Consider the following 225251-nt stretch of genomic DNA (forward strand, 5'->3'; position numbering starts at 1 on the left):
GTGTGGCCACGGTCGTCGTCCTTCGCATGGGTCGAGGTGAGGCGTCTGCCTGTGAATCACGTCTCACCCTAGGGAGGACTTTTGATGCTGTCCAAGGCCGTTTTTGAATGGAGTCATGCACTGAGGGCATCGATGCTGTGCTCAGTGCGGCTGGGTGCGCAGGAGGTCGAGCAGGTGGTGCAGGGCGGGATTCTTCGAGGTGCGGTCCCACAGCGCGTGCAGCTCGACGGAGCCCGAGGAGCTGCTGGCCAGCCGGTGGTAGGACACGCCGTCGATGCCGAGCAGCCGGGCGGACTCCGGGACGAAGGCGATTCCTCGCCCCGCGGCCACGAGCGCCACCATGGTGAGGACCTGGCTGACGGTGTGGACGACGTTGCGGTGCTCCACCTCCACGAGCCGCACCACGTGGTCGTAGAAGTACCGCGCCTTGGTGGGGGAGTGCATGATCAGCGGGAGGTCCTTGAGGTCGGCCGACGTGACGGGCCGCCTGAGGGTGCTCAGCGGGTGGTCGGCCGGGGCGGCGACGTACAGGTCCTCGGCGAGCAGCAGCTGCGACTCGAAGAGCTCCGTGTCGAAGGGCGGGCGGGCGAGCCCCAGGTCGAGGTCGCCGTTCTCGAGCGACTGCAGCTGCTCGCCGGTCACCAGTTCCTGCAGGTCGACGTCGACGTCCGGCAGCACCCGCTCGATCTCGCTGAGCAGCGGTCCCAGCAGGCTGAACCCGGAGGCCGCCGTGAAGCCGATCCGCAGCACGCCCGAGCGCCCGGCGGCGATCCGGCGCGCCAGCAGCGGCGCCCGGTCGGCGGCGACCACCAGCTTGCGGGCCTCGACCAGGAACGCCCGCCCGGCGGCCGTGAGCGCCACCCGGCGGTTGTCCCGCTCCAGGAGCTCGACCCCCACCGTCTTCTCGAGCTTCTGGATCTGGCGGCTCAGGGGAGGCTGCGTCATGTTGAGCCGCACGGCGGCGCGGCCGAAGTGCAGCTCCTCCGCGACGGCGATGAAGCTCCGTGCCTGATCGAGTGTGAACATCATGTCCTCCGGGTATTACTCAATGCACGAATTGGCTTGGACAGGCATCATCATCCCTCTTTAGGCTCGGGAACCGATCCGCTTGTGATGCCACTCACAGAGGTGCGAGTCCTCTCGCGCCCCGGTCGGGCGGTTCCGATCCCTCACCCCTTCAGGAGAACCCATGAAGAACACCTCGTTCCGCACGGCGCTCGTCGGCGTCACCGCAGCGACCTCGCTCCTCGCGCTCAGCGCGTGCGGCGGCAACGTCGGCGGGGGCAGCAGCGCCTCCGGGGCGGACTTCCCGACGGATCCCATCACCCTGACCGTCGGCCAGGCCGCCGGCGGATCCACCGACCTCATCGCCCGCGCCGTGTCCGACGCCGCCACGGAGGACCTCGGGGTCCCGATGCCGGTCGTGAACAAGCCCGGCGCCAACGGCGCCCTCGCCACCCAGGAGGTCGCCGGCGCGTCCCCCGACGGCCAGAACCTGGTGCTGCTCAACGCCTCGCTGATCACCATCACGCCGCTGGCCGTGGGCGAGGAGGAGGCCGTGTCCCTGGACGACGTCGAGGTGCTCAAGGGCCTGTCCCAGGACGACTACGTGATGGTCGCGAGCAAGGAGTCCGGCTTCGGGACCCTCGAGGACGTGGAGAGCGCCTCCGGCTCGTTCAGCTACGGCACCACCGGCGTGGGCACCGGCTCCCAGCTGGCCCAGACCGTGCTGTTCGCGCAGGCCGACATCACCGGCACCGAGGTGCCCTTCGACTCCGGCTCCCCGGCGCTGACCGCCGTGCTCGGCGACCAGGTGCAGGTCGCCACCGTCCAGCTGGGCGAGGCCAAGCCGCAGATCGACGCCGGCGAGGTGACGCCGATCGTGGTGTTCTCCGAGGAGCGCAACGAGTTCCTGCCCGACGTGCCCACCGCCGTCGAGTCCGGCTACGACGTCCCCGTCTCCCAGTACCGGGCGGTGGCCGCTCCCGAGGGGCTCCCGGACGACGTCAAGGCGCGGCTGGTCGAGGCCTTCGACGCCGCCGTGCAGTCGGAGGCCTACCAGGACTTCAACGAGCAGAACCTGCTCACCCCGTGGGAGGTCTCCGGCGAGGAGGTCGAGGCGGAGTGGACCGAGCTCGCCGAGCGCTACGAGCAGCTCGTCGAGGAGCACGACATCTCCCTCGCCGAGTAGGGACCGGCGCCGCCATGACGACCACCACGGCCATGCCGACCACCACAGCCAGGAGCGACTCCATGAAGCAGTCCCGCCCGGACGACACGGCCTCCGTCGCCGACGTCCTCCACGACCAGGAGAGGGCGGTCGAGGAGCTCACCCCGGAGCAGCTCGCCGCCCAGTGGGAGGCCGAGGGCCCCCCGCCCGGCGGCCGCGCGGCGGCCCTCGGCTCGACCCTGGCGGTCACGGTGCTGGCGGCTGCTGCGGCTGTGCTGTCCCTGCGCATGGGGCTGGGCACACCGCAGCAGCCGGCCCCCGGCATGTGGCCGTTCGTGGTGAGCGTCGTGGCCGTCGTGATCGGCCTGTCCCACCTGGTCCTGGGCCGGCGCGGAGGAGAGGGGGAGAAGTTCACCCGGGAGTCGCTGCTGGCCGCCTGCGGGCTCGTGACCCTCGTGGGGCTGGTGCTGCTCATGCCCGTGATCGGCTTCGAGATCCCCGCCCTGCTCCTGTCCTTCGTCTGGATGAAGTTCCTGGGCGGCGAGACGTGGCGGGCCGCGGCCCTGTACTCCGCGCTCGTCGTCGTCGCCTTCTACCTGATCTTCATCACCGCCCTCGGCACGTCGATCCCGCACCTGTTCTGACGGCCGCCGCCACGGCGGCCACCGACCAAAGGCTCCCGCATGGACTTCCTGCAACCCGCCCTGGACGGCTTCGGCGTCGTCCTCCAACCGACCAACCTCCTGTACTGCCTCCTGGGCGTGACCATCGGCATGCTGATCGGCGTGCTGCCCGGCCTGGGCCCCGCCGCGACCATCGCCATCCTGCTGCCGCTGACCTACGGCATCGAACCGGTGACGGCGATCATCATGCTGGCCGGCATCTTCTACGGGGCCCAGTACGGCGGGACCATCACCTCCGTGCTGCTCCGGCTGCCCGGCGAGGCCAGCTCCGTGGTCACGGTCTTCGACGGCTACATGCTGGCCAAGCAGGGCCGCGCCGGCACCGCGCTGGGCATCGCCGCGATCGGCTCCTTCATCGGCGGCACCGTCGCGATCGTCGGCCTCACCTTCCTGGCCCCGCTCGTCGCCGGCTTCGCCCTCGACTTCGGTCCGCCCGAGTACACCGCGCTCGCCCTGCTCGGCATCCTCCTGGTGGCCACCATCAGCAACGGCAACAAGTCCAAGGCGCTGATCGCCGCGTGCTTCGGGCTGCTGCTGGCCACGGTCGGCCGCGACGTCTTCACCGGAGCCGAACGGCTCACGTTCGGCAACCTCAACCTGGCCGACGGCATCGACTTCGTGCCCGTGGCCATGGGGCTGTTCGGCCTCGGCGAGATCCTGCACAACCTGGAGGAGCGCCACCGTGCGGCCAAGGCGCCCGACAAGGTCTCCAACGTCTGGCCCTCCCGGGCGGACCTCAAGCAGTCGTCCGGGGCCATCGGCCGCGGCTCGGTCCTGGGCTTCTTCCTCGGCATCCTGCCCGGCGGCGGCGCCACGATCTCCTCGATGGCCGCCTACGCCCTGGAGAAGAAGCGGGCCAAGCAGCCCGAGCGCTTCGGCCGGGGCGCCATCGAGGGCGTCGCCGGCCCGGAGACCGCCAACAACGCGGCGGCCACCAGCTCCTTCATCCCCCTGCTCACCCTGGGCATCCCGGCCAACGCCACGATGGCCCTGATGTTCGGCGCCCTGCTCATCCAGGGCGTCACGCCGGGCCCGCAGCTCGTCCAGCAGGACCCCGAGCTGTTCTGGGGCGTGGTCAACTCCATGTACGTCGGCAACATCCTGCTGCTGATCATGTCGATCCCCCTCATCGGGGTCTTCGTGCGCATCCTCCGGGTGCGGGGCGCCATCCTCGCCCCCATCACCGTGCTGATCACGATGCTGGGCGCCTACACGATCAACAACTCGATGTTCGACGTCATGCTCGTCGTGGTCTTCGGCGCCGTCGGCTACCTCATGAAGAAGTTCGGCTTCGAGCCCGGCCCCCTGGTGCTGGCCTTCGTCCTCGGCTCCCTGCTGGAGTCCAACCTGCGCCGCTCCCTGCTCGTCTTCGAGGGAGACGTCACCGGGTTCTTCACCCGCCCCATCTCGGCGACCCTGCTGCTGCTGTTCGTGCTCGTCGCCGTGCTGCCCGTCATCCAGTCCGCCCTCCGCCGTCGCAGCGCCTCCGGGACGTCCCCCGCGGGACCGTCCGCCGAGGACTCCGACCGCACCCCTGTCAAGGAGAACGCATGAGCATCCTCGTCGGTTACGTCCCCACCCCCGTCGGCGAGGCCGCCGTCCGCGCCGCCATCGAGGAGGCCCGGCTGCGGGGGGAGCGGCTGCTGATCGTCAACTCCGTGCGCGAGGGCGCCCTGGCGGACAAGTCGGTCGCCTCCGACGACGACCTGCGCCGCGTCACCTCCGCCGCCGAGTCCGCCGGTGTCCCGCACACCGTGCTCCAGCCGTCCCACCGGGACGACCTCGCCCAGGAGATCCTCGATCTCGCCCGCGAGCACGACGTGTCCCGGATCGTCATCGGCCTGCGCCAGCGCTCCCAGGTGGGGAAGTTCATCATGGGCTCGCACGCCCAGCGGATCCTCCTGCAGTCCGACCGGCCGGTCCTGGCCGTGAAGGCCGGGGAGGCGCACCTCTGAGCCCCACCCCCGCACGACCGGGGCGCCGCCGCCGGACTCCTGTCCGGCGGCGGCGCCCCGGTCGTGCGGGGGTCAGGCGCTCTCGCGCCGCACGATCTCGCCCACCACGTGCTCGATCCGGACCTGGCCGTGGCTCAGGGCGATGTCCGCGGCGGTCTCCCCGATCTGCTCCAGGGGGAAGCGCACGGTGGTCAGCCCCGGGGAGAAGTCCCGCAGGTTGGGGATGTCGTCGAAGCCGGCCACCCGCAGGTCGTCCGGCACCACGAGTCCGGCGTGCCGGAAGCCCGCGATCGCGCCCAGTGCCATGACGTCGTTGCCGACCACGACCGTGAGCCCGCGCACGGCGTCGGCTCCGAGCCGGTCCACCAGCGCCCGTGCGGCCTCGTAGCCGCCCTGGCTGTTGAAGTCCTCCGTGACCTCGGCCTCCGGCTCCAGGCCCGCCCGCTCGAGGGCCGCGCGGAAGCCCGCCCGGCGCTCCGCCGCGCTGGCGAGCTCGTCCGGCCCGCCGAGGAAGGCGAAGCGGGCCCGGCCCGTCCCGAACAGCATGTCCGTCAGGTCGTCGCCGGCGCTGCGGTTGTCGATGGTGACGGCGCCGGCGCCCTCGAGCCAGGCCTGGCCGATGGTCACCACCCGGCCGCCGTTCTTCTGGTAGCGGGTGAGCTCGGCGAGCAGCCGGGGGTCGATCTCCCGCCGCCGCGAGCCCGCCATGATGATCGCGTCGGTGCGGTGGGACGCGAAGGCCGCGACGGCGTCGAGCTGGTCGGTGCCGTCGGTCGCGGCCAGCAGAAGCTGGTGCCGGTCCGCGCGGGCCCGGCGCTGCACGCCCTTGGCGATCGAGGAGAAGTAGGGGTCGGCGATGTCGTGGACCACGAGTCCCACCAGTCCGGTGGTGGACCGCGCCAGCGCCTGCGCCTGGGCGTTCGCCACGTAGCCGAGGGACTCCGCGGCGTCCCGGACGCGCTCCGCGATGTGCTCGGCCGGCCTTCGGTCCGATCCGTTGAGCACCCGGGAGGCCGTGGCCAGGGACACCCCGGCCTCCCGGGCCACCTGGGAGAGGGTCACTGCGCTCATCGTCCGGTCCTGCTTCCTCCTCACCGCGTCCGGTGGGCGTCTCGCCCCCGCGCCGGGGAGTCCGGGACCGGGAACGTGTTGACAGTCACACTGAGCCAACCCTAGAGTGGAAAGCGCTTTCCTACAAATTTCCCGAATTCTCTGGAGTTGATGATGTCCGAGCCCCGAGTTCTCCGCATCGCCATGAACGGCATCACCGGCCGCATGGGCTACCGCCAGCACCTGCTGCGCTCGATCCTGCCCATCCGGGACCAGGGAGGAGTGACCCTGCCGGACGGCACCCGCGTGACCGTCGAGCCGATCCTCGTGGGCCGCAACGAGGCCAAGGTCGCCGAGCTGGCGCGCCGGCACGGCGTGGAGCACTGGACCACCGATCTCGACGCGGTCATCGAGGACCCCACCGTGGACGTGGTCTTCGACGCCTCCATGACCAGCCTCCGGGCCGAGACCCTCAAGAAGGCCATGCGCGCCGGCAAGCACGTCTACACCGAGAAGCCGACCGCCGAGACCCTGGACGAGGCGGTCGAGCTGGCGCAGATCGCCCAGGAGCGCGGCGTCACCGCCGGCGTGGTCCACGACAAGCTCTACCTGCCCGGTCTCGTGAAGCTGCGGCGGCTCGTGGACGAGGGCTTCTTCGGCCGGATCCTGTCCCTGCGCGGCGAGTTCGGCTACTGGGTCTTCGAGGGCGAGCACCAGGAGGCCCAGCGCCCGTCCTGGAACTACCGGCGCGAGGACGGCGGGTCCATGACCGTCGACATGTACTGCCACTGGAACTACGTCCTCGAGGGCATCGTGGGCCCGGTCCGGTCCGTCACCTCGACCGCCGTGACGCACATCCCCGCCCGGTGGGACGAGCAGGGCCACGAGTACCCGGCCACCGCGGACGACGCCGCCTACGGCGTCTTCGAGCTCGAGACCCCGGACGGCGACCCCGTGGTCGCCCAGATCAACTCCTCCTGGGCCGTGCGCGTGTACCGCGACGAGCTGGTGGAGTTCCAGGTGGACGGCACCCACGGCTCGGCGGTCGCCGGGCTGAACAAGTGCGTGGCCCAGCAGCGGGCCCACACGCCCAAGCCGGTCTGGAACCCGGACCTGCCCGTCACCGAGTCCTTCCGCGACCAGTGGCTGGAGGTGCCGGCCAACGCGGAGCTGGACAACGGCTTCAAGGCGCAGTGGGAGGAGTTCCTGGCCGACGTCGCAGCGGGCCGCGAGCACCGGTTCGGGCTGCTCTCCGCCGCGCGCGGGGTGCAGCTGGCCGAGCTGGGCCTGCGCTCCTCGGCCGAGCGCCGCACCATCGACATCCCGGCGATCGAGCTGTCCCCGGCCGAGCGGCGCACCGCCGAGGCCGTCCGGTGAGCGCCGTGCTCCTGCCCGACGGCAGCGGATCCCGCACCGAGCACGTGCTCTCCGGGCCGGGGAGCTGGACCCGGCCGCAGGCGCCCCTCACCGCGCGCAAGGCCTACGCCGCCGCGCACGTGGTGCCCCTGGCGCTCGCGGACAACACCCCCGGGGCGCCGGCGCAGCTGGACTGGGACGCGACCCTGGGCTTCCGCCACGACATCTGGTCCTACGGGCTGGGCGTGGCCGACGCCATGGACACCGCCCAGCGGGGGATGGGCCTGGACTGGCCGGCCACCCAGCAGCTGATCCGGCGCTCGACCGCCGAGGCCTCGGCGGCGCTGGCCACCGGCAGCCCGGCCCTGGCGGGCAGGACCGTCCGCGACCTCATCGCGTGCGGGGCGGGCACGGACCAGCTGGACCCGGCGGGCGTCACGCCCGGCGAGACCGGGCTGCGCGCCGTGCTCGAGGCCTACCGGGAGCAGGTCGAGGTGGTCGAGGGCGCCGGGGCGAAGGTCATCCTGATGGCGTCCCGCGCACTGGTGCGGGCCGCCCGGGACGCCGACGACTACCTGCGGGTCTACTCCCAGCTCCTGGGCGAGGCCCGGCACCCGGTGGTCCTGCACTGGCTCGGGACGATGTTCGACCCGGCGCTGGCCGGCTACTGGGGCAGCGACGCGGTGGACACGGCCACGGAGACCTTCCTCGAGCTCATCCGGTCCCACCCGGGGCAGGTCGACGGCGTCAAGGTCTCCCTCCTGGACGCCGCGCACGAGACCCGGCTGCGGGCGGCGCTGCCGGAGGGGGTCCGCCTCTACACCGGCGACGACTTCAACTACCCCGAGCTCATCGACGGCGACGGCACCCGGCACTCCGACGCGCTGCTGGGGATCTTCGCCGGCATCTACCCGGCGGCGTCCACCGCGCTGCAGGCCTACGACGCCGGGGAGCCCGGCCGGGCGCGGGCGATCCTCGACGCCACGGAGGAGCTCGGGCGCCACGTCTTCAGCGCCCCGACCTTCTACTACAAGTGCGGCATCGCGTTCCTGTCCTGGCTCAACGGCAGCCAGCCGGGGTTCCAGATGGTCGGCGGACTGCACTCGGGCCGCTCCGTGCCGCACCTGGTCGAGGTGTTCAGGCTGGCCGACCGGGCCGGGCTGCTGCTCGACCCGGAGCTCGCCGCGCGGCGGATGAGCACCTTCCTCGACGCGGCGGGCCTCGGCGCGCCGGTCCTCGCACCGGCTCTCGTGCCGGCCGGCAGCACCGGAGGTGCGGCATGAGCGCGGACTTCCAGCTGTCGCTGAACACGGGCACCACCCGCGGCCTGACCCTGCAGCAGGCGGTGGACGCCACCGCCCGCGCCGGGCTGGGGCACATCGGCGTGTGGCGCGACCGCGTGGCCGAGGCCGGGCTCGAGAACGCGGCCCGGATCATCGAGCAGGCCGGGCTGCAGGTCTCCAGCCTGTGCCGCGGCGGCTTCCTCACGGCGGCCGACGAGGCCGGGCAGCGGGCCGCCCTCGAGAGCAACCGGGCCGCGATCCGGGAGGCCCAGGTCCTGGGCACGAGCGAGCTGATCATGGTCGTCGGCGGCCTGCCCGCCGCCGCCCACGTCCTGGGCGGCGAGGGCGACCGGGGCGACAAGGACGTCGTGGCGGCCCGCGAGCGCGTGGCCGAACGGCTCGCCGAGCTCGTCCCCTACGCCCTCGAGCACGGAGTGCGCCTCGTGCTCGAGGCGCTCCACCCCATGTACGCGGCCGACCGGGCCGTGCTCTCCACGCTCGGGCAGGCCCTGGACCTCGCCGCCCCGCACCCGGTGGAGGCCGTGGGCGTGGTGGTGGACACCTTCCACGTCTGGTGGGACCCCGGGCTGGAGACCCAGATCGCCCGGGCCGGCGCGGAGGGCCGGCTGGCGTCCTACCAGGTCTGCGACTTCAACCTGCCGATCGCCTCCGACGCCCTGCTCTCCCGCGGGATGATGGGGGACGGGGTCATCGACTTCGGCACGATCGGGCGCTGGGTCGCCGCCGCCGGCTACACGGGCCCGGTCGAGGTCGAGATCTTCAACCAGGAGATCTTCGACCAGGACCCGGACGTGGTGCTCGCCGTGATGAAGGAGCGCTGGGAGTCCCTGGTGCTGCCGTCCCTGACCGGCGCACCCGCCCGCGCCACCGCCTGACGTGGGGCCGCACGAGCTCGGCGAGCGGCCCCGGGTGGTCGTGGCCCCGGACAAGTTCAAGGGGTCGCTGACGGCGGCCGAGGCCGCCGCCGTGCTCGCGGCCGGGGTGCGCGAGCACCGGCCCGGGGCCCGGATCCGGGCGGTGCCCCTGGCCGACGGGGGCGAGGGCACGGTCGACGCCGCGGTGGCGGCCGGGGCTCAGCTGCGCCGCACCCTCGTCCGGGGCGCCGTGGAGGGCCGGGTGCGGGCGCGCTGGGCGCTGCTCACGGCGCCCTCCGGCGCCACCACCGCGGTCATCGAGTCCGCCCAGGCGAGCGGGCTGGACCAGGTGCGCCCGAGTCCGGCGACGGCCCGGGCGGCGCACAGCTACGGCTGCGGCCAGCTGATCCGGGCGGCGCTGGACGCCGGGGCGACCGACGTCGTCGTCGGGCTCGGCGGCTCGGCGATGACGGACGGGGGCTCGGGCGCCCTGCGGGCGCTGGGCCTGGACGTCCTCGACGACGACGGCGCGCCCGTCCCCCTGGGTGGAGAGGGGCTGCTGTCCGCCGCCCGCCTGGACGTCTCCGCCCTGGACCCGAGGCTGCGCACGGTGCGGCTGCGGCTGGCCGTGGACGTGCAGAACCCGCTGCACGGCCCCGACGGGGCCGCCCACGTCTTCGCCCCGCAGAAGGGCGCCAACCGCGCCGCCCGGCGCGAGCTGGACGCCGCGCTCCGGCGCTGGGCCGGGCTGCTGGCCGGTCTCGAGGGCGCCCGTCCGTTCCTGCTCCCGGGGGCCGGCGCCGCCGGCGGCTTCCCGTCCGGCTTCCTGGCCCTGACCCCGGCGACGCTCGAGCGCGGCTTCGACCTCGTGTCCTCCCTCGTGGGGCTCGAGGAGCAGCTCGAGGACGCGGACCTGCTCGTCGTCGGCGAGGGGTCGCTGGACGCCCAGTCGCTGCAGGGCAAGGCGCCGCTCGCCGCGGCCGCGCTCGCCGCGGCCCGGGGCGTGCCCGTCGTGGCCGTGGCCGGGCGGCTGGCTCTGTCCGCGGAGCAGCTGCGCGGCGCGGGGGTCCTGGCGGCGGCCTCGCTCGTGGGCGTCGCGCCGTCCGTCCGGGCCGCCCAGGACGAGGCGGAGCGCTACGGCCCGCCGGCCACCGTCGAGGCGCTGCGGCTCCTGGCCGGGCTCCCGTCCGACGGCGGGTCGGCCCCGCGACGGGCGCCGACACAACCGTAGATTGTGGTTGACGTCACAGGAACCGGCCACTAGCCTGGACGCAACACAGCTCTGGAAAACGCTTTCCCGCACGCTCCGAGGAGATACCGATGACAACGACGCACATCGACACCGAACCGCTCCGGGTCTCCCGGGCGCGGCTGCGCCGAGGGGCGGTCCCGGCATGAGCGTCGTCGAGGAGCTGACCCGGGAGGGCCTGCCCGGGAAGCGGGCCAAGCGTGCGGCCGGCCGGAGGAGGACCCGCGCCGACAGGCGGGACAACAAGGCCGCGGCGGTCTTCCTGGCACCGTGGATCGTGGGACTGGTGGTCATCACCCTGGGCCCCATGCTGATGTCCCTCTACCTCTCCTTCACCGACTACAACCTCATGCGGGCGCCCGACTGGATCGGGACGGAGAACTTCTCCCGGATGCTCGCGGACGAGCGGCTGCACAACTCGCTGCAGGTGACCTTCACGTACGTGCTCGTCGGGGTGCCGCTGCAGCTCATGCTGGCCCTGGCGATCGCCATGGTCCTCGACCGGGGCCTGCGCGGCCTCGCGTTCTACCGCTCCGTCTTCTACCTGCCCTCGCTGCTCGGCTCCTCGGTGGCCATCGCCATCCTCTGGAAGCAGCTCTTCGGCACCACCGGACTGGTCAACCAGCTCCTGGCCCTCGTGGGCATCGAGGGCATCGGCTGGATCGCCGACCCCCGGACCGCGCTCGGCAGCATCATCCTGCTGCACGTGTGGACCTTCGGGGCGCCGATGATCATCTTCCTCGCGGGCCTGCGCCAGATCCCCACCATGTACTACGAGGCGGCCTCCATCGACGGCGCCGGGAAGATCACAAAGTTCTTCCGGATCACGCTGCCGCTGCTGAGCCCGATCATCTTCTTCAACCTGGTGCTGCAGATCATCCAGGCGTTCCAGTCCTTCACGCAGGCGTTCATCGTCTCCGGCGGCCGAGGAGGTCCGTCCGACTCGACGATGTTCTTCACGCTGTACCTGTACCAGACGGGCTTCGGCCGCTTCGACATGGGCTACGCCGCGGCCATGGCCTGGCTGCTGCTCCTCATCATCGGGGCGTTCACCGCCCTCAACTTCATCGCGTCTAAGTATTGGGTGTTCTACGATGACTAATTCGACAATCGCCGACAGCGCCGTCCGGACGGCCGACCAGGACCTCGTCCCGGCGCAGACCGAGGGCTCGCAGAGCGCCCCGGCGCCGAAGCCCCGCGGTCCGGGGACCCGGGCACGGATCCGCTCCCTGCTCAAGCACCTGGCGCTGATCCTCACCGGCGGCGTGATGATCTACCCGCTGCTGTGGATGGTGGCCAGCTCCCTGCGCCCCGACGACATCATCTTCCGCGAGCCCGGGATCCTGCTGCAGACGCTCGAGACCGCGAACTACTCGGACGGGTGGGGCGCCCTGTCCAGCCCGTTCAGCGTGTACCTGTTCAACTCCGCGGTGGTGGTGCTCGGGTGCATCGTCGGCAACCTGGTCTCCTGCTCGATGGCGGCCTACGCGTTCGCCCGGCTGGAGTTCCGCTTCAAGAAGCCGGCCTTCGCCCTCATGCTCCTCACGATCATGCTGCCGTTCCACGTGGTGATCGTGCCGCAGTACATCATGTTCTCCCAGATCGGGTGGGTGAACACCTTCTGGCCCCTGATCGTGCCGAAGCTGCTCGCCACCGACGCGTTCTTCGTGTTCCTCATGGTGCAGTTCATCCGCGGCATCCCGAAGGACATGGACGAGGCGGCGCGGATCGACGGCGCCGGGCACGCCCGGATCTTCGGGCAGATCATCCTGCCGATGATGGTCCCGGCCCTGGCCACCACCACGATCTTCACGTTCATCTGGACCTGGAACGACTTCTTCAGCGCCCTGATCTACCTGACCGACCCGAACATGTTCACCGTCCCCGTGGCGCTGCGGGCCTTCGTGGACGCCTCCGGGGAGTCCTCGTGGGGATCCCTGTTCGCGATGTCGATCGTGTCCCTGCTGCCGGTGTTCATCGCCTTCCTCGTGGGACAGAAGTTCCTCGTGAAGGGCATCGCCACCACGGGCATCAAGTAGCCGGCGACGGGCCCCGCGCAGGGGCCCCGGTGTCCCCGGCCCGCCCGGGCCGGGGACACCCGGCCGCCGGCCCCCACCCCCGCACACCCCTCCAGAACCAGGAGCAACCGATGGACAGCGCAGAGCACAGCGGCACGGACGGCACGGCACGGCAGGGGAGGCGGACCCGGTACGTCCTGGTCGGCACCGGCAACCGGTGCGAGATGTACCTCCGCTCCCTGCTGGACGACCACGCCGACGTCGCCGAGCTGGTGGCGGTGGGCGACACCAACCCCGGGCGGGCCGAGCACTACCGCCGGCTCGCCGAGGAGACCTCGGGCGTCCGGATCGGCGTCCTGGACCCCGCGGAGCTCACCCCGACGATCCGCGAGCAGGGGATCGACCGGGTCATCATCACCACCCCCGACTTCACCCACGCCGACTACATCTGTCAGACGCTGCGCGCCGGGGCGGACGCCGTCGTCGAGAAGCCCCTGACCGTGGACGCCGAGGGCTGCCGCCGGATCACCGCGGCCGTCGAGGAGACCGGCCGCCACGTGGTGGTCACCTTCAACTACCGGTACTCCCCGCGCAACACCGCCCTCAAGGACGTCGTGCAGTCCGGGGCGATCGGCACGGTCACCTCCGTGGACTTCAGCTGGATGCTCGACACCGTGCACGGCGCCGACTACTTCCGCCGCTGGCACCGGCAGAAGGAGAACTCCGGCGGGCTGCTGGTGCACAAGTCCTCCCACCACTTCGACCTGGTCAACTGGTGGCTGGCCGACACCCCGGAGCGGGTCTTCGCCTCGGGCGGGCTGCGGTTCTACGGCCGGGACAACGCCGAGGCCCGGGCGCGCGCGGGCGCCCCCGCACGGGACGTCGAGGGAGGCGACCCCTTCGCTCTGGACCTGCGCACCGACGAGCGGCTGAGCCGGCTCTACCTCGACCACCAGCACCACGACGGGTACCGCCGGGACCAGGACGTGTTCTCCGACGGGATCAGCATCGAGGACAACCTGGCCCTCGTGGTCGACTACGCGCGCGGCGCCACCCTCTCCTACTCCCTCAACGCGCACTCCCCGTGGGAGGGGTACCGGGTGGCCGTCAACGGCACCGAGGGCCGGGCCGAGCTGGAGGTCGTCGAACGGGCGGCGGTCCTGCCGGCGAGCGGCGGCTCCCCGGTGGACCCCTCGGTCACGGTGGGACCCCACCGGGGCGGGGCCCGCAGCCGCGGCGAGCGACTGACCGTCCAGCGCCACTGGGGCGCCGCCGAGGAGGTCGTCATCAGCAACGGGGCGGGCAGCCACGGCGGCGGGGACCGGCTGCTGCTGGCGGACGTCTTCCGCGGCCCCGGCGAGGACCCGTACGGGCGGCCCTCCGGCTACCGGGACGGCGTGGCGGCGGTGGCCGTGGGCATCGCCGGCAACCGCTCCCTCGAGTCCGGGCTGCCCGTCCGGATCGCCGAGCTGGACCTGGGCGCGGCCGCCGGGGCGAGCCGGAGCGAGGTCCCGGCATGAGCCGCGTCCTCGTCACCGGCGGCGCGGGCCGGCTCGGCCGCAGCGTGGTCGCCGGACTGGCGGAGGCCGGCTACGACGTCCTCAGCGTCGACCGGTCCCTGCCCGCCGACCCCGCCGGCTCCCACCCCGCCGTGGAGCACCGCGGCGCGGAGCTCACCGACCCGGACGCCGTGCACGCGCTGATGCGCGCGGCCCGCCCGGACGCCGTGCTCAACCTCGCGGCCATCGCCGTGCCGTTCAGCGCCCCCGAGCACGTCATCCTGCAGACCAACGCGGTGATCGCGCACAACGTGGCCGGCGCGGCGACCGAGGCCGGGGTGCGGCGGATCGTCATGGCCAGCAGCCCCACGGTGCTGGGCTACGGCTCCCCGGCGGGCTGGCTGCCGCCCGCGCTCCCGCTCACCGAGGAGACCCCGCCCCGGCCGTGGCACGCCTACGGGCTGTCCAAGCACGTGGCGGAGCAGGTGGCGCAGATGTTCGCCGCCGCCCGCGGCGAGACCGTGCGCTACGCGTCCTTCCGCCCCTGCTACGTGATCGCCCCCGAGGAGTGGGCGGGCGCCCCGACGCAGCAGGGCCACACCGTGCGGGAGCGGCTCGACGACCCCGCGCTCGCCGCGCCGGCGCTGTTCAACTACGTGGACGCCCGGGACGTCACGGCCTTCCTGGAGGCGCTGCTGGAGCGGATGGGCGCGATCCGCAACGGCGACACCTTCCTGGTGGGCGCCGCCGACGCCCTGGCCCGGCGCCCGCTCGCGGAGCTGCTGCCCGAGTTCGTCCCGGGCAGCGAGCAGCTCGCCGCGGGACTGACCGGGACGGCCCCCGCCTTCAGCATCGACAAGGCCCGCCGGGTCCTGGGCTGGGAGCCGGCGCGCAGCTGGCGCACCGAGCTCCGGGAGGAGCCCGTGGCCGCCGCGGCCGGGGAGCCCGCGGGCGCCGGCCGGCACGGGAAGGACACCGCATGAGCATCGCCGCCCTGCACACGGAGCTCATCACGGCCCGGCTGCCGCGCAGCTGGGGGCCGGAGGCCCCACAGAACCACGTCGTGGCCGTCACGGTCGTGGCCGACGACGGCGCGACCGGCACGGGCTTCTCCTGGACCCCGACGATCGGGGCGACGGCCGTGAAGGCGCTCCTCGACGACGACCTCGCGGGCTTCGTGCGCGGGCGCACCGAGAACCCCGAGGCCCTCTGGGACGACGCCTGGAAGCACCTGCACGAGGGCGGCGCCGGGCTGACCGGCGTGGCGCTCGCGGGCGTGGACCTCGCGCTGTGGGACCTGCGGGCGCGCCGGGCCGGGGTCTCGATCACCTCGCTGCTGGGCCGGCGGCAGGAGAGCGTGGCCGTCTACGGCTCCGGCGTGAACCTGCACTACACCCTGGAGGAGCTGCAGGAACAGGTGCGCCGGTGGGTCGCCGCCGGCTTCGGCGCGGTCAAGATCAAGGTGGGCAGGGCCGACCTGCGCGAGGACGTGGAGCGCGTGGCGGCCGTCCGGGAGCTGCTCGGCCCGCACCGCGGGCTCATGATCGACGCCAACCAGCGGTGGGACCTGCCCACGGCGCGCCGGGCCCTGGACGCCCTCGCCGAGTTCGGGCCGTCGTGGCTGGAGGAGCCGCTGCGCGCCGACGACCTCGAGGGCTACCGGCAGCTGCGCCGGTTCAGCCGGGTCCCCATCGCCCTGGGGGAGAACCTGCACAACGTCTACCGCTTCCGGGACTTCATCACGGCCGGCGCCGTGGACGTCGTCCAGCCGAACATCGTCCGGGTGGGCGGCATCACGCCGTTCCGGCGGATCGTGGAGCTCGCGCGCACGCACAGCGTGGGGGTCGCCCCGCACCTGCTGCCGGACCTCTCCGGGCAGCTGGCCCTGACCCTCGCCGAGCCCACCACGGTCGAGGTCGTGGAGGACGCCGGGTTTGCGGACCTCGGGATCCTGGACGGGCCGTCCCCGGTCCTGGTGACCGGCTCGCGGCTGGAGACCCGGGACCTGCCCGGTCTCGGGCTGGCGCTGCGGCAGCAGGTGCTGCCCGCCCTGGACGGTGCGCGTCCCTGAGCACCGGAGCCCGGACCGCCGGAAGGCCCGCACCCCCGGGGGTGCGGGCCTTCCGGCTCGGTGCGGGCGGACGGGGGCGGTCAGCGCTCCAGCACGGCCGGGCGGTCCCGGCCCCGGACCCGGACCACGGGCCAGCGCGGGTCCACGGACAGGGGCACGACGCCGCCGGGACCCAGCAGCACCGTGTCCTCGATCTTCGTGCCCGGCGCGGACGGGTTCCACGTGAAGGCCTGGTGCTCGTGCACGAGGTCCGGCACCCCGGGGGCGAGCCGCGGGTCCCGCCCGGCGTACCCGGCGGGCCCGCCCTGGTGGTGGCGGGTCCACTCCTCGGCGTCGAAGCCGTGGCGCGGATAGGCGTGCCGGAGCACCGGCAGCAGGTCGGCGAGGGGCAGCCCGGGGCGCAGCGCGTCGAGGACGTCGGCCTCGACCTCCGCGATCCTCGCCTCCGCGTCCGTCTCGGCGGGCTCGGCCGGGCCGAAGCGCACCCAGCGGGTCACGTTGGCGATGAGTCCGCCGCGGCGGGCGCAGACGACCGCCATCGCGCGCCGGCCCAGGGGCCCGGCGGTCGGCAGGGGGTGGCGGTGGGGCAGGCGGTCGGCGCCCCCGCACAGCACCACGACGGGTTCCGCGCCCGCGTGCACCAGGCCGGCGGTCAGCTCGGCGGCGAGCTCCCGCTCGGTGGTGCGCGGGGTCGCCCGGGTCAGCGCCCCGGTCAGCACCGCCGCGGCGTCCCGGCACAGCTGCGCGTAGCGCTGCGCCTCGCCGGGGAGCAGCGAGGCCCGCGCCGCCCGCAGCGGTGCGGCGACGCACTCCTCGGCGGCCACGGCCATCGCACGCGCCCCGGGGAACCAGTCCTCCGGCGCCGTGAGGGACCCGTGCCAGGGCACTTCGTGCAGCCGGACGCCCGCGGGCAGCTCCTCGGCCACCAGGCGGGCGGCCTCGTTGGCGGAGGTCACGACCTCGTCGCCGTCCCGGTGCACCAGGACCGCGGCCACCGGCGGACCGGCGAGCGAGACGTGGACGCGCGCGCCGTCGAGGTACCAGGACACGGCGGAGTGGCTCTGCAGCAGCACGGCGTCCACCCCGTGCGCGTCCAGCACCCGCAGGACCCGCCGGCGCTTCTCCGCCCGCTCCGGGGCGCTCACGCGGTCCGGCCCCGGGCCGCGTCCCCGAGCAGGGCCTCCACCCGGGGGGTGTCGAGACGGCCGTCGACGACGAGCACGCGCACCTCCCGCTCGACCGGCCGGTCCGTCGTCGTGGTGACGGGCGCGTCCCAGGCCAGGGCGAGGCCCACCCCCGGGTACCCGGCGTGCCGGACGAACCAGGGGTCGGCCGAGTCGTCGCCGCGCCGCAGGACGAGGGTCGCGGGGCGCCCCGCGTACTCGGCGGAGTAGGCCAGCCACGGGGAGGTGCTGCCGTGCACGGCCTGCTCGCCCGCCGCGTCCGCGGTGAACACGTCCGCGTCGGTGCAGGCGGGGAGCCGCCAGAAGAACCCCCCGTAGCCGCCGCCGGCCCGACCGTTGGAACCAGGGCTGCCGAGCCGCACCGGGTGGTCGCCGGCGGGGGAGAGGCGGAAGCGCAGGCCGAGCTCCCAGGCGTGCTCGTGCACGGGCCGGAACGTCCAGCGGCGCTCCTCGGTCAGCACCGCGGCGCCGTCCGGGCCCGTCCAGGCGAGCTCCTCGTCCAGGCGGTCGCCGGCGTGGTGCGCCGCGACCCGGAGCACGCGGCCGTGGTCCTCCCGCCACACGTAGCGCTGCGCCTCCCGGGTGTAGGTGCGCCCGCCCCAGAAGTTGGCGCCGTCCACGTCCTGGAGCGCCGTGCCGACCCCCAGGTGCCAGACGTGGTCCAGGGGCTGCTGGTCCGTGAGGACGACGCCGCCGAGGGTTCGCACGGGGTGCAGGAACGGGCGGGGGGAGGAGGTCGGGGCGACGTCCTCGCCCGTGCGGACCTGCGCGACCTCGCGCTCGCCGAGGAGCACGCTCCCGCTCGTGGCGGCGGGGTTCGCCCAGGGGGCGCCCAGGCCGGCGAAGTCCGACTGCGCCCTGACCGCCCGCGCCGCCCAGTCCTCGATCCCGGCGAGGACGGCGCGCGGTGCCGTCCCGTCCTCCTGGTGCCAGCGGACGTGCTCGGGGGCGATCGGGACGGGGTCCGGGGCGGTGCGGACGGCGTCCAGCACCCGCACGAAGGCCCCCGTGGCGACCAGCGGGCACAGCAGTGCGGTGCCCCGGGCCCGGGCGTCGATCAGGTTCTCGAGCAGGTTCGTGCGTCCGGACTCGACGACCCGCGTCCCCTCCGGGCCCGTGACGGTCAGCCGGTCCTGGGTGTAGTGCAGGACGGCCTGCCCCTCCGTGCCCTCCACGGTGATGAACGGGTCCTGCTGCTCGGCGGCGCACAGGGTCAGGGCGCACGTGACCGGGATCCCGGCCGCGGTGCGCACCCGGACCACCGAGGTGTCGTCGGACTCGATGGCGTTGGCGCGGTAGAGCTCGGTGCTCAGCTCGGCGACGTCCTCGCGGGTGCGGGCGCCGGCGAGGTGCAGGGCGGTCATCACCGCGTGGGCCAGCGGGTTGGTGACCACGCCGTCCACCACGTCCACCCCGCCGATGCGGCGCCGCCCGGCCCACGGGGACCGGGTGAAGTAGTCGGTGTCCCGGGACCACAGCCCCGTGGCGCCCACCGCGCGCAGCCGCCCGATCTCCCCGCTCGCGAGCAGCTGCTCGACGACCTCCAGGGAGTGGGAGCCCAGGCTCTGGAAGCCCACCTGGACGAGCCGGTCCGCCGCCCCGGCGGCCTCGAGGAGACGGTCGAACTGGTCGAGGCTGGCCACGGGAGGCTTCTCGAGCAGCACGTCGGCCCCCATCCGGAGGGCGGCCAGGGCGAGGTCGAAGTGGGTGTCGATGGGGGTGGAGACCACCACGACGTCCACGTCCGGGCCGGCGTCCTCCAGCTGCGCCAGGTCGCCGAACATGGGCACGTCCGGTCCGAGCACCCCGCCGTCGTCGACCCGCCGGTCGACGGCCGCCACCAGGCGGACACGGCCCTCCTCCTCGAGCCGGCGGATGTTCGCGAGGTGGCGTCCGCCGAAGCCGCCGATCCCCACCAGGCAGACGCGCACGGGTCCCTCCGGCGCGGTGCGGGCGGCGGGGGCGGACACGGTCTGGGTCTGCACAGGTTCTCCTGGATTCGGCGGTCGGGTTCGGCGGTCGGGTTCGGCGGGCGGGGGCAGGTGGAGCCGCGGGCGCCGGACGGTGCCGTCCGGCGCCCGCGGAGTGTGCGGGGGGTCAGCTGATCGCCGACTCCATCTCGGACATCATGCGCTCGGCGGCCTCCTCGGGGGTCGAGCGCTCGAAGAGCACGTCGAGCTCGTAGCGGTAGATGATCTCCTGCAGGGTGCTGAAGCCCAGCGGCGGGACCGGCAGCGCCTCGCCCAGCTCGGGCTGGATCTCCTCGACGAACTCCGCGGCCGCGGTGTCCGCCTCGCTGAGCTCGGGCAGCACGGCCTCGCGCACCGTCTCGTTGGCGGGCAGGCCGCGGTCCGCGAGGTTGATCTTGCCGGCCTCCTCGCTGTTGACCATGAAGTCGATGAACGCCTTGACCTCCTCGGGGTGCTCGGTGCGGGCGGAGGCGGACATGAACATCGCCGACTTCTGGAAGAGCTGCGCGCCGCCCTCGGTGCCGTCGGTGCTCGGGAAGCGGAGTGGGACCAGCTGGTTGCCGGACGCGGCGTTGAGGGCGCTCAGCTGGTTGGTCCACCACATGCCCATGGCCGCGCCGTTGGTGCCGGTCAGCGACTGGTCGGGGCCCGGCTCCTGGTCCTCCGTGACCACCGAGGCCGGGGGCAGGGCGCCGTCCTCCATCATCTGGTGCCACATGCCCAGGTAGCCGGCGGCGTCGCTCGCCTCGAAGCCGAGCTGCCCCTCGGGCGTGGTGAGCTCCTTGCCCTGCTGGCGCAGCCAGATCTGGAAGCCGGCCGGCTCGTTCGGGCCGCTGGTGCCGTGGACGTCCGTGTTCTCGGCGATCTGCTGGGAGACCTCGGAGAAGTCGTCCCAGGTCCACGTGGAGTCGTCCGGCAGCTCGACCCCGGCCTCCTCGTAGATGGTGGGGTTCGCCATCATCGCCATCACGTTGACGCCCGTGGCCACGCCGAAGAGGCCCTCCTCGGTCCGGCCGCTGTCCACGACGCCCTCGTCCAGCTCGGCGACGTCCACGTCGGAGAGGTCCAGCAGCGCGCCGTTGTCCGCGTACTCGCGCAGGTACTTCTCGTCCATCTGGATGATGTCCGGGGCGTCGCTGGAGGCCGTCTGCGTGGCCAGCTTGTCCCAGTAGCCGCCGAAGTCGCCGTACTCGCCCACGATGGTGACCCCCGGGTTCTGCTCCTCGAAGGCGTCGATGATCTCCTGCGTCTGCTGGTGGCGGGTGTCCGAGCCCCACCAGGCGAAGCGCAGCTCGACGTTGCCGTCGGCGTTCGCGTCGTCGGCGCCGCCGCAGCCGGTCAGGGCCAGCGCCGACACGCTGAGGACGGTGGCGGCCTTCGCGAGGGTTCCCGTTCGCTTCATGCTGATCATGTCTCCTATGGGTCGAGGCAACGCGTTCTGGAAAGCGTTTTCCCGAGCGTAGCTGTGACCTGCCTCACGGGTCAAGAGGTCGCTCGGATTTCGTCGGCCGTGTCGCGCCGGCGCCCGCCGGGGGCGCCGGCCGCGGTGCCTACGACCGGCCGAAGGCCACGCTGTCCGTGGTCCAGGCGCGGGCCTGGCCGCTGAGCGTGACGCCCAGCCCGGGGCGGTCGGGGACGAGCATGCGCCCGTCCCGGGTCTCCAGGCGCTCCTCGAAGAGGGGGTCGAGCCAGTCGAAGTGCTCCACCCACGGCTCGCGCGGATAGGCCGCCGCCAGGTGCAGGTGGATCTCCATGGCGAAGTGGGGGGCCAGCCCCAGTCCGCGCTGGTCGGCCAGGGCCGCCAGGCGCAGGAACTGGGTGATGCCCCCCACGCGCGGGGCGTCGGGCTGGATGATGTCGCAGGCTCGGGCGTCGATGAGCCGGACGTGCTCCGCGACGGAGGCGAGCATCTCGCCGGTGGCGATCGGCGTGTCCAGGGCCGCGGCCAGCTGGGCGTGGCCCTCGGCGTCGTAGGCGTCCAGGGGCTCCTCGATCCAGACGAGGTCGAACTCCTCCAGCCGGCGGCCCATGCGCAGGGCCGTGGCGCGGTCCCACTGCTGGTTGGCGTCGACCATCAGGGGCACGTCCGTGCCGATGTGCTCGCGGACGCCCGCCACGCGGCGCAGGTCCTCGGCGGAGTCGGGCAGGCCCACCTTGATCTTGATCCCGCCGATGCCCTCCTCGAGGGAGCGGGTGGCGCGGTCCCGGACCTCGTCCAGGGAGGCGTTGAGGAACCCGCCGGAGGTGTTGTAGGTCCGCACGGAGTCCCGGTGGGCGCCCAGCAGCTTGGCCAGCGGCAGCCCGGCCCGCTTGGCCTTGAGGTCCCAGAGGGCCACGTCGATCGCGGCCAGCGCCTGGGTGGCCACTCCGGAGCGGCCCACGGAGGCGCCCGCCCACAGCAGCTTGTCGTACACCCTGGCGATGTCGTTGGGGTCCTCGCCGATCAGGCCCTCCGCCACCTCCTTCGCGTGGGCGTACTGGGCGGGGCCCCCGGCGCGCTTGGAGTAGCTGAAGCCCATCCCGGCGTGCCCCTGCGCCGTGCTGATCTCGGCGAAGAGGAACACGACCTCGGTCATCGGCCGCTGCCGGCCGGTGAAGACCTTGGCGTCGGAGATCGGGGTGCTCAGCGGCAGGGTGGCGGTGGAGAGCTGGACGTGGCGGACGGTGTCCGGGGTGTACGGCATGGCGGGATCCTCGAGGGTCTCGGCGGCGGCGGTCAGAACGAATAGTACAAATAAATAACTTGTATGACTAGTGCTCGCGGGGCACCCCGGGCCGCCCGGCCTCGAAACACTCTGTACATAGTTATTGTGACCTGCGACACTGGCGGCGAGACCGTGTGAACCCCACGCCCGCGCCGCGCCCCCGGGCACGCACCGCGGAAAGGATGTGGACCGATGCCGATCGACCCGCCCCACGCCGGACCGGCCGCCGCGCTGCTCCGGGACTTCTCCCTCGAGATGACGGGCAAGGACGTGCCGGCCCTGGAGGAGGCCGCCGCCGTGGTCCCGGCGGGGACCCGGATCAACGTGACCTTCCTCGGCAACGAGGACCTGGGCATGCGCGTGGCCGCGGCCCGCGCGGTGCGCGAGCACGGCTTCGTCCCCGTGCCCCACCTCTCGGCGCGGAGGCTGCGCTCCCAGGGCGAGCTCGAGGAGTTCCTCGCGGCGCTCGCGGAGGTCGGCGCCGCCGAGCACGTGTTCGTGGTGGGCGGGGACCCCGAGACCCCCGAGGGCCCCTACCCGGACTCCCTCTCCGTCATCCGCACCGGGGTGCTCCCGCGGCACGGCGTGCGGGGGGTGGGCGTCAGCGGCTACCCGGAGGGCCACCCCGGCATCGACGACGCCGCCCTCTGGTCCGCCCTGACCGACAAGACGGCCGCGATCCGCGAGCAGGGCCTCGAGCCCGAGATCATCACCCAGTTCGGCTTCGACAAGGACCCGGTCCTGGAGTGGCTGGACGAGGTGCGCCGCCGCGGCGTCGACACCCCGGTGCGGATCGGGGTGCCGGGGCCGGCGGGCGTCCGGCGGCTGCTCGGCTACGCGCGCCGCTTCGGCGTGGGCACCTCGGCGGGGATCGTCCAGAAGTACGGCTTCTCCCTGACGAACCTGCTGGGCACCGCGGGCCCGGACCGCTTCCTGCGCGACCTCGCCGCCGGCCTCGACCCCGCCGTCCACGGGCAGGTGCTGCTGCACTTCTACACCTTCGGCGGGCTGCGGGCCACGGCCGAGTGGGTCCGCGAGTTCGGGACGGACGGGGGGACCCCGTGAGCGCGGCCCGCCCGTCGATGCTCCGCCCGGACCACGCCAGCCTCGTGGTGCACGGCCGGGACCAGCCGGGGATCGTCGCCGTCGTCACCGAGGTCCTCGCCCGGCACGGGGCGAACATCGTGGCCCTCGACCAGCACTCGGACGACCCCGAGGGCGGGGCGTTCTTCCAGCGCACGGTCTTCCACCTGCCCGGCTACCCGGCCCTGCGACCGGCGCTCGAGCAGGACCTCGGGGCGGCCCTCGCGGACGGGTTCGAGCTGGAGTGGCGGTTCACGGACCTCTCGGTGCCGCGGCGCGTGGCGATCTTCGCCTCGAAGTCCGACCACTGCCTGCTCGACCTCGTCTGGCGCCAGCGCCGGGGCGAGCTGCCCATGACGATCTCCATGGTCGTCTCCAACCACCCCGACATGGCCGAGGACGTCCGCGGCTTCGGCATCCCCTTCTTCCACGTCCCCACCCAGGACAAGGCCGCGGCCGAGGCGGAGCACCTGCGCCTGCTGCAGGGCAACGTCGACCTCGTGGTCCTCGCCCGCTACATGCAGATCCTGTCCTCCACGTTCCTGACCGAGGTCGGGGCGCCGGTGATCAACATCCACCACTCGTTCCTGCCGGCCTTCATCGGGGCCGAGCCGTACCGCAAGGCCAAGGAGCGGGGCGTGAAGATCATCGGCGCCACCGCGCACTACGTCACCGAGGACCTCGACGAGGGCCCGATCATCGAGCAGGACGTGGTCCGGGCCTCGCACCGGGACTCCGCGCAGGAGCTCGCCCGCCGCGGCGCGGACGTGGAGCGCCAGGTGCTCTCCCGCGCCGTGCTGTGGCACTGCCAGGACCGCATCATCCGGCACGACCGCCAGACCATCGTGTTCTGATGCCCGCCCCGGCCGCGCCGTCGCGGCCGGGGCACCACCGCAGAGAAGGAGTCAACCGTGGCACCCCGCACTCTCCAGGACGTCCTCGACGCCTCGAACGGCACCGTCGAACTGCTGCGCAACTCGCAGATCGGCGCGTACGTCTACCCCGTGGTCGCGCCCGAGTTCCACAACTGGCGCAGCGAGCAGAAGGCGTGGCGGGAGACCGCCGTGCTCTACGACCAGTCCCACCACATGGACAACCTCTTCATCCGCGGCAAGGACGCGCTGCGACTGATCTCGGACACCGCGATCAACAGCACGCGGACGTTCCCCGTGAACAAGGCGAAGCAGTACGTGCCCACCACCCCGGCCGGCCACGTCATCGGCGACGGCATCCTCTTCCACCAGGAGGAGGACGAGTACGTCTACGTGGGCCGCGCCCCGGCCGCCAACTGGCTGCTCTACCACGGCGAGACCGGCGGCTACGACGTCGACATCGAGGTCGACCGCCGCTCCCCGTCCCGCCCGATGGGCAAGCCCGTGGTCCGGAAGTACTGGCGCTTCCAGATCCAGGGCCCCAGTGCGTGGCAGATCATCGAGAAGCTCAACGGCGGGCCCCTCGAGCAGCTGAAGTTCTTCACCATGGACCGCATGAGCGTGGGCGGCGCCCAGGTGCGCACCCTGCGCCACGGCATGGCCGGGGAGCCCGGGCTGGAGATCTGGGGCCCCTACGAGTCCTACGACCAGGTGCGGGCCACGATCCTGGAGGCCGGCGCCGAGTTCGGCATCGTGCCCGTCGGCGCCCGGGCGTACCCCTCCAACACCCTCGAGTCGGGCTGGATCCCGTCCCCGCTGCCGGCGATCTACACCGGGGAGGGCACGGCGGACTACCGGAAGTGGCTCGGGGCGGACAGCTACGAGGCCACCAACGCGCTCGCCGGCAGCTTCGTCTCCGAGAACATCGAGGACTACTACCTCACGCCGTGGGAGCTGGGCTACGGGTCCTTCGTGAAGTTCGACCACGACTTCATCGGCCGCGACGCCCTGGAGCAGGTCGACCCCTCGACCCAGCGGCGGAAGGCGACCCTGGCCTGGAACGCCGAGGACATGCAGAAGATCTTCGCCTCCCTCTTCGACACCGAGGGCCCGGACTACAAGTACTTCGACCTGCCCCTGGCCAACTACGGCTCGTCCAACTACGACGCGGTGGTCGACGCCGACGGCCGCACCGTGGGCCTGTCCATGTTCACCGGCTACAGCTACAACGAGCGCAAGGGCCTGTCCCTGGCGACTGTCGACCCGAACGTGCCCGAGGGCACCGAGCTGAAGGTCGTCTGGGGCGAGCCGGACGGCGGCAGCCGCAAGACGACCGTGGAACCGCACGAGCAGCTCGAGGTCCGGGCCGTGGTCAGCCCCGTGCCCTACTCCGAGGTGGTCCGCAAGGACTACCACGGGGGCTGGCGGACCGCCTCGGCGAAGGGCTAGCCGAGGAGCGGCCCCAGGGCGCGCAGCACGGGCCCGGGCTCCCAGCGCCCGAGGCCGTCGACCGACCCGACGGGGTGCACGCCCGCCACCGAGTTGGTCACGAACACCTCGGTGGCGCGGGCGAGCTCCGCCCACGCCACCGGGCGCTCGCGGACGTCCGTGCCGGCGGCGCGCAGCGCCGCCAGCACGCGGGCACGCACCACCCCGGGCAGGATCCGGCCGTCCGCGGGCGGGGTGAGCACGGCGCCGTCGACGACGACGAAGACGTTCGCCCGGCCCGTCTCCAGGAGCATGCCGTCCGCGTCCACGAGCAGCGGGTCGCAGCTGCGCGACCACAGCCCGGGGACCGGCTCGTGGGCGAGCACCCGGCGATCCGCCCACTTGTGCCCCCCGAGGCCGCCGGGCAGCCGGACGGGAACGAGCCGCCACGGCGGCACCGGCTCCGGGGGGAGGGCCGTGGCGGTGACCGTCACGGCCACGGCGCCCCCCGGGGCGGGCACGGCCGTGATCCGCAGCCGGTGCGGACCGGGCAGCGCGGCGGCCCGGTCCAGCACCTCGCCGCGGACGCCCGCGGGCAGGGCCGCGCCGCAGCAGGCGAGGCAGCTGGCGCCGAGCCGGGCGAGGTGGGCCTCCAGGTCCACGGGCGCGCCCTCGCGCACGAGCAGCGTGGTGAAGACCCCCTCCTCCCGGGCCGGCGGGAGGACCGGCAGGGCCGGGAGGAGCTCGAGCACGGTCGCGGGCCGGTGCCCGTCCCAGTCCCGCCGGAGGTCCTCGTCCAGCACGGCCCCGACGGCGTCCAGCAGGGGCACCGCCTTCACGAGCGTCTCGTGCGCCTCGTCCGCGGGGTCGGAGTCGGCCACGATCCCGCCGCCCACCCCGAGCCGGACCCGGTCGCCGGTGAACTCGAAGGTGCGGATCGCCACGTTGAGCACCAGACCGGCCGGGCCCGCGCGGCCGATCGCCCCCGTGTAGACCTCGCGGGCCGCGGGCTCGAGCGCGTTGACGATCTCCATGGCCCGGATCTTGGGCGCACCCGTGCAGGACCCCGGGGGGAACGTGGCCCGCAGCAGCGCCCCGTCCCCCAGCCCCGCGGGCAGCCGCCCGTGCACGTCCGCCACCAGGTGGTGGACCCCGGTGTGCGGCTCGACCCGGGGCGCGGCGGGGGCGCGCACCGACCCGGGCACGCACGCCCGGGAGAGGTCGTTGCGCATCAGGTCCACGATCATGACGTTCTCCGCCCGGTTCTTCGCCGAGGCGTGCAGCGCCGCGGGGTCGCTCGCGGCCGGTGCGGTGCCCTTGATCGGGGACGTCAGGACCGTGCGCCCGGTGCGGCGCAGGAACAGCTCCGGGGACAGGCTCGCCACCGCGGCCCCCTCCGGGAGGCGCAGGAACGCGGCGAAGCGCGGGGCCAGGGCCTCCTGGCCGGCGCAGAACAGGTCCAGCGGGTCGCCCCGGAAACCGGCCTCCAGACCGCGGCAGATGTTGGTCTGGAAGACGTCGCCGTCGCGGATGTGGCCCAGCACCGCGGTCACGGCGGCGGCGTGCGCGGCGGCCGAGGCGTCGGCCGTGAAGGGCCCGCACCGGTAGGGCGACGGTGCGTGCGGGGCGTCCGGCGCCGCCAGGGCGAGCTCCCGCGCGGCCGCCACCCGGGCCGGGTCCGTGCCCGGCAGCCACTCGAGCACCCAGGTGCCGTCCGCGGCGCGGTGGCGCAGGACGTGGTCGTAGTACCCGAGGTGGTGGTCCGGCAGCCGCGCGGGGCGCGGCGGGGCGGCGGGGAGCCGCTCGAGGCGCCGGGCCAGCTGGTAGCCGAGGTAGCCGATCCAGCCGCCGCCGAAGGCCGCCTGCTGGGGGTCGTCCGGCGGGGGATCCCCCTCCTGGGCGGCGCCCGGCAGCGGGACCCGGGCGTCCAGGGCCGCGAAGGGGTCCTCGCCGGCGCCCAGCACCCGGAGCGGCCGCACGCCGATCACGGTGTCGCCGTCGGACCAGTCGCCGAACAGCCCCACCAGCCCGGGCTGGTCCCGCAGGGCCCGCAGCATCTGCACCGGGGACAGGCGGACCCCGGTGAGGACCTCCCGCGTCGTCACGGCCGCCTCAGCCGTTCCCCGGGGCGGTCGCGGACGGCCCGTCGCCCGCCTCCGCCTCGAGCCGCCACCGGGAGTTCGCCAGGTGCGCGCGCATCGCCGCCGACGCGGCGAGCGGGTCGCGGGCCCGGATCGCGTCCAGGACCGACCGGTGCTCGGCGGCGACCCGGGCCGCGCGCCCGCCGCCGGGGGCGCCGTCCAGCCGGCGCGGCGGCATGGTGATCATGGCGGGCCCGAGGCCGGTCAGGGCGTCCACGTAGTACGGGTTCCCGCTGGCCTCCGCCACGGTCCGGTGGAACTCGAAGTCGTTCTCCAGGGACGCGGCCGGGTTGTCGACCTCCTCCTCGGACCGCGCCAGGGCGTCCTCCATCCGGGCGAGCTGGTGCTCCTCCCGGGCTGTGGCCGCCAGCGCCGCGGCCTCGGACTCGACCCCGGTGCGGAAGGCCAGCAGGCGGCGCCGGTCCTGCAGGGTCCGCACCGGCCGGCTCGTCCCGCCGGGCGCGGCCGGAGGGGTCAGCACGAAGCTGCCGCTGCCCCGCCGGGTGTGCACGAGCCCCTCCGCCTGCAGCCGGGCGACGGCCTCGCGCACCACCGTGCGGCTGACCCCGTGCTCCGCGATCAGCGTGCTCTCGCTGGGCAGGCGCTCGCCGGGGGAGATGCGCCCGTCCACGATGCGCGCCCGGAGGTCGTCCACGAGGGCGGAGGTGAGGTTGCGGCTCATGGGGACATGATCCCACCCCGGGAGCGGCCCCCGCAGCCCGGGGCGTCAGGGCCGGCGGACGACCTCCTCGACCACGCTGCGCCCCGTGCCCGCCCGGGACTCCCAGGCCCAGGTCTCGTGCAGGCGCACCCTGCCGTCCCCGAGCACCTCGATGCGGGACGTGCACGCCCCGCCGGCGGTCTCCCCGGCACGGTCCAGGTGCGAGTAGCGGAAGCTCAGCCCGTCCCCGGCGCGCGTGCCGACGAGGAAGCCCCGGCGCACCGAGCCGCCCGCGTACTCGGCCCACACGAGGTCGTCCTCCTGGTGGTAGTCGAAGACCGTGTCGGAGCCGACGTCCCCGTCGGCGGCGTTGGACACGCCCACGAACGTCCTCCCGTCGAGGTCCACGGTGTCCGGCGCGGTCGGCGGGGTGCGGTGCAGATCGGTCATGGGTCCACCGTACGGTGCGTCGGGCGCCGTCGTTATCGGTCCGCGATAACCTCCCTTGGCGGGCCCTTCCACGGGCCGCGACACTGGCACCGAGAGTCCCGGGGGAACCGGGACGTCCGCGAGAGGGGAGCAGGGATGATCTTCATCGTCGTCAAGTTCAAGGTGAAGCCGGAGTGGGCCGACCGCTGGGTCGAGTTCTCGAAGGAGTTCACCGAGGCCACCCGTGCGGAGCCGGGCAACCTGTGGTTCGACTGGTCCCGCAGCGTGGAGGACCCCCACGAGTTCGTGCTCGTCGAGGCCTTCGCGGACGACGGCGCGGGCCCGCACGTGAACAGCGACCACTTCAGGAAGTTCACGGCGGAGGCGCCCCAGGCGCTCGTGGAGACCCCGCAGATCATCAGCGAGCAGATCTCCGCCTCGGGCTGGAACCGGATGGGGGAGCTCACGGTCGGCTGACCGTCCAACGGCGCGCCGCCGGCCCGGGAGCGAGGCTCCCGGGCTGTTGGCATGTGCAACCCGGCACGCCACAATGTGAGGCATGACCGCACGCGACTCCGGCATGGCCTCCGTCCAGAAAGCCTTCGCCCTCCTGGACGTGGTCGCGCGGGACCCCCGGGGCGCCACGGCCAAGGACATCAGCACCGAGCTCGGGATGCCGCTGCCCTCGGTCTACCGGCTGCTGCAGACGCTCGTGGCCTCCGAGCACGTGGTGCACCTCCGGGACCAGCGCCGCTACGGCCTGGGCTACAAGCTGCACGCGCTCGACGCCTCGCTGCGACAGCAGGTCGCGACCCCCGCCACCGTGCAGCGCGCGGTGCGGGAGCTGCACGGGAGCGCCGACGCCGCCGCGTACTTCGCGGTCTACCGCGGCGACGCCGTGGTGGTGGCGCACGTGGTCGACTCCCCGCGCCGGCCGCGCATCGACCCCATGGACTTCGGCTTCACGGGCGGCGCCCACGCCACGGCCTTCGGCAAGATCCTGCTCTCCCGCATGGACGACGACGAGGTGGCGGACTACCTCGGCCGCCACGGGATGCGCCCCCTGACGGACCGCACGCTCACCACGCCGGACGAGCTGGGGCGCGAGCTCGGGCGGGTGCGCGCGGAGGGCGTCGCCGTGGAGCGCGAGGAGTTCGTGCCCGGCGCCTCGTGCCTGGCCGCGCCGGTGGTCGACGCCGCCGGGCGCACCCTGGGCTCCGTGGCCGTGTCCCTGCGGCCCACCGACTTCGAGCGGCGGCACCGGGCGATCGCGCCGGTCCTGCGGGACGCCGCGGACCGGGTGGGACGGGCCCTGCGCGCCGCGGAGGGCTGCCCGGTCCGGTCCGCGACCGGCTGAGCAGCCCTCCGCCGGCCGCCGGCTACAGGTGGCGTCCCGCCAGCTGCTCGGCGATGTAGTCCGCCTGCCGGGCGGCCAGGGCCACGATCGTCAGCGTCGGGTTCGCCGCCGCGCCGGTCGTGAACAGCGAGCCGTCCGCGACGAACAGGTTCGGCACGTCGTGGGTCTGGCCGAACGCGTTGGTCACCCCGTCCTCGGGGCGCTCGCTCATCCGGGCCGTGCCCATGTTGTGCGTCGACGGGTAGGGCGGGGTGTGGTGCACGGAGGTCGCGCCCACGGACTCGTAGAGCAGGGACGCCTGCTGGTAGCCGTGGTTGCGCATCGCCACGTCGTTCGGGTGGTCGTCGAAGTGCACGTTGGGCACGGGCAGCCCCAGGTGGTCGGTCACGGAGGAGTTGAGGGTCACCCGGTTGCTCTCCTGCGGCATGTCCTCGCCCACCACCCACAAACCGGCGGTGTTCTCGTAGCCGTCCAGCAGGGCCGTGAACTCCGGCCCCCAGGAGCCGGGGTCCACGAAGCTGGCGAGGAAGGCGGGGCCCAGGGAGATCGTCTCCATGTAGTACCCGCCGGCGAAGCCGCGGTCGACGTCGTGCCGGGACTCGTCCGCCACGAGCCCGGCCATCGTCTCGCCCCGGTACATGTGCACCGGCCGGTCGAACTGCGCGTAGACGGAGCCCGTGGTGTGCCGCATGTAGTTGCGGCCCAGCTGCCCGGAGGAGTTCGCGAGCCCGTCCGGGAACAGCGGGGAGCCGGAGAGCATGAGCAGCCGGGGCGTCTCGATCGCGTTGCACGCCACCGCCACCAGCCGTGCCCGCTGCCGCTGGACCCGGCCCTCGCCGTCGACGTAGAGCACGCTGTCGACCAGGCCCTTCTCCGTGTGGGTGATCTGCACGGCGTGGCAGTCCGGGCGCAGGTCGAGGTTCCCGGTGCGCAGGGCCTTGGGGATCTCCGAGACGAGCGTGGACCACTTCGAGCGGTTCTTGTCGCCCTGGAAGTTGAACCCGTCCTGGACGGAGGCCGGCCGCCCGTCGTAGGGCTCCGCGTTGGTCCCGTAGGGGCCGGTCGCGTAGTGCCGGTAGCCGAGCTTCTGCGCGCCCGCGGCGAGCACCTTGTAGTTGTTGTTCGCGGGCAGCGGCGGCCGGCCGTGGCGGTGGGTGCTGCCGATCTTCTGCTCGGCCCGGTCGTAGTACGGGGCGAGGTCCTCCAGGCCGATCGGCCAGTCCAGGAGGTTGGCGCCGTCGACGCGCCCGTAGACGCTGCGCGTGCGGAACTCGTGGGCCTTGAACCGGGGCGTGGCCCCGGACCAGTGGGTGGTGGTCCCGCCGACGGCCTTGACGATCCACGCCGGGAGGTTGGGGAAGTCCCGGGCGATCCGCCACGACCCCGTGGTGGTGCGCGGGTCCAGCCAGGCCATCTGGTGGAAGGCCTCCCACTCGTCGTTGACCCAGTCCTCACTGGTCAGGTGCGGCCCGGCCTCGAGGAGCACCACCTTGACGCCCTTCTCCGTGAGCTCGTGGGCGAGGGTGCCTCCGCCGGCTCCGGAGCCGATGACGACGACGGCGGAGTCGTCGTCGAGCTCGATCCGTGCGGCGCGCTGCTGGTCCTGGGGCGTGGTGGTCATGCGGTCTCCCCGTGATCGATGACGTCCGACCCCTTGAAGAGGTCGCTGAAGGGCTGCTCGGTGGTCTCGGAGGCGCCCTGCTGGTCCAGGTTCCACCCCTCCTGGGGGGCCGCGGTCGCCACCGGGTAGCCGAGGGGCCCGCACTCGGCCAGCTCCTCCCCGGACTCCTCGACGCGCGGGTCGGGCAGCCAGTCGAGGTCGTCGAAGCCGCGGTGCAGGTAGCCGCCCTTCGAGAAGGACTCGCCCTCGTAGCCCAGGGTCTCCCACACCTCGTGGTCGTCGTAGAGGTGCAGCACGGTGGTGCGGCGGATGAAGCCGAAGAACTCGAGGTCGGCGATCCGCTTGAGCACCTTCAGCGCGGCGTCGTCGGACAGCTCCACGAACGGCGCGTCGCTGAGTGAGTTCAGGGTCAGCAGCCCCTGGGTCAGGGCCATCCGGAACCACGTGGAGTCCTCGGCCTCGGCGGCGATCTTCTCCGCCATCCGTTCGTACGGGCCGTCGGGGATCCGGGGGTGGGGGAACGCCACCCGGATGACGCGGGTGAGGGTGCGCTTCGCCTCGTCCGTCAGGGCGAGGGCGTTGAGAGCGGAGTACTTCGCGGGATAGACCATGGGTCTCCTCCTCGTCGGCGGTGACGGGTGTGTCTCAGAGTGTGAGCCAGCGCACGTCCGCGGGCCAGCTCCGTTATCGCAGGACGAGAATCGGCGCCCGTGAGAGCATGGGCCGACCGAAGGAGGCCGTGTGATCGTCGAACGTCTGCCGGAGCACCTGCACGAGGACGCCGTGTCCCTGTGGGAGGGGGCGGGGCTGACCCGCCCCTGGAACGACCCGCGGGCGGACCTGGACCGGGCGCTCGCCGGCCCGACCTCCACCGTCCTGGCCGCCGTGGAGGAGGGGCGTCTCGCCGGCACCGCCATGGTCGGCCACGACGGCCACCGGGGGTGGGTGTACTACGTGGCCGTGCACCCGTCCCGCCGGGGCCAGGGGCTCGGCCGCGAGCTGATGGCCGCCGCCGAGGGGTGGGTGGCCGGGCGCGGCATCCCGAAGATGCAGCTCATGGTGCGCAGCACGAACACGGGGACCCGGGAGTTCTACGAGCGGATGGGCTATGCCGTCCAGGACACCGTGGTGCTCGGGAAGTTCTTCGACCCCGAGCGGCAGGCCCGGCAGAGCGGCTGAGCCCCGCTCAGCGCAGGGGGTCGGTGACGCCCTCCGGGCAGTCGTAGCGGGCGAAGTCCCAGGCGCTGCGGCGCGCCCCCGCCCGGTAGGCGCTGTCCCAGAACTCCAGGACGGCGCCGTGCGGATCGGGCAGCGCCCGCACGTCGTCGTAGCGCAGGACCGCGAGGTGGCTGCCGCCGCGCTCGCGCCAGGACGCGGCGGCCGGCCGCAGGGGCTCACCGGCCAGCCCGTCGGGCTCCGGGGCGGTGTAGGAGTAGAAGGCCGGTTCCGGGAACGTGGGGTCCCCGAACCAGAACCCGGAGCTGATGACCTCCCGGGAGTAGGCCTCCCGGGTGACGGGGTCCGTGCCGGGCGGGGGATCCACGAAGCGGTCCGCGAAGCGGGTCACGGCGATGTCGAACGTGTGCCAGAAGTGGTGCACGGGGCTGGTCTTCCCGGACCAGCCGGCCGCGAACTCCTCCAGCAGCAGGTTCACCTGGCCGAGGACCTGCCAGTAGCGGGTGACGGCGGCGGTGTCGTAGGCGGCGTGCTCGGTGTCGGCGCCGAACGGGCGCCCGGAGTCGGGCAGGTCGAACGGGTGGGGACGGGCGATCGTCACCTCCACCCCCACCGCCTCCAGGGCGTGCAGGACCCGGGCGTGGAACTCGGCGACGGACAGCCCCGGCAGGGCGAAGGAGTGCCGGGCCCCGGCGTCGGTGCTCACGTCGAGGCGGTGGTCCAGGAGGTCGAGGTCGACGGCGAAGACCGGGTCCCGTCCCATGGGACGGGTGGTGATGCCGCGGCCGGTCAGGTGGAACGGGACGTTCCACCAGTGGTTGCGCCGCGGCGCGGACGCCAGCCGCACCTTGCCGACCACCTGCGCGAACCGGTGGAGGGTGTCCAGGGTGTCCCGCCAGGACTCGTAGGGCATCTCGGGGAACGCGACGTGGGTCATGGTGGCCTCCTGCGCCCCAGTGTGCTGCCCCACCGGGCGGTTCGTCCAGGGTGCCCGGGCCGCGGGCACGGGACCGGGGGTCCTCCCGGTGGGACACTGGGCGGGAACGATCCGGTGACGGCGCGGGGGTGGTCCGGCGGGGCCCCGTGCCCGACCCCGGGACCGACCCCGGTACCGACCCCGGTACCGACCCCGGGACCGACCCCGGGACCGACCCCGGGACCGACCCCGGTACCGAGGAGGAACGAGCTGCCCATGGTGCGATCCTCCGGCGACGGCCCTCCGTCCGAGCCGCTGGCCTGGGGCGAGCGGCGGGCCCGGTGGGTGCTGGCCGCCACCGTGCTCGGCTCGGCCCTGACGTTCATCGACACGACGGTGGTGAGCATCGCCCTGCCGTCCGTCGCCGCCGACCTGGGCGCGGGGAGCACCGGTCTGACCTGGGTGGTCAACGGGTACACGCTGACCCTGGCCGCCCTGGTCCTGCTCGGCGGCTCGCTGGGGGACCGGTACGGCCGGCGCCGGATCTTCCTGATCGGCGTCGGCTGCTTCGCCGGGGCCTCCGCGCTGTGCGGCCTGGCCCCGGACGTCACCGTCCTCGTCGCCGCGCGGGCCGTCCAGGGGATCGGCGGCGCCCTCCTGGTGCCGACCGCGCTCGCGATCCTGCAGGCCTCCTTCGCCCCGGAGCACCGCGCCCGCGCCATCGGCGCCTGGTCCGGGCTCACGGGGGTGGCCTCGGCCGTGGGGCCGTTCGCGGGCGGCTGGCTCGTCCAGACCACCTCGTGGCGGTGGGTGTTCCTGGTCAACCTCCCGGTGGCGCTCGCCGTGGCGCTGATCGCCCGCCGGCACGTCCCCGAGTCGAGGAACCCGGCGGCGTGCCCGCAGCTGGACGTGCCCGGCGCGGCGCTGCTGGTGGCCGGTCTCGGGGCGCTGACGCTCGGGCTGACCGCGGCGTCCGGCGACGACCCGTCGGTGCCGGCGGCGGGCGGGGCGCTCGCCGCCGGGGCTGTCCTGCTGGCGGCGTTCCTGCACCGGGAGCGGCGTGCGAGGTCCCCGCTGCTGCCGCCCGCCCTGTTCCGCCAGCGCCTGTTCGTGGCGGCGAACCTCATCACCTTCGTGGTCTACGCCGGCCTGGGCGCGGTCTTCTTCGTCCTCGTCGTCGCCCTCCAGGTGGGAGCCGGGTTCTCGCCCGTGGCCGCCGGGCTGGCCCTGCTGCCCGTCACCGTCCTGATGCTGCTGCTCTCGCCGTCCGCCGGGGCCCTGGTGCACCGGGTGGGTCCGCGACTGCCGATGACGGCCGGGCCGCTGATCGCCGCGCTCGGGGTGCTCCTGCTGGGCCGGGCCGGGCCCGGGGCGCACTACCTCCTGGAGGTGCTGGTGCCGGCCGCGGTGTTCGGCGCCGGGCTGACCCTGCTGGTCACGCCGCTGACCGCCACGGTCCTCGGCGCGCTGCCCACGGAGCAGGCCGGGCTGGCCAGCGGGGTCAACAACGCCGTGGCGCGCACGGCGGGCCTGCTCGCGGTCGCGGCGATCCCGCTGGTGGGCGGGCTCGGGGAGACCGGTCTCACCGACCCGGCCCGGCTCCGTGCGGGGTTCCCCGTGGTCATGGCGTTGTGCGCGGGCCTGCTCGCGGCGGGCGGGCTGCTGTCCGCCGTGGTCCTCCGCCCGCCCGGGGGGAGTGGCGGCCCGGGCGGTCTTCGCGCCACGACACATCCTTGACCGCCCGATCGGCGCGATCCTAGCCTGAAGCCCCTGGTGGCACGGCGGTGGGGTGCGGAGGCTGCGGGGCGCGGGGGCGTCCGAGGGCCTGGCGGGCCGCGAGGCCGGTGGCAGGGGTCATGACGTGCGCGTCCGCGCTCGTGCTCGCGCACCGGCGTCCGGCCGGTCCGACCGAAAGCAGTGGTGAGCCATGCGTGCTCCCGAGAACGACCACCGCCCCGACTCCGGCCCCGGTGCCCACCACCGGAGGCGCCGGCGCACGCGCCGAGCGGGCTCCGCGCTGGCCCTGGCCGTGCTCCTGGCGACCGCTCCGGCGGCCGGGACGGCCACGGTCGCCGCACCGGCGCCGGGCGTCCTCGTCACCGCCCAGGTGCCGCCCGGGCTCGAGGAGTTCTACGCGCAGCAGCTCGTGTGGACCGCGTGCGGCGTGGCGGCGGAGTGCGCCCAGGTGCAGGTGCCGCTGGACCACGAGAACCCGGCCGCAGGGCAGATCCAGCTGGCGGTCACCCGGGTGCCGAGCACCGACCCCGCCGCCCGGCAGGGTTCCCTGCTCGTCAACTTCGGCGGCCCGGGCGGTTCCGGGACGGCCTCGATCGAGGCGTGGGCGGCCGGACTGGACCCGCGCGTCCGGGCTGCCTACGACATCGTGGGCTTCGACCCGCGGGGCGTGGGCAGCTCCACCGCGGTGCAGTGCCTCGACGACGCCGCGATGGACGCGAGCCGGGCCACCACGGTCGACCCCGACACCCCGGAGGGCCTGGCCCAGGCCGTCGCGGCGGCCGAACGGTTCGCCGCGGCGTGCGCGGCGAACACCGGCCCGCTGCTCGGCGAGGTCGACACGGTCAGCGCCGCCCGGGACCTGGACATCCTGCGGGCGGTGCTCGGCGACGAGGAGCTCGACTACCTCGGCTACTCCTACGGCACCCGGCTCGGCGCCACGTACGCCGACCTCTTCCCCGAGCGGACGGGACGGTTCGTGCTGGACGCGGCGGTGGATCCGTCCCTCGACGGCTCCGAGATGATCCTCGACCAGGCCGCCGGCTTCGAACGTGCCCTGCGCGTGTACGTCGAGTCCTGCCTGCCCCTGGACGGGTGCCCGTTCGAGGGGAGCGTCGACGAGGGGTTGGCCGAGATCGAGGCCCTGCTCCGGCAGGCCGAGGCACAGCCGCTGCCGACGGCCGACGGCAGGCCGCTCACCGTGAACGACGCGGTCAGCGGCATGATCCTGCCCCTGTACGACGCGACCATCTGGTGGTTCCTGACCCAGGCCCTCGATCTGGCCACGGAGCACGGGGACGGGACGGGCCTGATGCTCCTCGCGGATCTGGCGTACGGCCGGGGACCCGACGGCACCTACGCCAACTCCAGCGCGGCGAACATCGCGATCAACTGCCTCGACCTTCCCGAGGACGACGATCCCGCCGCGATGGCGGCGCTGGACGCGCAGCTGCAGGAGATGTCCCCGACCCTCGGTGACTGGTTCAGCCACGACGAGGTCACCTGCGGGGCCTGGCCGCACGAGCCCGTCGGCGTGCCCGCCCCGATCGACGCCGCCGGTGCCGGGCCCATCCTGGTGGTCGGCGGCACGGGGGACCCGGCCACGCCCTACGCGTGGTCGCAGGCGCTGGCCGCGCAGCTCGAGGGCGGACACCTGCTGACCCGGGTGGGCGAGGGGCACGGATCCTACGTGAGCGGCAACCGGTGCATCGACGAGACGGTCACCGCTCATCTCCTCGAGGGCGTGCTGCCCGCGGAGGAGACGACCTGCTGAGCCGGAGGCGCCCGCTGCGGAGCGGGCAGAAAGCGGCCGGTACGAGATCGCCCCCGCACCGGCCCAGCCACCAGGGAAATCAGGAAGATCCGGCGGCCTCGCCCCATCCTACTGAGACCCCGGTCACGGATCACCCCTTGATTTTCCGGACCGCGTGGGAACCGGCGCGGGCCGCCGCCGCCGATCGACCGGCAGGACGCCCGGCGGCAGCTCATGAAGAACCGTGACGGACTCCGCGGCCGCTGCGGCGTGGAGCGCCTCCGCCCGGGCGGGACCGGCCGGCGTCCCGGCGGCGGATGCCGGCGCGGGGCAGGCCCGGCAGCTGTCCCGCCAGGGACGCGACGAGGGCCAGTCCGAAGCCCGCGGCCTGGAGGCCCGTGAGCGTCTCGTCCAGCAGCAGGAGGCCCAGGACCGCGGCCGTCACCGGCGTCAGCGGGATCAGCAGGGTCAGGCTCGTGGCCGGCACGCGCCGGCCGGCGTGGAACCACGCGGCGTAGGCGACGGCGCCGCCGGGCAGCGCCAGCCAGGCGTACCCGAGCACGGCCGGCAGGTCCAGGACGAAGGCGCCGGTGTCCAGCAGGGGCACGAGCGGGGCGATCATCAGACCGCCCAGGGTCAGCTGCCAGCCGGTCGCCGCGAGCCCGCTCATGCCGTCGGGCAGACCCCACCTGCGGGTCAGGACCACCCCGGCGGCCATGACCGCGGTCCCGGCGAAGGCCGCGGCGAGCCCCAGGGCGTCCAGGGTGACGGTCCCGGCGAACACGGCCACGGACACGCCCGCCACCGCGGCGAGGGCCCACAGCATCCGGGGCAGCGGCGTGCGCTGCCGGAAGACCAGCAGCAGCAGGAGCGCGGCGACCAGGGGCTGGGCGGAGCCCACGACCGCGGCGAGACCGCCCGGCAGGCGGTAGGCGCCGAGGAACAGCAGGGGGAAGAACGCCCCGAAGTTGAGCAGCGCGAGCACCGCGAACCGTCCCCACCAGTCCCGCGGTGGCCGCTGCCGGGTCAGGGCGAGCAGCAGCAGCCCGGCGGGGAGGGCCCGCAGGAGGGAGGCGGTCATGGGCCGGTCCGGCGGCAGCAGCTCGGTGGTGACCACGTAGGTGGTGCCCCACACGACCGGCGCCACGGCGCCCAGGAGGATCAGCCGGGCACCACCGGCCGGGGCGTGGTCCACCGGCGCACCTCCGATCCGATCCGCTCCGCGCCCCGTCCGGGGCATGATGCCCCGATCCTACGGGTCCGGTCCGGCGGAGACCGGAGTAGATTGCCACCATGGACATCCGCGGGGGGATCGTGAGCACGCTGTCCGTGCTCGTGCTGCTGCTGAGCGCCTGCGCCCCGGAGGGCGGCGGGACCGTGGCCACCGGCGAGCGCCTGGGCGCCCCGGCGGACGCCCCCGCCCTCGACGTCGAGGTCGTCGTGGGCGATCTCGAACTCGCGTGGGACGTGGCCCTCACCCCGGAGGGCACCGTGCTGGTCACCGAGCGGGGCGGCCGGCTGCTGGCCCACGACGAGCAGGGCACGCGGGAGGTCGCGGCCGACCTGGACGACCTGTTCGTGGGCAGCGAGGCCGGGCTGATGGGCCTGGAGGTCTCCCCGGACTTCGGGCGGACCCGGGAGATCTTCCTGTGCCACGCGACGCGCACCGGAGACGGCCGGCCGCAGGACGTGCGGGTCACCCGCTGGCGGCTCGACGAGGGCGCCGCGGCGGCCGAGCGCACCGGGACGGTCGTCGACGGCCTGCCCATCAGCTCCGGCCGGCACAGCGGCTGCCGGCTGCGCTTCGTCCCGGACGGCACGCTCCTCGTGGGCACCGGAGACGCCGCGCAGGGCGCGAACCCGCAGGACCCCGACTCGCTCGGGGGCAAGACGCTGCGGCTGCACCCCGACGGCACGGTCCCGGAGGACAACCCGTTCGCCGACCGGGACGGGCCCGGGGCCGCCGTCCACACCCTGGGCCACCGCAACGTCCAGGGACTGGCGGTGCAGCCCGGGACGGGCACGGTCTGGTCGGCGGAGCACGGTCCCGGCACCGACGACGAGATCAACGTCCTGGAGCCCGGCGCCAACTACGGGTGGGACCCGGCGCCCGGCTACGACGAGTCCGTGCCCATGACCGATCTCGAGGAGTTCCCGAACGCGCTCCCGGCCGCGTGGTCCTCCGGGCGCCCGACGGTCGCCCTCAGCGGGGCCGCCTTCCTCGAGGGGGACCAGTGGGGGGCGTGGGAGGGCGCCCTGGCGGTCGCGGAGCTGAAGAACACCGGCGTGGGGGTCTACCGGGTCGAGGACACCGCGGTCACCGGGCTGACCCGCATGGCGGAGCTGGAGAACGACTACGGCCGGCTGCGCTCGCTGACCCTCGACGACGAGGGCGCGCTGTGGGTCACCACCTCCAACGGCGACGACGACGCCGTCCTGCGCGTCACGGCGAGCGCCGGCGACTCCTGAGCGGGGCGCCCGACACGCCGGAGTGCGCCGGTGCCGCCCGCCCGCCGGGCGGCTCCGGTTGACTGACGCCTGACACCGTCCCCCGAACGGCCCCCGCGGAACGGTCCCCCCGGTGACGCGGCCCCCGACCTCGTCAGCATCCCCCTCCCGCACCCCCACCCCCCTCTCGGGCCCAGGGAGTCCCCCCATGCACCGCCGCACCCTTCTCGCGCTGGGCGCCGCCCTCGCGACCGTCCCTGTCGCCGCCCCGGCGACCCCCGCACAGGCAGGAACCACGCTCACTCCGAGCAGCACGACCCAGCGGCAGCTGGACGCCGCGATCCGCACGCTGTGGGCCGGCTGGACGTCGTTGCTGCGGCACGACGCGGCCCGCGGCTGGTGGGCCGTCCGTGCCGATGCCCAGAACGGGGCCAACCCCTACGTCGCGGAGGGGCAGGGGTACGGGCTGATGCTCTGCGCCCAGCTGGCGCCCCTCGACCCCCGGGCCCGCGGCTACGTCGACGGGATCACCCGCTACGTCCTGGACCACCCCTCCCGGATCGACCCGGGCCTGCACGCCGCCGAGCAGGACGACCGCATGGTCTCCCACCACGGCCGGGACAGCGCCACCGACGGCGACCTGGACCTCGCCATGGGGTGGCTGATGGCGCACCGGCGGTGGGGCTCCGCGGGGACGTACGACTACCGGCGGCTGGCCCTGGCCCGCATCGCCGCGATCAAGCGCTCCCTGATCTCCCCCACCACCGGGCTCCTCGAGCTCGGGGACTGGTCCAACGGGGCCTGGCAGAACGTCTCGCGCCCGAGCGACTGGATGATCGGGCACTTCGGGGCGTTCCACCGCGCCACGGGGGACGTGAGCTGGGCAGCCCTCTGGGGGCGGCACCTGGCCGCGGTCCGGCGCCTGCAGTCGGTCCACGCTCCGCGCACCGGCCTGCTCCCGGACTTCACCGTGGGCTCCGCCTCGACCATCGCCCCCGCCCCGGCCCACACCCTGGAATCCGGCCACGACCGGCACTACTACTACAACTCGTGCCGCGTCCCGCTGCGGCTGGGGGCGTCCCGGCACCCGGAGGCCCGGGCCGCCGCGGCCCGCATCTCCGGCTGGGCGCGGACGAAGTGCGGCGGTGATCCTGCCCGGCTGCCCTCCGGCTTCACCCTGGACGGGGCGACCCTGCCGGGCGGGGGCTACCAGGACCTCGCGTTCATCGCGCCCCTGCTCGTGGGCGCTCGCTGGGGCGGTGACCAGGCCTGGCTCGACGCCCTGGGCCGCTGTCTGGCGTCCCGCACCGAGTTCACGTCCTACTACTCCAGCTCGATCCAGCTGCTGTCCATGGTGAGCGTCTCCCGCGCCTACGCCCTCCACCCCTGAGCCGGCGCGGCCCGCCGTGCTGCGCGTCGCCCCCGGCCCGGTCGACGGCGGATCGGCGCCCCGCCGGGCTCCGTCCCGGGGCGGATCCGCCGCGTGCCGGAGCCGGGCAGAGTGGACCCATGCCCGCTCCCGCCCCCTCCCGCATCGCGGCCCTCGACGTGGCCCGCGGTCTCGCGATCCTCGGTACGCTCGCCACCAACATCTGGATCTTCAGCCACCAGGGCGGCTTCCTCGGCTACCTGACCGATCCGCTGGCCGGCACCGCCGGCGGAGCGGCGCGCGCTGCCCAGGCGCTGCTGATGGCCGCGGCCAACGGCAAGTTCCTGGGTCTGCTGATGCTCCTCTTCGGGATCGGCCTCGCCGTCCAGCACGCCTCCGCCCGGCGGCGCGGACTCGCGTGGCCCCGGTCCTACCGGGTGCGGGCGGGGATCCTGTTCCTGGACGGGCTGCTCAACTACCTGCTGATCATCGAGTTCGACGTCCTGATGGGCTACGCGCTCACGGGGATGGTCGTGGCGTGGCTGGTGACCACCTCGGAGCGGGTGCAGCGCGGCGTCGTCCTGGCGTGCGCCGCCGCGCACGTCGCGGTGATCGGCGCGTTGACGGCCGTCCTGGTCGTCGTCCCCGCCGGGGATCCGGCCGAGGCCCTGGCCCGGCCGAACCCCTACGCCGACGGCACGTGGTGGGAGCTCGTGCTGCTGCGGGTGGACGCCGTCGTCCTGTTCCGCGCCGAACCCGTCCTGATCCTCGCGCTGGGGGTGGTCATGTTCCTGGCCGGGCGGTTCCTGTGGCGGGCCGGTCTCCTCGTCCCGGACGGGGGCCGGTGGCGGCGGCGGCTCATGGTCCTGGGCCTGGGGGCCGCCCTGCCCGTGGACCTCGGCCTGAACGTCCTGGGCGGTCAGGCCGGTGCCTTCCTCGCCCGCTACACCACCGCCCCGGTCGTGGCGCTGGGTCTGCTGGCGCTCGTGGCGCACCTCGGTGTGCGTCGTCCCGGACAGCCGCCGTCCTGGGCCGCACGGAGGCTCGCGGAGGTCGGCCGGACCGCCCTGAGCTGCTACCTGCTGCAGAACCTCCTGGCCTCGGCGCTGTTCTACGGCTGGGGCGCGGGCCTGGCCGTGGCCGCGGCCCAGCACCGGCTGCCCGCCACGGTGCTCGGCTGGCTGCTGGTGTGCGCCGCCGTGCTGGTCTTCGCGCACCTGTGGCTGCGGCGCTTCCCGCGCGGCCCGCTGGAGGAGCTCACGGCCCGCGCCGCCGGCGCGCGCCGGGCCCCTGCGGCCGTGACCCGCGAGGGCTGAGACCTCGGACCCGACCCGGCGCGCGGCCGCTCAGGACTCCGCCTGGCCCTGCCGCCAGTAGCCCATGAAGGAGACGTGCTCCTTGGGGATGCCGGCGGCGTCGACGCACAGCCGGCGCAGCGCCTTGACGGTGCCGGACTCGCCGGCGAGGAACACGTAGGGGGCGTCGGCGCGCGCGGGGGCGGCCACCGACCAGGCCCGGGGCTCCGCGGCGTTCTCCGCGACCGCCAGGGCGGGCGTCCCGCGGCCGCGCTGCGGGCGGCGGCCCGCCAGGACGTCGTCCACGGCTCCGCCGGGCAGCTCGAGCAGGCGCGCGAGGCGCACCGCGGCCCGGTGCCCGTGCCCGGCCGGCTCGGCGCCCCCGGCGCGCGGCAGGACGTGCAGCCGGACGTCCGGAAGGTCGGCGGGCAGGCAGTGGGCGGCGACGTCCTCGGGGTGCGGGACCTCGAGCACCACGTCGAGGCGGGGGCGGGTCCCGCCGGCGGGCAGCCCGTGGTGGGCGTCCGTGAACTCCTCCGCGACGGACATCAGGGCCGGGGCGGCGGTCTCGTCCCCGACGGCGAGCACGCGCTGGGCGCCGCCGTGGTCCCACGCCGCCCAGGGCCGCTCCTGGGGGCCGGGTCCGAGCAGGTACACGCGCTCGCCGGGGGACACGGCGGCCGCCCACCGGCTGCCCGGGCCGTCCTGGGCGTGCCCGCCGTGCACCACCACATCGATCACGAGCTCCGGGACCACCATCCCGCAGAACGTGGTGCGCCGGACGCCGCGCACGGTGTAGGTGCGCATCCACCCGCGCTCCTCGGCGGGCCGGGCGAACCAGCCCTCCCGCAGCCCCAGGGACAGGTCCGCCCGCTCGGGCTCGCGGCCGGGGGGCGGGACCAGCAGCTTGATGTAGGCGTCCCGGCACCGGGTCCGGTCCCCGGCCCCGATGAGCGCGGGGGACAGGCCGGCGAGCTCCGGGCCCGCCAGGGTGATCCGGCGGAAGGACGGGCACAGCTGGGTCACGGACGTCACGGCGGCCTCGACGCACAGCACGGGGTCCGCGCGGGCACCGGTGGCCTCGGGGGTGGGGATGACGGTCACGGCAGGGTCCTTCCGATCTCGGCGGCGGCCCGGGGCGCGGGCTCCAGGGCCACGGGTGCGGCGGGCGGTACGGGGTGGGAGCCCTCGCGGGCCCGCCCGCGGGGCAGGACGACGGGCCGGCCGCCCACGGGGTCCCGGGCGACGTCCGCCCGGAGCCCGAAGACCTCGGCCAGCAGCTCGGGGGTGAGCACCTCGGCGGGCGTGCCCACGGCCACGATCCGTCCCGCGGCCATCGCCACGAGCCGGTCGGCCACGCGCGCGGCCAGGTTCAGCTCGTGCAGGACGGCGACGACGGTGGCCCGGCCGGCACCCGGCCCGTCCGGGTGCTCCAGCCCCCGGAGCATGTCCAGCAGGTCCACCTGGTGCGCCAGGTCGAGGTAGGAGGTGGGCTCGTCGAGGAGCATCGTGCGGGCGCGCTGGGCCAGGGTCAGGGCGATCCAGACTCGCTGGCGCTGCCCGCCGGAGAGCTCCTCCACAGGCCGCGCGGCCAGGGCCGTGAGCTCGGTGAGCTCCATCGCCCGGGCCACGGCCGCGTCGTCGTCGGGGGAGGGGGCACCCCACCACCGGCGGTGCGGGTGCCGTCCGCGCTCCACGAGCTCGGCGACGGTCAGGCCCTCCGGGACCACCGGCGACTGCGGCAGGAGGCTGACCGAGCGGGCGTTCCGGCGGGCGTGCCACTCGCGCACGCCGCGGCCGTCCGCCTCGAGCGTGCCGGCGAGCGGGCGCAGCTGCCGGGACAGGCCCTTGAGCAGCGTGGTCTTGCCGCAGCCGTTGGCGCCGATGAGCACGGTGGTGGCCCCGTGCGGGATGTCGAGGTCCACCTCCCGCACCACGGTGCGGTCGTCGTAGCCCAGGGACAGGCCGCGCATCCGGAACGCGGGGACGCCGGCCCCGGGGTCCCCCACGGGCTCCTCCACGGGGCGCAGGCCGGGGCGCACGTCGTCGCGCAGCTCGGGGCTCATGCCAGGGCTCCTCTCCGCTGCCGCAGGAGCAGCCACAGCATCACGGGGGCGCCCACGGCGCCCGTGACCACACCGGCCGGCAGCTGCACCTGCGCCACCAGGCCCGCGCCGACGGCGTCGGCGACCACCACGACCACGGCGCCCACGAGGGCGCACGCCACGATCGAGGTCCGTCCGCGGGTCAGGGCGGTGGCCACCGGGGTGGACAAGAGCGCCACGAAGGCGAGCGGGCCCGTCGCGGCGGTGGCCACGGCGGCCAGCAGCACGCCCAGGCCCAGGGCGAGGGCCCGGCTGCGCGCCGGGCGCGCCCCGAGCCCGGCCGCCAGCTCCGGGCCGAGCTCGGCGGGCTCGAGCGCGCGGTGCACGACCACGGCCGCGGGCACGGCCAGCAGCAGGCACGCCCCGAGGACCGTGATCCGGTCCCACGTGGCGGCGTTGAGGGAGCCCGCGGTCCAGAGGGCGGCGTCCTGGGCGGAGTTCAGGGACAGCCGTGCCAGCAGGGCCGCGGTGAGGGCCTGGGCGAGCGCGGCCACGCCGATGCCGGCGAGCAGGAAGCGCTCGCCCACGATCCCCCCGGTGCGCAGCCGCACGGAGGCGGTGGCGATCAGGGCCGCGGCGAGCAGCGCCCCGGCCAGGGCGGTCCAGGACACGGCCGTGCCCCGCAGACCCCACAGCGCGGTGCCGGCCACGGCTCCCGCCGCGGCGCCGTAGGTGATGCCCAGGATGTCGGGGCTGGCCAGGGGGTTGCGGAGCACCCGGCGGAACAGGGCGCCGGAGCAGCCGAGGGCGGTCCCGGCGAGCGCGCCCAGCACGGCGCGCGGCAGCTTCTCCTGCAGCACGATGAAGCTCGCCCCGGGGATCTGCTCCCCGGCGAGGATCGCGAAGAAGTCGGGGACCGTCACGGTGTAGCGCCCGAGCAGCACGCGCACGGCCAGGGCCGCGAGCAGCGCAAGGGCCAGCAGGGCGACCGCCCGGCGGGTGCGGCGGGTCCGGTCGCGGCGGACGCCCCGCACGAGCTCGGCGGCGCCGGGCTCCGCGGGGGCGGCGGGCGCGGGGGCGAGCACGGCGCCGGTCACAGCGTCACGCTCCGGCCCCGGCGCAGCAGCGCCAGCAGCACGGGCACGCCCAGCACCACGGTGGTGACGCCCACGTGGATCTCCTGGGGCGGGGTCAGCACCCGGCCCAGGACGTCGGCCGCGAGGAGCAGCACGGGGCCCAGGACCACGCTGAACAGGACGATCCAGCGGTAGTCGCCGCCGAGGAGGCGGCGCACGGCGTGGGGCACGAGCAGGCCCACGAAGGCGATGGGGCCCGCGAGCGCCGTGGCCGAGCCGGAGAGCAGGACCACGCCCACGAAGACGAGGACGCGCTGCACGCCCAGGTCCACGCCCAGCCCGTGGGCGAGCTCATCGCCCAGGGCCATGGCGTTGAGCCCCGAGGAGCCGCCCAGCACGAGGAGCACGCCGAGCAGCACGAGCGGCGCCACGGCGGCGAGGTCGGTGGTCTCGGCGCGGGCGACCGAGCCGATGCTCCAGAACCGGAAGCGGTCCAGGACCGCGGGCAGCATCAGCACCACGGAGGAGGTCAGCGCGGTGAAGCCGGCGTTCACGGCCGCGCCGGAGAGGACCAGGCCCGCGGGGGTCGGGGCGCCGCCGCCGAGCCGGGACGAGCCGAAGACGAGCACCGCGGCCACCGCCGAGCCGGCGAGGGCCAGGGCGGTGAGCTGCCACGTGGCCACGAGGCCGAGCCAGCCGATCCCGAGGACCACGGCGCACGCCGCGCCGGCGGTCAGCCCGAGCAGCCCCGGGTCGCCCAGCGGGTTGCGGCTGACCCCCTGCATGCCGGCGCCGGCCACGGCCAGGGCCGCCCCCGCGAGCACCGCGGTCAGGGTGCGGGGGATCCTGCTCTGCACCACGGCGGCGTCGATGCCCAGGCCGGCGGAGACCTGCGCCCAGCCGTCCTCCAGGAGCGCGGCGGGCAGGCCGGTGAGCACGGCGACCACGGTGGCCGGGTCCACCGAGCGGGCCCCCCAGAACAGGGAGGCCGCGGCGGCGAGGGCCAGCAGCAGCACGGCCGCGGACAGGGCGAGGCCCCGGCGCCGCTGCGCGGTGCCGGGGACCTGCCGGGTGGCCCGGGCGGGGGAGACCGTGCTCGTGCTGCTCACCGGGACCGCGGTCTCACCGGCCGCCGGCGGACGCGGCGGCCTCGGCGATGTCCGGCAGCACGTTCTCGAGCGCCCACGGGATGCTCAGCGGGGAGGCGGCCGAGACCGAGAGCACATCCTGCTGGTCGCTCTGGAGCACCAGGGCGTCGTTCTCGACCGCGGGGACGCGACTGAGCAGGGGGTCGTTCTCGATGGCCTCCCGCACGCTGTCGTCCTCGGCCCAGCTGACGAAGACGTCGGAGGTCAGCTCGTCGGCGCGCTCCGGGGACCAGGTGATGAAGAACTCGTCCTCCTTGCCCTCGGCGGCCTCCGCGACCGCCTCGGACTGGACCATGCCGAGGGACTCGAGGAACTTGGGGCGGTTGTCCACCGCGGTGTAGGCGAAGATCTGGTCGGCCGCGGACGGGTCGAGCGTGCCGTACACGAAGGACGTGTCCTCGAGCTCCGGGTGCTCGGCGGCGGCGTCCTCGATCTGCTGCTCGACGTCCGCCACGACCTCGGCGGCCCGCTCCTCCCGGCCCAGGGCCTGGCCGATGAGCTCGGTGGAGTCCTGCCAGGACGTCCCGTAGGCCACGGCGTCCTCGGGGAAGCCGACCACGGGCGCGATCTCGGAGAGCTTGTCGTAGTCCTCCTGCGTCAGCCCGGAGTAGGCGCCCAGGATGACGTCCGGCTGGAGCGCGGCGATCGCCTCGAAGTTGATGCCGTCCGTCTCGGCGTAGGTCTCCGGGGCCTCGGCGCCGGACTCCTCGAGCGCGGCGTCAAACCAGTCCGTGGAGCCGTTCTCGTTGGCGCCGAAGTCCAGGGCGGGCACCCCGACCGGGACCACGCCGAGGGCGGTGGCGACGTCGTGGTTGACCCAGGACACCGTGGCCACGCGCTCGGGGGCCTCCTCGATCGTGGTCTCGCCGAAGGCGTGCTCCACGGTGCGCGGGAACTCGCCGGTGGCGCCCTCCGCGGACGCGGACCCGCTCCCGGACTCCCCGCCCGCCGGGCCGGTGGAGCACCCGGTCAGGACCAGGGCCCCCGCGGCCAGCGCGGCGACCGGGGCGAGGACGCGGCGGCGCGCGGCGGACGGGGCGGGGAACAGCGGGCGCGGAGCGCGGGGGAGCAGAGAGGCCACGGCCACCCTTTCGGACGTCGACGGCGGGACCGTCGGTGGGACGCGAGGTGAGGCAAGGGTTGCCTAACCCGGCAAGACAGAGATCACCCTAGGGCGTGATCCGGCGAATACGCAACACGAGCATGATGTAATCGCTCCGCCGATGTGGTTAGGTATGCCTTGCCTAACTCCACGAGGGGCCCGAGCGGCCCCGTCGACCCCCTGCGAGGAGCCCATGCACGACTTCCTGCTGACCCACGACACCCCGGCGCAGTACGCCCGCGCCCTCCACGAGACCGTCGACGTGCTCGCCGTCCACCTCGCCGGCGCCCGGAGCCCCCGCTCCGCCGCCACGCCCGAGGAGCTCGAGGAGCTGGTCGCCGCGGTGGACCTCGAACGGCCCCTCGGGGACCTCGGCGCCGTGGTCGAGGAGACCCGGCGGCTCTACCTCGACCACGCCGTGCACTTCCACGCCCCGGGCTACATGGCCCACCTCAACTGTCCCGTGGCCATCCCGGCGGTGGCCGCCGAGGCGCTCACCGCCGCGGTGAACACGGCGGTCGAGACCTGGGACCAGAGCACCACCGCCACCCTGGTCGAGCAGCGGATCGTGGACTGGACCGCCGCGCGGATCGGCTTCCCCGCCGCGGGCGAGCCGGACGGCGTGTTCACCACCGGCGGCACCCAGTCCAACCTCCAGGCGCTGTTCACGGCCCGGGAGGAGCGCCTGTCCCGGGCGCACCCGGCGTCCCGCGGGGAGCGGCTCGGGCGGCTGCGGATCGTGGCGGGGGAGCACGCCCACTTCAGCATCGCGAAGGCGGCGCACCTGCTGGGCCTGTCCGCGGACGCGGTCGTGCCCGTGCCCGCCGCCCGGGGCGGAGCCCTGGACCCGGTCGCCCTCGAGCGCGTCCTGCACGACGTCGCCGCGTCCGGCGCGGAGGTCGCCGCGGTCGTGGCCACTGCCGGCACCACGGACCTCGGGGCGATCGACCCCCTGGCCGACGTCGCCCGGGCATGCACCGCCCACGGCGTCTGGCTGCACGTCGACGCCGCCTACGGCGGCGGCCTGCTCGTCTCGCCCGCCCACCGCCACCGGCTGGACGGGATCGAACGGGCGGACTCCGTCACCGTGGACTTCCACAAGTCCTGGTTCCAGCCGGTCGCCGCCTCCGCCCTGCTGCTGCGGGAGGGGCGCAGCCTGCGCTTCTCCACGTGGAGCGCCGAGTACCTGAACCCCCGGCACGCGGTGCGGCCCAACCTCGTGGACAAGTCCCTGCAGACCACCCGCCGCTTCGACGCCCTGAAGCTGTGGATGACCCTGCGCACCGTCGGCGCCGAGGGGATCGGCCGCGCCCTCGACCGGGTGCTGGAGCTCGCCCAGGAGGCGGGCCGGATCGTGGACGAGACCCCCGACCTGGAGCTGGTGGCCGAACCCGTGCTCTCGACCGTCCTGTTCCGGCACCGGTCCCCGGACACCGACGACGACGCCGCGGACCGGCTCGTGGAGACCGTGCGGAGCGCGCTGTTCGACTCCGGCCGCGCCGCGGTAGCCTCGACCGTCCTCGACGGCCGCCGGTGCCTGAAGCTCACGCTCCTCAACCCGGCGACGACCACCGAGGACGTCCGGGGCGTGCTGGACCTCGTCCGGGCCGCCGCCCGCGGTGCCGCGCCCCGCCCGCTCGAGGCCGCGGCGGGAGCCCGCTGATGGCCCCCGCGACCGGGCACGTCCACGACCTGCTGGGCATCGGGATCGGCCCCTTCAACCTGGGCCTGGCCTGCCTCGCCGCACCGCTGGAGGACCTCGACGCGGTGTTCCTCGACGCGAAGGACGCCTTCGACTGGCACCCCGGGCTGATGCTCGAGGATGCCACGATCCAGGTCCCGTTCCTCGCCGACCTCGTCACCCTGGCCGACCCCACCTCCCCCTACTCCTTCCTCCACTACCTCAAGCGGACCGGACGGCTGTACCCGTTCTACATCCGGGAGGACTTCAACCCGCTGCGCGCCGAGTACAGCGCCTACTGCCGGTGGGCGAGCGAGCAGCTCGACAGCCTGCGCTGGGGCCGGGAGGTCGTCGGCGTCGAGCGCGACCCCGCCGACGACGCCTACGTGGTCACGGCCCGGACGGCCGCCGGGACGGAGCAGTGGCGGGCCCGCCGGCTGGTCCTCGGCGTCGGCACGGTGCCCGCGGTGCCCGCGGGCGTGGACCCCGCCGCCGGCACCGTCCTGCACACCAGCGACTACCTGCCCCGGCGCGGGGAGCTGCTCGGGCGGGGGAGCGTCACCGTGCTCGGCAGCGGCCAGTCCGCCGCCGAGGTCTACCGCGACCTGCTCGAGCGATCCGGCGCCGACGGCCCGCGGGTGGACTGGATCACCCGCTCCCCGCGGTTCTTCCCCATGGAGTACACGAAGCTCACCCTCGAGCTGACCTCCCCGGAGTACGTGGACCACTTCCACGGCCTCGGCGCGGACCGGCGGGACCGGCTCAACCGCGAGCACGCCAGCCTCTACAAGGGGATCAGCGCGGAGCTGGTCAACGACATCCACGAGCTGCTCTACCGCCGCTCGGTGCACGGGCACCCCGCCGGCCTGCTGACCACGAGCACCACCCTCACGGGGGTCGAGCAGGACGGCCGCGACCTGGTCCTCGCCCTGCACGACGACGAGCTCGAGCGCGGCTGGCGGCACCCCACCGGCGCCCTGGTGCTGGCCACCGGCTACCGCGCCGAGGTCCCCGCCTTCCTCGCCCCGGTCCTCGACGACATCGCGTGGGACCCCGCCGGCCGCTACGACGTCTCCCGCGACTACGCGGTCGACCACGAGCGCTCCCGGATCTGGGTGCAGAACGCCGAGGTGCACACCCACGGCCTGACCTCCCCCGACCTCGGCATGGGCGCCTACCGCAACAGCGTCATCCTCCGGGCCGTCACGGGCCGGGAGGTCTACCCGGTCGAGCCCGCCATCGCCTTCCAGACCTTCGGCGTCCCCCGGGGCGCCGCCCAGGACATCCCCCAGGAGACCGCATGACCGCCCGCCCCGCGCCCGCCCGTCTCGCCACCCCCGGCGGCGTCCTGACCCTCGAGCCGCTCGTCCCGGACGCGCCCACCGTCGAGCTCCTGCACGCCTGGCTCACCCACCCCCGGTCCCGGTTCTGGGACCTGCTCGACGCCGACCCCGAACGCGTCCGACGCACCTTCGCGGCCGTCGCCGAGGACCCGCACTGCGACGCGTGGCTGGCCCGCCTCGACGGCGTCCCGCTCGGGCTCGTCGAGACCTACGACCCCGGCGCGGTGCTCCTCCCCGGCCACTACGCGCACCGGCCCGGCGACGTGGGGATGCACCTGCTCCTCGCCCCCGCCCGGACCCCCGTGCCGGGCACGAGCGCCGCCCTCATGGCCGCGACGCTGCGCTGGCTCTTCGAGGGGCGCGGGGCCCGGCGCGTCGTCGTCGAGCCGGACGTCCGCAACACCGCCGTCCACCGGCTCAACGCCCGCGCCGGCTTCGAGGTCCACGGCCCGCTCGAGCTGCCCGGCAAGACCGCCCTGCTCAGCACGTGCACCCCCGAGGGCTTCGCGGCCTCCGAGCTGGGCCCCGCGGCCGCCGTGGTCCCCGTCGCGGTCCCCGGGGAGGAGGCCGACGACGGGCCCGCCCACCTCGGCCTGCACCCGATGCGGATCGCCCACCGCCACCTGTGCTGCAAGGCCCTGGCCGAGTTCGCCCACGAGCGGCTGATCGCCCCCGAGCCCGTGGGGGAGGGGCGCTTCGAGGTCCGCACCGGCGGGGACCGGGTCCGCTACCGGTTCCGCGCCCGGCGCACCGCCCTGGAGCACTGGGTGCTGGACGAGGGCTCGCTGCGCCGCTCCGTGGACGGCGCGGACGCCGAGCCGGACGCCCAGGCGCTGGTCACGGAGCTGGCCCCCGCGCTCGGCATCCCCCCGCACCTGCTGGCGACCTACCTCGAGGAGATCGCCGGGACCCTCGCCTCGGCCGCCTACAAGCTGGTGCACCGGACCCGGCCCTCGGCCGCGCTCGCGGAGGCGGGCTTCCAGGACGTCGAGGCCGCCATGACCGAGGGGCACCCCGGCTTCGTGGCCAACAACGGCCGGATCGGGATGGGCGTCACCGAGCACGACCGCTTCGCCCCCGAGGCCGCCCGTCCCGTGCGCCTCGTGTGGCTCGCCGTCCGCCGGGAGCTCAGCCGCCTCGACACCGGGCGCGGCCGCACCGAGGAGCAGCTGTGGGCCGGCGAGCTGGACCCTGCCGTGCGGTCCCGCTTCCGGGCCCGGCTGACCGGTCTGGGCCTGGACCCGGAGGACTACCGTTCCCTGCCGGTGCACCCCCACCAGTGGGAGCACCGGATCGCGGTGACGTTCGCCCCCGACCTCGCCCGCCGGGACCTCGTGCTGCTGGGCACCACCGGGGACGAGCACCGGGCGCAGCAGTCGATCCGCACGTTCTTCAACGTCTCCCGTCCCGACCGGCACTACGTGAAGACCGCGCTGGCCGTGCAGAACATGGGCTTCCTCCGGGGGCTCTCCCCCCGGTACATGCGCGACACCCCCGCGATCAACGACTGGGTCGCCGACGTCGTCGCGGCCGACCCGGTGCTCGCGGAGGCCGGGTTCTCGGTCCTGCGGGAGGTGGCCGCGGTCGGCTACACCGGGGACGCGTACCACCGCGCCGCCGCCTCCGGCCACGGGGAGGAGGGCCCGCACACCAAGATGCTCGCGGCGCTGTGGCGGGAGAGCCCCGTGCCCCGGCTCGCGGACGGGGAGCGGCTCGCGACCCTCGCGTCCCTGCTGCACGTCGACGCCGGCGGCACGCCGCTGGTCTCCGTGCACGTGCGCGCGTCCGGGCTGGACGCCGCGGACTGGGTGCGGCGGCTGCTCGACGTCTACCTCGCCCCGGTGGCCCGGTGCCTGCTCGCCCACGACCTCGTGTTCATGCCGCACGGCGAGAACGTCGTCCTCGTCCTGGCCGGGCACGTCCCCCGGCGGGCGGTCATGAAGGACATCGGCGAGGAGGTCGCCGTCGTCACGGACCGGCCCCTCCCGGAGGGCCTCGAGCGGATCCGGCACGTGGTGCCTCCCGCCACGGCGGCGCTGTCCGTGCACACCGACGTGTTCGACGGTGTGCTGCGGCACCTCGCGGGCCTGCTGGAGGCCGACGGGCTGCTGGCCGCGGACGAGTTCTGGGACCTCGCGGCGCGGTGCCTCCAGGACGTCGCCGACGCCGACGCCGACCCGGCCGGCGCGGACCGCGTGCCGCTCTTCGCGCCCCGGTTCGAGCACTCCTGCCTCAACCGGCTGCAGCTGCTCAACACCCTGCAGATGGTCGACCTGACCGACCAGGCGGCGTCCCTGCAGTACGCCGGGACCCTGGAGAACCCGGTGGCCGGGCGGGTGCCCGTGCGCTGAGCGTGACGCGGCCCCGCCCGGGTCCGGGCGGGGCCGCGTCACGGGTGGGGTCAGGCCGACGTGCTGGTCGCGTCCCGGACCTCCCCGACGAGCTCCTCGAGGACGTCCTCGAGCGCCACCACGGAGACCTCCCCGGCCGTCGTCCCCCGTCCCTCGACGAGGGCCAGGTGGGCGTTGCGCTGCTGCATGGAGCGCATGACCCGCCGCAGCTTGGCGTCGGCGGGCACCGTGGCGAGCCGGCGGACGGCCTCCTGCGGGACGGGGGCGTGGCGGCGCTCGGCCGGGGTCGCGAGCAGGTCCTTGGTGTGGACGTAGCCCACCAGCGTCCCGTCGTCCTCCCGGACGGGGAACCGGGAGAAGCCCGTGCGCGCGCAGATCCGCTCCAGCTCCGCCACGGTGGCGGAGCGGGGCACGGTATGCAGCTGTCCGGCGGGGATGGCCACGTCCTCCGCCGTGAGGTGCTCGAAGTTCAGCGCCCCGGTGAGCAGGGTGATCTCGTCCTCGTCGAGCAGGCCCTCGCGGCCCGACTCGGCGACGAACCCGGCGACCTCGTCCGAGGTGAAGCTCGAGGCGACCTCGTCCCGGGGCTCGGCCTTGAACACGTACCGGACCACGAGGTTCGCGGACTGGTTCATCAGCCAGATGAACGGGCGGAAGACCAGCACGAAGACCCGCAGGACCGGGCCCAGCAGCAGGGCCGAGGCCGCGGGCCTGGCGATGGCCATGTTCTTGGGCACCATCTCGCCGATCACCATGTGGAAGAACGTGACGATGAGCAGGGCGATGACCAGCGCGACCGGGTGCACGAGCCCCTCGGGCACCCCGGCGTCGGCCATGGGTCCCTCGATCAGGTGGGCGATCGCGGGTTCCCCCACGGCGCCGATCAGCAGGGAGCAGGCCGTGATGCCCAGCTGGGTGGCGGCCAGGGACGTCGAGACGTCCTCGATGCCCTTCAGGGCGATCTTGGCGGCGCCGGAACCGGCGGCGGCCCTCGGCTCGATCTGGTCGCGGCGGGCCGAGACCATGGCGAACTCCGCGGCCACGAAGAACGCGTTGCCGCCCAGCAGCAGGACCAGGAACAGGATGGCGAGGCCTTCGCTCATCGGGACTCACCCCTCTCGGTGTCGACGGCCGTGGAGCCGGACGCGTCGCCGGCCCTCTCGCCGGCGCTCTCGGCCGGTGTGCCCGCGGGCGTGGCGCCGCCCGCCTCGGCGCGGCGGCCGTCGCCGCGCCGGACGACGATCCGGTCCACCCGGTGCCCGTCCAGCCGCACCACGGTCAGGGTGACGTCCGTGGTGGTGGGCAGGTTGTCGTCGTCGCGGTGGACGTGGTCGACGGCCTCGAGCGTGACCGTGTCCCCGCCCAGCGGCAGCCGGTCGAGCTTCTCGGCCATCAGCCCCCCGAGGGTGTCGGACTCCCGGCCCTCGGGCAGCTCGAGGCCCATGACGTCGCCGAGCTCGTCGGGGCGCAGCAGCCCGGACACCGAGATCCCCCCGTCGCGGGTGCGGCGGTAGCGGGCGACGGTCTCGTCCTGCTCGTCGTCGATCTCGCCGACGATCTCCTCGATCAGGTCCTCGAGGGTCACGATCCCGGCGGTGCCCCCGTACTCGTCGACGACGACGGCCATCTGCAGCCCGGGCCTGCGCAGCTCGCGCAGCAGCGGGTCCAGGGTCATCGACGCGGCGACGGTCGTCGTCGGGACCGCGATCTCGCGGACCGTGCGGGTGCCGCGGTCCTCGAAGGGCACGGCGAGGGCGTGCTTGAAGTGCACGACGCCCACGATGTCGTCGACGGAGTCGCCCTCCACCGGGAAGCGGGAGTGGCCGGTCTCCGCGGAGATCTCGACGAGCTCCTGGACGGTGTGGTCGTCGAGGAAGGTGACCTGCGGGCGCGGGCGCATGACGTCGGCGGCCGTGCGGTCGCCGAACTCGATGGACCGCGCCACCAGCTCGGCGGTGCCCGGGTCCAGGGTGCCCTCGGCCCCGGAGCGGGAGACCACCGCCATCAGCTCACCGGCGGTGCGGGCGCTGGCCACCTCCTCGGTCGGGGTGAAGCCGAGCAGCTTGAGCACCCAGTTGGCCGAGGAGTTGAGGAACGTCACCAGCCAGCCCAGCAGCAGCATGAAGATCCGCTGCGGGTGGACCACGAGCCGGGACACGCGCATCGGCTCGGCGATCGCCCAGTTCTTCGGCACGAGCTCGCCGAAGACCATCTGGGTGAAGGTGGCGAGCACGAACGCGGCCGTGGTGGCGATGCCGGTGGCGGCCCCCTGGGACATCCCGGTCAGGCCGAGGCCCTGCGCCAGGAGCACGCCCAGGGAGGGCCCGGCGAGGAACCCCACGATCAGGCTGGTCAGGGTGATGCCCAGTTGCGCGCCGGAGAGGTTGGTGGCGGTCTTCGTCAGGGCCCGCTCGATGGCGGCGGCCCGGCGGTCGCCGGCCTCCTCGGCGGCGCGGACCTCGTTGCGGTTGACGGTCAGGAACGCGAACTCCACGGCCACGAAGAGGGCGTTGCCGAGGATCAGGAGGACGGCCACGGCGAGCAGGATCCATGCTTCCAGCATCAGGGGAACCTCCCCCCGGCCGAGGGGACACCGGTGCGGGGCGCCGGGGCGTCCGGACCGGCGGCGGCCGTCGAGGCGCCGCGGGCGGGGGGCGTCGCCGCCCCGCTGAGGACGGAGAGGACTTCCATCAGCCCCACCACCTCGTCACATCTGCACGGCCCGAAGGCCGGGGTCTGTCACAGGGCGCGTCGCAGTGGGCGCTCATGATCTCCGTATCCGTTCGTGTCCGCGACCCGGCGCCGGGCCGCACGGTCCAGAATTTAGCACCCCGGGCCAGGGGGAGCCCAGGGCGCGGGCGCCGGGGACGGGACCCCGGGCGGCCGGGACCGCCCTGCCCGCTGCGGCCCGCTCCGCGCCGGGTCTCCCCGGGGCCGTCCCCCGGGATGGGGTGGGAGGGCAGTGGGACCCGTCACTGTGCTTCTCCCCGAACACCTGTAGAGTCATCACCAGTTGTTGAAGTTTCGTTCTTGCAGTTCAAGCAGTTCGCCCGGACATCGGGTACGGCAGTTTTTCTGAGAAGACGTTTTGGCAGGCATCGCAACGCCCGAGCACCCCGATCGCCGGGGACGCTCCGTTTCCCAGAAAGACAGGTTCCCCATGACTACTGGCACCGTGAAGTGGTTCAATGCCGACAAGGGCTTCGGCTTCATCACCCCCGAGGACGGCTCCAAGGACGTGTTCGCGCACTTCTCCGCGATCAACTCCGGCGGGTTCCGCTCCCTCGAGGAGAACCAGCGCGTCGAGTTCGAGACCCAGGACGGCCCCAAGGGCCCCCAGGCCGCGAACATCACCGTGCTTGCGTGAGCACGCCCTGATCTCCTCGTGAGATCCCCGGCGCCGGGCCGTCCAGCCCGCCGCCATCCCCAGGAATCGCCACCCGGTGCGCCGGGTGGCGATTCCCGTGTGCGGGCCGTCCCCGCCGCGGCGCTGCCCTCGCCCGGGTGGCCCTCCCTCTTCTTCGAAAGCTCCACCATGAAACACACCATGTCCGTCCTGGTCCAGGTGGACCTCGACGGCACCCACGTCCGAGTGCTCGTCACGGGATGCGTCACGGAGGCCAACCAGCACGTGCTCCACCCCGTGATCGAGCGCGCCCGTGCGCTCACCGCCGGCGTGCACGTGCACGTCGACCTGGCCTCCGTCCAGCACCTGGAGCCCACCGCGGTGACCCTGCTGCGCGCGGCCGTCGACCACGGAGGGGTCTCCTCCGGGTCCGGGGCCGCCGGCATCACCGTGCCCACCGGCCCCCGCACCCACCCGCTGCGCACGCTGCCGGCCCGCCCGCTCCGGCACGCCGAGACCCTCCCCGCCCTGGCCGCCTGAACCCCGCCGGCTCGGTCCCCGAGTGGCGTTTCCCCGGGTCCTGCCCGAGGATTGAGCGGTGCCCGACGACCGTTCCGCCACCGCCGACCCCGCCCACGACTCCGTGCCCGAGCTGCTGGTCGGCCTCGTCCTCTCCCCCCAGATCGCGGGCGCCCTGCCCCGGGACCTCGCGGACTCCCTGCCGGGGCCGCTGCACGCGCGCTATCCCGGGGTGCGCTGGCGGGTGGCGGCGGTGACCGACCGGCTGGTCGTCCCGCCCGCCGACGGCCTGGACCTGCTCGAGGCCGCGCGCGACCGGATGCTCGACGAGGACTGGGACCTCGTCGTGGTCCTCACGGACGTCCCGCTCAAGGACGGCCGCAGCCCCGTGCTCACGCAGCTGAGCCCCGTGCACGGCGTGGGCCTGGTCGCCGTCCCGGCCCTCGGCGCCCTGCACGTGGGGCAGAAGGTCCGGCAGACGACCGTGCGGGTGGTCGGCCACCTGCTCGGCCACGACACGGAGGACGCGGACGACGCCGACGCGCAGGAGGAGCTCGTGCGGCGGGCGCGGCAGCGGTCGGAGGACCTGGAGGACCGGCCCGAGGACAACGCCGTGCAGTTCACGGCCCGCGTCCTCGGCGGCAACGTGCGCCTGCTGCTCGGGATGATCCGCGCCAACCGGCCGTGGACCCTGGTGGTGCGCCTGTCCCGCACGCTCGCCCTGGCCGCGGCGACCGGCGTGCTCACCCTGGTCGCCTCGGACCTGTGGCTGCTCGCCGCCGCCTACGGGCCCTGGCGGCTGGGGCTGCTGGGCCTGCTGTCGATCGCCGCGGTGACCGGCGCCCTCGTCGTCGGCGCCCGGCTGTGGGAGCGCCCGCGCCGGCGGGCCGAGCGCGAGCAGGTGGCCCTGTTCAACCTCGCCACCGCCGCCACCGTGGCCATCGGCGTCTCGGTCTTCTACCTCGCGGTCTTCGCCCTGTCCTGGCTCGGGGCGCTGCTGCTCGTGGACGGCGGAGTCTTCGCGGCGGTGATCGGCGCCCCGGCCGGGGCGGTGGAGTACGTCAAGCTCGCGTGGCTGACCGCCACACTCGCCACCGTGGGAGGGGCCCTCGGGGCCGGGCTCGAGGACGACGACGCCGTGCGCGCCGCGGCGTACACCCGCTCGGAGCCCTGACCGGGACCGCCGCCGGCCTCGTCCGCGCGGACGTCGACAGTCAGTAGACTTGGTGTTCCCGGGGTGCTCCCGGAGCCGACCCGGGAGGACACCATGGCCGCCGCTCAGCAGAGCCCCGCGAAACCCCGCACGCCCCGCACGCCGCGCCTGCGGCGCAGCAACTGCAGCCGTCCCGGGATCACCCGCCGCGGGTACGGCAAGGGGTTCGCCTACCGGCACGCCGACGGCACGAAGGTCCAGGACGGGGAGGAGCTCGACCGGATCCGCGGGCTGGCGATCCCCCCGGCCTGGAGGGACGTGTGGATCAGCCCCCAGCCCAACGGGCACATCCAGGCCACGGGGGTCGACGGCGCCGGGCGGCGCCAGTACATCTACCACCCCCGGTGGCGGGAGCTGAAGGACCGCGAGAAGTTCGACCGTGTCCTCGACTTCGGCGACACGCTCCCGCAGGCCCGCCCGGCCGTCACCCGGCTGCTGCGGACGGAGGGCGCCACGGAGGAGAAGGCCTGTGCGGCGGCCTTCCGGCTCATGGACGAGGCCGCCCTGCGCATCGGCAACGAGGAGTACGCCCAGTCGAACGGCTCCTACGGCGTCACCACCCTGCTGGTCCGGCACGTCCGGGTGGACGGCCGGGACGTGCACCTCGACTTCCCCGGCAAGAGCGGGCACCGGTGGACGCTGAGCCTCCGGGACGCCGACCTCGCCGCCGCGCTCGCGCCCCTGCTGGAGCGCGGCTCGGACGAGACCGCGCTCGCGTTCCGCGACGAGGACGGGCAGTGGACCGGCATCACCAGCGCCCGGCTCAACGACTTCGTGCGGGACCGGTGCGGCCCCGACTTCACCGCCAAGGACTTCCGCACCTGGCAGGGGACGGTGACCGCCGCGATGGCGCTCGCCGCCCGCGCCGACACCCGCCCGAGCGAGAGCGCCCGGAAGAAGGCCGTGTCCGCAGCCATGCGGGAGGTCGCCGAGCACCTGGGCAACACCCCCGCCATCGCCCGCAGCTCCTACACGGACCCGCGCGTGATCGACCGGTTCCTGGACGGCGAGACCATCGACGCCGCCACCTACCGGGCCGCGGAGCGGTCCCTGCGCGGATTCCTCACCTGAGCCGCGGGACCGGGGCGGCCGGGCGGCCGCCCCGGTCCCGCGCTCAGGACAGGCCCACGTAGGTGGCCGAGTACCCGAAGCCGACGACGTCGTCGCGGCCGTCGCCGTCGACGTCCCCGAGCAGGCGCGGGAACCGTGCCGGGTCCCAGCCGGCCGCCCAGCCGAAGGAGCTGGACGTCAGCTCGGGCCCGGTCAGGAAGTCGTCGTCCCCGTAGGCCACGAGCACACCCGCATTGCCGAAGCCGACCACGTCCAGGATCCCGTCGCCGTTGATGTCCGCGAGGTCCCGGGGGTGCCGGTCGGTGCGCCAGCCCTGCGCGGCGCCGAAGTCGGCGAGCTCGAGCGAGACCGGCTGGTACCTGGGCTCGCCGGGGGCGGAGGGCCGGGAGTAGGCGGCGAGGACCCCGCGGTGGCCGAAGCCGACCACGTCCGGGGGAAGGTGACCGCTGACGTTGCCGACGACCCGGGGGTGCTGGTCGACGCGCCAGCCCTGGGCGTAGCCGAAGTCGCGGATCTCCAGGGCGGGCTGGGTGAACGTGTCCCCGAGCGCCGAGAAGTAGGAGACGTACGTGCCGGCGTCGCCGAAGCCCACGATGTCGGCCGTCCCGTTGCCGTCCATGTCGGCGAGCATCCGGGGGTTCTTGTCGATCCGCCACCCGCGGTCCCAGCCGTAGCTGTCGATCCGCTTGCCGGTGCCGTCGAAGGTGCGGTCCGCCCGGCCGTGGGAGATGGTCACGCCGGAGTACCCGAAGCCGACGATGTCCGCCGTCCCGTTCCCGGAGAGGTCGGCCAGTTCGCGGACGTGCTGGTCGACCCGCCAGCCCTGGTTCCAGCCGAAGTCGCGGACCTCGAGCTGCGGCGCGGTGAAGCTGCCGTCGGGCTGCGCGTAGGAGACGATCACGCCGGCGTCGCCGAAGCCGACGAGGTCGTCCCGGCCGTCGCCGTCGACGTCGGCGACCGTGCGCGGGTGCCGGTCGGTGCGCCAGCCCTGCGCGGTGCCGAAGTCGCGGACCTTCAGCACCGGCGCGGCGAACGTGCCGTTGGCCTGGCCCTGGGCGACGAAGACGCCGGGGTCGCCGAAGGCCACGACGTCGGCGCGGCCGTCCCCGTTGACGTCGGCGAGCTCGCGCACGTGCTGGCCGACCCGCCAGCCGTCGACGTAGGAGAGGAACCCCTGGGTGGACACGGCGTGGGCCGGTCCGGCGAGAGCGATGCCGGTGGTGGCCAGCGCCGCCGCGGAGAGCCCGGTGAGCAGCCGGGCCGTCGGTGAGCGTTTCATGGTGGAACCTCCAGGTTCCGAGGAGCGGAGAACTCGGTCCGGATCGCCGGACGGCGGGTGGGACGCCGGTCGGCCCCCACCGCCCGGCGATCGGCCGTGCGCTCGGCCGGGGTCCCGGGACCGTGGGTCCACCGGTGACCGCCCTCTGCCGAGCGGACGGAACTGCTGGTGGGACCAGTCTAGATCCGTGCGTATGCGATCGCTAAGTGTTCTCCGCGCCGTGCTGAATCGTTATCCCGGATCCGTGACCTGGGGCCCGGGTCCCCGTCCCGGGGCCGCTCAGCGGCGGATGCCGCGCCGGAAGTACAGGACCGGGCCCACGAAGTTGACGGCGATGATCGCGGCCCACTTCCCCTTGCCGCCGTTGACCTCCGCCGCGGGCCGCAGGGCGAGGTCCGCCCAGGCGGTGGCCGCCAGCGAGACCTGCACGGACGCCAGCGTCAGCAGCGCGGTCCGCTGCCCCGGCGTGAGGTCCTTCCACCGGGTGCTCCTCCTGGTGCCGATGCGCGTCATGGTCGTCCTCCCGGTGCTCGGGGACTCGGGGTCCCGGCGGCCGCTCCGCGGGCGGCCCGTGGCACTCATGCTGGTGCGGGCGCCGCCGGCAGTCAACGCCTGACCGGCACGCGGGCCCGGCGCCGGTCAGACGCTGAGGTCGGGCCACAGGACGCGGAACGCCACCGCCCAGCCGGCGACCCAGGCCAGGGACAGGGTCAGCAGCGCCGCCCCGGCCACGGCGACCACCCCGGCGCGGCGCCGCAGCGTGCCGGCCAGGTGCCACGCGGCGGGCACCACGCCGAGGACCCCCAGCAGCAGGACCGCCTGCCCGAGGCGGGTGAGGGGCCGCACCAGGGACAGGTCCGGCTGGACGCTCGCGGCGAACAGCACGAGTCCCGCCAGCACGGCCGCCGGGGCGGCGTAGGCCAGCCGCCGCACGCGCCGGGGGCGGACGCCGGTGTCCGCCGGGCCCCACCGCCGGCGCCGCCGCAGGCGGTTCACCGGCCAGGCGACCAGCGTCACGACGAGGACCAGCAGCGCCGCCAGCAGCAGCAGGTGGGGCACGAAGAGCCCGTGCCAGGCGCTCACCCTGCCCTCGGTGCGGTAGGCGACCAGCGCGACGTCCCGGACCCCGTCCCCGTCGGCCCGCGCCGCGAGGGTGGCCGTGCCCCCGGGCTCCCGCCACAGCCACGGCTCGGCCTCGCGCATCGTGGTGGGGGGAGCCCCGAGGGACGCGACGCGGATCGTCCCGTCCGGACCGGCGGTCACCGTGGTGATCGCGAGCGCCCCCACCAGCGCCGCGGCGCTCGACGCCGCCCGGCGTTCACCGCGGTAGTGGCCGGCCACGGCGGCGGCCCGCTCCGCGGCACCGGGCGGGAGCGCCGGCGCCGCCCGCTCGGGCGGGGCGACGTACCGGCGGGCGAACTGCTCGACCAGCTGCTGCCGCAGCACCGCGGTGCTGAGCGCGCGCACCCCGTTGCCGTTGAGGGAGACGAACAGGCCCGCGTCCGCGCCGGGGAACAGGGCCAGCTCGCTGTGGAACAGGCCGGTGTCGCCGCCGTGGGAGAGCACCCGCTCCCCGCGCACCTCGTGGCCCCGGAAGCCCAGGGTCATCTGCTCCGCGGCGCCGAGCCCGCCGAGGGACGCGGGCGGCAGCGCCGGGGCGTGCATGGCCGCCAGCGCCTCGGGGCCCAGGACGCCGTCGGGGCCGTGGCCCAGGTGCAGGTTCAGGAACGCGGCCATGTCCTGCGCGGTGCTGCTCACGGATCCGGCGGGCGGGACGGAGATGTGCTCGAACGGCCCGGGCTCGGCCCCCGGCGCCGGGAAACCGCCGGCCATCCGCTCGGACAGCTCCGGCGGGAGCGGCTGCTCGGCGGTGCTGGAGGTCATGCCCAGCGGGTCGAGGACCTCGCGGCGCACGTACTCCTCGAACGGGACGCCGGTGACCTGCTGGACGACGTAGCCGGCCAGGGCCAGGCCGTAGTTCGAGTACGCGGGGGTGGTGCCCGGCGCGAAGAGCTGCTGCGGCGGGTCCTCGGCCAGCTCGGTGCGCAGGTCGCGGACCTTCCCGGCGTCCGCGGTGATGAGGTGGTCCACGCGCTCCTCGAAGCCGGCGGTGTGGCTCAGCAGGTGCCGCAGCGTCACCGTCCCGAGGGGGAGCTCGAGCGGGAAGTCGAGGTGCTCGCGGACGTCGCCGTCCAGGTCCAGGGCGCCGCGCTCCACCTGCTGCAGCACGGCGGTGGCCGTGAAGAGCTTGGACACCGAGCCGATCCGGAACAGGTGGTGCCCGGGGTCCACGGGGGTGGCGCCCGGCACGGACCGGGGACGGTCCGCCGCGCCGAAGCCGCGCAGCGTGACGACCTCGCCGCCGGAGACGACCGCCACCGTCGCCCCCGGGAGCTGTTCGGCGTCCAGGAGGGCGGGGACCAGGCCGTCGAGCCACGTGTCGACGTCCTCGGTGCTCAGCTCCCGCACGGCCTGCCCCGCGCGCTCCTGCGCGGCGGCGGGAGGCGCCGCCGCCGGGTGCGCGAGCAGCAGCAGCGCCGCGAGGACCAGCACGAGCACCGCCCGGGGGCCCCCCGGGGCGGCCACGCGGAACGACGACGGTGCCGGGAGCCGGTGCACGCGCATGGGGCCATCCTGCTCCACCGCCGGGTCCCGTGTCCGAGTGTGACCGAGGATTCCGGGCGTCGGCGGGCTCCGGCGCCCGCCGCAGGACCGGCACCGGGGCGGCGGTCTAGCCTGGGAGGCATGACCCGGTCCCGGACCTTGTCGCCGTCTGCTCCCGTCCCCGTCCCCGTCCCCGTGCGGGGGCCGGGCGCCCGAGCGGCCGCCGCCGTGCCGCTCGGGGTCCGGCCGTGACCGGGCGGCTGCCGCGCGGTGCCCGCCGGCACTGGGCGGACCTGGAGCGCCCGGGCCACCCGGTGCCGCCCCCGGTGGACACCGCGGCGTTCGCCGGCCTGCCCGAGCCCGCGCGCCGCTGGCTGGAGCACGCCGTGCCGCCCGGCACCCCGGCGTGGGTCTCGGCGGAGCTGTCGATGCGCGGCGAGATCCGGCTCGGCGGCGCGTGGCGCGCCTTCTCCGCCCGGCAGCTCATCACCCCCGGGATCGGCTTCGTCTGGGCCGCCCGCACCCGGGTCCTCGGCCTGCCGGTCGCGGGCTACGACCGGTACGGGCCCGGCGGGGGCGAGCTGCGGTGGCGGCTGCTGGGCCTCGTGCCCGTGCTGTCCGCCGCGGGCCCGGACATCACGCGCAGCGCCGCCGGGCGGCTCGCCGGCGAGGGGGTCCTCGTCCCGCCGGCCTGCCCGGGCGCCACCTGGTCCGCGGGGACCGCCCCGGACACCGCCGTCATGACCTGGGTCCTCGACGGGGAGCGCGAGGACGCCCTGCTCCGGGTCGCCCCGGACGGCCGGCTCCGGGAGCTGAGCATGCAGCGGTGGGGCGACCCCGACGGCACCGGGTACGGCCGCCACCCCTTCGGGGTCGCGTTCTCGGAGGAGGCCGATTTCGCCGGCGTGCGCATGGCCACCGTCCTGCGCGTCGGCTGGGCCTGGGGCACCGACCGGCAGGCCGAGGGCGAGTTCTTCCGGGCGCGGATCGAGGACGTCCGGTTCCGCTGAGCGGCCCTCCCGGCACGGGACTCCCCGAACGGCACGACCGGCCCGGGAGGCCGTCCGGTCAGCGGGCCGGTCCCTGGTCGACCGGTCCGTCCCCGGGCCAGTCGTTCGGCCGGTCTCCGGGCCGGTCCTGCGGTCGGTCGTGCGGTCGGTCGTGCGGCCGGTCGTGTGCCGGGGAGGACCAGGGCACCGGCGCCGCCGCGGGGGACGGGGGCTCGACCGGCCCCTGGTCGAGCCGGAACGGCGGGTACTCGTCCCGCAGGAGCAGCACGTAGGCGAGGACCCGGTTGACCCAGCGGTTGATGCCCACGACCAGCGCGAACAGCCCGGGACGGTACCGGCCCGTGAAGAGCAGGACCACGGCGGCCACCAGCACCAGCAGCCCGAGCAGGGACGGTCCCCAGCTGGTGGTCGTCGTTCCGTCGTCGCCGCTGCGGGTGGTGCTCCACGTGCCGCCGCCCGTGAGCACCCCCACGATCAGCAGGTGCGGGATCGCCAGGAGCCACCACTTCACGAGCACGAGACCGCGGGAGAGCCGCTCCGGGTAGGCGACCTCCAGCTGCGCCGGATGGTCCGCACGGGCCAGGGTGAAGGGCGGGTACCGGTCGGTGCCCAGGGCCGAGTAGGAGTAGAACGCCACCCGCCAGCTCCACCGCAGGACCCCCACGCTGAAGGAGAACCACGAGGGCGGGTACCGGCCCGTGAACAGGATGGCGAACCCGGCGGCGACCGTGGTGACCACCAGGGCGAACCACAGCACGGCCAGCACGATCAGGTGCGGGATCACCAGCAGCCACTTGACCAGCCACAGCCACCGGGACAGCCCCGCGTCGAGGAAGCCCGTCAGGCGCACGGGCGAGACCGGCGGCGGGGTCCGGTCCCGTCCCGGGTCCTCGGCGAGGGCCGCGCCCGGGCCCGTGCCGCGCGGCGGGGTGCGCGGGTCGATGTCCCGGCCGAGTCCGGCGGCGCCGACCAGCAGCAGCGGGAGGCCCACGACCAGCCCGGCCAGCCCGCCGACCAGCTGGCCGCCGGCCAGGGGGCCCAGGAGGTCGGAGCGCGCTCCGAGCTGCAGGTCCGCCCAGACCGGCCGGGTGGCGTCGGGGTTCATCACCACGAGCGTCCAGCTGCCCGAGCGCAGGTCCAGGGTCAGCTCCCGGGTGCCGGGGCCCTGGTCCGAGTCGGCCCAGAAGGTCTGGTTCCCGGGCCGGTCGGGCACCCGCTCGCCGGGCACGCGGGCCCGGGTGTCGTCCCCGGACTCCGTGGCACGGCCGAGCTCGGCGTGGGCGACGCCGTCGAGGTACCGGTCGACGTCGGCGGTCTCGGCCACGCCCACGAAGATGTCCTGCTGCGGGTCGGCCGCCGTCACGCGCACCTGCACCCTGCCGAGCTGGTCGAGGAAGGGCACGGGGGAGAGCTGGGCGTCGCCGACGTCGAGCACGGCGGGCGGGCCCACCAGGGCGTAGGTGATGGTCTGGTGCCGGTCCGGGGGCGCGGTGAGGAAGCGCCCGTCCTGCTGGGCCGCGGCCGCGCCGGCGAGGACCAGACCGCTCACGAGCGCCGCCAGGCCCAGGGCGGTCAGCAGGGTGCCCAGGACCAGCAGCACCCACTGCCCGGGTCTGGTGCGGCGCGGGGCGTCCTGCCGGTCGGCCGGACGGGGCGGGCGGGAGGCGGGGTGCTCGTTCACGGGAGCTCCTGAGGAGTCGGGCGGTGGCCGGAGCCCGGTGCGGGGCGTCGGCGGGATGTCGGCGGGTGGTCTCTTCGATGCGCTTGCCCGGGTCCGCTGCCCCGAGTGCGGTCCCTGCGGTGCCGTGCGGTTCCGTCCGGGCCGGGACCGGGGCGTGGGGGCCGGGGCTCACCCGCGCAGGACGGCGGCCCCCGTGATCCGGTCCGCGGCCAGGTCGGCGAGGGCCCGGTCCGCGGCGCGCAGGGGGTAGGGGACGGTGGTGGGGCGCAGCCCCAGCCGGGCGGCCAGCCGCAGGAACTCCTCGCCGTCCTGCCGGGTGTTGGCGGTCACGCTGCGCAGCTGCCGCTCCTGGAAGAGCTCCGCGGCGTAGTCGAGGGCAGGGACGTCGCTGAGGTGGATCCCGGCGACGGCCAGGGTGCCGCCCCGGTCCAGGGCGCGCAGCGCCGGGGGGACGAGGGTGCCCACGGGGGCGAAGAGGATCGCCGCGTCCAGCGGCACCGGGGGAGGCTCGTCGGCCTCCCCCACGAAGGCGGCGCCCAGGTCGCGGGCCAGCTCGCGCGCCGCCTCCGAGCGGGTCATGACGTGGACCTCCGCGCCCTGGTGCAGGGCCACCTGGGCGGCGAGGTGGGCGGACGCCCCGAAGCCGTAGATGCCCAGCCGGCCGCCGGGCGGCAGCCGGGCCCGGCGCAGCGCCCGGTAGCCGATGATCCCGGCGCACAGCAGGGGGGCCGCGTGCTCGTCGTCGAACTCCTCGGGCAGGCGGTAGGCGAAGGACTCCGGGGCCAGGGTGAGCTCCGCGTAGCCGCCGTCCTGGTCCCACCCGGTGAAGCGCGGGGCGGTGCAGAGGTTCTCCCGGCCGCGGCGGCAGAACCGGCAGCGGCCGCAGGTGTGCCGCAACCAGGCGACGCCCACGCGCTCGCCCTTCCGGAACCGGGCGCAGCCGGGGCCCGCACCCACCACCTCGCCGACGATCTCGTGGCCCGGGATCACCCCCGCCCGGTGCAGGGGGAGGTCGCCCTCCACGAGGTGCAGGTCCGTGCGGCACACCCCGCAGGCCCGCACCCGGAGGAGCAGCTCCCCGGGCCCCGGCACGGGGTCGGGGCACTGCCCGAAGCGCATCGGCCCGCCGGCCGCGGGACCGGGCTCATCGATCCACCACGCACGCATGCTGTCCTCGTCGATCCCCCGGCGGGAGGGCTCCGGCCGCGGCCGTGACCCCTGTCCTGGCTCCGAGTCTAGGAACGGATCGGGGGCGCCGTCAGGAAACGAGGAATGTTAATGCCCGGCCCCGGGGTCCGGAGCCCCGGGCCGGGCGGGCCGCCCCCGCTTCTCGGCGGGAGGTGTTCCCAATCGGGACGCGGGGGACGAGCATGGGGGGACGAAGGACCGCGCGGGTGCGGCCCGCGTCGCAGGCACCCGGGCTGAACCCGATCCGGCGCGCGACGAGAGGACTCAGGGATGACCGAGCGCATCGACCGATGGCCCACGGGAGCTCCGTGCTGGGCGGACATCATGGTCTCGGACCTGGACCGTTCCATGGACTTCTACGCGAGCGTGCTCGGGTGGCGGTTCACGCCCTCGGACCCGGAGTACGGCGGCTACTGCAACGCCCTGGTGGACGGCCAGCCGGTGGCGGGGATGTCCCCCGCGCTGCCCGAGATGGAGGACGACCCGCACGCGTGGGCGGTCTACCTCGCGTCCGACGACATCGTGGCCACGGGCAGGGCCGCGGTGGCGGCCGGTGCCCGGCAGCTGTTCGAGCCGATGGCTGTGGGCAGCTTCGGCACCATGGGCGTGTGGATCGACCCCACGGGGGCGGCCTTCGGGGTGTGGCAGCCGCAGGAGCACACCGGGTTCAGCATCGTCGGCAAGCACGGGACCGTGGCCTGGTGCGATCTCCTGACCACCGACCAGGCGGCCGCCGAGCGGTTCTACGCCGAGGTCTTCGGCTACACGTACCAGGACATCGGGACGCGGCACGAGGCGTACGCCGTGTTCACGGTCCCGGGCATGGACCGTTCGGCCGGCGGCATCGGCGTGGCCGCCGAGGACGTCGACCACCTGCAGGAAGCGCCGCCGCTGTGGTGGGTCTGCTTCGAGGTCGACGACGCCGACACCGCCGCCGAGCGGGTCGTCGCCGCGGGGGGCGCGCTGATCCAGGAGCCGGAGGAGTTCGGCTACGGGGAGCTGGTGTTCGCCGCCGGCCCGGACGGCGAGCGCTTCGCCATGATGGGCCCGTCCTCGGAGGACTGGACGGAGGAGGACGACGAGGACGCCGGCCAGGACGACGACGGCGCCGACGGGGACGCCGGCCGGCCGTGAGCACAACCCCTGCCTGCTCCGGCCGGCTGCGGGCCGGGGCGTGGGGCGGCGGCCCGGTGCCTCAGGGCAGCTGCCTCAGAACATCCCCACGACGGCGCCGACGAACCACAGCACCACGAACAGCGCCACGAGGCCGATGATGACGGCCAGCGCGAGCTTCCCCTTCGAGGAGTCGCCGGGCCGGTCGACGTCGAGCTCGTGGTTGGTGGGGCCCACGCCCGAGCCGGCGTCGGGAGGGGTGTCGCCCTCGATGCTCAGGCCGGACTCCTCGTTCAGGGCGTCACCGGCCTTCTTCGGGTCGTTGCGTGCCTGCTCGGGATTGATCTCGGCCACGGGGTCCTGCTCTCTTCCGGTGGGACGTGCTGGGACGGGTGCTCCCAGCAGAATAGCAAGCTTGCTGGTGAAACGGTGGGGGGTGCCGGGGCGCTCCGGGAGCGGACGAACCGGTGTGCGCGATCGGAAACATGCCCGCCACGCGGGCATGAGATGACTTGAGTGCAACTCGTGGTATCACTTGTACCGTGTGGTACCCGTCACACGCCTGCCGGCCGTCCGGGGACCCGCGTCCCCGCTCCGCCACCCGGAGCCGGTCCTGCCGCTCGCCCCTCGAGGAGTCCGTTCATGTCCACGCCATTCCGTCCGGGGCGCGCCCGCCGCCCCCTCGCCGTCACCTCCCTGGCCGCCGTGGCCGCCCTCGTCCTCACCGGCTGCCTCTCCTCGGACCGCGAGGAGGGGGGAGCCGGCGCCACCCAGGCCGCCGGCGGCGGCGACGTCGACGGCACGTTCGTCTTCGCGGCGTCGTCCGACCCCAAGACGCTCGACCCGGCGTTCGCGCAGGACGGGGAGTCCTTCCGCGTCTCCCGCCAGATCTTCGAGGGTCTCGTGGGCGTGCAGGAGGGCTCGGCGGACCCCGAGCCCCTGCTCGCCGAGTCGTGGGAGCAGTCCGAGGACGGCCGGACCTACACGTTCCAGCTCCGGGAGGGCGTCACCTTCCACGACGGCACGGCGTTCGACGCCGAGGCCGTCTGCGCGAACTTCGAGCGCTGGTACAACTTCGAGGGCCTCCTGCAGTCCGAGAACATGGCCTACTACTACGGCTCGCTGTTCAAGGGCTTCGCGGACGCCCCCGAGGACGCCATCTACTCCGGCTGCGAGGCCACGGGGGAGCGGGAGGCCGAGGTGACCCTGAACAAGCCGTTCGCCGGTTTCATCGCCGCCCTGTCCCTGCCGGCGTTCGCCATGCAGTCCCCCACGGCCCTCGAGGAGTACGGCGCGGACACCGCCGGCGGCACGGAGGAGTCCCCGGAGCTCTCCGAGTACGCCCAGGGCCACCCGGTGGGCACCGGACCGTTCCGGTTCGACTCCTGGGACGTGGGCAACCAGGTGGTCCTGGCCGCCCACGACGACTACTGGGGCGAGCAGGGCCAGGTCACCGACGTGATCTTCCGGATCATCGACGACCCCCAGGCCCGCCGCCAGGCGCTCGAGTCCGGCAGCGTGGACGGCTACGACCTGGTGGCCCCGGCCGACACCCAGGCCCTGACGGACGCCGGCTACAACGTGGTCACCCGCGACCCGTTCACGATCCTGTACCTCGGCTTCAACCAGGCGCAGGAGGAGCTCGCGGACGTCGACGTCCGCCGCGCCATCGCGCACGCCATCGACAAGGAGGCCCTGGTCTCCCAGACGCTGCCCGAGGGCACCACGGTGGCCTCCCAGTTCATCCCGGAGTCCGTCAACGGCTACAACGAGGACGTCACCGAGTACGAGTACGACCCCGAGCGGGCCCGCGAGCTGCTCGCGGAGGCCGGCTACGCCGACGGCCTGGAGCTGGACTTCAGCTACCCGACCGGCGTCTCCCGCCCCTACATGCCGAACCCCGAGCAGACGTTCACCACGCTCACCGCGCAGCTGGAGGAGGTGGGCATCACCGTGAACCCGCAGCCGGACAAGTGGTCCCCGGACTACCTCGACCGCATCAACGGCACCCCGGACCACGACCTGCACCTGCTCGGCTGGACCGGCGACTACAACGACACCGACAACTTCGTGGGCGTGTTCTTCGGCCGGGAGAAGCCCGAGTTCGGCTTCGAGGACCCCGAGCTGTTCCGGGCGCTGGCCGAGGCCCGCGAGCTGACCAGCGTCGAGGAGCAGACGCCGGTCTACGAGGACATCAACGAGCAGATCATGCAGCTGCTGCCGGCGGTGCCCCTGGCCAACCCGGCGCCGTCGCTGGCCTTCGACCCCCGGGTGGAGTCCTACCCGGTGAGCCCGGTCAACGACGAGGTCTTCAACAGGATCGAGCTCAGCGAGTGAGCCCGGGTCCGGGGCGGCGCAGCGCGCGCCGCCCCGGACCGCCCCCCCGCCGTCCTCCCGGCGGTCCTCCCCTCTGCCCCTCTCCGTCCGGAAGGACCGGAATGCTCCGCGTCATCGGCAAGCGGCTCGCCCTGCTCGTCCCCACCCTCCTCGGCCTGTCGGTCCTGCTCTTCGCGTGGGTCCGCGCCCTGCCCGGCGGGCCGGCCACCGCCCTGCTGGGGGACAAGGCCACCCCCGAGGCCGTGGCCCGCATCAACGAGGTCTACGGCTTCGACCGTCCCCTGCTCGAGCAGTACGTCGTCTACACGGGTCAGCTGCTCCGGGGGGACTTCGGCGCCTCCATCGTGACCGGCCGGCCCGTGGTCGAGGAGTTCCTCACCCGCTTCCCCGCCACCCTGGAGCTCGCGCTCGTGGCGCTGGTCTTCGCCGTGGGCATCGGGGTCCCGCTCGGCTACGTGGCCGCCCGCCACCGCGGCAGGCTCCTGGACCACTCCTCGGTGGTGCTGTCCCTGCTGGGCGTCACCGTCCCCGTGTTCTTCCTGGCGTTCATCCTCAAGTGGCTGCTCGCGATCCAGGTCCCGCTCTTCCCGGCGGACGGACGGCAGGACCCGCGCATCGACGCGACGCACCACACCAACTTCTTCGTCCTCGACGGCGTCCTCACGGGCGAGTGGGACGCGGCGTGGGACGCGCTCCTGCACCTGGTCCTGCCGGGCGTGGCCCTGGGCACGATCCCGCTGGCGATCATCGTGCGCATCACCCGCGCCTCGGTGCTGGAGGTCCAGAGCGCGGACTACGTGCGCACCGCCCGCGCCAAGGGCCTGACGCGCGGTCTGATCCGCGGCCGCTACATCCTGCGCAACGCCATGCTCCCCGTGGTCACCACCATCGGCCTGCAGACCGGCCTGCTGATCTCCGGGGCCGTGCTCACCGAGACCGTCTTCGCGTTCAACGGCATCGGCCGGTTCCTGCGGGACGCGATCTTCACCCTCGACTACCCCGTGCTGCAGGGCTTCATCATCTTCATCGCCCTGGCCTACTCCCTGATCAACCTGCTGGTGGACATCTCCTACAGCCTCATCGACCCCCGGGTGCGTGTCCAGTGAGCGCCACACTTCCCCCCGCCCCCTCAGGCCCCTCGCACACCGAGGGCCCCGAGGCCGTCACGACCACCCCGGGCACCACCGCGGCGGTCGGCACGAGCCTGTGGAAGGACGCCTTCCGCCGGCTGCGCCGCAATCCCGCGGCCATCGCCGGGGCCGTGATCGTCGGCGTCTTCCTGCTCGTGGCCCTCCTGGCCCCGTGGCTCGCCCCGTTCGGCGGCGAGGAGCTGCCCGGGCGCACCGAGATCACCCCCACCACCATCCCCGGCCCCGGCGAGGTCGAGGGCTACCCGCTGGGCCTGGACCGCTTCGGCGGGGACCTGCTGTCCAAGCTGATCTGGGGGGCCCGCGCCTCCCTGGTGATCGGCGTGGTCTCCACCGCCCTGGGCCTGGTCGGCGGGATGGTCCTCGGCCTGCTGGCCGGCGGCCTCGGCGGCTGGGTGGACAGCGTGATCATGCGCTTCGTGGACATCCTGCTCTCCGTGCCCAACCTGCTGCTGGCGGTGTCCATCGCCGCGATCATGGGGCAGAGCCAGTGGGCGGTGATGATCGCGATCGGCGCCTCCCAGGTGCCCATCTTCGCCCGTCTGCTGCGCTCCTCGATGCTGTCCCAGCGGGGCGCCGACTACATCCTCGCCGCCCAGACCCTGGGCCTGTCCCGCCGCACCATCACCATGAGCCACCTGCTGCCCAACAGCACCGGGCCGGTCATCGTCCAGGGCACCCTGACGCTGGCCACCGCGGTGATCGACGCGGCCGCCCTGTCCTTCCTGGGCCTGGGCGGCGGCGTGCCGCAGACGGCGGAGTGGGGCCGCATGCTCACCTACGCCCAGGCCGAGCTGTCGATCGCCCCGCAGCTGGCGTTCCTGCCCGGCCTGTGCATCGCCGTCACCGCCCTGGGCTTCACCCTGCTGGGGGAGTCCCTGCGCGAGTCCCTCGACCCCAAGTCACGAACCGCGTGAGGTGCACCGACCGATGAGACCGGACAACCACGCCCCGGGGGCGGACGCCGCCCCGCTGCTCGAGGTCGAGAACCTCGCCGTGGCCTTCAGCACGATGACCGGACCGGTCCAGGCCGTCCACGAGGCGTCCCTGACCCTGCGCGAGGGCCGGACCCTCGCCATCGTGGGGGAGTCCGGCTCGGGCAAGTCCACCACCGCCATGTCCGTGATCGGGCTGCTGCCCGGCAACGGCCGGGTCACCGGCGGCTCCGTCCGCTTCGCGGGCCAGGAGCTCGTGGGCCTGGACGAGGCGCGGATACGGCGGATCCGCGGCCGGCAGATCGGTCTCGTCCCGCAGGACCCCATGTCCAACCTCAACCCCGTGACCACGGTCGGCCGCCAGGTGGCCGAGACCCTGCTCGTGCACGGCCTGGCCACCCGCCGGGACGTGGACGAGAAGGTCGTGATGGCGCTCGCGGCCGCGGGGCTGCCCGAGCCCGAGCGGCGCGCCCGGCAGTACCCCCACGAGTTCTCCGGGGGCATGCGCCAGCGCGCGCTCATCGCGATCGGGCTCTCCTGCCGGCCGCGGCTGCTCATCGCCGACGAGCCGACGTCCGCCCTCGACGTCACCGTGCAGCGCACCATCCTGGACCAGATCGAGCGGATGACCGAGGAGATCGGCACCTCCGTGCTGCTCATCACCCACGACCTGGGCCTGGCCGCCGAGCGCGCCCAGGACATCGTGGTGATGCACCGCGGGCGGATCGTCGAGGCCGGCCCGTCCGCCCGGGTGCTCGAGGACCCGCAGGACGAGTACACCCGCCGCCTCGTGCAGGCGGCACCCTCGGTGGCCGCGGCCCGGGTGGGCCGGCAGGCCGCCCCGTCGCCGGGCCGGACGGGAGCGGGTGCGACGGCGGCGGCTCCGGCGGCGGCCGGTCCGTCGACCTCGGGCTCGACGGCGGGAGGCGTCCCGGCCCCCGCCACCCAGGAGGCGGCCGGGGCCGCCGGCCGGGAGCCGCTGGTGGTGATCGAGAACCTCACCAAGGTCTTCAAGGGGCGGCTGGGCCAGGCGGACTTCACCGCGGTCCAGGACGTCTCCCTCACGGTGCCCCGCGGCAGGACCGTGGCGATCGTGGGCGAGTCCGGGTCGGGGAAGACGACGACGGCGCGGATGCTGCTGAAGCTCTACGAGCCCACCTCCGGGTCGATCCGCTTCGACGGCCAGGACGTGACGGGACTCCGGGGCAGGCAGCTGGCCGCGTTCCGGCAGCGGGTCCAGCCGATCTTCCAGGACCCGTACTCGTCCCTCAACCCGATGTTCACGATCGGGCGGATCGTCGAGGAGCCGCTGTCCGCCTACGGCCGCGGCACCCGGGCGGAGCGCCAGGACCGGGTGAAGTGGCTGCTCGAGGAGGTCGCCCTGCCGCCCTCGACGGTCAACCGCTACCCCAACGAGCTCTCCGGCGGCCAGCGCCAGCGCGTGGCGATCGCCCGGGCGCTCGCCCTGCAGCCGGAGCTGATCGTGTGCGACGAGCCGGTGTCCGCGCTCGACGTGCTCGTGCAGAAGCAGATCCTGGACCTGCTGGGGCGGCTCCAGGACGAGTTCGGGCTGTCCTACCTGTTCATCTCGCACGACCTCGCGGTGGTCCGGCTGATCTCGGACGAGGTGTGCGTGATGAAGGACGGCCGGCTGGTGGAGGCCGGCGCGAGCGAGGAGATCTTCACCGACCCGCAGCACCCGTACACCCGGCAGCTGCTGGCCTCGATTCCCGGCAACGAGCTGCGCGTGGGGGCCTGAGACCGGCCGGGCGGCCGGTGCGGCGGCTCACCGGTCCCGCCGGGGCGGAGGAGGTCGCGGCGGCCGCGCTCAGCGCAGCGGTGCGGCCGCGGCCAGCCCCGCGAGCACCGCGAGCACGGTCAGCGCGCCGGTGCCCGCAGCGTTGAGCACCGCCCGGAGCGTCCTCCCGTCCCGGACCAGCCGCACGGTGTCGGCCATCGCGGTGGAGAAGGTGGTGTATCCGCCGCAGAAGCCGATCACGGCGACCGACGCCGCGGGCCCGCCCAGCACCCCGGCCAGTGCGGCCCCGGACAGGAGGCCGGCCAGGAACGAGCCGCTCACGTTGACGACCACGGTGCCGGCGGGGAAGGACGTCCCCCACCGCTGCCGCACGGTCCCGTCCACCGCGAACCGGGCCATCGCGCCCAGTCCGCCGAGGAGGCAGATCAGCAGGGCGGTCACGCGCGCCGCCCGCGGGCCGCGAGGACGGTGCCGGCGAGGCACACCAGGAACCCGCAGACCAGCGAGACCGCCACGTAGGCCAGCGCCTGTCCCGCGGCCCCGCCGGTCAGCAGCCGCTCGGTCTCCAGGGCGAGCGAGGAGAACGTCGTGAAGCCGCCCAGCGCCCCGGTGCCCGCGCCGAGGCGCAGCAGCATCCCGCGGGGGGTCTCCGCGCCGCGCCGCAGGAGGGCCTCCAGGAGCACCCCCAGCAGGAACGCCCCGAGCAGGTTCGCCGTCAGGGTGGCCAGGGGCCAGCCGGCCACCGTCGGCACCAGCTCGGTGAGGCTGTAGCGGGCGCCGGTGCCCAGCGCCCCGCCGGCTCCCACGGCGAGGACCAGCATCAGGCGCCGGTGCGGCGGTCGGCTCATGGGGTGCTCCTCGGGGCGGGCTCCCCGGGGGGAGCGGTCGGCGGGCTCGATCCTACCGGCCGGTCCGTAGGATGTCCGGGTGCAGACGATACGCGGCGCCCGGATCCTCCTGGCCCTCAAGACCTCGCTCGCCGTGGCCCTGTCCTGGGTCGTGGCCCAGCGGATGCCCGGGGTGATCGACGACTACCCGTACTACGCCCCGCTGGGCGCGATCTCCGCGATGTACCCGACCGTGCTGGGCTCGGTGCGCGCGGGGCTGCAGACGGTCGCCGGCATCGCCCTGGGCATCATGCTGGCCGCAGGAGTCCTGCTGGTCGGTGACCCCAACCTCGTGACGGTCTCGGTGGCGGTCGGCCTGGGCGTCCTCCTGGCGGGCATCCGCCGGCTCGGGGCGGGCGCGGAGTACGTCCCGGTCGGCGCCCTGTTCGTCCTCATCGTCGGGGGCCAGGACGCCGAGGGCTTCTCGGCCGGCTTCCTCGTGCAGATGTCCGTGGGCGTCGTGATCGGCCTGCTCGTCAACGTGACGGTCATCCCGCCGCTGGACTTCCGCACGGCCCGCCTGCAGCTGGACCGGCTGCAGAACGTCGTCGTCGACTACCTCGAGGACGTCGCCGGGGAGCTCGCGGAGCCCGGGACCACCGGGGGACGGGACTGGCGCCGGCGCAACCACTCCCTGGTGCGGATCACCGGCGAGGTGCGCGAGGCGGTCGACGAGTCGGCGCGCAGCGCCCGCGGCAACCCCCGGATGGTGCTCCGGCGGCGGCGGCGACCCGCCGCGGACCCGGGGGACCCCGGCTACGACTCCCTGCTGAAGCTCGAGAACGTCATCTTCCACCTCCGCGGCTTCACGGACGCGGTGCGCGAGCTCTACGACCACCAGGCGCACGACTGGCTGGTGCCCGCGGCCCTGACCGCCCGGCTCGGCGAGGCGGTGCAGTCCGCCGCCGACGCGGTGCGGGCGTGGGCCGCCGGTGAGGATCCGGAGGAGGCCGCCGAGCGGGTCCGCTCCCTGGTGGGCCGGCTCCACTCCGATCTCACCGACCCCTCCCGGGCGGAGGACCGGCTCGTCATGGCCGCGGCCCAGGACCTCGCCCGGCTCGTGGCGGTCCTGGACCCGCCGACCGCCCCGACGGCCGGCAGCAGCGCCGTGACCCGGGGATAGGGGCCTCCGCCGTCCCGGGGCCCGTGGGGCCACCGGGACGGCGGGCGGCTCAGGACCGGCTGCGCCGCCGCAGGCGCAGCGCGCCCGCCGCGCTCGCGGTGATCCCCGCGGCGAGCAGGCCCGCGGCCAGGCCGGAGCCGGGACGCTGCTCCGGCTCCGCGACGGCCGTCTGCATGTTGAGGCCCGGGTTGACCTCCACCGGCGCGGTCTCGGCGGGTGCTGCCTCGACAGGTGCTGCCACGACGGGCGCCACCTCGACCGGTGCCGCCACGGCGGGCGCCGGGGCGGGCTCCGCCGGGGCCGGGAGCACCGGCGCCACGGGGGCCGGGGCCGCGGGCGCCTCGCAGGCCAGGACGGCCTGCTCGAGGAGCACGAGGAACTGGTCGACCGCGCTCTCGTCGAGGGCCAGCTCGGCCAGCAGCGCCTCGAACGCCACGGCGGCCTCGGCGACGGCCTGCTCCGCGACGGCGGGGTCGAGCGTGCCGAGCGCAATGGAGAGCTGCTGGTCGAGCTCCACCAGGCGGGCCTCGGCCAGGGCGACGGCCTCCGCGTCGCCGGACTCCTGGGCCGTCATCAGCGCGGCAGCGGTCGCCTCCAGCTCCTCCAGGCTGGGTCCGCCGGCGCCCTCGAGGAGCGCGGCGTACTGGGCCTCGGCGGCGGCCACGGCCTCGGCCGAGAGGTCGAGCGCCCCGAGCGACTCGGGGGTGAGCCCCGCCCCGGCCAGCGCCGCGTCCAGCTGTGCCGTGGCCTGCAGGCAGGCGGGGTCCCCCGGGGCCGCGACGGCCGCCGGGGCCCCGAGGAGGAGGCCTCCGGCCAGCATCGCGGCGGTGGCGCCCGTGGCCGCCCATGTCTTTCCAGCAGTCATGTCCTGTGTCTCCTGTGCTCGGTCGTCGCCCCGGGGTCGCCCCGCGGCCGGCAGCGCGCGGCAGGACCTCCCCCCGCGTCGCCGGTCCGCGCGGTGGCGGGGGCGACAGGAAATGTCGTGCTGCTGGTCGTGCGGCGTGCACCGCGGAGCTCGCGGAGATCCGGAGCGCGTCCGACGGACTGCTGTGCCGTCAAACTACTTGCCGGTAGTCCGTGTTGACAATAGTGAACGGGGCGGTCGCGTGCGGGCCCCGGCCGCTGGGCTCCGGCGGCGTCCTGCGCGTCCTGGGTCCCCCCGGTTCCCGTCCTGCGCGCACAGGACGGGAACCGGGCACGCAGGACGCCGCGTCCCCCCGGTGCGGTGGCACCGGGGGGACGCGGCGTCAGGGGCGGGGCTGCCGTCCGAGCGGAGCGCGGCTCAGCCGGCGGGGGTGGCCTCCAGGGCCTCCTGCCCGGCGGACCAGGCGGCGTAGGAGCCCTCGAGCTCCACCACGTCGTAGCCGGCGTGGCGCAGGGTCGAGGCCACGACCGAGCTGCGCAGCCCGCTCTGGCAGTAGGTCACGATCGTGCCCTGCTCCGGGAGCCGGTCCAGGTTCCACAGGACCCGGCCGCCGTGCAGCTGGGTGGAGCCGGGGACGTGGCCGGCGGTGTGCTCGCTCACGGCGCGCACGTCCAGCAGCAGGGCCTTGTCGAAGGCCTCGACCTCCTCGGGGGAGACCAGCCGCGGGGTGGCCTGCGGCAGACCCTCGATCCCGGTGACGTATCCGGCCACGGCGTCGATGCCCACGCGCACCAGGTGGTCCCAGAACTCCTGGGCGGCCTCCTGGTCGGGCGCCAGCAGCACCAGCGGCCGGTCGTCGGCCTCGGGGTTCACGGCCCAGGCGCCGAAGGTCGCGATGGACTTCCCCGCCGGGATGTTCAGCGCCCCGGCCACGGTCCCGGTGTGCACTTCGTCCGCGGAGCGGGTGTCCACGAAGGTCACCTCGCCGGCCGCCAGCTGCTGCGCGACCTGCTGCGGGTCGAGCTCGGGCAGCGGGGTCCGCTCGCCCATGACGGCCGGGCCCCTGCGGTTCTGGTTCTTCATCCGGCCGAAGTAGAACGGTGCGTCCGGCTGGCCGTCGAGCAGCTCGGCGACGAAGCCGGCCTCGTCGTCGGCCGCCAGGTAGGGGCCCCACCAGGCGTAGAGGCGCTCGTAGCCCACCGTGGTGGAGGGGATCGCGCCTAGGGCCTTGCCGCAGGCCGAGCCCGCGCCGTGGCCGGGGAAGACCTGGACGTGGTCGGGGAGGGTCAGGAACTTCTCCTTGAGGCTGGCGAACATCTGCTTCGCGCCGAGGAAGCGGGTGTCCACGCCGCCGGCGGCCTCGTCCAGCAGGTCCGGACGGCCCAGGTCGCCGGAGAACACGAAGTCGCCGGTGAGCAGGTAGCCCGGGGCGTCGGCGAAGGCGCCGTCGGTGACCAGGAGGGACAGGTGCTCGGGGGTGTGGCCCGGGGTGTGCACCGCGGCCACCACGATGTTGCCGATGCGGATCTCGTCGCCGTCGTGCAGGCGGGCGGCCTCGAACTCGTACTGCCAGTCCTTCCCGCCCTCGCCGGAGACGTGGATGTCCGCGCCGGTGGCCGCGGCCAGCTCGCGGGTGCCGGAGAGGTAGTCGGCGTGGATGTGGGTCTCGGTGACCGCGGTGATCTCCATGCCGTTCTTCGCGGCCATGTCCCGGTAGACGTCGATGTCGCGGCGGGCGTCGACCACCAGCGCCTGGCCGGTGCGCTGGCACCCGATGAAGTAGCTGGCCTGGGCGAGGTCCTCGTCGTAGATGCGCTCGATCAGCATGAAACTCTCCTTCGTTCGATGGCTGGTGACGCGTGCCCGGAGGGGGTTCCCGCGTCGTCCTGAGCACAACGATAATACCCCTGGGGGTATAGCGCAAGTACCCCCTGGGGTATCTAGCCGCGGGGGTGCCGGGCCGGCGGCCGGCGGCTCCGGTGCCGGCGGACCGCCTCGTCGTAGCAGGCCACGAGGAACTCCGTCGCGGCCCGCCAGCCGAGGCCCTCGGCCTCCGCCCGGCCGGCCGCGCCCATCCGCGCGCGCAGGGCCGCGTCGTCGAGCAGCCGGGCCAGGCCCGCGGTGAGCGCGTCCGCGTCGCCGGGCGGCACGAGCAGCCCGGTCCGCCCGTCTGCCACCGCGAACGGGATGCCGCCGGCCCGGGCGCCGACCACCGGCACCCCGCTCGCCAGGGACTCCAGGGCCACGAGACCCAGCGTCTCGGTGGTGGACGGGAACGCGAGCACGTCCGCCGAGGCGTAGGCGGCCGCCAGCTCCTCCCCGGCGAGCCGGCCCGGGAAGACCGTGGGGGTGCCCGCGAAGCGCCGTTCGAGCTCGGGCCGGTGCGGACCGTCGCCCACCACGGCGAGCCGGGTGCCCGGCAGCCGCCGGATCGGCTCGAGCAGCGCCGCCACGTTCTTCTCCCTCGACAGCCTCCCCACGGAGAGCACCAGCCGCTCCCCGGGGTGCCCGCCGGTGAGTCGCGACCGCATCGCGGCGGAGGCCCTGGCGGGGTGGAACAGGACGGTGTCCACGCCCTTGGGCCACAGCGCCACGCGGCGCACGCCCAGGGCCGCGGCCCGGTCCACCATGGGTCCCGACGTGCACAGGTTGACCTCGGCGAGGTTGTGGGTCGTGCGGATCCACTGCTCCACGGGCCGGCGCAGGACGCCGAGCCCGTGCCCGAAGACGCTCATGTACTGCGGCACGTCGGTGTGGAAGGACGCCAGCAGCGGCAGGTCCCGCGTCCGCGCGGAGAGCGCGCCCCACGCGCCGAACCACACCGGGTTCACGGCGTGCACCACGTCGGGGTGGAACGCCGACACGGCTCGCTCCACGTCCGGGGACGGCAGGCCTCCCCGGACGTCCCGGTACCAGGGGAACGTCACGGACGGGGCCCTGACCACCCGGTGCGGACCCCAGTGCCCGGGCGGATCCCCCGGCGTGAGCACGAGCACCTCGTGGCCGAGGTCCCCGAGCTCGTCCAGGGTGCGCGTCAGGCGCGTCACCACCCCGTCGACGTTCGGGGCGAAGACGTCCGTCCAGAGCGCGATCCGCATCCGCCGGCTCAGGCGCCCGCGGACATGGGCGCGGGCGTGGACGGGACCGCGGAGCGGGCCGGCCGCGCCGGGATCCCCGGGCGCCGGCGGGAGTTCCACACGGACGTCGCCGGGATGCGGGAGCGGTCCACGCGGTGGGCCCAGCGCACGGCGGTCCGCTCGACCTCGAGCAGCAGTCCCTCCGAGAGGGTGGTGGGCCGCAGGCCGAGGTCCAGGAACGCGTCGTTGTCGACGTGCAGGTCGTTCTCCGCGGACTCCTGGCGGGGGTTGGGGACCATCTCCACCTCGGCGCCGGTGAGTCCGGCCACGAGCTCCGCGAGGTCGCGGACCCGGTGGGTCTCCGTCATCTGGTTGAAGATCTTCACGCGGTCGCCGGCCGCCGGGGGGTGGAGCAGGGCCAGCTCCACGCACCGCACCATGTCCTGGAGGTGGATGAACGCCCGGGTCTGCCCGCCGGTGCCGTGCACGGTCAGCGGGTGGCCGACCGCCGCCTGGACGAGGAAGCGGTTGAGCACCGTGCCGTAGTCGCCGTCGTAGTCGAAGCGGGTGACGAGCCGCTCGTCGAGCGCCGTCTCCGCGGTGCCGGTGCCCCAGACGATGCCCTGGTGCAGGTCGGTGATCCGCAGGCGGTCGTTCCTGGCGTAGAACGCGAACATGGTCTGGTCCAGGACCTTGGTCATGTGGTACAGCGAACCGGGGTGGGAGGGGTAGAGGATCTGCTGGGGGACCGTGCCGTGCGGTCCGGGGACCTCCACGTCCAGGTAGCCCTCCGGGATCCGCATCCCGGCGGTGCCGTACCCGTAGACCCCCATGGTGCCCAGGTGCACCACGTGGACGTCCAGCCCGGACTCCACGACCGCGCACAGCACGTTGTGCGTGGCGCCGACGTTGTTGTCCACGGTGTAGCGCTTCGTGGCCGGGGTGCGCATGGAGTACGGCGCCGCCCGCTGCTCCGCGAAGTGCACCACGGCGTCCGGGCGCTCGATGACCAGGAGGTCGAGGAACGCCTCGTAGTCGGCGGCGAGGTCGATCTCGGCCGCGCCGATCCGCCGGCCCGTCAGCTCCTGCCAGGCCGCGCGGCGCTCGTCGAGGCCGCGGATGGGCGTCAGCGACTCCGTCCCGAGCCGGACGTCGATGGCGCGGCGGGAGAAGTTGTCGACCACCACCACGTCGTGGCCGCGCGCGGACAGGTGCAGGGCCGCGGGCCAGCCGCAGAAGCCGTCGCCGCCGAGGATCGCGATCTTCACTGGTGCTCCGTTCCCGGGCCGCTGCCGGGCCCGTCGTGTCGGTCTCGCGCTCAGCGTGGAGGACGCACGTGAACCGGGAGTGAACGGTCCTGGACCAGCTGCTGGTGCCCGAACGAACCGGGGAGCACCTCCCAGCCCGGACCGGTCAGCTCGCGCAGCTCGTGGGGCAGGTAGGCGCGGCGCAGGGACCGCAGCCCGTCGGTGCGCAGGAAGGAGCCCGGGGCCAGGGGCAGCACGCCCACCGAGTACAGCCGGTAGGCCGCCGGGCTGCGCACGAGGTCGTTGTGCAGCACGAGCCGGCCGGCCAGGTGCTCCGAGTCCGCCGCGAGGTCCCGCACCGGCCCCGGGTCCAGGTGGTGGAGCAGGTGGTTGGAGACCACCACGTCGAACGTCTCACCGGCCGCGACCAGCTCCCGGCTGGTGACCCGCCGGAAGACCGGGGGCACTGCCCGCGGGTGCCGGGCCGACCAGCGGCGGGTCCGCGCCGAGGCCCACTCGTGGGCGCGGGCGTCCGGGTCGATGCCGGTGACCCGCAGGTCGATCCCGTCCCGCTGCGCCCACCGGACCAGGGCGCGTGCCACGTCCCCGCCGCCGGCGCCGACGTCCAGGAGGGTCAGCGGCCGTCCGGGCACGGCCAGGGGCCGGATCCGGCGCCGGTAGGTCGCGGCCCACCCGGCGACCAGGGAGTTGACCACGTCGAAGCGCGCGTAGGTGCGCCGCAGCGCGGCGAGGTCGCAGCAGGGGTCGTCCATGAGCTCGCGCAGCTCGGCGTCCCGCCGGGAGAGGTCGGGCCGGGCGCGCGGCTGGACGGAGGGCATCTGCCCATTCTCCGCGGGCCGACACGATCCGCCAAGGAGCACGGCGGGCCGGGAGCGGCGCGCGGTGCCGTCACTAGACTGGGGCTCCCGGCCGGTGCCGGGCAGGACCGGAGGGCAGGAGGGGACCGCGTGGGACACACCGTGCACGCCGTGGGCTCGCGACCCGGCCCGTGGATCGGCCTCGCGAGCGCGTGCTGGGCCGCCAACGCCGCCCTGGGGGCGTCCGTCGGCGCCGGGATCGTGCGCACGGGCCGGTTCCGCTGGATCCACCACGCCCTCTACATCGCCACCACCACGACGACGGCGCTGGCCGCGGTCCTCGCCGCCGGCTCCTCCTCCGCCTCCGGGCGCGCGGCGGGCCGGGCCCTGGCGCCGGCGCTGCTGCCCCTGGCCGCCCTGCCGCACCTCGGCACGCCCGCCCAGGGGCACCCGCGCCGCCACGCGCTCGCGGCGCTGTCCGCGGCGCCGTTCTACGCCACCGCCCTGATCCGAGCCCGCGCCGCCCGCGCGGACTGAGCCGCCCGACCTGACCGGAGAGCACATGGAGTTCCTCGACGTCGTCTTCAACCGCCGCACCACCAACGGCCCGTTCCTGCCGGACCGGGTGTCCCCGGACCATCAGAAACTGCTGCTGCGGACGGCCGCGGCCGCACCCTCCCAGTTCAACAGCCAGCCGTGGCGCTTCGTGCTGATCGAGGACCGGGGGACCATCGACCGGATCGCCCGGATCAGCGCCGACTCGATGACGCAGGTGATGGCCGAGGGGAGCTTCTTCGACCGGTACAAGCGCTACTTCCACTTCAGCAGGCAGGAGATGGAGGAGCAGCGCTTCGGGATGCTCTTCGACAAGCTGCCCGCGGTGCTGCGCCCCTTCACCAAGAAGGCGTTCACCCCGGGCGGGCAGGCGATGATGAACCGGCTGCGGGTGCCCCAGACCCTCGGCGCGGAGAACCACAAGCTCGTGGCGGGGTCCCCGCTGCTGATCGGCGTGATGCTCGACCGCCGCGAGTACCGGCCCGGGGAGCTGTCCGGGTTCTACTCGCTGTTCTCGATGGGCGCGGCCATGGAGAACCTCTGGCTGACCACCGTGGAGCTCGGCATGGGCATCCAGTTCATCTCCTTCCCCATGGAGGCCCCCGCCCGGTGGGCCGAGGTCGTGGACCTCCTGGACGTGCCCGAGGACCTCGAGCTCATGGCCGTCTACCGGCTGGGCTACGTCCCCGAGGAGCACCGCCGCCCGGCCATCGACTGGTCCAGCCGGGAGCGGCGCCGGATCTCCCAGTACGTCTTCCGGGAGTCCTGTGCCACGCCGCAGGAGGGCTGGGACGACTGAGCGCCGCCCGCCGGCGACGAGGGCCGGGGCGTCGGGTGGGCGGCTCTTCCATTAGTGTGCGGCACACACTATCGTGTGACTATGGCGGCTGAACCGAGCGACCCGATCGTGGCCTCCCACTTCCAGGAGCTGCGCCGCGGCACGGTGGTCCTGGCCTGCCTGCTCGTCCTGGACGAGCCCCGCTACGGCTACGCCCTGCTCCGGACCCTCGGGGACGCGGGGCTCGACGTCGAGGCCAACACGCTCTACCCGCTGCTGCGCCGGCTCGAGGCGCAGGGCCTGCTCGAGAGCGACTGGAACACCGACGAGTCCCGGCCCCGCAAGTTCTACCGGATCACCGGTCCCGGGGTCCGCGTCCGGGACGCCCTCGAGGCCGAGCGGCTCCGGCTGCACGCCGCCCTGTCCACCCTCGCCCGCCCCACTCGCCCCGAGGACTGATCGCCATGTCCGCCAGCACCCTCCCCCCGCGCACCGAGAGCTATCTCCACGAGGTCGCCCGGCGCCTGCCGCCCCGAGCCCGCGAGGACGTGTCCCGGGAGCTGCGGGGCACCGTCGCCGACATGGTCGACGACGGCGTGGCGCGCGGTCTGCCGCCGGCCGAGGCGGAGCGCCGCGCCCTCGAGGAGCTCGGCGACCCGGCCCTGCTGGCCGAGCACTACGGCCCCGGCCCGCGGCACCTGATCGGGCCCGAGCACTACCACGACTTCCTCGAGCTGCTGAAGGTCCTGGTGCCCGTCCTGGCCGGCCTCTTCGGCGGGCTCACCCTGATCGGCCGGCTCTTCGGGGAGGCGGGGCGCGAGGACCTGGTCACCTACCTCGTGCTCTCGCTCGCCCCCGCGGTCGGTGCCGCGATCCAGGGGGCGCTCATGGGGGCGGGCATCGCCGTCGTCGTCTTCGCCGTGGTGGAGCGCACGGAGGTCGCGGAGGCGGTGGAGCGCGGCGCCCGGGGGGAGACCGGGGCGGCGGGGGAGGCGCCCCCGCGCTGGACGGTCGAGCAGCTGCCGCCGCCGCGCCCGGAGCGGGACTCGACCGTGGGGGAGCTGGTCTGGGCCACCATCGCCCTGGGCCTGGCCTTCGCCGCGCCGTTCCTGCTCTCGCGGCCGCTGCTCCGTGAGGGCCCGCTCGCCGGCGAGCCCCTGCTCGACCCCGCCGTGTGGACGCCCTGGGTGCCGCTCTACCTGGGGATCGTGCTGCTGGCCTGGGGGTGGGAGCTGCTGCGCTTCTTCCGCCGCCGCTGGTCCTGGGCGCTGTTCGGGGTCGGCGCCGTCCTGGACCTCGCCATGGCCGCGCTGCTCATCACCGTGCTGCGCACCGAGTCCGTGGTGAACCCGGTCTTCCGCGAGCGCGGCTGGGTGGGCGAGGAGTTCGCCCAGATCGGGGTCGCGCTCGTGGTGGTCATCACCGTCTGGGACCTCGTGGCGAGCTTCCTCGCCTGCCGCCGGTCGACGGTCCGGCGGCGCTGACCGGCGGCGCTGACCGGCGGCGGCGCCCGCCGCTGCTGTCTGCCGCACCTGTCCGCCGCCGCTGTCCGGCGCTCCTGTCCGGGGAAGCACTCGGCCCGCGGGAGCTCCGAGGAGCTCCCGCGGGCCGGAAGGGGGCCTCTGCCGCCGCGGGGTGCCGGGCAGCGCGGGACGCGGGACGCTTCGTGGGCGACCGGCGCCGGCCGGGATGCGCCGAACCGGGTCAGGTGGCGCATCGTATGACCATCATTCGACACCCTGGTCGGCACTGTGCGCAAACGTCTACTCTGGAACCGGTCAGATCGACCAGATCGAGTCGGGGAAGTGGGGCTGCGGTGATCAGCATGACGAACGGCGGGGCGGCAGTGGGTCCGCTGGACGCGACGGACCGGAGGATCCTGGCGGCGCTGGACGAGGACCCGCGGATGACGGTGCTGGCCCTGGCCCAGCGCACCGGCCTGGCGCGCGGGACGATCCACGCCCGGCTGGAGCGCTACCGCGCGAGCCCGGCGCTGCGCCCGCACAGCACCCGGGTGACGCCCGCGGCGCTCGGCTACGGCCTGGCCGCGAGTGTGGCCGTGGAGCTCGACCAGCACCAGCTCGACGAGGCGATCGCGGGACTGCAGGCGATCCCGCAGGTCATCGAGGTGTTCGCCCCCGCGGGGCAGACGGACCTGCTGTGCCGGGTGGTCGCGAAGGACCCCGAGGACCTCTACCGGGTCTCCGAGGAGATCCGGCTGTGCCCGGGCATCCTGCGGACCTCCACGAGCATGTTCCTGCGCACGGTCATCCCGTACCGGGTGGCGCCGCTGCTCGCGGGGGACGAGGTCCCGGGGAGGGGCGGGGTCAGTTCCGGGCGGCCGCGCCCATGACCTCGGCGCGCAGCCGGTCCAGGTCCACGGCGTCCCCCTCGTGCAGGCCGTGGGTGCGGACCCACGCGCGGGCGCTGAGCATGATGTCGTCGTAGTGCTGGTGCGTCTCGCAGTGGGCGGCGCCGATCCGGGCCTGGGCGCGGTGCTCCCGGTCGTCCTCCGTGAAGGAGATGACGGCCACCGGGCTGAGGGCGAGTCCCACCACGCCGCGGACGGCCGTGATGGTGCGCCCGTGGAACGTGTCGCCGGGAGCGAGGTCCCAGGCCCTGGCGGCGGGGTGCTGATGGGTGAGGTCCATGATCGGCTCTTGTGGTGTCGGGAGGCCGTCCCCCGCGCGCAGTGCCGGGGGACGGCCTCGGGGGCGTCGGGAGGAGGAGCGGTCCGGGGGTCGTCCGGTGTCCGGCCGGCCCCCGGTGCCGTCCGGTCAGTGGCCGAGACCGGTCCAGTGGCTGGTCTCCTGGTACCAGGGAGACCAGTGCTTGCCGTCGTAGTAGCGGTACTTGACCACGTGGTAGACCTTCTTGGCGTCGTGGTGGTCCAGGTGCTTCCAGTGCCCGCCGCCCCAGGAGCCGCCCCAGTAGTAGTCGTGGTGGCCGCCGGTGTAGTAGTGGTGGTCGTGCTTGTCCACCGCGTAGTAGTACTGCTTGACCTCCACCTTGTAGCCCTTGTGGCACTTCACGTGGAACGGGTACTTGACGTACTTCTTCCCGTGGTGCCACGTCCAGGACGGCTTGTAGGCGTCGACCGAGCAGTGCTTCTGGTGGGGCTTGTGCGACGCCGTCTCGAGCACCGAGGACTGCGTAGAGGCGGCCTGGGCCGGGGCTGCCTGGGCCGGGGCGCCCAGCAGCGGCAGTGCGCCTGCGGCCAGGGTCAGGGAGGCCAGGGACAGCACCGCCTTGCGGGCGTGGCGGCGGGCGCCGGCCGGCTGCGGGGCTGCGGTCGTGCTGGTTTCGATGGACATTTGGGGTCTCCTGCGGGACAGAGATTTCGTGGGTGCCGGCGGTTCCTGCCCGGGGTCCGGAGGGGAACTTCTCGAACCGACAGGACCAGGGTCGCAGTGGGGGGCACCGCCCGGCGTCCACCCGGGAGGTGAACTCCGGCGTACAACCGGGGTGGTACGCGCAGGGATCAGAAGCGGTCGGTGGGCTTGACGAGCCCGCTCTTGAACGCCGCCGTGACTGCCTGGGCGCGCTCGCTGACGCCCAGCTTCAGGAAGATCCGGTGGACGTGGGTCTTCACGGTCGCCTCGCTGAGGAACAGGCGCCGGGCGATCTCCGAGTTCGTCAGGCCGTGGGCGACGGCGACCAGGACCTCGCGCTCCCGCCGGGTCAGCTGCTGCAGCCGCTCCGGCGGCGGGGCGGAGGGGTCGGGCCCGCGGCCGAACTCGGTCAGGAGCCTGCGGGTCACGTCCGGGTCCAGCCAGCCCCCGCCGCGGGCCAGCGAGCGGACGGCGTCCGCCAGGACCTTCGGCGCGGAGCTCTTGAGGATGAAGCCGGAGGCGCCCGCCCGGAGGGCGGCGTGGACGGCGGCGTCCTCGTCGAAGGTCGTCAGCACCAGGACGGCGGGGACGTTCGGCACCCGGTCCAGGAACGCGTCGGAGGTGAGCACCCGGGTGGCGGCCACCCCGTCCGTGCCGGGCATCCGCACGTCCATGACCACCACGTCCGGCTGCAGCCGCGCGGTCTCCTCGACGGCCTCCGCGCCGTCGGCGGCCTCCCCGACGACGATCAGGTCCGGCTCGGCCGTGAGGAGCATGGCCAGCCCGGAGCGCACCATCGCCTCGTCGTCCACCAGGAGCACCCGGACGGGTGCGGGTTCCGCGCCCCGTGTCATCCGGTGCCCTCCCCGCGGCCGGTGGCCGCCGTGGTCGCCGCGGCGTCCTGCGCCGCGGCGTCGCCCGGGCCGGGCGGCCGGACGGGCAGCCGCGCGGACACCAGGTACCCCCCGTGCGGATCGGGCCCGGCCGTCGCCTCGCCGCCCACCGCCCGGGCCCGCTCCGCCATCCCCCGCACCCCGTGCCCGGTCGACAGCCGCGCGGAGAGCCGGCCCCGGGCCCCGGCGCCGTCCGTGCGGACGGAGAGCTCGACGTCCCGGGGGCCCCAGTCGAGGGCGACCCGGACCGGGCGGTCCGGGGCGGCGTGCTTGACCGCGTTGGTCAGCGCCTCCTGCGCGATCCGGTACGCGGCCTCGTCCACCGCCGGCTCCAGGGCCCCGGGCTCGCCCGCCACGCAGAGCTCCACCTCACGGCCCGCGGTGCGCAGGTGGTCGAGCAGGCCGTCCAGGCGCTGCAGGCCCACCGGCTCCGGCGCGGTCTGCGCCGCCGCGGACGGCGCCGGGGAGAGCAGACCGAGCATGCGCCGCAGCTCCGTGACGGCCTGCTCCCCGAGCTCGTCGACCTGCCGCAGCGCCGCCCGCGCCCGCTCCGGGTCCCGGTCCATCACGCGCTCGGCCCCTCCGGCCTGCAGCACCATGAGGCTCACCGCGTGGGCCACGACGTCGTGCAGCTCGCGGGCGATGCGCTGGCGCTCCTCGGCCTCGGCCCGGGCGGCGGCCAGCCGGGCCACGAGCGCCCGCTGGGCCACGCTCCAGCGGACCCACCGGCCCACGCCGAAGACGCCCACGTGGGCCACGGTGAGGAACAGCGCGGCGACGACGAACGCGGCCACCCGCATCGACGGGTCGGGAGTGTCCCGGACGGTGGCCTGCACGCTCGTGGCGACCGGCAGGAACGCGAGCGCCAGGCCGAGGAGGGCGTTGCGTTCCGAGCAGTGCGCGGCCGCCGCGAAGAGGGCCAGCCAGACGCAGAAGACGGGGTGGAACGCGAAGCCGAGCAGGGGGACGGCCACGGCGCCCAGCGACACCAGGGCCAGCACCGTCAGGGGCCGGCGCCGGCGCCAGAACAGGGGCAGGTACAGCAGCGCCGCCGTGAGGACGACCACCCAGGTGGCGGTCGCGTCCGGCTCCGCCGTGCGGTCCCACGTGATCTGGAGCTCGATGCCCCACAGCACCGGTACCGCGACGAGGTCCACGGCCAGGCGCGAGGGGTGCCTCCGGGATCTCATCGGGTCCCGCTCAGCTGCACACGGACCTGCCGAAGACGGTGCAGATCCACATCCGCTCGACGGGAGGAGCAGGCAGCCGGCAGTCCTCGACGATCGAGTGGCGCCGGATCTCCTCCCACGCCACCACGGGTCGCAGTGCCTCCTCGGTGCTGTCCGGGGCCTCCTCGGCCGGGGCCGGGCCCAGCACCGTGTCCACGGCCGAGCACAGTTCGGCGCCCGTGGCGAGCCGGCGCTCGGAGCCCGCGCCGTCCGGTGGGCCCTGGGCCGGGCACCCGGACGGGTGGTCGAGCCGGATGCCCGTCATCTCGGACGCGGGGTCGCGCAGGACGCCGTGCAGCTGGATCCGGGCGATCCTGATCCGCTCGACCTCGTCGGTCCGCCCCGATGCGACCCGGGCGATCAGCACCTCGGGGTCGACGTCCCGTCCCAGCCAGTCCGGCGGCCCGTGCACCAGCACGTAGTCGCTGTCCACCAGGCGTCCCCACGCCAGGTGTCCCTCGACGGCATCAGCTGCCCGCGCGTCCTGGACGGACACCAGTGTCCGGAATTCTGTCTCGAGATTCGCCATGTCGAGCCCCCCGCAGGTCGTGCGGCAATTCTCCCCGTCCGCCCACGTCAAGTCCATAGTCCTCCGTGGGGTGCCCCGGGCCGGTGCCGGCCCGGGGCGCCGACCCCTGGTCACACCGCGGGCCCAGCGGTATCGTAAGCACACTGGCGAATCGGCGACGCTTCGCCGCCCCTGATCGTCGAGACGGATCGAAGGAGATGCCATGAGCACCAAGGTCGAGAAGAACGTCGTGGTCGACGTGCCGCTGAGCACCGTGTACAACCAGTGGACCCAGTTCGAGGACTTCCCCCACTTCATGAACGGCGTGCAGAGCGTGACCCAGCTCGGCGCCGACCGCCTCGAGTGGGTCGCCGAGCTCGGCGGCGTACGCCGGCAGTGGGAGGCGAAGATCGTGGAGCAGGTCCCCGACAGCCGGGTCTCCTGGGCCGCCACCGAGGGCGCCACCAACGCCGGCACCGTGACGTTCCGCGACGCGGGCAACGGGCGGACCGAGGTGCACCTGGTCCTCGAGTACGAGCCCGAGGGCCTCGTGGAGAAGGTCGGCGACAAGCTCAACGTGGTCGAGAACCAGGCCGAGGGCGACCTCGAGCGGTTCAAGAAGTTCATCGAGGCCGAGGGCTACGCGACCGGCGCCTGGCGGGGCTCCGTGAACGAGGGCGCCCCGGTCGGCACGCCCGGCGTGGAGCACGCCGCGGCCTCCCGCGGTGACGACGGCAAGGCCGGGGTGTCGGGCAAGGCGGTCGCCGCGGGCGTCGCCGCGGCCGGGGTCGCCGCCGCCGGGGTCGCGGCCGCGGCGAAGAAGAAGGACTCCGGCCCGGACACGGAGCCGGTGACCTTCGAGTCGACCGCACCCCCGGCGGCGCCGGTCGCACCGGCGGCACCGGTGGCGCCGGGGGCTCCCGGGGAGGCCGTGACCGGGGAGGTCCCGCCGATCCCGCCCGTGGACGAGACGCTCGCCGACGGCACCGTCGACGCGGACCCGGGCGTGGACCCCGCCACCCGGCGCATCGACGACCGCCCCGCGGGCGGCCCGCTCTGATTCGTCCCCGTGCACGCACCGGGCCCCGACCGCACACGGTCGGGGCCCGGTGCGTGCACGGGGCGTCCCGTTCGGCGGGGCGGCGGAACCGGCCGGTCAGCCGGTCACGGCGCCCAGCGACGCCGAGTGCACCAGCTTGACGTACTTGCCCAGCACGCCGCCCTCGTACTGCGGGCGCAGGGGGGCCCAGCCGCTGCGCCGCCGCGCCAGCTCCTCGGCGTCCACGAGCAGGTCCAGGGAGCGGGCCGCCAGGTCCACCCTGATCCGGTCGCCGTCGCGCAGGAACGCGACCGGTCCGGCGTCGACGGCCTCCGGCGCGATGTGGCCGATGCACAGACCCGTGGTGCCGCCCGAGAACCGGCCGTCCGTGAGCAGCAGGACGTCCTTGCCCAGGCCCGCGCCCTTGATCGCCCCGGTGATGGCCAGCATCTCGCGCATGCCGGGGCCGCCCTTGGGGCCCTCGTAGCGGATCACGAGCACGTCCCCGGCCGTGATCTCCCCGGCCTCCAGGGCGTCCATCGCGGCCTGCTCGCGCTCGAAGACGCGGGCCGGGCCCTCGAAGACCTCGGCGTCGAAGCCCGCGGACTTCACCACCGCGCCCTCCGGCGCCAGGGAGCCGTGCAGGACGGTGATCCCGCCCGTGCGGTGGATCGGGTTGTCGAGCGTGCGGATCACGTCGCCGTCCAGGGGCCCGGGGTCCAGGGCGGCCAGGTTCTCGGCCACCGTGCGGCCGGTCACGGTGAGGGCGTCCCCGTGCAGCAGTCCGGCGTCGAGCAGGGCCTTCATGACCACCGGGATGCCGCCGTGCCGGTCGACGTCGTTCATGACGTACCGGCCGAACGGCTTGAGGTCCGCGAGGTGCGGGACACGGTCCCCGATCCGGTTGAAGTCCTCGAGGGTGAGCTCCACCTCCGCCTCGTGGGCGATGGCCAGCAGGTGCAGGACGGCGTTGGTGGACCCGCCGAGGGCCATGAGCACGGTGACGGCGTTCTCGAAGGCCTCCTTGGTCAGGACGTCCCGGGCCGTGATGCCCTGCCGGAGCATCTCGACGACGGCCTCCCCGGAGCGGTGGGCGAACTGGTCGCGCCGCCGGTCCGCCGAGGGCGGGGCCGCGGAGCCGGGCAGGCTCATGCCCAGGGCCTCGGCCACGGAGGCCATCGTGTTGGCCGTGTACATCCCGCCGCAGGCGCCCTCGCCCGGGCAGATGGCCCGCTCGATGCGGTCGAGGTCCGTCCTGCCCATCAGGCCCGCCTTGCACGCGCCCACGGCCTCGAACGCGTCGATGAGGGTGACGTCCTTCTCGGTCCCGTCGGTGAGCTTCACCCACCCCGGGGCGATGGTCCCCGCGTAGAGGAACACCGAGGCCAGGTCCAGGCGGGCGGCGGCCATGAGCATGCCCGGCAGGGACTTGTCGCACCCCGCCAGCAGGACGGACCCGTCGAGGCGCTCGGCCTGCATCACCGTCTCCACGGAGTCCGCGATGACCTCGCGCGAGACCAGCGAGAAGTGCATCCCCACGTGGCCCATCGATATCCCGTCCGAGACCGAGATCGTGCCGAACTGGAGGGGGTAGCCGCCGCCGGCGTGGACGCCCTCCTTGCAGCCCTGGGCGAGCCGGTCCAGGGAGAGGTTGCAGGGGGTGATCTCGTTCCAGGAGCTCGCGATGCCGATCTGGGGCTTCTCCCAGTCGGCGTCGCCCATGCCCACGGCGCGGAGCATGCCGCGGCTGGCGGTCGCGTCGATGCCGTCGGTCACCTGACGGCTGCGGGGCTTCATGTCGGGGCTCATGCGGTCTCTCCCGGGTCGTCGGTGCGCGGTGGGGTGCGTGCCGCGAACCTATCAACGGAACTCGAGGAGCGTCGAGGGGTGTCCACGGCCGGCGCGGAAGATTGTGCACCCCCGGGGGAAGACAAGGGGGCGCCCGTCCTCCTAGGGTGGGAGAAGCAAACGATAAGCAACCTGATCGAAGGAGTCCGACATGCCCGAGGCACCCGTCTCCCAGCACGCCCGCGCGATGGCCGACGACGAGGGCGGGATGCCCGAGCAGCAGCAGACGCCCCCGGGGCTGACCGTCGCCATGGACCCCGTGCCCGACCACGGCGAGGCGTCCTGGGAGGGCAGGGGCCGGCTCCAGGGGCTCAAGGCCCTCATCACCGGAGGGGACTCCGGGATCGGCCGCGCCGTGGCCATCGCGTTCGCGCGGGAGGGGGCCGACGTCGCGATCAACTACCTGCCCGAGGAGCAGGAGGACGCCCAGGACGTGGCGGGGTGGATCGAGAAGGCCGGCCGCACCGCCGTCCTGGTCCCCGGCGACGTGCGCGAGGAGCAGAGCTGCCGGGACATCGTGGACCGGGCGGTCGAGGGCCTCGGCGGGCTCAACGTGGTCGTCAACAACGCGGGCTTCCACTGGGCCCGCGGGGAGGCGGGGCTCAAGGGCCTCGCCACGGAGGACCTCGAGCGCGCCGTGCGCACCAACCTCTACGGCACCCTCTGGATCAGCCGGGCGGCGCTGCCGCACCTCGGCCGCGGGGACTGCATCATCAACACCACGTCCGTGCAGGCCTACGACCCGTCCGTGTCGATGATCGACTACGCGGCCACGAAGGCCGCGCTGAACAACGTCACCGCCAACTTCGCCGCCGAGCTGGGGCCCGAGGGCATCCGCGTCAACGCGGTCGCCCCCGGACCGGTGTGGACCCCGCTGGGACCCGCCACGAAGGAGCCCGGAGCGGTCGCGAACATGGGCAAGGAGACGCCCCTGGGCCGGATCGGCCAGCCCGCCGAGCTGGCCGGCGCCTACGTCTTCCTCGCGAGCCCCGCCGAGGCCAGCTACGTCAGCGGCACCGTCCTCGGCGTCACCGGCGGCATGCCCGTCTTCTGAGCCGCGCCCCCCCACACCCCTACGGAAGGAGCACCTCGTGCCCAAGACCGGCAAGGACGACCACGCCAAGAAGAGCGAACTGCCCTCCACCCTGCAGCGCTCGGGGCAGAAGGCGCAGGACACGTTCGCCAAGACCTACGACTCCGCGCTCGAGGAGTACGGCGACGAGGAGCGCGCGGCGCGCACGGCCTACAGCGCGCTCAAGCACACCCACGAGAAGGTCGGCGACCACTGGGAGGGCAAGGAGGAGTACGGGCCCTCCGACGAGCACGCCGCGGGCGGCCGCGACTCCCGCGCGGAGACCGCCGGCGGGGTCGACGCGAACTCCTCGAAGGAGCATCTCTACGAGGTGGCGAAGCGGCTCGACGTGGAGGGGCGCTCCTACATGACCAAGAAGGAGCTCGTCGACGCGATCCGGAAGGCCAACGACGCCGCGACGCGCCGGGCCCGCGAGGGCTGAGGGGCGGCCGGGCTCAGAGCACGCCCAGCAGCCCGCGCACCAGCGTGATCGCCCCGCCCAGCCCCGCGAGGACCAGCGCGACCGTGCGCGCCGTGCTCAGGGGCACGCGGCGGGCGACGACCCCGCCGATCCGCACGCCCAGCACCACCGTGAGGACCACGCCGGGGGCCACCCACCACGGCGGCATCCCGCCGGTCCCCGCCGCCCCCAGCAGGGTCTTGGTGAGCACCGACAGGGCGCCCATCGTCATGAACACCGGCTGCAGGGTCGCGGCGAAGGAGCGCTGCTCCCAGCGGGCCAGCCGGGAGTGGATCACCATGACCGGTCCGGCCACCCCCGCCGTGGTGTTGAAGAACCCCCCGATCGCCCCGGCGAGCACCGTGGGCAGCCGCCCCGGCCACTCGGGCAGGCGGGGGAGCCCGAACATGGTGGTGAGGGCCAGCAGCACCACGCCGCCCACCAGCACCTGCAGCCAGGCGGCGGGCAGCTCGCGGACCACGAGCGCCGCCGGCACGGCGCCCACCGCCGCGGCCGGGGCGATGAGGGCGAACCGCCGCCAGTCCACGTGGCGCCACACCGAGAGCATGATGAGGAAGCCGGAGACGGTCGTCGTCGCGTTGGTCACGAGCACGCCCGTGGCGGGGCCCAGCAGCAGGGCGAGGGTCGGGGCCACGACGAGGCCGACCCCCGTGCCCGAGACGCGCTGCAGGACCGAGCCCACGAGGATCGCGAGGGCGGCGATGACGATGATTTCCACGGGTCCCATTCTGCGCCCCCGGCAGCCCGGCCCCGGACCCCACACGGGCCCGCCGTGGTGATTCCCGGATCCGGTGCCTACCCTTGCCGTGAGGAGACGCCCCCGCGAGGGGCGGCGGTGGACGGGAGCGGCACCATGAGCACCAGCCGGGACCTGAGCGACGAGGACGGGCACGGGCCCGCGACCGTCCTCGCCCGGATCCCCCGCTGAGCCGGTGGGTGCCGCCACGGGCGCGGGCCGGCGCGCCGCACCGGTCTCCGCGGAACGGCTCCGGGAGGTCGCCGCGTCCCGCTTCGGCATCGAGGAGTTCCGCGAGGGCCAGCTCGAGGCGATGGTGGCGGCGGCGGCCGGCCGCGACGTCCTGGCGGTGATGCCCACCGGCCACGGCAAGTCCGCGATCTACCAGGTGCCGGGTGCCGCCCTGCCCGGGACCGCCGTGGTGGTGTCCCCGCTGATCGCCCTCCAGCACGACCAGGTCGAGGCGATCAACGAGGACCTCGGGGCGGAGGTCGCCTTCGCGGTGAACTCCGCGGTGGGGGTGCGGCGCGAGCGCGCCGCCTGGGACGCCGTGGCGCGCGGGGACGCGAAGTTCCTCTTCCTCGCCCCCGAGCAGCTCGCCCGGGAGGAGATCACCGACCGGCTCGCCGCGCATCCGCCGTCCCTGTTCGTGGTGGACGAGGCGCACTGCATCTCCTCGTGGGGCCACGACTTCCGCCCCGACTACCTCGTGCTGCAGGAGGCGGTGCAGCGGCTGGGCCGCCCGGCCGTCGTGGCCCTGACCGCCACCGCGTCCCCGCACACCCGGGCCGAGATCGTCGACCGGCTGGGCCTGCGCGACCCCCTGGTCCTGGTGCACAGCTTCGACCGGCCCAACATCGAGCTGCGGGTGGTGCGCCACCACCAGGCCTCCGACAAGCGCCGGGCGGTGCTCGACGAGGTCTCCGGGCTCGCCGGCCCGGGGCTGGTCTACGTCGCCACCCGCCGGGAGACGGAGGACTACGCCGCCGAGCTGGTCCGGCGCGGCGTGCGCGCCGAGGCCTACCACGCGGGACGCCGGAGGTCCGAGCGGGACGAGGTGCACGCCCGGTTCCACGGCGACGAGCTGGACGTGGTGGTGGCCACCACCGCCTTCGGGATGGGCATCGACAAGCCGGACGTGCGCTTCGTGGTGCACGCGGACATCCCCGACTCCCTGGACAGCTACTACCAGGAGATCGGCCGGGCCGGCCGGGACGGGAAGCCGGCCCTCGCCGTGCTGCACTACCGCTCCGAGGACCTGGGGCTCCAGCAGTACTTCGCCGGCGCCGCCCCCGAGCCGGCGGACCTCGAGGAGGTCCTCCGCGCGGTCCGCCGGCACGGGCCGGTCCGGGCCCGCGAGCTGCGCGAGCACACGGGCCTGGGCCCCCGGGCCCAGGCCCGGGCCCTGCACCTCCTCGAGCACAGCGGCGGCGTGCTGGCCCGGCCCGAGGGCTACCGGGCCGTGGACGGGGTCGCGCCGGAGGACGCCGTCGCCGCCGCGCTCGCGGAGGCCGAGGCCCAGCACCGGATCGACCGCTCGCGGATCGACATGATGCGGGGCTACGCCGAGACGGACGGGTGCCGGCGGGACTGGCTGCTCCACTACTTCGGCGAGGAGACCGACGGCTGGTGCGGCAACTGCGACACCTGCGCGGAGACCGGCTCCGCCGCCGAGGCCGCGGAGCGGTCCGCCGCCACCCCGCACGGCTGGGCGATCCAGACCCCGGTCACCCACCGCGCGTGGGGCCACGGGATCGTGATGGGCGCGGAGCCGGACCGGATCACCGTCCTGTTCGACGCGGTCGGGTACAAGGAGCTCTCCCTGCGCCTGATCGAGGAGCACGACGGGCTGCTGGTGCGCGGCTCCGGGGAACGGCGGGATGAGGGACCGTGAGCCCCGGCGGGCGGCCGCCGGTCAGCGGACGACGTCGTAGACGGACTTGAGGACGCCGTTGGCGTAGGCCTCGTGCTCCACCAGCTCCAGGGTGCGGAACGTGTCGGTGCTGTCGTCGAAAAGACGGCGGCCCGCGCCGAGCAGCACGGGGAACACCAGCAGGTGGTACCGGTCCACGAGGTCCGCGGCGGCGAGGCCCTTGGCCAGGGTGGCGCTGCCGTGCACGAGGATCGTGCCGTCGACCGTGGCCTTCAGCCGCGCGACCTCGTCGAGGGAGCGCAGCACGGAGGTGTTGTGCCAGCGCGGGTCCTCCAGGGTGGAGGAGACCACGTACTTGGGCATGGCGTTGTACTCGGCGAACTCCTCCATCGACGGCCAGACGGGGGCGAACTCGTCGTAGCTGACCCGGCCCATCAGCATCGCCGCCGCCTCCTTCTGCTCCCGGTCCTTGAGCTCGTAGGCCGCCTCGTCATAGGTCACGTGCCGGAAGCTCCAGCCGGCGTGCGGGTGCGGGCCGCCGCCGGGGGAGTCGACGACGCCGTCGAGGGTGATGAACTCGGTGACGATCAGCGTGCCCATGAGGATCTCCTGTCGGTGCGGTCGGCGTCCGTCGCCGCGGTTCCCACTCTCGCGCTCCCGCGCGGCCGGGGGAAGGGGGCGGCGCGGGATGACGCGTCCGGCCGGAACGCGGGCCGGGCCGCCTCTTGCGCGGCCGCCACCCCGGTGGGATCGTCGGCAGGGACAGCGGACGAGCGAGGGCCCGGGAGGCACCCGTGGCGGCGGAGCAGACGACGGAGCAGGTGCGGACCACGTGCTGCGTGGTGGGCGGCGGCCCGGCCGGGCTGATGGCCGGGGTGCTGCTCGCGCGGCAGGGCGTGGACGTGGTGGTCCTGGAGAAGCACGGGGACTTCCTGCGCGACTTCCGCGGCGACACCCTGCACCCCTCCACCCTCGAGCTGATGGCCGAGCTCGGCTGGCTCGAGGACGTCCTGGCGCTGCCGCACACCCGCGTGGAGCGCGCCACGGTCTCCCTCGGCGGCGAGACGGTGGTGGTCGGGCGGTTCGACCGCCTGCCCGTGCGCTGCCCGTTCATCGCGTTCCTGCCCCAGTGGGACTTTCTGGACCTGCTCGCCGAGAAGGGCGAGGCGCTGCCCGGCTTCCGGCTCCTGCGCTCCACCGCCGCCGACGGGCTGCTCGTCGAGGACGGCCGGTGCACCGGCGTCACGGCGCACGACGACGACGGGGCGCCGGTGCGGATCCGGGCCGAGCTGGTGCTGGCCGCCGACGGCCGCGACTCCGTGCTGCGGGCCGCGGCCGGCCTGGTGCCCAGGGCCTCGCCGTCGCGGATGGACGTGCTGTGGTTCCGCGTGCCCCGCCGCGAGGGGCAGGAGCAGCCGCTGTTCAACGCCGGGGACGGCGCGGTGGTGGCCCTGCCGCGCACCGGCTACTGGCAGGCCGCCATGATCGTGCGGGCCGGCGAGCACGACGCCCTGCGCGCCCAGGGACTGGACGCCTTCCGGGAACGGGTGCGCGCGCTCGCCCCCGGGCTGGGGGAGGGGGTCACCACGATCGAGGACTGGGACCAGGTGAAGCTGCTGCGCGTGCGCGTGGACCGGCTGCGCCGGTGGTGGCGGCCCGGGATCCTGTTCCTCGGCGACGCCGCGCACGCGATGTCCCCCGCCGGGGGCGTGGGCATCAACCTCGCGATCCAGGACGCGGTCGCGGCGGCGAACCTCCTCGGGCCGCGCCTGCTGCGCGGCGGGGTGCGGGCGCGGGACCTCGCGCGCGTGCAGCGCCGGCGGGCCTGGCCGGCGCGCGCCACCCAGCTGTTCCAGCTCGTGCTGGCCCGCCGGCTCGTGCCGGCCCGGACCGGGGCGCGGCCGCGGCCCCCGGTGCCGCTGGGCCTCGTCCGGGCGCTGCCGTTCCTGCCCCACCTCACGGGGCGGGCGATCGGCATCGGTCTGCGGCCCGAGCACGTGCGCCCGCTGCCCCGCGCCTGACGGGGGCCCTCCCGCCCGGCCGGCGCGGTGCGCTCAGGGCCGTGGGCTGAGCCGGTCCACCGCGGCCAGGAGGTGCTCCAGGATGGTGTGCCGCCGGGCGCTGCCGTCGGGCAGCAGACCGATCGACGCGTTGTGGTAGAGCCCGTCGCCCATCTGCTGGACCGCGGTCGCCACCACCGGGTCTCCCACGTCCGCGAGGATCAGCTCGTACCACGCCACCTCGAGCCGCTTCAGGGCGGCCCGGGCGTTCTCGTCCCCGGCCTGGACCAGCCGGGAGGCCACGATCAGGGCCCGGTCCAGCCGGCTGTCCTCGAACAGGGACGTGACCAGGAAGTAGCGCGCGGCCCCGTCCGGCGCCGCCGCCATGGCCTCGAGGTCCAGCTGCATGAGCTCCTCGAGGCGCTGCAGCGTCGCGTCCACGAGGGCCTGGCGGTGCGGGAAGTGGTAGAGCAGGCCCCCCTTGGACACTCCGGCGGCGGCGGCGACGGCGTCGAGGGTCGCGGCGCGCTCGCCGTCGTCGAGGACGATCTGCTCGAAGGCGGCCAGGAGCTTGTCCCGGGCCACGGGTGGGCGGGGCATGTGAGGAAGACCTCCCTGGGTCGGACGTGGTGCCCATTGTGTCAGCTCGCCCATAACTGTACCGTCTAGACGGTACAGTTACTGAGGCTGTCCGCTCCCGATCCGTTCCCCGGAGGTGAACCATGACCACTCTGCTGACGCCCCGCCCCACGGCCGGTGCGCGCGAATGGGCCGCGCTCGCGGTCCTGATGATGCCCGTCCTGCTCGTGTCGGTCGACAACACGGCCCTGAGCTTCGCGCTGCCCACCATCTCCCAGGCGCTGCACCCCACCGGCGCGCAGCTGCTGTGGATCGTGGACGTCTACCCCCTCGTGCTCGCCGGCCTGCTCATCCCCATGGGCTCCCTCGGGGACCGGATCGGCCGCCGGCGGCTGCTGCTGATCGGCGGCACGGGCTTCGCCGCCGTCTCCGCGGCGTCGGCCTTCGCGCCCACCGCCGAGCTGCTCGTGGCGGGGCGGGCCGCCATGGGGCTCTTCGGCGCAATGCTGATGCCCGCGACCCTGTCCCTGCTGCGCAACATCTTCCTGGACCCGGGGCAGCGCCGGATCGCCATCGCGGTGTGGGCCGGCGGCTTCAGCGGCGGCGCCGCGCTGGGCCCCATCGTCGGGGGCTTCCTGCTCAACCACTTCTGGTGGGGCTCGGTGTTCCTGATGTCCGTGCCCGTGCTGCTGCCCCTGCTCGTGCTGGGACCCCTGCTCGTGCCAGAGTCGCGGGACCCCCGGCCCGGGCCCGTGGACGTGCCGTCCGTGCTGCTCGCCATGCTCGCCATGACCCCCGTGGTCTACGGCATCAAGGCGGCGACGGCCTCCGGGGAGCTCTTCCACGGTCTGCTCAGCGCCGCCTTCGGCGTGCTGGCCGGTGTGCTGTTCGTCCGGCGCCAGGCGGTCCTGGCGCACCCGATGCTCGACCTCGCCCTGTTCCGGCACCCGGGCTTCCGCGGCGGCGTCACCGTCAACGTGCTCGGCAACGTGGGGCTCTACGGGTTCCTGTTCATGCTGACCCAGTACCTGCAGCTCGTGGTCGGCCTGGACCCGATGACGGCGGGCCTGACCATGGTCCCGGGCCTCGTCCTCACGGTCCTCGCCGGCTTCGCGGCCGTGCGCGCCGTGCGGTGGCTGAGCCCCCGGACCGTGATCACGGCGGGGATCCTCCTGTCCTCGGCCGGCTTCCTCGTGGTCACCCTCGCCGACCTCTCCGCGGCCGCCGGCGCCGTGGTGGTCCTCGTGGCCTTCTGCCTGGTGGGCACCGGCATCGGTCTCGCCGAGACGCTGTCCAACGACCTCGTCCTCACGGCGGCCCCGCCGCACAAGGCCGGAGCGGCCTCGGCGATCTCGGAGACCGGCTACGAGGTCGGCGCGGTGCTGGGCACGGCCGTGCTGGGCGGGCTGCTGACCGCGTTCTACCAGCGCCACCTCGACCTGCCCGCGGCCCTGGACGCCGGCTCCTCGGCCGCGGCGCACGAGACCCTCGGCGGAGCCGTCGAGGTCGCGGAGGGCGCCGGGGCGCTCGGTCCCGCGGTGCAGGAGGCGGCGGTCGCCGCGTTCACGGCGGGCATGCACTGGACGGCGCTGGTCATGACGGCCGTGGTGGTCGTGGCGGCGTTCACGGTCGCCCGCATGCTGCGGCCGGCCGTGCGCTGACCCTCCCGCCTCCCCCCGGGGCCGTCACCTCACCGGGGCCGTCACCTCACCGGGACCCGGCGCAACGGGCCCCGGGGGACGTAGGCTCGGCGGCAGGGGCCGGCCCGGCCCCGGTGTGGAAGGAGTGGTCGCGATGACGCCGCAGGAACTGTTCGAGGACGCCGCCCGCCGCCCGTCCGAGGTGGCGGAGCACGTGCTCGAGGGCATCTCGGCGGAGGTGCTGCACACCATGCCGGGCGGGACCGCGAACTCCGTGGTCTGGCTGGTGTGGCACGCGTCCCGCCAGCAGGACGCACAGGTGGCCCAGCTCGCCGGCACGGAGGAGGTGTGGACCGCCGAGGGGTGGAGCGGGCGGTTCGGCCTCGACGTCCCCGACTCCTCCATGGGCTTCGGCGACGGACCGGAGGACGTCGCACGGATCCGCGTGGCGTCCCCCGACCTGCTGCGCGGCTACCTCGACGCGGTGGTCGAGCGCACCGTGGCGTACGTGCACGGGCTCACGGAGGCCCAGCTGGACGACGTGGTGGACCGGTCGTGGACCCCGCCCGTCACCCGTGGCGCCCGCCTGGTGAGCACGGTCGACGACGCCGCGCAGCACCTCGGCCAGGCCGCCTACGTCCGCGGTCTGCTCGAGGACGGGTGGTCGGGGCCCTACTGATCGCCCGTTCCGAGGCGTTTGCGTTTGCATCAAGTCGTCGCATGACAAGGCGCTGATGTGGGGACGGGAGTTTCCTCGGTGGTCAGACTCCGTTCGCTTAAGCTGATCACGCTGGGTCCCAGCACCTCGAACTCCTGCACGATCTTCTCGTCGCTCGTCGCGACATCCTGGGGGAAACACCGTCATGCCCCGCGACTCCTCTCGCCGTTCCGCCCGCCCCGCCCTGCGCCAGCGCGCGTCCTCGCCGGTGACCGCGCTCACCGCGTTCTCGGCACTGGTGGCTGTCAGCGTGGCGGTCAGCTCCGGCATCAGCCCGGACACGGGGCAGGGCCGGGGCTCGGCCTTCGGCGCCCCGGCGGGCTCCGCGGAGCGGACGGAGCAGCGGGACAGCGGTTGGAGCCTGCTCGCGGCCGGGCAGGAGCGGACCGCTCCGCCGGCCGGGCCGCTGCGGGACGACCGCACGACCTCGCCCGTGCGGGACGGCGGCGCGGGCAAGGGCTCCTGGCGGGCCGGGACGGGCCGCGGTGACGGCGGCCGCGAGTCGGCCTCGACCGTGCGCCCGGGCCGGCAGGCACCGAAGCTGTACCAGGGCGAGCTGCCCGTCAACACGATCATCGCGCCGGCCCGTCCCGGCGCCGTCCTGCCCGGTGGCCAGTTCGGCTGGCGGATCGCCCCGGACCGCGGCGGGCGCGAGTTCCACAACGGCACGGATGTCTCCGCCGCGGCGGGCCTGCCGGTCGTCGCCGCCCTCGACGGCGTGGTGACGGCCGTGTTCTGGGACGTCTGGGGCGGCAACCGGGTGGAGGTCACCCACGCGGACGGGATCAGGACCACCTACAACCACCTCGAGGACGTCCGGGTGCGGACCGGTGACCGGCTCGCCGCCTCCGAGCAGCTCGGCACGGTGGGGGCCACCGGCGTCCGAGTCACGGGCCCGCACCTGCACTTCGAGACCTGGGTGGACGGGCAGGCGGTCGACCCGCAGTCCTTCGACTGGGTCGACGGCATGCGCGTCATCCCCGCCTCCCGCAGCAAGTACTCCCTCGAGGTCCCCGTCCCGGACACGGTCGAGGACCCGGCCGCGCAGAAGGCGGAGGCCGCCAAGAAGGCCGAGGCGGCGAAGAAGGCAGAGGCTGCGAAGAAGGCCGATGCGGTGAAGAAGGCGGCGGCCGCCAAGCAGACCGAGGCGGCGAAAAAGGCAGGGGCCGCGAAGAAGGCCGATGCAGTGAAGAAGGCGGCGGCCGCGAAAAAGGCGGAAGCCGCCAAGAAGGCCGAGGCCGCGAAGCGAGCAGAGGCCGAGAAAGCCGGAAACGCCAGGCCGCCCGTGCAGCAGGCGGAGGCCGCCCCGGCTCCGGCCGTGCCGGCTGCCCCGGCCGTGCCGGCTGCTCCGGCCGTGCCGGCCACCCCAGCCGATCCTGACGTGCCCGATCCCGTTCCGGCCCCGCCAGTACTCGAGGAGCCAGAGCTGCCTCCGGTGGCACCCGAGCCCGCGCCTCAGCCCGATGTGGAGCCCGAGCTCGAACCGGGAGTCGCCCCGCGGATTCCGGACGCGGAGCGGGACACCGACAAGGACGGGATCCTGGACGTCGACGACGACAACCTGGACGGCGACCTCCTCGACGGCGTCCCCCTGCTGAACCACGAGGACCCGGATCTCGACGGGGACGGCGTCCTCAACGGCGTCGACCCGGACCTGGACGGCGACGGTCTGCGCAACGAGGACGACCCGGACCGCGACGGCGACGGGATCCCGAACGACGAGGACGCGGAGCCGGACCGCCCGGCGCCGAAGGCCGCGGCCGAGCCGGTCACCGGCCGGACCGGGACCACCGACCCGGTCGATCCGGCCGGCCCCGCGGAGGGCGCCGGTGCCGCCGGTGCCGCCGGGGCGGAGCCGGATGCCGAGCCCGGGCCGGCCGCCGGAGCGGACGGGACCGTCCGTCCCTGACGTCTCGCGCGGAGTTATGCAGGCGTGACGAGGTCATCTGCCGGGTCGGGAACGCGGACGACTAGAATTTGCCCCCGGGCCGACGAATTATTTTCGCGCAGGAGCGGGAGCCATGAGCACCACCGACCACGGTGCGCCGGACCACGGGACGACCAGGGCGCTCCAGGAACTCCGGGGCCGTCTCGCCGGGGTGCTGGTGGAGCCGGGGGACGCCGACTACGACAGGGCCCGCCGCGTCTGGAACGGCCTGATCGACGCCCGTCCCCGGGCTCTCGTGCGGGCCGGGGACCTCGCCGACATCGACCTGGCGCTGGCCACGGCCCAGCGCACGCGCCTGCCGCTGGCGGTGCGGGGCGGTGGGCACGGCGTGGCGGGCCACGGCACGGTCGAGGGCGGCCTGGTGCTGGACCTCGGGCGGCTGCGGGGCGTCGTCGTCGATCCCGCGAATCAGCTCGTGAGCGTGGAGCCCGGCACCACCTTTGCCGTTCTCGACCGTGCCACGGCCCGGCACGGCCTTGCCGTTCCCGGCGGCCTCACCGGCGCGGTGGGCGTGGCGGGACTCACCCTGTGCGGGGGCATGGGGTGGCTGACCCGCAGCAACGGGCTGAGCCTCGACAACCTGGACTCCGCCGACGTCGTGACCGCCGCCGGCGACCACCTGCACGTCAGCGAGGAGGAGAACGCCGGGCTGTTCTGGGGGCTCCGCGGCGGCGGGGGCAACCTCGGGGTGGTCTCCTCCTTCACCTTCCGGGCCCGCCGGCTGCCGTCCACCGTGCTCGCGGGGAACCTCCACTACCGCAGGCCGCGATGGGAGGGCGCCCTGTCCGCCTTCGCCGCGTGGTCGCGCGGTCTGCCGGACGAGATGAACCCGGTCCTCACGTTCGCGATCCCGCCCCCGGCGGCCGGGATGGGCGAGGAGCCGGTGCTGACCGTGGGGTTCAGCTGGGTCTCGGAGGACCACGCCGCCGGCCTGGACGTCGTCGACGGACTGCGGGAGGATGCTCCGCCCGACGCCGAGGAGATGGGCCCGACGCCCTGGCTCGCGTGGCAGGGGGTGCGGGACGGGCTCTTCCCCCGGGGCTCGCACGGCCACTGGCGGAACCTTCCCTTCTCCCGGCTGGACGACGAGGTCGTCGACGTCCTCGTCGGGCTGGCCGCCGGGATCACCTGCCGGGGCGCCGGCATCGACGTCCACCACCTCGAGGGCGCCTTCGGCAGGGTGCCCGAGGAGGCCACCGCCTTCCCCAACCGGTCCGCGCGGTACTGGCTGACGGTGCACGGCGTCCGGCACGACCCGGCCGACGACGAGCACCTCGCAGCCTTCGTGCGGACCGTGCGGGACACGATGCAGCCGTTCGCCGAGCACGGCGAGTACGTCGGCCTCATGGGGCCCGACGCCGAGCTCGGGGGCGACCCGGCGGAGGCGGTCCGCCTGGCCTACGGGCGGGAGAAGCACCAGCGGCTGGCCGCGCTCAAGGACCGCTACGATCCCGGGAACCTCTTCCGGCACAACCTGAACGTGCCGCCCGGCCGGCCCTGAGCGCACGTCCGGCAGGGCCTCCTGGCGCGGGCTCGCGTCCCGAGGAACCTGCGGCCCCGCCCCGTCATGTCCGGGCGATGTCGATGGCGGCCCTTCCCCGGCCACGGACCCGGCACTAGGGTCGTCAGTCCAGAGACCCCGCGTTCCCGGGAGGCGCCCCGCATGCCGATCTACGAGTACCGGTGCCGGGAGTGCGGCGACTTCGAGGTCCTCCTGGCCATGGGCGCGGCCACACGCGAGAGCGACTGCCCCGGCTGCGGCTCCGCAGCGCGGCGGCTGATGAGCGCGCCCGGGCTCTCCCGGGCCGGCACCCCCGCGGCCCGGCTGATCGAGCGCACCGAGCGCACCGCCGCGGAGCCCGACGTCGTCGCCGCGCCCCCGCCCGGCTCCCGGCGAGCGCCCCGCACCACCGGCAACCCCCTGCACCGCAGACTTCCCCGGCCCTGAGAGGCACACCACCGCAGCACAGCCGCCAAGGAGGCACGTCATGCCGGAGCTCATCTTCCCCCTGGACTCGTCACGGCCGTTCGAGGACCAGCAGCTGGTCGGGCACAACCGGTGGCACCCGGAGATCCCCCGGTGGCCACCGTGCGACCGGGGGACACGTTCCGGGTGCACTGCCGGGAGTGGTTCGACGGCGCGATCGTCAACGACGACTCCGCCGAGGACGTCCTCAACGCGCCGCTGACGACCGTGCACAAGCTCTCCGGCCCGTTCGCCGTGCAGGGCGCCCAGCCGGGCGACCTGCTCGTCGTCGACATCCTCGACGTCGGCCCCATCCCGCAGGAGGACTCCGGCCCACTGGCCGGGCAGGGCTGGGGGTACACCGGCGTCTTCGCGCGATCCAACGGTGGAGGCTTCCTCACCGACCGGTTCCCGGACGCCTACAAGGCGATCTGGGACTTCCGCGGCCAGACCGCGACCTCCCGGCACGTCCCTGAGGTCTCGTTCACCGGCATCGTCCACCCCGGTCTGATGGGCACCGCGCCCTCCGCGGAGCTCCTGGCCCGGTGGAACGCGCGCGAAGGAGCGCTCATCGCCACCGACCCGGACCGGGTCCCGCCCCTGGCGCTGCCGCCCGAGCCGGAGAACGCCCTGCTCGGCGGGGTTCCCGGCCCCGACGTCGAGCGGGTCGCCGCAGAGGCCGCGCGCACCGCCCCGCCCCGCGAGAACGGCGGCAACCAGGACATCAAGAATCTCACCAAGGGCACCCGCGTCTTCTACCCCGTCTTCGTGGACGGCGCGAACTTCTCCGTGGGCGACCTGCACTTCTCCCAGGGCGACGGCGAGATCACGTTCTGCGGCGCCATCGAGATGGGCGGGTTCATCGACTTCCACGTGGACGTCATCAAGGGCGGCATGGAGACCTACGGGGTCACGGAGAACGCGATCTTCCTGCCGGGCAGGACGGACCCGCAGTACAGCGAGTGGATCGCCTTCTCCGGCACCTCGGTGACCCTCGACGGGGAGCAGCGCTACCTCGACTCGCAGCTGTCCTACCAGCGGGCGTGCCTGCACGCCGTGGACTACCTCACGAAGTTCGGGTACTCCCCGGAGCAGGCGTACCTGCTGCTGGGCGCCGCGCCGATCGAGGGCCGGTTCTCGGGGGTGGTGGACATCCCCAACTCCTGCGCCACGGTCTACCTGCCCACCGCGATCTTCGACTTCGACGTCCGGCCGTCCGCGTCCGGACCGCACCGGGTGGATCCGGGCGCGGGGGCGCCGCACGCGGCCGCGTGAGCTCAGTCGGCCCCGAGCGCGAGGTACAGGTCGACCACGGCGGTGGCCACGTCCTGGCCGCAGGCCGCGGAGGGGTAGCCGGAGCCCAGCACCGCGATGTGGCGGGCGGTCCCGCCCGACACCGTGCGCCCCACGCTGTGGGTGTCCCACGCGCCGCCGGTGTCCGGCAGCCACCCGTTCTTGACGAGGGAGTCCGCCGCCCCGGACCCGTCCGCGCGGGCCGCGCCCACGCCCCAGGTCTGGGACGGATGGGTGGGCCGCATCTGCTCCCGCAGCCAGGCCAGGTCCTCCTCGGGCAGCCAGTCCGCCCCGTGGACGACCGTGCCCAGCACGGCCAGCTGGTCGGAGGCGGTGGTCAGGTTGTGGCCCCAGCCGCCCGAGGACCGGGTCGAGCTGACGCCCATGAGGTCGTAGGTCTCGTTGAGCTCGCCCTCCATGGCGGAGAGCGTGGGCCCGAGCGCGCCGTAGAGAGCGGTGGTGGACTCGTTGCCGCTCTCGTGGACGCTGTCGCGGATCAGGGCCCGCTGCTGCTCCGTGAGCCGGCCGTCCCGCTCGGCGGCCAGGCGCATGGTGGTGAGGGCCAGCGGGACCTTGGAGAGGCTGGCCTCCATGCCGGACACCTCGGGGCGGTGGGCGAAGACCGTGCGGCCGTCCGCGTCCTGCACCAGCAGCCCGATCTCGGCGCCCACCGCCGCGCTCAGCCCGTCCAGCGCGGTGGTCAGGGCGCGCCGGTCGTCCTGTGCCGCGGGTCCCACCGCGGTGGGCAGCGGGCCCGCGGCCGGACCGCAGGAGTCGGGGACGGTGACCGCCGCGGTCGTGGCGGCCGCCCCGCCCGGGGCGGCCGGGAGCGCCGCCGCGGGGGCCGGGACGGTGAGTCCCAGGAGGAGCGCGGCGGCCCCCAGGGTGCGGACGGTCCGGCGGTGCTGCGGGTGCGATCGGCTCATGGTGTCCATGCTCTCGCACGGCGGCCGTCCTGCCGAGCCGCGCGGGTCCGCCTCACGCAATGAGACCCCGGTCCGTCCAGGACGTCGGCAGGTGCCCGCCGGAGGGGAGCAGCACGAGCTGGGCCGAGGGCAGCCGCTCGGTGAGGCAGCGCGCGTGGGCGGGGGGCACCACGTCGTCGTCCTCGGCGTGGACCACGACGATCTCGAGGTCCGCGAGCTTCCGGCCCACGGTGGAGGGCAGGGCGAAGCCCTGCTCCTCCACGTCCGGGTGCTCCGGGCACCAGCACGGGGCCGCCACGGTCACGACGCGCTGCAGCAGGGTGGGGATCCGGTGGCAGAGGAAGCGCAGGGCCTCGGACCCGCCGAGGGAGTGGCCCACGATCACCCAGGGCTCGTCCGGGATGGCGCGGACGGCCCGGCCGATCGCCTCCTGCCACTGGTCCGGGTCGGGGTCCTCCGGGCTCGGGAGGTCCGGGGCCACGAGGTCGGCATCGGGCCACTGCCGCCGCACGGCCTCGAGCACCGGGTTGTCGCCGGTGCCGGGCTGGGGCCCGGCACCGTGCAGGAAGAGGATGCGCTGGACCATGGGTCACCTCGGGGAACGGGGGAGGTGACGGCGGACGCCGCCTCCACCAGCGTCCCCGCCGCCGCGGCGAGGTGTCAAGAGCGGCGGGAGGCTCCCGGGCCGGCTCCCACGACGTCGAGGCCGGGCCCCTCGAGCCGGTCCAGCGCCGCGGTGCGGCCGGTCAGCAGCAGCAGGAGCGCGTCGATGGGGCCCCGGACCTCGGGGCCGCTGCCGGCGTGCCAGTCGACGTCGGTCGCGGTGAGCGTCACCCCGCGCAGTCTCCGGCGCGCCCGGAACGGGAAGGGCATGGACCACACCCGGTCGGCGGCCGTGCGCGCGGCCTCCGGGGGCATGGCGTGGTGCCGGCCCAGGGGCAGGGCGATGTCCTGGGTGTGGACCAGGACGTCCAGCAGCGGCTCGCGGACGGTCGTGCCCGGCGGGTGCCGCCTCGAGCCGTCCAGGCGGCGGTAGTCGGCGAGGATCGACTCGACCGGCCGGCGGCCGCGGGCCCGGGCGTCCAGGTACAGGGCGCGGTTGTAGTCCCCGCGGCCCCGCCACAGGGCCGGGACGAGATCGGCGAGACCGACCTGGGGCGAGGCGATGACGTGCGCCGCGACGTCCCGCACCGCCCATCCCGGGCAGAGGGTGGGGTGGTCCCACTCCTCGGGACGGAGCGTCTCGAGCAGGTCCGCCAGCGCGGACCGCTCCCGGTGGACGGCGTCCCAGATGGCGTCGCGGTCCATGATAATCTCCTCCAAATGGTCAGGTTTACTGACTGAATTTTCCGACGGCGACGGCCAGGGTGTCAAGGGGTGGGCATGCACGAGGACGCGGGGACCAACACCGGGCTGCTGCTGTACTACCCGTACCGGGACATGGAGATCCGGGTGGTCGAGGCCCTGCACGCCGCCGGCTTCGCGGACCTCTCCTACGCGCAGGCCCGGATCTTCCAGCGCATCGGCCCGGACGGCACCCGCACGGTGCAGCTGGCGGAGCAGGCCCGGGTCACCAAGCAGACGGCCAGCCTCCTCGTCCAGGCCCTGGAGGAGGAGGGGTACGTGGAGCGGCGCCCCGATCCCGCCGACGCCCGGGCGCGGCTCGTGAGCGTCGCCGAGCGCGGCCGGGCCGCCCAGGCGGTGGCGGCCGGGGTGGTCGCCGAGGTGGAGGAGCAGTGGCGGCGCCGGCTCGGGGCGCGGCGCTATGCCGCGCTGCGCCGGGCGCTCGCCGAGCTGCACGAGGAGCCCGGCGACGTCCGCTCCCCGCCGGCCGACCACGGGGCGCCCGGCTGACCCGGCAGAGCCCGGCCGACCCCGCGGCGGCGTGGTCGGCCGGGTGCACGGGGGTCGCGGGGGCGCGCCGTGGTCACCCGGTGGCGCGGCGCGGCCGTCGGGACACAATGGGACCATGACCGACGCCGCTCACCCCGCCCCGCCGGAGGACCCCCGCACCGGCCGCGCCTACTGGACCGTGGAGCCCGGCCGGGGAGAGCTGCGCACCGCGGAGCTGCCCGTCCCGGGCCCCGAGGACGTCCTGGTGCGGGCGCTGCGCTCCGGGGTCAGCCGCGGCACCGAGTCGCTCGTCCACCGCGGCCTCGTCCCGGCGCGCGTGCACGGCCGGATGCGCGCCCCGTTCCAGGAGGGGGACTTCCCCGGCCCCGTGAAGTACGGCTACCTCTCCGTGGGCGTCGTGGAGCAGGGGCCGGAGGACCTGGTGGGCCGCCGGGTCTTCAGCCTCCACCCCCACCAGGACCGCTACGTGCTCCCGGCCTCCGCCGTGACCCCGGTGCCCGACGACGTCCCCTCCGGGCGCGCGGTGCTCGCGGGCTCGGTGGAGACGGCCGTCAACGCGCTGTGGGAGGCCGCGCCCCGCTTCGGGGACCGCGTGGCCGTGGTCGGCGCCGGGATGATCGGCGCGTGCACGGCGGCGCTGCTGGCCCGCTTCCCGCTGGCCCGGCTGCAGCTCGTGGACCCGCAGCCGTCCCGCGGGGAGCTCGCGGCCCGGCTCGGCGTGGAGCACGTGCTGCCGGAGGACGCCGCGGGGGAGTGCGACGTCGTCCTGCACGCCTCCTCCACCGCGGCCGGCCTGGCGCGGGGGCTCGAGCTGCTCGGCGACGAGGGGGAGCTGATCGAGCTGTCCTGGTACGGCGACGAGGACCCGGCCGTCCCGCTGGGCGCCGACTTCCACGCCCGCCGGCTGCAGCTGCGCGCCAGCCAGGTGGGCGTCGTCGCCCCCGCCCGCCGGGCCCGCCGCACGACCGCCGACCGGCTCGCCACCGCGCTGGACGCCCTCCGGGACCCCCGCTTCGACGCCCTGCTCTCCGGGAGCTCCTCGTTCGAGGAGCTGCCCGCCACGATGGCGCGGCTCGCCGCAGGAGCCCCGGACGTCCTGTGCCACGTGGTGCACTACGACTGACCGCCCCCACCGACCCGAGGAGCTCCGTGTTCACCCTGACCGTCCGAGACCACATGATGATCGCCCACAGCCTGCCGGACCCGTTCTTCGGCCCCGCCCAGAACCTGCACGGGGCCACCTACGTGGTGGAGACCACCTGGTCCCGGCCGGTCCTCGACGAGCACGGGGTGGTCATGGACATCGGCGTGGCCAACGACCTGCTCGCGGGCGTCCTGGACGGGCTGCGCTACCGCAACCTCGACGAGCACCCGGACTTCGCGGGCCGGCTGTCCACCACGGAGGTCCTGGCCCAGTACGTCGCCGAGCGGCTCGCGGCGGGGGCGGCGTTCGTCGAGGGGCTCGAGCGGCTGACCGTCACCCTCCGGGAGACCCCCGACGCCTGGGCCTCCTACACCCTCGAGCTGCCCGTGCTGAGCGAGCGCAGCGGGCCCGCCCCCGCCCGGTGAGCGCCGCGCGCGCGGGCATCGACGTGGTGGTGCCCGACGACGGCGGGCGGCCCACCGGCGGCTCGCTCTACGACCGCCGGCTCGCGGCGGCGCTGGACGCCCTGGGGCGCCCGGCCCGGCTCGTGCCGGTGGCCGGGAGCTGGCCCGCGCCGGACGGTGCCGCCCGGGCCCGGCTGCGGCGCGCGCTGGGCGCACCGGCCCCCGGACGGGCGGTCGTCCTCGACGGCCTCGTGGGGTGCGCGGCACCGGAGGCGGTCGACGACGCCGTGCGCTCCGGGGTGCCCGTGCACCTGCTCGTGCACCTGCCCCTGCCCGCCGAGACCGGACTGGACCCCGCGGCCGCCACGGAGCTCGCCCGGCGGGAGGCGGCCGCCCTCGACGCCGCCACCGGCGTGCTGGCGCCCAGCGCCTGGGCGGCCCGCGACCTCCTGCGCCGCTACGGCACCGTGGACGCCGTCGTGGCCGAGCCGGGGGCCGAGCGCGGACCGGTGGCCGCGGGGTCGCGCCCGCCGCGGCTGACCTGTCTGGCGTCCCTGACCCCGCGCAAGAACCAGCGCCTCCTGGTGGAGGCCCTCGCGCCGCTGACCGCCCTCGGCTGGACCCTCGATCTCGTCGGACCCGAGGGCGCCCCCGAGCACGTCCGCACTCTGCGCGCCGCGGTCCGGGACCTCCCCGATCCGGGGCGCGTGCGCTGCCCCGGTCCCCTCGAGGGTGCCGCGCTGGCCCGGCAGTGGGCGCGCACCGACCTGCTGCTGCTGCCCTCCAGGACCGAGACCTACGGCATGGTCGTCACCGAGGCGCTCGCCCACGGCGTGCCCGCGGTGGTCGCGGCCGGCACCGGTGCGGTCGAGGCCCTCGACGGCACGCCGGGACCCCCGGGCGCGCCCGGCGCCGGCATCCGGGCCGGTGCCGCTCTCGACCCCGCCGATCCGTCCGCCTGGACCGAGGTGCTGCGCGACTGGCTGACCGACCCCGCCCTGTGCGCGCAGTGGCGGGCCGCCGCACTGGCCCGCCGCGACCGCCTGCGCGGCTGGACGGACACCGCCCGCGACGTCCTCGCGGCGATCGGCCCGCCCCTCGTCCCGCCCTGCGACCCGTCCGACCCCCTCGGGCACAGTCCCGACCACGACCCCGACCGCACCAGGAGACCGTCATGACGAACCACTCCGCCCCCGACCGTCCCGTCGCCGGCGACTGGCTGGCCCTGCGCGAGCCCGCCGACGCAGCGGCCCGCGAGGACTCTCTGCCGCTGATCGCCCGCATCGTGCGGCACTGGGAGCAGCTGCCGCCGGCCGCGGCCCCCGGCGCCGCGGGCACCGAGCCGGTCGTGGTGGTGGACCTCGGCGCCGGGACGGGCGCGAACCGGGCCTGGCTCGCCCGGCACCTCCCCGGCCCCCAGCGCTGGATCCTGCTCGACCACGACCGCGAGCTGCTCGACCAGGCCGTGGCCGCCGCCCGGGCGGAGGGGGCCGACGTCGTGCCCGTCCTCGCCGGGGTCGAGGAGCTCGGCCGGGTGCTCGCGGAGCACCCGGCGGCCCGCCGGCTCGTGACGTGCTCCGCCCTGCTCGACCTGTTGGCCCGGCAGCAGCTCCGGGACCTGGCCCGCGTGCTCTCCGCGGAGTCCGTCCCGGCGCTCCTCGCCCTGACCGTCGACGGCGAGGTCCTCCTCGACCCGCCCCACCACCTGGACCCCTCGGTGCTGGGCGCCTTCGAGGACCACCAGCACCGCGGCGAGCTCGCCGGCACCGACGCCGTGCGGCTGGCCGCGGAGGCCCTGCAGGAGCGCGGCATGGTCGTGGACGTCACGCCCACCCCGTGGTGGATCTCCGACCAGGCGTGGGCCCGGCCCCTCCTGGAGCGGTTCCTCGCCGACCGAGCGGACGCCGCCGTGGAGCACCGCCCGGACCTCACGGCCGAGGCCCACGCCTGGCTGCGGACCCGCCTGGTGGACTGCGCCCGCGGCCGGCTGCGGGCCACTGTGGGGCACGCGGACGTGCTCGGCCTGCCGCCCGTCAGCTGAGGCCGCGGGCGCACCGCTCCAGCCACAGCACGTCCCGGCCGAAGGACATCAGCAGCAGGACGAGCGCGATCACGGTGGCGGTGACGGCCAGCGGCAGCGGGATCAGGGGGACCAGCGCGCCGAGCAGGACGCCGCCCTGGATCCCCGCCACCACCCGCCGGTACGAGGAGAAGGGCAGCTCGCGGCGCCACGCCGGGCGCACCCGCAGGCCCAGCAGGAAGAGGTAGCGCAGGGCGCCGATCACCACCACCCACCACGCCTCCGGCAGCCCGATCCGGGCGGCGACCGCCACCGAGAGGAACAGCAGCAGCACGGCGTCGACCTCCTGGTCGAACCGGGCCCCGGCGCGCGTGGCGGTCCCGGTGCGGCGCGCCACCCACCCGTCGATCCCGTCGAGCAGCCACGCGGGCAGCGCGACGGCGAACACGGCCCAGCACCAGGCGTCGGCGGGCCGGCCCCCGTCCTGCCCCAGCACGGGGACCAGCGCCACGGGCAGGAGCGCGGCGGCCAGGGCGACGAGCACGGAGCGGCCCACGGTGACCCGGTCGGCGGGGCCGTAGGGCTCGCCGCGGCGGCGCACGGTGCTGCGCACCACCGCGCCGAGCACGGCAAGACCCAGCAGCACCGAGCTCACCAGCACGGGGAGCGGCGCGTCCGCCAGGAGGAGGAGGGCCGCGAGGGCTCCGCCCAGCGCCACGAAGGCGAGCAGACCGTCCCGGCGCGCCGAGGGGTGCGGGCCGGTGGAACGGGCCAGGGGCATGCGGTCGCCTTCCGCGTCGGGGGTCTTCATCCTGGGCGGGCCCGGCCCGCCGCGTCAATCCGGGCGGCGGCGGGCGGTGGCTAGACTGCGCCCATGCCCGCCGAGACCACGCCCGCCCCCACCCGGCGGCGGCCCGTTCTCCGCGTGCTGCTCGCCGCCGGGCAGGCGGTGGCCGGGCTGGTGCTCCTCGCCATGCTGTTCCGCGTGCTCGGCACGGACGCGGTCCGCAGCGCCGTCGGGATCCTCACCCCCGCCACCGTGGCGCTCGCCCTGGGCGCCGGGCTCGTGGCCACCGCGGCCCAGGCCCAGCGCTGGCGGCTGGTGGCCCGCAGCCGGGCCACGCCGATCGGCTTCCGGGAGGCGCTGGGCGAGTGCTGGGCGTCCGGGCTCGTCAACCTGCTGCTGCCCGGGGGTGTGACCGGGGACGCCGTGCGGGTGCTGCGCCGCCGCCGGCGCGGCGACAGCTGGCCCGGCGCCGGCGGCTCCGTGCTGGGCGAACGGCTGGCGGGGACGTCCGTGCTCCTCGCGGCCGGGGTCGTCCCGGCCCTGGCGGTCGGCGGCTGGCTCGCCGCGGCCCTCGGTCTCGGGGCGCTCGCCGTGGGGGCCGTCGCCTGGCGCTCCACGAGCGGCGCCCCGGCGCGGGACCGGGTCGGGGTGTGGGCGCTGTCGGCGCTCGCCTGGGCCTGCTACCAGGGGCTGTTCCTGCTGGCGGCCGTGCGCACCGCACCGCAGGAGACCCTGGCGAACCTGTGGGGGACCACCGTGCTGGGCCTCGCCGGGATGTCCGTGCCCGTCGGGGTGGGCGGCTGGGGTCCGCGGGAGGGGATCACCACCCTGGCCGCGATGGCCCACGGCCTGCCCGCCGGGACCGGCTTCGCGATCTCGATCGGCTATGGGCTGCTCGCCCTGATCTCGGCCCTGCCGGGAGCCGTGGTCCTGGCGCGCTGGCTCCTGCCCGTCGGTCGCATCCCGGGCTAGGGACTCCTCGGACCCCGGCGGAGGCGACACGGGCTGCTCGGTCCTGGGCGACAGGGGAGGGCCGCCTAGAATCCCACCCATGCACCCCCCCACCGTGCTCCCCGATGCCCGCGCCGGGGACCCCCTTCTCCGGCGCGCCGCCGGGCCGACGATCGCCGGATGGGCCGTCGGCCTCGTGGGGACCGGACTCGTCGTCTGGAGCCCGCACGTCCTGTTCGGCTACCGCAGCCCCTCCGTGCACCTGGTACTGGACTCGGTCGACGCCTGTGTCGCTCTCCTGGTCGCGTATCTGCTGCACGGCCGGTTCGTGCGTCGACGTCGGTTGCAGGATCTGCTGCTCGCCCAGGGGCTCGTGCTGCTGGTGGTCGCCGGGATCGGCCTGGCCTGGATGGTCGAGGCGGCCGGGCTCGGCCCGGCCGGAACCCTGGACATCTGGTTGCCGCTGGCGCTGCGGCTCATGGGTGCGGTGCTCATCGCAGCGGCTGCCCTGGTGGAGCCCCGGCGTGACGCCCCCTTCAGCTCCCAGCTGTGGGTGGTGGGCGCGCCCCTGGCGATCGTCGCCGTGACGTCCTCGGCACTGTGGGCCGTCAGATCGTCCCTCCCTGTGGCCCTCGACCAGCCCGGCGCCCTCGCAACGACCCCGCAGGAGATTCTCACAGGCCACCCCCTGCTGCTGATCGGGCAGGGGGTGGCGGCCCTGTGCTTCTTCGTGGCCTCCGTCGCCTTCACCGCGCAGGCCGCGGAGCACGAGGACCCCCTCCTGCGCTGGCTGGGCCCGGCCTGTGCACTCGCCGCTTTCGCCCGGGTCAACTACGTCCTGTTCCCCTCCCTGTACACGGACTGGCTCTACGCCGGTGACGTGCTCCGGACCGGTTTCTACCTGTGCCTGCTGGTGGGCGCCGGCCGGGAGATCCAGCAGTACTGGACCGCCTCCTCCCGGGCCGCGGTGCTGGAGGACCGGAGGCGGCTCGCCCGCGAGCTGCACGACGGCGTCGTCCAGGAACTGGCGCTCATCCGGATGGAGTGCCACGCCCTGCCGCAGGAGCACCCCTCGAGGAGCCACATCATGGCCGCCTCCGACCGTGCCCTGGACGAGGCGCGCGCCGCCGTCCACGCCCTGGGGCATGCGGGCGACGAAGCCCTCGGCTTCACGCTGCACCGGACCGCGAGGGAGCTGGCCCAGCGGTACCGGGTGGAGCTCGAGGTGGACGTCGACGACTCCATCGACGCCGACAGCGACCAGCGGCACGCGATCCTGCGCATCACGCGGGAGGCGGTCTCCAACGCGGTGCGCCACGGGCACGCCGGCAGGCTGTGCCTGCGGCTGAGCAGGGAGGGCGAACGCCGCCGCCTCACCGTCCAGGACGACGGCGACGGCTTCGACGCCCTCCGCTCGACCGGGGTCCGTGCGGGTTATGGTCTGATCAGCATGCGGGACCGGGCGCGTGGACTGCCCGGTTCCCTCGAGATCGACTCGGAGCTCGGCAGGGGAAGCACGGTGACGCTGACGTGGTAGGGGACGACCGGATGCGCGTGGTCATCGCCGACGACCACGCGCGGGTGCGCGCGAGGATCCGCGAGGCGCTGGAGGCGGGCGGCTGCGAGGTGTGCGGGGAGGGCGCCAGCGCCGAGGACGCCGTGCGGCTCGTGGCGGAGCACCGGCCCGACGCGGTCCTGCTCGACATCCACATGCCGGGGAGCGGAATCCAGGCCGCCCAGCAGATCACCCGCAGCGCTCCCCGGACCGGCGTCGTGATGCTCACCCAGTCCCGGGAGGACGAGGACCTCTTCGACTCCCTGCGGGCGGGCGCCTCCGGGTACCTGCTCAAGGACGCCGACCCCGCCAGCCTGCCCGGTGCCCTGCGGGGCGTCCTGGCCGGTGAGGCCGCGATGCCCGCCGCCCTCGTCACGCGCGTGCTCGAGGAGTTCCGCGCTCCGGGCCGGCGGGTCTTCCGGCGGAGGTCCGACGCCGCAGCCAAGCTGAGCCCCCGGGAGTGGGAGGTCATGGAGCTGCTCGCCGAAGGACGGTCCACCGAGCAGGTGGCGGGCAAGCTGTTCGTCTCCCCGACCACGGTGCGGGTCCACGTCTCCACGGTCCTGCGCAAGCTCCGGGTCAAGGACCGCGAGAGCGCCTTCCGCGCGCTCAAGGGCGAGTAGGGCCTGCCCCGGGCGCCGCGCGACCTCGTCCTGCAGGCAGCCGCTCCCGCGGCGGACAGCAGCGTTCAGGCATTTGAACGCCCTGTCGGCCCTCCGTTTACGAACTTGAACGCGGAGGCGGGCTCCAGGGCGTCCGGCGTGCCGCAGACTTCTGGCGGGGACCCGCTCAGGGGGAGCGGGTCGACGAATCTGGGGGCTCCACCATGTCTTTCGCACGCACTCCTGCTGCACCGTCCGGCACGACCTTCCGCCGGGGGGCCGGCCGCGCTGTGGCGGCGCTGGCGATCTCCGCCGTGTTCGGCGGGATCGCCGTGGCCGCGCCGGCGCACGCGGCACCGCCGTCCACGACCGGAGGGGTGTGCAACGGCGTCGTCAACCAGGCGGCGCACCGGGGCACGGTGCAGCAGGGTCTGCTGAAGGCGGCCGCGAAGAAGAACGCGGAGCAGATCACCAAGCTACAGGCCGAGAAGGCGACGCTGGTGAAGACGGTCGAGGAGCTCACGGCCAGGATCACCGCGGAGGAGAAGGCCATCGCCGTCCTCGAGAGCGAGGACGCGCAGACCGATCTCGACCTCGAGGCGGCCGAGGCCGAGCAGACCGCACTGATCGCCGAGCAGGCAGCGACGGTGGCGGCCGTGGCCGCCGCCGAGAAGTCCCTCGACGAGCTGCAGTCCCAGCAGACCTCCCTGCGGGAGCGACTGGTGCCCCTGGAAGCGGACCTGGACGCCGGGAAGCAGGCGCTGGCCATCCTGGAGGAGCAGGCCGCCGGGGCGATCGAGGACGCCGTGGTGAAGCAGGAGCAGATCGAGGCCGCTGAGACCGAGCGGACCACGCTGGAGGCCGCTGCGGCCGCGGCGCAGGGTGCTCTCATCGCAAAGGACGAGCAGGTCGACGAGGCCGAGGCCGGCCTCGCCGCCCTGCAGGACACCGCGGCCACGGCCGGGGCCGCCCGCACCGCCGCCGAGAGGGCTGTCGACGAGGCCGAGGCGGAGCTCCAGCGGCTGGAGGACAGCGGCGCCGCCGCCCAGGACGAGCTCGATGCCCAACAGGCCCGGATCGCCGACGCGCAGGAGACCCTCGCAGCCGCGCAGGACACGGCGAAGAGTGCCGCCGACGCGCTGGCCGCCCAGCAGGCCGAGATCGCCGACGCGCGGGAGACCCTCGCCGCGGCGCAGGACACGGCGAAGAGTGCCGCCGACGCGCTGGCCGCCCAGCAGGCCGAGATCACCGAGGCCGAGGCCGATCTGGCCGCCCTGGGGACCGCGGCGAAGTCCGCCGCGGACGCCGTCGCCGCGAACGAGGCGAAGATCGCCGCGGTCAGCGACCAGATCGCCGTGATCGAGAAGCAGATCGAGGAGGGCAGCGCAGCCGTCGCGGTCAAGCAGGCCGACCTCACGAAGGCCCAGAACGAGCTGACGAAGCTGCAGGAGCGGAAGACGTTCCTGGACCAGGAGATCGCTCGCCTGTCGGACATCAAGGGTGAGGGGCAGACCAAGAAGGAGCGGGAAGCCCTCATCGTCCAGTACAAGGCCGAGGTGAACACCGTCACCGCCCAGATCGACGACAAGAACACGCTGATCTCCGGTCTGCAGGGAGACCTGACCACCCTGCAGAAGCAGGCGGACACCCTGTCCCAGCAGCTGACGGCCAAGCAGCAGGAGAGTACCGCCCTGCAGCAGCAGGTCGCCCCGCTGCAGGCCTCGCTGACCGCTGCCGGCGCCGCGGTGGCCACGAAGCAGGCGGAGCTCACCGGGCTGCAGGACGAGCTGCCCGCGCTCAGGACCGCAGTGACCGACGCGGGCACGGCAGTGACGGCCGGGCAGACCGAGCTGACCGGGCTGCTGGGTCAGCTGCCGGCGCTGCAGGACGCGGTCGCCGCCGCGGACGACCGCGTCACCGTGCAGGAGCGGGTCGTGGCAGACCTCGAGGCCGCCCTGCCGGGCCTCACGGAGGGCGTCGAGGCCGCCCAGCAGGAGATCGCCGCCCAGCAGTCGGTGCTGGACGGCCTGCAGGACCAGCTGGCCGAGGCCACGGGTGTGCTCGAGGCCGCGGACGCGGCCGTCGCCGCCCAGGAGGCGGAGCTCCGCACGCTCCGGGCGGAGCTGCCCGCGCTGACGGCGGCCGTGGAGGACGCCGCCGAAGCCGTGGCCACGAAGCAGGGCGAGATCGCCGTGCTCGCCACGGAGATGGATGCCCTCGTGGCCAAGGTGGCTGGGCTGAACACGCAGATCGCGGCGAAGGAGGCCGAGGTCCTGGGCCTGCAGGGTCGCGTGGCTCCGCTCCTGGGTCAGCTTCAGCAGGCGGACGAGGCGGTCAGCGCCGCGGAGAAGCAGCTGACGCTGCTGCAGGACCAGGCCGTGACCCTGGACAAGCAGGTCACCGCGGCGCAGAAGACGCTCCGTGATCTGCAGGCGGTCAAGAAGCAGAACAAGGAGACGATCGCCGCCCAGACGGCCGTCGTGAACGGTCTGGAGGACCAGCTCGGGAAGGTCCAGAAGGAGATCAACGCGATCGACGGCACGATCGTGCTCGGCGGCTGCGTCGCCTGACCGCCGGCCGCCTGGGGCGCTCGGCGGGCGGGGACCGGCGGGCCCGGATCGAACGATCCGGGCCCGCTCCGGCGCCGGCCGCGGCCCCCGAGCAGCGCGGAAGGAGATTCCCATGCACGAGGGCATCGAGAACGAGCGCCCGGGCGTCGACGTGCGCAGCCCCGGCCGCATCTGCCCCGGCTGGTGCGTCGCCCGGCACGGCGCGCAGCTTGGGGAGGAGGACTGGGTCCACGTCGGCGAACCGCTGACCGTCGCCGAGGGCGTCACCGCGCATCTGTGCATGTCCGTCGACCCGGGGTGCGGTGAGGCGGACGGCCCCTACGTCCTGATCGGGGTCAGTGAGTACACCCCGGCCGCAGCGGCTGAGCTGGGACGGACGCTCATGGAGCTCGCAGCCTCCGCCGGTAGAGGGTGACCGTACGTCGAGCACAGCCCCGGGCGGGACCGGGGTGTCGGGGTCGGAGCAGGCCACGCCGTCGAGCAGGAAGTTGGAGCGGGCCAGCACCTGCGCCAGCGGCAGCTGCCCCGGCGGCGGCGAAGTAGCGGATCAGCATCCCGGCTCAGCCTCCGATCGCGCTCATGGGGCGTTCCGGCTGGACGTAGTCGGGGGAGTCCAGGCCGGTGTGGTCCATGCCGTGGGCGGCCGGTTTCGCCCACATCGCGGCCCGCCAGCGCTCGGCCAGTTGGGCGTCGGTGGCACCGTCCCGCAGCAGCGGCAGCAGCTCGACCTCCTCGTGGGAGAACAGGCAGGAGCGGATCCTGCCCTCGGCGGTGATCCGGGTCCGCTTGCAGTCGGCGCAGAAGGGCTCGGTGACCGAGGCGATGACCCCCACCGTGCCCAGCGGCTCGCCACCGGAGCCCCCGGCGCCGGCGGCCCGGGAGTCCGCCGAGGTGGGGGTGAGGGGGTGGACGTCCCAGAGTTCGGCCGGGGCGCCGTCGCGCGCCCCCGGGTGCGGGGCCAGCCGGAACCGGCCGGCGAGCCGGTGGCGGATCTCGGCGGCGGTGACCATCTCCGCCCGGGTCCAGCCGTGGTCGGCGTCCAGGGGCATCTGCTCGATGAACCGCAGCGCGAAGCCGCGCGCCAGCGCCCACGCGAGCAGCTCCGGGGCCTCGTGGTCGTTGACCCCGCGCATCAGCACCGCGTTGATCTTGACCGGGTCCAGCCCGGCCGCGGCCGCCGCCTCGGCCCCGGCCAGCACGTCGGCGAGGCGGTCCCGCCGGGCCAGGGCGCGGAAGGTCGCCGCGTCCAGGGAGTCCAGGGAGATGTTGATCCGGCTCAGCCCCGCCGCCGCCAGGGTGGCCGCGCGGGTGGTGAGGCCGATGCCGTTGGTGGTCAGCGAGACCGGCAGGTCCGGGTGGGCGGCCCGCACCCCGGCCACGATCTCCTCGAGGTCGGGGCGGACCAGGGGTTCCCCGCCGGTCAGGCGCAGCTCGGTGACCCCGAGCTCGGTCACCCCGACGTGGACGATTCGGGTGATCTCGGCGGGGGTCATGAGCTGGGCGGCGGGCAGCCAGGGCAGGCCGTCGGCGGGCATGCAGTAGGTGCAGCGCAGATTGCACTTGTCGATCACTGACAGGCGCAGGTCGGTGGCGCGGCGGCCGTGGCGGTCCACGAGCCCCGCCTCCCGCGGTGCACCGCTCGGGCCCGGACCCGCATCGCGGAGCCGGGGCAGTCCCAGGGAAACGCTCATGTCACCGCCTCGGTGGTCGTCTCCGGCCCCCGGCGATCGGGGGGCGCCGGAGCCGCGGCGGCACCGAGCCGCCCGAGCAGGTCGGCGGCGACGCTGATGGCGATCACCGCCGGGGCCTTGCCCGGGATGCCGGGGAGCCCGATGGGACACGCGATGCGCTCCAGCGCGGCGTCGCAGTGCCCCTCCGCCCGCAGCCGCGCCCGGAACCGCGACCACTTGGCCCGGGAGCCGATCAGGCCCACGCTGCCGAGGTCGTCCCGGCGCAGCGCGGCGTCGCACAGCACGAAGTCCTCGGCGTGGTCGTGGCTCATGATCAGCACGTGCGCCCCGGCCGGCAGCCCGGCCAGCACGTTCTCCGGGACGGGGCTGTGGTGGAGGCGGACCTGCGCGGCCCCGTCGGTGACGTCGGCCAGCCGGGCGGGGGCCAGCTGACCCTCCCGGCTGTCCACCAGGTGCAGGTTCAGGGGCAGGCGGGACAGCACCCGGGCGAGCTCGTGACCCACGTGGCCCACACCGAACACGGCGACCACGGGGCGGGCGCCCTGGGGCTCGAGCAGCACGCTGACCACGCCTCCGCAGCACTGGCGCCCGTGCTCCACGGCGGCGTGCTCGTTGAGCGAGAAGGTCATCGTCTCCGGATCCGCGGCCCCCGCTGCGAGGAGGTCCCGCGCCCGCTCGACCACGGTCGCCTCGAGGTTGCCGCCGCCCACGGTGTCCCACGCGGCGGACTCGGACACGACCATCTTGGCCCCGGCCTCCCGGGGGGCGTGCCCGCGCACCTCCGTGACGGTGACGAGCACCCCCGGCGCGCCCTCCGCGCGCAGGTGCTGCAGGGCGTCCAGCCAGTCCACGTCAGCGCGCCGCCGGAGCCGCCGGAGCGGCCGGAGCGGCCGACGCGGCGACGTCCGCCACGGGCAGGGCGCGGCGCGCCTCCTGGACCGCCCAGAACACGGCCTCCGGGGTGGCGGGGCTCGCGAGCTCGGTGCTCCGCCCGCCCGGCCCGAACGCGGCCGCGGCCTCCCGCAGCGCCTCGCGCACGCTGAAGGCCAGCATGAGGGGCGGCTCCCCCACGGCCTTGGAGCCGTAGACGACGCCGCTCTCGGTGGCCTCCTCGAAGAGGTGCACGTTGAACTCCTCGGGCATCTCCGAGAAGCTCGGCAGCTTGTAGGTGCTCGCCGCCTGGGTCGCCAACCGGCCCCGGTGCGGCCCGTCGGACTCGTCCCAGCGCAGCTCCTCGAGCGTGAGCCAGCCGGCGCCCTGGACGAACCCGCCCTCGATCTGCCCCACGTCGATCAGCGGGGAGAGGCTGTCGCCCACGTCGTGGACGATGTCGGTGCGCAGCAGACGGTACGCGCCCGTGAACCCGTCGACCTCCACCTCGGAGACGGAGGCACCGTAGGAGAAGTACTTGAACGGCTCGCCCTGCATCCGGGCCGCGTCCCAGTGGAGCCCCTCGGTGCGGTAGTAGCCGGCGGCCCACAGCGAGATCCGCTGGAAGTAGGCGTCGTGGGCGAGCTCGGCGAAGGACATCTCCCGGTCGGAGAATCCGATCCCGGTGACCGTGCCGTCGACGAACCGGACGTCGTCGGGGTGGATGTCGAACTTGCGGGCGGCGACCTCGGCCAGCCGGTCCCGGATCTGCTCGCACGCGTTCTTGACGGCCCCGCCGTTGAGGTCCGCCCCGGAGCTCGCGGCCGTCGCGGAGGTGTTGGGCACCTTGTCCGTGCGCGTGGGCGCCAGCCGGACGGCCTCCAGCGGCACCCCGAGCGCGGTGGCCGCGACCTGGCGCATCTTGGTGTGCAGGCCCTGGCCCATCTCGGTGCCACCGTGGTTGATGAGCACGGACCCGTCCTTGTAGACGTGCACGAGCGCACCGGCCTGGTTGAAGGCCGTGAGGTTGAAGGAGATGCCGAACTTCACGGGGGTGACGGCGAGCGCCCGCTTGGTGTCGGGGTGGGCGGCGTTGAACGCGGCGATCTCCTCGCGGCGGCGCTCCACCTCGGCCCGGTCCAGCAGCTGGGTCCAGATGGTGCGCAGCCGCTCGGCGTGCCGGACGGGCTGGCCGTACGGGGTGGCCTGGCCGGGGACGTAGAGGTTGCGGTGGCGCAGCTCCGTGGGGTCCAGGCCGAGCAGCGGGGCGCAGCGGCCCATGACCTCCTCGATCACCAGCATGCCCTGCGGGCCGCCGAAGCCGCGGAACGCGGTCTGGGAGGTCTTGTGGGTCTTCGCGATCCGGCCGTGGACCTGCACGTGGGGGATCCAGTAGGCGTTGTCGATGTGGCACAGCGTCCGCTGCAGCACGGGCTCGGAGAGGTCCAGGCTCCACCCGCCGTCGCTGGTGACGGTGGCCTCCAGGGCCTGCAGGTGACCGCCCTCGTCGAAGCCGGCCTCCCACCGGGCGTGGTACGGATGACGCTTGCCGGACAGCGTGAGGTCCTGGGTGCGGTTGAGCCGCAGCCGCACCGGTCGGCCCGTCAGCACCGATCCGAGGGCGGCGACGGCGGCGTAGCCGTGCGGCTGCATCTCCTTGCCGCCGAACCCACCGCCCATGCGCAGGCACTGCACGGTGACCTCGTGGCTGTGCAGACCCAGGACGTGGGCGACGATCTCCTGGGTCTCCGTGGGGTGCTGGGTGCTGCAGTGCACCAGGACCTGCCCGCCCTCGTCCACGTAGGCGAAGGAGGCGTGGGTCTCCAGGTAGAAGTGCTCCTGGCCGCCGAACTCGAACTCCCCGCTGAAGCGGTGGGCGGAGCCGGCCAGCGCCGTGCCCGTGTCCCCGCGGCTCACGGTGGGCTGACCGCCCTGGAAGCTGCCGGCCTCGACGGCCTCGGCCACGGTGACCAGCGACGACAGCGGCTCGTAGTCGACCTCGACGGCGTCGGCGCCCAGCCGGGCGGCCTCCTGGGTCTCGCCCAGCACCCAGCACACGGCGTGCCCGTAGAACATGACCTCGGCGGGGAACAGCGGCTCGTCGTGCTTGGTGCCGGCGTCGTTGACCCCGGGCACGTCCGCCGCGGTGAGGACCCGGACCACCCCGGGGACCGCCAGGGCCGGGGCGGTGCGCAGGTCCTGCACGCGGGCGTGGGCGTGCGGGGTCTGAACGGGCCAGGCGTGCAGCACGTCCTGGTGGCGCACGATGAGGTCGTCGGTGTACAGGGCCGTGCCGGTGACGTGCAGCGCGGCGCTCTCGTGCGGGACCGGCACGCCCACCACGGGGTCGACGGGGCGGTCGGCGAGGGACTTCAACGGGACACCTCCAGATCGGGGGCGGGCGCGTGCTGCGCCCAGAACTTGAGCAGGGCCTGCTCGAGCATGGCCGAGCGGTAGCGGGCGCTGGCCCGGTGGTCGTCGATCGGGGTGCCCTCTCCGGCCAGTGCGGCCGCCGCGGCGACGACCGTGTCGCGGTTCCACGGCGCCCCGTCGAGGAGGCGCTCCGCGCCGTGCGCCCGGATCGGGGTGGCCGCCACGCCGCCCAGGCCGATCCGCGCGGACGAGACCGTCCCGGCGTCCACCTGCACGGCGATGCCGACGGCCACGCTGGAGATGTCGTCGAAGCGCCGCTTGGCGATCTTGTGGAACCCGCTGTGCCCGGCGAGAGGCAGCGGGATCCGCACGGCGCGGATGATCTCCCCGGGGCGGCGGACGCTGCGCCGGTACCCCGTGTAGTACTCGTCCAGGGGCACCTCGCGCTCGCCCCCGGCGGAGGCCAGCACCACGGACGCGCCCAGGGCCAGCAGGGCCGGGGCCGAGTCCCCGATGGGCGATCCGGTGCCGAGGTTGCCGCCGAACGTCGCGGCGTTGCGGATCAGGCGGGAGGCGAACTGCGGGAAGAGCTGGTCGAGCAGGGGCACCCGTCCGGCGAGGCCGCGCTCGACCTCGGACAGGCTCAGGGACGCACCGATCTCGATCCGCTCCTGTCCCACCTCGAGCGTGCGCAGCTCCTCGAGCCGGTCCACGGCGAGGGACAGCGGCGGACGGGTGTGGCGGATGTTGACCTCCACGCCCGCGTCCGTCGAACCGGAGATCAGCTGGGCCCCCGGTTCGCGCTCCAGGTGCTCGAAGAGCTCGTCCAGGGAGCCGGGGCGGACGAACCGTGCGCCGTCGGCCTCCACCCGGGTGGGCGGGGCGGGCTGCGCGGGCCGCTCCTGGCGCCGGAGCAGGGGGTCGGCGTCGGCCGGAGTCCCCAGGGCGTAGGCGGCGTCGCGGATGGGCCGGTAGCCGGTGCAGCGGCAGAGGTTGCCGCTCAGGGCGTGCAGGTCGAACCCGTTGGGCCCGCACTCGTGGCCGGCCGCGTGCTCCTCGCCGGTAACCGCGGTGCCGGTCTGCGCCTCGTCGGCCGCGCCGGAGGTGCCGCGCTCGGGGCGGTAGTACTCGGCGGCCATGGCGCAGACGAACCCCGGCGTGCAGTAGCCGCACTGGGAGCCTCCCCGGAACGCCATCTCCTGCTGGACGGGGTGCAGCGCCGCCGGCGCGCCGGCGCCGGGGGCGGACCCGAGCCCCTCGGCGGTGACGACCTCCTGGCCGTCGAAGGCGACGGCGGGGGGCAGGCACGCGTTCACGGCGGTCCACCGGCTGCGCCCTTCCCCGTCCGGCCGGGCGACCAGCACCGCGCAGGCACCGCACTCGCCCTCGGCGCAGCCCTCCTTGGCCCCGGTCAGTCCCTCGCCGCGCAGCCAGTCCAGCAGCCGGGTGTGCGGGCCAAGCCCGTCACAGCTCCGGGTACGACCGTTGACCGTCACTCGGATGTCGCTCATGCCTGCTGCTCCTCGGTGCATGCCACTGGCCGCGACCTGGAGTCAGGTGGTTCCCCGGGGGTACCGGGAGCTCTCTGGCGGCGGACCAGCGCGATTCGTCGTTGCTCGCCCGGTAGATAGTCCGCTTCAGGACCCGCCGTAGGCTGAGTCACACCATAACCACGCCGTGACGGGGCCGCAAGAGTTCGGGCGCCACGACCGGGCCACGGTGGATCTGGAAGAATTCTTCCACAATGTGTTGTACCTCACGTCCTTCTGCTCTACGTTGGCCTCAGCCACAGGCGGGTCCCGTTCGATCGGGACTATCTACCGGGCATGATCTGACAGCCGGGTGGGCCCGCCGACGGACATCTGCCGTTCCCCGGGTCCCCCCACGATCCGTGAGGACCTGAGCAGCATGTCGACCGTTCACGAAGAGACCACGCACCTCCAGACCCACCTCCAGCACGCCGTCGACCTCGCGGCGGAGAACGCCGCTGTCGACGGCGGACCCTTCGGGGCCGTCGTCGTGACCGCGGACGGGCGGGAGTTCCCCGCCGTCAACCGCGTGACGGCGGATCACGACCCCACGGCGCACGCCGAGGTCATGGCGATCCGCAGCGCCTGCCGTGAGCTGGGGACCTTCGACCTCAGCGGGGCCGTGCTCTACACCAGCTGCGAACCGTGCCCGCTGTGCCTCTCGGCCTCGCTGTGGGCCCGGCTGGACGCGGTGTACTTCGCCGCCGACCGGCACGACGCCGCGGCCGGCGGATTCGACGACGCCGAGTTCTACGAGTTCTTCGCCCGCAGCGCGCAGGAGCGTGACCGGGCCCTGCCGGTCCGCCACGTCCCGCTCGCCGCACGCACCGAGCCGTTCCGGGCGTGGGCCGGCAACGCCCACCGCACCGAGTACTGAGCCGACCGCCCGCCGCCCCCGGTCGGCTTCCACCGGGACCACCAGATCTGGACACTTCACGGGAGACCCGCCGACAGCAGCCGGGCCCGGGAAAAACAGAGGATCGCCGGACCTTGCGCAGCAGAGCCGACGCCTGCGCGCTGAAGGAGGCACCTTCCATGTCATCGACCACACCCGGCCGTCCGGCCGACGCCCGCACGACCGCAGCCCGCACGATCCGCCGTGGGCGCCCGGCGCGCCCGGCGCCCGCGCCCGGACCGGAGGACGAGCGGCTGCCGCTGGGGCGCACCACCGCCTACGGCTTCCAGCACGTCCTCACCATGTACGGCGCCATCGTCGCCGTCCCCCTCATCATCGGGCAGGCCGCCGGGCTCTCCGGCGAGGAGATCGCCCTTCTCATCAGCTCCTGCCTGCTCATGGGCGGGGTCGCCACCGTCCTGCAGAGCTTCGGGGCGCCCTTCCTCGGCTCCAGGCTCCCGCTCGTGCAGGGCGTGTCCTTCGCCGGGGTCGCCCCCATGCTCGCGATCCTGGCCGGGGGCAACGACCTGACCACCATCTTCGGGGCCGTGCTCGTCTCCTCGGTGGTGGGCTTCCTGCTCGCCGGCGCGTTCTCCCGCGTCCTCCGGCTGTTCCCGCCGGTGGTCACTGGAACGGTGATCACGGTCATCGGCATCTCCCTGCTGCCGGTCGCGATCTCCTGGGCCGCCGGTGACGGGGACGGCGGAGCCGCCGATCCCCGCAGCCTGGCCCTGGCCGGGATCACCCTGCTCATCGTGCTGGTGCTCTCCAAGGTGGGGGTCGGGATGATCTCCCGCCTGTCCATCCTGCTCTCCTTCGTGCTCGGCACGGTGATCGCCCACGCGATGGGAATGGTGGACTTCTCCGGTGTGGGCGAGGGCGGCATCGTCACCTTCCCGACGCCCCTGGCCTTCGGGCCCCCCACCTTCGAGCTCGCCTCGATCATCTCGATGCTCATCGTGGTGCTCGTGACGATGACCGAGACCACGGCGGACATCCTCGCGGTGGGCGAGATCACCGGGGCCGAGGTCGACTCGAAGCGCGTGGCCAACGGCCTGCGGGCGGACATGCTCTCCTCCGCGGCGGCGCCGGTGCTCAACTCGTTCACCCAGACGGCCTTCGCCGCCAACGTGGGCCTCGTCGCGGTGACGGGCGTCCGCAGCCGCTTCGTGGTCACCGCCGCCGGCGTCATCATGGTGGGGCTGGGCCTGTTCCCCGTCATCGGGGAGGTCGTCGCGGCCATCCCGGCCCCGGTCCTCGGCGGCGCGTCGATCGTGCTCTTCGGCACGGTGGCGTCCTCCGGCGTCCGCACGCTGGCCAAGGTGGACTTCGGCAACTCCATGAACCTCGTCATCGTGGCGGTCGCCTTCGCGTTCGGCCTCATCCCGGTGGCCGCACCGCAGTTCTACGCCGGCTTCCCGTCCTGGACCCAGACCATCCTCGGCTCGGGGATCAGCGCCGCGGCGCTCGTGGCCATCGCCCTCAACCTCCTGTTCAACGAGCTGACCGCCGGCAACTCCCGGCACCAGTCCGTCATGGCGGCGGCGCCGGTGCGGGTCGTCCGGGCGGACGTGCTCGCGCACCTGGAGGAGGGCGACCGGATCCAGGACGGTGCCGTCGTGACGAGCGACGGGGCCGAGGTCGCGGTCGTCCCGGGGCAGCACTTCGACGACGTCCGGAGGATGATCGACTCCGGGAAGATCACGCACACGGGCCAGATCCTGCAGGTGATCGGGCAGAAGGAAGGGGCCTGAGCCGCACGCGGCGGGGATGGAGCCGGCGGCGCGGGGACCTCGCACCCCGCGCCGCCGGCTCCGGCCGCAACGTCTCTGCCGGGACACCAGCTTCTGCTCGGGCCCCGCGGCTCAGTGGCTTTTCGGTTCTCGCGGCTCAGTGGCGTGGCGCCGGGGGTGCTCCGAGGGGGCGCGGGCGGGTCGCCAGGAGCCGACCCACGGGCCGACAGACCAGCAGGAGGAGGATCCCGAGGGCGGAGAGGCCGCCGGCGAGCCCGGGGGAGTCGTGCCACGCTCCGGTGAGGGAGAGGAAACCGGGCAGCCCGGTGCTCAGCAGCGCGTTGCCGATGGCGAGGACCCCCACCGCAGGCGCCAGGTCCCTGCGGTCCCGGGCCATGAGCACGAAGAAGGCGCCCCACAGCACCGACCACATCAGCCACTGCACGGCGAGGACACTCCCGTCCAGGACCACCCAGGAGTGCGCCGCGAAGCCGGCCCCGCTGACGGCCACGACCAGGGAGAACCAGCCCAGTCCGTGGTCCGGCCAGCGGGTGACCAGGTTGACGCCCAGCCAGAGGTAGGTGAAGCCGAAGAAGTAGAGGCCGGCGGCCTCCGCGATTCGGGCCCCGTCGCCCCCGGCCGAGACGAGGAGCCAGGTGGGGACCACCACCTGCAGCGCTCCCACGAAGAAGTTCAGCGGAGCGGCGCCGGTGCCGCTGACGTGGCCCAGCAGCATCATCCCGTTGACGAACAGGACCGCACCGACGTAGAGCAGGCCGACGGCGCTCAAGGGCGCCGGTTCCGGGGCCGACTACGGCCCCGGTACCAGGACGCGATCACCGGTGCACCTCGATCTTTTCGCATGGGCCCCCGACGCGCCGGGCCGTGGCGAGCCGGGTTCCCCTTCGCGCCGTGTTGAGTGGGGGCGGCGGAACGTGGCGGACAGGGCGTTCACGAGCGGAGGTCACGCGGAGGCCAGTTGCTGAAGGCCTTCGGCCGGGCGGGAGCATAGGTGCGGACCTTCGAGGTGGTCAGTCCCAGCCGGACGAGGGACTCGGCGACGGTCACGGCCGCGGCGACGCCGTCGACCACGGGTACCCCGGTGCGCTCGGCGACCTTCGCGGTCAGACCCGCCATCCCGCCGCAGCCGAGGCAGATGACCTCCGCGTGGTCGTCCCGCACGGCGCGCAGCGACTGGTCGAGGATGGCCTGGACGGCGGCGCCGGGGTCCGACTCCAGCTCGAGGACGGACATCCCGCTGGCCCGCACGGACGCGCAGCGGTCGGTGAGGCCGGCGAGCTTGAGCCGGTCCTCGATGAGCGGAACCGTGCGGTCCAGCGTCGTCACCACCGAATACCGGTGCCCCAGGTACATGGCCGTGCTCGCCGCCGCCTCGGTGATGTCGACCACCGGCACGTCCAGGAGCTCCTGCAGGCCCTCCCTGCCGTGCTCGCCGTAACCGGCCTGGATGACGGCGTCGAAGGGTTCCGGGTAGGCCTTCACGGTCTCCATCACAGCGATGGCGGCCAGATAGCTCTCGTAGTTGCCCTCTACGGACTCTGCCCCGAACAGCGGCGTCAGCGGCACGATCTCGGTCCCGGGCGCGGCGACGGCCGCTGCTTCGCGGCCGATGGACTCGGTCATGGACTCGGTGGTGTTCACGTTGAGCACGAGGATGCGCATGCGGATGGCCTTTCGGTCGGAGGTCCCGGGTGTGAGGTGGTCGCCGGGGCGGTCAGTGCTTCGGGGCCACGGCGATCTCCTCGCCGTCGACGGCGTGGAACGTGGCGTGGCGGTCGCTGATCAGCAGATAGATCACCGCGGCCAGGATCGCGCCGACGAACCAGGAGAACCCGGCGATGAAGGTGAAGGCGGGAACGAGTGCCAGGATCAGGGCGACGATCGCGGCCGGTGTGCCTGCGACGATGGCCTTGCGGTTGACGCCGCGGGTGTAGGCGTACTCCCCGTCCGGGGACTCGGAGTACAGGTCCGGGACATTGACCTTGCCCTTCCTGACCAGCCAGTAGTCGGCCATGATCACGCCGAACAGGGGGCCCAGCAGTGCTCCCAGTCCGCCGAGGAAGTACACGATGACCACGGGGGAGTTGTACAGGTTCCAGGGCAGGATGAGCAGACCGATGATCGCGGAGACGATGGCCGCCCGTCGGAAGTTCAGGGCGCGCGGGAACAGGTTGGCCAAGGTGTAGATGGGGGCGACGAAGTTGGCCATGAGGTTCACGGCAATCGTCAGGATGATCAGGGCGAGGCAGGCGAGCACGAGCAGGAAGGTGTTCGGGATGGCGTTGACGACGTCGGTGGGGCCTTCGATGATCGTGCCGTCGATCTTGTACTGGGCGCCCGCGAGGACGATGACGATGGCGGCGAAGAACATCATGTTGATGGGGATGCCGTAGAAGTTGCCGCGCACCACGGAGCGCTCCGAGGGGGCGCCGCGGGTGAAGTCGCAGAAGTTCAGGACGAAGGTGCCGTAGATGACCACCCACAGGGCGGCGGACTGGAAGATGCGCACCCACATCTCGACGCCGGTCAGGGAGTCCGCGGTGGACCAGGCGATGGACCCTCCGGCCTCGACGAACATCCAGATCGCCAGTGCGAGCAGGGTGGTCAGGATGATCGGGCCGGCGAAGGCCTCGTACTTGCGAATCATCTCCATGCCGAAGCTGACGATGACGACCTGCACGATCCACAGCGCCACGAACGAGATCCACCCCAGGGTCGAGAGACCGAGGAACGAGTCGGTGTCGAGCGGTGCCAGGGACGGGGCCAGTGCCAGGATCAGGACCCGGAGCACCAACGAGGCCAGGTAGGTCTGGATGCCGAACCAGGCGATGGCCACGCCGCCACGGACGATGGCGGGGATCTGCGCGCCCTTGACGCCGAAGGCGATGCGGCTCATGACCGGGAACGGTACGCCTGTGCGCTCTCCCATGAACCCGGAGAGGTTCAGGAGCAGGAAGAGCAGGGCGGCACCGAGGACGAAGGCCAGCATGATCTGCCACCCACCCAGCCCCAGTGCGAACAGCCCGATGGCGAACGCGTAGTTGCCCAGGGAGTGCACGTCGTTGGCCCACAGCGTGAAGATGCTGTAGGCGTGCCAGGTCCGGCCCTTCTTCGTGGTGGGGGCCAGGTCCTCGTTGTAGAGCCGGGGGCTGACGCCCGTGGGGATGGGACCGGTGGTGCCGGGGACGTGGACGGCAGCCTCGACGGCGGGGTCCCCGGTGCCCCACGGACCGGGGTCGAGCAGGGGCCGGTGTCCGTGCCGCCCGGCCGTGCTGCGCGGCTCGCCGCCGCGGGGAGAGCCGTGCTCCGGATCGGTGCCGGGGGATGCCTTGCTGACGTTCACGGCGCCGGTCTCCTTCTGGGAAATGCGCATCAGACCCTCATTCCATGATGTGAAAATAGAATTTCATTCGATGAAATGAGCCTAGGTGTGTCCTGTGTCACGAGCAAGCCTTACGGAACAGTAATTTCAGGGACTGTCCGGATTGAAACCTTCATGACGAGAGGCCGCAGGCCAGGAGGAACGCCTCCTGGCCTGCGGCCTGCGGCCTGCGGTGGATCGTGCCGGTGGTGCGTCAGCCCTCACCGCGCCGGACCAGACGGCCCGTCGGTGTCCGGAAGTCCACGGCGCTGCCCCGCAGATACGTTCGGCGCACCTTTCCGGACAGCGCCTTGCCCTGGTACGGGGTGATGGGGTTCTTGTGGTGCAGCTTGCCCGCGTCCACGACGAAGGCGTCGTCGGGTGCGAAGACCACCAGGTCGGCGTCGTAGCCCAGGGACAGCCTGCCCTTGGAGCGCAGACCGGCCCGTTGGGCGGGCTTCGTCGACATCCACTCCACGACGCGGCCCAAGGACACTCCCCGGCGGCGGGCCTCGGTCCAGATCAGGGACAGACCCAGCTGCAGGGAGGAGACTCCGCCCCAGGCCACGCCGAAGTCGCCGTTGCCGAGGTCCTTCAGGTCCAGGGTCGAGGGGGAGTGGTCGGAGACGACGAAGTCGATGGTCCCGTCGATCAGGCCCTGCCACAGCAGCTCCCGGTTGCCGACCTCCCGCACCGGCGGGCAGCACTTGAAGGCGGTGGCCCCGTTGGGCACCTCCTCGGCGAGCAGGGTGAGGTAGTGCGGGCAGGTCTCGACCGTGATGTCCAGACCGTCCGCCTTCGCCGTCGCGATCATCGGCAGGGCGTCCGAGGAGGACAGGTGCAGGATGTGGGAGCGGGCGCCGGTCCAGCGGGTGCGCTCGATGACCTCGGCGATCGCCAAGTTCTCCGCCCCGCGCGGACGGGACCTGAGGAAGTTCTCGTAGACGTCCCCCTCGGGGTGCGGGGCGCGGTCGATGGCCCGGGAGTCCTCGGCGTGCACGATCATCAGCGAGTCGAAGGTCTTGATCTCGGCGAGGTCCTCCTCCATCTCGTCGGCCTCGAGGTGCGGGAACTCGTCCACGCCGGAGTGCAGCAGGAAGCACTTGAAGCCGAAGACGCCGTCGTCGTGCAGCTCGCGCAGGTGGGGCTTGTTGCCGGGGATCGCCCCGCCCCAGAAGCCGACGTCCACGAAGACGTTGTTCTGGGCGAAGAGCCGCTTGTACTCGAGGGCCGGCACGTTGACGGTTGCCGGGACCGAGTTGAGCGGCATGTCCAGGACCGTGGTGACGCCCCCGGCGGCGGCCGCGCGGGTGGCGGAGGCGAAACCCTCCCACTCGGTGCGGCCGGGCTCGTTGATGTGCACGTGGGTGTCCACCAGGCCGGGCAGCAGGTGCTCGTCCTCGGCCAGCTCCACGACCTCGCGGCCGGTCAGGCCGGCGCCGAGGGGTTCGATGGCCACGATCCTGCCGTTGCGCACGCCCACCTCGCGGGGAGCGAAGTGGTCCCCGCAGGAGACGTTCTGCCCCCGCACCACGAGATCGAACTCGCGGTGATCACCCGCGAAGGCGCCGTCGTCGTCCGCCCCCAGGTGGGGGGCATCGGCGGCATCGGCGGGGATCCCGTGCTCCCGCTTGTAGTCGGCGATGAGGCGTCGGACGCGCTCGGGGTCGTTGGCGTCCTCGCTCACCTCCCGCTGGTGCGCCTGCTCGGCCTCGAACGCGCTCCGGGTGGCGGCCGGCTTGGTGGCCGCGCGCGCGGAGTCCTCCCGGGCGATCGCCGCGGCATCCCCGGTCGCCTGCTGCGGGCGCCCCGCGGCGTCCGCGGTGCCGTCCGCGCGCCCCGTCTGCTCCTCGGACGGTTCCGGCGGGGCCGGCGGACGCCCTTGCTCGCCGCCCAGGGTCTTGCCCCGGCCAGGAGTCCCCGGCTGCTGTGGTGTCTTCTTCTCCGTCATCGACGTTCCTCCTCGTGTCGGCGTCCGCACGGGGCGCCGGATCGATCAGTTGGGTTGGGCCCCGGCGAGCAGATCGGGGAGCTCGAGGGCGAGCCGGGCGCCCACCTGCTCGAGCAGCCTGCCGGCCTCGCGCATGCAGACCCGTGGGTCCGGCTCGAGGTCGGTGAGGGCATAGGTGCGCACGAAACCGGCGGCCCTGCGGGTCTCCTCGTCGAGGGTGGTGCGTCCGCACACGGCCACCACCGGGACACCGGCGGCGTGCGCGGTGGTGGCGACCCCCATGGGGGTCTTCCCGCCGAGCGACTGCTCGTCGAGGCTGCCCTCCCCGGTGACGACCAGGTCGGTGCCCGCCATCCGGTCGGCGAGCCCCACGAACTCCAGGACCACGTCGATGCCCGGACGGCGCTGGGCCCCGAGCACGGCGAGGGCCGCGTAGCCCACGCCGCCGGCGGCCCCGGCGCCGGGGGCCCCGGCCGCCGTCAGGGAGGCCGGGCCCATGGCGTCCGCCAGCCGGTCCCGGAAGACCGTCAGCGCGGCATCGAGGGATGCGACGAGATCCGGATCGGCACCCTTCTGCGGACCGAACACGGCCGCCGCACCGTTGGTCCCCGTGAGGGGGTTGTCCACGTCCGCGGCCAGGACGAACTGTGCGTCCCGCACCCGGGGATCCAGCCGGGTGAGGTCCACCCGGGCCAGCCGGGCGAGCTCGGCGCCTCCGCGGCCCAGCTCGGCGCCCTCGTCGTCCAGCAGGCGAGCGCCGAGGCCCTGGAGCAGCCCCGCACCGCCGTCGGTGCAGGCGCTGCCGCCCACCCCCAGGACGATCCGGGTGGCTCCGGCATCGAGGGCGGCGCGGATCAGTTCGCCGGTGCCGCGGCTGGTGGCGCCCCCGGCGTCGAGCACGGGTGCGCCGTCCTCGTCCACCGGGAGCGCGGCCAGTCCCGAGGCCAGGGCCATCTCCACCACCGCGGTCCGGTCGAGCAGGGCGAACCCTGCCTCGACGGAGTTTCCGGCGGGACCGGTCACGGTGGTGGAGCAGGCGACGAATCCGGCGCCGACGGCGGCGTCGAGGGTGCCCTCGCCGCCGTCGGCCACCGGGACGGCCACGACCGTGGCGGACGGCTCCACGGACCGGATGCCCGCCGCGAGGTGCTCCACCACGTCGGTGGCTTCCAGCGAACCCTTGAACTTGTCCGGGGCGACGACGATGCGCACGGCCGGTCCTCCTGTTCTGTGCGGAAGGGGATCAGTCGAGCAGGGCGATCGCCGTCGGGGCGTCCACGCCGCTGACGGCGAGCTCCTCGAACTCGACCACGTTGTCGATCTCGGTCCCCATGGAGATGTTGGTGACCTTCTCCAGTATGACCTCCACCACCACGGGGACCTGGTGCTCCTCCAGGAGGACCCGCGCCTGGCCGAAGGCCTCCTGCAGCTTCTCGGGATCGGTCACGCGCAGGGCCTTGCAGCCCAGGCCCTCGACGACCTTGAGGTGGTCCACGCCGTAGCCCTGGGTCTCCGGGGAGTTGATGTTCTCGAACGCCAGGGAGACGTTCTGCTCCATCTTGAACCCGCGCTGGGACTGGCGGATGAGGCCCAGGTACGAGTTGTTCACCACCACGTGGAGATAGGGCAGGTTGAACTGCGCCCCGACGGCCAGCTCCTCGATCATGAACTGGAAGTCGTAGTCCCCGGAGAGCGCCACGACGGTGGCCTCGGGCTTGCCCCGGACGACGCCGAGGGCGGCGGGCCCGGTCCAGCCCAGCGGGCCGGCCTGGCCGGCGTTGATCCACTGGCGGGGGCCGTGCACGTGCAGGAACTGGCCGCCGGCGATCTGGGAGAGCCCGATGGTGGAGACGTAGGTGACGTCCGTGCCGAAGGCGGAGTTCATCTCCTCGTAGACGCGCTGCGGCTTGACCGGGACCTGCGTGAAGTGCGTCTTGCGCTGCATCGAGCCCTTACGCTGGGCGCAGTCCTTGACCCACACGGACCAGTCCGGCACGGAGAACCGCTCCTTGCGCTCCCGGGCGACCTCGATGAGGATCTCCAGGGCCGCGCCGGCGTCGGAGACGATGCCGAGGTCGGGGGAGAAGACGCGCCCGATCTGGGTGGGCTCGATGTCGATGTGCACGAACGTGCGGCCCCGGGTGTAGGTGTCCAGGCCGCCGGTGTGGCGGTTGGCCCACCGGTTGCCGATGCCCAGCACGAAGTCGGACTCCAGGAACGTCGCGTTGCCGTAGCGGTGCGAGGTCTGCAGGCCCACCATGCCCGCCATCAGCGGGTGGTCGTCCGGGATGGCGCCCCAGCCCATGAGGGTCGGGATCACGGGGACGTCCAGCAGTTCGGCGAGCTCGACCAGCTGCGCCGAGGCATCGGCGTTGATGATGCCGCCGCCGGCCACGATGAGCGGACGCTGCGCGGAGGAGAGCATGTCCAGGACCTTCTCGGCCTGCGCGCGGGTCGCTGCGGGTCGGTGGACGGCCAGGGGCTCGTAGACGTCGATGTCGAACTCGATCTCGGCGAGCTGGACGTCCAGGGGGAGATCCAGCAGCACCGGACCGGGCCGGCCCGAGCGCATGAGGTAGAAGGCCTTCTGGAACGCCCCGGGGACCTGGCCGGGCTCCAGCACGGTCATCGCCATCTTGGTGACCGGCGCGGCGATCGAGGAGATGTCCACGGCCTGGAAGTCCTCCTTGTGCAGCTTGGCCACGGGGGCCTGGCCGGTGATGCACAGGATCGGGACGGAGTCCGCCCACGCGGCGTAGAGGCCGGTGATCATGTCGGTGCCCGCGGGACCGGACGTGCCCACGCAGATCCCGATGTTGCCGGGGGCGGCCCGGGTGTAGCCGTCGGCCATGTGCGAGGCGCCCTCGACGTGCCGGGCGAGGGTGTGCCGGATGCCGCCGTGGGCGCGCATCGCCGAGTAGAACGGGTTGATGGCGGCGCCGGGCAGGCCGAAGGCCTCGGTGGCGCCCTCCTTCTCGAGGATGGCGACGACGGCGTCGACCGTGCGCATTCTGGCCATGATGAACTCCTTGGAAGCAGGACCCGGGATCGGGTCGGGAAGCGGTGGGGTGGGGAAGGTCAGCGGCCCGAGCGGCCGGAGAGCTCCTCGACGAGCTTGAAGAGACCCGAGTGGTCGAGTCCGCCGTCACCCTTGTTGACGGTGGCGGCCACGAGCTGGGCGACGATCGCGCCGAGCGGCACGGCCACGCCGGCCTCCCGGGCGGCGGAGGTCACGATGCCCATGTCCTTGTGGTGCAGCTGCAGCCGGAAGCCCGGGTCGAAGTTGCGGTCCAGCATCTTCTGGCCCTTCTGGTCCAGGACCTTGGAACCGGCCAGGCCGCCCCCGAGGACCTTCAGCGCGGCGTCCGTGTCCACGCCGTAGGCCTCGAGGAAGACGACGGCCTCCGCGAGGAGCTGGATGTTGCCGGCCACGATCAGCTGGTTGGCCGCCTTGACGGTCTGCCCGGAGCCGGCGGGGCCCACGTGCACGATCGTCCTCCCGACGGCCTCGAGCACCGGGCGGGCGGCCTCGAAGTCCGCGGCCTCGCCGCCGACCATGATCGAGAGCACGGCGTCGATGGCGCCCTGTTCCCCGCCGGAGACCGGGGCGTCCAGCGGGCGCAGCCCGTGCTCGACGGCCTCCCGGGACAGGCGTGCGGCCACGTCCGGGCGGATGGAGCTCGCGTCGATCCAGACGGTGCCCTGCGCGGCGTGGGCGAAGACGCCGTCCTCGCCGGTCACGACGCCCTCGACGTCCGGGGAGTCCGGGACCATCGTGATCACGACATCGGCGTTCGCGACGGACTCGGCCACGCTGGACGCGCCCTTGCCGCCGGCCTCGACGAGCTGGTCGATCTTGTCCTGCGAGCGGTTGAAGCCGACGACGTCGTAGCCGGCCTTGACGAGGTTCTTGGCCATGGGCAGGCCCATGATGCCGAGTCCGATGACGGTGACGTTGGTCATGGTGGGATTCCTCACTGTGGGAGCCCGTGCGGTGCGTGCGACGGGCCGTGGTGGCAGGTGCGGGGGAGGAGGCGCGTCAGGCGCCGGTGCGAGCCGCGGACCACGCGGAGGTCCAGGCGAAGGGGTCCTGCTGCGACGCCTTGTACTCGAGGCCCACGTAGCCCGAGTAGCCGAGCTCCCGGCTGCGCTCGATCCACCGCTGGAGCGGGAGCTCGCCGGTACCGGGCTCGTTGCGTCCGGGGGCGTCGGCGATCTGGATGTGGCCGAAGTCAGCGGCGTGCTTCTCGATGACCGCGGAGACGTCGTCACCGTTGACCGACAGGTGGTAGAAGTCGGCGAGCAGCCTGATGTTGTCGGCGCCGGCGGCCCGGACCTTCGCGATGACGTCGAGGGCGTCCTGGGCGGTCTTCAGGGGATAGGCCTCGGTGCCGGAGACCGGCTCCAGCAGCACGGTCCCGCCGATGCGCGCCACGCCCTCGGCGGCGGCCACGAGATTGCGCACCGCCAGCTCGTCCTGGGCCTCCGGCGTGTGCTCGGGCCGGCGGTTGCCGTAGAGCGCGTTGAAGGCCTTGCAGCCGGTGCGCTCGCCGATGGCGGCGACCACGGCGATGTTCTCCTTGAACTCCCCGCAGCGGCCCTTCCAGGACACGAGGCCCCGGTCTCCGCCCGGCATGTCGCCGGCATTGAAGTTCAGCCCGCTCAGCTGCACCCCCGCGTCCCGGATCGCGTCCACGAAGGCGTCGACGTCGCGGTCCGCGGGCACGGACTCCGCGAAGGGCCACCAGAACTCGACCGCGTCGAAGCCGGCGGCCTTGGCGGCCGCGGGGCGCTCGAGCAGGGGCAGGTCGGTGAGAAGGATGGAGCAGTTCACGGTGTAGGACATCTGGATCCTCCTGGTTCGGACGGGACCGCCACGTATTTCGGGATGTGGAAGTCAACTTCTGTCTTGTGAAACAGCGTACGGTTCCCTGTGACGCAGGTCAATCCCTGATTGGAAGAATTATTTCAGGATGTGGAAACTTCGGAGCGTGGTCCGAGTGCATGGAAGGACCCCGTGCCGCCGCGGTGGCAGGGCGGCACGGGGTCCAGTCGGTGGGGACGGGATCGCCGTCCGGTCAGCGCAGCTTCATCTGCCGGTTGACGTCCTTGTAGAGAAGGTACCGGAACCGGCCGGGGCCGCCCGCATAGCAGGCCTGGGGGCAGAACGCCCGCAGCCACATGAAGTCGCCGGCCTCGACCTCGACCCAGTCCTGGTTGAGCCGGTAGACGGCCTTGCCCTCGAGGACGTAGAGCCCGTGCTCCATGACGTGGGTCTCGGCGAAGGGGATCACCGCCCCCGGTTCGAAGGTCACGATCGTCACGTGCATGTCGTACCGGACGTCGTCCGGGTCGACGAAGCGCGTGGTCGCCCACTTGCCGTCGGTCCCCGGCATGGCCGTCGGCTCGACCTCCTGCTCGTTGGTGACGAACGGCTCCGGCACCTCGATGCCCTGCACGTACTCGTAGGCCTTGCGGATCCAGTGCAGGCGGGCGGGCTCGCCGCCGCGGTTGCGCACGGTCCACTCGCACTCCGGCGGGAGGAACGCGTAGCCGCCGGGGGCGAGCTCGTGCTCCTCCCCGTCGACGGTCAGGACGAGCGCCCCCTCCATGAGGAAGAGCACGCCCTCCACGCCGGCCTCCGTCTCGGGCCGGTCGCTGCCGCCGCCGGGGCCGACCTCCACGATGTACTGCGAGAAGGTCTCCGCGAAGCCGGACAGGGGCCGGGCGAGCACCCAGACCCGGGTGTCCTCCCAGAACGGGAGCCGGCTGGTGACGATGTCCCGCATGGTCCCGCGCGGGATCACCGCGTAGGCCTCCGTGAACATCGCCCGGTCCGTGAGCAGCTGGGTCTGGTCGGGGTGGCCGCCGTGCGGCGCGTGGTAGGTGGTCTCGGTCATCTGAAGTCGCCTCCGGTGGTCGATGCGGCCGGTGCCGCGGCCTTGGGGTGGGCCAGGGAGAAGAGCTCGTGCTCGCCGATGCCGGCGCTCTCCTCGAGCTCCTCCCCGGAGATCGCGCCGCACAGCACGCCGCGGTGGACGAAGCGGGCCAGGGCGCGGGCGGTGGCCGGTTCGTCCATGATCTCCGACTCGATGCCGTGCACGTAGTTCTTCAGCCGCAGCGCCGCCGCGGGGAAGCCCTCGCGGTAGAAGAAGTACGTGGCCAGGTAGCGGGTGGGCAGCTGGTGCGCGTGCAGGTCCCATCCCTGGTAGTAGCCCCGCTCCAGGGAGCGGCGCACCAGGCGGGCGTGCAGCCGCCAGGCGGCCAGCTTCTGCTGCTCGCTCCCGGTGGGCAGGATGTTCGTGGAGCCGTCGGACAGCCGCACCCCGGTGCCGGCCACGGCGACCTGCATAACGGCCTTGGCGTGGTCGGCGGCCGGGTGTTCCATGGACTGGTACTGGGCGGCGATCTGCAGGGAGTCGGAATAGTCGTAGGTCCCGTAGTGCAGGGCCTCGACCCGTCCGTCCGTCCGGTGGAGCATCGCCGGGATGGGGCAGGTGCCGTCGGTTCCCAGGATCATCGGGGCGGTCTCCATCTGCACCTCGAACCGCAGCCGCCCGGCCGGCAGCCCGAGGCCCGCCTCGAGCTGTTCGCAGGCCTCGACCATGACGTCGACCTGCTCCGTGGTGCTCACCTTGGGCAGGGTGAGGACGAGGCCGCGCGGGAGGCCGTCCTCGCTGTGCCCGGCCTCCCGCAGCCCGCCCTCGCGCACCAGGGTGGTGACGAACAGGTCGAGCGTGCGCAGGCCGCGGTCCCGGGTGGCGGCCTCGAAGCACTTGAAGCGGATCCCGATGTACGGCGGCGCGGTGCCCTCCCGGACGGCCAGGGCCACGGTGTGCGCCGCGCGCACGGCCCACTCGTCCTCCTCTTGGTCGCCGCGGTCGCCGAAACCGTCCTCGAAGTCCAGGCGGACGTCCTCGATGGGTTCGGTGGCGAGCTTGTGCTCGACCGCTCGCGCCACCCGGTCGACCAGACCTGGGTCGGCACCCTCGGGGGCCACCTGCTCCGCGAGGGAGGCCGCACCGAGCCCGGCCACGGACTGGGCGGCGCGCTCTCCCCACTGCCGGGCGGTCTCCGGGGTGAAGCTGTCGGCGGGGAGGTAGACGGTGTGCACGGGCTGGCGTGTACCGGGGTCCCCCGGGTAGGACCGCTGGAGCAGCGCGTCGGTGCCGGCCAGCCGCTCGGCAGCGCGCTGCCGGAAGGCCGTGCCCAGCGTCCCGGTGTCCAGGTCGCCGGCGCTCACTTCGTGGCCACCCGGTCGCGGTCGGACTGCTCGAGCAGCTCGTAGGCGGGCAGGGTGAGGAAGTCGACGTAGTCCTCGCCCAGCACCAGATCGGCGATCAGGGCGGCCGCCGGCTCGAAGTGCGCCTCGTAGGAGTGCGGGTCGACCTCCTCGCGCAGGACCTCCTTCTGCCGCTGGAGCTCCTCGGCCACGAGCTCGCGGGTCGCGGTGTTCCCGGTGTCCTCGTAGACCACGCCGTTGCGGATCTGCTGCCAGATCTGCGAGCGGGAGATCTCGGCGGTCGCGGCGTCCTCCATGAGGTTGTGGATGGCCACGGCCCCGTTGCCGGAGAGCCACACGGCGGTGTAGCGGATCGCCACGTAGAGGTTGGCCGCGAGCTCCTTCTGGGTGCTCACCCGCCCGGCGCTGGCGACGTCGAGCAGCTGCTCGGCGCTCACCCGCACGTCCTCGCGCAGCCGGTCCACCTGGTTGGGCCTCTCGCCGAGGACCCCGTCGAAGACCTCGCGGCAGGTGGGCACCAGGTCCGGGTGGGCCACCCAGGAGCCGTCGAAGCCGTCGTCGGCCTCGCGGGTCTTGTCCGCGCGCACCTTGGCGAACGCGGCCTCGGTGGCCGCCTGGTCCCGGCGGTTGGGGATCACGGCGGCCATGCCGCCCATCGCGAAGGCCCCGCGGCGGTGACAGGTCCGCACGAGCAGCTCGGTGTAGGCCCGCATCAGCGGGGCCGTCATGGTGATGGTGGAGCGGTCCGCCAGGACGAACTTCTCGCCGGCGTCCCGGAAGTACTTGATGATGCTGAACAGGTAGTCCCAGCGTCCCGCGTTGAGCCCTGAGGCGTGCTCGCGCAGCTCCCAGAGGATCTCGTCCATCTGGAACGCCGCGGGGATCGTCTCGATGAGCACGGTCGCCCGGACGGTGCCGTGCTCGATGCCCAGGTGCTCCTCGGCGAAGGTGAACACGTCGTTCCACAGCCGGGCCTCGAGGTGGGACTCCAGCTTCGGCAGGTAGTAGTAGGGTCCGTGCCCGTTGGCCAGCAGGAGCTTCGCGGTGTGGAAGAAGTGCAGGCCGAAGTCCACGAGCGCGCCGGAGGCCGGCTGCCCGTCCACCGTGACGTTGTGCTCGGGCAGGTGCCAGCCGCGGGGCCGGGTGACGACCACGGCGAGCGGGGCGTCCTGGCGCAGCGTGTACTGCTTGCCCTCCGGGGACGTGTGGCTCAGGGTGCCCCGGGCGGCGTCGCGCAGGTTGAGGACGCCGTCCACCTGGTTGTGCCAGGTGGGGCTCGAGGCGTCCTCGAGATCGGCGAGCCAGACCTTGGCCCCGGAGTTCAGCGCGTTGATCGCCATCTTGGCCGGCGAGGCGGGCCCGGTCATCTCGACCCGGCGGTCCTGCAGGGCCGGCGGCGCCGGGGCGACCGTCCAGTCCCCCTCGCGGATCTCCCGGGTCTCCGGGAGGAAGTCCAGGGTGCCGGTCTCGGCGGCCCGGCGGTGGTTCTGCTCCCGGGCGCCGAGCAGCTCGGCGCGGCGGTCGGCGAAGTGGTGGTGCAGGGCCTCCACGAAGGAGAGGGCCTCGGCGGTGAGGATCTCGCTCGCGCGGTCCAGGCCGGCTGGGGTGGTGAACTCGATGGCCATGGTGGTCTCCGTTCGGTGCTGGGTTCGGTGGGCGTCGCCGCCCGTGGTGCTGGGCGGCGACGCCCGGTGGTGCGGACTCGGTGCCGCGCTGCTAGCGGGCGGCCACCGGTGCGAGCTGACGGGTGTCCTGCTGGGCCGCCTGCTGCACGGCCTCGGCCACGGCCGGCGCCACGTGCTGGTCGAAGACACTGGGGACGATGTAGCTCGCGTTGAGCTCGTCCTCGGCCACGCAGTCGGCGATGGCCCGCGCGGCGGCGACCAGCATGTCGGTGGTGATGTCGGATGCCCCGGCGTCGAGCAGGCCGCGGAACAGGCCTGGGAAGGCCAGGACGTTGTTGATCTGGTTCGGGAAGTCCGAGCGGCCGGTCGCGACCACCGCGGCGTGCTCCGCGGCGACGCCCGGATCGATCTCGGGGTCGGGGTTGGCCATGGCGAAGACGATCGCGCGGTCGTTCATGGCGGCCACGTCGGCCCCGTCGAGCAGGTCGGGGGCGGAGACGCCGATGAAGACGTCGCTGCCCACCACGGCCTCCTTGAGCGAGCCGGAGAACCCGGTCTCGTTGGTGTTCTCGGCGATCCACTGCCGGTGCGGGTCGTCGTAGCTCTCCCCGCGGTGGATCGCGCCATTGCGGGAGCAGGCGATGATGTCCTGCACCCCCTGGGCTGTGAGCAGCTGGATGATGGCGTGCCCGGCGGCGCCCACCCCGGAGACCACGACCTTGATGTCGCCGATCTGCTTGTCCACCACGCGCAGGGCGTTGAACAGCGCGGCCAGGGCCACGATCGCGGTGCCGTGCTGGTCGTCGTGGAAGACCGGGATGTCGAGCTCCTCGCGGAGCCGGGCCTCGATCTCGAAGCAGCGCGGGGCCGCGATGTCCTCGAGGTTGATCCCGCCGTAGACGGGGGCCATGGCCTTGACGATGCGCACGATCTCGTCGGTGTCCGTCGTGTCGAGGCAGACCGGCCACGCGTCCACGCCGGCGAACGCCTTGAACAGGGCAGCCTTGCCCTCCATGACCGGCAGGGCGGCGGCCGGGCCGATGTCGCCCAGGCCGAGCACCGCGGTGCCGTCGGTGACCACGGCCACCGTGTTGCGCTTGATCGTCAGCCGACGGGCGTCCTCGGGGTTGTCGTGGATGGCCATGCACACCCGGGCCACGCCGGGGGTGTAGGCGCGGGAGAGGTCGTCACGGTTGCGCAGCGAGACGCGGGGGGTGACCTCGATCTTGCCGCCGAGGTGGATCAGGAACGTGCGGTCGCTGATCTTGCGCACCTGGACGCCGTCGAGCGCCTCGAGGGAGTCGCGCACCTCGTCGCGGTGGGAAGCGTCGGAGACGTTGCAGCTGACGTCGACGACGACGTGGTCTGCGTGGGACTCCACGATGTCGAGGGCGGTCACGGCCGCGCCGGCCCGAGCGGCGGCGGCGGCGAGCTCGCTGGTGACGGTGAGGCCTGCCGGGGCCTCCACACGCAGGATCATCGAGTATCCGGGACTGGGCGTGGCCATGGTTCCTCCAGGGGCTGTGGTGCGACCATTTCAGTCGCATCGTGGAATGAAACTTTCGTATTATGGATATTATGGGAGCCAGCCGAGGTTGGCAAGGATCTTTCGTGACACCTGTCACGGATCCGGCCGCCGAGATTTCGCCCGACGCACGAGGCGGCCGGGCTGTACCGACGGGAGATGGCCATGACCACGACGACCACACGAGCCGGTTCGGGCGGGGTGCAATCGGTGGAACGCGTTTTCGAGCTCCTCGAGGTGATCACCGCGGCCGGTGGGGAGATGTCGCTCAGCGAGCTCTCCGCCGCCGTGAAGCTTCCGCTGCCCACCATCCACCGGCTGCTGCGCACGCTGGTGCCCTCCGGCTACGTCCGTCAGCTCCCCAACCGCAACTACGCGCTGGGGCCGCGGCTGATCCTGCTGGGGGAGGCCGCCGGGCGGCAGTTCGGTTCGGCGGCCCGTTCGCGTCTGGACGAGCTGGTGGCCGAGCTCGGCGAGTCGGCGAACATGGCCGTGCTCGACGGCCAGGAGGTCGTCTACATCGCCCAGGCCCAGTCCAACCGGTCCATGCGCATGTTCACGGAGGTGGGCCGCCGGGCCGACACCCACGACACCGGTGTGGGCAAGGCCATGCTCGCCACCCTGCCGGACGAACGGGTCCGTGCCATCGTGGGCGCGGCGGGCATGGCCACGCCCACGCCCAAGAGCATCGGGACCCTCGAGGAGCTCTTCGCGGACCTCGACCGGATCCGGGAGCGCGGCTACGCGATCGACGACGAGGAGACCGAGCTCGGCGTGCGCTGCTACGCGATGGCGGTGCCCGGGGCGCCGACCCCCACGGCGATCTCCGTCTCCGGACCGGTGTCCCGGGTGGACGAGGAGTTCGGCCGCCGGGCCGTGCCGGTGCTGCGCCGAGCGGCCGAGGCGATCGCCGCCGAGCTGATGCCCGTCACGGCCTGACTCCCGGGCGCGACGACGACGCCCGCCGGCCCCCGAGGGGCCGGCGGGCTTCGCTGCCGGAGGCGGGTGCGGGATCAGGCGTCGCCGCCCGCGTTGCCGGTGGTGCCGGCGGTGACGTCGTCCAGGCGGTAGCGCTCGACGGCCTGGGTCGGAGCCGCGGTGTCCACCTCCCCGCGGTCGGCGAGCATCTGCAGCGCCCGCACCACGATGGAGTGCACGTCGATCCCGAACCAACGCCGAGCCGCGGCGCGGGTGTCCGAGAAGCCGAAGTCGTCGGCACCCAGGGTGGCGAAGTCGTTCGGCAGGTACTGCCGGATCCGGTCCGGCAGCTCCGAGACGAAGTCCGTGGAGGCGATGACGGGCCCTTCTGCCCCTGCGAGCTGCTGGGTCACGAAGGGCACCCGGCGCGGTGCTGCCGGGTTGCGGAACGCCTCCTGCTCGGCGGCCAGGCCGTCGCGGCGCAACTCGTTCCAGGAGGTCACCGACCACACGTCGGCGGAGACGCCCCAGTCCTGGGCCAGGACCTCTTGGGCCTGTAGCGCCCAGGGCACGGAGACCCCGGAGCCGAGCAGCTGGACCTTGGGCCCCTCGTGCTCGGAGCGGGCGATCCGGTGGATGCCGCGCACGATGCCTTCGACGTCGACGTCCTCCGGCTCGGCCGGCTGCTGGTAGGGCTCGTTGTAGACCGTGAGGTAGTACATGACGTTCGGGTCCGCCGAGTCCGGGCCGTACATCTGCTCGAGGCCGTGCCGGACGATGTGGGCGATCTCGTAGCCGTAGGCCGGGTCGTAGCTGCGCACAGCCGGGTTCGTGCCGGCGAGCACGGGGGAGTGGCCGTCGGCGTGCTGGAGGCCCTCGCCGGTGAGCGTGGTGCGCCCGGCGGTGGCCCCGATGATGAACCCGCGGGTCATCTGGTCGGCGGCGGCCCAGAAGGAGTCGCCGGTGCGCTGGAAGCCGAACATCGAGTAGAAGATGTAGAACGGCACCATGGGCTCGCCGTGGGTGGCGTAGGAGGTGCCGGCGGCGGTGAAGGCCGCGGTGGCGCCGGCCTCGTTGATCCCCGGGTGGAGCAGGACGCCCTGTGGGGACTCCTTGTAGGCGAGCATCAGCTCGCGGTCCACGGAGAGGTAGTTCTGCCCGTTGGGGTTGTAGATCTTCGCCGTGGGGAAGAACGAGTCCATGCCGAAGGTCCGGGCCTCGTCGGGGACGATGGGCACGATCCGGTGGCCGAACTCCTTGCTCCGCATGAGATCCCGCAGGACGCGCACGAAGGCCATGGTGGTGGCCGCCATCTGCTTGCCCGATCCCTTCTTGCCGGACCGGTAGGCGTCGTCGCCGGGCAGCACCACGGGGGCGTGCTGGGCCCGGCGCACGGGCAGGCCTCCGCCCAGCTCCTCGCGCCGCTCGAGAAGGTACCGGATCTCCGGGGCGTCGGGGCCGGGGTGGTAGTACGGGGCGCCGTAGAGGTCGTTGTCGATCTGCTCGTCGGTGACCGGGATGCGCAAAAGGTCGCGGAAGGCCTTGAGGTCCTCCAGGGTCAGCTTCTTCATCTGGTGGGTCGCGTTGCGCGCCTCGAAGGAGGCGCCCAGGCCGTAGCCCTTCACCGTCATCGCGAGCACCACCGTGGGCTTGCCCCGGAACTCGGTGGCCGCCCGGTAGGCGGCGTAGACCTTCCGATAGTCGTGGCCGCCCCGCTTGAGGGCCCAGATCTCGTCGTCGGTCATGTCCGCGACGAGCTCCTTGGTGGTGGTGGACCGGCCGAAGAAGTGGTCGCGGACGAACCCGCCGGACTCCGCCTTGAAGGTCTGGTAGTCCCCGTCGAGGGTCTCGTTCATGACCCGGACCAGCTCGCCGTTCGTGTCGGCCGCCAGCAGGGGGTCCCACTCCCGTCCCCACAGCACCTTGACCACGTTCCAGCCGGCCCCGCGGAAGAAGGCCTCGAGCTCCTGGACGATCTTGCCGTTGCCGCGCACCGGCCCGTCCAGGCGCTGCAGGTTGCAGTTGATGACGAAGTTCAGGTTGTCCAGCTTCTCGTTGGCGGCCAGCTGGAGGAGCCCGCGCGACTCCGGCTCGTCCATCTCGCCGTCGCCCAGGAACGCCCAGACCTGCTGGTCGGAGGTGTCCTGGATCCCGCGGTGGTGCAGGTAGCGGTTGAACTGGGCCTGGTAGATCGCGTTCATCGGGCCGATGCCCATGGACACGGTCGGGAACTGCCAGAAGTCGGGCATGGAGCGGGGGTGCGGATAGGACGGGATGCCGTCGCTGCCCTTGGACTTCTCCTGCCGGAACCCGTCCAGCTGCTCCTCGGTGAGCCGGCCCTCCAGGAACGCCCGGGCGTACATGCCCGGGGAGGCGTGGCCCTGGAAGAAGACCTGGTCCCCGCCGCCGGGATGGTCGGGGCCGCGGAAGAAGTGGTTGAAGCCGACCTCGTAGAGGGTGGCCGCGCCCGCGTAGGTGGAGATGTGACCGCCCACGCCGATCTCGGGACGCTGGGCCCGGTGCACCATCACGGCGGCGTTCCAGCGCAGCCAGCGGCGGTAGGTGCGCTCGATCTCCTCGTCGCCCGGGAACTCCGGCTCCTGGTCCACGGGGATCGTGTTCACGTAGTCCGTGGTGACCGTCGGGGCGGCCGGGCCCGCGGACCCGGGTCGTGGTGCCGACGACTGCAGGAGGTACTGCGTCCGCTCCCGCACCTGCTTCTCGATGAGGTCCTCGAACGAACCCAGCCACTGCGCGGCTGCGGCCGATGTGCTGTCCGGGGTGTCGGGGGTCGGCCGGTTGCGGTGTTCAACCATGTGCTCAGGGGTCACGTCAACTCTTTCTCAGTGGTCATGGGTGGAGAAAGTCAGGGGTGGAGGAGAGGCACGTCCGACCGGCCTTCTGCGGCGCCGGGATCCCCGGCGCCGCAGAAGACCGGTGGAGGTTCGCCGGCGGGTCAGTGCGCGGACGAGCCGCCGGGGCCGTCCTGGGACTTGCAGACCCTGGTGTCGATGATCTCGCCGGCGGCGGTGATCACGGGGACCGGGTTGCCCTCGCAGTCCACGAGCTTGCCGTCCTTGACGGTGTCGCCCTCCTGCAGGTGGTCCTGCAGGTGCTCCAGGCTCTCGTAGCGCACGGCGCGCACCGGGGCGTTGGCGAACACGGAGCCCGTGCCCCGCGCGGGGTTGCCGGCGCGGAACTCGTTGTAGAGCAGGTTCAGCAGCACGGCCATCACGGCCGCGGAGCTGATGCCGGAGTGGAAGATGGTCTCGAACCAGCCGGGGAAGTTCGCGTAGATCTCGGGGACGGCGATCGGCAGCATGCCGAAGCCGATGGAGGTGGCCACGATGATCAGGTTGGCGCCGTTCTTGTAGTCCACCTTCGCCAGGGTGCGGATGCCGGAGGCGGCCACGCTGCCGAAGAGCACGATGCCGGCCCCGCCCAGCACGGGCGGCGGCACCGCCGCGACGACCCGGCCGAGGACGGGCAGCAGACCCAGGACCACGAGGATCACGCCGCCGGCCGTGACCACGAAGCGGCTCTTGACCCCGGTGATCGCCACGAGCCCGACGTTCTGGGCGAAGGCGCTCTGGGTGAAGCCGTTGAAGATCGGGGCGACCGCCGAAGCCGCCATGTCGGCACGCAGACCGTCGGCGATGCGCTTCTTGTCGACCTTCGTGTCGACGATCTCGCCCACGGCGATGATGTCGGCGGTGGTCTCGGTGAGGATCACCAGCACCACGATGAACATGGAGAGGATGGCGGCCACCTCGAAGACCGGGGGGCCGAAGGCCAGCGGCTCCGGGAACGCGAAGATGTTGCCCTCGGCGACCTGGCTGAAGTCGGCCTTGCCGAGGACCGCGGCGAGCACCGTGCCCAGCACGAGCCCGATGAGGATGGACAGCCGGGAGATGACGGCGCTGCCCACCTTGGACAGCAGCAGGATGATCAGCAGGGTCGCCCCGGCCAGTCCGAGGTTGCCGACCGAGCCGTACTCGGGGGACTGGGCGTTGCCGCCCATGGCCCAGCGGGCGGCCACCGGGAACAGCGTCAGCCCGATCGCGGTGATCACCACGCCGGTGACGACCGGTGGGAAGAAGCGCACGATGCTGGCGAAGAAGGGCGTGATGAGGAAGCCGAGGACCGCGGAGGCGATCACCGCGCCGAAGACGGCCTGGATGCCGCCGTCGCCCTGGGCGATCGCGGTCATGGTGGCGACGGAGGCGAAGGAGGTGCCCTGCACGAGGGGCAGCTGGGAGCCGAAGAACTTGATGCCGAAGGACTGCAGGACTGTGGCGAGTCCCCCCACGAAGAGGCAGGCCGCGATGAGCAGACCCTGCTCCTGCGGGGTCACCCCGGCGACGCCGCCGATGATGAGCGGGGGTGCGATGATGCCGCCGTACATGGTGAGCACGTGCTGCAGCCCGTAGCCGAGGCTGCTGCCCACTCCGAGGTACTCGTCCTCCGGACGGGGTCGGGTGCGGGTGCTGGGCGGCTCGGCGGTGCGTGACCTGGCCATGGTGTTCTCCTAGGGATCCTGGTGACGGGAGAGGCCCGGGGCCGGCGAAGGGGCAGGACCGGGGCGGAGCGAGGAGGTGGAGAGAGGTGCGCGGTGCGCGGTGGTTGCGGCAGGAGTGCCGGACGGGCGGGCGGCGTTCGCGCCGGCCGCAGGAGGGTGTGGCGGGGGGTCCGTCGTCGTCGTGCACGGCCGGCGACGACGGACCCCGGTGGCGCCGCCGTGGGCGGCGCCGGGTGGAGCGCGGCTCAGCAGAAGCCGGCGATGCCCATCCAGGCCTGCTCGTTCTCGGGCGCGCCCTTGCGCTGGACGGTGGCCTCGATCAGCCCGAACGGACGGTCCGCCGCGTAGTGCGTCTCGTTGTTGTTCGGCAGGTCGCAGAACCCGAGGTCGTAGACGAAGTGGTGCTTGTTCGGGCAGGAGAACTTGATCTCGTCGATCTCCGGGTGGGCCTCGATGACGGCCTTGCCCATGAGGTAGAGGGTCTCCTGCAGCGCCCGGGAGTAGTGGTCGGTGAACTTGGTCAGGATGATCTTCTTGACGTCCGCGTAGACGGCGTCGTAGTCCACGTCGGTGGTGTTGTACCGCCAGCGGGTGGCCACGTCCGTGGACATGATGCGGTCCTCGGTCTCGGGCAGCGTCGTGTACTTGTCCTTGGGATAGCCCGCGAAGCCGGACTCGGTCGACTTCAGGACCGTGAGGTCCTTGAAGCCGGAGATGACGGTGCGGGACCCGCCCTCGGCCACGACCACCGCGGTGCGCACCTCGTCCTTGTGCTGCACGAAGCAGTGGTCGTGGTCGTCGATCCGGTTCCAGGCGTACTCCTGGGCGGCCCAGCGGCCTCCGGTGATCCACTCGAACTCGCCGGTGAAGTGGTCGGCGAGCTTGAGCAGGAGCTGCTCGGGCGACTCGATCCCGTACTGCTGCGCGAAGGCGAAGACGGTGTTCTTCTGCGTGTCGGTCGGCACGCAGTGGGCGTTGTCGCCCTCCGTGTGCACGGCCTCGAGGTCGCCGCGCAGCTGCGAGGTGACGACGAGATCACGGATCTCGTGCCGGTCGGTGGTGCGGTCGACGCGCACGACGTGGTTCTCGGCCTTGCCGTACTGGTTCTTGCCCAGGACGACGGTGTCCGTGGCCGTCCGGGTGGTGACGTCAGTCATGACGATTCTCCTTGGAGTGTGAGAAGTGCTCTCTGCTGCTCGGGGCGGTCGAAGACGGGCGGGCCCGTCAACTCCTGGGTCAACTGCCCCGGTAGGTGGAAAAGGCGAACGGGCTCAGCAGGAGCGGCACGTGGTAGTGCCTCTCCTCGGCCTGCACCGTGAAGTTCACCGTCACGAACGGGTAGAACGTCGCCTGGTTCCGGCCGGCGAAGTACTGTCCCGTGGCGAAGGTGATCCGGTAGTCGCCGGATTCCAGGGTCTCTGGGCCCAGTTCGGGCACGCGTCCGTCGGCGTTGGTCTCGGCGGTCGCGATGGAGGTGCCGTCGGCGGCCTCGAGGGCCACGGCGATCCCCTGGGCGGGGGTGCCGGTGACGGAGTCGAGGACGTGGGCGGTGACGTAGCTCATGGGGTGACGAGTCCTTCGAGTCGGAGGAGGGCGATCTGGCGCAGCTGGTCGGCGACCACGGCCTGCTCCGTCCCGGGGTCGTTGTCCATGCGGGCGGAGAGCTGGTCGAGGATCTCCTCGGGGGTGCGCCCGGCGGCGCGGATGAGGAACACCTGGCCGAACCGCTCCTCGTAGGCGAGGTTGCCCTCGCGCAGACGCTGCTGGACGTCGGTGTCCGTGGGGTCGACCGCGGACTGCTCCGCTCGCGACAGCCCGGCCTCCGCGTGGTCGCCCTCGGCCCGCTCGCCGATGCGAGGGTGGTGGGACAGGGCTCTCTCGATCTCCTCGGCGCCGAACGGTTTCGCGGCCGTCCGGGCCGTGCTGAGCAGGGCATCATGGTGGGCGTAGGGCCGGGCGTCGACCACGGCCTCCACCCAGCGCGGGATGTCGAGCGCCGGACGGACGACCTCGGTCGCCTGGGTCCTGTTGAGGGAGTTGAACGCGGTGAGCTTCATGGAGTGTGCCTGTCACCTCTCTGTATTCCGTAATGTGGAAGAAAACTTTCACTACGTATAGTGAACTGGCTCACAAGCCTGAAGTCAATGGTTTCATCCTTGTGTTACTGATTTTTTGCAGAGAGGTGCCGGGAGTGAAACTTCGGTTTCACTGCGGGGCAGGAGAATTGCGGCCATGCCGAGGGAGCACGGAGGGAACGTCATGGATGGAGCAGGGGATCGGCACGGCGGTCCGGGTGCGGAGGAGAAGGTGCTCGTGGTGACGGGGGCCGGTTCGGGGATCGGCCGCGCGGTGGCGCGCGCCTTCCTGGCGGCCGGGTGGGTGGTGGTGCTCGCCGGCCGGCGGCGTGCCGCCCTGGTGGAGACCGCCGCCGGGGCGCCGGGCGCCCGGATCGTCCCGGTGGATGTGGCCGACGCCGAGAGCGTGGCCTCGGCCTTCCGGGAGATCGAGGAGCTGGCCGGGCGGATCGACGTGCTGTTCAACAACGCGGGCACGTTCGGGCCCCGCGGCGGGGCGGACGAGATCGATCCCGACGAGTGGCAGCACACCCTGCAGGTCAACCTGACCGGGACGTTCCTGTGCTCGGCGCAGGCCGTCCGGATCATGAAGCGGCAGCAGCCCCGGGGTGGGCGGATCATCAACAACGGCTCGATCTCCGCGCACGCGCCCCGGCCCCTGTCCGCGGCCTACACCGCGAGCAAGCACGCCGTCACCGGCCTCACCCGTTCCCTGGACCTGGACGGGCGTCCCTACGGCATCACCTGCGGGCAGATCGACATCGGCAACGCGGCCACGGAGCTGCTGGCGGGCCTGGGCACGGACGGCGGCGCCCTGCAGGCCGACGGCACGCTGCGACCGGAACCGAGCTTCCCCGTCGAGGAGGTGGGGCGGGCGGTGCTGATGATGGCCGAGCTGCCCGCCTCCGCCACGGTGAACTCACTCGTGCTGACCGCCTCGGGGATGCCGTTCGCCGGCCGCGGCTGACGGATCGGTGCCGCACTCCGCGCCGGGGGCCTCCGCGACGCTGTCTCCGAGGGGACGCCCGTTCTCGCCACCCTCTTGACGAGCGCCCCAGGAGATACTAATTTCATATTGTGGAAACTTAATTCCATAGTACGAATCCTGGAGGAACCCGTGAACCACACCGCGCCGTCGCCCGCACCTGCGATCTTCTTCGACTACACCGCCATCGACTGCGACCCGGACCTCAGCCGCCCGCTGCACCGGCACCGGCGGACCGCACCGCTGTGGGCGCTCGCGGTGTCCTCGGCCTGCGTGGGTGCGATGGTGGGCCGCGTGGCCGCTCGACGCCTCCCGTAACCACGTCATCCAGGAGCCGGAGCAGACCAGCGCGCCGGCTCGCTCCACCGATCCACCCCTCGAGGAGAACCCATGACCCAGCAGATCCGGACCGGCCGACAGGCCCCCGACCTCGCACTGACCGACCACGAAGGACAGCAGGTCCGGCTCTCCGAGCTGCGCGACCACAAGGTGATCGTCTACTTCTATCCCAAGGCCTTCACCCCCGGCTGCACCTCCGAGGCCTGCGACTTCCGGGACAACCTCGCCTCGCTCCAGCACCTGGGCTACACCGTGCTCGGGGTCTCCGGCGACGACCCCGAGACCCTGTCCCGATTCGCCGAGGAGTACCACCTTCCCTACCGGCTGCTCTCCGACCCCGACGGTCAGGCCGCCCGGGCATGGGGTGCCTGGGGGGAGAAGACGGTCAACGGGGAGACCCGGACCGGCCCGCTCCGCTCGACCTTCGTCATCGAGCAGGACGGCACCGTGAGCTCCGCGGAGTACAACGTCCAGGCCGAGGGCCACGTCAAGGGCCTGCGGGAGCGGCTGGGCGCCTGAGCCGCACCGCACGTGGTGCCCGGTACGGGGGCGAGGTCGGCGGGTGGGCGCCGGAGGACCGGGGGGCTCAGGCCCGGAAGGTCAGCTCGGTGCAGAGGTCGTCGCCGAGCACGAAGCGGCGCACGGGGGCGCGCAGTGCCCCGGAGAGGTGGTCCGCGCCGGGGAACCGGATGCCGGGCACCCCGTCCCCGATGAGCATGGGCGCGGTGGTGAGGTAGAGGCGGTGCAGCGTCCCAGCCGCGAGGAACCCGGAGACGGTGCGCCCGCCGCCCTCCACGAGCACCCGCCGCAGGCCCCGCCGGGCCAGCGCCTCGAGCACGGCCCGTGGCGCCAGCCCGTGCTCGCCCACGGGCACCCGCAGCACCGCGACGTGCGGCGCCGGCGCCGCAGGCGCGTCCGCGTCCTCGCCCACGACCCACAGCGTGGGTGCGGCGCCGTCCGTGAGCACGGCCGAGGCCAGCGGGGCGCGCGCCGAGGGGTCCAGGACCACCCGGGTGGGATGGGGACCGGGCACGGCGCGGACGGTCAGCCGGCAGTCGTCGGCGACCACGGTGCCGACGCCCACGACCACGGCCTCCACGAGCGCGCGCAACCGGTGCAGGTGCTCCCGGTCCTCCGGGCCGGTCACGAACTCGGCGTGCCCGGTGCGCGAGGCGATGAACCCGTCCAGGCTCTGTCCCAGCTGGGCGAGGACGAGGGGGCCCCGGTGCGCCACGAGCGGTCCGTAGCGTTCGACGAGCTCCGCCCCCGGCGGCGGCACGGGGCCGGTCCGGCCGGCGAGCAGCGCCTCCCAGGCGGCGGCGTGGGAGGAGTCCGGGGCGGCCGGGCCGGAGGCGTCCTCGTCCGCGGGCGGTGGGGCGGCCCCGGTGCCGCGGGGCGCGGAACTGTCGGTCACGGGGTCAGTCCCGGGCGAGGAACCGGTCCCGTGCCGTCTCCGCGGCGATGGCCCGCAGGCGGTCGTACTGGTCGGCGGCCCCGGCCTCGAGGGTCCTCAGCTCCTCGGCGTCGAGGCGCGGTTCGGCGGGGGCGAGCTCCAGGAGCGTGACCCACATGCTGCGCTTGGCGACCACCAGGGACTGCAGCATCTCGAGCTCACCGTGGGCGGCGATGCCGGTCCGCTCCCGGATCCGGCTCAGCGGATTGAGCCGGGAGGCGATGCCGGTGACCGTCCCGAGCCCCTTGGCCACCGTGCGTCGGCCGGAGCCCAGGCGGTCGATCATCGCCTCGAGGCGGCCGATGTCGTCCTTGATCTCGTCGACGAACGCCGCGAACCGGCCCTCGTAGGGGGTGCCGGCCCACGTGGTGGCCGCCTCGTCGAAGAGCCGCACCCCGGAGAGGGCCCCCATGTAGTGCCCGAGCATGTAGGCCTCGAGCTTGTCGGACCGGACTCCGGCGCCCGCGGCGCCGTTCGGGCCGGTGGGCGGCTGCTCGCTCATCTGCTTCTCCTCGCTCGTGGAAGGACGTCGCCGGGGCCCCGCACGGATCTCCCCGGGGCCACCAGCCTACTGACTCCGTCCCCCTCGCGGCAGGAGGGGTGCGGCGGGAAGGGGTGCGGGGCCGCCGGGCGGGGCGGAAACCATAAGGGATGTGACTATCATGGGGCGCATGACTGAGAACGCGAGTGGATCCCCGGACCCCGACGAGCAGCAGACCATCGGCGCCTCCAGCCCCGAGCCGGGCAGCGGGCTCGACCGCGACCCGGACGAGTGGGCCACCGGCGAGGAGCCGATGACCAGCGCGCAGCGCAGCTACCTCGACACCCTGGCCCGCGAGGCCGGCGAGGAGCTGCCGGCGGACCTCACCAAGGCCGAGGCGTCCAAGCACATCGACCGCCTGCAGGGCGAGAGCGGCAGGGTCCAGGACCAGTAGGTCCTGCACCGGCGGAGGGGGAGCACCGTGAAGATCGTCGTCCTGGGAGCCACGGGCAACGTGGGCACCGCGGTGCTCCGCCGGCTGCACGCCGCGCCGGAGGTCACCTACATCGTCGGGGTCTCCCGCGAGGGGCCCGAGCGGGGCGGGGAGCCCTACGACGGCGTGGAGTGGCACACCGTCGACGTCGCCGCGAAGGAGTCCACCGCGGCGCTGGCGGAGACCATGGCCGGCGCGGACGCCGTGATCCACCTCGTGTGGCTCATCCGCCCGAACCGGGACTTCGCGCTGATGCACGAGACGAACGTGGACGGCCTCGTCCACGTGCTCGACGCCGTGGTGCTCGCCGGCGTGCCCCAGATCGTCTACCCCTCCTCGCTCGGCGCCTACAGCCCCGGCCCCAAGGACCGGGCCGTGGACGAGTCCTGGCCGGTCGGCGGGGTCGAGACCTCGCACTACAACGTGCAGAAGGCCGAGACGGAGGCGCTGCTCAACCGGTTCGAGGAGGCCCACCCCGGGATCGTGGTGACCCGGCTGCGGCCCGGCTTCCTGTTCCAGGCGGACGCCGCCCCCGAGATCGGGGACTACTTCTTCGGCGCCCTCGTGCCCAGGAAGCTCATTGCCCGGCTGCGCCTGCCCGTGCTGCCGTTCCCCGAGAAGTTCCGCTTCCAGACGCTGCACACCGACGACGTCGCGGACGCGTTCTGGCGGGTCGTCCAGCACCGGGCCGGCGGGGCGTTCAACGTCGCCGCCGAGCCGGTGGTCGGCGCCGACGGCGTGGCGCAGGTGCTCGGCGCCCGGCGCGTGCTGCCCGTGCCGCCGGCCCTGGTCCGCGCGCTCGTGGCGATCACCTACCGGCTGCGGCTGCAGCCCACCGACCCCGGCTGGATCGACCTCGCCGGCGCCGTGCCGATCATGGACACCACGCGCATCCGCGAGGTCACCGGCTGGTCGGAGACCGTGAGCTCGCTCGAGGCGCTGCGGGAGCTCGTCGACCACCTGGACGGCCGCGAGGGCCTGGGGAACCGGGAGCACCGGCCCAAGTCGCCGCTGGTCTAGCCGGCCGGTCCTTCCCGCTGGAGGCGTCGTGGCGTACGGTGCCGCCATGACCGAGCAGCAGCCGTACTCGACGGTGCGGCACTACCCAACGTTCGACCTGCGGCACTACCCGGAGCACGTGCTCGCGGAGGTCGAGGTCCACGGGTCCTTCGAGCGGGCGGGCAACGCCGCCTTCAACGCCTTGTTCCGCTACATCAGCGGCAACAACCAGGGGCGGCGGGAGATCCCGATGACCGCTCCGGTGCTCCAGGGCGGGGCCGGGCCCCAGAAGATCGCGATGACCGCTCCCGTGTGGCAGCGGTCCGCGTCCGGCGGGTCCGAGGACGCGGCCGGCGCGCACGTGGTCGCCTTCGTGCTGCCCTCGTCCGTCACGGCGGCGACGGCACCGCTGCCGTCCGACCCCGCCGTACGGATCAGGGTGGAACCCGCGGTCCTCGCCGCCGTGCTGCGCTACCGGGGCCGGTGGACGCGCAGCTCCTACGAGAAGCACCGGCTGCGGCTCGAGCGGGCGGTCCGGGAGGCGGGGCTCGTGCCCGTCGCGGCGGCCCGCTTCGCGCGGTTCGACCCACCGTTCACCCCGGCCTTCCTGCGCCGCAACGAGGTGGTCCTGCCCGTCAGCGACCCCGGCGCCGGAGCACGGCCAGCACCGCGCTGATCAGGACCATGGCGCAGGCCGCGCCGACCGCGGCGGCGAACGCGCCCCGGTGCCCGGCGGTCTCGGCCAGGAGCCCGGCCGACGCCGCGCCCACGGCGGAGCCGAGGACCACACCGCTCGCGAGCATCGTCATGACCGTGCCCAGCCGCTCCGGCCGGGCGACATCCCCGCCGATGGTGTAGATCGTGACCATGGCGGGCCCCAGCGGCAGACCGGCGAGCAGCAGCACCACGAGCATCGACCCGATCCCGCTCGGCAGCAGGAACAGCAGGCTCAGGGCGGCCATGGCGCCGGAGCTGACCAGCCAGCGGGAGGCGGGCGGGAAGCGCTGCGGCCACCACGCCACCGACAGGGCCGCGGCCGCCGAGCTGATGCCGAGCACGGCGTAGAGCAGACCGGTCGCGCTCTGGATGCCGAACTCGCCGCCGAAGGCGTTGAGACCGTTCTGCACGGCGCCGAAGAACGCGCCCATGGCCACCATCCCCAGGACGGGGAGCAGCACGAGGACCCGCTCCCGGACGGGAACGGGACGGGCGGCCGCCCGGCGCCGGTCCTCCCGTGAGACGGCGGGGACCGCCAGGCGCGTGGGGTGCACGGCGAAGGTCGTGACCATGGTGAGGGTCAGGACGGCCGCGAGGACGAAGGGGGACCAGGGGGCGACCAGGGAGGCCAGGACACCGACCAGGGCCGGGCCGAGCACGAAGGTCAGCTCGTCGGCGGTGGACTCGTAGGACAGGGCGGTGTCCAGCTCGCGCCGGTTCCCGCCGACCAGGCCGCGCCACCGCACCCGGGCCAGCGGGCCGACCTGGGGGCAGGTGGCGCCCACGAGCAGGGACGCGCCGACGAGCAGCGGCACGGCCGGCGCGTCCGGGCCCGCGGGGGCGTAGGCGGTGACCAGCAGCAGCGTGATGGCCACGGCGTGGGCGAGGGCGGAGACCAGCAGCACGGCCCGCTGGCCCAGACGGTCGGCGAGGTGGCCCATCAGGGGCCCGCCCAGCGCCGAGCCGACCCCGACGGCGCCGGCCGCCAGCCCTCCGACGACGTAGGAGCCGCTGACGGCGGTGGCGAGGGTGAGCGCCCCGACGGTGAGCATGGCCAGGGGCAGGCGGGCCGCGAAGGCGATCGGCAGGAAGTCGCGCCCGGCGAGCTGCACGAGCCGGGCGTACCGGCCGCCGGACGAGGGCGTCGTCCGGCGGCCGGTGTCGTGCGGGGCGGCCGCGGGGTGCTCCGCGGCGGGGGCCGGGGCGGCGGGCACGCGGGCCGCGCGCTCGGCCGTGGAAGGGGTGGTCAGGGGGTTCACAGGGGTCCTCGGAGGATGTGCGCACCGTCCCCCCTCCCGGTGCGCCCGACCCGGACAACAGGGTCCAGTCTACCGCCCGGACGCCCCGCTGCCCGGGGTGGCGGACCGGCCGCCGTAGGTGATCTCCGCCGCGCCCACGGCCGAGGCCACGTACAGGCACGGGCGGTCGTCGGGGACGGCGGCGCAGACCGTGGCCGCCGTCAGGTCCTCGGGGTCGCGGTCGTCCGCGCCGGCCACCGCGGGGGTCCACCAGTCGGCGTCCGGGACCGCGGCCTCGACGGCCCCCGTCCGGGTCGTGAGGGCCACGCGCCGCGGTGCCTCGCCGACGATCCGGACGTCGGTGGCGCCGACCTCGGTGTGCACGTCCAGGTCCTCGCGCACCCGGATCCCGTCGAGGTCGACGGCGCCGACCTCCGAGGACGCCCACAGGGTGCGGGCGCTGCCGGTCGCCTCGATCACGCCGGCCTCCGTGTCGAGCCGGACGTCGCCGAAGTCGCCCTCGACGCTGAGGGCGCCGGCGTGCCCGGAGAGCCGCAGGTCCACGGGCTCGTCCCCGGCGGGGACGGTGATCCGCACGTGCATCCCGCTGCCGGCGCCCGGCCAGGAGCGGGACGGGAGGGCGTCGATGCTCAGCCGGCCGTCCTCGACCCGGGGCTCGGGGGCGCTCTCGAGCCGGAACCCGGCGTACACGGACTCCACCCGCAGGTCGGGGACGTCGGCCGTCACGACCTCGACGACCGCCGACCGGCCGTCGACCACGACCGTGTCCACGGATTCGGTCACGGTGGTGTCCACCCGGTGCTCCTGGACGGACAGGGACGCGGCCGCGGTCGCGCCGCCGGCGCCCAGCAGGAGGAGGGCGCCGATGCCGCCGAGCACGGCGGTGGGGACGAGCCAGGCCGTGCGCTCGTTGTCGCTGGGGACGTCCTGGGCGGCGGGGTGCTCGGGGTGGGTGCTCATGGCCGGTGCTCCTGGTGGGACGGGTGGGCGGACGGGGTGTGGCCGGGCCCGGGGTCGGGGTAGCCGAGGTAGCGCAGGACCGCGCGGACGCGGCGGTTGCCGCCGTCCTCGTGGGCGAGGCCCAGCTTGGTGAACACGGAGCGGATGTGCTTCTCCACCGAGGACTCGGTGAGGAAGAGGTTCGCGGCGACCGAGGCGTTGGAGAGCCCCTGGGCCATGAGCCCGAGCACCTCGTGCTCCCGCGGGGAGAGGAGCTCCAGGTCCTGGCGGTGCCGCGAGCGCACGAGCAGCTGGGAGACGACCTCCGGGTCCAGGACGGTGCCGCCCGCGCCCACGGTCTCCACGGACTCGAGGAACTGGTCGACGTCCGCGACCCGGTCCTTGAGCAGGTACCCCAGCCCATCCCGGCGGGACGCGATGAGCTCGGAGGCGTAGCGCTCCTCGACGTACTGCGAGAGCACGAGCACCGCGATCCGCGGGTGCTGGGAGCGGACGAGGACGGCGGCGCGGATGCCCTCGTCCGTGAACGTCGGCGGCAGCCGCACGTCCACGAGGGCGAAGTCCGGCTCGTGCTCCTCGACGGCCCGGAGCAGGTCCTCCGCGGTGTCGACGTCGGCGACCACCTCGTGGCCGGCCTCGGTGAGCAGGCGGACGAGGCCCGCGCGCAGGAGGACGGCGTCCTCGGCGATGACGATGCGCATCAGGATCCCGCCCCCTGGGCGACCGGCAGCTCGACGGTCAGCTCGGTCGGCCCGCCCGCGGGGGAGTCGAGGAAGAAGTGCCCGCCCGCGGAGCGGATCCGGTCGGCGATCCCGGACAGGCCGCCGCCGGGGACCACCACGGCGCCGCCGCGGCCGTCGTCGGCGATCCGGGCGATCACGCGGGTGCCTCCCGCGGGATCGGTCTCGAGGCCCACCCGCACCGACGCGGCGCCGGCCTGGGCGTGCTTGACGATGTTGGCGATGCCCTCGGAGACCGCGAAGTACACGGCGGCCTCGGTCTCCGGCGCCAGCCGCGGCACCCGCACGTCCACGGCGACCGGGACGGGGGACTGGGCGGCCACGGCGGAGAGGGCGGCGTCGAGGCCCCGGTCCTCCAGGACCGCCGGGTGGAAGCCCCGGGCCAGGCGGCGCAGCTCGGCGATCGCGGCCTTGGTGGTGGCGTGCGCCTCCCCGATGAGGTCCTTGGCCCCGGCGGGGTCGTGGTCGATCCGGCGCTGGGCCATCGACAGGTTCATGGCCACGGACACGAGCTGGGGCTGCACGCCGTCGTGCAGGTCCCGTTCGATCCGGGAGCGCTCGGTGCGGGCGCCGCGGACGGCGGTCTCGCGGGCGGCCGCGGCCTCGGCGGCCCGGCGGCGCAGCTCCGCCGCCTCGTCCACCCGGAGCAGCAGCCGGGACAGGCCCCGGTGCGCGGCCACGGCGAGGACCACGACGAGCAGCCCGAGGAGGGCCAGGGTGATCCCGGTCAGGACCACGGCCCAGTCCGGCCACGTCCCGACCACCTCGGAGGGCCAGAGCGGGTTGTTCGGCGCGGCGTAGAGCGGCGCGAAGGCCAGGGCGACGGCGGCGCCGGTGCCGGCCAGGGCCGCCACGGCGACCCAGCCCAGGACCGTGGTGAGGAGCAGGTGCAGCAGTCCCGTCCAGAACGCGGCGTCGGAGACGTCCAGCCACCACTGGTGGACGATCCGCCAGCCGTCGGTGCGGGGCGAGCGGCGCCGGCGCGGGGCGGGCAGGTGCAGCCCGAACGCCGCCTGCGTGCGGCGGCGCTCGACCCACTCGATCCCGCGGACCGCGTAGATCGCGGCCACGAGCAGGACCACGCCCACCAGGGCGGCGAGCGAGGCGAAGCCGGCGGAGACGAGGGAGACGAGGGCCGTCAGCCACAGCGTGCCGAGCGCGGCGTCCACCACGAGGTCGGTGGTGCCGAAGAACAGGGTCCTGGGAGACCACGGTCCCCACTCGCGGGACCGGGCCCCGGCGGCGGGGCCCGCGGGCCGGGAACCGCCCGCGGGGCGGGGGGCGTCGTCCGGGGTCCCACGACCGGTGCCGGGATCGGTGCCGGGGCTGGCCCACGGTACGGGTGGAAGGGGTCGGGTCTCGTGCGGTGTGCTCATGCCCTCACGCTACGGTCGCGGGGGTCGTCGCCGCAGCGACGTTCTCCACCTGGTGCGCCTGCGGTTTTCCGCACCCCGGCCCGGCGCTCCGCACCCCGGCCCGGCGCTCCGCACCCCGGCCCGGCGCTCCGGGCGCCGGCGCGGCTCAGCCGGCGTCCAGCAGGCCGACGCCCATGGCCGCGAGGGTGCCGAAGGCGACGCCCCACAGGACGATGGAGACGATCTGCCACCGGATGACGGCGTTGCGGTCCGCGCCGAAGGAGACCATGGCGGTGGCCGTGATCTGGCTGGGCAGGATGGTCTGGCCGAGCAGGCTCACACCGGCCACCCCGTACTTGTCGAAGGCCCGGCGCAGCCTCTGCTGCCGGGGCGAGGGCTCCCGGGGGTCGCCGGCGAACCTGCGGCGGAGGCCGTGCGCGCCCAGGACCAGCGCCAGCATGGAGGCGACGTTGCCGACGACGGCGGCCCCGACGGCGATCGCCGGGTCGAGGCCGGCCAGGACGCCGACGACGGACCCGAAGTAGGACTCGACGAACGGGATCGCTCCTGCCACCACCACCCCCAGCCACTGGAGCAGCGGCGGCAGGGAGGAGGTGAATTCCTGCAGGGCGTCGATCATCGGGGTCCTTCCGGGGGAGGTCGGCGCGGCCGGCCCGCGTCCGTCGCCGGGGCCGCTCCCAGCACGCTATCGGCGCGGCCCGCCCCGGGGCCTCCCCCGGCAGACGGAGCCTCGGCCGCTCCGGGCGAGGGAACCGTCAGCGGCCGCCGGCCGGCTCCGCCCCGGGGCGGAGGTGGCGGACCAGGAACCGGGCCTGGTCCTCGAGCACGCGTGAGCGCACGGGGTCCTCGTAGACCGCGAAGTGCCCCACCGGGTACGTCACGACCTCGCCCCGCGGCGCCGCCCGGGCGATCCGCGCGGCCCGCCGCGGATCCGTCTCGGTGTCCTGCTCCGCGACGCACACGAGCAGCGGCGCCCGCACCCGTTCGGCGGTGCCCGGCAGGTACACGGGAGGGTGGAAGAGCAGCCGGGGCGCGAACTCGTTGCGCCAGGTGGGGCCGGTCTCCACGGCGTGCTCCAGGTACCGGTCGCTGTCCGGGTCGATGATCGCGCCCACGTCCCCGGGGAGCGCGAACACCGGGATGCAGTGCGGGGGGAGCCCGCGCCGTCCCCGCAGCTCGTCGCGGACCGCGGCGGCCAGCAGCCGGACGGTGGTCCGCAGGAGCAGCCCGAGCGGGATGTGCTCCTGCCGCTTCTTGGCCCGGATCTCGCCGGCCGTGCTCTCGGAGCCCTTGCCGAGCTCCGGCACCTGGGCGACCACGGCCCGGGTCCGCCGGTCCTCGGAGGCCAGCCGCAGGACGTGCCCGCCGGACAGCGAGCTGCCCCACAGCGCGGTGCGGGCCAAGTCGAGGCCGGGCAGGGAGCGGGCCAGGCGCACGGCCGCACGCCAGTCCTCGAGCTGCTCCGCGGCGTCCACGACCTGCCGGGGTGCGCCGCCGCTGCGGCCGAACCGCCGGTAGTCGAAGGTCAGCACGGCCAGGCCGTGCTCCGCGAGGCCGGCGGCGTGCTCGGCCAGCTGGTCCTGGGTGCCGGTGAAGCCGTGGCCCATGACCACGCAGGGCGCCGCGGCGCCGGCCGGCGCCGGGCGGTACAGCGTGGCGGCGCACGGGACGCCGCCCGAGTCGAACGTGAGAGCCTCTGGCATCGTGTCCTCCACCGGCCGCGGCGGGCCCTGGTGCCCGCCCGTGGGGTCCATCGAGCGCGCGTTCCGGCGCCGATGCCAGGGTCCCGGGCGGTCAGGCCGCGGTCACCAGCTCGGACCGGCGCAGCCGGTGGCCCCGGATCGAGACCAGCCGCCGGAGTCCCGTGCGGTCCTCGAGGACCCATGCGATCCCCAGCTGCGGGACCACCTCGCTGACCGTGCCGGTGAAGCGGGGCTGCCGGTGCTCCCAGGCCTCGATCCGGTCACCCGGCCGCACCCGGGCCAGGCCCAGGATCCATCTGTTGCTCGCGGTCATGGGGAGCCCCTTCCGTCTCGTGCGCCCTGTTCCCCCATCCTCGTCCCAGCATGTGGCCGCGGCGTTTCCGGCGGGTTGACGTCCCATGTCCTCTCCTCGGTCCCGGGGGCCGCCCCGGGCCCGGAGGGAGGGCAGGCGGGGTTCAGTACTTCCGCAGGGCCACGCGCGGCTGTCCCGTCCACCGTGCGCGCAGCAGCGCCGAGACGTCCAGGAGCAGGTCCGTGAGCTCCGCGGAGCCGGGGCCCAGGGCGCGGAGCACGAGGCCGGGCACCGGCAGCTCGGAGACCCCGCACCGCAGCCCCGGCACCCGGGCCTCGGCCGCGGCGAGCAGGTCGTGGACCTCCTCCACCAGCTCCCGGTCCGCCCGGGGATCCACGACCAGCAGGGAGCCGAGGTGCGTGCGGCCCTCCAGGAAGCCGAGCCCGGCCACGGCGTCCTCCCCCGGGCGCAGGCGGAGGTTGTCGAGGACCACCGTGCGCCCGCCCATCAGCACCTCGGTGCGCAGCACCACGCCGCGGTAGCGGAAGACGGTGCCGTCCGGCGCCCACCCGGGGGTGACCACCTCGCCCGCCACGAGGCAGGCCGAGGGGTCCATCGTCACGGTCGTGGACTGCACGTAGTCGGCGTCCTCGTAGGCGATGAGCTGGTCCGGCAGGTACTCGAGGACCGCGCCGGGGCCGAGCTCGAAGCGCACGTCCTGGCGGGCGGGGGCGACCGGGGTGCGGTAGACCTTGGTCGCGGACTGGGTGGTGACGAGAGCGGTGCCGGCGGCCCCGACCGTGACGTCCAGCTCGTAGCGGTCCCCGCCGAGGTACCCGCCGCCGGGATTGACGACGACGAAGCACGGCTGCCCCGACCCGTCCAGGTGGTGCGGGCGCAGCACGCGCAGGGCGCCGGCGTGGAACTGGTGGGCCGCCACGGTCCGGTCCCCGCGGGGCACCAGGACCAGCTCGAGCCGGCCCGTCGGTGCGGCGGCCGCCGCCGCGGCGGGCGCGGCGGCGGTCACGGGACCATGTCCAGCATCAGCACGTCGTGCCGGATCCACGCGAGGATCCGCTCGAGGCCCTCGTCGGTCCGGAGGTTGGTGAAGCAGAACGGCCGGTCCTTGCGGAACACGGCGGAGTCCGCGGCCATGACGTCGAGGTCGGCGCCGACGTGCGGGGCGAGGTCGGTCTTGTTGATGACGAACAGGTCGGACTTGATCATGCCCTGTCCGGCCTTGCGGGGGATCTTCTCGCCCTGGGCCACGTCGATGACGTAGATCGAGAAGTCGACCAGCTCCGGACTGAACGTGGCGGAGAGGTTGTCCCCGCCGGACTCGACGAACACGATCTGCAGGTCCGGGTGCTGGGCGCACAGCTTCTCGATCGCGGCCTCGTTCATCGAGGTGTCCTCGCGGATCGCGGTGTGCGGGCAGCCGCCGGTCTCGATGCCCACGATCCGGTCCAGCGGCAGCACGCCGTTGCGGGCCAGGATCTTCGCGTCCTCGATCGTGTAGATGTCGTTGGTGATCGCGGCCATCGAGACCTCGTGGATCAGCGCCCGGGTGACCCGCTCCACGAGCTGGGTCTTGCCGGCGCCCACGGGCCCGCCCACGCCGATGCGCACGGGGCCGCGGCCGGTCGGCGCGGAGGGGGCGGGGGAGACGGTGGTCATGGTGAGCTCCTGGGTCGGTGCGGTCGGTGCGGTCGGTGCGGTCGGTGCGGTGGTGGGTCAGGACATGAACATGCGGGCCCGCTGCCAGGCGTGGCGCATCTGGGCGATCTCCAGGCCGGGGCTGGTCGCCCCGGCCTCGTGGTCGGCCATGGACCCGATTCGCTCGACGCCGCGGGCGACGTCCTCGTGCAGGGCGCGCAGCACGCGCTGGCCCGCGTTCTGGCCGATGGGGATGCCGCGCACGGCGTTCTGGGTCAGGGAGGTCACGGTCGAGAAGAGGTACGCGCCGGCCAGCTGCTCCCAGGCCACGCCCAGGCCGGCGCCCACGAGCGCGAAGGCCACGGCGGGACTGCCGCGGCTCGTCCCGGCGCGCTGCCGCTGCGCGTAGGCCAGCAGCCGGGGGGAGGGGAAGTTCTCGGCGCCGATGCCGGTCATCCGCCGGCCCATCGCGGTCGCGGCGTCCCGCACCTGGACGGGCAGGGCCTGGGCGGCCAGCAGGTCGTCGGCGCGCCACACGGCGTCGTCGTCGGCCGCCGTGGCGACCGCGCGCACCGCCCAGCCCTCCGCAGGCACCACCTGGTGGTGCAGGCAGTGCCGGACCCAGGCCAGGAAGCTCGGCTCGTCGTGGACCGTGCCGTCGTCCACGTAGGTCTCGAGCCCCAGGGAGTGGGCGAACGCGCCGGTGGGCAGGGCGGAGTCGGCCAGCTGCAGCACGGCGAGCGTCCCGGCGAGCGATCCGGCGGCGCCCGCGGGGGAGTGCTCAGTGGGTGTGCTCGGCATGGCGGAAGGGGACCTCCATCTGCCGCTCGACGCGCGCGAAGCGCACCCCGGCGCCCTGCAGGAAGGCCTCGGCCGTGTGGTCGTACTGGAGCACCATGACCCCGTCGTGGCCGGGCAGCTCGGGGACCTCGGCCGCGGGGCCGAGGAACTGGGCGGGCAGGTGCCGGTTGCCCAGGGAGTGGGCCACGAAGCCCATCTGCTCGATCGTGGCGGGCGCGACCACCAGGACGTCGGTGGGCAGGGTCGAGACCACCACGGCGTTGTGGCCGTCCCGGTGCAGGATGTCGCCGTCCCTGAGCTCCCGCCGCGAGCTCAGCCGGATCCCCACCTCGGTGCCGTGGTCGGTCACGACCCGCTGGACGCGCTTGCGCAGCTCGGGCCCGGAGAGCGCGACCCGCTCCAGGTGCAGGCCGGCGCGCTCCGGCTCGGTGAGCTCGGCCAGGTTGCCGAGGACGGCTTCGACGATCACGGGTGCGGGTCCTCTCGTGGGGCTTCGGGGTGTCTCGGGGCGTGCGGGGCTCGGGCGGCGGACCGGTCAGAACAGGAAGTAGCGCTGGGCCATGGCCAGCTCCTCGGCGGGCTCGCACGTGGCGATCTCGCCGTCCACGCGGACCTCGTAGGTCTGCGGGTCCACCTCGATCTCCGGGGTGGCGTGGTTGTGCCGCATGTCCTGCTTGGTCAGGCCGCGGATCCCGCCCACGGGCAGCACCCGCTTGCGCAGGCCCAGGCGCTCGCCGACGCCCGCCTCGACGGCGGCGCGGGACATGAAGGTGATGGAGTTGGCGTGCGGGGCGGTGCCCTTCGCGCCGAACGCGTCCCGCATCAGCTGCGGCTGCGGGGTGGGGATCGAGGCGTTGGGGTCGCCCATCAGCGAGTGCACGATCTGCCCGCCCTTGAGCACGGCGCGGGGCTTGACCCCGAAGAACACCGGGTCCCACAGCACCAGGTCCGCGAACTTGCCCGGCTCGACCGAGCCCACTACGTCGGCGATCCCGTGCGCGACCGCCGGGTTGATCGTGTACTTGGCCACGTAGCGCTTCAGCCGGGCGTTGTCCCCGCGGCCCGTCTCCTCGGGCAGGGGCCCGGTGCGCCGCTTCATCTGGTCGGCCAGCTGCCAGGTGCGCAGCACCACCTCGCCCACGCGGCCCATGGCCTGGGAGTCGGAGGAGGTCATGGAGAACACGCCCAGGTCGTGCAGCACGTCCTCGGCGGCGATCGTCTCGGGCCGGATCCGGGAGTCCGCGAACGCCACGTCCTCCGGGATGTCCGGGTTGAGGTGGTGGCAGACCATGAGCATGTCCAGGTGCTCCTCCGCCGTGTTCCGGGTGAAGGGCAGCGTGGGGTTCGTCGAGGACGGCAGCACGTGGGGCAGGGCCGCGATGCGGATGATGTCCGGGGCGTGGCCCCCGCCGGCGCCCTCGGTGTGGAACGTGTGGATGACCCGCCCGCCGATCGCGGCCACCGTGTCCTCGAGGAACCCGCACTCGTTGAGGGTGTCGGTGTGGATGGCCACCTGCACGTCGAACTCGTCGGCCACGCCCAGGGCCGTGTCGATCGCCGCCGTGGTGGCGCCCCAGTCCTCGTGGATCTTGAGCCCCACGGCGCCGGCGCGGATCTGCTCCGCGAGGGGCTCGGCGGCGCTCGCGTGGCCCTTCCCGAGCAGCCCGAAGTTCATCGGGTAGCCGTCGAGGGCCCGGAACATGCGGGCGAGGTGCCACGCGCCGGGGGTGATCGTGGTGGCGTTGGAGCCCTCGGCGGGGCCCGTGCCGCCGCCGAACATCGTGGTGATCCCGGAGGACAGGGCCGTGCCGATCTGGTCGGCGCCGATGAAGTGGATGTGGGAGTCGATCCCGCCCGCGGTGAGGATCCGGCCCTCGCCGGCGATCACCTCGGTGGAGGCGCCGATCAGGATGTCGACGCCGTCCATGATGTCCGGGTTGCCGGCCTTGCCGATCCCGCTGATGTGCCCGTCCCGGATGCCGACGTCCGCCTTATAGATCCCGGAGGCGTCGAGCACCACGGCGTTGGTGACCACGGTGTCCACCACGCCGTCGTCCCGGGTCAGCCGCCCGTTGTGGCCCATGCCGTCCCGGATCACCTTGCCCCCGCCGAAGACCACCTCGTCCCCGGGGACGGTGCGGTCGTGCTCCACCTCGAGGAACAGCTCGGTGTCCGCCAGGCGCACCAGGTCCCCGGTGGTGGGCCCGTAGAGGCTCGTGTACTGGGCGCGGGACATCTCGTGGCTCATGCCTGCTCCTTCCCGGGGGCGTCCGTGCCGGGGGCGTCGAGGGGCCCGTTCACCCGGTTCGCGAGGCCGTGGACCTCGCGGCGCCCCGCCAGGGCGACGAGCCGGACGCGCTTGCGGTCGCCGGGCTCGAAGCGCACCGCGGTGCCGGCGGGGACGTCCAGGCGGAAGCCGCGGGCCGCCGTCCGGTCGAACTCGAGGCCGGGGTTGGCCTCGGCGAAGTGGAAGTGCGAGCCCACCTGCACGGGGCGGTCGCCGCGGTTGACCACGTCCAGCTCCGTGGTGGGCCGGCCGGCGTTGATCACGACGGGCTCGGGCCGCAGGACGTACTCTCCGGGGATCACGGGCGCTCCTTCGGTGCCGGGGGCGGGCGGGTCAGCGGATGGGGTCGTGGACGGTGACGAGCTTGGTGCCGTCCGGGAAGGTCGCCTCGACCTGGACGGAGTGGACCATCTCCGGCACGCCCTCCATGACGTCCGCCCGGGCCAGGATCGTGGAGCCCCAGGACATGAGCTCGGCCACGGTCCGGCCGTCCCGGGCGCCCTCCAGCAGCTCGGCGGTGATCAGGGCGACGGCCTCCGGGTGGTTGAGCCGCAGCCCCCGATCCCGGCGCCGCCGGGCGAGGTCGCCGGCCACGACGACCAGCAGCTTCTCCTGCTCACGGGGTGTCAGGTGCACGGCTCTCCTCGGGACGGCGGGTGCTCAGGGACAGTCGTCACCGTAGGGGCTCCGTGTTTCGGCGAGGTTCACCGGGTGTTTCCGGCACGTGCCGGGGCGCGGGCGCCCGGGCAGGCGCCCCGGCGCGTGCGCCCGCGCCGGCTCAGAGGGCGAGCGCCGCCCGGGCGTGCTCCTCGGCCCGCTCCCCGGCGCGGCCGGAGGCGCTGACCCGCCCGGAGTCCAGGACGTACCAGTCCGTGGCCGAGCCCAGGGCGAAGCCGATCCGCTGCTCCACCAGCAGCACCCGGATCCCGGTGCCGGCGGCCAGCTGCAGGATCTTCTGCTCGATCTCCTGGACCACGGACGGCTGGATGCCCTCGGTGGGCTCGTCGAGGATCAGCAGGGACGGCTCGGTGATCAGGGCGCGGGCGATCGCCAGCTGCTGGCGCTGCCCACCCGAGAGCAGCCCGGCCCGGCGCTCGAGCAGTCCCTCGAGCGCCGGGAACATCGCCAGGGACCGGTCGACGGCGGCCCGCCCGTTCCGCCGGCCGTCGGCCACCACCTGGAGGTTCTCCCGGACGCTGAGCCCACCGAAGGAGCGCTGGCCCTGCGGGACGTAGGCCATGCCGCGGCGGACCCGGGCGTGCCCGCTGAGCCCGGTGATGTCCTCGCCGTCGAGCAGGATCCGGCCGGAGGTCACCCTGTTGAGGCCCACGACCGCCCGCAGCAGCGTGGTCTTGCCCGCCCCGTTGTGGCCGAGGAGGGCGACCACGGCGTCCCCGCCGACGGTGAGGTCCACGCCGTGGACCACCTCGGTGCGGCCGTAGCCGGTGTGCACGTCTTGGAGCTCGAGCATCAGGAGTCCCCTTCCCGGGGGTCGGCCGCGGTGGCGGCGGCGGCAGCGGTGCCCAGGTAGATCTCCTGGACCCGCGGGTCGGCCTGCACGTGGGCCACGGAGCCCTCGCTGATCACCCGGCCGTCGGCCATCACGGTGACGGAGGTGGCGTAGCGGCGCAGGAACTCCATGTCGTGCTCCACCACGATCGTGATCCGGTCGCCGCCGATCCGGCGCAGCAGCTCACCGGTCTGCTCCCGCTCCTCGTGGCTCATCCCGGCCACGGGCTCGTCGAGCAGCAGCACCTGCGCCCTCTGCACGAGCAGCATCCCGATCTCGAGCCACTGCTTCTGCCCGTGGGCCAGCACCCCGGCCGGGACGTCCCGCAGGGCGGAGAGGTTGATGATCTCGAGGGCCTCCTCCACCTCCCGGGACACGGACCGCCGGGCGGCGAGCAGGGACAGGGACGGGCGGCCGGCCTCCGCGGCGATGTCGAGGTTCTGCAGCACCGTGAGCTGCTCGAAGACGCTCGCGGTCTGGAAGGTGCGGCCCACGCCCAGCCGGGTGATCCGGTGCGTCCTGCGGCCCACCAGCTGGTGGCCGTCGTGGTCGATCGACCCGCGCGCCGGGACGAGCCCGGTCACGGCGTCGATGAGGGTGGTCTTCCCGGCGCCGTTGGGGCCGATGAGGAAGCGCAGATCGCCCTGGTTGACCACGAGGTCCACGCCGTCCACGGCCGTGAAGCTCCCGAAGGACACGGTGAGGTCCGTGATCTCGAGGTAGGAGGGGCGGCCCGTGCGCAGCCCGCCGGGCTGCGGCGGGGTGCGGCCCAGCAGGGAGCTCCTCCACTCGGGGCGGCGCGCGGACAGCATCTCGGGGCGTGCGGCGGCGTTCATCGGGCCTCCTCCGCGGCCAGGGCCGCTGCCGGGGTGGGGACGGGGTCGTCGGGGGTGGTGGCCCCTCCGGGGCCGCGGCCGTCGCCGTCGCCGGGGGCGGTCGCGGGGGCGCGGCGACGACGCCGGAGCACACCGGGCAGCGAGGCGATGCCGCCGGGCAGGAACCCGACCACCAGCACGAAGAGCAGGCCCTGGAGGTACACCCAGAAGGACGGGAACGCGGAGGCCAGGGACGTCTCGGCGAAGGACACGGCGATCGAGCCGAGCACGGGCCCGAGCAGGGTCGCGCGGCCGCCGACGGCCACGCCGATGAGGAACGCGATGGACGGGATCACCCCGACGTCGGCGGGGGAGACGATCCCCACCACCGGGACGAACAGCGCCCCGCCGATCCCGGCCATCACCGCGGCCAGGACGTAGGCGGCGGTCTTCACGAGGGCAGGGTCGCGGCCGAGGAAGCGCACGCGCTCCTCCTGGTCCCGCACCGCCACGAGCAGCTCGCCCCACCGGCTGCGGTGGAGCTGCCAGGTGAGGGCCACCATGGCCAGGAGCAGCGCCGCGGTGACGAGGTAGAGGACCAGCTGGTTGCGCGGGTCGGCGAGGTCGTAGCCGAACAGGGAGCGGAAGCTGCTCAGCCCGTTGGAGCCGTTGGTGAGGACGGGCTGCCCGATCAGCCAGACCGCGAAGGCCGCGGCGAGGGCCTGGGACAGGATCGCGAAGTAGGCGCCCTTGACCCGCCGGGTGAAGATCGCCAGGCCCAGGGCCGCGGCCACCGCCGCCGGCACCAGGACCACGCCGAGCACGGCGGCCACCGGGTGGGCGAACACGGCCCACACGGCGGGCAGCTCGGTGACGCCGTTCTGCCGCATGAACTCGGGGACCTGCTCGCCCAGCAGCCGGGTGTCCGCGAGCTGCAGGTGCATGGCCATGATGTAGGCGCCGAGGCCGAAGAACAGGCCCTGGCCCATGGTGAGCATCCCGCCGCGGCCCCAGGCCAGGCCGATGCCCACGGCCACCATGGCGATGCACAGGTACTTGCCGAGCAGGCCCAGGCCGAACCCGCCGAGGGTCAGGGGCGCCAGGACGAGCAGCAGCAGCGCGCCGAGGGCCAGCCCGGCGGCGGCCCCCCGGGGGCCGGTGAGCCGGTCGCGCCACGCGGCGGCGGGACGGGGTGCGGTGGTGGTGCTCATGCCAGGCCTCTCGTTCGGACGCTGAAGATCCCCTGGGGGCGCAGCTGCAGGAAGGCGACCACGGCGACCAGCACCAGGACCTTGGCGATCGAGGCGGTCGTGGAGTACTCGACGAAGGCCTGGAGCACGCCCAGGCCCGCCGCGGCGAGCACCGCCCCGCGGATCTGGCCGATGCCGCCGGCGACGACCACGAGGAAGGCGTCCACGATGTAGGTGGTGCCGAGGGTGGGGCTCGTGGAGCCCACGAGGGTCAGCGCCACCCCGGCCACGCCGGCGAGCCCGGAGCCGATGAAGAACGTCAGCTGGTCGGTGCGCCGGGAGGAGATCCCGCTGACCTCGGCGAGGTCGCGGCTGAGCACCACGGCGCGGATCCGGCGGCCCAGGGAGGTGCGGTGGAGCACGAGCGCGAGGGCGGCGACCACGACGACGGCCAGGGCCAGCAGGAACACGCGGGACGCCGGGACCGGGACGCCCAGGACCTCCACGGGGCCCTGCAGCAGCTCGGGCAGCCGCACGTCCACGCTGGGCGCGCCGAAGACGTCCCGGGCCACCTGCTGGAGGATCAGGGACACCCCGAAGGTGACGAGCAGCGTGTCCAGCGGCCGGTGGTACATCCGCCGCAGCAGCAGCCCCTCGACCAGCAGGCCGAGGGCCCCGCCCACGAGGAACGCGATCGGGATCGACAGCAGCAGGGAGACCCCGGCGTGGCCGAGCACCTGCTGGACCGTGAACGCGGTGTACGCGCCGGCCATGATGAACTCGCCGTGGGCCATGTTGATGACGCCCATCTGCCCGAAGGTCAGGGACAGCCCCACGGCCGCGAGGAGGAGGATGGAGCCGAGGCTGAGCCCGGCGGACAACTGGCTGACGATGACTTCCATGGACGGCTCTTCTCTCGGTCTGCGGGGCGTCGGGGGGCGGTGCCGGCGGTGGCGGGGCGGCTCAGCCCGAGACGCCGTCGGCCCAGTCGTAGCCGGTCAGGAACGGGTCGGGGACCACGGGCTCGGCGTCCTCCTCGACCGTCTCGATCAGCCCGTCCTCGCGGATCCGGCCGATGCGCGGGGTCTTGGTGACGTGCTGGGTCTCCCCGTCCACCTCGACGGTGCCCTCGGGGGCCTCGACCACGGTCCCGTCGGCGGCCTCGCGCACGGCGTCGACGTCGAAGGAACCGGCCTTCTCGACCATCGCCCGCCACAGGTGCACGGACGTGTAGGCGGCCTCCATGGGGTCGCTCGTGACCCGCCCGGCGCCGTACCGGTCCTGGAACGCCCGCACGAACCGCTCGTTCTCGGGGGTGTCGACGGTCTGGTAGTAGTTCCAGGAGGTCAGCTGGCCGGCGATGTTCTCCACGCCGATCCCGGGGACCTCCTCCTCCGCGACCGACACGGAGACCACGGGCACCTCGCCGGCCTCGAGGCCCACGGAGGTGTACTGGCGGAAGAACGCCACGTTGGAGTCGCCGTTGAGGGTGTTGAACACCGCGTCGGCGTCCGAGGCCAGGAGCTTGTTGACGATGGTCGAGAACTCGGTCGAGCCCATCGGCACGTACTCCTCGCCCACCACCTCCATGCCGTGGGCCGCGGCGTAGGCGTTGATGATCCGGTTCGCCGTGCGGGGGAAGACGTAGTCGCTGCCCACCAGGAAGATCCGCCGGTGCCCCTGCTCCCGCAGGTGGTCGAGGGCCGGGACGATCTGCTGGTTGGTGGTGGCCCCTGTGTAGAAGATGTTGGGGGAGGCCTCGAGCCCCTCGTACTGCACCGGGTAGAACAGCAGCGAGTCCTGGGCCTCGAAGACCGGGAGCATGGCCTTGCGGCTCGCGGAGGTCCAGCCGCCGAACACCGCGGCCACGCAGTCCTGCCGGATCAGCTTGGCGGCCTTCTCCGCGAACACCGTCGGCTCGCTCGCGCCGTCCTCGGTGACGGGGTCCAGCTCCTTGCCGAGCACCCCGCCGTCGGCGTTGATCTCCTCGATCGCCAGGTTCAGGGAGCGGTTGACGGTCGTCTCGCTCACGGCCATCGTGCCCGAGAGGGAGTTGAGCAGCCCCACCTTCACGCTGTCCCCGGAGGTGTCCACGCACGAGCTCGAGGGCGTCTGGGCCGCCTGCGCGCTCGGCTGCGGGTCGTACTTCGCGCCGCACCCCGTGAGAAGCGTGGCGGCCACGAGGGCCGGGATCAGAGCGCGCCGTGCGGGGACCGTCATGCCGTCCTGCTTTCCGGGGGAGGAGTCGCTGGGTGCCGGGCGGTGGTCCTGCGGGCAGGACCCGGTCCGCCGGGATGGGAGCGACGCTAGCCAGCCGGGATTTCCGGGGTGCGGCGCCGAGGTTTCCCGGCGATGTCGGACGCGGCCCCCGGTTTCGGGCGTGTGTCGCCCGGTCCGGCAGCAGGCCCCTCCGACGCAACTCCGTATGCTCGGGACCGATGGAGAGCGCGGTCCGCCGGGACCGCCCCGGTGCTGCGGAAAGGTCGTGCGGCGATGTCCCCCTCGGTGCGCCCGCTCGCGGTGGCGGTGCTGACCGCGGCCCTGGTCACGGGGTGCGGTTCCGGGTTCCCGAAGGACCCGGAGGGCACCCTCGACCGGGTGCGCGGCGGTGAGCTGCGGGCCGGGGTCTCGGAGAGCCCGCCCTGGACGGAGGTCGCCGACAGCGGCCGTCCCTCCGGGGTCGAGGTCGAACTGGTCGAGGAGTTCGCCGAGCGGATCGACGCCGAGGTCGTCTGGACCCCCGGCGCCGAGAGCCACCTGATCCGCTCGCTCGAGGGCGGCGACCTCGACGTCGTCGTCGCGGGCCTCACCGAGACGTCCCCCTGGGAGAAGCACGCCGCGCTGACCCGCCCCCACACGGAGATCGAGACGGGGGACGGCCGCACCGAGAAGATCGTGCTCGCCACCCGGCTGGGGGAGAACGGCTTCCTCACCGAGCTCGAGACGTTCCTGGTGGAACGGGAGGAGGGGTGATGTCGCAGTCCGGGGCGAAGGCCCGCTTCGGGTCCACCGAGCTCACCGGCGCCCAGGCGCGCACCCTGGCCCGCGCGGTGCGCCTGGAGAAGATCACCCTCGGGGTGCTCGCCGTGACCGTGGCCGTCGTGGCGCTCGTCGCCGGGCAGTCCCAGGCCATGAAGGTCGCCTGGATCGAGGACTCGCTCTCGTTCCTGCCGCCCCTCGCCTTCCTCGTGGCGGTCCGCGTCGCCGGCCGGCGCCCCACGCCCCGCCACCCCTACGGATACCACCGCTCCGTGGGCGTGGGCCACCTCGTGGCGGCGGTCGCGCTCCTGGCGATGGGCGCGTTCCTCGTGGCCGATTCCGGCTCCGGGCTCCTGCGGGGCGAGCGGCCCCCGATCGGGGTCACGAGCCTGTTCGGCACGCCGGTGTGGTCCGGGTGGCTGATGGTGGCGGCGATGACGCTCACCAGCATCCCGCCCGTGGTCCTGGGCCGGATGAAGATGAGGCTCGCGGAGGAGCTCCACGACAAGGTGCTCTACGCCGACGCCGACATGAACAAGGCGGACTGGATGACCGGCCTGGCCACGGCGGTCGGTGTGCTGGGCATCGGGATGGGCCTGTGGTGGGCGGACGCGGTCGCGGCGCTCGTGGTCTCCACGTCGATCCTCAAGGACGGGGCCACGAACCTCAAGGGGGCCGTCGCCGACCTCGTGGACTCCCGCCCGACCACCTACGACGACGCCGCGCCCCACCCGCTGGTCCAGGACGTGGAGACGGTGCTGCGCCAGCAGCCGTGGGTGCAGGACGTGGGCGTGCGGGTCCGGGACGAGGGCCACGTCTTCCACGTGGAGGCCTTCGTGGTCCCCGCCGCGGGCACCGCCCCGACGCTCGGGCAGCTCGCGGCCGCCCGGAAGCGCTGCGCGGACCTGGACTGGAAGATCGAGGACGTGGTGCTCGCCCCCGTGGCGGAGCTGCCGCAGGACCAGGTCCCGCGCTGACGCGATCCCCGCCCCTGCGCGAGGGGTCTTCTCCCGAGGCCATCCGGGCTGCGTCCCGACAGGATGCGACCCCTCGGCAGGGATGCGGGTGGAGCCGGAGCCCTCGGCGGGGTCAGATCTTCAGGTGCACCAGGCTCGGCCCCTCGACCGCGAGCGCCTCGACGACCTTCTCGGCCAGGTTCTCCGGGGTGGCCTCGAGCCCCACCGCGCCGAATGCCTCCGCGAGCGCGGGCCAGTCCGGCTGCCGCAGATCCACGGCGAGCGGGTCGATGTCCCGGTCGGTCATGTTCTGCCGGATCTCGCCGTAGCCGCCGTTGTCCACGCACACGATCGGCAGGTCCACGCCGAGCTCCACGGCGGTCATCAGCTCCTGGATCGAGAACATCAGGGCGCCGTCGCCCACGAGGCACAGCACGGGCCGGTGCGGGGCGGCGAGCTTCGCCCCGATCGAGGCGGGCAGGCCGTAGCCCAGGGTCGCGTAGGTCCCCATGTAGAGCAGGGAGTGCGGGAGCTGGGCGCGGAAAAATGTGGTGGAGCCCAGGTAGGTGACCTGGGAGGAGTCGCCGCCGATGATCGTGTCCTCCGGCACCACCGCCATGATCGTCTCGTTGAGCGCCGCGAGCTCGGGCGCGGTGCGGCGGCCCTCGTCGTCGAGCCGGGCGAAGACCTCGGTGAGGTCGCGCGGGGGGCGCGGGGCGAGCGGGCCGATCGCCTCGAGGAGCTGCGGGACCACGGCCGCGGAGTGGCCGGGCAGCTCGATGTCCGGGTCCAGGTTGCACAGCATCTGGTCCCGCATGATGTCCACGCGCACGACCGGGCCCCGCGGCGTGATGTCCCCGCCCCACAGCTCGGCCTCGCCCACCTTCGAGCCGATCACCAGCAGGGCGTCGGCGGAGCGCAGGAACTCGTGCGCGGTGGACAGGCGCAGGTCGGCGCCCAGCGAGAGGCGGTGCCGCTCGGGGATCGCGCCCTTGCCGTTGGTCGTGGTGATGACCGGCGCCTCGAGCAGCTCGGCGAGCTCGAGCAGCCGCGCGCCGGCGGCCAGCGAGCCGCCGCCCGCGAGGATGACGGGGTGTTCTGCGTCCCGCAGCACCTCGGCGGCGCGGCGCACGTCGTCGACCGGCGCCGGCTGCGGGGCGCCGAGCCGGCGCGGGGCCACCTGCCGGTCGGTGTAGTCGAGCTCCGCCTCCAGGACGTCCAGCGGGATCTCGATGTGCACCGGCCGGGGGCGGGAGTGGGCGAAGTCCCGGAAGGCGTCGTGGACCATGGTCACGGCCTCGGCCCCGCTGGTGACCCGGCGGCTGCGGCCGACGATCGCGTCCACGGCCGCGGACGGGTTCTTCGTCTCGTGCAGCGAGCCGATGTCCCGGAAGTCGTGGCCCACCGGACGGCCGGGGGACAGGATGATCATCGGGCGGGACTCGGCGTAGGCCGTGGCCGCCCCGGACAGCGAGTTGAGCAGGCCCGGCCCGGACGTGGTGATGACGACGCCCGGCAGCCCGGAGACCTGGCTCCACCCGTCGGCGCCGTACGCGGCGCCCTGCTCGTGGCGGGTGGTGACCGCCCGGATGCCCAGCTCGCGCAGCGGGCGGTAGAACTCGAGCGAGTGGGTCCCGGGGATGCCGAAGACGGTGTCGACGCCGTAGCCCCGGAGCGTCTCCAGCACGGCACGGGCGGTGGTCCTGCGGGCGGTCATGAGCGGTCCTCCAAGGGGTGGGGCGGGTGGTGCGGGGCGGGTGGAGCGGGTGGAGCGGAGCGGGCCGTGCGGCGGACGCCGGCGGTCAGCCCTCCCCGGCGGGCCGGTCCTTGACGTAGAGCAGGCGCTTGTTGACGAACTCGTCCATGCCCAGCGGGCCCAGCTCCCGGCCGTAGCCGGAGCGCTTGACCCCGCCGAAGGGCATCTCGGCGCCCTCGGCCTCGGCGGCGTTGACGGCGGCCATGCCCGCGTCCAGGCCCTCGGCGAGCCGGCGCGCCCGGTCGGGGTCCGTGCTGAAGACGGCCCCGCCCAGGCCGTAGGGGGTGTCGTTGGCCAGGGCGAGGGCCTCCGCGTCGTCGGCCACCCGGTAGACCACGGCCACGGGGCCGAAGAGCTCCTCGTGGTGGGCGGCCATGTCCGGGGTGATCCCGGTGAGCACGGTGGGCTCCAGGTACGCGCCCGGGCCCTCGAGCAGCCGCCCGCCGGCGTGCAGGGTGGCGCCGGCGTCCACGGCGGCCCGGATCTGGCGGGCCAGTCCCTCGGCCGCGGCCCGGGAGGACAGGGGGGCGAAGGTCCCGGGGGCGGCCTCGGCCGGGTCGCCCGGGGTCAGCGCCTCGGCCTGGCGGGTGAGCTCGGCCACGAACTCGTCGTAGAGGTCCGCCATGACGATCATCCGCTTGTTGGAGTTGCACGCCTGGCCCGTGTTGCCCATGCGGGTGGCGAAGGCCGCGCGGGCGGACTCCCGCACGTCGTCGGTGTCCAGCACCACGTAGGGGTCGGAGCCGCCGAGCTCCAGCACGACCTTCTTCAGGTTCCGCCCGGCGATCTCGGCGACCTTCGCCCCGGCCCGCTCGGACCCGGTCAGGGACACCCCCTGGACCCGCGGGTCGGCGATGATGTCCGCGACCTGGTCGTGGCTCGCGAAGACGTTGGCGTAGGCGCCGGCCGGCACCCCGGCGTCGTCCATGAGCTGCTGGAGGGCCAGGGCCGCCCGGGGGCAGGACTCGGCGTGCTTGAGCAGGATCGTGTTGCCCAGCACCAGGTTGGGGGCGACGAAGCGGGCCACCTGGTAGTAGGGGTAGTTCCACGGCATGATCCCCAGCAGCACCCCCACGGGGCGCTTCTGGACCACCGCCCGGCCGCCGCCGGAGGCCGTGATGGGCTGGTCGGCGGCCAGGGCCGGGCCCTGCTCGGCGAAGTACGCGAAGATCTCGGCACAGAACGCGACCTCGTCCCGGGCCTCGGCGAGCGGCTTGCCCATCTCCTCGGTGATGACGGCGGCCAGCTCCTCGACCCGTTCGGCGAACAGCGTCCCGACGCGGGCCGCGACGGCCGCCCGCTCCTCGATCGGCAGGGTCCGCCAGGCGCGGAACGCGGCGTCGGCGCCGGCCAGGGCCTCCTGGACCTGGGCGTCGGTGGCGGTGGGGTGCTCGGCCAGGACCCGGCCGGTCGCCGGGTTGACGGACCGGTAGGAGGACGGGGCGGTGGATCGGGTGTCAGCGGTCATGGCGGGGTCTCCTCGGGAGTGATCGGGTGTCGTCGGCGTCGGCGTCGGCGTCGCGGTCTCGGGGCGGGGACCGGGCAGGGGCGGCGCGGGGCTCACGGCTGCATCGCCACCGCCCGCACCGGGGAGCCGTCCAGTCCGCGCAGCCGCAGCGGCAGGACGCTCACCAGCGGGTCCCGCCAGTCGACGGCGTGCAGGTTCGTCAGGTTCTCGACGATCGCCCCGCCCGCCCCGAGGACCGCCGCGTGCACCGGCAGCTCGAGCGGGCCGGTCGCGCCGGCGTCCGGGGTGCGGTCCGGGTTGAGGGTGTCCGTGCCGAGCACGTGCACGCCCGCGGACAGCAGGCGCTCGGCGATCTCCACGTCGAGCACCGGGTGCGCCAGGTAGCGCGGGGTGCCGAAGTGCCGGGACCAGTCGGTGCGGAACAGCACGATCGTGCCGGCCCGCACGTCCTGCAGCTGCGCGCGGACGTGCGCCCAGCGGATCACCTCGTGCTCCCGGAGGCCCGGCACGTGCACGATGCGCGCCGGTCCCACCAGGCGGGCGAGGTCGAGCTCGTCCACGGGCGAGCCGCCGTCCACGGTGTGCAGCGGGGCGTCCACGTGCGTGCCGCTGTGCGTGCCCAGGTGCAGCTCGGCCACCTGGAAGCCGTCCCGCGGGACGGACGCCGCGAGCCGGGAGTCCACGGCCGGGTCCCCCGGGAAGACCTGCATACCGGCCTCCACGGGGTGGCTCAGGTCAACGAGGCGCATCGGCGGCCTCCTCCGGCCCGCCGGCCGCGCCGACAGTGCCGACAATTCCGACCGTGCAGGGTCCGCCGGTCCGCTCGGTCGCGGCGGCCCCGTCCCGCGCCCCGGTCCCGTCCGTCCCGGTCCTCCCCGCCTCGGCGAGGTGGCGCTGGGCCGGCCGGCCCGGCACGATCCGCTTCGCGGCCAGGGCCCAGAGCAGGTAGAGCGCCGCGGAGAGGACGAACGTGGGAATGGTCGCGCCCACGGGGCTCGGCAGCACGTAGGTGAGCACCAGCGAGCAGACCGCACCGACGACCCACACCGCCACGGCGGCGGGGTTGACCCCGCCCCGGTACCAGTACCGGCCGCCGCGCCCGCGCAGGATGTCCGCCGCGTAGGCGCCGCGCTGGACCACGTAGTAGTCCACCAGCATGATGGCGAAGACGGGGATGAACAGCGAGCCGATCAGCACCAGGAACTCGGTGAACTGGTCCAGCAGGCCCAGCCGGGTGGACCCGAGGACCGACACGGCCCCCAGCACGAGCGCCGTGGGCAGGAACCGCAGCCTCCGCGAGGGCGTGAGGTTCACCACCGAGGAGACCATGCCGTAGACGACCATGGTGTTGGTGGCCATCACCGACAGGAAGACCACCACCGCCAGGGGCGCGCCGAAGGCGGCGACGAGCACCGTCGGGTCGAACCCGACCGCCTCCCCGCCGTCGAGCACCACGTAGGCGACGGCGGTGGCCCCCAGACTCATGGCCGCGACCGTGGACAGGACGTACCCCGTGCCGGAGCCGATCATGCCCGCGGACTGCCGGCGCGCGAGCCGGTTGAACTCCGCGGAGAGCACGGTCCAGGAGATGGCCGTGGCGATGACGACGTCGAGGACCGCGATGGAGGACCAGCCCGCCCCGGGGTCCACGGGCAGGGCGGCGAAGTCGGCCACCGGGTAGGACGTGAACGCCACCGTGAAGACCCAGGCCATGATGCCCAGGATCACCACCGCCAGCCACGGCTCCACCCGGGCGATGCCCTCGTGGCCGAGGACGGCCAGCGCCACGACCAGCGCCTGGCAGAGCACCGAGAACAGCACCGGGTTCGAGTAGCCGGTCGCCTGCGCCACGAGGAAGTTCACGGTGACGCCGGCGAGCATCGCCTGCACCCAGCTCCAGCCCATGAGGATGACCACGTTCGCGGCCACCGGCAGGAAGGACCCGCGCAGGCCGAAGGAGCCCTTGGTCAGGGACATGGTGGCGAGACCGGTGCGGGTGCCCATGTTCCCCACGAGCACCAGCACCGCCCCGCCGATCAGCGTGCCCAGGACGATCATGGCCAGGGCCGTGGGCCAGGACACCCCGGGCACGAACAGCGTCCCCGTCAGCAGGGTGGTCACCACCAGGTTCGCCGCGAGCCAGATCATCCCGATCCGGCCCGCGCCCAGCGTGCCGCGCAGCGGGCCGTAGCCCTCGGAGTTCTCGTCCAGGTGGTCCGAGAGCCGGGACCAGGCGCTCACGGGCGGGCCTCCGCGCGGTCGGCGCCGGAGCCCGCGAGGCGCTCGTTCCACTGCCGCAGCACCCCGGCGTGCGTGGGGCGGGACAGCAGCGAGACCACCACGTAGACCAGCGCGGAGCTCGCCAGTCCCAGGTAGATGGGGGCGTTGGCCAGCACGCCGAAGACCGCCATGGACGCCACGGTCACCACGGACCCGACGAGCATGGACAGCGCCGCGCCGAGGCTCGTGCCCCGCCGCCACAGGAGCCCGCCGAGGATGGCGACGAGCAGGCCGCCCACCAGGATGTCGTAGGCGATGGTCAGGGCGGTGACGGTGTCCGAGACGAAGATCGAGATCACCGTGATCACCACGCCGAAGACGAGCACGTAGATCCGGTCCCCGCGCAGCGCCTCGGCGGTGCCCTCCGGGGCGGGGGCCGCGTGCCGGGTGAGCAGGGACCTCAGGGTCGGCACGACGTCGACGCGGGCCACCGTGGCCGCGGCGATGAGCGCACCCGAGGCCGTGGACATCATGGCGGCGACCCCGGCCGCGAGCACGAGCCCGCCGAGCCCGGCCGGGACGTACTGCTGCGCCATCGTGGCGAACGCGTCGTCCGGGGAGGAGAGGTCCGGGGCCACGGCGGCGGCCGTCATCCCGATGACGGCCCCGGCCACGCCGTAGAGCGCCACGTAGGCCGCGGAGGCGAGCCCGCCCCAGCGGGCGACCTGCGGGGAGCGGGCGGTGAAGACGCGCTGCCAGATGTCCTGGCCGATCAGCATGCCGAAGCCGTAGACCACGAACTGGGTGACGATCGCCTGCGTGCCCATGCCGTCCCAGGTGAAGAACGTGGCGTCCAGCCGGTCCTCGAGCCCGGTCCAGCCGCCCGCCGCGGAGAGGGAGAACGGCAGCAGGACCAGGAAGATGCCGACCGTCATGAACACGAACTGCATCATGTCGGTGAGCGTGATCGACCACATCCCGCCGAGCACGGAGTACGCCACGACCACCACGCCGCCGAGCAGGATCGCCCACGACCGGTCGAGCGGGAAGAGGACCGAGAAGATCGCGGCGTACGCGGAGGTGGAGGTCACCGAGAGCATCACGGTGTAGGCCAGCATCACGAACGAGGACGCCTTGGCCCCGCCGCGCTCGCCGTAGCGCAGCTGCAGCATCTGGGAGACGGTGAACACCTTGAGGGACTGGATGCGGCCGGCGAAGAACAGGCTCAGCGCGGCCAGGCCGGTGGCGATCGCCACCACCAGCCACATCCCGGAGATGCCGTAGGTGTAGCCGAGGCCCACCCCGCCCACGGTGGACGCACCGCCGAGGACCACCGCGGCCATCGTCCCGGTGTAGAAGCCGGGGCCCAGGCGGCGGCCGGCCACCCGGTAGTCCTCGGCGTCGTGGGCCCGGCGGCTGGCCCAGAGCCCGACCGCCACCATGGCGACCAGATACAGCACGATGATCAGCACGTTCATGGGTGTCGCTGCTTCCTCGGGGCGCGGGCGCCCACGGGGTCGATCGGGAGCCTCCCCGGAACGGGGTTGCTCTACAAGAAACAAAAGTTGTCCCACATAGTATGATGCAGATCATGTTTTGGGAACGGGTCCGGGTCGTGACGGGCGGGTAAAACCGTCCGGGAGGAGGCGTCGTCGTCGTGAAAGCACTGCCCATCGAGAGCTCCGGGCACACCGCCGCCGTGGGATCGCGGCTGCGCAACCACCGGCGGCGCAGCCACATGACCATCGACCAGCTCGCCTCCGCCGCGGGCCTCACCAAGGGCTTCGTCAGCCGGGTGGAGCGGGACATCACCTCCCCGTCCGTGGACTCCCTGGTGCGGATGTGCCAGGTGCTGCGGATCGACGTGGGCGCGCTCTTCGCCGGGCCCGCCGACGTGGAGCTGGTCCGGCTCGAGGACGCCCCGCACATCGACCTCGGCGGCGAGGGCATCGAGGAGCAGCTCGTCACGCCGTCGGCCCAGCGCCAGGTCCAGGTCATCCGGGCCCGCGTGGCCGCCGGGGGCCGGGGCGAGGACGCGATGTACAGCATGGACTGCGAGACCGAGGTGCTGCACCTGATCAGCGGCCGGTTCCGGCTCCACGTCCCGGACCGCACCTTCGACCTGGCGGCCGGGGACACCGTCACCTTCCCCGGCTCCGAACCGCACACCTGGGAGAACCCCGGCACCGAGGACGCCGTGCTGCTGTGGATCCTCGGCTCGTGAGCCCCCCGCCCGGCCCGTCCGCCGCCCCCGCCAGCACCCCTGTCAGCATCCACCGAGAGGACCGCACACCATGAACCCCGAGCGCATCACCGGCACCACCCCGGACGGCACCCCCGTCCTCGGACCCGTCAACGCCGCCCTGACCCCGCGCTGGGCCGGTCTGGGCACGTTCGCCCGCCTGCCACGCACGGACGAGGTCGAGCACACGGACATCGCGGTGGTGGGCGTGCCGTTCGACGCCGGCGTCTCCTACCGGCCCGGCGCCCGGTTCGGGGCCAACCACGTCCGGGAGTCCTCGCGCCTGCTGCGCCCCTACAACCCCGCGCAGAACGTCTCGCCGTTCGCCGGGGCGCAGGTCGCCGACGCCGGGGACATCGTGGCCAACCCCTTCGACATCCCCGAGGCGATCGCCTCCATCGAGGCCCAGGCCAAGGAGCTCATGGGCGAGGACACCCGGCTCGTGGCGATCGGCGGCGACCACACCATCGCCCTGCCGCTGCTGCGCGCCGTCCACGCGCGCCACGGCGAGGTCGCGCTGCTGCACTTCGACGCCCACCTGGACACCTGGGACACCTACTTCGGCGCCGAGTACACCCACGGCACCCCCTTCCGCCGGGCGTTCGAGGAGGGCCTGCTCGACACGGACGCCGTGTGCCACGTCGGCACCCGCGGGCCGCTCTACGGCACCGAGGACCTCGACGACGACGCCCGCTTCGGCTTCGGCATCGTCTCCTCCGCCGACGTCATGCGGCTGGGGGTGGACGCCGTCGTCGCGCACCTGCGGGAGCGCGTCGGCGACCGCCCGCTCTACGTCTCGCTGGACATCGACGTGCTGGACCCGGCCCACGCCCCCGGCACCGGGACCCCCGAGGCCGGCGGCATGACCAGCCGGGAGGTGCTCGAGATCCTGCGCGGGCTGCGCGGGACGAACGTGGTCGGCTGCGACGTCGTCGAGGTCGCCCCGGCCTACGACCACGCCGAGATCACCGGGGTGGCGGCCGCGCACGTGGCCTACGAGCTCATCAGCCTCCTCGCGCTGGGACCCGGCGCGGCGCCGGGCGGACCCGCCTACGGGCTGGCCGGGCACGTCTACGGGGACGCCGTCCCGGCGCAGGGCCCGGCGGGGGAGGACCGGTGACCGGGGGCGCGGCCGTGACCCCCCGGCCCGACCACACCTCGCTGTTCGCCCACCGCTCCGAGGAGTTCCGGCCCTCCCCGGTCCGGGCCGTGTTCGAGATCGCGATGCGCCCCGGGATCATCTCCCTGGCCGGCGGCAACCCGGACATGAGCGTGCTCCCGCACGACGTCGTGGCCGCGATGTCGGCGCGGATCCTCGCCGAGCGCGGCCCCGAGGTGCTCCAGTACGGTTCCGGGGCCGGGATCGGGCGCCTGCCCGGGCTGGTCATGGAGCTCATGCGCCTGCAGGGCGCGGAGACCACGCCCGACACGATCCAGATCACCGCCGGCTCCCAGGCCGGCCTCGACCTCGTGACCAAGCTGTTCTGCGACCCGGGGGACGTGGTCGTGGCCGAGGGCCCCACCTACGTGGGGGCCCTCGGCGTGTTCGGCAGCTACGAGGTCGAGGTGGCCCACGTGGACGTCGACGACGACGGACTGGACCCCGAGGCGGTCGCCGGGCGGATCGACGGGCTGCGGGCCGCCGGCCGGAGCGTGAAGTTCGTCTACACCATCCCGAACTTCCACAACCCCACCGGGGTGACCCTCACCGAGGAGCGGCGCCGCCGGCTCGTGGAGGTCTGCGCCGAGCGCGGCGTGCTCATCCTCGAGGACGACCCGTACGCGCTGCTCGGCTTCGACCGTGCCCACCGGCTCCCGTCCCTGTACTCGCTGGACCCCGGCACCGTGATCCACCTGGGCAGCTTCTCCAAGATCTTCTCGCCCGGGCTGCGGGTCGGCTGGATCGCGGCGGCGCCGGCGGTGCGGGCCCGGCTGCAGATCGCGGCCGAGGCCGTGACCATCCACCCGTCCGTGCTCGGCCAGGAGCTCGCCGCCGAGTACGTGGCCAGCGAGCACTGGCGGCCCGCCCTGGACCGGGCGGTGGACCTGTACCGTGCGCGCTGCGCCGCCATGATGACCGCCCTCGAGCGGTTCATGCCCGAGGGGGTGCGCTGGACGCGTCCCGCCGGCGGCTTCTTCACGTGGCTGGACCTGGACCCGGCCCTCGACCACGGGGACCTCCTGGGCCGGGCCATCGGGCACGGCGTGGTGCTGGTGCCCGGCGGCGCCTGCTACGCGGACGGGCGCGCCTCCACGAGCCTGCGCCTCGCCTACTCCGCGGCCTCGCCGGAGGACATCACCGAAGGGGTCCGGCGGGTGGGGGAGATGCTGCGCGACTGACCTGCTGGGCCGCGGCGCCGCCCCCGGCCCTGCGCCCCCTCCGGAGCTGGTGCGGTGTCCCCGGGAGGGGCGATACTGACCGCATGAGCGAGGAGCGGGCCGGGGGACTGTGGTCCCGCGCCCGGGGGAGCGGGCCGGAGTTCGTCCTGCTGCACCCCGGGGGCACGGACTCCCGGGCCCTGGGCCCGCTGGTCGCGGAACTGGCCGGCCGGTACCGGGTGATCACCCCCGATCAGCGCGCGCACGGCCGCACCCCCGACCGGGAGGGCCCGCTCTCCTACACGGCGATGGCCGAGGACACGATCGCCTTCCTCGAGGATCAGGCCGGTGCCCCGGTGCACCTGCTGGGGTACAGCGACGGCGCCGTCGTCGCCCTGACCGTGGCGCTGCGCCGTCCCGACCTGGTCCGGGACCTGGTGCTGGCGGCGGGGGTGCACCACCGCGACGGGTGGGAGCCCGGCGTCCTGGCGGGCGAGGCGGAGGTGCCGGCCTTCATGGTCGACGCCTACGCGGAGGTCTCCCCCGACGGGCGCGAGCACTACGGCGAGGTCGCGGCGAAGCTGCGGCGGATGCACGAGGAGGGGCCGGTCTTCACGGACGCGGACCTGGCGGGCCTCGACCTCCCCGTCCTGGTGCTCGTCGGCGACGACGACGAGGTGCGGCTCGAGCACGCCGTGGCCGCGTACCGTGCCCTGCCCCGTGGGGAGCTGGCCGTGGTCCCGCACGCCTCCCACGGCGTGCTGGTCGAGAAGCCGCAGCTGTGCGCGCGCCTGATCATCGACTTCCACGCCGCCGACAAGCCGGCCACCTTCGCCCCGAGACGGCGCCGGCCGGGATCCTGATGGAACGGGCCCGACGGGGGCGTCGCCATCGGGCGGACGGGCCCGACGGGGCGCCGGCACCTCCGTGGCGGACGCCGGATCCGGGTCCGTTCGTGACGATCCCGGTCCGCCGAGTGGACCGCAGACTGAGGGTAGCCTAACCTCTCCTCCGGGGGATTCCCCGATCATTCACATGTCCTCGGCGGGCGCTCTGTCCAGGGACGTCGACCTGAGGTGGTTCTGTGCGCGCAGTTTTCCGGGTAGCGGCATCGACGGGTGTCGTCGCCGTTCTCACGTTGTCGGGGTGCGGCTTCAGCGGTGGGGACGGAGGGAGCGAGCAGACGGCGGACCCCGGTCAGCGGATCGTGGTGGACAACTTCCGTGCCCCGGTGGCCGACTGGGCCCTCGAGAGCGACGCCGCGTACATCCTGTCGCTGTCCGGTTGCCTGGAGACCCTGACCCGCTACGACGAGGCCCAGGGGGAGATCGTCCCGGCCCTGGCCACGGAGTGGGACCAGGCCTCGCCCACGGAGTGGGACTTCACCCTGCGGGACGGCGTGCAGTTCCAGGACGGCACCCAGCTCACCGCCGACGCGGTGGTGACCTCGCTCCAGAACGTCCTGGACGCGGAGGTCCCGGCCCGGGCCTTCAGCCCGGCCGTCGTCAGCGGCGTCGAGGCCGTCGACGCGCGCACGGTGCGGGTCACCACTCCGGAGGAGAGCCCGCTGGTTCCCTACCGGCTGGCCAGTGTCAACACCGGCGTGCTGGCCCCCGCCGCCTTCGAGGGCGGGACGGTGGACCCGTTCGGGCACTGCACCGGGCCGTTCACCCCGGTCTCGGAGCAGCCCGAGCAGTCACTGACCCTGGACCGGAACGAGGACTACTGGGGCGGACCGGTGCAGCTCGCCGGGGCCGAGGTCCGGTTCATCACGGACGGGGCGACGCGGGCGACGCAGGTGCAGACCGGCGAGGCCGACGTCTCCCTGTCCATCCCCGTCGCCAACCTGTCCGCACTGGAGGCCGATCCCGGCGTCGAGGTCCTCAAGGCCGAGTCCCCGCGGACCGCGACGCTGTACATGAACAACGGCAGGGCGCCGTTCGACGACGTCGACTTCCGCAGGGCCGTCCGCTCCGCGCTGGATCTGGACGCCCTGGCCGGCAGCGTCTACGAGGGCGCGGCCCTGCCGAGCACCGGGCCCTTCGCCTCGTTCGAGCCCTGGGCGGGCGAGGAGGCCGAGACGCCGCAGCAGGACGTGGCGGCGGCGAAGGAGCTCCTGGACGCCGCCGGCTACACCGCCGAGCGGCCGCTGGAGATCATCGCGATCGTGGAGCGGGCCGAGTTCGCCGACGTGGCCACCGTCATCCAGGAGAACCTGGAGAGCGTCGGCGTCCCCGTCACCATCACGACCAAGGAGTACGCCGCGGTGGAGCCGGACCTGCTGTCCGGGGACTACGACATGGTGCTCAGCCAGCGCAACCGCCTGATCGACATCGCCGACCCGATCGGGTTCCTCACCGCCGACTACACGTGCGAGGGCAGCTACAACCTCAGCCACTTCTGCGACGAGGACTACGACGCGCTCATCGCCCGGGCCGCCGGGACCGCCGACACCGAGCAGCGCTACGAGCTCTACGCCCAGGCAGGACAGATCCTCGAGGACGAAGCCGTGAACGTCTGGCTCGTCAACGAGCAGGCCATCGACGCGGTCCGCACCGGCCTGCAGAACTACGTCCAGGACCCGCTGTCCCGGTACGTGCTGCGCGCGGAGACGACGAAGTCCGGCTCGTGAGCACGACCGCCAGCTGCAGAGCCCCGCGAGCGCGGAGGCGTCGATGACGGCGTTCCTCGCCAGGAGGACGGCGACCCTGGGGGTCACCGTCCTGCTGGCGTCCTTCGTGGTGTTCCTCATCCCCTACGTCACCCCGGGGGACCCGGTGCGCAAGATCATCCGGTCGCGGGTGGCGGGGGAGGTGGTCGACGACGCCGCCGCCCAGGGGCTGGCGCTCGAGCTGGGACTCCAGGACCCCCTCGCGGTGCAGTACCTGCGCTGGCTCGGCCGGCTCGCCGGCGGTGACCTGGGCCTGTCCTACGCCAGCCGGACACCGGTGATCGAGCAGGTGCTGCCCGCCCTGTGGATCACCGTGAGCCTGGTGGTCGTGAGCCTCGGGGTGGCGGCCGCGGTGTCCGTGGTGCTGGGGACCGTGGCCGCCCTGCAGGAGGGGCGCCCGGCCGACCGGGTGATCACCACGGTCACCCAGGCCTTCATCGCGATGCCCGAGTACTGGCTGGCCCCGATGCTCGTGCTGGTCTTCGCGCTGCAGCTGTCCCTGCTGCCCTCCGCCGGGTGGGAGGGTCCCGCGTCCGCGGTCCTGCCGGTGGCGGTCCTGGCCCTGCGCCCCATCAGCTACTTCACCTCGGCGGTGCGCGAGGGGATGCTCGAGGCGCTGGGCGCCGAGCACGTCGTCGCGGCCCGGGCCCGGGGACTCAGCTACCCGCAGGCGGTCTGGAGCCACGTGCTCCCCAACGGCCTGCTGCCCCTGACCACGCTGGTGGCCGTGTGGTTCGCCGGTCTGCTGGGCGGGTCCGTCATCGTGGAGGTCGTCTTCGCGATCCCGGGCATGGGGAGGCTGCTGTTCGACGCCGTCCGCAACAGCGACATCCCCCTCGCCCAGGGCGGCGTGGTGGTGGTCGTGGGACTGGCGGTCGTCCTGACGACCGCGGCGGACCTGGTGCACGGCATCCTCAACCCCCGGATCAGGGGGCGTCATGCGTGACCGGCCCGTCCTGGTCCGGGCGGCGGCAGCGGTCCTGGCCCTGATCGTGCTGTCCGTGGTGCTCTCGCCCTGGATCGCACCGTACCCGCCGGCAGCTCAGGACCTCACGGCACGGCTCGCCCCGCCCGGCCCGGCGCACTGGCTGGGGACGGACCACCTGGGCCGGGACACCCTGAGCCGGCTGCTCGACGGCGGCCGGTTCTCCCTGGTGACCGCCGCCGTGGCCACCGTGCTGACCGCTGCGATCGGCACGGGGATCGGGGTGCTGAGCGCCCGCCGCCGGGGCTGGGTGGACGAGCTGCTCACCCGGACCAACGACGTCCTGCTGGCGCTGCCGGAGATGGTGGTGGCCCTGTTCCTGGTCGCCGTGCTGGGTCCCGGCCCCCTCTCCCTGCTCCTGGCCCTGACCGTGACCGGCTGGACGCCCTTCGCCCGGCTGGCCCGGGCACTGGCCTACGACGTCTCGGCCCGCGGCTTCGTCGAGGCCGCGCGTGTGCTGGGGTGCTCGCCGTCCTTCGTCGTCCTCCGGCACATCCTGCCGCACCTGTCCGGGCCCCTGCTCGGGCAGGCCGCCCTGCGGTTCGGCCAGTTCCTGATCACCGTCGGCGCCCTGTCCTACCTGGGGCTGGGGGTGCAGCCGCCGCAGTCGGACTGGGGGGCGATGCTGGCCGCGGCCCAGCCGTACGCCGTCCGGGCGCCGGTGACGGTCCTCGCCCCGGGCCTGGTGGTCTTCACCGTTGCGCTGTGCGTGACCCTGATCGGCCAACGGCTGGCGCACATGAGCAGCACCCGCATGCTGCTGCCGGCATCGTCGCGGACGGAACACGATGTTTGAGCGCCTGGTCGTCGAGGACCTGCACCTCAGCCACCGGCCGGGCGCGGACGGCGCCGGCGGCTGCCCCCTCCTGTCCGGCGTCGACCTCACCGTGGCTCCGGGGGAGTTCGTGGCGCTGGTGGGCGCCTCCGGGTCGGGCAAGACCCTGACGGCCATGTCCGTCCTGGGCCTGCTGCCCCCGCAGGTGCACCGGGACGCCGGGACGATCCGGCTGGGTGACACCGACCTCGCCCGGGCCGGCGAAGCGGAGCTGAACCGTGTGCGCGGCGGCCGGATCGGCATGCTCTACCAGCAGCCCCAGCGCATGTTCAACCCCCGCCGGACCGTCGGCGAGCACCTGCGGGAACCGCTGACGCTCCATGCCGGCCTCCGCGGCACGCAGGCTCGTGCACGGGCGCTGGAACTGCTGGCCGAAGTGGGGTTCGAGGACCCCTGGTGGTGCGCCCGGGCACGTCCCCACCAGCTCTCGGGCGGCATGGCCCAACGGGCCATGGTGGCCCTGGCCCTGGCCGGCCGCCCCGGACTGCTGCTGGCCGACGAGCCGACGTCAGCCCTGGACACGGTGCTCGAGCGGCAGATCCTGGAGCTGATCGACCGCGAACGGCGCGACCGAGGGCTGGGGGTCCTCTACATCACCCACAACCTGGCCACCGTGTCCGCCTACGCCGACCGGGTCGTGGTGCTGGACGCCGGGCGCGTGCAGGAGTCCGGGCCGGCCGGCACCGTGCTCAACGATCCGCGCAGCACGTGTACGAAGGCCCTCCTGGAGGCATCTGCCCTCACCCCCACCGGGACTCCGCCCGCCGCCGGCGGGGCGCGCCCCCTCGTGGTGCTGGACGACCTCACCAAGCGCTTCGGGCCGAGGCGGCGGGAGGCCCGTCCCGCGGTGGACCGGGTGTCCCTCGACCTGCGGGAGGGCGAGATCCTCGGGGTGCTGGGCCAGTCGGGCTCCGGCAAGAGCACGCTCGCCCGGTTGATCGTCGGACTCGAGGCACCGGACAGCGGACGGGTCACCAGCACCCCGGGCGCCGACCGCGCCGGCTCCGGCGCGGCGGCCTCGCACGTGCAGCTCGTCTTCCAGGACCCGCACGACTCCTTCGATCCCCGCATGCCGCTGGGCACCAGCCTCGAGGCCCCCCTCCTGCGGCACCGGAACGGCACGCCCGAGCAACGGCGTGCGAGCATCCACGAGGTCGTGCGGGAGGTGGGACTGGAGCCGGAGCTGCTGGACAGGCGTCCCGGCCAGTGCTCCGGAGGCCAGCTGCAGCGGCTCACCATCGCCAGAGCACTGCTGCTGGAACCGGCGGTGCTCATCTGCGACGAGGCCACCTCGGCCCTGGACGCGGTGACCCAGCGCACCGTCCTGGACCTGCTGCTGCGCCTGCACCGGGACCGGCGCCTGTCGCTGGTGATGATCTCCCACGACCTGAGCGTCGTCCGCTACATGAGCCACCGGGTCGCGGTGCTCTTCCAGGGCCGCCTGGTCGAGCTCGCGGAGACCTCCGAGCTCTTCGCCCGACCGCGCCACGAGCACAGCAGGCAGCTGGTGGCGGCGGCACTGCCCCAGGTGTGCGCGATCCTGGACACCCACCGCCTGTCCGAGGAGCACCTCGATGCCCTTCCGTGACCACCGGGCCGAGACGCGCACCCTGCTGGGCGCGCAGCTGGTGTTCAACCTCGGCTTCTACGCCGTGGTGCCCTTCCTGGCCGGAGCCATGGGCACCGAGTACGGCCTGGGCGCCGCGGCCATCGGACTGGTGCTGGGAGCCCGGACCTTCAGCCAGCAGGGCATGTTCCTCATCGGCGGCATGCTGGCCGACCGGTGGGGTGCCCGCCGGGCCGTCCTCACCGGCTGCCTGGTGCGCATCGTCGGCTACGCCACGCTGGCGGCGGCGTCCGACTTCGCCCTGTTCCTCCTGGGCGCGGTGCTCACCGGTGCCGGGGGCGCCCTGTTCTCACCCGCCCTGGAGTCCCGGCTCTCCCACGCCGACCAGCCGGCGGGGACGGAGGGCCCGGGCCGCCGGACCGGCCGCCGGCGGTCGGTGTTCGTGTGGCTGGCGATCACCGGAGAGATCGGCGCCGTCCTGGGCCCGGTGCTGGGGTCGTTCCTCCTGGGCTGGGGATTCGACGCGGCCCTGTTCCTGGGGATCGGGGTGTTCACCGCGGTGACGGTCCTGCTCTGGTACCTGCTCCCGGCCGAACCGGCCCACCATCAGCCGGACCGAGACGCCGCGTTGCCCGCCGCGGCGCCCTCCGCGGCCGGCCCCCGGTGGGCCTGCCTGCGGGATCGGCGCTTCGTGACGTTCTGCGCACTGGCCGGGATGAAGATGCTGGCCTACCACCAGCTCTACTTCGCCGTGCCCGTCGAGCTGGGCCGGCGAGGCCTCGACGGTGCCTGGCTCGGCGCGCTGTTCCTGCTCGCCTCGGTCCTGACCCTGCTGCTGCAGCTGCCGGTCTCCGCCGTCGGTCTGCGCATGGGCCCCGGCGCCGCCCTGGCGGTCGGCTTCGTGCTCGAAGCCGGCGCGTTCACCCTGGTCGCCGCGACCTCGATGCACCCCGGGACCGCCACCGGCTCGATGGCGCCGCTGATGGGCGCCGTCGCCGTCCTGATCCTGGGCCACATGCTCCTGACCCCCACGATCCTGTCCCTGATCCCGTCGTTCGTCCCGGCGCACGGACCCACCTCGGGGCGGGGCGCCTACTACGGGCTGGCCGCCACCTGCGGCGGCATCACCGTGCTGGCCGGCAACGCCGTGCTCGGGCAGCTGCTCGATCTCACCGACCGGCACCACTGGTGGCCCGGCACCCCCTGGGCGCCTCTGGTCGTGCTCGCACTCCTGGCCGCCGCGGGCCTGCCGACCGTGCTCCGCGGCCACCGCACCGCCCGGCCCGCCGACGCGCCCTCCACCACGGCACCGGCTCGACGAACCCGCTGACGACCGGTGGCCGCGGGGCCTGCTCCTCGGCGGCCGCGGGGCCTGCTCCTCGGCGGGGGACGGGGCTCCGCAACGGCGGCGGGACCCTCGCGCACCGGCGCCCCACCGGTTCCGTCCGGTCGTCGGTCCGCCGATGGCTAAGCTCGGGGGACGACGTCGAGCTGCTCCGCGGGGCAGCCTCCGAGGCCGCGGCGCCACGTGCCGTGCGCTCGGGGGAGGAGGCCATGTGCAGTCACTGACCGTAGGGGTTCTCGCTGATCCGGGGCTGCCGGAGAAGGTGGCCCGCCAGGTGGCCGAGGACCTGCCGCGGGCGCTCGCGGAACGCTCCGGCCGGGAACGCTCCGGCCCGGAGATCTCCTGGACGGTGGAGGTCAGCCGCGAGACCCTGCCCCTGACGGCCGAGGGGAACATCCCGCTGCTGGACAAGGCCGGCCGGCTGCGCGAGGAGCACGGGTGGGACTTCGTGGTGTACCTGACGGACCTGCCGCGCGTCCACGACGGGGAACCGCTGCTCTGCGAGGTCGGCGCGGCCGACGCCGCGGCGCTGGTCTCGCTGCCGGGCCTGGGCGCCGACCACTTCTCCCGCAAGGCCTGCCGGCTGCTGGCCGCCCTGGTCGGCGCGATCCGGGACGGCGCCGAGGACGCTCCTTCGCCGTCCGCGGTGCACGGGGCCCTGGGACGGGCGGCGGCGCGCAAGGTCTCCTCGGAAGAGGCGGGAGGTGCGTCCTACGTCGTGCTGCCCGGGCGGATGAACCGGCTGCGGCTGCTGATCGGCATGGTGCTGAGCAACCGCCCGGGGCGCCTGCTTCCGGCCCTGGCCAGCTGTGTGGCGGCCGCGGCGGCCACCGGCGCCTTCGGCATCTTCTACGCCTCCATCTGGAACATGTCCGACGTCCTGTCCCCGGTCCGGCTGGCCACGATCAGCGTGGTGGTCACCGCCGCGCTCAGCGGCTGGCTCATCCTCCACAACGGCCTGTGGAACCGTTCCGCGGACGACGACGAACCCTGGCGGTCCCGGTCGGACAACGCCTCCACCGTCATCACCGTGTGGCTGAGCGTGGCCCTGATGTACGTGCTCCTGTGGGCGATGCTGCTCCTCGTGGGCCTGGCGGTGATCGAGGCGGGCTACCTCGAGTCCCAGCTGGGCCATCCCGTCGATCTCCTCGACTACCTGCACCTGTCCTGGCTCGCCGCGTCGCTGGGCACCCTGGCCGGCGCCCTGGGCTCGAACTTCGACAGCGACGAGGCCATCCGCGAGGCCACCTACAGCCGCCGGGAGCACCAGCGCCGCCGGCTCGCCGACACCTACGACGACTGACCCGGCGCGGCCGGGGTCACCCCGGCAACCAGCGGGCTCAGGCCAGCAGGGCCTCGGCCGCGCGGCGCCCGGAGCGCAGGGCGCCCTGGGTCGAGCCGTCGGTGCGGTGGTCGCCGCACACGTACAGGCCGTCACCGAGGGCGGCGGGCCGGTCGGCCACGAGCCCGGGCGGCTGCTCCGGCAGCGCCCGGCGCACCTCGTGCACGGCCAGCAGGTCCCAGGCGGAGGCGTCGGCGGACCAGATCGTGCCCAGCTGCCGGCGGACGTCGGCCTCGGCGGGGAGCTCGGCGCCCCGCGGCAGGAGGGCCGTCGCCTGGATCAGCGTCCGGCCGTCCGGGGCGTAGCTGGGGGCGGCGTTGCTGACCACGGCCGTGTCGACGAGCGGGCCGGTCGACTCGCCCGGCAGGACCAGGCACCCGAGGTCGGAGGGCGCGGCGTCCGCCGCGAACCACCAGGTCGCCTCGCCCTTCATGGGGGTGTCCGGCAGGTCCAGGAGCCGGGCGGCGGCCGGCCCCTCGGTGGCCACGACCACGGAGGACGCCCGCCAGGCAGCGTCCCCGGCGCCCACGGTCCACCCGTTCCCGGTGCGCTCCACCGCGTCCACGCGGGCGCCGAGGACGGCCGGGGACCGGAGCCCGTCGTGGATCCAGGCCGGGAGCGCGCCCATGCCCCCGGAGGGCAGGCCGGGGGTGCCGAGCAGGAACCAGCCGACGAGCTCGCGCACGAAGGCGGCCGAGGTGCGGCCCTCGTCCTCGAGGATCACGCCGGCCAGGAACGGCTCGAGCACCAGATCGCGCAGCGGTCCCCGCACTCCTGCGGCGTCGAGGGACTCGTGCCAGGGCAGGTCCCGCCGCTCCTGGCGCCGCGCGCGGGGGTCCAGGCCCGGGGCGAGCCAGGCCGCCAGGGCGGGCAGCCGGCGCAGCTCCACGAGCGGGCTGCGCAACGTCCCCGGCAGCCGGGAGGGGACGCGGCGGGGGTCGGCGAGGACGTGGATGCCGTCGCCGCGGCGGACCCCGGCGGCGGCGTCGAACTTCTGGATCCCCAGGGCCGCGACGTCCACGCTGCGCCGCAGCTCGGTGTAGGCGGGGTTGAGCACCTGGAACCCGCGGTCGCAGCGGAAGCCGTCGACCGTGTCGGTGCGGATCCGGCCCCCGACGCCGTCGGAGGCCTCCAGCACCACCACGTCCAGTCCGTGCCGTTCGAGCAGGTGGGCGCACTGCAGGCCGGCGAGCCCGGCGCCGACGACGACGACGTCGTGGTCCACGGGAACCTCCTAGCGGATCGGGACGGCCGCGGCGGGATCGAGCTCCGCGGCCGGTGCCGCGGCCCGGGCGGGGATCGTGAACAGCGCCGACTCTACGGTCAGGCCCGGCCCGAACGCCAGGGCGCAGACGGTGCGGGTCTCGTCCGCGGGGGCCGCGTCGATCACCTGGCGCAGGACGTGCAGGACGGTCACGCTGCTCATGTTGCCGCGCGTGGCGAGCACGTCGCGGGACTCCCGCAGCGCCTCGGGCGGCAGCCCCAGGGTGTCCTCGAGCTTGTCGAGGATGCCGCGGCCGCCGGGGTGGAGGGCCCAGTCGGTGATGCGGTCCCGGTCGACGGACCCCTCCGGCCCGTCCAGCAGCGCGGCGAGGGCGGTGTGGATGTTGTCCTCGAGGACCTGGGGCACCGCGGCGCCGAGGATCATCTCGAACCCGGCGTCGCCGATGGTCCAGGCCATGGCGTCCTCGCCGTCCGGGATCACGAGGGTACGGAACCGGTCGAGCTCGAGCAGCGGGGTGACGCCCTCGGGCGTCCGCGCGCTGACCAGGGCCGCCGCCGCGCCGTCGGCGAAGAGCGCGGCCCCCCGGATGGCGTCCGGGTCCCGGGCCGGGCGCAGGTGCAGCGTGCACAGCTCCACGGCCACGAGCAGGACGACGGCGTCCGGGTCCGCCGTGGCGATGGCCGCGGCCTGGCGCAGCCCGATCAGCCCGCCGTGGCAGCCCATGAAGCCGATGTGCGCACGGCGGACGGCCGGGTCGAGGCCGAGGTCCCGAACCAGCTGGTAGTCGGGGCCCGGGGCGAAGAAGCCGGTGCAGGAGACGGTCACCACGTCGGTGACGGTCGCGGGGTCGAGCCCGGGGCAGCGGGCGAGGGCGTCCCGCGCGGCCTCGGCGAAGAGCGCGGGGGCCTGCTCCACGTAGGTCCGGTTCCGGACGCCGGTGAGGGGGGTCAGGAACCGGCCGTCCTCGGTGATGTACGGGGATCCGGCGCGGGCGCCCTCCTCGACCAGCTCGGACAGCACCGTGTGCCGGCGCTGGACCCCGGAGGCGCCGAACACGGTGCGCAGCAGCCGGGCGTTGAGCCGGTCGGTGCCGGGCTGGGCCTGGTAGAGGTCCTGGGCGTCGGTCTGCTCGAGCACGTGCGGCGGGAGGGCCGTGCCGAGGGACAGGAGTGCGGGCGTCATCCCGTCCAGTATCCGTCCTCGGGCCGACAGGTGCCACGGAGGGCGCGCGGGGGCCGGGCGGACCCGCGGCCGGCGGGTCCGCCCGGGGCCGCCTCAGACAGTGCGGGTCGCGGCGTCGAAGTCCAGGCGCGGCAGCCGGTCGTGGCGGGGGGCGGCGGGGGCGCCGATGTTCACGACCATCAGCGCGCGCAGGCTCGTCCCCGCGTGGAACTCGGCGTCCACCCCGGGGGCGTCGAAACCGCCCATGGGGCCCGCGGCGAGGCCGACGGCGCGCACGGCGAGCACGAAGTATCCGGCCTGCAGGTGGGCGTTGTCCCGGCCCATCTGCGCGCGCAGCTCCTCGTTGCCCGCGAACATCTCCTGGTTGCCGGCGGCGGGCGGGAAGAGGACGGGCAGGTGCTCGTGCCAGTCCACGTCGTAGCTGAGCACCGCGACGGCGGGCGCGGCGGCGGTCTTCGCCCGGTTGCCCTCGGCCATGTGGGGGAGCAGACGCTCCCGGGCCTCCGCGGAGCGGATCCACGTCACGCGCAGCGGCTGGATGTTCATGGCGGTGGGGCCCATCTTGGCGAGCTCGAAGGCCGCCCGGAGCTGCTCGTCGGCCACGGGCTCGTCGAGGAACTCCGAGGCCGTGCGGGCCTCGCGGAAGAGGAGGTCGGCGGCGAGGGCGTCGAGGGTGAGCTGGTCCTGCAGGGTCTCGGGGGCCACGGGGTGTCCTTTCGGAGGCACGGTCGTCTTGATGTACACGTCAACAAAGAGGGGGGCGGGTCTATGCCGGGGACGTCGTGTGCCGTCCGTCACGTCGCGGCGCCTCCCGCTGGGTACCCTGGCCCCATGCCCCTCCGTTCCCCGCAGCTCCTGTCCGGACCCGACCGCCGCGCGGCCCGGTCCGGCGCCGTGGCGGCACGCGCCCTGCGCCTGGGTGGGGCCCTGTGCGGGACGGGCGTGCTCCACCTCGTCCGGCCCGCGCTCTTCGACGGGCTGATCCCGCGGTCCCTGCCGGGCCCGCCCCGCGCCTGGACGCTGGGCTCCGGGGTAGCGGAGATCGGCGTCGGGGCGCTGCTGCTCCGTCCCGGCACCCGCCGCGCCGGCGGCTGGGCCGCGGCCGCCCTGTTCGTGGGCGTGTGGCCGGGCAACGTCACCATGGCCTGGCGGGCCCGCCGCGGCTCCCCGGTGCGGCGGGCCGTGACGCTCGTGCGGCTCCCCCTGCAGGTCCCCCTGATCGCCGGAGCCCTGCGCATCGCCCGGGCGGGCTGAGGGCCCGCCGCCCGGCCCGGGGTGACCTCCGGACCCCGGTCCGCGGGGTTCGCATTCGGTCACACACGCACACCCTCCCTACGCTGGGCAGAGCACAGGAGTGGGGGCTCCGTTTCCGCAGGGGGATCGCTCTCGCTCCAGTCCATCGGGGGGTGGGCTCTGCGCACCATGCCGCCTCCCGTCCTGACGGCCGGAGGAATCCTTGACCACCACCCGCAGCACCACCGCTTCCCTCGCGCTCGCGGCCGCCCTCGCCCTCGTCCCGCTGGGCTCCGCCGCGGCGGCGACCGGGGCCGCCGTGCCCGCGACCCAGGCTGTCCAGCCGGTCCCGGAGGCCACCGTTGCCGCTCCCGGTATCGCCCCGGGTGCCGACTCGGCAACGGCGGCGGCGACCGACCGCGTCGTCGTGAAGTTCCGGGACGGCGCCGCCCCCGAGGACTCCCGCGACGTCGTGTACGCGCAGGCCGCCGGTCGGTCCGGGGGCGCCGGGCTCGTGGAGACCACGGCCACCGCGGACGGCGCCCAGGTGGTGCGGACCGACGGGATGCTGGCCGGCGCCGAGCTCGAGGCGCTGACAACCGCCCTGGAGCAGGACCCCGCCGTGGAGTACGCGGAACCGGACCTCCTGGCGACCACCACCGCCGTGCCGAACGACCCGTCCTACGCCGCGCTGCAGTGGAGCCTGTGGGACGACCCGGCCGGACTGGGCATGCCCCTCGCGTGGGACCGGGCCACCGGCGCCGGGCAGACCATCGCCGTCGTGGACACCGGCATCACCGCCCATCCCGACCTGGACGCCAACGTCCTGCCCGGCTACGACTTCGTCTCCACGGCCCAGAACGGCCGGGACGGCGACGGGTGGGACGCGGACCCGACGGACATGGGCGACTATCCCGACGCCGTGCTGTGCCCCAACAGCCCCATGCCCCCGAGCTCCACCTGGCACGGCACCCACACGGCCGGCATCGCCGCGGCCGACGCGAACAACGGCCTGGGCGTCGCGGGGGTGGCCCCGGACGCGAGGATCCTGCCCGTGCGCGCCGTGGGCGCCTGCAGCCAGGGGTACATCACCGACGTCGCCGCCGGCGTCCTGTGGGCCGCCGGCGCCCCGGTGGCGGGCGCCGCCGCCAACCCGAACCCCGCGACGGTCATCAACCTCAGCCTCGGCGTGCCGGGGGAGTGCCCGGCGGTGCTGCAGTCCGCGATCAGCGAGGCCGTGAACCGCGGGATCCCCGTGGTCGTGGCCGCGGGCAACCAGGCCGTGGACGCCGCGCAGTCCGCGCCGGCCAACTGCGCCGGCGTGATCTCGGTCGCCGCGACGGACGTCTCGGGCGCCCTGGCCCCCTACTCCAACTTCGGCTCGGTCACGGTCGCGGCCCCGGGCGGGGACCCCTACGCGCAGATCCTCTCGACCGGCAACGCCGGGGCCCAGGGCCTCGGCGCGCCCACGTACACGGAGCGCAACGGCACGTCCATGGCGGCCCCGGCGGTCGCCGGCACCGTGGCGCTGCTCCGGGAGCTCGCTCCGGGGCTGGGCGTGGCGGGTCTCCATGACGCCCTGACCTCGACGGCCCGGCAGGCCCCCGGCGGGTGCGCGCCCGGCTGCGGCGCCGGCATCGTCGACCCGGTCTCCGCGCTGGTCGCGGTGCAGGGCGGCGAGCCCTTCAGCACCGCGGGCGGCATCGGGGCGCTACACCGGAAGATCGGCGCGACCACCGGCGAGGCCCGCTCCCGGGAGCTGTGCGCCCTGGGCGGCACACCGTGCTTCCAGGAGTTCGCCAACGGCTGGATCGTCTGGAACGCCGGCCTCGGGGCCCGCTGGCAGCAGGTCCTCCCGGCCCAGTGGTGGGCGATCCCCGCCGCCGGCTGACCCCCGGCCCGCCCGCCGGCGCCGTCCACCCGCTCGGGGTGGGCGGCGCCGTCGTCGTCCCCGCGCCTTTCCTCCGGGACGACCTCAAAGTCCAGCGAAAAGCATGGATCTTCCCATTCGGTAACACGAGCAAACGCTCCGTACGCTGAGCGCAGCGGCGCCGACTCCCGCTTCCCGTGGTCGGCGCGCCGCAGCTCCCCCCGCTGCGCGCTGCACCCCCCACCGGCTGGAGAGTCCATGACGTCCTTCCACGGCCGCGCCCTGGCGGCCGCCCTGGTCCTGATCCTGGCCGGCGCCGCGGCCCCCGCGGCGGCCCGGCCCCCGGCCGAGGCCACCGTGCCCGCCGCACCGGCGCCCGCGCCCGCGACGGAGGGGGCCGGGAGCCCCGGCGCGACCGACCGGGTGATCGTGAAGTTCAAGGACGGCGCGGAACCCGCCCCGCGGGCCCGCGAGCGCGTCTACGCGGAGGCCGCGGAGCGGATCGCGCCCGGGGGCGCGGCGGCGGGAGAGCCGGCGGCGGCGCCCCTGCTGGACGAGATCAGCCGGACCGTGGACTCGGCCCGGGTCGTGGCGGCGGACGGGCTCCTCGACGCGGAACAGCTCGGGACCCTGACCGGCGCCCTCGAGGAGGACCCGGCCGTCGAGTACGCCGAGCCGGACCATCTCGCGAGCATCGCCGCGGTGCCCGACGACCCGTACTACGCGACGTCGCAGTGGAACCTCCAGCCCGCCGCGGCGGGCCTCGACCTGCCCAGCGCCTGGGACCGGGCGACCGGCAGGGGCCAGACCATCGCGGTCGTGGACACCGGGATCACGTCCCACCCCGACCTGGACGCCAACGTGGCACCGGGCCACGACTTCGTCTCCCTGCACGCCGGGGGCGTGCAGCCGGGCCACTCCCGCGACGGGGACGGCTGGGACCCGGACCCGCAGGACGAGGGGGACCACGCCGGTCCCGGCGAGTGCGGATCCGGCTCCGCCGCCCGCTCCTCCTCCTGGCACGGCACGCACACGGCGGGCATCGCGGCGGCGCGGGGCAACAACGGCACCGGCGTGGCCGGTGTCGCCCACGGCGCGACGCTCCTGCCGGTGCGCGCCCTCGGGGCCTGCGGGGACGGGTACGTGTCCGACATCGCCGTGGCGATCGCCTGGGCCGCCGGCGACGACGTCGACGCCGTCCCGGCGAACGCCCACCCGGCGACCGTGGTGAACCTCAGCCTGGGCTTCCTCTCCAGCACGTGCCCGGCCGCCCTGCAGGACGGGATCGACCGGGCCCTGTCCCGCGGGGCGAGCGTGGTCGTGGCGGCGGGCAACCACGACCGCGACGCCAGGATGGAGTCCCCGGCCAACTGCCGGGGGGTGATCACCGTGGCCGCCAGCACCGCCCAGGGCGCCCGCGCCGGGTACTCCAACTGGGGCCGGGTCACGCTGGCCGCCCCGGGCGGGGACCCCTCCCGGCAGATCCTGTCCACCGCCGACACCGGGAGCGCCCGGCCCGGCGGCGGCACCTACTCCTACAAGTACGGCACCTCGATGGCCAGCCCCACGGTCGCGGGGGTCGTGGCGCTGGTCCGCGAGACGGACCCGTCCCTCTCCCCGGCCCAGGTCAAGGAGGTCCTGGCCGCCACGGCCCGGCCCCTGCCCGGGTCCTGCCCGGGCGGCTGCGGCGCCGGGCTCGTGCACCCCAGGGCCGCCGTGGCCCGGGCCACGCTCCAGGAGGGCTACCGCACCCAGGGGGCCATCGGCGCCCTCCACGCCCGGATCGGCGCCTCCACCGGGGCGCCGCGCTCGCACGAACGGTGCGGCCTCGCCCAGGACGGCTGCTACCAGGAGTTCGAGCGCGGAGCCGTCTACTGGAGCGCGGACTCGGGCGCCCGGTGGGTGCACGGCGGTGTGCGCAGCGCCTGGAACCGGGCCGGCGGTGTGAACGGCCTCCTCGGCTACCCCCTGACCGGGGAGCGCGGCAACGGCGCCGGCGGCGTCCACCAGCTCTTCCAGCGGGGCACGGTCGTCTGGAGCGCCGGGACCGGTGCGGCCCCCGTGCACGGCGCCGTCGGCGCGCGCTGGGCGGCCCTCGGCGCGGAGACGGGTCTGCTGGGGCACCCGCTGGGCGGCGAGCGCGGCGGCCCGGCCGGCGGGGTGCACCAGTCCTTCGAGCGGGGCAGGATTTTGTGGTCACCCGCGACCGGCGCGCAGCCCGTGCACGGGGCGATCGGCCGGGCCCACGCCGACCTCCGGGGTGAGCACGGCCGCCTGGGCTACCCGGTGACCCCGGAGCAGCGCTCCGGGGACACGGTCGTCCAGCGCTTCCAGGGCGGATCGATCGGCTACCGCCACGGCGCGATCACGGTCTCCGCCCGCTGAGCGGGCCCGGGCCGCCCGGACCCGCTCAGGAGTTGAGCTGGTGGATGCGGGCGCTCAGGACCGTGGCGAAGCCGCACCAGCCGGCGTAGGGGAGCAGAGCGGCGCCGTGCAGGGGCCGTGCCTGCGCCGCCCGGCGCGCGAGATCGGCGGTGCTGACGGTCAGCGCCGCGGCCGTGACCGTGGCCAGGCCGGTGTCGTGCCTCGTGAAGAAGACCCAGCTCCACCCCGCGTTGAGGGCGAGGTTCAGCGCGAGCGCCCGGCGGTAGCCGCGCTCGCGCCGTGCCGCCTCGGACGGGGTGCACCCCGGAGGCCGGATCGTCCGCACCCGCGGGCCGCGGCGGTGCGCGCCCGGGCGGGTCTGCCGCTGCAGCTCGGTGAGCACGGCCGCGGAGATCACCGCGAGATCCGCGTAGAGCACGGTCCACACGACCGGGAACACGGCGGCCGGCGGCTGCAGCCCCGGCTTCCGCAGGTCCCGGTACCAGGGGCTGTCCACCCCGGTGGAGGCCGCGGTGCCGGCCGCGGCGGCCGCCCCCGTCTGCGCGCTGGTCTTGAGCAGGTTCGTCCAGAACATGGGTCAGTCCTTCGTCTCGGTGGTGTCCGGGTCCTCGGTGGCGTGCCGCCTCCCGACGGCGTCCCGGGGGCCGGTGCGGTCCGGTGGGCCTGCGGCGTCCCCGTCCGGACGGGTGCCGCCGGAGGCGTCCGTCCGCTGCCGGGCCCAGGTGCCCAGGATCCCGGCGACCACCGCCCCGGCGTGGCCGGCGGCCAGGTCGCCCATGGTGTCCAGGTAGCCCACGTTCACCTGGGGGTCCACGAGGTAGTAGCCGGCGAACTCGAGGTACTCCCACACGAGGGCCAGTGCCGCGCCCAGGGAGCTGACCAGGACCACGTGGGAGACCGGGCCGGGGGACGAGAGCCGGGACCACCGCTCGAGGGCGCGGAACGTCAGCTCGGCCAGCACCGCGGTGGCCGCGAAGTGGACGACCAGGTCCCAGTGGTCGTACCTCTCGTAGAGCAGGAACACGGAGCTCCAGGCCGCGACCAGCAGCGTCAGGTCCGTGGTGATCTCCAGGGCCGCGGGCAGCCGGGCCCGCCACGTGATGGTGATGGCCAGGCACACGAGCATCATCACGGAGGCGCCCACGGCGTCGAAGAACAGGGCGGTGAGCAGCACGGAGAGCGGGCCGAGCCACCGCACCGCCAGGGCGAGCCGGCTCATGCGCGGCCCCCCGGCAGCCGGTGCCCCAGACGCGCCTGCCACCGCTCCCACGGGCGCTCGTCGGCCCAGTTGAGCCGGATCGTCCGGAAGGCGCGCGCCAGCCGGCGGACGGCGGGGCGCCCGCCCCGCAGCGCCCGCGGGGACATGCCCACGGACAGGCCGGGCCGGAAGAGGATCCGGTGCGCCGGGTCCAGCCGGAAGCTGAGGTCGAAGTCGTCGTGCAGCTCCGGGTCGTGCCGGTGGACGCCGTCCCGGACCTCGAGCCACCAGGAGCGGCGCATCGCCATGTTGGTGCCGAACAGGGGAGGGTGGGCCAGCGCGGCGGCCGTGCTGAACACGTACAGGCCGATGTAGAGCGCGGAGAGCAGCCGGTCGAGGCCGGGCGGCAGGCCGTGGAAACGGCCCGGGCCGGCCACGGCGACCACGTCGGGGCGCGACGCGAGGGCCGCGAGCAGCCCGGCGATCCACTCCGGGCCGGGGACGGTGTCCGCGTCGCAGCGGACCACCACGTCCCCCCGGGCGGCGTCGTAGCCGGCGGCCGCGGCGGGCGGGATGCCCGGCGCGGGTTCGAACACCACGCGGGCCCCGGCGGCGCGGGCCACGTCCGCGGTGCCGTCGCTCGAGGCGTTGTCCACCACCACGACCTCGTCCGGCGGCCGGGTCTGCGCGGCGAGCAGCCGCAGGCAGCGCGCGAGGTGCACGGCGTCGTCCCGGGCCGGCACGACCACGGACACCGTGGGGGCACCGGGAGCCCCCGGGGGCGGGAGGTCCGGTCCGGTCGGGTCTCTGCTCTCCGTCATGGCCCCATTCTCTCGCGCCCGCGCCCTAGAATCGGCACATGCAGTCCGACGAGGGCACGATCAGCACGTCCGGCGCCGCGGCGCCGGGCGGCAGCGCGCACCGGGGGCGGCGCGGATTCGACGTGCTCTTCCTGCTGCAGCAGTTCAGCACCGAGGCCGAGCGGTACGCGGACCAGGTCCGCCGCCGCTTCGGGCTGGCGCACAAGGACGTCCACGCCCTCAACGAGGTCATGCAGGCCAACCGCGCCGGCCGCCCGATCCGCGCCGGGGACATCGCCCGCCGGCTCGTGCTCAGCGGCTCGGCGACCACCACGGTGATCAAGCGCCTGGTCTCCGCGGGGCACCTGGTGCGCGCGGTCGACCCCCGCGACCGGCGGGAGGTCAGCCTGCAGGCCACCGAGCACGCCTACCGCTCCGGCCGCCAGATGTTCTCGGCCATGGGCGAGGAGGTCCTGGCGGTGCTCGACGACTGCACCGACGAGGAGATCGACGTCCTGCGGCGGCGCCTGCCCGAGCTCACCGAGGCGGTCCGCCGGGCCGGCCACCGGGCGGGGGAGGGCGCGCCCGAGGACGGGGCGACGACCCGGGGGACCCCGCCCGCGGCGGCTCCGGAGGGCCCCGGGGCGGCCTCGCGCACGGCGTGACACGGACAATTGATTCGATTTTCGAAGGACTGTGGTGGAATGGGGGAATGGTGACGGTCTTCTCGCGCGAATCGGCCTTCTCGAGCGCTCGTCCGGGCACCGGGACGCGGACCGGGCACGGTGGGGGGCGAGAGCCTGCCCGGGTGCCCGTCCTGGAGGACTTCCTCGCCGAGGCCACCGGCCGCGCCGAGGCCGTGGACCCCGGCTTCGCCCGGCTGTGGGGCGAGGTCGCCCGGCTCAGCTCCGGCGGCAAGCAGATCCGTCCGCACCTCGTGCGGCTCACGGCCGGCGCCTATCCCGCGCCCGAGCCGGACCCCGTGGTCGAGTCCGTCGGGGCGGCGTTCGAGCTGCTGCACACCGCCCTCATCGTGCACGACGACGTCATCGACCAGGACGAGCTGCGCCGGCACCAGCCCACCATCAACGCCGCCGCGGCCTCCCGGGCGTTCGCGTCCGGCTCGGGGCCGGACCAAGCGCGCCAGTACGGCGCGAGCGTGGGCGTCATCGCCGGGGACCTCGCCCTGGCCGGCGCGTACCGGCTCGTGGCCCGCTCCGGGCTCTCGCCCGAGCGGCTGCCCCGGGTCCTCGACCTGCTCGACGCCGCCCTGTTCTCCTCGGCCGCGGGCGAGCTGCTCGACGTCGACCACACCCTGCCCGGGGCCCGTCCCGGGCGCGAGCAGATCCTCGCGGCCACGTGCCTGAAGACCGCGGTCTACTCCTTCGAGACCCCTCTGCAGGCCGGGGGAGTGCTCGGCGGGGCCCCCGACCAGGACGTGGAGGTGCTCGGGCGCCTCGGCCGGACCGTGGGCACCGCCTACCAGCTCGTGGACGACCTGCTCGGCGTCTTCGGCGACCCGGAGGCCACGGGCAAGTCCGCGGTCAGCGACCTGCGGGAGGGCAAGCGGACCATGCTCGTGGCCGCCGCCCAGCGCACGCCCGCCGGTGAGGAGCTCGACGCGATCCTGGGCCGCCACGAGATCAGCAGCGAGCACGCCCTGCGCGCCCGCGACCTGCTCGAGCAGTGCGGGGCGCGGCAGGAGGTCGAGGACATGGTCGCCGGGTGCGCCGCCGAGGCCCGCGCCCTGCTCGACGCCGCGGGGCTGCCCGCCGCCCTCGAGGAGGACCTGCGCCGCATCGTGGCCGGGGCCACGGAGCGCATCCGGTGACCGCCGCCCAGCACACCGGGTCACCGGCCGAGGCCGCCGCCCGGTACGACGACACCGCCCAGCAGGCCGCCGCGACCGTCATCCGCCGCTACTCCACGTCCTTCGGCCTCGCCTGCCGGCTGCTGGACCCGGAGATCCGCCCGCACGTCTACGCCGTCTACGCCCTGGTGCGGATCGCCGACGAGATCGTCGACGGCGCCAGCGCCGGCGCCGGTGTCCCGCCCCGGGGCTCGCGGGAGCTGCTGGACGGCCTCGAGGACGAGACGTACGGGGCGATCGAGCGCGGCTTCAGCAGCAACCTCGTGGTGCACGCCTTCGCCCGCACCGCGCGCCACGCGGGGATCGGCCCCGACCTCGTGCGCCCGTTCTTCGCGTCCATGCGCGCCGACCTCAGCGAGGACCGGCACAGCGCCGACTCCCTCGACGAGTACGTGTACGGCTCGGCCGAGGTCGTGGGGCTGATGTGCCTGCAGGTCTTCCTGGCCGGCCGCACCGTGCCCGAGCGGCGCCGCGCGCAGCTCGTGGCGGGGGCCCGCCGCCTGGGCGCGGCGTTCCAGAAGGTCAACTTCCTGCGCGACCTGGCCGAGGACTACGGGGAGCTCGGCCGCGTGTACTTCCCCGGCGTGGAGCCCGGGGAGTTCTCCGAGACCGAGAAGAACCGCCTCCTCGACGACATCGACGCCGACCTCGCGGCCGCCCGCGCGGTCATCGACGACCTCCCCGGGTCCTCCCGCGCCGCCGTCCTCGCCGCCCACGACCTGTTCCGGGAGCTGTCCGTGCGGATCCGCGCCACCCCCGCCCGGGAGCTGCTGAGCTCCCGCATCCGCGTGCCGAACCCCCGCAAGGCCGCGCTCGCCGCGGCCGCCGTGGTCAGGGCGCGCACCCGCCGCCGCCCCACCGGGCCCCGGGGGCGGCACGCCGTGGTGGTGGGGGCCGGGATCGCCGGGCTCGCCGCCGCGGGCCTGCTCGCGAAGGACGGCTGGGACGTGACCGTCCTGGAGCGCGGGAGCACGACGGGCGGGCGCGCCGGGCGGCTCGAGCGGGACGGCTTCCGCTTCGACACCGGCCCCTCCTGGTACCTCATGCCGGAGGTCTTCGACCACTTCTTCCGGCTCATGGGCTCCAGCGCCGCCCAGGAGCTCGAGCTGCTCCGCCTGGACCCCGCCTACCGGGTCTGGGGCGAGCGCTACGAGCAGCCCATCGACATCCGCTCGGACCTCGAGGACACCGTGGCGCTGTTCGAGTCGGTGGAGCCCGGGGCGGGCGAGCGGATCCGGGCGTACCTGGCCTCCGCGAAGCGGACCTACCAGCTGGCCGTCGACCACTTCCTCTACACCTCCTACGCCTCGTTCACGCCGCTGCTCACCCGGCCGGTCGTGCGGGGCCTGCCCGAGCTCGCCCGGCACCTCACCGGCTCGCTGCACGACTTCGCCGCCGGCACCGTGCAGGACACGCGCCTGCGGCAGGTGCTCGGCTACCCGGCCGTCTTCCTGGCCAGCGCGCCCCGGATGACGCCGTCGCTGTACCACCTCATGAGCCACATGGACCTCACGGACTCCGTCCAGTACCCGCAGGGCGGGTTCCGCCGGGTCGTCGAGGCCGTCGAGCGGCTCGCCGTCGCCCACGGGGCACGGATCCGGACGGGCGCGGACGTGGTGCGGATCAGCACCTCCCCGGCCGCCGACGGGCCCGTCCGGGCCACCGGCGTCGTGTGGCGGGACGCGGACGGGGCGGAGCACGAGCTCGCGGCGGACGTCGTCGTCTCGGCCGCGGACCTGCACCACACCGAGACAGCGCTGCTCCCGCGCGAGCTGCAGAGCTACCCGCAGCGGTACTGGGACCGGCGCCAGACCGGCCCCGGCGCGGTGCTCGTGATGCTCGGGGTCCGCGGGGAGCTGCCCGAGCTCCCGCACCACAGCCTGTTCTTCAGCGAGGACTGGGACACGAACTTCCGGGCGATCTTCGAGGAGCCCACGAGCGTCCCGGACCCCGCGTCCGTCTACGTCTGCAAGCCCTCGGCGACCGACCCCGGCGTGGCCCCGGACGGGCACGAGAACCTCTTCGTGCTGATCCCGGTCCCCGCCGACCCCGCGCTGGGCACGGGCGGACCGGACGGCACCGGCTCCCCGCGGGTCGAGGCCGTCGCGGACCGGGTGATCGACCAGGTCGCGGCGTGGGCCGGTGTGCCGGACCTGCGGGAGCGCGTGGTGGTGCGCCACACCGTGGGCCCGGAGGACTTCCGGCGGGACTTCAACTCCTGGCGCGGCAACGTGCTCGGTCCCGCCCACGTGCTCAAGCAGTCCGCGTTCTTCCGGGGCGCCAACCGCAGCCGGAAGGTCGCCGGCCTGCACTACTGCGGGGCCTCGACGATCCCCGGCATCGGCCTGCCGATGTGCCTGATCAGCGCGGAGATCCTGCTCAAGGACCTGCGCGGGGACACCTCCACCGGACCGCTGGCAGAACCCCTGGTGCCGCGCGGATGAGCTTCGTGTACCTCGGCTTCCTGCTCCTCAGCCTGGCCGGGATGGTGCTCCTCGACGTCCGGGAGCGACTGTTCTTCGCCCAGGACCCCCGCCGGGCGGCCCTCGTGCTGCTCGCGGGCCTGGTGTTCTTCCTCGCCTGGGACGTCGCCGGGATCAGCCTCGGGATCTTCCTGCACAGCCGCAGCGCGTGGGCGACCGGCTGGATGGTCGCCCCGCAGATCCCCGTCGAGGAGGTCGTGTTCCTCGTGTTCCTCTGCTACCTGACGATGAACCTCGTCCGGCTCACGGAGAAGGCGCTGGCGCGCCGCTCCGCCGCGGCCGGTCCGGCACGCGGAGGAGCGGACGCCCCGTGACCTACGCCCTCGTCATCCCCGTCTTCCTCGCGCTCGCCCTGACCCCGGCCACCCTGCTGGTCCGCCGGCCCTCCCCGGCGCCGCCGCGGCGCCGGGCCCTGGCCGTGCTCGGGATCTCCTTCGCCGTGCTCGCGCTGCTGACGGTCGTGTTCGACAACCTCATGATCGCCGCCGGGTTCTTCGACTACGGGGCCGGGCACATCACGGAGCTGCGGATCGGCCTCGTGCCGGTCGAGGACTTCGCGTACCCGCTCGCCGCGCTGCTGCTGCTGCCCTCGCTGTGGTGGGGGCTGGCCGAGCGCGGCCGGCTCACCGCCACCGTGCGCACCCTCGTGGCCACCTCCCGGCCGGTCTCCTGGGTCAACACCGCCTACCCCTTCGCGGCGGCCTACGTCCTGACCACGGGCCGGGTGGACCTTCCCCTGGTGGTGGGGACGCTGTTCTTCCTCTTCCCGTACAACCTTCTGATGTACGGGATCAACGACGTCTTCGACTACGAGTCCGACCTCCGCAACCCCCGCAAGGGCGGTGTCGAGGGCGCGCTCGTGGACCGTTCCGAGCACCGGACGGTCCTCGTGGGCTCGGTGCTGACGGCGCTGCCGTTCCTGGCGTACCTGTTCCTGGCGGGCGGGGCCGCCGCGGCGGGGGTGCTCGGGGTCAGCCTGTTCGCGGTGGCGGCCTACAGCCTGCAGGGGCTGCGCTTCAAGGAGGTCCCGTTCCTGGACTCGGCGACCTCCGCCACCCACTTCGTGTCCCCGGCGGTCTACGGCCTCGTGCTCGCCGGCGCGGACTGGTCGGGGGGCCTCGTGGCCCTGTGCGCCGGGTTCTTCCTGTGGTCGATGGCCTCGCAGGCGTTCGGGGCCGTGCAGGACGTCCAGGCGGACCGGGAGGGCGGGCTGCGCTCGATCGCCACTGTCCTGGGCGCCCGCCCCACGGTGTGGGCCGCCGCGGCCCTCTACCTCACCGCCGGGGTGCTCCTGCTGCTCGCCCCCTGGCCCGGGCCGGTCGCGTCCCTCCTGGTGCTGCCCTACCTCGCCAACCTCGTGCCGTTCCTGACCATCACGGACGCCGGCTGCGAGCGCGCCAACCGGGGCTGGCGGCGGTTCCTGTGGCTGAACTACCTCACCGGGTTCCTCGCGACGCTGCTGCTGCTCTGGGCGTGGGAGCTCGCCCGCTGATCGGCCGCCCGGCCCGGGGCCGCGGACCTGCCGGGGGCTCCGGCCCTACCCGAGGCGCTTCAGCAGCTTGTCGGTCGAGATCATGGCGCCGCCGAGCACCGCGGGCAGCCCGCCGCCCGGGTGCACGGAGGCGCCCACCCGCCACAGCCACGGCCGCAGCGGGCTCCTGTGGGTCGGGGCGTGGAACGGGCCGCTGCGCCACGCGGGACGCACGGCGCCGTAGAGCGCCCCTCCTGCCGAGCCGTGCGCGGCGAAGTACGCGGGGTCCAGGATCTCCGCGCTCCGGAAGCGGTCCGTGAGCGGTCCGGGCAGCCCGAGCACCCGCGCCGTGCGCTCTAGCTCGCGCGCGACGAAGGGGTCCTCGAGGGTGTAGGACTTCCCGTTGGCCGGTGCGGTCAGCAGCAGGGCGAGCGTGGCCGCGCTGTTGGGGTGGCCCGCGTGCGCCGGGTAGTGGTTGGCGAAGGCCATGGTCTGCTCGGGCTCGGTCCCGGCCTCCAGGTCGGCGTAGAGGTCGGCGGGCCGGTCGGGCATGATCACGCCGTGCCGGGGCGTCCCCTCGGGCAGCTCGTGGTGGAGCACGGCGTAGACCGCGATCGCCGAGCAGCTGAGCCGGCGCGGGGCCCGGGGCGCGTGCCCGGCGAGCAGCCCGTCCAGCCGGTGGGCGTCGAGCCCGCTCACGACGGCGTCGGCCGGGTACGCGCCCCGGGCGCTCAGGACGCGCCGGCGGGCGACGGAGGTCACCGGCTCCCCGGTGCGGAGCTCGACCCCGGCGTCCACGGCGAGGCGCCGGAGCGCCTCGACGAGCTCGTAGACCCCGCCCCGGGGGATCCAGACGCCGTCGCGCGCCATGACGGCGGGCATGCTCGCGTAGAGGGCCGGGGTCCGTGCCGGGCCGACACCGGCGTTGAGGGTGTGGATGGCGATGACCTCGCGCAGGCCCTCCGGCATCCAGGTGAGGCTGTCGAGGTAGTCGCGGGTCGTGAGCCGGCGCCCGTACAGCTTCCCGAGCCGGCCCAGCGCGGGATAGGCCGCCCGGTCCAGCACGTCGGTGGTCAGCAGCCGGGTGATGTCCGGTCCGAGCACGCCGTGCTCGGCCTCGAAGCGGGTCCAGGCCGCGTGCCAGGGGTGCCCGGGCGGGACGGGCAGCTCGCACCGGGTGCCGCGGTAGTAGTACGTGCCGACCGCGGGCAGGCGCTCCAGCTCCAGCCCGGCGGTCTCCTCGGCCCTCGGCGCACCGGCTCCCGCGGTGCCGGCGTCCCGCAGCCGGTCCAGGCGGCGGAGGAGCTCCTCCCACACCCCCGGGAAGGTGAAGAGGGACGGTCCGGTGTCCAGGCGCTGCCCCTCGGCCTCGAGGCGGCGGCTCTTGCCGCCGAGGTGGTCGGCGGCCTCGAGGAGGGTGACGCGGTGACCGGCGTGGCCGAGCAGGACGGCCGAGGTCAGCCCCCCGATCCCACCGCCGACGACGACGACGCGGCTCACGGGTACAGCCCGAAGAACAGCGCCACCGTCAGCTGCACGCCGGCCACGGCGCCGGCGACGTAGGGGAACGCGATCGAGTACCGGTACAGCCGGTGCCCGGTCCCCGGCCTCGGGTCCCGCAGGAGGGAGACCACGAGCCACCCGGCGATGAGCGCGTTGACCGCGGCCACCGGGAGGCTGACCAGCGCGAAGCCCAGCGTGGACGCGGCCCACCAGCCGCCGCTCCACAGGGCCGTCCCGCGCGGGCCCAGCCGGACCGCCGTCGTCGTGATGGCCACCGCGCGGTCCTCCTCGATGTCCTGGACGGCGTCGAACGCGTGCTTGGCCACGCTCCAGGCCATCAGGCCGAGCGCCGCGGGCCACACGGGGGCCGCCCCGAGCGCGTGGGCGACGAAGACCAGCGGCAGCGCGTAGGCGGCGTTGCTCAGGGAGTCGAGGTACGCCCGGGCCTTGAAGCGCAGGGGAGGGGCCGAGTAGAACACGAAGACCAGGACGTACAGCGCGATCCAGCCCAGCGCGGCCGGGGGCAGGGCCACGGCGAACCAGACGACGAACGGCACGTTGGTGACGAGCACCGCGGTCAGGATCGTGCGCACCTCCTCGGACCGGATGAGGGCTCCCTCGAGGGAGCCCTTGCGGGGGTTGAGGGCGTCGGTGTCCTGGTCGAAGACGTCGTTGACGCCGTAGATCAGCAGGTTGAAGGGGAGGGTGAGCCACAGCAGCAGCGGCAGCGCCTCCCACTGCCAGAGCGAGCCCGCCAGCCACATGCCCACCACACCGGTGCCCAGGGCGTTGATCCAGAGCACCGGTCGCGAGATGTGCACGATCCGCTGGAGCGCGGGGGCGAATCCGGCCTGGGGCACGGCGGCGGACCTCCTCGGACGTCAGGTGACCCGGGGGTCCGGGTGCACCCCACACTACGTCGGTTCCGGGGCCGGTGCGGCGGCGGGCCCCGGCGGTCCCGGGGCCTGCCGGTCCGTTCGTGCGCCGTCCCGCCGCGGGGCAGACTGTGGGGGTGCGCATGATGCTGCTGACCTCCGGAACCCGCGGTGACGTGGAGCCCTTCGCGGCCCTGGCCCGGCACGCCGCCGCACAGGGCCACCGGGTCCGGCTGGGGGTGCCGGAGAACTCCGGGGTGGACCTGGCCGGGATCGACACCGTCGGCCTGGACGTGGACTTCCACCGGCTGATGGACGCCCCCGGGGCCTCGCCGCGGGCGGCGGTGCACCACGTCCGCGCGGAGGTCCGCCCCGGGATGCGGCGGATGTTCTCCGCGGCGGTGCGCGAGACCCTGGCGTTCGACCCGGACCTGGTCCTGCACCACCCGCTGATCCTCACCGCGCCGGCCGTGGCGGACGCCCTCGGCGTCCCCCGCGCGCTGGCCGAGTTCGTGCCCGTGGCGACGCCCACCCGGGAGTTCTCCGCACCGGGCGGGCCCACGGTCTCGAAGGACCTCGGGCGGTTCAACCGGGCGACCTACGCGGTGCCCCGCGGCGGCGCCCGGCTGTTCCGGCGGGACGTCGAGCACGCGTGCCGGCAGCTGCCCGGCGGCCGGGCGCCCCGGCACCCCGCACCCTCCCGCGCCACGCTGATGGGGATCAGCCCGCAGCTGCTGCCCCGGCCCGCCGACTGGCCGGCCCGGGTGCACCTGACCGGTGCCTGGCACCCCGGCGCGGGCGCCCTCGCCCCGGACCCGGCGGTGGCCGAGTTCGTCCGGGGCGGGCCGTGCCTGGTGGCGACCTTCGGGTCCATGGCGGCCGGGGACCCGTCCGCGCGGGGGAGGACGGTCGTGGACAGCGCGCGCGCCCACGGGCTGCGGACCCTCCTGGTCACGGGCTGGGGCGGGCTGGCCCTGCCGCAGGACCGCCGCGGCGAGGACGTGCTGGTGGTGCCGGCCGCCCCGCTGGGCGCCCTGCTCCCGGACGCCGCGGTGGCGGTCCACCACGGCGGGGCCGGGACCGTGCACACGGTGGCCCGTGCGGGCGTCCCGTCCGTGGTGGTGCCCTTCCTCGTCGACCAGCCCTTCTGGGGCCGGCAGCTGCACCGGCTCGGCATCGCCGCGGCCCCCATCCCGCGCCGGAAGCTGGCCCCGGAGGCCCTGGTCCCCGCCGTGGGCGACGCCCTCGCCCGCCGGGAGCAGGCGCAGCGCGTGGGGCGCGCGGTCCGGGAGGAGCAGGGCCTGGACACCGCCCTCGACGTCCTCACCGGCCTCTGAGCGCGGGCCGCCTCCCGGGGCACGTCCCCGGGATCTCGCGGCCGGGCCGGCGGCCCCGACAGGAATCATCAGCGGGGCTGACGGATCAGCATGGGAAAACATCGCTTTTCCGCACGGATGACGCCCCCGATACTGGAGGGACCGGGCGACGCCCCGCCCGCCACCACCCTCCCGGAGGACTGCACCATGACCGTCGACCTGCTCCCGCCCCGTTCGCCCCGGACCTCCTCCCGCCCGGACGACGCCGCCGGCCGCGGGTCGGCGGCACCGCTCCTCCGGGGCGGGCGGCACAGCTGGGCCGACGTCGAGCAGGACTGCCCGTACTGCGCGGGTCCCGAGACCGACTGAACGGCGCCCCGCCCAAGGCGTCGTCGGGGCCTCCGACGTAGTGTGGTCGGGAACACCCCGACCGTCAGGAGGTCCGCCGTGGAACGGCGTCTGCCCCAGTGGTCCGAGCTGCGCCCGCTCCTGCAGTTCGAGACCCCCGCCCTCGACCGCCGCGCGGCCCGGCTCGCCCGGGCCGCGGACCTCTGGGACCTGCGCCGGATCGCCCGCCGCCGCACCCCGCGCCCGGCCTTCGACTACGCGGACGGCGCCGCCCAGCGCGAACTGACCCGCCGGCGCTCGCGAGAGGCGTTCGACGCGGTCGAGCTGCTGCCCCGGATCCTGCACGGCATCGCCGCCCCCGACCTGTCCACGCCGATCGCCGGGGCGCGGTCCGCGCTGCCGTTCGGGATCGCCCCGACCGGCTTCACCCGCTTCATGCACGCCGAGGGCGAGCTCGGGGGAGTCCGCGCGGCGGAGCGGGCCGGCATCCCCTTCACGCTGTCCACCATGGGCACCCGCTCGCTGGAGGAGGTCGCCGCGGCCGGACCGGACGCGACCCGCTGGTTCCAGCTGTACCTGTGGAAGGACCGGGACCGGTCCCGGGACCTGCTGGAGCGCGCCGCGGCCCACGGCTACGGCACCCTGCTCGTCACCGTGGACACCCCGGTGGCGGGCCAGCGGCTGCGGGACGTGCGCAACGGCATGGTCATCCCGCCGAGGCTGACGCTGCGGACGGTGGCCGACGCCTCCTACCGGCCCGAGTGGTGGTTCAACTTCCTCACCACGGACTCCCTGAAGTTCGCGTCCCTCTCGAGCACGAGCGCCGACCTGCCCACCATCACGAACTCGATGTTCGACCCGACCCTGTCCTACGCGGACCTCGAGTGGATCCGCTCCGTGTGGCCTGGGAAGCTCTTCGTGAAGGGCGTGCTGACCCGGGACGACGCCCGGAAGTCCCTGGCCGCGGGGGCCGACGGGCTGGTGGTCTCCAACCACGGCGGCCGCCAGCTGGACCGCGCCCCCGCCTCGCTGCACGCGCTGCCCGAGGTGCGGGACGAGGTGGGGGAGGGCGTCGAGCTGATCCTCGACTCCGGGGTGATGAGCGGCGCCGACGTGATCACCGCCCTGTGCGCCGGAGCGGACTTCGTGCTCATCGGCCGGGCCTACCTCTACGGGCTGATGGCCGGCGGGCAGCAGGGCGTGGAGCGGGCGATCGAGCTGCTGGCCGAGGAGGTGCGGATCAGCATGCAGCTGATGGGCGCCGAGACGGTCGCCGATCTGGGCCCGCACCTGCTCGGCGCCCGCCACCACCCCGACCCCTCCCGCCGGATCGCCCCGGCCGACCGGCGCTGAGCCACCGGCCCCGGCACCGAGGAGTCGCGTTCTGCCCCCGCCGCTGCCGAGGGGTCGCGTTCTGTCGACATGTGACCGCGATACCAGCCGAACGCGACCCCTCGCGATGGGGGTGTGCCGGACGCGACCCCTCGCGAGCGGCGGGACCGCGGGCCGCTACAGGTCCGCGAGCACCGACACCGGGTTCTCCACCGCGTCGGCCACCATGCGCAGGAAGCCGCCGGCGGCCCCGCCGTCGCACACCCGGTGGTCGAACGCGAGGGAGAGCTGGGTGACCTTGCGGACGGCCAGCTGCCCGTCGACCACCCACGGGCGGTCGATGATCCGGCCGATCCCGAGGATCGCGACCTCCGGGTGGTTGATGATCGCCGCGGCCCCGTCCGTGCCGAACACCCCGTAGTTGTTGAGGGTGAACGTGGAGCCGGACAGCTCGGCGGGCCCGGCCTTGCCGGAGCGGGCGAGCTCGGTGAGCCGCCGGAGCTCGGCGTCGAGCCCGCGGGCGCTCAGGGTGTGCGCGCCGCGGATGTTCGGCACCACGAGCCCGCGGTCGGTCTGCGCCGCGAAGCCGAGGTTCACGCCGTCGAAGCGCACGATCTCCTGGCTGCCGTCCTCGAGGGTCTCGATCCGGGTGGCCAGCTCGGGGTGGCGGGCCAGGCCGGCGAGCACGAACCGCGCGATCAGGGCCATGAGCCCCGGGGCGGTCGCGGGGTCCTGGGCCTTGAGCTCGGCGCGCAGCTCCACGAGCCTCGTGGCGTCCACGTCCACCCAGACGGTGGCCTCGGGGATCTCGGCGCGGGAACGGGTCATGGCCTGGCCGATGACCTTGCGGATCCCGGAGACCGGCACCCGCTCCGCGACCCCGAGCCCCGTGCGGGCGTCCACGGCGGACGGCGTCGCGGTGATGGACGGCAGCGGGGCAGGGGCCGACGACGACGGGGCCGTGCTCTCCCGTGCGGCCGGTGCGGCGGGGGCGGCCGCCGCGGTCACCACGTCCCGGCGCAGGATGAGCCCGCCGGGGCCCGAGCCGCGCACGGTGGAGATGTCGACCCCACGGTCCTTGGCGAGCTTGCGCACGATCGGCGAGACGACCGTCGGCGCCAGGCGCGGGGCCGAGGCCATCGCGTCGTGGGCGGCACCCGCAGCCTGCGCCGCCTGGGCCGCGGCCTGCTCCGCGGCCCGCGCGGGGGCGGGCTCGGGGACCGGCCGTGCGGCGGAGGCGGCCGCCGGGCCGGTGGCACCGGTCCGCTTCGGCCGGCGCCGGCGTCCGGCCGTGCCGCCGGCGGGCGTGCCGTAGCCGATGAGCACGCTGCCCGATCCGGCGTCGTCGTCGGAGGCCGCGGAGGCCTCGGCGGCCGCCGCGGGGTCCGCCCCGGCGCGCTCCTCCTCCCGGTAGGACTGCCCGCCCTTGGGGCCGCCGCCCTGCGGGGCGGGCGTCCCGGCCCGGTCCCCGGTGTCGACGGAGATCAGCGGCGCGCCGACGTCGAGGGTCTGCCCCGAGGCGCCGTGCAGCTGGTGCACGGTCCCGGCGAAGGGGCAGGGCACCTCCACGGCGGACTTGGCGGTCTCCACCTCGGCGATCGGCTGGTCCACGGCGACGGTGTCGCCCACCTGGACGAGCCAGCTCACGAGCTCGGCCTCGGTCAGTCCCTCGCCGAGATCCGGCAGGGTGAACGTCTTCACGGTCATGGTCAGTCCTCCCACTGCAGGTCGTCCACGGCGTCGAGGATGCGGTCGACGCTGGGCAGGTAGTGCTCCTCGAGCTTGGGCGCCGGGTACGGGATGTCGAACCCGGTCACGCGGCGCACGGGCGCGGCCAGGGAGTGGAAGCAGCGCTCCTGGACGCGGGCCACGATCTCGGCGGCCACGGACGCGAAGCCCGGCGCCTCGGCCACGACCACCACGCGTCCGGTCTTCCGCACCGACGCGGCGACCGTCTCGTCGTCGAACGGGACGATGCTGCGCAGGTCCACGACCTCGAGCGAGCGCCCCTCGGCGGCGGCGGCCGCGGCGGCCGCCACGGCGGTCGGCACGGACGGCCCGTAGGCCAGCAGCGTGGCGTCCTCGCCGGCGCGGGCGACGACGGCGCGGCCCTCCCGGCGCTCGGGCGCCCCGTTCTCGTAGCGGTCCCTCAGCTCGGCCAGGTCCACGGGGGCCTTGGACCAGTAGAGCTTCTTGGGCTCGAAGAACACGACGGGGTCGTCCGAGTCGATCGCCTCGCGCAGCATGAGGTAGGCGTCCTCGACCGTGGCGGGGGTGAACACCTTCAGGCCCGGGGTGTGGGCGTAGTAGGCCTCGGAGGAGTCGCAGTGGTGCTCCACGCCGCCGATGCCGCCGGCGTAGGGGATCCGGATGACGATCGGCAGGCGCACGGCGCCGCGGGTGCGGTTGTGCATCTTCGCGATGTGCGAGGCGACCTGCTCGAAGGCGGGGTAGGCGAAGGCGTCGAACTGCATCTCGACGACGGGGCGCATCCGGTTCATCGCCATGCCCACGGCCATGCCGGCGATCCCGGACTCGGCCAGCGGGGTGTCGAAGCACCGGGTGCGGCCGAAGCGCTTCGTCAGCCCGTCGGTGATGCGGAAGACGCCGCCGAGGGTGCCGACGTCCTCGCCGAAGACGACGACGGCGGGGTCGGCGGCCAGCGCGTCGGCCAGGGCGGTGTTGAGCGCGTGGGCGAAGGTGGCGGGCTTGACCGCCGGGGCCTCGCCGGCCGGGGCGGGGGCGTGCAGGGTGCTCACTGTCCGGTCTCCTCTCGGGCGAGCTCGGCGGCGAGGAACTGCTCCTGCTCGGCGAGCTGCGGGGTCTGCTCGGTGTAGACGTGGCGGAACAGCTCGAGCGGGTCGATCTCCACGTCGGCGTTCATGCCGTCGCGCAGGGCCGTGGCGACGTCCTCGGCGGCTGCGGCGATGCGCTGCTCCGCCGCGTCGTCGAGCACGCCCTCGGCGCCGAGGTAGGCGCGCATCCGGGTCACCGGGTCCTTGGCGATCCACTCCTGCACCTCGGCGTCGTCCCGGTAGCGGGTGGCGTCGTCGGCGTTGGTGTGCGCCTGCATGCGGTAGGTGTGCGCCTCCACGAGGAGGGGCTCTGACTCGGAGCGGGCCAGGTCCACGGCGCGCCGCAGGGTGGCGAGCAGCGCCACGAGGTCGTTGCCGTCCACGCGCTCGCCGGCCATGCCGTAGCCCACCGCCTTGTGGGCGAGGCTCGGGGCCGCGGACTGCTGGGACAGGGGCACGGAGATCGCGTAGCCGTTGTTCTGCACGAAGAACACGACCGGCAGCTTGAACACGGCCGCGAAGTTCAGGGCCTCGTGGAAGTCGCCCTCGCTGGTGGCGCCGTCCCCGCACATCGCCAGGACCACGGTGTCCTCGCCGCGCAGCTTGGCGGCGTGGGCCACGCCCACCGCGTGCAGCAGCTGGGTGGTGAGCGGGGTCGACTGGATGCCCACGCAGTGCTCGTACGGGTCGTAGCCGCTGTGCCACTCGCCGCGGAAGATCGCCATGACCTGCATCGGGTCCACGCCCTTGGTCATGACCGCCACGGTGTCCCGGTAGGTCGGGAACAGCCAGTCGCCCTCCTCGAGGCACAGGGCGGCCGCCACCTGGCAGGCCTCCTGGCCGTGGCTGGACGGGTAGACGGCCATCCGGCCCTGGCGGACCAGCGCGGAGTTCTGGTCGTTGACCCGCCGCCCGATCACCAGCTTCTCGTAGGCGCCCAGCAGGACGTCCGGGGCCGGCAGCGGGTACTCGTGGCCGGGGCCGGTGCCCTGCTCCTCGGGGGCGAGCAGCCGCCCGCTGGGGTCGACCATGCGGATCTCGCCGCGGGCCGGGAGCATGTACTGCTCCGGCGTGATGCCGAAGCTCTGGGAGGCCCGGAGGATCGGGTCCTCGGGGGTCTCGACGGTCTGGCTCATGGTGTCCCCTCGGTCGGTCCCCGGTGCGGCCGCGGTCCGGGGAGGGCAGGAAGGTGGTGCGGCTCTGTCTCCCCAGTATGGGAACCGGGCATGGTTCGTATCCACAGAGCGGGGAAAATGCAGAAGTCTGAGACAGACAGTGCACCGCACGTGGACGAAATGTTCTAGTGTGGCGTGGAGCACACGCATTCGTCCGACACGTTCCGGGCGCCGCGCCCGACCCGCCCCGAAGGAGCCCGCCGTGCCCTCGACCCCCGTGCCGCTGGACGAGACCGACCGGAAGATCCTCGCGGAGCTGTCCCGGGACGCGAGGCAGTCCGTGACGGCGATCGCCGCGGCCGTGCACGTCTCCCGCGCCCACGCCTACGCCCGGATCAACCGGCTCCGGGACGAGGGGGTGATCCTGCGCTTCAGCACCGTGATCGACCCGGTCCGGGCGGGCCTGCAGGCCTCCGCGTACGTGACGCTCAAGCTCCAGCAGAACACCTGGCGGGAGCTGTGCGCCCAGCTCCAGGCGATCCCCGCCGTGCACCACATCGCCCTGGTGGGCGGGAACTTCGACGTCATGCTCCTCGTGCGGGCCGTGGACACCGTGCACCTGCGGCAGGTGATCTTCGAGCACGTCCAGCAGCTGCCCGGCGTGGTGGACACCCAGACGTTCCTGATCTTCGAGGACATCGACACCCGGGCCTGACGCGAGGGCCCGCGCCGGGCCCGGCGCGCACGGCCGGCGTCACGAACCGTCACGGTCGTCATCTTCCGACGCGGAGGGACACCCACTACCTCTGCGCATAGTGTTGTTCCAGCTTCACGAGACGTGACCGCCAAGCTCCGACTTGGTCACGCACCAACCCCATGCTCATTGGGTGGTTCGGATGAGGAAGCGGCCTGCATCTTCCGCGGCGTGCCCACCGGGCCCGCGCGGATGACCGGTGCGGGTAAGAGCAAGGCACAGGAGCAGCGCCATGTCCATCCCCGTGACCGACCACGACCTCGCGACCCGGCAGATCCACGCCGGCACCCACGACCAGGTCACCCAGCGCACCCTAACGGTGCCGATCTACCAGACCGCGGCCTTCGAGTTCCCGGACTACGAGGCGGCCCGGCAGATGTTCGCCCAGACCCGGGCGGGCTTCACCTACACGCGCACCGGCAACCCCACGGTGGCCGTGCTCGAGCAGCGGATCAGCGACCTCGAGGGCGGCGCGGGCGCCGTGGCGACCGGCTCGGGCCAGTCCGCCGTGGCCGTGGCGCTGCTGGCCCTGCTCGGCCAGGGCGCCGGGAAGCACCTCGTGGCCTCCGAGAAGCTCTACGGGGGCACGGTGGACCTGCTCACCGACTCCTTCGCGGACTACGGCATCGAGGTCTCCTTCGTGGACCCCACCGCCCCGGGGGCGTGGGCCGCGGCCGTGCGCCCCGACACCCGCGCGTTCCTGCTCGAGTCCATCGGCAACCCGCTGGCCACCCTCCCGGACCTGCCCGGGATCGCCGACGTCGCCCGGGCCGCCGGGGTGCCCGTCGTCGTCGACAACACCCTCGCGTCCCCGGCCCTGTACCGGCCGCTGGAGAAGGGCGCGGACATCGTGGTGCACTCGGCCACCAAGTTCCTGGGCGGGCACGGCAACGCGCTCGCCGGGGCGGTCGTGGACGGCGGGACCTTCGACTGGTCCGCGCGGCCGGACAAGTGGCCGCAGTTCACCCAGGCCCGCGCCCGCTGGGGCGGGCTCAGCCTCGTCGACAAGTGCGCCGCCGCCAGCCCCTACCTGCACCTGGTCCGGGCGAAGTACGTGCACGACCTCGGCACCACGCTCTCCCCGTTCAACGCCAGCCAGATCCTGCAGGGCACCGAGACCCTCGACCTGCGCGTGGCCCGCCACACGGCCTCGGCGCTGGCGGTGGCCGAGTTCCTGGCCGGGCACCCCGCCGTCGCCCGGGTCCACCACCCCGGCGTGCCGGGGGACCCCGGCGCCGGCATCGCGGCCCGGGACTTCCCGCGCGGGACCGGCTCCGTGTTCTCCTTCGACCTCGCCGCCCCGGACGGCGCCGTGGGCCCGTTCATCGACGCGCTCCGGCTGTTCAAGCTGGTCGCCAACATCGGGGACACCCGCAGCCTCGTGGCCCACCCGGCGGCCATGACGCACTGCCGCCTGACCCCCGAGCAGCGCCGGGCCGGCGGGATCGCCGAGACCACGATCCGGCTCTCGATCGGCCTCGAGTCCCCCCAGGACCTCGTGGCCGACCTCGGCCAGGCCCTCGACACCGTCGTCACCGCCGTCCAGACCACCCGGAAGTGAGCCCCGCCATGACGTCCCCCACCGAGACCCGCACCCGCCACCGGGGCTTCACGACCACCGCCGTCCACGCCGGCCAGGAGCCCGACCCGCTGACCGGGGCGGTCATCCCGCCGATCTACCAGACCTCCACGTTCGCCCAGGACGGGATCAACGTGCTGCGCGCCGGGCACGAGTACAGCCGCGGCTCCAACCCCACCCGCAGCGGCTTCGAGGAGCAGCTCGCGGCCCTGGAGCGTGGCGAGCGGGGGTTCGCGTTCGCCTCGGGGATCGCCGCCGAGGACGCCCTGCTGCGCGCCGTGCTGCGCCCGGGCGACCACATCGTGCTCGGCGCCGACGGCTACGGCGGCACCAACCGGCTGATCACCCGGGTCCTCGCCCCGTGGGACATCGGGCACACGCCCGTGGAGATCACGGACCTCGACGCCGTCCGGGCGGCCGTGCGCCCCGGCGCCACCAAGGTGCTGTGGCTCGAGACGCCGTCCAACCCGCTGCTCGGCATCGCCGACGTGGCGGCGTGGGCGCAGCTGGCCCGGGACGCCGGGGCGCTGCTCGTCGTCGACAACACCTTCGCGTCCCCGTACCTGCAGACCCCCCTCGAGCTCGGCGCGCACGCCGTGGTGCACTCCACCACGAAGTACATCGGGGGGCACTCCGACGTGCTCGGCGGCGCCGTGGTCGTGGGCACGGCCCAGTGGCGCGGGGCCCCGCTCGCCGAGGCGGTCGGCTTCCAGCAGTTCGCCGCCGGCGCCGTGGCGGGCCCCCAGGACAGCTACCTGGCCGCCCGCGGGCTCAAGACCCTGAGCCTGCGGATGGAGCGCCACCAGGACAACGCGCAGCGGATCGCCGAGTGGCTCCTGGAGCGCCCCGAGGTCGCGCAGGTGCTCTACCCCGGGCTGCCCGGGCACCCCGGCCACGCGCTCGCCGCCGCGCAGATGCGCGGGTTCGGCGGCATGGTCTCCTTCCGGCTGACCCGTGGGGAGGCCGCCGCCCGGGCGGTGGCGGAGGGCACCCGGCTGTACTCGCTGTCGGTGAGCCTGGGCGGGGTGGAGTCCCTGATCTGCTACCCCTCCGAGATGACGCACGCCTCCGTGAAGGGCACCGCGCTGGCCGTGCCCGTGGACCTGGTGCGGCTCTCGGTGGGCATCGAGGACGTCGAGGACCAGCTGGAGGACCTCGAGCGCGCGCTCGCCGGCGCCTCCTGACCCGGCGTCCCGGGGTCCACCGCACTAGCCTGAGGCGCGTGAGCACCGGCACCCCGCAGCACAGCACCCCGCCCAGCAGCACCCCGCACGACGACGCCCCGCTCGCGCTCCCCGGGCCCGTGGTGAGCACCCACTGGCTGGCCGAGCACCTCCAGGACCCCCGGCTGGTGCTCGTGGACGCGAGCTCCACGCTCAACCGGGCCGAGGAGGCCCTTCCCGGGGCGGTGCTCCTGGACCTGGACGGGGCCTTCTCGGACCCGTCCTCGGACCTGCCGCACACGGCGCCCCCGGCGGAGCAGCTGAGCGCGGCGGCCCGGGCGCTCGGCATCTCGCGCACGAGCACGGTGGTGGCCTACGACGCCAAGGGCGTCTTCGCGTCCGCCCGCGTCTGGTGGCTGCTCCGGACCGCGGGCTTCGACCGGGTCGCCGTCCTCGACGGCGGTCTCCCGGCGTGGGCCGCGGAGGGCCGGCCCACGGGGGCGCACGCCGCGCCGCCGGCCGAGCCCGGCGACGTCGAGCTCGCGCCCCGTCCGGGCGGCTTCGTCGGGGCGGAGGACGTCGCCCGCGCCCTGGCCGACCCGGGCGCCACCGTCCTGGACGCCCGCTCCGCCGGCCGGTTCGCGGGCACCGAGCCCGAGCCGCGGCCGGGCCTGCGCGCCGGCCACATGCCGGGGGCGGTCAGCCTGCCCTACACCGACCTGCAGGACGGGCAGGGGCGGCTGCTGCCGCTGCCGCAGCTGCGGGAGCGGATCGCGGCGGCCGCGCCCGAGGGGCGGCGGATCGTCACCAGCTGCGGCTCGGGCCTCACGGCGTGCGTCCTGGCGCTCGGCGCCCACCTCGCCGGCCGCGAGGACGTCGCGGTCTACGACGGCTCCTGGAGCGAATGGGGCCGCCCCGGTCCCCGACCCGTGGCGGGCCCCGAGGGGGTCAGCCGCGGGCCGGGGTCTCCCCGGCAGGACTGATCCGCGCCGCGGCCTCGTCGGCCCGGTCCGCCTCGCCCGGGGCGCCGGGGACGGGGTCGTCCAGCGCGGCGGCGGTGGCGAGGATGTTGCGGGCCATGGACGGGAAGATGAAGCCGTGGAAGGGCCACACGCCCCACCAGTAGAGCCGGCCCGGCAGGCCCCGCGGGAAGAAGATGGCCCGCTGCGTGTACCGGCTGCCCTCGCCCTCGGGCTCCACGGACAGCTCGAGCCACGCCCGGCCGGGGGCGCGCATCTCGGCGTGCAGGAGCAGCTTGTGCCCCTCCTCCATGGCCTCGACGCGCCACCAGTCCACGTACTCGCCCACCTGCAGGTCCGTGGCGTCGCGGCGGCCGCGGTTCAGGCCGGCCCCGCCCACGAGCTTGTCCATGACGCCGCGGACCTGCCACGCCAGGGGCAGCGAGTACCAGCCGTTGCGCCCGCCGATGGACTCGATGACCCGCCACACCTGCTCGGGCCGCGCCGGGCCCGTGCGGCTGCGCTCGTCCACGAACACCGTGCGCCCCGCCCAGTCCGGGTCCGAGGGCAGCGGGTCCGCGGCCGCCTCGGAGGAGCTGTAGTGGACGTCCCACGTGGTCTCCACGGAGTTGTCCTCGATCCTCTTCAGCGCGAGCGCCACCGCGCGGCGGTAGCCGGCCAGCCCCTCGGGGGGCGGCGGGATGTGGTCGTCGATGTCGTGCTCGCCCGACACGGCGTCGTGCTGCAGCGACTGCACGAGCGGCACGGCCAGGCCCAGGGGGATCGGGGTGACCATGCCCACCCAGAACCCGGACAGCCGGGGCGCGGGGAGGGGGAAGTGGAAGACCACCCGCCGGCGCAGCCCCGCCACCCGGGCGTAGCGGCGCATGGCGTCCGCGTAGGTCATGACGTCGCGGGAGCCGATGTCGAAGGTGCGGTTGAGGCCCTCCGGCAGGTCCATCGCGTGGATCAGGTAGTACAGCACGTCACGGACGGCGATGGGCTCGATGCTGTTGGTCACCCAGGACGGCGCCGGCATGATCGGGAGGGTGTCGCCGAGGTGGCGGATCATCTCGAAGGACGCCGAGCCCGAGCCGATGACCACAC

At 74.2% G+C, this 225251-nt stretch carries 204 protein-coding genes, 1 pseudogene and 1 riboswitch (1 of these 206 running past the window's edge); of the genes and pseudogenes, 100 read left to right on the plus strand and 105 right to left on the minus strand.

Translation table 11 applies throughout. The annotated features are described in order from the left end of the window. Positions 1–141: 141 nt before the first annotated feature. Positions 142–1026 (minus strand): LysR family transcriptional regulator, encoded by an 885-nt coding sequence (locus AC6CH6_RS15420; RefSeq protein WP_498255781.1) that lies wholly within the window; start codon positions 1024–1026, stop codon positions 142–144. Positions 1027–1189: 163 nt separating this feature from the next. Between AC6CH6_RS15420 and AC6CH6_RS15425 the strand changes: the two genes are divergently transcribed. From AC6CH6_RS15425 to AC6CH6_RS15440, 4 genes are read left to right on the plus strand one after another with little or no spacing between them, the layout of a single operon-like run. Beyond that, positions 1190–2191 carry a Bug family tripartite tricarboxylate transporter substrate binding protein gene (locus AC6CH6_RS15425; RefSeq protein ID WP_498255782.1) on the plus strand — a complete coding sequence of 334 codons (1002 nt, stop codon included), beginning with the start codon at positions 1190–1192 and terminating at the stop codon, positions 2189–2191. Positions 2192–2205: 14 nt separating this feature from the next. Further along, positions 2206–2814: a tripartite tricarboxylate transporter TctB family protein gene (locus AC6CH6_RS15430; RefSeq protein WP_498255783.1), complete on the plus strand. Its 609-nt coding sequence runs from the start codon at positions 2206–2208 to the stop codon at positions 2812–2814. 39 nt (positions 2815–2853) lie between these two features. Beyond that, positions 2854–4407 carry a tripartite tricarboxylate transporter permease gene (locus tag AC6CH6_RS15435; protein WP_498255784.1) on the plus strand — a complete coding sequence of 518 codons (1554 nt, stop codon included), beginning with the start codon at positions 2854–2856 and terminating at the stop codon, positions 4405–4407. After that, positions 4404–4808 carry a universal stress protein gene (locus tag AC6CH6_RS15440; protein ID WP_017834662.1) on the plus strand — a complete coding sequence of 135 codons (405 nt, stop codon included), beginning with the start codon at positions 4404–4406 and terminating at the stop codon, positions 4806–4808. The genes AC6CH6_RS15435 and AC6CH6_RS15440 overlap by 4 nt, the downstream gene beginning before the upstream one ends. A 72-nt stretch (positions 4809–4880) precedes the next feature. Here the strand turns inward: AC6CH6_RS15440 and AC6CH6_RS15445 are convergent, their stop codons facing one another. After that, positions 4881–5879, minus strand: a complete 999-nt coding sequence (locus tag AC6CH6_RS15445) for a LacI family DNA-binding transcriptional regulator (protein WP_498255785.1) — start codon at positions 5877–5879, stop codon at positions 4881–4883. Positions 5880–6032: 153 nt separating this feature from the next. Here AC6CH6_RS15445 and AC6CH6_RS15450 point away from each other — a divergent pair, with 153 nt between their 5' ends. From AC6CH6_RS15450 to AC6CH6_RS15490, 9 genes are all read left to right on the plus strand, one after another. Continuing rightward, positions 6033–7235 carry a Gfo/Idh/MocA family protein gene (locus AC6CH6_RS15450; RefSeq protein WP_095650257.1) on the plus strand — a complete coding sequence of 401 codons (1203 nt, stop codon included), beginning with the start codon at positions 6033–6035 and terminating at the stop codon, positions 7233–7235. Then, positions 7232–8497 (plus strand): dihydrodipicolinate synthase family protein, encoded by a 1266-nt coding sequence (locus AC6CH6_RS15455; RefSeq protein WP_498255786.1) that lies wholly within the window; start codon positions 7232–7234, stop codon positions 8495–8497. The genes AC6CH6_RS15450 and AC6CH6_RS15455 overlap by 4 nt, the downstream gene beginning before the upstream one ends. Further along, positions 8494–9393 (plus strand): TIM barrel protein, encoded by a 900-nt coding sequence (locus tag AC6CH6_RS15460; protein WP_419968557.1) that lies wholly within the window; start codon positions 8494–8496, stop codon positions 9391–9393. Before AC6CH6_RS15455 ends, AC6CH6_RS15460 begins: the two co-directional genes overlap by 4 nt. Before the next feature lie 40 nt (positions 9394–9433). Continuing rightward, positions 9434–10603 carry a glycerate kinase gene (locus tag AC6CH6_RS15465; protein ID WP_498255787.1) on the plus strand — a complete coding sequence of 390 codons (1170 nt, stop codon included), beginning with the start codon at positions 9434–9436 and terminating at the stop codon, positions 10601–10603. A gap of 163 nt (positions 10604–10766) precedes the next feature. Then, positions 10767–11723 (plus strand): ABC transporter permease subunit, encoded by a 957-nt coding sequence (locus tag AC6CH6_RS15470; RefSeq protein WP_419968559.1) that lies wholly within the window; start codon positions 10767–10769, stop codon positions 11721–11723. Next, on the plus strand, positions 11716–12660 hold the full coding sequence (locus AC6CH6_RS15475) for a carbohydrate ABC transporter permease (protein WP_172604323.1): 945 nt from the start codon (positions 11716–11718) through the stop codon (positions 12658–12660). The genes AC6CH6_RS15470 and AC6CH6_RS15475 overlap by 8 nt, the downstream gene beginning before the upstream one ends. 110 nt (positions 12661–12770) lie before the next feature. Then, positions 12771–14159: a Gfo/Idh/MocA family protein gene (locus tag AC6CH6_RS15480; RefSeq protein WP_498255788.1), complete on the plus strand. Its 1389-nt coding sequence runs from the start codon at positions 12771–12773 to the stop codon at positions 14157–14159. Continuing rightward, the gene (locus AC6CH6_RS15485; protein ID WP_498255789.1) at positions 14156–15121 is read left to right on the plus strand and encodes an NAD-dependent epimerase/dehydratase family protein; all 966 of its coding nucleotides are present in this window, start codon (positions 14156–14158) and stop codon (positions 15119–15121) included. Before AC6CH6_RS15480 ends, AC6CH6_RS15485 begins: the two co-directional genes overlap by 4 nt. Continuing rightward, entirely contained in the window at positions 15118–16209 is a 1092-nt protein-coding gene (locus tag AC6CH6_RS15490) for a mandelate racemase/muconate lactonizing enzyme family protein (protein WP_498255790.1), read from the plus strand. Before AC6CH6_RS15485 ends, AC6CH6_RS15490 begins: the two co-directional genes overlap by 4 nt. Positions 16210–16289: 80 nt before the next feature. Here the strand turns inward: AC6CH6_RS15490 and AC6CH6_RS15495 are convergent, their stop codons facing one another. From AC6CH6_RS15495 to AC6CH6_RS15510, 4 genes are all read right to left on the minus strand, one after another. Then, entirely contained in the window at positions 16290–17354 is a 1065-nt protein-coding gene (locus AC6CH6_RS15495; protein WP_498255791.1) for a M24 family metallopeptidase, read from the minus strand. Continuing rightward, a complete protein-coding gene (locus AC6CH6_RS15500) occupies positions 17351–19378 on the minus strand; it encodes a DUF6807 family protein (protein ID WP_498255792.1) in 2028 nt (675 codons plus the stop codon). Before AC6CH6_RS15500 ends, AC6CH6_RS15495 begins: the two co-directional genes overlap by 4 nt. Before the next feature lie 112 nt (positions 19379–19490). Beyond that, a complete protein-coding gene (locus tag AC6CH6_RS15505) occupies positions 19491–20765 on the minus strand; it encodes an ABC transporter substrate-binding protein (RefSeq protein ID WP_043739617.1) in 1275 nt (424 codons plus the stop codon). A gap of 148 nt (positions 20766–20913) precedes the next feature. Beyond that, positions 20914–22047 carry an L-talarate/galactarate dehydratase gene (locus AC6CH6_RS15510; RefSeq protein ID WP_498255793.1) on the minus strand — a complete coding sequence of 378 codons (1134 nt, stop codon included), beginning with the start codon at positions 22045–22047 and terminating at the stop codon, positions 20914–20916. A gap of 213 nt (positions 22048–22260) precedes the next feature. Here AC6CH6_RS15510 and AC6CH6_RS15515 point away from each other — a divergent pair, with 213 nt between their 5' ends. Genes AC6CH6_RS15515 through ligM form a run of 3 tightly spaced genes read left to right on the plus strand, consistent with a single transcriptional unit; the run spans position 22261 to position 25472 of the window. Then, positions 22261–23133 (plus strand): methylenetetrahydrofolate reductase, encoded by an 873-nt coding sequence (locus AC6CH6_RS15515; protein ID WP_498255794.1) that lies wholly within the window; start codon positions 22261–22263, stop codon positions 23131–23133. A 17-nt stretch (positions 23134–23150) separates the two neighbouring features. Further along, entirely contained in the window at positions 23151–24005 is an 855-nt protein-coding gene (gene purU / locus AC6CH6_RS15520; RefSeq protein WP_133411095.1) for a formyltetrahydrofolate deformylase, read from the plus strand. 57 nt (positions 24006–24062) lie between these two features. After that, complete coding sequence (gene ligM, locus AC6CH6_RS15525; RefSeq protein ID WP_498255795.1) at positions 24063–25472, plus strand: vanillate/3-O-methylgallate O-demethylase; 1410 nt, start codon at positions 24063–24065, stop codon at positions 25470–25472. Here ligM and AC6CH6_RS15530 read toward each other — a convergent pair. The 3 genes from AC6CH6_RS15530 to AC6CH6_RS15540 are packed head-to-tail and all read right to left on the minus strand — an operon-like array spanning position 25469 to position 28703. Continuing rightward, positions 25469–27556: a bifunctional anthranilate synthase component I family protein/class IV aminotransferase gene (locus AC6CH6_RS15530; protein WP_498255796.1), complete on the minus strand. Its 2088-nt coding sequence runs from the start codon at positions 27554–27556 to the stop codon at positions 25469–25471. The two genes, ligM and AC6CH6_RS15530, sit on opposite strands and share 4 nt — an antisense overlap. A 7-nt stretch (positions 27557–27563) precedes the next feature. Continuing rightward, a complete protein-coding gene (locus AC6CH6_RS15535; RefSeq protein WP_095650268.1) occupies positions 27564–28274 on the minus strand; it encodes a FadR/GntR family transcriptional regulator in 711 nt (236 codons plus the stop codon). 45 nt (positions 28275–28319) lie between these two features. Then, positions 28320–28703 carry an avidin-fold protein gene (locus AC6CH6_RS15540; RefSeq protein ID WP_498255797.1) on the minus strand — a complete coding sequence of 128 codons (384 nt, stop codon included), beginning with the start codon at positions 28701–28703 and terminating at the stop codon, positions 28320–28322. Positions 28704–28838: 135 nt separating this feature from the next. On the opposite strand from AC6CH6_RS15540, the gene AC6CH6_RS15545 reads away from it, so the two are divergent. Beyond that, positions 28839–29159 (plus strand): putative quinol monooxygenase, encoded by a 321-nt coding sequence (locus AC6CH6_RS15545; RefSeq protein WP_368812588.1) that lies wholly within the window; start codon positions 28839–28841, stop codon positions 29157–29159. A gap of 82 nt (positions 29160–29241) precedes the next feature. Next, the gene (locus AC6CH6_RS15550) at positions 29242–30039 is read left to right on the plus strand and encodes an IclR family transcriptional regulator (RefSeq protein ID WP_498255798.1); all 798 of its coding nucleotides are present in this window, start codon (positions 29242–29244) and stop codon (positions 30037–30039) included. Positions 30040–30061: 22 nt separating this feature from the next. Here AC6CH6_RS15550 and AC6CH6_RS15555 read toward each other — a convergent pair whose 3' ends face one another. Together AC6CH6_RS15555 and AC6CH6_RS15560 are read right to left on the minus strand one after the other, a co-directional pair. Beyond that, a complete protein-coding gene (locus AC6CH6_RS15555; RefSeq protein ID WP_498255799.1) occupies positions 30062–31660 on the minus strand; it encodes a GMC family oxidoreductase in 1599 nt (532 codons plus the stop codon). Continuing rightward, positions 31657–32271, minus strand: a complete 615-nt coding sequence (locus tag AC6CH6_RS15560; RefSeq protein WP_498255800.1) for a hypothetical protein — start codon at positions 32269–32271, stop codon at positions 31657–31659. The genes AC6CH6_RS15555 and AC6CH6_RS15560 overlap by 4 nt, the downstream gene beginning before the upstream one ends. A 130-nt stretch (positions 32272–32401) precedes the next feature. Here AC6CH6_RS15560 and AC6CH6_RS15565 point away from each other — a divergent pair, with 130 nt between their 5' ends. Beyond that, positions 32402–32839, plus strand: a complete 438-nt coding sequence (locus AC6CH6_RS15565; RefSeq protein ID WP_498255801.1) for a GNAT family acetyltransferase — start codon at positions 32402–32404, stop codon at positions 32837–32839. 7 nt (positions 32840–32846) lie between these two features. Here the strand turns inward: AC6CH6_RS15565 and AC6CH6_RS15570 are convergent, their stop codons facing one another. Beyond that, positions 32847–33773 (minus strand): DUF5996 family protein, encoded by a 927-nt coding sequence (locus tag AC6CH6_RS15570; protein WP_498255802.1) that lies wholly within the window; start codon positions 33771–33773, stop codon positions 32847–32849. Between the two features lie 255 nt (positions 33774–34028). Between AC6CH6_RS15570 and AC6CH6_RS15575 the strand changes: the two genes are divergently transcribed. Continuing rightward, entirely contained in the window at positions 34029–35489 is a 1461-nt protein-coding gene (locus tag AC6CH6_RS15575) for an MFS transporter (RefSeq protein WP_498255803.1), read from the plus strand. 190 nt (positions 35490–35679) lie between these two features. Further along, positions 35680–37260 (plus strand): alpha/beta hydrolase, encoded by a 1581-nt coding sequence (locus AC6CH6_RS15580; protein WP_498255804.1) that lies wholly within the window; start codon positions 35680–35682, stop codon positions 37258–37260. Positions 37261–37471: 211 nt separating this feature from the next. Here AC6CH6_RS15580 and AC6CH6_RS15585 read toward each other — a convergent pair whose 3' ends face one another. Beyond that, positions 37472–38434, minus strand: coding sequence for a DMT family transporter (locus AC6CH6_RS15585; protein ID WP_498255805.1), 963 nt, complete (start codon positions 38432–38434; stop codon positions 37472–37474). A gap of 98 nt (positions 38435–38532) precedes the next feature. On the opposite strand from AC6CH6_RS15585, the gene AC6CH6_RS15590 reads away from it, so the two are divergent. The 3 genes from AC6CH6_RS15590 (at position 38533) to AC6CH6_RS15600 (ending at position 42372) form a co-directional block, all read left to right on the plus strand. Further along, the gene (locus AC6CH6_RS15590; protein WP_498255806.1) at positions 38533–39708 is read left to right on the plus strand and encodes a PQQ-dependent sugar dehydrogenase; all 1176 of its coding nucleotides are present in this window, start codon (positions 38533–38535) and stop codon (positions 39706–39708) included. Positions 39709–39895: 187 nt separating this feature from the next. Then, on the plus strand, positions 39896–41077 hold the full coding sequence (locus AC6CH6_RS15595; protein WP_498255807.1) for a glycosyl hydrolase family 8: 1182 nt from the start codon (positions 39896–39898) through the stop codon (positions 41075–41077). Between the two features lie 119 nt (positions 41078–41196). Beyond that, positions 41197–42372: a DUF418 domain-containing protein gene (locus AC6CH6_RS15600; RefSeq protein ID WP_498255808.1), complete on the plus strand. Its 1176-nt coding sequence runs from the start codon at positions 41197–41199 to the stop codon at positions 42370–42372. A 30-nt stretch (positions 42373–42402) separates the two neighbouring features. Here the strand turns inward: AC6CH6_RS15600 and AC6CH6_RS15605 are convergent, their stop codons facing one another. The 5 genes from AC6CH6_RS15605 to AC6CH6_RS15625 are packed head-to-tail and all read right to left on the minus strand — an operon-like array spanning position 42403 to position 47701. After that, positions 42403–43455 carry a siderophore-interacting protein gene (locus AC6CH6_RS15605; protein ID WP_240722668.1) on the minus strand — a complete coding sequence of 351 codons (1053 nt, stop codon included), beginning with the start codon at positions 43453–43455 and terminating at the stop codon, positions 42403–42405. Beyond that, positions 43452–44417 carry an ABC transporter ATP-binding protein gene (locus AC6CH6_RS15610; protein WP_498255809.1) on the minus strand — a complete coding sequence of 322 codons (966 nt, stop codon included), beginning with the start codon at positions 44415–44417 and terminating at the stop codon, positions 43452–43454. The genes AC6CH6_RS15605 and AC6CH6_RS15610 overlap by 4 nt, the downstream gene beginning before the upstream one ends. Next, complete coding sequence (locus tag AC6CH6_RS15615) at positions 44414–45493, minus strand: FecCD family ABC transporter permease (RefSeq protein ID WP_498255810.1); 1080 nt, start codon at positions 45491–45493, stop codon at positions 44414–44416. Before AC6CH6_RS15615 ends, AC6CH6_RS15610 begins: the two co-directional genes overlap by 4 nt. After that, positions 45490–46581 (minus strand): FecCD family ABC transporter permease, encoded by a 1092-nt coding sequence (locus AC6CH6_RS15620; RefSeq protein ID WP_498255811.1) that lies wholly within the window; start codon positions 46579–46581, stop codon positions 45490–45492. The genes AC6CH6_RS15615 and AC6CH6_RS15620 overlap by 4 nt, the downstream gene beginning before the upstream one ends. Positions 46582–46594: 13 nt before the next feature. Next, positions 46595–47701 (minus strand): iron-siderophore ABC transporter substrate-binding protein, encoded by a 1107-nt coding sequence (locus AC6CH6_RS15625; protein ID WP_498255812.1) that lies wholly within the window; start codon positions 47699–47701, stop codon positions 46595–46597. A gap of 214 nt (positions 47702–47915) precedes the next feature. Between AC6CH6_RS15625 and AC6CH6_RS15630 the strand changes: the two genes are divergently transcribed. From AC6CH6_RS15630 to AC6CH6_RS15640, 3 genes are read left to right on the plus strand one after another with little or no spacing between them, the layout of a single operon-like run. Further along, positions 47916–49385: a pyridoxal phosphate-dependent decarboxylase family protein gene (locus tag AC6CH6_RS15630; protein ID WP_498255813.1), complete on the plus strand. Its 1470-nt coding sequence runs from the start codon at positions 47916–47918 to the stop codon at positions 49383–49385. Then, positions 49385–50707, plus strand: coding sequence for a lysine N(6)-hydroxylase/L-ornithine N(5)-oxygenase family protein (locus AC6CH6_RS15635; RefSeq protein ID WP_498255814.1), 1323 nt, complete (start codon positions 49385–49387; stop codon positions 50705–50707). Before AC6CH6_RS15630 ends, AC6CH6_RS15635 begins: the two co-directional genes overlap by 1 nt. Continuing rightward, complete coding sequence (locus AC6CH6_RS15640) at positions 50704–53097, plus strand: GNAT family N-acetyltransferase (RefSeq protein ID WP_498255815.1); 2394 nt, start codon at positions 50704–50706, stop codon at positions 53095–53097. Before AC6CH6_RS15635 ends, AC6CH6_RS15640 begins: the two co-directional genes overlap by 4 nt. Positions 53098–53147: 50 nt before the next feature. Here the strand turns inward: AC6CH6_RS15640 and AC6CH6_RS15645 are convergent, their stop codons facing one another. Next, entirely contained in the window at positions 53148–54200 is a 1053-nt protein-coding gene (locus AC6CH6_RS15645; RefSeq protein WP_133411067.1) for a hemolysin family protein, read from the minus strand. Then, complete coding sequence (locus tag AC6CH6_RS15650; protein ID WP_133411066.1) at positions 54197–55660, minus strand: hemolysin family protein; 1464 nt, start codon at positions 55658–55660, stop codon at positions 54197–54199. The genes AC6CH6_RS15645 and AC6CH6_RS15650 overlap by 4 nt, the downstream gene beginning before the upstream one ends. A 597-nt stretch (positions 55661–56257) precedes the next feature. Here AC6CH6_RS15650 and cspE point away from each other — a divergent pair. From cspE to AC6CH6_RS15670, 4 genes are all read left to right on the plus strand, one after another. Further along, positions 56258–56464 (plus strand): transcription antiterminator/RNA stability regulator CspE, encoded by a 207-nt coding sequence (gene cspE / locus AC6CH6_RS15655; RefSeq protein ID WP_035923571.1) that lies wholly within the window; start codon positions 56258–56260, stop codon positions 56462–56464. A gap of 168 nt (positions 56465–56632) precedes the next feature. Beyond that, on the plus strand, positions 56633–56983 hold the full coding sequence (locus tag AC6CH6_RS15660; RefSeq protein ID WP_368812608.1) for a hypothetical protein: 351 nt from the start codon (positions 56633–56635) through the stop codon (positions 56981–56983). A 58-nt stretch (positions 56984–57041) separates the two neighbouring features. Continuing rightward, the gene (locus AC6CH6_RS15665; protein ID WP_498255816.1) at positions 57042–58136 is read left to right on the plus strand and encodes a hypothetical protein; all 1095 of its coding nucleotides are present in this window, start codon (positions 57042–57044) and stop codon (positions 58134–58136) included. A 93-nt stretch (positions 58137–58229) separates the two neighbouring features. Next, positions 58230–59246: a DNA topoisomerase IB gene (locus AC6CH6_RS15670; protein ID WP_498255817.1), complete on the plus strand. Its 1017-nt coding sequence runs from the start codon at positions 58230–58232 to the stop codon at positions 59244–59246. A gap of 43 nt (positions 59247–59289) precedes the next feature. Here AC6CH6_RS15670 and AC6CH6_RS15675 read toward each other — a convergent pair whose 3' ends face one another. The 3 genes from AC6CH6_RS15675 to AC6CH6_RS15685 form a co-directional block, all read right to left on the minus strand. Continuing rightward, positions 59290–60525: an FG-GAP repeat domain-containing protein gene (locus AC6CH6_RS15675; RefSeq protein WP_498255818.1), complete on the minus strand. Its 1236-nt coding sequence runs from the start codon at positions 60523–60525 to the stop codon at positions 59290–59292. Between the two features lie 279 nt (positions 60526–60804). Then, entirely contained in the window at positions 60805–61038 is a 234-nt protein-coding gene (locus AC6CH6_RS15680; RefSeq protein WP_017834706.1) for a hypothetical protein, read from the minus strand. Between the two features lie 126 nt (positions 61039–61164). Next, on the minus strand, positions 61165–63150 hold the full coding sequence (locus AC6CH6_RS15685) for a serine hydrolase domain-containing protein (protein ID WP_498255819.1): 1986 nt from the start codon (positions 63148–63150) through the stop codon (positions 61165–61167). 227 nt (positions 63151–63377) lie between these two features. Here AC6CH6_RS15685 and AC6CH6_RS15690 point away from each other — a divergent pair, with 227 nt between their 5' ends. Next, positions 63378–64139, plus strand: coding sequence for a DUF6544 family protein (locus AC6CH6_RS15690; protein WP_498255820.1), 762 nt, complete (start codon positions 63378–63380; stop codon positions 64137–64139). A 58-nt stretch (positions 64140–64197) separates the two neighbouring features. On the opposite strand, the gene AC6CH6_RS15695 is transcribed toward AC6CH6_RS15690, so the two are convergent. Together AC6CH6_RS15695 and AC6CH6_RS15700 are read right to left on the minus strand one after the other, a co-directional pair. Next, positions 64198–65820: a DUF4389 domain-containing protein gene (locus AC6CH6_RS15695; RefSeq protein WP_498255821.1), complete on the minus strand. Its 1623-nt coding sequence runs from the start codon at positions 65818–65820 to the stop codon at positions 64198–64200. A gap of 168 nt (positions 65821–65988) precedes the next feature. Next, complete coding sequence (locus AC6CH6_RS15700) at positions 65989–66987, minus strand: zinc-dependent alcohol dehydrogenase family protein (RefSeq protein WP_498255822.1); 999 nt, start codon at positions 66985–66987, stop codon at positions 65989–65991. Between the two features lie 291 nt (positions 66988–67278). On the opposite strand from AC6CH6_RS15700, the gene AC6CH6_RS15705 reads away from it, so the two are divergent. Then, positions 67279–68142 (plus strand): VOC family protein, encoded by an 864-nt coding sequence (locus tag AC6CH6_RS15705; protein WP_498255823.1) that lies wholly within the window; start codon positions 67279–67281, stop codon positions 68140–68142. Positions 68143–68217: 75 nt separating this feature from the next. Here AC6CH6_RS15705 and AC6CH6_RS15710 read toward each other — a convergent pair whose 3' ends face one another. Then, entirely contained in the window at positions 68218–68475 is a 258-nt protein-coding gene (locus AC6CH6_RS15710) for a DUF6480 family protein (RefSeq protein WP_133411055.1), read from the minus strand. Between the two features lie 288 nt (positions 68476–68763). Between AC6CH6_RS15710 and AC6CH6_RS15715 the strand changes: the two genes are divergently transcribed. The 4 genes from AC6CH6_RS15715 (at position 68764) to AC6CH6_RS15730 (ending at position 74300) form a co-directional block, all read left to right on the plus strand. Continuing rightward, the gene (locus AC6CH6_RS15715; protein ID WP_498255824.1) at positions 68764–70458 is read left to right on the plus strand and encodes an ABC transporter substrate-binding protein; all 1695 of its coding nucleotides are present in this window, start codon (positions 68764–68766) and stop codon (positions 70456–70458) included. A 101-nt stretch (positions 70459–70559) separates the two neighbouring features. After that, entirely contained in the window at positions 70560–71564 is a 1005-nt protein-coding gene (locus AC6CH6_RS15720; protein ID WP_368797333.1) for an ABC transporter permease, read from the plus strand. Further along, positions 71561–72523 (plus strand): ABC transporter permease, encoded by a 963-nt coding sequence (locus AC6CH6_RS15725; protein ID WP_017834715.1) that lies wholly within the window; start codon positions 71561–71563, stop codon positions 72521–72523. Before AC6CH6_RS15720 ends, AC6CH6_RS15725 begins: the two co-directional genes overlap by 4 nt. 13 nt (positions 72524–72536) lie before the next feature. Then, on the plus strand, positions 72537–74300 hold the full coding sequence (locus AC6CH6_RS15730; RefSeq protein WP_498255825.1) for a dipeptide ABC transporter ATP-binding protein: 1764 nt from the start codon (positions 72537–72539) through the stop codon (positions 74298–74300). A gap of 69 nt (positions 74301–74369) precedes the next feature. Here the strand turns inward: AC6CH6_RS15730 and AC6CH6_RS15735 are convergent, their stop codons facing one another. Beyond that, positions 74370–74741, minus strand: coding sequence for a fluoride efflux transporter FluC (locus AC6CH6_RS15735; RefSeq protein ID WP_031283686.1), 372 nt, complete (start codon positions 74739–74741; stop codon positions 74370–74372). Beyond that, complete coding sequence (locus AC6CH6_RS15740; RefSeq protein WP_498255826.1) at positions 74738–75148, minus strand: fluoride efflux transporter FluC; 411 nt, start codon at positions 75146–75148, stop codon at positions 74738–74740. Before AC6CH6_RS15740 ends, AC6CH6_RS15735 begins: the two co-directional genes overlap by 4 nt. A 79-nt stretch (positions 75149–75227) precedes the next feature. Here AC6CH6_RS15740 and AC6CH6_RS15745 point away from each other — a divergent pair, with 79 nt between their 5' ends. Continuing rightward, the gene (locus AC6CH6_RS15745) at positions 75228–76310 is read left to right on the plus strand and encodes an FUSC family protein (protein WP_498255827.1); all 1083 of its coding nucleotides are present in this window, start codon (positions 75228–75230) and stop codon (positions 76308–76310) included. A gap of 49 nt (positions 76311–76359) precedes the next feature. Here AC6CH6_RS15745 and AC6CH6_RS15750 read toward each other — a convergent pair whose 3' ends face one another. The 5 genes from AC6CH6_RS15750 to AC6CH6_RS15770 all read right to left on the minus strand — a co-directional run bounded on the left by AC6CH6_RS15750 (position 76360) and on the right by AC6CH6_RS15770 (position 82338). Beyond that, positions 76360–77175: a hypothetical protein gene (locus tag AC6CH6_RS15750; RefSeq protein ID WP_498255828.1), complete on the minus strand. Its 816-nt coding sequence runs from the start codon at positions 77173–77175 to the stop codon at positions 76360–76362. 417 nt (positions 77176–77592) lie between these two features. Then, positions 77593–79002 (minus strand): MBL fold metallo-hydrolase, encoded by a 1410-nt coding sequence (locus tag AC6CH6_RS15755; protein WP_498255829.1) that lies wholly within the window; start codon positions 79000–79002, stop codon positions 77593–77595. Positions 79003–79115: 113 nt separating this feature from the next. After that, a complete protein-coding gene (locus tag AC6CH6_RS15760) occupies positions 79116–80273 on the minus strand; it encodes a glycosyltransferase (RefSeq protein WP_498255830.1) in 1158 nt (385 codons plus the stop codon). An 8-nt stretch (positions 80274–80281) separates the two neighbouring features. Beyond that, on the minus strand, positions 80282–81520 hold the full coding sequence (locus tag AC6CH6_RS15765; RefSeq protein WP_498255831.1) for an NAD-dependent epimerase/dehydratase family protein: 1239 nt from the start codon (positions 81518–81520) through the stop codon (positions 80282–80284). A gap of 50 nt (positions 81521–81570) precedes the next feature. Next, positions 81571–82338 carry a methyltransferase domain-containing protein gene (locus tag AC6CH6_RS15770; RefSeq protein WP_498255832.1) on the minus strand — a complete coding sequence of 256 codons (768 nt, stop codon included), beginning with the start codon at positions 82336–82338 and terminating at the stop codon, positions 81571–81573. Positions 82339–82467: 129 nt separating this feature from the next. On the opposite strand from AC6CH6_RS15770, the gene AC6CH6_RS15775 reads away from it, so the two are divergent. The 5 genes from AC6CH6_RS15775 (at position 82468) to AC6CH6_RS15795 (ending at position 86003) form a co-directional block, all read left to right on the plus strand. Then, positions 82468–82854 (plus strand): hypothetical protein, encoded by a 387-nt coding sequence (locus AC6CH6_RS15775; RefSeq protein ID WP_498255833.1) that lies wholly within the window; start codon positions 82468–82470, stop codon positions 82852–82854. A 25-nt stretch (positions 82855–82879) separates the two neighbouring features. After that, entirely contained in the window at positions 82880–83671 is a 792-nt protein-coding gene (locus AC6CH6_RS15780; protein WP_498255834.1) for a nitroreductase family protein, read from the plus strand. Between the two features lie 81 nt (positions 83672–83752). Continuing rightward, complete coding sequence (locus AC6CH6_RS15785; protein WP_165440240.1) at positions 83753–84109, plus strand: PadR family transcriptional regulator; 357 nt, start codon at positions 83753–83755, stop codon at positions 84107–84109. Positions 84110–84114: 5 nt separating this feature from the next. After that, a complete protein-coding gene (locus AC6CH6_RS15790; protein ID WP_498255835.1) occupies positions 84115–85134 on the plus strand; it encodes a permease prefix domain 1-containing protein in 1020 nt (339 codons plus the stop codon). Positions 85135–85475: 341 nt separating this feature from the next. Continuing rightward, complete coding sequence (locus tag AC6CH6_RS15795; RefSeq protein WP_498255950.1) at positions 85476–86003, plus strand: Lrp/AsnC family transcriptional regulator; 528 nt, start codon at positions 85476–85478, stop codon at positions 86001–86003. Here the strand turns inward: AC6CH6_RS15795 and AC6CH6_RS15800 are convergent. The 5 genes from AC6CH6_RS15800 to AC6CH6_RS15820 all read right to left on the minus strand — a co-directional run bounded on the left by AC6CH6_RS15800 (position 85978) and on the right by AC6CH6_RS15820 (position 89633). Next, positions 85978–86301, minus strand: a complete 324-nt coding sequence (locus AC6CH6_RS15800; protein WP_017834729.1) for a hypothetical protein — start codon at positions 86299–86301, stop codon at positions 85978–85980. The genes AC6CH6_RS15795 and AC6CH6_RS15800 overlap by 26 nt on opposite strands. 126 nt (positions 86302–86427) lie before the next feature. Further along, positions 86428–86964: a hypothetical protein gene (locus tag AC6CH6_RS15805; protein WP_498255836.1), complete on the minus strand. Its 537-nt coding sequence runs from the start codon at positions 86962–86964 to the stop codon at positions 86428–86430. A 167-nt stretch (positions 86965–87131) separates the two neighbouring features. Then, on the minus strand, positions 87132–87836 hold the full coding sequence (locus tag AC6CH6_RS15810; protein WP_017834731.1) for a response regulator: 705 nt from the start codon (positions 87834–87836) through the stop codon (positions 87132–87134). Then, the gene (locus AC6CH6_RS15815) at positions 87833–89065 is read right to left on the minus strand and encodes a sensor histidine kinase (RefSeq protein WP_498255837.1); all 1233 of its coding nucleotides are present in this window, start codon (positions 89063–89065) and stop codon (positions 87833–87835) included. Before AC6CH6_RS15815 ends, AC6CH6_RS15810 begins: the two co-directional genes overlap by 4 nt. 10 nt (positions 89066–89075) lie before the next feature. After that, positions 89076–89633, minus strand: coding sequence for a hypothetical protein (locus tag AC6CH6_RS15820; RefSeq protein ID WP_498255838.1), 558 nt, complete (start codon positions 89631–89633; stop codon positions 89076–89078). Positions 89634–89835: 202 nt separating this feature from the next. Between AC6CH6_RS15820 and AC6CH6_RS15825 the strand changes: the two genes are divergently transcribed. Next, positions 89836–90672, plus strand: a complete 837-nt coding sequence (locus tag AC6CH6_RS15825) for an SRPBCC family protein (protein ID WP_498255839.1) — start codon at positions 89836–89838, stop codon at positions 90670–90672. A gap of 96 nt (positions 90673–90768) precedes the next feature. Here the strand turns inward: AC6CH6_RS15825 and ilvD are convergent, their stop codons facing one another. Then, positions 90769–92460 carry a dihydroxy-acid dehydratase gene (gene ilvD / locus AC6CH6_RS15830; protein WP_498255840.1) on the minus strand — a complete coding sequence of 564 codons (1692 nt, stop codon included), beginning with the start codon at positions 92458–92460 and terminating at the stop codon, positions 90769–90771. A 190-nt stretch (positions 92461–92650) separates the two neighbouring features. On the opposite strand from ilvD, the gene AC6CH6_RS15835 reads away from it, so the two are divergent. Both AC6CH6_RS15835 and AC6CH6_RS15840 read left to right on the plus strand, forming a co-directional pair. Then, positions 92651–93553 (plus strand): SDR family oxidoreductase, encoded by a 903-nt coding sequence (locus AC6CH6_RS15835; RefSeq protein ID WP_498255841.1) that lies wholly within the window; start codon positions 92651–92653, stop codon positions 93551–93553. Positions 93554–93590: 37 nt separating this feature from the next. Then, a complete protein-coding gene (locus AC6CH6_RS15840; RefSeq protein WP_133411037.1) occupies positions 93591–94013 on the plus strand; it encodes a ChaB family protein in 423 nt (140 codons plus the stop codon). 13 nt (positions 94014–94026) lie between these two features. Here AC6CH6_RS15840 and AC6CH6_RS15845 read toward each other — a convergent pair whose 3' ends face one another. Then, entirely contained in the window at positions 94027–94779 is a 753-nt protein-coding gene (locus tag AC6CH6_RS15845; protein ID WP_133411036.1) for a sulfite exporter TauE/SafE family protein, read from the minus strand. 205 nt (positions 94780–94984) lie between these two features. Between AC6CH6_RS15845 and AC6CH6_RS15850 the strand changes: the two genes are divergently transcribed. Continuing rightward, a complete protein-coding gene (locus AC6CH6_RS15850) occupies positions 94985–96682 on the plus strand; it encodes a RecQ family ATP-dependent DNA helicase (protein WP_498255842.1) in 1698 nt (565 codons plus the stop codon). Between the two features lie 21 nt (positions 96683–96703). Here the strand turns inward: AC6CH6_RS15850 and AC6CH6_RS15855 are convergent, their stop codons facing one another. Next, positions 96704–97261: a dihydrofolate reductase family protein gene (locus tag AC6CH6_RS15855; RefSeq protein ID WP_017834740.1), complete on the minus strand. Its 558-nt coding sequence runs from the start codon at positions 97259–97261 to the stop codon at positions 96704–96706. A 194-nt stretch (positions 97262–97455) separates the two neighbouring features. Here AC6CH6_RS15855 and AC6CH6_RS15860 point away from each other — a divergent pair, with 194 nt between their 5' ends. Further along, entirely contained in the window at positions 97456–98682 is a 1227-nt protein-coding gene (locus AC6CH6_RS15860; protein ID WP_498255843.1) for an FAD-dependent oxidoreductase, read from the plus strand. Positions 98683–98715: 33 nt separating this feature from the next. On the opposite strand, the gene AC6CH6_RS15865 is transcribed toward AC6CH6_RS15860, so the two are convergent. Beyond that, positions 98716–99261 (minus strand): TetR/AcrR family transcriptional regulator, encoded by a 546-nt coding sequence (locus AC6CH6_RS15865; RefSeq protein ID WP_031283706.1) that lies wholly within the window; start codon positions 99259–99261, stop codon positions 98716–98718. Between the two features lie 122 nt (positions 99262–99383). On the opposite strand from AC6CH6_RS15865, the gene AC6CH6_RS15870 reads away from it, so the two are divergent. The 6 genes and pseudogenes from AC6CH6_RS15870 to fmdA all read left to right on the plus strand — a co-directional run bounded on the left by AC6CH6_RS15870 (position 99384) and on the right by fmdA (position 106787). After that, positions 99384–100901 (plus strand): MFS transporter, encoded by a 1518-nt coding sequence (locus AC6CH6_RS15870; RefSeq protein ID WP_498255844.1) that lies wholly within the window; start codon positions 99384–99386, stop codon positions 100899–100901. 133 nt (positions 100902–101034) lie between these two features. After that, positions 101035–101559, plus strand: a complete 525-nt coding sequence (locus AC6CH6_RS15875) for a mycothiol transferase (protein ID WP_133411031.1) — start codon at positions 101035–101037, stop codon at positions 101557–101559. A 184-nt stretch (positions 101560–101743) separates the two neighbouring features. Continuing rightward, positions 101744–103507, plus strand: a complete 1764-nt coding sequence (locus AC6CH6_RS15880) for a M23 family metallopeptidase (RefSeq protein WP_498255845.1) — start codon at positions 101744–101746, stop codon at positions 103505–103507. Positions 103508–103619: 112 nt separating this feature from the next. Beyond that, a complete protein-coding gene (locus tag AC6CH6_RS15885) occupies positions 103620–105047 on the plus strand; it encodes an FAD-binding oxidoreductase (protein WP_498255846.1) in 1428 nt (475 codons plus the stop codon). 162 nt (positions 105048–105209) lie between these two features. Further along, positions 105210–105494 (plus strand): FmdB family zinc ribbon protein, encoded by a 285-nt coding sequence (locus AC6CH6_RS15890; RefSeq protein WP_498255847.1) that lies wholly within the window; start codon positions 105210–105212, stop codon positions 105492–105494. Between the two features lie 40 nt (positions 105495–105534). Then, a pseudogene (fmdA, locus tag AC6CH6_RS15895) lies at positions 105535–106787 on the plus strand (formamidase). 2 nt (positions 106788–106789) lie between these two features. Here fmdA and AC6CH6_RS15900 read toward each other — a convergent pair. The 3 genes from AC6CH6_RS15900 to AC6CH6_RS15910 form a co-directional block, all read right to left on the minus strand. Beyond that, on the minus strand, positions 106790–107731 hold the full coding sequence (locus tag AC6CH6_RS15900; RefSeq protein WP_498255848.1) for a serine hydrolase: 942 nt from the start codon (positions 107729–107731) through the stop codon (positions 106790–106792). A 52-nt stretch (positions 107732–107783) separates the two neighbouring features. Beyond that, the gene (locus AC6CH6_RS15905) at positions 107784–108317 is read right to left on the minus strand and encodes an alpha/beta fold hydrolase (RefSeq protein ID WP_133411027.1); all 534 of its coding nucleotides are present in this window, start codon (positions 108315–108317) and stop codon (positions 107784–107786) included. Positions 108318–108391: 74 nt separating this feature from the next. Further along, positions 108392–109039 (minus strand): maleylpyruvate isomerase family mycothiol-dependent enzyme, encoded by a 648-nt coding sequence (locus AC6CH6_RS15910; protein WP_498255849.1) that lies wholly within the window; start codon positions 109037–109039, stop codon positions 108392–108394. Positions 109040–109114: 75 nt separating this feature from the next. Between AC6CH6_RS15910 and AC6CH6_RS15915 the strand changes: the two genes are divergently transcribed. The 5 genes from AC6CH6_RS15915 (at position 109115) to AC6CH6_RS15935 (ending at position 113174) form a co-directional block, all read left to right on the plus strand. Beyond that, on the plus strand, positions 109115–109585 hold the full coding sequence (locus tag AC6CH6_RS15915; protein WP_368797299.1) for a MarR family winged helix-turn-helix transcriptional regulator: 471 nt from the start codon (positions 109115–109117) through the stop codon (positions 109583–109585). Positions 109586–109700: 115 nt separating this feature from the next. Next, entirely contained in the window at positions 109701–110708 is a 1008-nt protein-coding gene (locus tag AC6CH6_RS15920) for a zinc-dependent alcohol dehydrogenase (protein ID WP_498255850.1), read from the plus strand. Between the two features lie 26 nt (positions 110709–110734). Further along, positions 110735–111154, plus strand: coding sequence for a 6-pyruvoyl trahydropterin synthase family protein (locus tag AC6CH6_RS15925; RefSeq protein WP_498255851.1), 420 nt, complete (start codon positions 110735–110737; stop codon positions 111152–111154). After that, positions 111151–112311 carry a glycosyltransferase family 4 protein gene (locus AC6CH6_RS15930; RefSeq protein WP_498255852.1) on the plus strand — a complete coding sequence of 387 codons (1161 nt, stop codon included), beginning with the start codon at positions 111151–111153 and terminating at the stop codon, positions 112309–112311. The genes AC6CH6_RS15925 and AC6CH6_RS15930 overlap by 4 nt, the downstream gene beginning before the upstream one ends. Continuing rightward, positions 112308–113174: a class I SAM-dependent methyltransferase gene (locus tag AC6CH6_RS15935; protein ID WP_498255853.1), complete on the plus strand. Its 867-nt coding sequence runs from the start codon at positions 112308–112310 to the stop codon at positions 113172–113174. The genes AC6CH6_RS15930 and AC6CH6_RS15935 overlap by 4 nt, the downstream gene beginning before the upstream one ends. Here AC6CH6_RS15935 and AC6CH6_RS15940 read toward each other — a convergent pair. Continuing rightward, a complete protein-coding gene (locus tag AC6CH6_RS15940) occupies positions 113167–113934 on the minus strand; it encodes a CDP-alcohol phosphatidyltransferase family protein (protein ID WP_498255854.1) in 768 nt (255 codons plus the stop codon). The genes AC6CH6_RS15935 and AC6CH6_RS15940 overlap by 8 nt on opposite strands. Before the next feature lie 93 nt (positions 113935–114027). Between AC6CH6_RS15940 and AC6CH6_RS15945 the strand changes: the two genes are divergently transcribed. From AC6CH6_RS15945 to AC6CH6_RS15965, 5 genes are all read left to right on the plus strand, one after another. Next, entirely contained in the window at positions 114028–114912 is an 885-nt protein-coding gene (locus tag AC6CH6_RS15945) for a lysylphosphatidylglycerol synthase domain-containing protein (RefSeq protein WP_498255855.1), read from the plus strand. Positions 114913–114991: 79 nt separating this feature from the next. Then, positions 114992–116428, plus strand: a complete 1437-nt coding sequence (locus AC6CH6_RS15950; protein ID WP_498255856.1) for a sensor histidine kinase — start codon at positions 114992–114994, stop codon at positions 116426–116428. Then, positions 116422–117069: a response regulator gene (locus AC6CH6_RS15955; protein WP_498255857.1), complete on the plus strand. Its 648-nt coding sequence runs from the start codon at positions 116422–116424 to the stop codon at positions 117067–117069. The genes AC6CH6_RS15950 and AC6CH6_RS15955 overlap by 7 nt, the downstream gene beginning before the upstream one ends. A gap of 203 nt (positions 117070–117272) precedes the next feature. Further along, the gene (locus AC6CH6_RS15960) at positions 117273–119618 is read left to right on the plus strand and encodes a coiled-coil domain-containing protein (RefSeq protein ID WP_498255858.1); all 2346 of its coding nucleotides are present in this window, start codon (positions 117273–117275) and stop codon (positions 119616–119618) included. Between the two features lie 112 nt (positions 119619–119730). Beyond that, positions 119731–120033, plus strand: a complete 303-nt coding sequence (locus tag AC6CH6_RS15965) for a DUF6907 domain-containing protein (protein ID WP_498255859.1) — start codon at positions 119731–119733, stop codon at positions 120031–120033. 145 nt (positions 120034–120178) lie between these two features. Here the strand turns inward: AC6CH6_RS15965 and moaA are convergent, their stop codons facing one another. The 4 genes from moaA to AC6CH6_RS15985 are packed head-to-tail and all read right to left on the minus strand — an operon-like array spanning position 120179 to position 126063. Next, positions 120179–121309, minus strand: coding sequence for a GTP 3',8-cyclase MoaA (gene moaA / locus AC6CH6_RS15970; protein ID WP_498255860.1), 1131 nt, complete (start codon positions 121307–121309; stop codon positions 120179–120181). Next, a complete protein-coding gene (gene xdhC / locus AC6CH6_RS15975) occupies positions 121306–122160 on the minus strand; it encodes a xanthine dehydrogenase accessory protein XdhC (RefSeq protein WP_498255861.1) in 855 nt (284 codons plus the stop codon). Before xdhC ends, moaA begins: the two co-directional genes overlap by 4 nt. A gap of 1 nt (position 122161) precedes the next feature. Beyond that, positions 122162–124555, minus strand: a complete 2394-nt coding sequence (gene xdhB / locus AC6CH6_RS15980; RefSeq protein WP_498255862.1) for a xanthine dehydrogenase molybdopterin binding subunit — start codon at positions 124553–124555, stop codon at positions 122162–122164. Next, positions 124552–126063 carry an FAD binding domain-containing protein gene (locus AC6CH6_RS15985; protein ID WP_419968642.1) on the minus strand — a complete coding sequence of 504 codons (1512 nt, stop codon included), beginning with the start codon at positions 126061–126063 and terminating at the stop codon, positions 124552–124554. Before AC6CH6_RS15985 ends, xdhB begins: the two co-directional genes overlap by 4 nt. A gap of 397 nt (positions 126064–126460) precedes the next feature. On the opposite strand from AC6CH6_RS15985, the gene AC6CH6_RS15990 reads away from it, so the two are divergent. Together AC6CH6_RS15990 and AC6CH6_RS15995 are read left to right on the plus strand one after the other, a co-directional pair. Then, positions 126461–126958, plus strand: a complete 498-nt coding sequence (locus AC6CH6_RS15990; protein WP_498255863.1) for a nucleoside deaminase — start codon at positions 126461–126463, stop codon at positions 126956–126958. 158 nt (positions 126959–127116) lie between these two features. Further along, complete coding sequence (locus AC6CH6_RS15995; protein ID WP_498255864.1) at positions 127117–128730, plus strand: nucleobase:cation symporter-2 family protein; 1614 nt, start codon at positions 127117–127119, stop codon at positions 128728–128730. 136 nt (positions 128731–128866) lie between these two features. Here AC6CH6_RS15995 and AC6CH6_RS16000 read toward each other — a convergent pair whose 3' ends face one another. The 12 genes from AC6CH6_RS16000 to AC6CH6_RS16055 form a co-directional block, all read right to left on the minus strand. Next, the gene (locus AC6CH6_RS16000) at positions 128867–129499 is read right to left on the minus strand and encodes an AmiS/UreI family transporter (protein ID WP_498255865.1); all 633 of its coding nucleotides are present in this window, start codon (positions 129497–129499) and stop codon (positions 128867–128869) included. 161 nt (positions 129500–129660) lie between these two features. Beyond that, on the minus strand, positions 129661–130392 hold the full coding sequence (locus AC6CH6_RS16005) for an aspartate/glutamate racemase family protein (protein ID WP_133411013.1): 732 nt from the start codon (positions 130390–130392) through the stop codon (positions 129661–129663). A 52-nt stretch (positions 130393–130444) separates the two neighbouring features. Further along, entirely contained in the window at positions 130445–132103 is a 1659-nt protein-coding gene (locus AC6CH6_RS16010) for an NCS1 family nucleobase:cation symporter-1 (protein ID WP_498255866.1), read from the minus strand. 202 nt (positions 132104–132305) lie between these two features. Then, the gene (gene allB, locus AC6CH6_RS16015; protein WP_498255951.1) at positions 132306–133679 is read right to left on the minus strand and encodes an allantoinase AllB; all 1374 of its coding nucleotides are present in this window, start codon (positions 133677–133679) and stop codon (positions 132306–132308) included. Between the two features lie 408 nt (positions 133680–134087). After that, positions 134088–135254 (minus strand): glycerate kinase, encoded by a 1167-nt coding sequence (locus AC6CH6_RS16020; RefSeq protein WP_498255867.1) that lies wholly within the window; start codon positions 135252–135254, stop codon positions 134088–134090. A gap of 31 nt (positions 135255–135285) precedes the next feature. Beyond that, the gene (gene gcl / locus AC6CH6_RS16025; protein ID WP_498255868.1) at positions 135286–137061 is read right to left on the minus strand and encodes a glyoxylate carboligase; all 1776 of its coding nucleotides are present in this window, start codon (positions 137059–137061) and stop codon (positions 135286–135288) included. 59 nt (positions 137062–137120) lie between these two features. After that, positions 137121–138005, minus strand: coding sequence for a 2-hydroxy-3-oxopropionate reductase (locus AC6CH6_RS16030; protein ID WP_498255869.1), 885 nt, complete (start codon positions 138003–138005; stop codon positions 137121–137123). 76 nt (positions 138006–138081) lie between these two features. Beyond that, entirely contained in the window at positions 138082–138888 is an 807-nt protein-coding gene (locus tag AC6CH6_RS16035; protein WP_498255870.1) for a hydroxypyruvate isomerase family protein, read from the minus strand. A gap of 232 nt (positions 138889–139120) precedes the next feature. Next, a complete protein-coding gene (locus tag AC6CH6_RS16040) occupies positions 139121–139942 on the minus strand; it encodes a bifunctional allantoicase/(S)-ureidoglycine aminohydrolase (protein WP_498255871.1) in 822 nt (273 codons plus the stop codon). Then, positions 139939–141285, minus strand: a complete 1347-nt coding sequence (locus AC6CH6_RS16045; protein ID WP_498255872.1) for a DUF6986 family protein — start codon at positions 141283–141285, stop codon at positions 139939–139941. The genes AC6CH6_RS16040 and AC6CH6_RS16045 overlap by 4 nt, the downstream gene beginning before the upstream one ends. Further along, on the minus strand, positions 141282–142910 hold the full coding sequence (gene aceB, locus AC6CH6_RS16050; RefSeq protein ID WP_498255873.1) for a malate synthase A: 1629 nt from the start codon (positions 142908–142910) through the stop codon (positions 141282–141284). Before aceB ends, AC6CH6_RS16045 begins: the two co-directional genes overlap by 4 nt. 91 nt (positions 142911–143001) lie before the next feature. Then, a complete protein-coding gene (locus tag AC6CH6_RS16055; protein WP_498255874.1) occupies positions 143002–144417 on the minus strand; it encodes an NAD-dependent malic enzyme in 1416 nt (471 codons plus the stop codon). Between the two features lie 183 nt (positions 144418–144600). Between AC6CH6_RS16055 and AC6CH6_RS16060 the strand changes: the two genes are divergently transcribed. Continuing rightward, on the plus strand, positions 144601–145374 hold the full coding sequence (locus AC6CH6_RS16060) for an IclR family transcriptional regulator (RefSeq protein WP_109268305.1): 774 nt from the start codon (positions 144601–144603) through the stop codon (positions 145372–145374). A 74-nt stretch (positions 145375–145448) separates the two neighbouring features. Here the strand turns inward: AC6CH6_RS16060 and aceE are convergent, their stop codons facing one another. The 5 genes from aceE to uraD all read right to left on the minus strand — a co-directional run bounded on the left by aceE (position 145449) and on the right by uraD (position 151929). Continuing rightward, positions 145449–148169: a pyruvate dehydrogenase (acetyl-transferring), homodimeric type gene (gene aceE, locus AC6CH6_RS16065; RefSeq protein WP_498255952.1), complete on the minus strand. Its 2721-nt coding sequence runs from the start codon at positions 148167–148169 to the stop codon at positions 145449–145451. Between the two features lie 140 nt (positions 148170–148309). After that, a complete protein-coding gene (locus AC6CH6_RS16070; protein WP_498255875.1) occupies positions 148310–149872 on the minus strand; it encodes a nucleobase:cation symporter-2 family protein in 1563 nt (520 codons plus the stop codon). Positions 149873–150117: 245 nt separating this feature from the next. After that, positions 150118–151029 carry a factor-independent urate hydroxylase gene (gene pucL, locus AC6CH6_RS16075; protein ID WP_498255876.1) on the minus strand — a complete coding sequence of 304 codons (912 nt, stop codon included), beginning with the start codon at positions 151027–151029 and terminating at the stop codon, positions 150118–150120. A gap of 79 nt (positions 151030–151108) precedes the next feature. Further along, on the minus strand, positions 151109–151435 hold the full coding sequence (uraH, locus tag AC6CH6_RS16080; RefSeq protein ID WP_498255877.1) for a hydroxyisourate hydrolase: 327 nt from the start codon (positions 151433–151435) through the stop codon (positions 151109–151111). Next, a complete protein-coding gene (gene uraD / locus AC6CH6_RS16085; protein ID WP_498255878.1) occupies positions 151432–151929 on the minus strand; it encodes a 2-oxo-4-hydroxy-4-carboxy-5-ureidoimidazoline decarboxylase in 498 nt (165 codons plus the stop codon). The genes uraH and uraD overlap by 4 nt, the downstream gene beginning before the upstream one ends. A gap of 202 nt (positions 151930–152131) precedes the next feature. On the opposite strand from uraD, the gene AC6CH6_RS16090 reads away from it, so the two are divergent. From AC6CH6_RS16090 to bcp, 3 genes are all read left to right on the plus strand, one after another. Beyond that, positions 152132–152914 (plus strand): SDR family oxidoreductase, encoded by a 783-nt coding sequence (locus AC6CH6_RS16090; protein ID WP_498255879.1) that lies wholly within the window; start codon positions 152132–152134, stop codon positions 152912–152914. 150 nt (positions 152915–153064) lie between these two features. Continuing rightward, on the plus strand, positions 153065–153250 hold the full coding sequence (locus AC6CH6_RS16095; RefSeq protein ID WP_368797222.1) for a hypothetical protein: 186 nt from the start codon (positions 153065–153067) through the stop codon (positions 153248–153250). A 72-nt stretch (positions 153251–153322) separates the two neighbouring features. Beyond that, positions 153323–153790, plus strand: coding sequence for a thioredoxin-dependent thiol peroxidase (bcp, locus tag AC6CH6_RS16100; RefSeq protein ID WP_419968733.1), 468 nt, complete (start codon positions 153323–153325; stop codon positions 153788–153790). Between the two features lie 67 nt (positions 153791–153857). On the opposite strand, the gene AC6CH6_RS16105 is transcribed toward bcp, so the two are convergent. Both AC6CH6_RS16105 and AC6CH6_RS16110 read right to left on the minus strand, forming a co-directional pair. Then, positions 153858–154685, minus strand: coding sequence for a RibD family protein (locus AC6CH6_RS16105; protein ID WP_498255880.1), 828 nt, complete (start codon positions 154683–154685; stop codon positions 153858–153860). 4 nt (positions 154686–154689) lie between these two features. Next, entirely contained in the window at positions 154690–155226 is a 537-nt protein-coding gene (locus AC6CH6_RS16110; protein ID WP_017834782.1) for a hypothetical protein, read from the minus strand. A gap of 169 nt (positions 155227–155395) precedes the next feature. On the opposite strand from AC6CH6_RS16110, the gene AC6CH6_RS16115 reads away from it, so the two are divergent. The 3 genes from AC6CH6_RS16115 to AC6CH6_RS16125 are packed head-to-tail and all read left to right on the plus strand — an operon-like array spanning position 155396 to position 157373. Further along, positions 155396–155659 (plus strand): DUF3072 domain-containing protein, encoded by a 264-nt coding sequence (locus tag AC6CH6_RS16115; RefSeq protein WP_017834783.1) that lies wholly within the window; start codon positions 155396–155398, stop codon positions 155657–155659. A 27-nt stretch (positions 155660–155686) separates the two neighbouring features. After that, positions 155687–156718, plus strand: coding sequence for an NAD-dependent epimerase/dehydratase family protein (locus tag AC6CH6_RS16120; RefSeq protein WP_498255881.1), 1032 nt, complete (start codon positions 155687–155689; stop codon positions 156716–156718). A 46-nt stretch (positions 156719–156764) separates the two neighbouring features. Continuing rightward, positions 156765–157373, plus strand: coding sequence for an SOUL family heme-binding protein (locus tag AC6CH6_RS16125; RefSeq protein ID WP_498255882.1), 609 nt, complete (start codon positions 156765–156767; stop codon positions 157371–157373). On the opposite strand, the gene AC6CH6_RS16130 is transcribed toward AC6CH6_RS16125, so the two are convergent. The 19 genes from AC6CH6_RS16130 to urtA all read right to left on the minus strand — a co-directional run bounded on the left by AC6CH6_RS16130 (position 157333) and on the right by urtA (position 174223). Then, complete coding sequence (locus AC6CH6_RS16130) at positions 157333–158673, minus strand: MFS transporter (RefSeq protein WP_498255883.1); 1341 nt, start codon at positions 158671–158673, stop codon at positions 157333–157335. The genes AC6CH6_RS16125 and AC6CH6_RS16130 overlap by 41 nt on opposite strands. Before the next feature lie 69 nt (positions 158674–158742). After that, positions 158743–159633, minus strand: coding sequence for a hypothetical protein (locus tag AC6CH6_RS16135; protein WP_498255884.1), 891 nt, complete (start codon positions 159631–159633; stop codon positions 158743–158745). After that, positions 159630–160334, minus strand: coding sequence for a response regulator transcription factor (locus AC6CH6_RS16140; protein ID WP_368812551.1), 705 nt, complete (start codon positions 160332–160334; stop codon positions 159630–159632). Before AC6CH6_RS16140 ends, AC6CH6_RS16135 begins: the two co-directional genes overlap by 4 nt. After that, positions 160334–161749, minus strand: coding sequence for a sensor histidine kinase (locus AC6CH6_RS16145; RefSeq protein ID WP_498255885.1), 1416 nt, complete (start codon positions 161747–161749; stop codon positions 160334–160336). Before AC6CH6_RS16145 ends, AC6CH6_RS16140 begins: the two co-directional genes overlap by 1 nt. A 145-nt stretch (positions 161750–161894) precedes the next feature. Continuing rightward, positions 161895–162368, minus strand: a complete 474-nt coding sequence (locus AC6CH6_RS16150; protein WP_017834789.1) for a hypothetical protein — start codon at positions 162366–162368, stop codon at positions 161895–161897. Positions 162369–162504: 136 nt separating this feature from the next. Next, positions 162505–163452 (minus strand): alpha/beta hydrolase, encoded by a 948-nt coding sequence (locus AC6CH6_RS16155; protein ID WP_498255886.1) that lies wholly within the window; start codon positions 163450–163452, stop codon positions 162505–162507. 91 nt (positions 163453–163543) lie between these two features. After that, on the minus strand, positions 163544–163765 hold the full coding sequence (locus AC6CH6_RS16160; RefSeq protein WP_498255887.1) for a hypothetical protein: 222 nt from the start codon (positions 163763–163765) through the stop codon (positions 163544–163546). Between the two features lie 142 nt (positions 163766–163907). Further along, positions 163908–164771 (minus strand): urease accessory protein UreD, encoded by an 864-nt coding sequence (locus AC6CH6_RS16165; protein ID WP_498255888.1) that lies wholly within the window; start codon positions 164769–164771, stop codon positions 163908–163910. After that, on the minus strand, positions 164768–165421 hold the full coding sequence (gene ureG, locus AC6CH6_RS16170) for an urease accessory protein UreG (protein WP_133410987.1): 654 nt from the start codon (positions 165419–165421) through the stop codon (positions 164768–164770). The genes AC6CH6_RS16165 and ureG overlap by 4 nt, the downstream gene beginning before the upstream one ends. A gap of 57 nt (positions 165422–165478) precedes the next feature. Continuing rightward, the gene (locus tag AC6CH6_RS16175) at positions 165479–166201 is read right to left on the minus strand and encodes an urease accessory protein UreF (RefSeq protein ID WP_480153951.1); all 723 of its coding nucleotides are present in this window, start codon (positions 166199–166201) and stop codon (positions 165479–165481) included. After that, on the minus strand, positions 166182–166670 hold the full coding sequence (ureE, locus tag AC6CH6_RS16180; protein ID WP_498255889.1) for an urease accessory protein UreE: 489 nt from the start codon (positions 166668–166670) through the stop codon (positions 166182–166184). Before ureE ends, AC6CH6_RS16175 begins: the two co-directional genes overlap by 20 nt. A gap of 66 nt (positions 166671–166736) precedes the next feature. Next, positions 166737–168449, minus strand: a complete 1713-nt coding sequence (ureC, locus tag AC6CH6_RS16185) for an urease subunit alpha (protein WP_498255890.1) — start codon at positions 168447–168449, stop codon at positions 166737–166739. Then, entirely contained in the window at positions 168446–168790 is a 345-nt protein-coding gene (locus AC6CH6_RS16190; RefSeq protein WP_498255891.1) for an urease subunit beta, read from the minus strand. Before AC6CH6_RS16190 ends, ureC begins: the two co-directional genes overlap by 4 nt. Before the next feature lie 31 nt (positions 168791–168821). Beyond that, entirely contained in the window at positions 168822–169124 is a 303-nt protein-coding gene (locus tag AC6CH6_RS16195) for an urease subunit gamma (RefSeq protein ID WP_017834798.1), read from the minus strand. Positions 169125–169266: 142 nt separating this feature from the next. After that, on the minus strand, positions 169267–169959 hold the full coding sequence (locus AC6CH6_RS16200) for an ATP-binding cassette domain-containing protein (protein ID WP_035923281.1): 693 nt from the start codon (positions 169957–169959) through the stop codon (positions 169267–169269). Beyond that, positions 169959–170834 (minus strand): urea ABC transporter ATP-binding protein UrtD, encoded by an 876-nt coding sequence (gene urtD / locus AC6CH6_RS16205; protein ID WP_498255892.1) that lies wholly within the window; start codon positions 170832–170834, stop codon positions 169959–169961. Before urtD ends, AC6CH6_RS16200 begins: the two co-directional genes overlap by 1 nt. After that, positions 170831–172024 (minus strand): urea ABC transporter permease subunit UrtC, encoded by a 1194-nt coding sequence (urtC, locus tag AC6CH6_RS16210; RefSeq protein WP_498255893.1) that lies wholly within the window; start codon positions 172022–172024, stop codon positions 170831–170833. Before urtC ends, urtD begins: the two co-directional genes overlap by 4 nt. Beyond that, a complete protein-coding gene (gene urtB / locus AC6CH6_RS16215; protein WP_368797239.1) occupies positions 172021–172905 on the minus strand; it encodes an urea ABC transporter permease subunit UrtB in 885 nt (294 codons plus the stop codon). The genes urtC and urtB overlap by 4 nt, the downstream gene beginning before the upstream one ends. Before the next feature lie 61 nt (positions 172906–172966). Beyond that, entirely contained in the window at positions 172967–174223 is a 1257-nt protein-coding gene (gene urtA, locus AC6CH6_RS16220) for an urea ABC transporter substrate-binding protein (protein ID WP_498255894.1), read from the minus strand. A gap of 273 nt (positions 174224–174496) precedes the next feature. On the opposite strand from urtA, the gene AC6CH6_RS16225 reads away from it, so the two are divergent. Beyond that, the gene (locus tag AC6CH6_RS16225) at positions 174497–174976 is read left to right on the plus strand and encodes a substrate-binding periplasmic protein (RefSeq protein WP_095651213.1); all 480 of its coding nucleotides are present in this window, start codon (positions 174497–174499) and stop codon (positions 174974–174976) included. Then, positions 174976–175959 carry a cation diffusion facilitator family transporter gene (locus AC6CH6_RS16230; protein WP_498255895.1) on the plus strand — a complete coding sequence of 328 codons (984 nt, stop codon included), beginning with the start codon at positions 174976–174978 and terminating at the stop codon, positions 175957–175959. Before AC6CH6_RS16225 ends, AC6CH6_RS16230 begins: the two co-directional genes overlap by 1 nt. Before the next feature lie 112 nt (positions 175960–176071). Here AC6CH6_RS16230 and AC6CH6_RS16235 read toward each other — a convergent pair whose 3' ends face one another. The 5 genes from AC6CH6_RS16235 to AC6CH6_RS16255 form a co-directional block, all read right to left on the minus strand. After that, on the minus strand, positions 176072–177655 hold the full coding sequence (locus AC6CH6_RS16235; RefSeq protein ID WP_498255896.1) for a thiamine pyrophosphate-binding protein: 1584 nt from the start codon (positions 177653–177655) through the stop codon (positions 176072–176074). 85 nt (positions 177656–177740) lie between these two features. Further along, positions 177741–179162 (minus strand): NAD-dependent succinate-semialdehyde dehydrogenase, encoded by a 1422-nt coding sequence (locus AC6CH6_RS16240; protein WP_498255897.1) that lies wholly within the window; start codon positions 179160–179162, stop codon positions 177741–177743. Positions 179163–179254: 92 nt separating this feature from the next. After that, positions 179255–179911, minus strand: coding sequence for a cyclase family protein (locus AC6CH6_RS16245; protein WP_498255898.1), 657 nt, complete (start codon positions 179909–179911; stop codon positions 179255–179257). Then, positions 179898–181403, minus strand: coding sequence for a purine-cytosine permease family protein (locus AC6CH6_RS16250; RefSeq protein ID WP_498255899.1), 1506 nt, complete (start codon positions 181401–181403; stop codon positions 179898–179900). The genes AC6CH6_RS16245 and AC6CH6_RS16250 overlap by 14 nt, the downstream gene beginning before the upstream one ends. Continuing rightward, positions 181400–182860 (minus strand): sodium:solute symporter family protein, encoded by a 1461-nt coding sequence (locus AC6CH6_RS16255; protein ID WP_498255900.1) that lies wholly within the window; start codon positions 182858–182860, stop codon positions 181400–181402. The genes AC6CH6_RS16250 and AC6CH6_RS16255 overlap by 4 nt, the downstream gene beginning before the upstream one ends. A 179-nt stretch (positions 182861–183039) precedes the next feature. Here AC6CH6_RS16255 and AC6CH6_RS16260 point away from each other — a divergent pair, with 179 nt between their 5' ends. The 10 genes from AC6CH6_RS16260 (at position 183040) to AC6CH6_RS16305 (ending at position 194649) form a co-directional block, all read left to right on the plus strand. Next, entirely contained in the window at positions 183040–183606 is a 567-nt protein-coding gene (locus tag AC6CH6_RS16260) for a helix-turn-helix domain-containing protein (RefSeq protein WP_017834812.1), read from the plus strand. A gap of 70 nt (positions 183607–183676) precedes the next feature. Then, positions 183677–184744, plus strand: coding sequence for an agmatinase (gene speB, locus AC6CH6_RS16265; protein WP_498255901.1), 1068 nt, complete (start codon positions 183677–183679; stop codon positions 184742–184744). Then, a complete protein-coding gene (locus AC6CH6_RS16270; RefSeq protein ID WP_498255902.1) occupies positions 184741–185964 on the plus strand; it encodes an aminotransferase-like domain-containing protein in 1224 nt (407 codons plus the stop codon). The genes speB and AC6CH6_RS16270 overlap by 4 nt, the downstream gene beginning before the upstream one ends. Positions 185965–186047: 83 nt before the next feature. Further along, positions 186048–186806, plus strand: coding sequence for an alpha/beta fold hydrolase (locus AC6CH6_RS16275; RefSeq protein ID WP_498255903.1), 759 nt, complete (start codon positions 186048–186050; stop codon positions 186804–186806). 347 nt (positions 186807–187153) lie between these two features. Continuing rightward, positions 187154–188575, plus strand: coding sequence for an ABC transporter substrate-binding protein (locus AC6CH6_RS16280; RefSeq protein WP_498255904.1), 1422 nt, complete (start codon positions 187154–187156; stop codon positions 188573–188575). A gap of 43 nt (positions 188576–188618) precedes the next feature. Further along, positions 188619–189560, plus strand: a complete 942-nt coding sequence (locus AC6CH6_RS16285) for an ABC transporter permease subunit (protein WP_419968705.1) — start codon at positions 188619–188621, stop codon at positions 189558–189560. Then, positions 189553–190395, plus strand: coding sequence for an ABC transporter permease (locus AC6CH6_RS16290; protein WP_498255905.1), 843 nt, complete (start codon positions 189553–189555; stop codon positions 190393–190395). The genes AC6CH6_RS16285 and AC6CH6_RS16290 overlap by 8 nt, the downstream gene beginning before the upstream one ends. After that, complete coding sequence (locus tag AC6CH6_RS16295) at positions 190388–192022, plus strand: ATP-binding cassette domain-containing protein (protein ID WP_498255906.1); 1635 nt, start codon at positions 190388–190390, stop codon at positions 192020–192022. The genes AC6CH6_RS16290 and AC6CH6_RS16295 overlap by 8 nt, the downstream gene beginning before the upstream one ends. Then, a complete protein-coding gene (locus tag AC6CH6_RS16300; protein WP_498255907.1) occupies positions 192009–193331 on the plus strand; it encodes an MFS transporter in 1323 nt (440 codons plus the stop codon). The genes AC6CH6_RS16295 and AC6CH6_RS16300 overlap by 14 nt, the downstream gene beginning before the upstream one ends. A gap of 226 nt (positions 193332–193557) precedes the next feature. Continuing rightward, a complete protein-coding gene (locus AC6CH6_RS16305) occupies positions 193558–194649 on the plus strand; it encodes a hypothetical protein (RefSeq protein WP_498255908.1) in 1092 nt (363 codons plus the stop codon). A gap of 37 nt (positions 194650–194686) precedes the next feature. Here the strand turns inward: AC6CH6_RS16305 and AC6CH6_RS16310 are convergent, their stop codons facing one another. From AC6CH6_RS16310 to AC6CH6_RS16320, 3 genes are all read right to left on the minus strand, one after another. Beyond that, positions 194687–195913 (minus strand): NAD(P)/FAD-dependent oxidoreductase, encoded by a 1227-nt coding sequence (locus AC6CH6_RS16310; RefSeq protein ID WP_498255909.1) that lies wholly within the window; start codon positions 195911–195913, stop codon positions 194687–194689. Between the two features lie 9 nt (positions 195914–195922). Further along, positions 195923–197095, minus strand: a complete 1173-nt coding sequence (locus AC6CH6_RS16315) for a type III polyketide synthase (RefSeq protein WP_498255910.1) — start codon at positions 197093–197095, stop codon at positions 195923–195925. 93 nt (positions 197096–197188) lie between these two features. Next, entirely contained in the window at positions 197189–197800 is a 612-nt protein-coding gene (locus AC6CH6_RS16320) for a malonic semialdehyde reductase (RefSeq protein ID WP_498255911.1), read from the minus strand. 126 nt (positions 197801–197926) lie between these two features. Between AC6CH6_RS16320 and AC6CH6_RS16325 the strand changes: the two genes are divergently transcribed. From AC6CH6_RS16325 to AC6CH6_RS16335, 3 genes are all read left to right on the plus strand, one after another. Further along, positions 197927–198349 carry a DoxX family protein gene (locus tag AC6CH6_RS16325; protein WP_498255912.1) on the plus strand — a complete coding sequence of 141 codons (423 nt, stop codon included), beginning with the start codon at positions 197927–197929 and terminating at the stop codon, positions 198347–198349. Positions 198350–198551: 202 nt separating this feature from the next. Beyond that, a complete protein-coding gene (locus AC6CH6_RS16330) occupies positions 198552–200219 on the plus strand; it encodes a S8 family serine peptidase (protein WP_498255913.1) in 1668 nt (555 codons plus the stop codon). 237 nt (positions 200220–200456) lie between these two features. Continuing rightward, positions 200457–202583, plus strand: coding sequence for a S8 family serine peptidase (locus AC6CH6_RS16335; RefSeq protein ID WP_498255914.1), 2127 nt, complete (start codon positions 200457–200459; stop codon positions 202581–202583). 25 nt (positions 202584–202608) lie between these two features. On the opposite strand, the gene AC6CH6_RS16340 is transcribed toward AC6CH6_RS16335, so the two are convergent. The 3 genes from AC6CH6_RS16340 to AC6CH6_RS16350 are packed head-to-tail and all read right to left on the minus strand — an operon-like array spanning position 202609 to position 204602. Then, positions 202609–203157 (minus strand): TspO/MBR family protein, encoded by a 549-nt coding sequence (locus AC6CH6_RS16340; protein WP_498255915.1) that lies wholly within the window; start codon positions 203155–203157, stop codon positions 202609–202611. 3 nt (positions 203158–203160) lie between these two features. Continuing rightward, a complete protein-coding gene (locus tag AC6CH6_RS16345) occupies positions 203161–203802 on the minus strand; it encodes a DUF2238 domain-containing protein (RefSeq protein WP_498255916.1) in 642 nt (213 codons plus the stop codon). Continuing rightward, positions 203799–204602, minus strand: coding sequence for a glycosyltransferase family A protein (locus AC6CH6_RS16350; protein ID WP_498255917.1), 804 nt, complete (start codon positions 204600–204602; stop codon positions 203799–203801). Before AC6CH6_RS16350 ends, AC6CH6_RS16345 begins: the two co-directional genes overlap by 4 nt. 38 nt (positions 204603–204640) lie before the next feature. Here AC6CH6_RS16350 and AC6CH6_RS16355 point away from each other — a divergent pair, with 38 nt between their 5' ends. The 5 genes from AC6CH6_RS16355 (at position 204641) to AC6CH6_RS16375 (ending at position 210426) form a co-directional block, all read left to right on the plus strand. After that, positions 204641–205246: a MarR family winged helix-turn-helix transcriptional regulator gene (locus AC6CH6_RS16355; protein ID WP_498255918.1), complete on the plus strand. Its 606-nt coding sequence runs from the start codon at positions 204641–204643 to the stop codon at positions 205244–205246. A 143-nt stretch (positions 205247–205389) separates the two neighbouring features. After that, positions 205390–206412 carry a polyprenyl synthetase family protein gene (locus AC6CH6_RS16360; RefSeq protein ID WP_498255919.1) on the plus strand — a complete coding sequence of 341 codons (1023 nt, stop codon included), beginning with the start codon at positions 205390–205392 and terminating at the stop codon, positions 206410–206412. Further along, on the plus strand, positions 206409–208895 hold the full coding sequence (gene crtI, locus AC6CH6_RS16365) for a phytoene desaturase family protein (protein ID WP_498255920.1): 2487 nt from the start codon (positions 206409–206411) through the stop codon (positions 208893–208895). The genes AC6CH6_RS16360 and crtI overlap by 4 nt, the downstream gene beginning before the upstream one ends. Continuing rightward, entirely contained in the window at positions 208892–209248 is a 357-nt protein-coding gene (locus AC6CH6_RS16370) for a lycopene cyclase domain-containing protein (RefSeq protein ID WP_017834831.1), read from the plus strand. The genes crtI and AC6CH6_RS16370 overlap by 4 nt, the downstream gene beginning before the upstream one ends. Beyond that, on the plus strand, positions 209245–210426 hold the full coding sequence (locus tag AC6CH6_RS16375) for a prenyltransferase (protein ID WP_498255921.1): 1182 nt from the start codon (positions 209245–209247) through the stop codon (positions 210424–210426). The genes AC6CH6_RS16370 and AC6CH6_RS16375 overlap by 4 nt, the downstream gene beginning before the upstream one ends. A 45-nt stretch (positions 210427–210471) precedes the next feature. On the opposite strand, the gene AC6CH6_RS16380 is transcribed toward AC6CH6_RS16375, so the two are convergent. Both AC6CH6_RS16380 and AC6CH6_RS16385 read right to left on the minus strand, forming a co-directional pair. After that, positions 210472–211905 carry a phytoene desaturase family protein gene (locus AC6CH6_RS16380; RefSeq protein WP_498255922.1) on the minus strand — a complete coding sequence of 478 codons (1434 nt, stop codon included), beginning with the start codon at positions 211903–211905 and terminating at the stop codon, positions 210472–210474. Continuing rightward, entirely contained in the window at positions 211902–212768 is an 867-nt protein-coding gene (locus AC6CH6_RS16385) for a UbiA family prenyltransferase (RefSeq protein WP_115163507.1), read from the minus strand. The genes AC6CH6_RS16380 and AC6CH6_RS16385 overlap by 4 nt, the downstream gene beginning before the upstream one ends. Positions 212769–212926: 158 nt before the next feature. Between AC6CH6_RS16385 and AC6CH6_RS16390 the strand changes: the two genes are divergently transcribed. From AC6CH6_RS16390 to AC6CH6_RS16400, 3 genes are all read left to right on the plus strand, one after another. After that, positions 212927–214120, plus strand: a complete 1194-nt coding sequence (locus tag AC6CH6_RS16390) for a glycosyltransferase (RefSeq protein WP_498255923.1) — start codon at positions 212927–212929, stop codon at positions 214118–214120. Positions 214121–214306: 186 nt separating this feature from the next. Next, positions 214307–214468, plus strand: coding sequence for a hypothetical protein (locus tag AC6CH6_RS16395; RefSeq protein ID WP_186374849.1), 162 nt, complete (start codon positions 214307–214309; stop codon positions 214466–214468). Between the two features lie 78 nt (positions 214469–214546). Then, positions 214547–215800 (plus strand): alpha-hydroxy acid oxidase, encoded by a 1254-nt coding sequence (locus AC6CH6_RS16400; protein ID WP_498255924.1) that lies wholly within the window; start codon positions 214547–214549, stop codon positions 215798–215800. Positions 215801–215956: 156 nt separating this feature from the next. On the opposite strand, the gene AC6CH6_RS16405 is transcribed toward AC6CH6_RS16400, so the two are convergent. Genes AC6CH6_RS16405 through AC6CH6_RS16415 form a run of 3 tightly spaced genes read right to left on the minus strand, consistent with a single transcriptional unit; the run spans position 215957 to position 219710 of the window. Next, positions 215957–217486 (minus strand): dihydrolipoamide acetyltransferase family protein, encoded by a 1530-nt coding sequence (locus AC6CH6_RS16405; protein ID WP_498255925.1) that lies wholly within the window; start codon positions 217484–217486, stop codon positions 215957–215959. A gap of 2 nt (positions 217487–217488) precedes the next feature. Then, positions 217489–218538, minus strand: coding sequence for an alpha-ketoacid dehydrogenase subunit beta (locus tag AC6CH6_RS16410; RefSeq protein ID WP_498255926.1), 1050 nt, complete (start codon positions 218536–218538; stop codon positions 217489–217491). After that, a complete protein-coding gene (locus AC6CH6_RS16415; RefSeq protein ID WP_498255927.1) occupies positions 218535–219710 on the minus strand; it encodes a thiamine pyrophosphate-dependent enzyme in 1176 nt (391 codons plus the stop codon). The genes AC6CH6_RS16410 and AC6CH6_RS16415 overlap by 4 nt, the downstream gene beginning before the upstream one ends. Positions 219711–219951: 241 nt before the next feature. Here AC6CH6_RS16415 and AC6CH6_RS16420 point away from each other — a divergent pair, with 241 nt between their 5' ends. The 4 genes from AC6CH6_RS16420 (at position 219952) to AC6CH6_RS16435 (ending at position 224168) form a co-directional block, all read left to right on the plus strand. Continuing rightward, complete coding sequence (locus AC6CH6_RS16420; RefSeq protein ID WP_017834841.1) at positions 219952–220404, plus strand: Lrp/AsnC family transcriptional regulator; 453 nt, start codon at positions 219952–219954, stop codon at positions 220402–220404. A 112-nt stretch (positions 220405–220516) separates the two neighbouring features. Next, a riboswitch (SAM riboswitch) is annotated at positions 220517–220638 on the plus strand. Between the two features lie 37 nt (positions 220639–220675). Next, positions 220676–222004, plus strand: coding sequence for an O-acetylhomoserine aminocarboxypropyltransferase/cysteine synthase family protein (locus AC6CH6_RS16425; RefSeq protein ID WP_126349804.1), 1329 nt, complete (start codon positions 220676–220678; stop codon positions 222002–222004). Positions 222005–222012: 8 nt separating this feature from the next. Beyond that, positions 222013–223206 (plus strand): cystathionine gamma-synthase, encoded by a 1194-nt coding sequence (locus tag AC6CH6_RS16430; protein ID WP_498255928.1) that lies wholly within the window; start codon positions 222013–222015, stop codon positions 223204–223206. Positions 223207–223244: 38 nt separating this feature from the next. Then, complete coding sequence (locus tag AC6CH6_RS16435) at positions 223245–224168, plus strand: sulfurtransferase (RefSeq protein ID WP_498255929.1); 924 nt, start codon at positions 223245–223247, stop codon at positions 224166–224168. Here the strand turns inward: AC6CH6_RS16435 and AC6CH6_RS16440 are convergent. Beyond that, on the minus strand, positions 224134–225251 hold the 3' portion of the coding sequence (locus AC6CH6_RS16440) for an SDR family oxidoreductase (protein WP_498255930.1). 445 nt of this gene lie beyond the right edge of the window; 1118 of the gene's 1563 nt are visible here — the last part of the coding sequence; the start codon falls outside the window, past its right edge; its stop codon occupies positions 224134–224136. The genes AC6CH6_RS16435 and AC6CH6_RS16440 overlap by 35 nt on opposite strands.

The organism is Kocuria sp. GQ42, from assembly GCF_059758435.1.

Bases quoted from the DNA above. Each gene is read 5' to 3' on its own strand.
- AC6CH6_RS15420 (WP_498255781.1), bottom strand. From the start codon at position 1,026: ATGTTCACACTCGATCAGGCACGGAGCTTCATCGCCGTCGCGGAGGAG.
- AC6CH6_RS15425 (WP_498255782.1), top strand. From the start codon at position 1,190: ATGAAGAACACCTCGTTCCGCACGGCGCTCGTCGGCGTCACCGCAGCG.
- AC6CH6_RS15430 (WP_498255783.1), top strand. From the start codon at position 2,206: ATGACGACCACCACGGCCATGCCGACCACCACAGCCAGGAGCGACTCC.
- AC6CH6_RS15435 (WP_498255784.1), top strand. From the start codon at position 2,854: ATGGACTTCCTGCAACCCGCCCTGGACGGCTTCGGCGTCGTCCTCCAA.
- AC6CH6_RS15440 (WP_017834662.1), top strand. From the start codon at position 4,404: ATGAGCATCCTCGTCGGTTACGTCCCCACCCCCGTCGGCGAGGCCGCC.
- AC6CH6_RS15445 (WP_498255785.1), bottom strand. From the start codon at position 5,879: ATGAGCGCAGTGACCCTCTCCCAGGTGGCCCGGGAGGCCGGGGTGTCC.
- AC6CH6_RS15450 (WP_095650257.1), top strand. From the start codon at position 6,033: ATGTCCGAGCCCCGAGTTCTCCGCATCGCCATGAACGGCATCACCGGC.
- AC6CH6_RS15460 (WP_419968557.1), top strand. From the start codon at position 8,494: ATGAGCGCGGACTTCCAGCTGTCGCTGAACACGGGCACCACCCGCGGC.
- AC6CH6_RS15470 (WP_419968559.1), top strand. From the start codon at position 10,767: ATGAGCGTCGTCGAGGAGCTGACCCGGGAGGGCCTGCCCGGGAAGCGG.
- AC6CH6_RS15475 (WP_172604323.1), top strand. From the start codon at position 11,716: ATGACTAATTCGACAATCGCCGACAGCGCCGTCCGGACGGCCGACCAG.
- AC6CH6_RS15480 (WP_498255788.1), top strand. From the start codon at position 12,771: ATGGACAGCGCAGAGCACAGCGGCACGGACGGCACGGCACGGCAGGGG.
- AC6CH6_RS15485 (WP_498255789.1), top strand. From the start codon at position 14,156: ATGAGCCGCGTCCTCGTCACCGGCGGCGCGGGCCGGCTCGGCCGCAGC.
- AC6CH6_RS15490 (WP_498255790.1), top strand. From the start codon at position 15,118: ATGAGCATCGCCGCCCTGCACACGGAGCTCATCACGGCCCGGCTGCCG.
- AC6CH6_RS15505 (WP_043739617.1), bottom strand. From the start codon at position 20,765: ATGAAGCGAACGGGAACCCTCGCGAAGGCCGCCACCGTCCTCAGCGTG.
- AC6CH6_RS15510 (WP_498255793.1), bottom strand. From the start codon at position 22,047: ATGCCGTACACCCCGGACACCGTCCGCCACGTCCAGCTCTCCACCGCC.
- AC6CH6_RS15515 (WP_498255794.1), top strand. From the start codon at position 22,261: ATGCCGATCGACCCGCCCCACGCCGGACCGGCCGCCGCGCTGCTCCGG.
- purU (WP_133411095.1), top strand. From the start codon at position 23,151: ATGCTCCGCCCGGACCACGCCAGCCTCGTGGTGCACGGCCGGGACCAG.
- AC6CH6_RS15535 (WP_095650268.1), bottom strand. From the start codon at position 28,274: ATGAGCCGCAACCTCACCTCCGCCCTCGTGGACGACCTCCGGGCGCGC.
- AC6CH6_RS15540 (WP_498255797.1), bottom strand. From the start codon at position 28,703: ATGACCGATCTGCACCGCACCCCGCCGACCGCGCCGGACACCGTGGAC.
- AC6CH6_RS15545 (WP_368812588.1), top strand. From the start codon at position 28,839: ATGATCTTCATCGTCGTCAAGTTCAAGGTGAAGCCGGAGTGGGCCGAC.
- AC6CH6_RS15550 (WP_498255798.1), top strand. From the start codon at position 29,242: ATGACCGCACGCGACTCCGGCATGGCCTCCGTCCAGAAAGCCTTCGCC.
- AC6CH6_RS15555 (WP_498255799.1), bottom strand. From the start codon at position 31,660: ATGACCACCACGCCCCAGGACCAGCAGCGCGCCGCACGGATCGAGCTC.
- AC6CH6_RS15560 (WP_498255800.1), bottom strand. From the start codon at position 32,271: ATGGTCTATCCCGCGAAGTACTCCGCTCTCAACGCCCTCGCCCTGACG.
- AC6CH6_RS15570 (WP_498255802.1), bottom strand. From the start codon at position 33,773: ATGACCCACGTCGCGTTCCCCGAGATGCCCTACGAGTCCTGGCGGGAC.
- AC6CH6_RS15575 (WP_498255803.1), top strand. From the start codon at position 34,029: ATGGTGCGATCCTCCGGCGACGGCCCTCCGTCCGAGCCGCTGGCCTGG.
- AC6CH6_RS15580 (WP_498255804.1), top strand. From the start codon at position 35,680: ATGCGTGCTCCCGAGAACGACCACCGCCCCGACTCCGGCCCCGGTGCC.
- AC6CH6_RS15590 (WP_498255806.1), top strand. From the start codon at position 38,533: ATGGACATCCGCGGGGGGATCGTGAGCACGCTGTCCGTGCTCGTGCTG.
- AC6CH6_RS15595 (WP_498255807.1), top strand. From the start codon at position 39,896: ATGCACCGCCGCACCCTTCTCGCGCTGGGCGCCGCCCTCGCGACCGTC.
- AC6CH6_RS15600 (WP_498255808.1), top strand. From the start codon at position 41,197: ATGCCCGCTCCCGCCCCCTCCCGCATCGCGGCCCTCGACGTGGCCCGC.
- AC6CH6_RS15610 (WP_498255809.1), bottom strand. From the start codon at position 44,417: ATGAGCCCCGAGCTGCGCGACGACGTGCGCCCCGGCCTGCGCCCCGTG.
- AC6CH6_RS15630 (WP_498255813.1), top strand. From the start codon at position 47,916: ATGCACGACTTCCTGCTGACCCACGACACCCCGGCGCAGTACGCCCGC.
- AC6CH6_RS15635 (WP_498255814.1), top strand. From the start codon at position 49,385: ATGGCCCCCGCGACCGGGCACGTCCACGACCTGCTGGGCATCGGGATC.
- AC6CH6_RS15640 (WP_498255815.1), top strand. From the start codon at position 50,704: ATGACCGCCCGCCCCGCGCCCGCCCGTCTCGCCACCCCCGGCGGCGTC.
- AC6CH6_RS15645 (WP_133411067.1), bottom strand. From the start codon at position 54,200: ATGAGCGAAGGCCTCGCCATCCTGTTCCTGGTCCTGCTGCTGGGCGGC.
- AC6CH6_RS15650 (WP_133411066.1), bottom strand. From the start codon at position 55,660: ATGCTGGAAGCATGGATCCTGCTCGCCGTGGCCGTCCTCCTGATCCTC.
- cspE (WP_035923571.1), top strand. From the start codon at position 56,258: ATGACTACTGGCACCGTGAAGTGGTTCAATGCCGACAAGGGCTTCGGC.
- AC6CH6_RS15660 (WP_368812608.1), top strand. From the start codon at position 56,633: ATGAAACACACCATGTCCGTCCTGGTCCAGGTGGACCTCGACGGCACC.
- AC6CH6_RS15670 (WP_498255817.1), top strand. From the start codon at position 58,230: ATGGCCGCCGCTCAGCAGAGCCCCGCGAAACCCCGCACGCCCCGCACG.
- AC6CH6_RS15675 (WP_498255818.1), bottom strand. From the start codon at position 60,525: ATGAAACGCTCACCGACGGCCCGGCTGCTCACCGGGCTCTCCGCGGCG.
- AC6CH6_RS15680 (WP_017834706.1), bottom strand. From the start codon at position 61,038: ATGACGCGCATCGGCACCAGGAGGAGCACCCGGTGGAAGGACCTCACG.
- AC6CH6_RS15685 (WP_498255819.1), bottom strand. From the start codon at position 63,150: ATGCGCGTGCACCGGCTCCCGGCACCGTCGTCGTTCCGCGTGGCCGCC.
- AC6CH6_RS15700 (WP_498255822.1), bottom strand. From the start codon at position 66,987: ATGCGTGCGTGGTGGATCGATGAGCCCGGTCCCGCGGCCGGCGGGCCG.
- AC6CH6_RS15705 (WP_498255823.1), top strand. From the start codon at position 67,279: ATGACCGAGCGCATCGACCGATGGCCCACGGGAGCTCCGTGCTGGGCG.
- AC6CH6_RS15715 (WP_498255824.1), top strand. From the start codon at position 68,764: ATGTCCACGCCATTCCGTCCGGGGCGCGCCCGCCGCCCCCTCGCCGTC.
- AC6CH6_RS15720 (WP_368797333.1), top strand. From the start codon at position 70,560: ATGCTCCGCGTCATCGGCAAGCGGCTCGCCCTGCTCGTCCCCACCCTC.
- AC6CH6_RS15730 (WP_498255825.1), top strand. From the start codon at position 72,537: ATGAGACCGGACAACCACGCCCCGGGGGCGGACGCCGCCCCGCTGCTC.
- AC6CH6_RS15740 (WP_498255826.1), bottom strand. From the start codon at position 75,148: ATGAGCCGACCGCCGCACCGGCGCCTGATGCTGGTCCTCGCCGTGGGA.
- AC6CH6_RS15750 (WP_498255828.1), bottom strand. From the start codon at position 77,175: ATGACTGCTGGAAAGACATGGGCGGCCACGGGCGCCACCGCCGCGATG.
- AC6CH6_RS15755 (WP_498255829.1), bottom strand. From the start codon at position 79,002: ATGCTGATCGAGCGCATCTACGACGAGGACCTCGCCCAGGCCAGCTAC.
- AC6CH6_RS15760 (WP_498255830.1), bottom strand. From the start codon at position 80,273: ATGCGGATCGCGCTCTGGACGGACGTCTTCGCCCCGAACGTCGACGGG.
- AC6CH6_RS15770 (WP_498255832.1), bottom strand. From the start codon at position 82,338: ATGCCCTCCGTCCAGCCGCGCGCCCGGCCCGACCTCTCCCGGCGGGAC.
- AC6CH6_RS15780 (WP_498255834.1), top strand. From the start codon at position 82,880: ATGGAGTTCCTCGACGTCGTCTTCAACCGCCGCACCACCAACGGCCCG.
- AC6CH6_RS15785 (WP_165440240.1), top strand. From the start codon at position 83,753: ATGGCGGCTGAACCGAGCGACCCGATCGTGGCCTCCCACTTCCAGGAG.
- AC6CH6_RS15790 (WP_498255835.1), top strand. From the start codon at position 84,115: ATGTCCGCCAGCACCCTCCCCCCGCGCACCGAGAGCTATCTCCACGAG.
- AC6CH6_RS15795 (WP_498255950.1), top strand. From the start codon at position 85,476: ATGACGAACGGCGGGGCGGCAGTGGGTCCGCTGGACGCGACGGACCGG.
- AC6CH6_RS15800 (WP_017834729.1), bottom strand. From the start codon at position 86,301: ATGGACCTCACCCATCAGCACCCCGCCGCCAGGGCCTGGGACCTCGCT.
- AC6CH6_RS15805 (WP_498255836.1), bottom strand. From the start codon at position 86,964: ATGTCCATCGAAACCAGCACGACCGCAGCCCCGCAGCCGGCCGGCGCC.
- AC6CH6_RS15810 (WP_017834731.1), bottom strand. From the start codon at position 87,836: ATGACACGGGGCGCGGAACCCGCACCCGTCCGGGTGCTCCTGGTGGAC.
- AC6CH6_RS15815 (WP_498255837.1), bottom strand. From the start codon at position 89,065: ATGAGATCCCGGAGGCACCCCTCGCGCCTGGCCGTGGACCTCGTCGCG.
- AC6CH6_RS15820 (WP_498255838.1), bottom strand. From the start codon at position 89,633: ATGGCGAATCTCGAGACAGAATTCCGGACACTGGTGTCCGTCCAGGAC.
- AC6CH6_RS15825 (WP_498255839.1), top strand. From the start codon at position 89,836: ATGAGCACCAAGGTCGAGAAGAACGTCGTGGTCGACGTGCCGCTGAGC.
- ilvD (WP_498255840.1), bottom strand. From the start codon at position 92,460: ATGAGCCCCGACATGAAGCCCCGCAGCCGTCAGGTGACCGACGGCATC.
- AC6CH6_RS15835 (WP_498255841.1), top strand. From the start codon at position 92,651: ATGCCCGAGGCACCCGTCTCCCAGCACGCCCGCGCGATGGCCGACGAC.
- AC6CH6_RS15845 (WP_133411036.1), bottom strand. From the start codon at position 94,779: ATGGGACCCGTGGAAATCATCGTCATCGCCGCCCTCGCGATCCTCGTG.
- AC6CH6_RS15855 (WP_017834740.1), bottom strand. From the start codon at position 97,261: ATGGGCACGCTGATCGTCACCGAGTTCATCACCCTCGACGGCGTCGTC.
- AC6CH6_RS15865 (WP_031283706.1), bottom strand. From the start codon at position 99,261: ATGCCCCGCCCACCCGTGGCCCGGGACAAGCTCCTGGCCGCCTTCGAG.
- AC6CH6_RS15870 (WP_498255844.1), top strand. From the start codon at position 99,384: ATGACCACTCTGCTGACGCCCCGCCCCACGGCCGGTGCGCGCGAATGG.
- AC6CH6_RS15875 (WP_133411031.1), top strand. From the start codon at position 101,035: ATGACGCCGCAGGAACTGTTCGAGGACGCCGCCCGCCGCCCGTCCGAG.
- AC6CH6_RS15880 (WP_498255845.1), top strand. From the start codon at position 101,744: ATGCCCCGCGACTCCTCTCGCCGTTCCGCCCGCCCCGCCCTGCGCCAG.
- AC6CH6_RS15885 (WP_498255846.1), top strand. From the start codon at position 103,620: ATGAGCACCACCGACCACGGTGCGCCGGACCACGGGACGACCAGGGCG.
- AC6CH6_RS15890 (WP_498255847.1), top strand. From the start codon at position 105,210: ATGCCGATCTACGAGTACCGGTGCCGGGAGTGCGGCGACTTCGAGGTC.
- AC6CH6_RS15900 (WP_498255848.1), bottom strand. From the start codon at position 107,731: ATGAGCCGATCGCACCCGCAGCACCGCCGGACCGTCCGCACCCTGGGG.
- AC6CH6_RS15905 (WP_133411027.1), bottom strand. From the start codon at position 108,317: ATGGTCCAGCGCATCCTCTTCCTGCACGGTGCCGGGCCCCAGCCCGGC.
- AC6CH6_RS15910 (WP_498255849.1), bottom strand. From the start codon at position 109,039: ATGGACCGCGACGCCATCTGGGACGCCGTCCACCGGGAGCGGTCCGCG.
- AC6CH6_RS15915 (WP_368797299.1), top strand. From the start codon at position 109,115: ATGCACGAGGACGCGGGGACCAACACCGGGCTGCTGCTGTACTACCCG.
- AC6CH6_RS15920 (WP_498255850.1), top strand. From the start codon at position 109,701: ATGACCGACGCCGCTCACCCCGCCCCGCCGGAGGACCCCCGCACCGGC.
- AC6CH6_RS15935 (WP_498255853.1), top strand. From the start codon at position 112,308: ATGACGAACCACTCCGCCCCCGACCGTCCCGTCGCCGGCGACTGGCTG.
- AC6CH6_RS15940 (WP_498255854.1), bottom strand. From the start codon at position 113,934: ATGCCCCTGGCCCGTTCCACCGGCCCGCACCCCTCGGCGCGCCGGGAC.
- AC6CH6_RS15945 (WP_498255855.1), top strand. From the start codon at position 114,028: ATGCCCGCCGAGACCACGCCCGCCCCCACCCGGCGGCGGCCCGTTCTC.
- AC6CH6_RS15950 (WP_498255856.1), top strand. From the start codon at position 114,992: ATGCACCCCCCCACCGTGCTCCCCGATGCCCGCGCCGGGGACCCCCTT.
- AC6CH6_RS15960 (WP_498255858.1), top strand. From the start codon at position 117,273: ATGTCTTTCGCACGCACTCCTGCTGCACCGTCCGGCACGACCTTCCGC.
- AC6CH6_RS15965 (WP_498255859.1), top strand. From the start codon at position 119,731: ATGCACGAGGGCATCGAGAACGAGCGCCCGGGCGTCGACGTGCGCAGC.
- moaA (WP_498255860.1), bottom strand. From the start codon at position 121,309: ATGAGCGTTTCCCTGGGACTGCCCCGGCTCCGCGATGCGGGTCCGGGC.
- AC6CH6_RS15985 (WP_419968642.1), bottom strand. From the start codon at position 126,063: ATGAGCGACATCCGAGTGACGGTCAACGGTCGTACCCGGAGCTGTGAC.
- AC6CH6_RS15990 (WP_498255863.1), top strand. From the start codon at position 126,461: ATGTCGACCGTTCACGAAGAGACCACGCACCTCCAGACCCACCTCCAG.
- AC6CH6_RS15995 (WP_498255864.1), top strand. From the start codon at position 127,117: ATGTCATCGACCACACCCGGCCGTCCGGCCGACGCCCGCACGACCGCA.
- AC6CH6_RS16005 (WP_133411013.1), bottom strand. From the start codon at position 130,392: ATGCGCATCCTCGTGCTCAACGTGAACACCACCGAGTCCATGACCGAG.
- AC6CH6_RS16010 (WP_498255866.1), bottom strand. From the start codon at position 132,103: ATGCGCATTTCCCAGAAGGAGACCGGCGCCGTGAACGTCAGCAAGGCA.
- gcl (WP_498255868.1), bottom strand. From the start codon at position 137,061: ATGGCCAGAATGCGCACGGTCGACGCCGTCGTCGCCATCCTCGAGAAG.
- AC6CH6_RS16030 (WP_498255869.1), bottom strand. From the start codon at position 138,005: ATGACCAACGTCACCGTCATCGGACTCGGCATCATGGGCCTGCCCATG.
- AC6CH6_RS16035 (WP_498255870.1), bottom strand. From the start codon at position 138,888: ATGTCCTACACCGTGAACTGCTCCATCCTTCTCACCGACCTGCCCCTG.
- AC6CH6_RS16040 (WP_498255871.1), bottom strand. From the start codon at position 139,942: ATGACCGAGACCACCTACCACGCGCCGCACGGCGGCCACCCCGACCAG.
- aceB (WP_498255873.1), bottom strand. From the start codon at position 142,910: ATGGCCATCGAGTTCACCACCCCAGCCGGCCTGGACCGCGCGAGCGAG.
- AC6CH6_RS16055 (WP_498255874.1), bottom strand. From the start codon at position 144,417: ATGGCCACGCCCAGTCCCGGATACTCGATGATCCTGCGTGTGGAGGCC.
- AC6CH6_RS16060 (WP_109268305.1), top strand. From the start codon at position 144,601: ATGACCACGACGACCACACGAGCCGGTTCGGGCGGGGTGCAATCGGTG.
- aceE (WP_498255952.1), bottom strand. From the start codon at position 148,169: ATGGTTGAACACCGCAACCGGCCGACCCCCGACACCCCGGACAGCACA.
- AC6CH6_RS16070 (WP_498255875.1), bottom strand. From the start codon at position 149,872: ATGGCCAGGTCACGCACCGCCGAGCCGCCCAGCACCCGCACCCGACCC.
- pucL (WP_498255876.1), bottom strand. From the start codon at position 151,029: ATGACTGACGTCACCACCCGGACGGCCACGGACACCGTCGTCCTGGGC.
- uraH (WP_498255877.1), bottom strand. From the start codon at position 151,435: ATGAGCTACGTCACCGCCCACGTCCTCGACTCCGTCACCGGCACCCCC.
- uraD (WP_498255878.1), bottom strand. From the start codon at position 151,929: ATGAAGCTCACCGCGTTCAACTCCCTCAACAGGACCCAGGCGACCGAG.
- AC6CH6_RS16090 (WP_498255879.1), top strand. From the start codon at position 152,132: ATGGATGGAGCAGGGGATCGGCACGGCGGTCCGGGTGCGGAGGAGAAG.
- bcp (WP_419968733.1), top strand. From the start codon at position 153,323: ATGACCCAGCAGATCCGGACCGGCCGACAGGCCCCCGACCTCGCACTG.
- AC6CH6_RS16110 (WP_017834782.1), bottom strand. From the start codon at position 155,226: ATGAGCGAGCAGCCGCCCACCGGCCCGAACGGCGCCGCGGGCGCCGGA.
- AC6CH6_RS16115 (WP_017834783.1), top strand. From the start codon at position 155,396: ATGACTGAGAACGCGAGTGGATCCCCGGACCCCGACGAGCAGCAGACC.
- AC6CH6_RS16125 (WP_498255882.1), top strand. From the start codon at position 156,765: ATGACCGAGCAGCAGCCGTACTCGACGGTGCGGCACTACCCAACGTTC.
- AC6CH6_RS16135 (WP_498255884.1), bottom strand. From the start codon at position 159,633: ATGAGCACCCACCCCGAGCACCCCGCCGCCCAGGACGTCCCCAGCGAC.
- AC6CH6_RS16140 (WP_368812551.1), bottom strand. From the start codon at position 160,334: ATGCGCATCGTCATCGCCGAGGACGCCGTCCTCCTGCGCGCGGGCCTC.
- AC6CH6_RS16145 (WP_498255885.1), bottom strand. From the start codon at position 161,749: ATGAGCACACCGCACGAGACCCGACCCCTTCCACCCGTACCGTGGGCC.
- AC6CH6_RS16150 (WP_017834789.1), bottom strand. From the start codon at position 162,368: ATGATCGACGCCCTGCAGGAATTCACCTCCTCCCTGCCGCCGCTGCTC.
- AC6CH6_RS16155 (WP_498255886.1), bottom strand. From the start codon at position 163,452: ATGCCAGAGGCTCTCACGTTCGACTCGGGCGGCGTCCCGTGCGCCGCC.
- AC6CH6_RS16160 (WP_498255887.1), bottom strand. From the start codon at position 163,765: ATGACCGCGAGCAACAGATGGATCCTGGGCCTGGCCCGGGTGCGGCCG.
- ureG (WP_133410987.1), bottom strand. From the start codon at position 165,421: ATGACCACCGTCTCCCCCGCCCCCTCCGCGCCGACCGGCCGCGGCCCC.
- AC6CH6_RS16175 (WP_480153951.1), bottom strand. From the start codon at position 166,201: ATGCCGAGCACACCCACTGAGCACTCCCCCGCGGGCGCCGCCGGATCG.
- ureC (WP_498255890.1), bottom strand. From the start codon at position 168,449: ATGAGCCACGAGATGTCCCGCGCCCAGTACACGAGCCTCTACGGGCCC.
- AC6CH6_RS16200 (WP_035923281.1), bottom strand. From the start codon at position 169,959: ATGCTCGAGCTCCAAGACGTGCACACCGGCTACGGCCGCACCGAGGTG.
- urtD (WP_498255892.1), bottom strand. From the start codon at position 170,834: ATGAACGCCGCCGCACGCCCCGAGATGCTGTCCGCGCGCCGCCCCGAG.
- urtC (WP_498255893.1), bottom strand. From the start codon at position 172,024: ATGAGCACCACCACCGCACCCCGTCCCGCCGCCGCGTGGCGCGACCGG.
- urtB (WP_368797239.1), bottom strand. From the start codon at position 172,905: ATGGAAGTCATCGTCAGCCAGTTGTCCGCCGGGCTCAGCCTCGGCTCC.
- urtA (WP_498255894.1), bottom strand. From the start codon at position 174,223: ATGACGGTCCCCGCACGGCGCGCTCTGATCCCGGCCCTCGTGGCCGCC.
- AC6CH6_RS16225 (WP_095651213.1), top strand. From the start codon at position 174,497: ATGTCCCCCTCGGTGCGCCCGCTCGCGGTGGCGGTGCTGACCGCGGCC.
- AC6CH6_RS16230 (WP_498255895.1), top strand. From the start codon at position 174,976: ATGTCGCAGTCCGGGGCGAAGGCCCGCTTCGGGTCCACCGAGCTCACC.
- AC6CH6_RS16235 (WP_498255896.1), bottom strand. From the start codon at position 177,655: ATGACCGCCCGCAGGACCACCGCCCGTGCCGTGCTGGAGACGCTCCGG.
- AC6CH6_RS16240 (WP_498255897.1), bottom strand. From the start codon at position 179,162: ATGACCGCTGACACCCGATCCACCGCCCCGTCCTCCTACCGGTCCGTC.
- AC6CH6_RS16245 (WP_498255898.1), bottom strand. From the start codon at position 179,911: ATGCGCCTCGTTGACCTGAGCCACCCCGTGGAGGCCGGTATGCAGGTC.
- AC6CH6_RS16255 (WP_498255900.1), bottom strand. From the start codon at position 182,860: ATGAACGTGCTGATCATCGTGCTGTATCTGGTCGCCATGGTGGCGGTC.
- speB (WP_498255901.1), top strand. From the start codon at position 183,677: ATGAACCCCGAGCGCATCACCGGCACCACCCCGGACGGCACCCCCGTC.
- AC6CH6_RS16275 (WP_498255903.1), top strand. From the start codon at position 186,048: ATGAGCGAGGAGCGGGCCGGGGGACTGTGGTCCCGCGCCCGGGGGAGC.
- AC6CH6_RS16285 (WP_419968705.1), top strand. From the start codon at position 188,619: ATGACGGCGTTCCTCGCCAGGAGGACGGCGACCCTGGGGGTCACCGTC.
- AC6CH6_RS16290 (WP_498255905.1), top strand. From the start codon at position 189,553: ATGCGTGACCGGCCCGTCCTGGTCCGGGCGGCGGCAGCGGTCCTGGCC.
- AC6CH6_RS16295 (WP_498255906.1), top strand. From the start codon at position 190,388: ATGTTTGAGCGCCTGGTCGTCGAGGACCTGCACCTCAGCCACCGGCCG.
- AC6CH6_RS16300 (WP_498255907.1), top strand. From the start codon at position 192,009: ATGCCCTTCCGTGACCACCGGGCCGAGACGCGCACCCTGCTGGGCGCG.
- AC6CH6_RS16315 (WP_498255910.1), bottom strand. From the start codon at position 197,095: ATGACGCCCGCACTCCTGTCCCTCGGCACGGCCCTCCCGCCGCACGTG.
- AC6CH6_RS16325 (WP_498255912.1), top strand. From the start codon at position 197,927: ATGCCCCTCCGTTCCCCGCAGCTCCTGTCCGGACCCGACCGCCGCGCG.
- AC6CH6_RS16335 (WP_498255914.1), top strand. From the start codon at position 200,457: ATGACGTCCTTCCACGGCCGCGCCCTGGCGGCCGCCCTGGTCCTGATC.
- AC6CH6_RS16340 (WP_498255915.1), bottom strand. From the start codon at position 203,157: ATGTTCTGGACGAACCTGCTCAAGACCAGCGCGCAGACGGGGGCGGCC.
- AC6CH6_RS16345 (WP_498255916.1), bottom strand. From the start codon at position 203,802: ATGAGCCGGCTCGCCCTGGCGGTGCGGTGGCTCGGCCCGCTCTCCGTG.
- AC6CH6_RS16350 (WP_498255917.1), bottom strand. From the start codon at position 204,602: ATGACGGAGAGCAGAGACCCGACCGGACCGGACCTCCCGCCCCCGGGG.
- AC6CH6_RS16355 (WP_498255918.1), top strand. From the start codon at position 204,641: ATGCAGTCCGACGAGGGCACGATCAGCACGTCCGGCGCCGCGGCGCCG.
- AC6CH6_RS16370 (WP_017834831.1), top strand. From the start codon at position 208,892: ATGAGCTTCGTGTACCTCGGCTTCCTGCTCCTCAGCCTGGCCGGGATG.
- AC6CH6_RS16390 (WP_498255923.1), top strand. From the start codon at position 212,927: ATGATGCTGCTGACCTCCGGAACCCGCGGTGACGTGGAGCCCTTCGCG.
- AC6CH6_RS16395 (WP_186374849.1), top strand. From the start codon at position 214,307: ATGACCGTCGACCTGCTCCCGCCCCGTTCGCCCCGGACCTCCTCCCGC.
- AC6CH6_RS16405 (WP_498255925.1), bottom strand. From the start codon at position 217,486: ATGACCGTGAAGACGTTCACCCTGCCGGATCTCGGCGAGGGACTGACC.
- AC6CH6_RS16415 (WP_498255927.1), bottom strand. From the start codon at position 219,710: ATGAGCCAGACCGTCGAGACCCCCGAGGACCCGATCCTCCGGGCCTCC.
- AC6CH6_RS16425 (WP_126349804.1), top strand. From the start codon at position 220,676: ATGTCCATCCCCGTGACCGACCACGACCTCGCGACCCGGCAGATCCAC.
- AC6CH6_RS16430 (WP_498255928.1), top strand. From the start codon at position 222,013: ATGACGTCCCCCACCGAGACCCGCACCCGCCACCGGGGCTTCACGACC.